Here is a 223350-nt window from a genome sequence, read left to right on the forward strand (position 1 = left end):
AATCGTCGGCGCCACGTCGTGCCCGGAATGCAGCCGGCCTTCGCGCTCCAGCCGGCGCGTGAGCTGCGTGTTGGGCAAGGCATAGAGCAGGCCGACCATGGCGACGGGGATTGCCGCCTCCTCGATGAAGTCGATCATCGCCTCCGCCATCGAGACCTTCTCGTTGTCGAAGCCGACGATGAAGCCCGCGGTGACGAGCATGCCGGCGGCGTAGATCTTGTGGATGCTCTCGGCGATGTTGCGCCGCGTGTTCTGCTTCTTGCGCATCGCGACCAGCGTCGCCGGGTCCGGACTTTCGATGCCGACGAAGATGCCGAAGAAATTGGCCGCACCCATCAGCTCCAACAGCTCCGGGTCGTCGGCGAGATTGACCGAGGCTTCCGTGGAGAATTCGAAGGGATAGCCGTGCGTGCGCTGCCATTCGGCGAGCTTCGGCAGGAACTGCCGCAGCGACTTCTTGTTGCCGATGAAGTTGTCGTCGACGAAGTCGAGATGACCGCGATAGCCCATCTTGTAGAGCGTCTCGAGCTCGACGAACATCTGCTCGATCGTCTTGGTCCGCGGCACCCGCCCGTAGAGCTCGATGATGTCGCAGAATTCGCAGGTGAACGGACAGCCGCGCGAATATTGCACACCGAGATAGAGATAGTCCTCGAACTTGAGCAGGTCGAAACGCGGCACCGGCGTCTTGGTGACGTCGGCCTGGAACTTCGGTGCGGTGAAGAGGCCGGATCGCGCGCCGCTCTCCCAGGCCGCGATGAATTCGTTCATGACGCTCTCGGCCTCGCCGAGCACCCGGAAGTCGGCCCGCTCGTAGATGTGGGGGCTCGAGGTGGGATCAGGACCGCCGACCACGACCGGCTTGCCGGCGGCGCGGCAGAGCTCGATCAGACGCAACGTGTCGGCCTGCTGGGGCAACATTCCGCCGGTGAAGACGACGTCGGCCCAGGCGAGATCCTCCTCCCCGAACGGCGCGGTGTTGCAATCGATCAGCCGGACGGTCCAGCTCTCGGGCAGCATCGCGGCGACGGTGATCAGGCCCAGGGGGGCGGCCGGGCGCTTGACGCCCAGCACTTTGCAGGATTCGCCGAAGGTCCAGAAGGACTCTGCCGAGAACAGCGGGTAGAGCATCAGTACGTTGCAGGGACTCGGCACGTTCATGGAACTCCTTTTGCGTCGGCGCAGTGTACCAAAGCGCCCGCGTCTTGCACCCCGGCAATAGGGACAAACTGTCGCCGCTGGGCAAGCGGCGCGGGGACCTGGAACCGGCATTCACAGCCGGACGTCGCCTCAAGCCGCGGATTGGCGCCCTCGGAACAAGGCCTCAACCCGAATCGATTGCGAAGGGATGAGCCAAAACGGCGTCCCGGTCCATACCCCAGAGCGGGGGCCATGCGCCCTGGCCGCGCTCGGTTTGTTGATTTAAACCTCGGACTGTTGATTTGAACCGTTCCAGTTTGCCGCACACATTGCGCCTCTGAGTTCAATCGGTGGATTGGGCCAATCAGGGGACTTGCGATGGCAAACCTAACAATCAACGGAAAACCCTTCACGCTCGACGTCGAGCCGGATACGCCGCTGCTTTGGGCGATCCGCGAGAATGCGGGTCTGACCGGCACCAAATACGGTTGCGGCATTGCACAATGCGGTGCCTGCACGGTTCACCTCGACGGCGTTGCGATGCGCTCCTGCGGCATCTCGGTCAGCGAGGCCGAGGGCAAGCAGATCACCACCATCGAGGGGCTCGCCTCGGGCAATACGCTGCACAAGGTGCAGGAGGCCTGGATCGCCCAGGACGTGCCGCAATGCGGCTATTGCCAGAGCGGCATGATCATGGCGGTGGCCGCGCTCTTGAACGAGAAGCCGAAGCCGACCGATGCCGACATCGACGAGGCCATCACGAATATCTGCCGCTGCGGCACCTTCCAGCAGGTGCGCGAGGCGATCCACACGATCGCGAGCGCGTAAGGAAATCCCCACATGAACAAGCATATATCGCCGCGGCTCAACCGCCGCGCCTTCGTCATCGGCACCGCTGCGGTGGGTGCCGGCCTTGCCATCGGCCTCGACCTGCCCTTCGGCGGCCCCGCCGTGGTCCGTGCCGCCGACGGCTCGCCGGAGATTGGCGCCTGGGTCGTGGTCAGGCCCGACGACACCGTGGTGATCCGCATCGCCCGCTCGGAGATGGGTCAGGGCTCGCTGACCGGCCTCGCCCAGCTCGTTGCCGAGGAGCTCGAATGCGACTGGACCAAGGTCACGACCGAATATCCAACCCCCGGCCAGAGCGTCGCCCGCAAGCGCGTCTGGGGTGATTTCTCAACCGGCGGCAGCCGCGGCATCCGCTCCTCGCAGGACTATGTCCGCAAGGGCGGCGCCACCGCGCGCGTGATGTTGATCCAGGCCGCAGCCGACGCATGGAAAGTGCCGGCGTCCGAATGCAGGGCCGCGAACAGCGTCATCACCCATACGCCCTCGGGCCGGACCACGACCTACGGCAAGGTCGCCGAGGCCGCGGCGAAACTGACGCCGCCGGCGGACGTCAAGCTGAAGGATCCGAAGGACTGGAAGCTGATCGGCAAGGGCGTCAATCGGCTCGACACCGCCGACAAGACCACCGGCGCGATGATCTACGGCGTCGACGTCAAGCTGCCGGGCATGCTGAACGCTGCGATCAAGGACTGCCCGGTGTTCGGCGGCAAGCTGCAGAGCTTTGACGAAGCCAAGATCGCCAACATGAAAGGCGTCAAGAAGGTGGTCAAGGTGGGCGATACCGCGGTCGCGGTCGTTGCTGACACCTGGTGGCACGCCAAGACCGCGCTGGAGGCGCTGCCGATCGTCTGGGACGAAGGCGACAACGCCAAGGTCTCCAGCGAGTCGATTGCGAAGTGGCTGGCCGAGGGCCTCGACAATGCGCAGCCGGCCTATGTCGGCAACAAGAACGGCGACGCGAAGGCCGCGATTGCCGGCGCCGCCAAGAAGGTCGAGGCCGTCTACTCCTATCCCTTCCAGAACCACGCCACGATGGAGCCGATGAACGCCACCGCGCTCTACACGGCGGACAGATGCGAGGTCTGGTGCGGCACGCAGAACGGCGAGGCGGCGTTTGCAGCGGTGCTGGAAGCGTCCGGCCTGCCGGCCGAGAAGTGCGACGTGCACAAAGTGATGCCAGGCGGCGGCTTCGGCCGGCGCGGCCAGACCGACTATGTCCGCCAGGCCGTCATGATCGCCAAGCAGATGCCGGGCACGCCGATCAAGCTGCTGTGGTCGCGCGAAGAGGACATGGCGCACGGCAGGTATCACCCGATCACCCAGTGCAAGATGACCGGCGCGTTCGATGCCAACAACAACTTGATCGCGCTGCACTACCGCCTGTCCGGGCAATCGATCCTGTTCTCGCTCCGCCCCGAAGCGTTGCAGAACGGCATGGATCCCGCGGCATTCCAGGGCGTCGCCCAATCCGGCGAAGCCGCATTCGGCTATTCGGTACCGAACCTTCTGGTCGAGCATGCGATGCGCAACCCGCACGTCCCGCCCGGCTTCTGGCGCGGCGTCAACGTCAACCACAACGCAATCTACATGGAATGCTTCATGGACGAGCTCGCCCATGCCGCAGGCCAGGACCCCCTAGAATTCCGTCGCAAGCTGATGGGCAACCACCCCAAGCACCTCGCGGTGCTCAATGCGGTGGCCGAGAAGATTGGCTGGACCACGCCGGCGCCGCAAGGCGTCTATCGCGGCATCGCGCAGGTCATGGGCTATGGCAGCTATGTCGCCGGCGCCGCCGAGATCTCGGTGACCGACGCCAACAAGATCAAGGTGCATCGCATCGTCGCCTCCACCGATCCCGGCTACGTCGTCAATCCGGCGCAAGTGGAACGGCAGGTCGCCGGCTCCTTCGTCTATGGCCTCTCCGCGCTGTTCTACGGCGGCTGCACGGTGAAGGGCGGCAAGATCGAGCAGACCAACTTCGACACCTACAACTCGATGCGCATCAACGAGATGCCGAAGGTGGAGACCGTGATGGTGCCGAGCGGCGGGTTCTGGGGCGGCGTCGGCGAGCCGACCATCGGCATCGCGGCGCCGGCGGTGCTGAACGCGTATTTCGCCGCGACCGGCAAGCGCATCCGCCATGTGCCGCTGCGCGACCAGAACATCACCTTCGCGTAAAGCATGATCCGGAGAAGTGTGGAGCGGGTTTCCGAAAAGATCATGCTCAAACGACAAATCGCGGCGGCCGTATCGGCCGCCGCAGCATTTTCCTGACAGGTCTCATGAATGCGCCGGTAACGCGGCGGAATGCCGTCCTCGGCATCGCCGTCGCAGCCACATCGCTCGCCGCCCCTTCGATCCTGCGCGCACAATCGGCGGGCCGCGTCGTCGTGGTCGGCGGCGGCTTTGGCGGCGCCGCTTGCGCCCGCGCGCTCAAGCGCGCCGATGCTAAATTGCAGGTCACCCTGATTGAGCCGAACAAGACTTACATCTCCTGTCCCTTCAGCAACGAGGTGATCGCGGGCCTGCGCGAGATCGAGGCGCAGCAGTTCGGCTATGACAAGCTTGCCGCCGGGGGCATCAGCATCGTCATCCAGGCTGCGACGGGCATCGACACGCAAACGCGTCGTGTGACGACGGGGGATGGCATCACGTTCGGCTATGACCGCCTCGTGCTCTCGCCCGGCATCGACTTCCATCTTGAAGCCCTGCCCGGCTACGACGGTGCCGCGCCGGAGACGATGCCGCACGGCTGGAAGGCCGGCGCGCAAACGCTTTTGCTGCGCCGGCAATTGGAAGCGATGGCGGACGGCGGCACGATCGCCATTGCAATCCCGGCCAATCCTTCCCGGTGCCCGCCAGCGCCCTACGAGCGCGCGAGCCTGATCGCGCATTACCTGAAGTCGAGAAAGCCGCGGTCGAAAGTTCTGATCCTCGATGCCAAGGACGCGTTCTCTCAGCAGCGGCTGTTCGAGAAAGCGTGGAAGGAGCTCTATGGCGACATGATCGAGCGCGTCGCACTGTCGCAAGGCGGCCGCGTCACCTCGGTCGATCCGACGATGCGAACCATCGTCACGGAGTTCGGCAACTACACCCCTGATGTCGCCAACGTCATCCCGCCGCAGCGCGCGGGGCGCATCGCCGCCATCGCGGGCGCTGCGGACGCGACGGGCTGGTGCCCGATCGATCCCGTCACGTTCGAGTCGAAACTCGTTTCGAACGTCCACGTCATCGGCGATGCCTGCCTTGGCGGGGGCATTCCCAAATCAGCATCCGCTGCGAGCGCGCAAGGCAAGGCCTGTGCTGGAGCGATCGTGAATCTCTTTGCAGGCCGCCCGCCGAAGACGCCACGCCTGACAGGCGTCTGTTACAACGTCGTCGCGCCCGGTTACGGCTTTTCGTTGGCCGGCAACTACGAGCCCAGGGGCGACATCTTCGCCGAGGTCGAGGGCGGCACCACGAGCCCGGTCGACGCGCCGCGCGAATTGCGCGCCCGCGAGGCGGACGAGGCCGAGCGCTGGTTTGAAACCATCACGGCGGATACCTTTGGCTAGAGCACCGATCCATATCGCAGCGCTGATCTCTGCCAGCCTCGCCTGCAGCGCGAGCGCGGACGAGCTTGTGCCCTACACAATCGTCGGCGACGGCATTCCCGCCTCGCTCACCGGCTCGCCCAGCGATGCCACGCGTGGGCGCGCGCTGGTGCTCGCTCGCACGACGACCTGTATCCTCTGCCATTCCGGCCCATTTCCGGAAACGCGGTTCCAGGGCGACCTCGCGCCTGATCTTGCCGGTGCCGGGAACCGGTGGTCCGCGAGCCAGTTGCGGCTTCGACTGGTCGATGCCTCGCGCTTCAATCCGGACACCATCATGCCGTCCTATTATCGCAACGACGGCCTCGTCCGCGTCGGACGCAACTTCGCCGGCAAGCCGATCCTGTCGGCTGCGGAGATCGAGGACATCGTGGCTTTTCTTGCAACGCTTCGGGACTAGGTTTCATGCCAACCACGCGACGACAATTCTTGAACCTTGCCGGAGGCGTGACAGTCGCCGGCACGGTCCCGATCGTGACGCTGCGGCCGCTTCAAGCGACGCCGGCGATGCTCAACGCTGCGATCCGTAACCTCGTCGGCGAAGCCCAGCTTCGCAGCGGCAGGATCAGGCTCGACATTCCGCCGCTGGTCGAGAACGGCAACACGGTGCCGATGACGGTCAGCGTTGCAAGCCCGATGACGGCAGACGACCACGTCAAGAGCATCCACGTCTTCAACGAGAAGAACCCGCAGCCGAACATCGGCAATTTCTATCTTGGTCCTTCCTCCGGCCGCGCCCAGGTCTCGACCCGGATCCGGCTCGCCGACACCCAGAAGGTGGTCGCGATCGCGCGCCTGTCCGACGACACGTTCTGGCAAGTTGCCGCCGATGTCGTCGTGACGCTGGCGGCCTGCACCGAGGAGATGAACTGATGGCGGCCCTCATCAACGTTCCCTCGAAAGCCAAACGCGGCGAGATCATCGAGATCCGCACGCTGACCTCGCACATCATGGAAACAGGATTCCGCCATACCGCGGACGGCAAGCTCGTGCCGCGCGACATCATCACGAGCTTCACCTGCCGCTACAACGGCGCCGAGATCTTTCGTGCCGACCTGTTTCCGGCGATCGCGGCGAACCCATATTTGTCGTTCTTCACGGTGGCCAAGGAGAGCGGCAAGTTCGAGTTCGAGTGGATTGGCGACAACGGCTATTCGTCCACCGCATCGGCATCGATCACGGTCGGATGATCGCTTGGCGCGCGATAGCGGCGGCGATATTGCTCGTCACGGGCCCCGCCCTGCTCGCCGCAGAGATCCCGCCCGATGCGCGCCGCTCCGGCTATGCGTTCATGGGCCCGGACACTCGGGCGATGCAGGACGACGACACCGCCAATCCCGGCATGCTGTTCGTGCTCGATGGCGAGCAGCTGTGGAAGAAGAAGACCGGCAGCGCCGACAGGGCATGCGCCGATTGTCATGACGACGCGCGCACCAGCATGAAGGGCGTCGCGGCGCGCTACCCCGCTTTCGACAAGGCGCTGGGCCGCCCCGTCACGCTCGACCAGCGCATCAATCTCTGCCGCGCCAATCATCAGCAGGCAACGCCGCTGCCCGACGAGAGCCGCGACCTGCTCGCCTTGTCCGCCTTCGTCGCCCACCAGTCACGCGGCATTCCGATCACGGCCGGCGACGATCCGCAGCTCAAGCCGTTTGTCGACCAGGGCCGCGATCTCTTCATGCAGCGCGAAGGCCAGCTCAACCTTGCCTGCACCAACTGCCATGACGACAATTTCGACAAACGCCTCGCGGGCGCCCCGATCACGCAAGGACAGCCGACCGGCTATCCACTGTATCGACTGGAATGGCAGACGCTTGGCTCGCTGGAGCGGCGGCTGCGCAGCTGCATGACCGGGGTCCGCGCCCAGGCCTATGATTACGGCTCGCCCGAGCTGGTCGCGCTCGAACTGTACCTGATGTCGCGGGCACGTGGCCTGCCGATGGAAACACCGGCGGTGCGCCCCTGAAACAGCAACGGCCGGGCCATCCGCCCGGCCATTCCGCAAGGATGAAGCCGCGCTACTCCGCCGGTGCGGCCGACATCTCCGGATGCGCGGCATAGTGCTCGCTGGCGCCGAGCTTGCTGGCGGCGAACAGGCCTGCCGCCATCACGGCGTAGGCCAGCGCGACCGCGGGGGTCACGCCGAAGCCGCCGCCGATACCGACGGCCTCGCCATGCATGAAGCCGAAATAGGTCAGGATCGCCCCGACCAGCGCAAAGGCGGAGGCCTTCTCGAAATCGCGCTCGATGATGAAGACACCAATGGCGCCCAGGATAAGGCCGCCGAGGATGGAGCCGCCGCCCATCACCTCGAGGCCGTGATAGAACACGCCTTGCTGCGGCAGCGCGGCAATCGCAGCCGTTTTGACTGCGTCGGCCTTGTCCGCCGCCATCCCGCCGACGGTTGCTGCCGCAGTCATGGTCGAGGCCAGCATCGTATCGATCTGCAGCTTGGCCCAGGCGGCAAGGTGCGGGGTCAGCGCCAGCACGATCGCGGGTGCATGCTTGACCGGCGTGGTCTGGAACGCCTGCGCGCCGATCAGCATGCCGATATAGAGCAGGATCGGCGAGATTGCGACGACGGGCACCAGCGCCAGCAGTACCGAGATGATGCCGAACCAGGACAGCACCACCACCATGACGCCGGTCGCAGCCGAATAGCCGATCCGGCCACCCATCGCCTTCCAGCCGGGATGGCCGATATAGACCGCGTTGATGAAGGGATTGCCCATCAGGCAGCCGATCAGGCTGACGACGCCGTCGGCGGTGAGCACGCGCGTGGTCGGATAGTCGTCGCCGGCCGCTTCCGCGCTCTCGACATTGTCCATGGCCTCGACCAGGTCGTAGATGCCGAACGGAATGGCGGTGACCAGGATGATGCCGAGGAACTCGAAGCCGGAGAAGACATAGCCAAACGCCGGGATCGGCACCGAGAAGCCGAAATTGGCAAAGGCCGCGCCGACACCCGCGATGCTCAGGCCGCCGAGGCCGAGCCCGAACAGGTTCGAGCCCCATGCGATGATCATGCCGGCCGCGATCGCGACAAGGCCCGCGGGAATGCCGCGCCAGTATTTCACGCCGCCGAACCAGCTCACCAGGATGATGGCGAAGCAGACGAGACCGATCTGCGGCGTCATGTACATCTCTAACGCCGGCCGCATCGAGATGAAGGTCACGGAGACGCCCGCGAGCGTGCCGAGCAGCGCCGCGCGCGGCGTGATCTTGCGGATAAACGGCGCAATGAAGCCGCCGATCATCAGAATGAAGCTCTGGAAGAACACCCAAACGAGGCCCGCCGACCAGCCCTTGAGCGGATCGCCGGTCTTGAGCGTGATCGGTAGCATGATCACGAAGGTCACGATGAACATGTGCGGCACGCTGACGCCCGACGGCAGCGCGCAGACGTCGTTGCGGCCGGTCTTCTGGGCCAGGCGATAGGCGAGATAGGCGTAATAGAAGGTGGAGAGACACATCATCAGCCCGAGCGCGGGCAGGATGCGGCCGAACACGAGGCTGTCGGGCATCTTCAGCACGAAGCGCAACAGGCCCGTGAGCACCAACATGTTGACGAGGATGTTGGTGCCGAAGCCGAACAACGCGTTCCAGTCGCCCGAAGTCCATAGCGCCGGCTTGAACTCGGACTTGTTCAGATCAGAACTGCCGGCCGCCCCCTTCAATGTGCTCATGATAATACCCCTATGTGGTCGAAACCGTCATTGCCTCCAGAACTGCGGCTGAATCCGCGACCCAGCCGAAGATGCCGCCCTGGGCCTTGATCATCTTCAGGCCCATCTCGTGAAACTCGGGGAAGTAGGACGCGCAGCCGTCGGCGATGACGACGCAGCGATAGCCGCGGTCGTTGGCCTCGCGCACCGTGGTATTGACGCACACTTCGGTGGTGACGCCGCACACGAGCAAATTCTCGATGCCGTATTTCTCCAGGACCTCGCCGAGCTCGGTCGCGTAGAACGCCCCCTTGCCGGGCTTGTCGATCACGATTTCGCTGTCGAGCGGATAGAGCTCGGGAATGATGTCGTGGCCGGCCTCGCCGCGAATGAGGATGCGCCCCATCGGACCGGGATCGCCGATGCGAAGGCTCGGCGCGCCGCGCTCGACCTTGGCCGGCGGCGCGTCGGAGAGATCGGGCAGATGCCCCTCGCGCGTGTGAATGACCAGCATGCCGGTGTCGCGCGCCGCCGTCAGCACCGCGCCGATCGGCTTCACCGCGCGCGCGAGCTGGCTGACGTCATTGCCCAGCGTCTCGCCGAAGCCGCCGGGCTCCATGAAGTCGCGCTGCATGTCGATGATGAGGAGTGCGGTGGCGGGCCAGTCGAGCGTGATCGGCTCAGGCTCGGCGCTGACGACGCCCCTTGTCGGCTTGGCTGAGTTCAACATGACGGCCCCGCGAGAACTCTCCTGAGCGGGAGTTCTGCAAGCGCCGTGCCATTGTGTACAATTGCGGTTGAGCGCGGATAGCGAGGGAATTTGTCGTCTGGTCAGAAGGTTACGCCGGCGATCGGCGTCTGCTCATTCCCTGTGCGACGGCTTCGCGCCGTGCATCTGCTTAAAGGATGAGCGGCCTCCGCTCGTCATTCCGGGGCGACGCGAAAGTCGAGCCCGGAATCCATCGGGCGGCAGTGCGCGAGGTGAGATGGATTCTCTGATGCGCAATTGCGCATGATAGCTCGGCGCTACGCGCGCCCCGGAATTACGAGCAGAGGCTACCGCCCTGCCCCATACAGCCGCCGATACTCCTCCTCATACGGCGCATAGGACTCCTTCAGCGTCGCCATGTTCAGCAGCATGGCTGCCATCATCGTGCCCGCCTTGTCGAACACGCGCGTCTTGACCCAGGCGCTTTCAGTGCGGCGGCTGCCGGACAGCGCGACCACTTCGCGCTCGACCTCGTATTCCTCGCCCTCGAAGAGCGGCCCCTTCAGCAGGCGGATCTCCTGGTCGGCGAACAGGCCGACGGCCGGGCCCTTGGCCGGCAGCGGATCGTCCTTGGAGCGGTACTGGAACAGCACGCTCAGCATCTCCATGGGGATGATGGGCTTGCCCCACGGATTATCCGCGCCCGAATAGTACGGCGAGCTCTCGGTGATGACGGCGAGCTTCTGCCTCAGCGAGAACGGATAGAGGTCGCCCATGTTCTGGTCGAACGCCATGCGCACCGGCTGCCGCTTGCCGGTCACACCGACTTGCACGTCGCGAAGGATCACCGGGTCGGCGAGCGGCTTAAGCTCACGCAGACGCAGATCAAGGGCTGTTGGGCTGTCGACGATGGAAGCCGTGCCGCGCAGCACTTCGGTGCCGTCCCGCTTGACCATTTGAATTTGACACTCCGGTTGCTCATCCGAAGAAGCCATCAGGATCGCCTGCACCTCTTCCCCCTCGTAGCAGACGTTGCGATAGTGGGCAGAAAGGCAACCTCTTTCAAACCAGACCTGCCCCCATCGCCGCTCGCAAAGCGGGGCAAACTGGCTGAAATGCGTCGGACCCTCGATGGTGCCGCCCTTGAAGCCGAGCTTCTGCGCAGTGGCGTCGTCGTGGATCGAGGCGTGCGCGTCGTAAGTCTGCGCCTGCAGCATCTGGCGTGGCCGACGCCACGGCCCGACCAAGGCGCCTCCGGTCTGAGTGATCTCGGTCTCGAACGCCGTCATGTTTTCCTCCGCGTGCAAGCCATGACTAGCAGGAGCGCCACGGATGCGGCCAGCGATATTGACTTCGCTGGCCCATCCTTTTGACTGTCACAATTCGCATCGCGCAGCCGCGATTCCTCCCGCAGCGCAAACCTCCCGCCGAACGAAAGACGAGGACTTCCGAATGACGCTGTTGCAGGTCGAGCTGGACGACAAATACCGGCTCGAATCGAAGCGGATCTTCCTGTCCGGCACGCAGGCCCTGGTCCGCCTGCCCATGTTGCAGCGCGAACGCGACCGGCTTCAGGGCCTCAACACCGGCGGCTTCATCTCGGGCTATCGCGGTTCCCCGCTCGGCATGTACGACCACGCGTTGTGGCGCGCAAAGTCGCACCTTCAGCAGCACGACATCGCTTTCGTCCCTGGTTTGAACGAGGACCTCGCCGCAACTGCGGTCTGGGGCAGCCAGCAGGTCGGCCTGTTTCCCGGCGCCAAGGTCGATGGCGTGTTCGGCATCTGGTATGGCAAGGGTCCCGGTGTCGATCGCTCGGTCGATGCGCTCAAGCATGCCAATGCCGCCGGCACCTCGCTTCATGGCGGCGTGCTGGCGCTCGCCGGGGACGACCACGGCTGCCAATCCTCGACGCTGGCGCATCAGAGCGAGCAGGTGTTCGCGGCGGCGCTGATCCCCGTGATCAACCCTGCCACGCTGCAAGACTATCTCGACCTCGGCCTCTACGGCTTTGCGCTGTCACGCTTCTCCGGCTGCTGGGTCGGCTTCAAGGCGATCAGCGAGACGGTGGAGAGCTCGGCCTCGATCTATAGCGACCCCGAACGCATCAAGATCGTGGTGCCCGACGATTTCGAGATGCCGCCCGGCGGCCTCAACATCCGCTGGCCCGATCCGCCGCTGGAGGCGGAGAAGCGCCTGTTCGGACCGAAGATGGCAGCGGTGCAGGCCTTCGCCCGCGCCAATCAGCTCGACCGCATCGTGCTCGATTCCAAGCCCGCGCGGCTCGGCATCGTCGCCACCGGCAAGGCCTATCTCGATCTGCGCCAGGCGCTCGCCGATCTGGGGATCACCGACAAGGACGCGCAGGACCTCGGCTTTCGCATCTACAAGGTCGCGATAACCTGGCCGCTGGAGGAGAGCGGCGCCAAACGTTTCGCCGAGGGCCTTCAGGACGTGCTGGTGGTCGAGGAGAAGCGCGGCTTCATCGAAGACCAGTTGATGCGCATCCTCTACAACGTCGATGCCTCAAAGCGTCCGACCGTCACGGGCAAGCGCGACGAGCGCGGCGCACCGCTGTTGCCGAGCGAGGGCGAGCTGACGCCGACCATCGTCGCTGGCGCGCTGGTGGCGCGCTTGCGCAAGCTCGGCCATCACAGCCCGGTGCTGGAGCAGCGCCTCGCGCGGCTCGAGGCCTTCGACAATCCCGTCACGACCAGCACGCCGATCAAGCTCGCGCGCACGCCGTTCTTCTGCTCGGGCTGCCCGCACAACACCTCCACTCGGGTGCCCGAGGGCAGCCGCGCCATGGCCGGCATCGGCTGCCACGGCATGGCGCTGAGCATGCCGACCCGCCGCACGGATCTGATCTCGCATATGGGCGCCGAGGGCGTGAACTGGATCGGCCAGTCGCCCTTCACCACCGAGAATCACATCTTCCAGAATCTCGGCGACGGCACCTACACGCATTCCGGCCTGCTCGCCCTTCGTGCGGCTTCGGCCGCCGGCATCAACATCACCTACAAGATCCTCTACAACGACGCCGTGGCGATGACCGGCGGCCAGCCCGCCGAAGGCGCCTTCAACGTCGCGCAGATCGCCCATCAAGTCTGGGCCGAAGGCGTCAAGCGGCTTGCGATCGTCTCCGACGATCCCACGAAGTATCCGCAAGGCGGATACTTCCCGCAAGGCGCGACCATCCACCACCGCCGCGAGCTCGATGCCGTGCAGCGCGAGCTGCGCGATATCAAGGGCCTAACGGTCGTCATCTACGACCAGACCTGCGCCGCCGAGAAGCGCCGCCGCCGCAAGCGCGGGCTCTATCCCGATCCCGCCAAGCGCGCCTTCATCAACGAACTGGTCTGCGAAGGTTGCGGCGACTGCTCGCAGGCCTCGAACTGCGTCTCGGTGCAGCCGCTGGAGACCGAATTCGGCCGCAAGCGCCAGATCGACCAGTCGAACTGCAACAAGGACTTTTCCTGCGTCGAGGGCTTTTGCCCGAGCTTCGTCACCGTCCATGGCGGCTCGCTGAAGCGGATGAAGACCTCGGCTGTGGATTCCGGCCAGCTGTTCGCCGATCTGCCGCTGCCGCCGGCGCGTGAGCTGGACGGGCCCTACAACATCCTCGTCACCGGCATCGGCGGCACCGGCGTCATCACCATCGGTGCCCTGCTCGGCATGGCTGCCCATGTCGACGGCCGCGGCTGCTCGGCGCTCGACTTCACCGGCCTGTCGCAGAAGAACGGCGCAGTGATGAGCCATGTCCGCATCGCACGGAGGCCGGAAGACATCTCCGCGGTCCGCATCACCACGGGCGGCGCCGACGTCATCCTCGGCTGCGACATGATCGTCTCAGCCGGCCCGACGGCGCTGAGCCGCGCCGAGCGCGGCGTGACCAAGGCCTACATCAACGCCGATCTGCAGCCGACCGCGAGCTTCGTGCAAAACCCCGATCTCGATTTCGAGATGGGCGCGATGCAGACCGTGCTCCGCGACGCCATCGGCGATAACAACCTCGACATCATCGACGCCACAGGCATTGCCGCGGCGCTGATGGGCGATTCCATCGCGACCAACCCCTTCATGCTGGGCTTTGCGTTCCAGAAGGGCGCGATCCCGCTGTCGCTGGAGGCCCTGCTCCGCGCCATCGAGATCAACGGCGCTGCGATCGAGATGAACAAGCTCGCCTTCACCTGGGGCCGGCTCGCAGCCCACGACATGTCGCGCGTGCACAGCGTGCTCCAGTTCAAGGCAAGAGCGTCCGCGCCTGCGAAATCGCTCGACGACATCATCGCGACGCGCGCGGAATTCCTGAACTCCTATCAGGACAAGGCCTATGCCGACCGCTACCTCGCAGCCGTCGCGAAGGTGCGCAAGGCGGAGAGCGCGGCTTCGGCGGGGTCAACCGAGCTCACCGAAGCGGTCGCAAAGAACCTGTTCAAGCTGATGTCCTACAAGGACGAATACGAGGTCGCCCGGCTCTACACCGACGGCAGTTTTGCAAAAAAGGTGTCCGAAAAATTCGATGGTGACTTCACGCTGAAGTACCATCTGGCGCCGCCGATCTTCACAAAGCGCGACAAGACGACCGGACATCTGCAGAAGCAGGAGTTCGGCAGCTGGATGATCCACGCCTTCCGCGTGCTCGCCAGGCTCAAGTTCCTGCGCGGCAGCGTGTTCGATCCGTTCGGCCGCACCGAGGAGCGCCGGACTGAGCGGAAATTGATCGCGGATTATCTGGCGATGATCGATCAGCGGATCACAGGGTTAAAGGCGGAGCAGATCCCGCTGCTGGCGCGGCTTGCGCGCGTGCCGGAGACCATCCGCGGCTTCGGCCATGTCAAGGAAGCCAACATCAAGCTGGCGGCGGCCGAGACGGCGCGGCTGGAAGCGGAGCTCGAGAACAGCCGCTTCGCCGCGGCGGCGGAGTAGAGGCTAGGCGCCAACCTCTCTCCGCGTCAACCACACACACGCTGTCATCGCCCGGTTCAGCGCGCCGGCTTGCGCTCGATCGGGTCGATGTCGATCGCCCGCAGGCGGCCGAGGCGCAGCACGTCCATGGCGAGCCGCCGCCCGATCCGGTCGCGGTCGAGCACGCGGATCAGATCGTCGACGCCGTTGATTTCGACGCCGTCGAGCCTGATGACGACGTCGCCGGGCAACAGGCCTGCCTTCGCCGCCGGTCCATCCGGCTCGATCTGCATCAGAAGCGCGCCCATCTTGTTCTCGACCCCGGCCAGCACCGCGTGCCGCCGCGGGACCGGCGCGGTCTGCCCGGCGACACCGATATAGGCGCGGCGGACATAGCCGTGGCGGATGATCTCCGACAGCACGAATTGCGCGGTGTTGCTGGCCACCGCAAAACAGATTCCTTGCGCGCCGTTGATTATAGCGGTGTTGATGCCGATCACCTCGGCATGCGACGACACTAGCGGCCCGCCGGAATTGCCGGGATTGAGCGCGGCGTCGGTCTGGATCACGTCCTCGATGGTGCGCCCGCTCACCGAGCGGATCGAGCGCCCGAGCGCCGAGACCACGCCGGCGGTCACGGTCGATTCGAAGCCGAGCGGATTGCCGATCGCGATCACGAGCTGGCCGCGACGCAACGTCTTGGAATTGCCGAGCGCGGCATAGGGCAAGTGGCGAGCGCCGTTGGCCCGCAGCAGCGCAAGGTCCGTATCGGGATCGACGCCGAGCACCTGGGCGTCGCCGACATGGCCTTCGACGTCGCGCAGCCGGATCTCCTTCGACGTGCCGACCACATGGCTGTTGGTGAGCACGAGCCCATCCGGCGAGATCACGATGCCGGAGCCGAGCCCGCCGCGCTCGCGACCGTTCGGCACCTTGGGGCCGGTCTCGACGCGCACGACCGCAGGGCCGACGCGATCGGTGACGTCGATCACAGCATTGGAATAGGCGTCCAGCAACGCCCGGTCATCGACCGGGGCGGCCGCATTCGCTCGCGATGACGGTGCGTCATCGGCGATATCTGAGGTGAAGTCCAACATGGCAAGAGTCCTTGAGGCTCACACAGATGGTGGCCTGCTCCCGCCGACGCAAGTGGCCCGCCTGGAGCGCAGGGCCGGACTGCCCAGATGGCTAGGGCGCCCGCCGCAGCGCGCCGCCTCTCGCCTTGACCGGATCGAGCAGCGACCAGTCCCCGTCCGGAAGCACATGGCCCTTGGGGAAAGGCGCACGCAGCTCGAGCCCCAGCGAGCTCAGTACGCGGTCATCGCGGTAATAGCATTGCAGCACGACACGGACGAGGGTTGCGGCGGCAACGCCGCCGTTCTTCCGAAACTCGTGCACCACCGCGTCGCGTCTGGCGGCATCGAGTTCGGCGAGCGGGCCCCCGGCGAGCCGCGCCAGGTGATCCAGCGCCGCCGCCACCAATTTGGTATCGCGACCTAGCGTTGCCAGCATGTCGGCCTGGATCGCGGGATCGTCGGCACCCGGCACCTTGTACTCGTCGCTGGCCGGAATGATCATCGCGGCGATGGCGCGGAGATCGTCGCGTTGCCTGCGTGTCAGTTGGTTGTCTGCGGACATCACAGCCTCAATCGAACAAATTGGCCAGGCGCTGCTTCATCTGGTCGGCGATGTAGAGCGCGAGGGCCTGGATGGTGGAGGTCGGGTTCACCCCGCCCGACGTGACGAAGATGCTGCCGTCGACGATGAAGAGGTTCTTCACGTCGTGCGCGCGGCCCCATTCGTTGACGACGGAACGCTCGGGGTCGGTGCCCATGCGCGCGGTGCCGAGCAGGTGCCAGCCGCCCCAGGGGATCGGCGAGTTGACGCAGATGTCGCTCGCGCCGGCCGTCTCGAGAAACTCGCGGCCGCGCGCCAGCGCGTGCTCCATCATCTTCCGGCTGTTCTCGCTGATGGTGTAGTCGACCTTCGGCGCGGGAATGCCGTGGCTGTCCTTCAGCACCGGATCGAGCGTGACGCGATTGTGCTCCTCAGGCAGGTCCTCGCAAATCGCGGAGAAACCTAAGCGATGGCCGTTGAGCTTGCGGAAGATACGGTGGTGATCCTCGCCCCACGGCAAGATGCCCTTCTGCTCGCTCACGACCGCTTCGAACACCGGCCCGGCCCCGCGCACGAACTGAACGCCATAGCCGCGCACGAAACCGCGCGACAGGTCGGTGTCGTACCATTGCTTGCTCCACAGGCAGGTCGGCGGCGCGCGGTTCGAGTCGGTCGGCTCCTTCACATAGCCGTAGATCTGCGCATAGGGATGGAACATCAGGTTCTTGCCGATGAGGCCCGACGAATTGGCGAGCCCGTTGGGGAAGCGGCCCGATGCCGAGTTGAGCAGCAGCCGCGGCGTGCCGACGCCGTTGCAGGCGATGACAACGACATGCGCGGGCTGAAACTGCTCGATGCCGTCCTTGTCGTAATAGACCACGCCCGAGGCCATGCCGTTCTCGTCGGTGGTGATCTCGCGCACCCGGCAATGGGTGCGCAGCTCGACGCCGGCGCGGATCGCATGCGGCCAATAGGTGATGTCGGTGGAGGATTTTGCGCCTTGCGCGCAGGCCGGCGTGCAATGGCCGAGATTAATGCAGCGCGCCCGGCCCTCGTAGTCCATCGTCGCGACCGTGGTGTCCGACGGCCACCAGTGCCAGCCGAGCTTGTTCATGGCCTTGCCGATGATGGCGCCGGACAGGCCCATCGGCTGCTGCGGCATCGGCGGATGCGTCAGCGGCGACAGCGGATCGCCTGACAGGCCTGACGTGCCCATCATGCGGTCGTTCTCTTCGAAGAACGGAGTCAATGCCTCGTAGTCGATCGGCCAGTCGTCGGCGACGCCGTCGAGCGTCTTCACCTTGAAATCGGAGGGATGCAGCCGCGGCCAGTGCGCGGTGTACATCACGGTCGAGCCGCCGACCGCGTTGTAGTTCACGACCTTGATCGGAGAGTTGTCGTCGTTGATCGGGTAGTCCTCGGGCCGGCCGCGAACGTTCGGGCTCGACGACCATTCGCCGTAGAACTTGGCCTCCCAGTCGCGGCCCGTGCTGGGATATTCCGCCGGGTTCATCCAGCCGCCCTGCTCCAGGCAGAGGATGTGCATCTTGGTCTCGGCCAGCGACCACGCCACCGCCGCGCCCGAAGCGCCGGCGCCGATGATCAGGACATCCACGGGGTCTTTCATCGCAACCTTGTCCTCCCCCCTCGCCGCTTACCGGGCGATTCGGCCTTTCGCGCCTCGCAAGGCCGGCAAACGATACGGGCAGAGCGACGGCGGAGTAAAGCCGCGGGGCCGGAATGTCGCACTTCGCGAGGCGCAGACCATTGGTCTCGCCACATCCGGATGCTAGGAACGGGGCGCACGAGCCATCGATAGCGAGACCGTATGTCCTTCCAGAAAATCTTTGCCGCCGCCCGCGCTTTTGCGCTCGTTTCGTTTCTCGCCTGGTCCGGATTTCTGGCCTCGTCCGGACCAGTTTCCGCGCTGACCGGCGCCGCGACGGCCCGTGACGGCAACTCGGTCCAGCTCGGCGACCTCACCTACCGGCTCGACGGCGTCGACGCGCCGGAGCTCGACCAGGTCTGCATCGACAATAAAGCCGATGCCTGGACCTGCGGCATCGAGGCCCGCGACCAGCTCGCGAAGCTCATCAACAAACGAACGGTGCGCTGCGACGATGTCGGGCCCGAGAAGAGCTTTGGCAAGCGGCACCGCGCCATCTGCACGGCCGAAGGCGACAAGGCCAGCTTGAACGAGCAGCTGATCAAGCTCGGCTTTGCCCTCGCACGCGAGCCGATCAAGGCCAACGTCAAGCCCGCAGCCAACGAGGCCAAGGCGTCGGCGGCCGGGATCTGGAAGGGCTGTTTTGTTGCGCCGCAAGATTTCCGCAGCGGCAAGAAGGACGGCGCGCTGCTGGGCACCGCCTGCCGCCCGGACCGCGACAAGGAAATCCGCGCCGTGCTGTTTCCGGAGGAGCTGACCATGCCCCCCAATTGCAGCATCAAGGGCAAGCTCGCGGTGCGCGCCCGCGTCACCGGCAATATCGGCATCTACCATCTGCGGGGATGCCCGAGCTACCCCGCGACGACGAATCCGGACCGCTGGTTCTGCTCGGAGGACGACGCCCAGGCGGCCGGCTTCCGCAAGGCCTACAATTGCCGCCGACCAAGGTGAGCAAGTTCCCTCACGCACCCGTGAGTGGTAGTCCTGGACCGTATTGATCCGGAATTGAACTTCGGCGCCGGTTGCTGCATTTGTAAGCCTACGCAAGCGCCTTGCGCGAGCGTTCCTTGGCAGCACTCCGGCTTCGGCCGATTGTCTTTGCTTGGGCGTTTCCTCCCTAGACTTGGGCCGCTTGTCACAAGCAAGCGGCTCTTTCTTTTTGTGCGTCGCTCCAAACCGAGGCCGTCATGCCCGGGCTTGTCCCGGGCATTCACGCGCTTCGTGCGTGAAGCAAGGCGTGGATGGCCGGGTCAAGCCTGGTCAAGCCCGGCCATGACGATGCGGCGAGATCAACGCATCAAGCTCACGACTTACTCTCTGCGATACGCGCTACTGTCGCATCATGATCTGGTCCATCGGCGGCATGTTGGCGTTGAGATTCGCCATGATCCAGACCGTGCCGCCGACCACCAGCAACACCACCAGCAGCCCGAAGGCGAGCGCCAGCACGTTGTTGGTGTTGTCGGGGCCAGTGGTGATATGCAGGAAGAACACCAGATGCACGCCCATCTGTGCGATCGCGAGCACGATCAGCGCGACGGGAATCGAGGGCTGCCAGACCAGGTCCGTGCCGGCGATGAAGAACGACGTCGCCGTGAGCAGCAGCGCGAGCACGAGCCCGACGACGTAACCGAGGATCCTTGCGCCGACGCTATGCTCCTCTTCCTCGCCCGGCGCGAGGTCGTGTTTGACCATTCCATGCGTCTGCTCACTCATGGCGCACTCCCGAGCAGGTAAACGACTGAGAACACGGCGACCCAGATGATGTCGAGCGCATGCCAGAACAGCGCAAAGCACGTGATCCGGCGCAAGATGTCCGCGCGAAAGCCCTTTGCGAACACCTGGGCCATCATGGTGAGAAGCCACAGCACGCCGGCGGAGACATGCAGGCCGTGGCATCCGACCAGCGAGAAGAACGCGGTCAGGAACGCACTGCGTGACGGGCCATAGCCACGCGCGATGAGGTCGGCGAATTCGCGAAACTCGAGAACGAGGAATATCAGCCCGAGCACGCAGGTCACGGTCATGCTAAGATAAAACCAGAACCGGTTGCGCACGTCGGCGGCGATGCTGGCCATGCCGCAGGTGAAGCTCGACAGCAGCAGGCAAACCGTCTCGATCGCCACGTTCCTCTGCTCGAATATCTCCGCGCCCTTGGGGCCGCCGGCGGTCTGGCCTGACAGCACCGCATAGGCCGCGAAGAAGCAGGAGAACATCACGATGTCGGAGAGCAGGAAGATCCAGAAGCCGTAGGCGGTCACGATCCGCTTCGGCGCAGGGCCGGGATGCTCGATGACGAGGCCGATATGATGGGGATCGGCGTGCGCGTGGCCTGCGGTCGCGGTCATCGCCATCAGACTGCTCCCGCCATGCTGACGAGGTTGCGCCGTTCCTCGATGTTGCTGCGGTCGATGCGGGCGACCTCCTCGGCCGGGATGACGTATTCGTCATGGTCGCGCCAGGCGAACACGACGAAGGTCGCCCAAGCGCCCAAGCCGCCCAGGATCACCATCCACCAGATGTGCCAGATCAGCGCGAATCCCATGATGGTGGCGAAGAAGGCGCAGACGAATCCGGTCGGGGAATTCCGGGGCATCTCGATATCCTGATAATCCGGCGTCTCATGCGCGAGCGATTGCTGCTTCGCGCGCGCCTTCATATCCCAATAGGCGTCCTCGCCGCGCACATCGGGATTGAAGGCGAAGTTGAACACCGGCGGCGGCGACGAGGTTGCCCATTCCAGCGAGCGCCCGTCCCAGGGATCGCCGGTGCGGTCGCGCAACGCCTCGCGATTGCGGATGCTGACGACGAGCTGCACGATCTGACAGATCACCCCGATCGTCAGCACCGCCACGCCGACCGCCGCAACGATCATCCAGGGCCGCCAGGCCGCGACGTCGTAGTGCTGCATGCGCCGGGTCATGCCGAGCATGCCGGCAATGTAGAGCGGCATGAAGGTTATGAAGAAACCGATGAAGGTGAACCAGAACGCGGCCTTGCCCCAGCGTTCGTCGAGACGGAACCCGAACGCCTTCGGGAACCAGTACTCGAAGCCGGCAAAAACACCGAACAGCACGCCGCCGATGATCACGTTGTGGAAGTGCGCCACCAGGAACATGCTGTTGTGGAGGATGAAGTCGGCCGGCGGCACCGCGAGCAGCACGCCGGTCAGTCCGCCGATGAGGAACGTCACCATGAAGCCGACCGACCACAACATTGGTGTCGCAAAACGGATGCGGCCGCCATACATCGTGAACAGCCAATTGTAGATCTTCACGCCGGTCGGTATCGCAATGATCATGCTGGCGATGCCGAAGATGGCATTGACGTTGGGACCTGCGCCCATCGTGAAGAAGTGGTGCAGCCAGACCATGAAGGAGACGACACAGATCGCCATGGTCGCGAGCACCATGGAGCGGTAGCCGAATAGCGCCTTGCCGGAGAATGTCGAGACCACCTCGGAGAAGATGCCGAAGGCGGGCAGCACCAGGATGTAGACCTCGGGATGGCCCCAGGCCCAGATCAGGTTCATGAACATCATGACGTTGCCGCCGGCCTCGTTGGTGAAGAAGTGGAAACCGAGATAGCGGTCGAGCAGCAGCATCGCCAGCGTCGCGGTAAGGATCGGGAACGCCGCGACGATGAGGAGGTTCGAGGCCAGCGTGGTCCAGCAGAACATCGGCATGCGCAGGTAATTCATGCCCTTGGTGCGCAGCTTCAGCACGGTGGTGACGAGGTTGATGCCGGCCACCAGCGTGCCGACGCCGGAAATCTGCAGCGACCAGGCGTAATAGTCGACGCCGACGCCGGGCGAATAGGACAGTTCCGACAGCGGCGGAAAGGCGAGCCAGCCGGTGCGCGCGAATTCGCCGACCACGAGCGAGATATTGACCAAGAGCGCGCCGGTCGCCGTCAGCCAGAAGCCGACCGAATTGAGCGTCGGGAAGGCGACGTCGCGCACGCCGAGCTGGAGCGGTACGATGAGGTTCATCAGCCCGATCACGAACGGCATCGCCACGAAGAAGATCATGATGGTGCCGTGCGCGGAGAAGATCTGGTTGTAGTGCTCCGGCGGCAGATAGCCCTGCGACTGATACGCCACAGCCTGCTGGATCCGCATCATGATGGCGTCGCTGCCGCCGCGCAGCAGCATGACCGAGGCGAGCAGGATGTACATGACACCGATGCGCTTGTGGTCGACGCTGGTGATCCATTCGTGCCAGAGATAGGGCAGATGTCCCTTCACCACGACCCAGCCCAGCACGCCGAGGATCGCGACAAGCACCATCGCGCCGGCGACGAGCGGAATCGGCTGGTCCAGCGGGATGGCCGACCAATCGAGCTTACCGAGCATCATGGCCTCCACTGTGCGACCGGCCTGCTTCGGACGCGAGGGCCGGCCCGGGCCCCGGCGGAATGTGCTGGGTCGCGATCAAATCGAACAGGCGTGGATCGTCGAGGCGGTAGACCGGCCTGCCCTTCTCGATGCCCTGCTGCATCAGCTTCTTGTAGCTGTCCTCGTTCAGCACCGCGTCCGTCTTCGCCGTATTCGCCACCCAGTCCGGGAAGGCGAGCGGCGAGATCACGTTGACGTCGAACATCATGTCCGGGAAACCGTCGCCGGAGAAATGCGCCGACAGGCCCTGCAGCTTGCCTTCGTTGTCGGCGCGCAGGTTTAGCTTCGTCACCATGCCGTTCATGGTGTAGATCATGCTGCCGAGCTGCGGGATGAAGAACGTGTTCATCACGCTCGACGACGTCAGCTGGAATTTCAGCTCGGCGCCGGCCGGCACCGTCAGGGTGTTGACGGTGGCGATGCGCTGGTCCGGATAGATGAAGAGCCATTTCCAGTCGAGCGAGACGGCCTGGATCCGCACCGGGCTGCCGGTGCCCGGCACGGGCGCGGCGGGATCGAGCTGGTGCGAGCCGATCCAGGCGACGCCGCCGAGCAGAATCACGGTGAGCGCCGGAATCGACCACACCACCATCTCGACGCGGCCGGAATAGACGAAGTCCGGCTGGTAGCGCGCCCTCGGGTTCGAGGCGCGAAACCAGAACGCGAAAGCCAGAATCGCGAAAATGGTCGGCACCACGATCACGAGCATGATGAAGACCGAATCGACCAAAATAGTTCTATTGGCCGCAGCCACGGGCCCTTGCGGATCGAGCAGATTCATCGGCAAGCCACTGGTGGTTGGGAAGCCCCGGGACTGAGCCTAACGCGGGAAAGGCTCCGCGACAAACGCTGCGAGGCCGGAACGGTTCCTGGACCGCAACGGCTAGCCATGCGCGATGGACCGGCCGCCACATGCAATTGCGTGGGATGTCAATAACATGAACGCGGAAAGCGCGCTCTTCTCTCCCGGGAGCGCGATTGCTAGTCTGCACGAAAATAATGACAAGGACGGGAGTGAACCGAGATGCGCTTGAAGGACAAGGTCGCGATCGTCGTCGGGGCCGGGCAAAGCCCCGGCGAAGGCATGGGCAACGGCCGCGCGACCGCGCTCACCTTCGCGCGCGAGGGCGCCAAGGTCTTGTGTGTCGACCACCATCTGGAATCGGCGCAGGAGACGGTCACGATGATCACCGCGAAAGGCGGCACAGCAGCGGCCTTCAAGGCGGACGTGACCAAGGCTGCGGACATCAAGGCGATGGTTGCGGACGCGCAATCGCGCTGGGAACGTATCGACGTGCTGCACAACAATGTCGGCGTCAGCCTCGCCGGTGGCGATGCCGAGCTGCTGCAAATAACCGAGGAGGCATTCGATCGCGTCGTCGCCATCAATCTGAAGAGCTGCATCCTCGCCGCGAAAGAAGTGATCCCGATCATGCGCGCGCAGAGAAGCGGCGCCATCATCAACATCTCGTCGATGGCCGCGATCACCACCTATCCTTACGTCGCCTACAAAGCGACGAAGTCGGCGATGATCGCCTTCACCGAACAGCTCGCCTACCAGAACGCCGAATACGGCATCCGCGCCAACGTCATCCTGCCCGGCCTGATGAACACGCCGATGGCCGTCGACACCCGCGCCCGCGAATGGCACAAGACCCGCGCCGAGGTCGAAGCCGAACGCGACAGCAAGGTGCCGCTGCGCAGAAAGATGGGTACGGGCTGGGACGTCGCCAACGCCGCGCTGTTCCTGGCGAGCGATGAGGCGAATTTCATCACCGGTGTGACGCTGCCGGTGGATGGTGGTGCGAGCGTGAGACGGGGATGAAGCGAGCGCGGTGCTCTTACCCTCCCCTGGAGGGGGCCCTCCAGGGGAGGGTGAAGTCAGCGCGCGCTTGTCACCCGCCAGATCGTGCCGTTGCCATCTTCCGAGATCAGCAGCGATCCATCCTTCGCCGCGGCGACGCCCACGGGGCGCCCCCACACTTCCGTATCGTTCACGACGAACCCCGTAACGAAATCCTCGTATTCGCCGGTCGGCTTGCCGTCCTTCATGCGGATGCGGATCACCTTGTAGCCGGTGCGTTTCGACCTGTTCCAGGAGCCGTGCTGGGCGGCGAAGGCGTCGCCCTGGTATTCGGGCGGAAACTGCGCGCCCTGGTAGAAGGTCATGCCGAGTGAGGCCGAGTGCGGCTGAATCAGCACATCGGGCACCGTCACCTTGTCCTTGATATCCGGCCGCGCGCCGGCATGGCGCGGGTCTTCATTGCCACCGATATAGAACCACGGCCAGCCGTAGAACGCGCCTTCCTTCACGCTCGTGACGTAATCGGGCACGAGGTCGTCGCCGAGACCGTCGCGCTCATTGGTCGAGCACCAGGGCAGACCAGTCTGCGGCTGGACCGCGAGGCCGACGCAGTTGCGGATACCGGTGGCATGGATCTTTCGCTCCTTGCCGTCAGGGTTGAAGGCCAGCACCGCGCCGCGCTCGAGCTCGCTGGCCCATGTGGCGCCGAGCGGCTGCGTCTTCGCCCACGCCTCCATCCCGCCGGGCGGCGTGCCCATGCCTTCGGCGACGTTGCTGAGCGAACCCACCGACACCAGCATACGCTTGTTGTCGGGCGTGAAGACGAGATCGCGGGTGGAATGGCCCCCATCCGGCAGGCTTGCGACAACCGTCTCCGCCTTGCCGCGCGCCTTGAGATCGCCGGCCTGGTAGGGAAAGCGAACGACGCTGTCGGTGTTGGCGACATAGACCCATTGCGGATTGTCGCCGTTCGGAAAGAAGGCGATGCCGAACGGCTGCCGCAGGCCGCTGGCGAACACCTCGTTGGTGGCGACCTTGCCGCCTTCGCCCGCGCGCAGCACCCGGACGCTGCCGGCGCGCATTTCCGCGACGAACACATCGCCATTCGGCGCCACGCGGATGATGCGCGGCGCGCGCAGGCCTTCGGCGAACAGCTCGATCTTGAAGCCGGCCGGCACCTGGAGCTGGGCTTCCGGCGGACGCGGCACCACGCGCGACGAGCTCGCAACCGATCGCGTGGCGCCGGGCCTGACCAGATCCTGCGGCCGGATCAACCTGACCGTGCCGGGCTTGTCGGCGCGCCAATCCCCATAGGCGTCCTTGCCCTGCAACATGGGCTCGGCGTGTGCGCCGGCCGCCGCAGCAGCAGCCAGCAGCGCTGCGAGCATCGCCACGAACGTTATCCTGTCGCTCAATTCGTCGTCCTCCGCCTTGGGCGTGTCGTGCGTCAACGCCGATCACCCGCAAAAGGTCTCTCGGCGAGTTTGGCGCCCGCCGAATCCCACGTCAGTTCATGCCCGCACGATGTGCATCAGCCGCAGTCCATCATACTGGAAAATGCGCTTGAACGGTGCGACACATTGTGAGGGCGACGATCGCCGGTTACGGTCATGGAGGCTGCGGCATCCAGGTCGCGCCGGATGAGGAGATCATGTGGGGATCCGTCATATCAGAATGGGCGAGCCTGCTGCTGCGCTGGCTGCACGTGGTGGCCGCAATCGCCTGGATCGGCAGTTCCTTCTATTTCATCGCCCTCGATCTCAGCCTGAAGCCGAAGGCCGACCTGCCGGGCGGCGTGCAGGGCGAGGCCTGGCAGGTCCATGGCGGCGGCTTCTACAGGATCATGAAGTATCTGGTCGCGCCCAGCCAGATGCCGGACGAGCTGACCTGGTTCAAATGGGAGGCCTACACCACCTGGCTGTCCGGCTTCGCGCTGATGGTGGTGGTGTATTATCTCGAGGCCGATCTGTTCCTGGTCGACAAGTCGATCCTCGACCTCACATCATTCCAGGCCGGACTGTTCAGCTTCTGCAGCCTGGCGCTGGCGTGGCTGCTCTATGAGGCCGCCTGCCGCACCGGGCTCGCCCAGCGCGAACTGCCCTTCGCCGTCGGCGGCTATCTGTTCCTGGTCGCACTCACTTACGCCTTCACCCATGTGCTGAGCGGACGCGGCGCCTTCAACCAGATCGGCGCGATCATCGGCACCATCATGGTGGCCAACGTCTTCACGCTGATCATTCCGAACCAGAAGAAGATCGTGGCCAGCCTGATCGCCGGACAGGCGCCTGACCCCAAGCTCGGCAAGGCCAGCAAGGAACGCTCGGTCCACAACAATTACCTGACGCTTCCCGTCGTCGTGCTGATGATCAGCAACCACTACCCCCTGCTCTACGCCACGCGCTTCAACTGGATTATCGTCGCGATCGTCCTGGCGCTCGGGCCGGTGATCCGCCACTTCTTCAACGAGCGTCATGCCGGGCGCCAATCGCCCTGGTGGGTGTGGGGCGTGGCCGCGGCCGGCGTGATTGCGATCCTCCTCCTCTCCGCCGCCGGACCGCGCGAGGTGAAGACGGGCGCATTGTCGGCGCCGGTCACGGCCGCCAATGTCGAGGAGATCGTGATGTCCCGCTGCAGCATGTGCCACGCGGCCGAGCCGGTCTGGGCCGGCATCGTCACCGCGCCGAAGGGCATTGTGCTCGACACGCCCGAGCACATCCATCGCAACATCCGCCTGATCGGACGGGTCGCGGCCTGGTCGAATTCGATGCCGCCGGGCAACATCACGGAAATGACCGGCGAGGAGCGCGCCGTCCTCGCGGCCTATATCGAACATGCGCGCTGAGGTCGCGTCGCACGAGAGGCATCGCGCGGAATGAAATTCCGCTTCTCTCGCCGAATTGAAAATGACTTGACGGCCCATCCGGCGTAGACATGGCCGGCAGCCGCCGGCGCGGCGCAAAATCAGCTTGCAATCGGGGAATAACAACAGTGGCCCTCAAGAACGTCATCGGTATCGACCACGCCGTCGTCATGGTGAAGGACCTCGACAAGGCCGCCGAGAACTATAGGCAACTCGGCTTCACGGTCTCGCCGCGCGGCACCCACAGCGCGCATATGGGCACCGGCAATTACACCATCATGTTCGACCCCGATTACATGGAGCTGCTCGGCGTGCTCGTGGCGACCGAGCACAATGCGCCCGCCCGCGCCTTCGTCGAACGCCACGGCGAGGGCATTGAGCGCATCGCCTTCACCGCAGTCGATAGCGCTGCCGGCGCCGAGGAGATCCGTGCACGGGGCCTGGAGCCGATCGGCCCGACCGATTTCGAACGCCCCGTCACGCTGCCAGATGGCACGATCTCGGCGGCGAAATTCCGCACCTTCATGTGGCCGACGGCGGAAGCGCCGGGCGGCGTGCGCATCTTCGCCTGTCAGCACAAGACCCGCGAGACCGTGTGGATCCCCGAGCTTATGACCCACGCCAACGCGGCCAAGCGGATCAAGCAGACGCTGATCGCAACGCCGGAGCCCGCCAAGGAGGCCGCGCATCTCGCCCGCCTGATCGACCGCGAAGCGAAGACCGACCCGGACGGCGCGGTCACCGTGCCCTCCGGCGGCGATCGCGCCGACTTCGTCTACCTGACGCTGGACCAACTCGCCAAGCGCTATCCCGGCGTGTCGCTGAATGGCCTCTCAGAGCGCGGTGGCGCTGCGCTGGTGCTGGTCAGCGGCGATCTCGCCGCGACCGAGAAGGCGCTGGGGTCGGCCGCCGTGCGGAGCGGAGCTGCGATCTGCGTGCCGCCGGCCAAGGCCAACGGCACCCTGCTCGCCTTCATTGCCGGCTGATTTGAACCAATTCTTTAACGGGCGTTTACCCGGCGGCTGTAGACTTCCCGGCCATCAAGCCACCGGGGCCAAACGCATGTTCAAAGAGGGATCGCCGATCGCCTATGACGCGCCGGCCGAGCTGAAGAAATGGCCGTCGCTGAAGGGCGAGCGGCAGAAGGATCGCGGGCCGCCCTATCTCGTTTACAACGGCACGCTCGCCGAATGCGTCCGCGAGCTCATGGGCAAGCCGATCAAGGGCATCTCGCTCTACGACATCATGACGACGCCCCAGGCCGCCTTCGATCAAAACGTGCTGTCGCCCGGCGATGCCGCGGAGATCGCGATGCGCAAGGATTTTCCCAAGGACTAGTTCGCCGCGCGCTTCGCAGCGGGCGTACCCTGCCGCTTCGATGAGGATTCCGTCGGCGCATCGAGGAAGGCGACGGGCATGCCGCGCTTCACGTTCTCGCCGAGCACACGCGCGTCCCAATTGGTGAGCCGAACGCAGCCGTGCGACGCCGACTTGCTGACCTTGTCGGGTTCTGCCGTTCCGTGGATGCCGTAGCCCTGCGCCGACAGGCCGATCCAGTATGCGCCCACCGGATTGTTCGGACCCGGCTTGATATCGAACGGTCTCTTGGACTTGACGCTCTTGAACTTGTACTCGGGATTGTAGCGGTAGGTCGGCAGCTCGTGGCTGGCGGTGACCTTCAGCGTTCCCGTTGGCGTCGGGCGATCCGGACTGCCGACTGACGCCGGATAGAACGCCAGCAGAGCGCCGCTTGCATCGAACGCTTTCAAGGTCCCGTTGGTCTTATCGACTTCGAGCCGGGCAATGCGCGGCAGCTCGCGCCGCGCCGGAACGTTTGTGACGACGATCGTCTCTCCGGCCTTGTCGAAGGTCTTGCCCGGATTGAGCGCCTTGAGCAGATCCGCGCTCATGTGGAATTTCTCGGCAATTCCTTCGAGCGGGCTGGTGTAGCTCAGCGCGTCCAGCGACTTCATGTCATCGAGCTTGGCCGGCAGCTTCGTTAAGAACGGTCCCTTCACGTCGGCGTCGGTGATCTTGTAGTCGACGAGGATCGGGCCCTCGCTCGCTGCGGTCAGCTTGTCCCAGAGCTCCGGCGCCACAACCTTGTCGGATGCGATGCCGTTCTGCTCCGCGAACGCCTTGAGCGCCTTCTGCGCGTTCTCGCCGAACTTTCCGTCAATCTCGCCGGGCGAGAATTGCGCGCGATCGAGCAGCACCTGAAGCTTCACCACCGCTGCATTCAGCTTGTCGGTGGCGGGCGGCTTCGCAGGACGCGCAGCCTCGTTCACCGCGGTCGGATCGAGATGGCCTGCAAGCGCCGGAGCAACGAGCCACAGCGAAATCACCGCGCCAAGCATCCATCGCATCGTCATCGCGCATCCCACTCGCATACGGCCCGCAAAACCGCGGAAAGGTTTCTGTTCGGGAACACCGTAGTAACACCGAAGGAACCCGGGAGATCGCAGCTTTGCCGCAATCGGACGGTTAAGAACTTCCTATCGCCGGCGCATCGCTGGCTGTTCATCCACACAGTTCGAGGTTGTCCCAGCAAATGCGATTTGTCGTCGCGGCTTGCGCCGCGTTCATGCTTCTGATGTGCGACTTCAATCCGTCGGCGTCCCGCCAAGCATCACGTTTCGACACCAGTGTTCTCAAGAACAATCATGCCTCGCCACTTGTTCCGGTGGTCGAGCTGTTCGTCGCCAGCGTGCAGGCGATCGAGCTTGCCAACGCGCGCGCGGCTTACGAGCAGGTGATCGAGCCGCCGCGCACGGTCGAGCCACCGCGCCCGGTGGAGCCGGCGGTGCAGGCGGAGCCCTCGCCGACCGAACGATTCTGTCACGCGCTGCGCCAGGCCGCCGAATCCAGCGGCATTCCGGTGCCGTTCTTCGCGCGCCTGATCTGGCAGGAGAGCCGCTTCAAGTCCAACGAGGTCAGCCATGCTGGCGCGCAGGGCGTCGCGCAGTTCATGCCGGGGACGGCCGCCGAGGTCGGGCTCGACGATCCCTTCGATCCGATGAAGGCGCTGCCGGCGTCGGCAAAATTCCTGCGCAAGCTGCGCGACGATTTCGGCAATCTCGGCCTTGCTGCCGCTGCCTACAATGCCGGTCCCGGCCGCATCCAGAAATGGCTTGCCAGGCAGAGCGGGCTGCCGCGCGAGACGCGCGACTATGTCCGGATCATCACCGGCACCAAGGCCGAAGACTGGACCGAACGGTCGGAGGCACTCGCGATCCGCATCGATCTGCCGCGCGAAGCGCCATGCGAAGGCATCGGCAGTCTTTCCAAGACCAAGGACGTCGCCTGGGTTCCGGTGAACCTGACGGCTTCGGTTGCGAACATCATTCGCAAGGGCGAGCAACTCGCGGCGCGCGTGACGACGAAGGGCGCCCGCAAGCGGCTCGCCACACTGTTGCGGAAGAATGTCACGGCTCCCGGCAAGGCCCGCAGCATGATCGCGGCACGCGCGGCCGGAAAGAGCGCGAAGGCGCGCGCCGTTCGTCTCGCATCGCGCGAGCGGACGTCAGGCTAACGATCGGAGCCGCGCCCTTGCGCGGCTCCGATCGCCGTCGATCTAGTCGATCTCCTCGATCACCCGCCGCTCGCGCGGCTCGATGACATAGGTCCGGGTGTCGCGGTGGATGTAGCGATATTCACGCAAACCCGGCGCATCGCGGTAGACCGTGGTCGGGAATTCCTCGACCTCGACGCTCTCGGGAAGACGGTCACCGACGCGGATCTCACTGCGCGCTGTGCTGCCGGTGGTCCGCACTTCCTTGCGCCCCTCGGTACGGGTTTTCGCATGCTTGCGGATCACCTCGCGATCGCGATCCGAGAACTTGCTGGCGCTGCGCTCGCGCGTCGTCGTCGTCGTCGCCGTGGACTGGCCTGAGTACGGCAGCACCGTCACGATCTTGTAGGTCGCCGGATCGACCACGACGATCTGATCTTTCACCAGCGCAAAGCTGTAGCCGCGATATTGCGGCACGATCTCGACGACGTCGGGCGGCAGCGTCGAGAGGTGCACGTCGCGCGGCACCACCGTGCCGACGTTCAGCGCGAAATTGACGTTGGTCAGCGGCCGCACGTTGAGGTGCGAGATCGACGCGCTGATCTTGGTCTCCTGCTGCTTGTTGAGGTTGACGTCGGCCTGGGCGGCCGCCTGGTTGCTCGTCGGCGCAGACGGTGCCTGCTGGGCCTGGTTGGTTCCAGATGCGGCCGGTGCCTGCTGGGCTTGATTGCTGGCCGGCGGCGGATTGGACCGGTCCTGTGCCTGGTTGGTGTTCGCAGCTTGCGGGTTGGCGCTCTGCTGCGTTGCAGGCTGGTTGCCGGTTGCATTGGAATTTGTCGCACCGCTCTGCGACTGCGCAGTCGAGCCCGTATTGGCGGTGCCGGAGCCGGACGACGGTGGGTTGGCCTGCGTGGTCTGGGCCGGCGTTCCCGACGACGGGGATTGCTGCGGTTGCGATGTGGTCTGCTGCTTGTCGGTCGCGCTCGACGGCGAGGTCGTGGATGGCGCGGTGGAGTTCGACTGGGACTGCGGCGTCTGCTGAGACGGCGGATTCGTGCTGGGCGATTGCGCATACGCGGCGCTCGCCAGCACCACCCCCAATGCGGTGGTTGCCAACAGGCGGATCATGGTTCACTCCCTTTCATCAAATGAAACTGGGCTACTAACCTGCGTTAGAACGGGGGGTTCCAGTTTTTCCCGAGAAAGCCGAGCCCGCACCGGAACCCGCAATGCCATCGAAGAGCGCCGGGATCATCGCCTACCGCAAGCGTGGGAACATCGAGGTGCTCCTGGTCCATCCCGGAGGGCCGTTCTGGCGCAACAAGAATCTCGGCGCATGGTCGATCCCGAAGGGCGAATACACGGACGGAGACGACGCAGAGATCGCGGCGCGACGTGAGTTCGCCGAGGAGCTGGGACAGGAGCTTTCCATGCCGCTGACCCCGCTCGGCCAGGTCAGGCAGCGCGGGGGCAAGCTCGTCACCGCCTTCGCGGCCGAGCTCGATCTCGACGTGCGCAACATTCGCAGCAACACGTTCGAGATGGAATGGCCGCCGCGCAGCGGCAAGCGGCAGGCCTTTCCGGAAGTCGACCGCGCCGAATGGTTCACGCTCGACGCGGCGCAGGAGAAGATCAATGCAGGACAGCGTCCGCTGCTCGACCGGCTTAAGCTGCTGATCGGCAGATAGCGCGTCGCGCCCTATTCCGCCTTGATGTTCGCGGCCGCAACCACCTCTGCGAGCTCCTTGGTCTCCTTGGCGATCTTCGCGGCGTAGTCGGCCGGGCTGAGCACGCTGACGACGCCTTGCGCGCCGAGCTTCTCCTCGGCCGAGGGATCCTTGGTGGCGGCGACGATCTCCCGGTGCAGGGTTTCCAGGATCGGCGCGGGCGTTGCCTTCGGCATGAAGAAGCCGACCCAGAACGAGATGTCGAATCCGGGATAGCCGGCTTCCGCCACGGTCGGCACGTCGGGCAGCGCCGGCAGCCGCTCGGCCGAGGACACCGCCAGCGCGCGCAGCTTGCCGGCCTTGACCAGCGGCACGGCGGAGAGCGGATCGAACACCGCCAGCACCTCCTGCGCGAGAATGCCGACCTCGGCGGCCGAGCCGCCGCGATAGGGCACGTGGATCAGCTTGATGCCGGCCTTCTGGCTGAGCAGCTCCATGGCGAGATGGGCGAGATTGCCGTTGCCGCCGGAGCCGTAGGCGAGCGCGCCGGGCGCGGCCTTGGCCGCAGCGACGAGATCGGCCACCGACTTGACGTTCGCCGTCTTGGGATTCTCGGGATTGACGACGAGGACGAGCGGCGCCGAGACCACCGTGGTGAGCGACGCAAAATCGACTTGCGGATCGTAGCGGATGTCCTTGAACAGCGTCTTGTTCAGCGTGATCGTCGACGAGTTGCAGGCGAGCATGGTGTAGCCGTCCGCATCCGCGCGCGCGACGCCCTCCGCGGCGATCATGCCGTTGGCGCCGGCGCGGTTCTCGACCACGAAGGGCTGGCCGAGCTTGTTGCTGAGCCGATCGCCGATGATGCGCGCGACGACGTCGACCGGGCCGCCCGCACTGAAGCCGACCATGATCTTGACCGGCCGCGACGGATATTTCTGCGCGAGAGCCTCTGTCGTCAGCGCCAAGGCGCATAGACCTGCGATGACTGCCAGCAGGCGGGCGGTTCGTTGCATTCGTTCTCTCCCAGACCTCTTGGCGCCGCTTGTGCATGCTTGTTGGTGCGACGCCGTAGAAGTCATGAATAGCGGCCGTGCCGGATTTCGCAATCGCGTTTGAGCGCCGGCATTCCGCCGCACGGCACGTGCGTGCCGCATCCAAAACAAAAGTGCGAAAACAACCCCATGCACAGTAGACCGCCCCTGTCAGAACAAGGACTTGCGGGGACGGACGAAAATTTTCGGATTTACGAAATAAATTCTGTCACGTCGGGCAAAACAGTGGCATACTGCCATCATCGCAACAGTCGCGAGCGTCACGGCCTGCCGGCCCGGACCCGTGCCGACGCGGTTGCGCCTAAACCCTTCATCGACATTCCGAAATCCGCATTCGCGCGCAGCGGCGAACGGCCGTTCGTGCTTGCGCGCTCAAAGGACACATGCCCATGACGACAGCTCTCGAACGCCACATCCCCTCGCCGCTCGCGGCATCCGATCGCAGCGTCCCCGCCGCGACCCCGCGCGTAAAACTCTACAAGCGGCGCATTGCGATCAGCCATCCCGACCCACAGGCCGGCGAGCGGCTGCTGGCCGAGGCGCTCGGCGCCGCCGACCGCGACGCGATGCACGGCATGCTGAGGCAATTGGTCAAGGCCAGCGTGGTCGGGCAGAAGCCGGATGAGGCCAATCTCGCCTTCATGATCTCGACCATCAGGAGCATCGCGCCGAAGGATTCCATCGAGGCCTTGCTGGTCTCCCAGATGGTGTCGGTGCACATGGCGGCGATGCGCTGTGCCTGCCGTCTCGCCTGCACCGACGATCTGACGCAGCAGGAGGGCATCGCCCGCGCCTTGACCCGGCTCTCCCGCACCTTCGCCGCCCAGGTCGAAGCGCTGAACCGCCACCGCAACAGCGACGAGCGCGCGATCACGGTGCAAAACCTGTCGGTACAGGACGGCGGACGGGCGATCGTGGGCAACGTCACGCAGCATGCCAGCATGATCATTGCGGAGGCTGGCGCAATGGAGACGACTTCGAATGCAGAAACGGGCGCAGGCCGCGAGGTCCATACGAGTGGCGCCTGCGTATGACCGGCGATCACATCCGTCATACCGATGCGATGCAGTCGAGCCCGCGCTGCGGGGCGCAGACGCGCCGCGGTCTCGCGTGCCGCGCGCCAGCCGTGCACGGCAAGCGCCGCTGCCGCATGCATGGCGGCGCGCCAAGATCGGGCGCTCCGAAGGGCAACCGGAATGCATATCAACATGGAATGTGCACACCGGACGCCCGCGCCGAGCGACACCGGATGAAGGCCTTGCTGGAGGACGCTTGGAAGCTGCTGATCGAGTTGAAATAGATTGCGGCCCAGGAGCGACGCGGATGACGCCATTCCGGCGCGAGACATGACCTCAAGAAAACGAAGCTCTGATGGAGCCTTAAGCCAGAAAGCTCGGTGCCGCCGCCATACAACTAGGGCCGTGTATTTGCCGGAGCCACAGGGACAATCTGCAGCCCAGCTGCGTTCAGCGCTTCAGTGATTTGCTTGGCCAGCAACTTGGCTTCCTCAGTGCCGATTTGAGCGTCGGGAAGCCGCTCGAAGAACGCACAAAGCGTCGTCGCTATGATGGTATTGACCTGGTGCGCATCAACCATTTGCTGCACGCGACATTAAGAATGACTTCACCGGCGCGGCGGTCGCCTGCCGGGCCGTGGCGGGTCATCGCAAGCCGAAGAACGAAAGAATGACGGCGATCACAACGATTAGCCCTATGAGGTAGATCAGACTGTTCATCGCAATTCTCCTTTCCCACGTGATGGGTTGGATTCATTCGAGGGTCGTCGCCGCGTCCCTGGCACTACCCTGCTGAACGGCCAGTTTTTCGAACTCCACTTCCTTCTCGATGGCCGCCAGAGAGTTGCCGATCTTGTCGACGATCCTGACCAGATCGGCATTGGAGATGCGAAGCCGCCTGCGGACCGACTTGACCTGCTCAGCGTTCGCAAGATCGAGCGTAGTGCGAATGGGCCGTGGCGGTCTCGAGGACAGCATGATCAGGTCTCCCTAACCTAGGTAAGAGAGACGATGTCTCCTTTGTTCCTACGTCCGCCAACGGAAGCTCCCAAGAGCGAAGATGATGCAACCGTCGCGCGCACCGCGGAGACGCCCACAACACTTTATCCCCGCGGGGCAACGCCATGACTCCCTACCAGGCTGAGTGCCGTCTCGAAGGTGGTGCGTTGCAATGCGGCTAACCTCTCGGCAATGGCATTGCTCGAGAGGTCGAGTACCAGTCCGAGGTCACATTCCGGCATGAGGGGGGCGCGCTGCCGCCATTGGCAGCCACCCCCTCAATCCTGTAACCCCACCCCAAAACCTTCTCGGGACGGGACGCTCATGACCAACGCCGACGACGACGCGGGCACCGCCACCCGCGCGCTGATCTTCGCGCTGGTCGCGCTTGCCTGCGGCCACATGCTGTCGACCTTGCTGCGTACCATTCCGGCGGTGAGCCTCGATTTGATGGCGGCGGATTTCCACATCGAGCCGCAGGCGCTGGCGAGCCTCACATCGGTCTATCACTTCGCCTTTGCAGCCTCGCAGATCCCGGTCGGGGCGGCGATGGACCGGTTCGGCGTGCGGCCGGTGGCGCTCGCCCTGCTGGCGGGAACCGTGTTCGGCGCGATGGCGTCCGGCTTTGCGACGGGACCCGAGAGCTTCGCCGTCGGGCAGCTGCTGCTCGGCGTCGCCACCTCGGGCATGCTGATGTGCCCGATGACGCTCGCAGCCAAGCAATTGTCGGCGGCGCGGTTCGGATTGTGGTCGGGTGCCATCCTCTCGATCGGCAATATCGGCATGCTGCTGTCGGCGAGCCCGCTCGCCTTCGTGATCGACACCTACGGCTGGCGCGCCGGGTTCTGGATCTCCGCGATCGGCGGCGTCCTCGTCGCGCTCGCGGTGTTCGTGCTGGTGCCGCACCAGCCGGCCGAGCACAAGGACGAATCCTCGCCGCTGTCGCAGATGATCGATGTGGTCAGGCTCGGCCTGTCGCGGCCGCTGCGCGGTGTGATCGCGCTGGCGATGGTGTCGCTGGCGAGCACGCTGGTGCTGCGCGGCCTCTGGGGCGGACCCTGGCTGATGGAGATCAAGGGACTGACGCGGATCGAGGCCGGCAACCAGCTCGGCGCGTTCACGCTGGCGATGATCGCAGGCCCGCTGCTGGTCGGCATGATCGACCGCAGGCTCGGCCGCCGCCGCGAGCTGGTCGCCGGTACGCATGCGATCGCGGCGCTGCTGCTCGCGCTGATGGCGCTGGGAGCGCCGCACTTCGCCGTTGCATGGCTGTTCGGCGTGACGGTCATGCCGCCGTCCTACGATCTGGCATTGTTCGTGCTCATCGGGCTCTTCACCTCCGCGCAGCCGCTGCTGTTCGGCATGTCCAGGCAACTGGTCGACGCGCAGGTCGCCGGCAAGGCGCTGGCGGCCGTCAATCTCGCCTTCTTCCTCGGCACCGCGCTGATGCAATCCGTCACCGGCGCGGTGGCCGCGCTCGCGGGGCTGCCGGCGGTGCTGCTGTTCATGGCGGCGGCACTGGCGGTCGGCGTGCTGATTTTCTTGATCTACACGCAGCGCGTCTGAGCCCCTTGCGAAATGCGGAAGCGCAGGAGATGCTGCGCCGCCATCCGCATCAGGGGAATTCGAGTCCATGCCCGTCGACACCAAAGCCGCCACCGATCGTCTCATGCGCTTTCTCACTGTCGAGGGCGTCACCGGACAGGAGGCGGCGATCGGGCGGGAGCTCACGGCTGCGCTGAAGGAGAGCGGCGTTCCGGCCAAGGCGATCCGGCTCGACGACGCCAACACGCGCATTCCGGTGCCGACCGAGACCGGCAACCTCATCGTCGACCTGCCCGGCCGCGGCGCGCTGCACAACCAGCCGCGGATCATGTTCATGACCCACATGGACACGGTGCCGCTGTGCGCCGGTGCGAAGCCAAAGCTGTCCGGGCGCAAGATCGTCAACGACGCCAAGACCGCGCTCGGCGGCGACAATCGCTGCGGCTGCGGCGTGCTGGTGACGCTGGCGGCCGAGCTCGAAAAGCAGAAGCTCGATCATCCGCCGATCACGCTTCTGTTCTGCGTGCGCGAGGAGAGCGGGCTCTATGGCGCGCGCCACGTCAAGCTGGACGAGCTCGGCAAGCCGGTGATGGCGTTCAACTATGACGGCGGCTCGGCCTCCAATGTCGTGATTGGGGCGGTCGGCGCCGACCGCTGGACCGTCGAAATCTTCGGCCGCGCCTCGCATGCCGGCGTCGCACCGGAGCGCGGCATCTCCTCGACCATGATCATGGCGCTCGCGCTTGCGGACGTGAAGGCCGGCGGCTGGTTCGGCAAGGTGGTGAAGGGCAAGAAGCAAGGCAGCAGCAATGTCGGTCCGGTCACCGGGGGCGAAGGCCGCCCCGCGGGCGATGCCACCAACGTCGTCACCGACTACGTGCATGTGCGCGGCGAGAGCCGCAGCCATGACGGAAAATTCTTCAAGGAGATCACCAAGGCCTACAAGGCCGCGTTCGAGAAGGCCGCCAAGAAGGTCACCAACGCGCAAGGCAAGTCCGGCAAGGTCAAGTTCAAGGCCGAGACCGACTATTATCCGTTCCGCATGAAGGAGAACCTGCCGGTGGTCAAACGCGCGATCGAGGCGGTGTCTGCCGTCGGCGGAACGGCGAACGTGCGCGCCGCCAATGGCGGCCTGGACGCCAACTGGATGGTCCGCCACGGCGTTCCGACCGTGACCTTCGGTGCCGGCCAGAACGAGGCGCACACGGTCGACGAATGGATCAATCTCGACGAATACGACCGCGCCTGCGCGCTGGCGGTGCAGCTGGCGACGATGCGGTGAGATGGCAAACGGCACGTCATCGCGCTTCAACACGGCTCTGATCTAACGGGTCGATCGCGGCTTCCGTGAAGTCCGCGCCTGTCCCGTGCTGCCATCGATGGCGAGCACCGTCACGCGGTTCCTCGGCCGCAATCAAACCGAGTCAGGAGCAAACCTCCGCCATCAACTCCAAGTAGATTCAGATCCAAGCGTGACCGCAGTGCGTCTCGCCGAGACCTCCGCTGTTTTCAGAGTCACGTGACTGAGATGAAATGGGAGTGATGCGCCATGCGCACGATGCCGAACGACACCCTGATTCTCACCTTTCCGGACTTCAGCCAAACCGCGACCATCGTCGGAGATCCCAACTTCCCGATCGATGGCTGGGGCGGGAACGACACGGTGACGGCAACCATCCTCAACGCGGACGTGTTCGTTACGCTGATCGGCGAAGACACGGTCATGCAGGGCAATTCCCACGGCGGCAACGACACGCTCACGGCGAATGTGGACTATCCCTTTAGCGGCGCCACCATTATGGGCGACGCCGAGACCATGTTGGGCAATGCTGCAGGCGGCAGCGACACGCTCTCCGCCGACGCCGGCGGCAATTTCCGCTCCAACATCTCCATTTACGGAGATGCCGGAGGCGACATGTCGGGCAACACGCAAGGGGGCAATGACACGCTGACAGGCGTGACCGGCGGGCGCGCCTTCGAGAACGTGTTCAGCGGTGATGCCGGGGGATCCATGAGCGACAACGCGCATGGCGGCAACGACACGCTGAACGTGTTCGAATATGCATACGAAAGCACGGCGACCCTCAGCGGGGATGCCGTCGGTGCCATGACGGGCAATACAATCGGTGGCAACGACGACCTCACGCTCGGCATCAGCAGCGGCATGGCGATTGGAGGTGGAACGCTGGCTGGCGATTCGCTCACGTCATTGACCGACAATGCCCAGGGTGGCAACGACACCCTGACCTTCGTGACGAATGGCGGCGAGCCGCCGCCGGCCGTCTACGGCTCCCAGCTGATTGGCGACGCAATGAACATGTCCGGCAGTGCGCGTGGCGGCAATGACATCCTCAACGGCGGAGAGTTCACCGATCATCTCTACGGCGATGCGCGGACTTATGCGCCATCTACCCCTGGCTCCATCACCGGCGGCACGGACACGCTGAACGGCGGCGCGGGTAATGATCAGCTGTGGGGCGGGCCGAACAACGATGTTTTCGTCTTCACGGCCGGCTCCGGCAACGACGTCATCAACGACTTCAATCAAGGCAACATGGCGGTCGGCAGCACCGCGGGGGAACTCGACGTGATCAACCTGCACGACTATGGTTTTGCCGACTGGGCGACCCTGTCCGGCCTCATCAGCGATGACAGCTCGGGCAATGCGGTGATTCACCTCACTGCCAATGACACCATCACCCTGAGCGGAGTGCATGCGGCCTCGCTGGAGGCGACTGACTTCATAGTCTAGCGTAAGGTGGGTTAGCCCCGCGGATTGCGCGAAGCGCAAACCGCGGGGCGTAACCCACCATCTTCGTATCCGCGGAGACAGACGTGGTGGGTTACGCCAGCGGACTGCGCTTCGCGCATCCGCTAGCTAACCCACCCTACGAAGAAGAAGAACCAAAGACAGGGAGGCACCATGCCGCGCATTGCAAACATCGAGACCGGGCTCTACCGGATCCCCCTCCCCATCACGCTGTCGGACTCCACGCATGGCGACATGACGGCGTTCGAGCTGATCACCTGCCGCATCCGCGATGCCGATGGCACCGAGGGCGTCGGCTACACCTATACGGTCGGGCGCAACGGCGGGGCTGTGGCCGACATTCTCGAGCGCGAGATCCCGCCGCTGGTCGAAGGACGCGAGGCCGACGATACCGAGGCGATCTGGCATCATGTCTGGTGGGGGCTGCATTATGGCGGGCGCGGCGGGCCGGCGGTGCTGGCGCTCTCGGCACTCGACATCGCGCTGTGGGATCTGAAGGCGCGGCGCGCCAAGCTGCCGCTGTACCGCCTGCTCGGCGGCTTCGATGCGCATGTGCCGTGCTACGCCGGCGGCATCGACCTCGATCTCTCCGTCGATGCGCTGCTGAGGCAGACCGACGGCAATCTCGCCAAGGGATTTCGCGCCATCAAGATGAAGGTCGGCCGGCCCGACCTCAAGGCCGATGTCGCGCGCATCTCCGCGATGCGGCAGCATCTCGGCGACGGCTTTCCGTTGATGGCGGATGCCAACATGAAATGGACGGTCGAGGAGGCGATCCGGGCCGCGCGCGCTTTCGTTCCTTTCGACCTCACCTGGCTGGAGGAGCCGATCATCCCCGACGACGTCGCCGGCCATCTGCGTATCATGCAGGCGGGCGGCGTGCCGATCGCGGCGGGCGAGAATCTGCGCTCGCTGTGGGAGTTCAAGAACTACATCGCCAATGGAGCGGTGTCCTACCCGGAGCCCGACGTCACCAATTGCGGCGGCGTCAGCGCGTTCATGAAGATCGCGCGGCTCGCGGAAGCGTTCAACCTGCCCGTCACCAGCCATGGCGCGCATGACATCACCGTGCACCTGCTCGCGGCCTGCCCGAACCGATCCTATCTGGAAGCGCACGGCTTCGGGCTCGACAAGTATATCGAGCATCCGCTGGTGCTGAAGGACGGGCTGGCGCTGGCGCCCGATCGGCCGGGTCATGGGATCGGGTTTGACTGGAAGGGGCTGGCGAAGCTGTCATAACACCCATGCTCGTCATTCCGGGGCGCGACGAAGTCGCGAACCCGGAATGACGGGGAAAGAGCGGCGTGCTTTGCACGCGAGCCATTTGCTGGCGCTTGATGCAGCGGTCCAATAATCGGCTATGCTGACGGCAACCGACACCTTGCGAAAGACCCCTGCCTTGTCCCCCGAACTGCACCAGAAACTGACTGTGTGGCGCCGGCATCTGCATGCCCACCCGGAGCTGTCGCTCCAGGAGAAAGAGACCTCTGCCTTCGTGCAGGACAAGCTCACTGAGCTCGGCATTCCCTTCGAGGCTGGCATCGGCGGCCACGGCATCGTCGCGACCTTGAGGCGCGGCCACGCGCAGAGGCGGGTCGGCCTGCGCGCCGACATGGATGCGCTGCCGATCACCGAGGATACCGGACTGCCGTACGCTTCGACGACGTCCGGCGTGATGCATGCGTGCGGCCATGACGGCCATACCGCCTCGCTGCTGGGCGCTGCAGCGCTGCTCGCCACTGATACCGATTGGAGCGGCACGGTCGATTTCATCTTCCAGCCGGCCGAGGAAGGCTTTGGCGGCTCGCGGGCGATGGTCGCGGCCGGGCTGTTCGATCGCTTTCCGATGGAGCGGATATTCGGCTTCCACAACTGGCCGGGCCTTGCCGCCGGCACCATCGCCGTGCACGACGGCGTCGTCATGGCCTCCGGCGGGCGCATCACCATCACGATCGAGGGTCACGCCGGGCACGCCGGCATGCCGCACCTGACGCGCGATCCCGTGGTGGCGGCCGGGCACCTCATCGTTGCACTGCAATCGGTCACCTCGCGCGGCGTCGACCCGCTCGACACCGCCGTGCTGTCGCTGTGCACGATCGAAGGCGGCACCGCGCCGAACCAGATCGCCGGACGCGTCACCATCCGCGGCACGCTGCGCTACCACCGCGAGGCGGTCAAGGACGTCATCCTCGACGGCATCGAGCGCAGCTGCGCCGGAATCGCGACCAGCTTCGGCGTCAAGGTCACGCCCGAGATCGTCTGGGGCGTCGGCGTCGTGATCAACACGCCTGATGAGGCCGACCTCGCGCGCATCGCCGCAGAGAAGGTGCAGGCGCCGGTGCGGCGCGATCTCGCGCCCAGCATGGCCGGCGAGGATTTTGCCCATTATCTGCAGCAGCGGCCCGGCGCCTTCGTCTGGATCGGCAATGGCGAGTTGCGCGAGGGCGCCGAGCTGCACGGTCCGCGCTACGATTTCAACGACGCGATCCTGCCGGTGGCCTCGCGCTGGATGGCCGAGGTCGCCAAGGCGGCGCTGGCGTCAAATTAACTTAGGAGATTTCGCGCGGCAGCTTCCAGTCCGGCCGCGGCGCGAATGTCTCGTCCACGCGCTCGACGTGATAGCCGGCGGGCAGAAGGTGGCCGCCCTCCTCGTCGGCAACGGGCACGTCGGTGACGAGGCCTTCGATCAAGGCGGCTTCCCACACTTCCTTCTCGGTCGGAAAGGGATTGCCGATCTGCTTGTCGCCTTCGAACAGCGCGTACATCGGTTCCGGTCCTCAGCGTTGATGCTCACGAGAAACGTATCGGCCGCACGGACGTTCCCTCCGGCAAATGGCAACGGATGGTACGTGAAACATGGCGCGCGTTCTGATCGGAACTTCGGGCTGGCACTACGCCTCCTGGCGCGGCCCGTTCTTCCCCAAGGGCGTGACGCTGAAGCAGCAGCTCAGCTACTATGCCGGGGAGTTCGACACCACGGAGCTGAACGGGGTGTTCTACCGTACGCCGACGCCGGAGGCGGTGACGGGATGGCGGGAGCAGACCGGCCGCGATTTCGTGTTCGCCTGGAAAGCCTCGAAATTCATCACGCACTGGAAGCGCCTGTCGGAGCGCTCCGTCAACAGCCTCGAGCTGCTGGAGGACCGCATCTCCAGGCTCGGCGGCAAGGCCGGTCCGATCCTGTTCCAGCTGCCGCCGCAATTCGAGGCGAATGCGGACCGGCTCGCCTCGTTCTTCAAGCTGCTGTCGCGAAAGCGGCGCTACAGTTTCGAATTCCGTCATCCGAGCTGGTATCAGCCGCGCATCCTGCGCATGCTGGCGGAAGAGAACATCTCTCTGTGCCTGTCCGATCATCACGACGCGCCGGCGCCGTGGAAGCGCACGGCGGATTTCGTCTATGTGCGCGGACACGGGCCAAGCGGGCGCTATCACGGGCACTATACCAAACCCACGCTGGCGCAATGGGCCAAGCGCATCAAGTCGTGGAAGCGGCAGGGCTGCGACGTCTACGTCTATTTCGACAACGACCAGAAGAGTGCGGCACCGGCCGATGCGAAGGCGCTGAAGCAGCTGCTGTGAGTTAGATGATGCCGCCTTGCCGGAGCGCCGCGATCTCGTCTGCATTGTAGCCGAGATCGGCGAGGACGCGGTCGGTGTGCTCGCCGAGCGTCGGCGGACGGTGCGCGATCTCGCCCGGCGTTTCCGACAGCAGCACCGCGGCGCGGGCAACCGGGGCCTGCTTCGGCAGGCCGGGATAGTCGACGTCCTGCATGAAGCCGGCGGCGCGGATGTGCGGATGATCCAACGCCTGTTGCGGCGAGAGCACGGGACCGGTCGGAATCATCGCCTGGCCCAGCGTGTCGACGGCCTCCTGCGTGGTGCGCTCGGCGCACCAGCGCGCCATCCGCTCGCTGACGATGCGGCCGTTATTGCCGCGGCTGATGTCGTCGGCAAAGCGCGGATCATTCAGCCACACATCCTCCTCGCCCATCAGCCGCGCCCAGCGCTTGAACAGCGGATGGCCGGTGACCTGGCACAGCACCCAGCCGTCTTTGGTGCGGTAGATGTCGGCAGGTGCCGCGGTCTGACCGAGATTGCCCGTCGGCACGCGGTTGACGTCGATGACGGCCTGCTCGATCAGCGTGGCATTGGTGAAGGACAGAGCGGTTGCGAGCAGCGCGCCCTCGACGATCTGCCCCCGCCCGGACTTGCCGCGCTCGATCAGCGCGGCGAGCGTGCCGAACGCGCAGTGCAGCGCAGTGCCGAAATCGACCCAGTTCACCGCGGCGCGGTACGGCGGATCCCCGGTGCCGGTCATGTACACCGAGCCCGACATCACCTGGCCGACGCCGTCGAAGCCGACGCGGTCGGACCACGGGCCCGGCCCGCCGAACGCGGTCGCCGTGGTCAGGATGATGTCCGGCTTGATTGCCTTCAGCGAGTCGTAGTCGAGCTTCATCGCGCGCAGGGTCTGCGGCGGCAGGTTGGCGACCACGACGTCCGCGGTCGCGATCAGGCGGCGCATCACCTCCTGCCCTTCCGCCTTCATCGGATCGAGCGTGATGCCCTTCTTGTTGCGGTTGATCTGGAGGAACAGCGCGCCCTCGCCGCCTTCACCCACCGGCGCGACGAACCGATCCTCGCTGCCGTCGCGCTTCTCGACGCGGATGACCTCGGCCCCGAACTCGGCCAGCAATGTCGCGCAATAGGGGCCGGCGATATAGCGCCCGAAATCGAGCACGCGCACGCCCTCCAAGACTCCTCCCATCGCACCCTTCCCTGTTGTTTTTTGCAGATTACAGGGACTGGCCGCCAGGGCAAGTTGGGAAGCGACACGAGCGGCCCTCGGCTATGCGGCGACGGCCTCGTAGATATCTTCCTCCTGAGCCGTGTGCATGCGCACCAGCGTTTCGATCGCCTCGATCACGCGCTGAGCGTCTCGAATGAGGTAGCGGTCGATCTTCTCCGACGGCAGGTCCGCCCCGATCCGGGCGAGCAGCCGGGCGAGATGGAGTATCTCGCGATGCGCACGGCTCATTGCAGAAAGCCCGTGGCGGTCGCGCAGCACCTCCGTGAGCTTCGGGTAGACGCTGTCTTCATCTTCGCGTTCGTGCATCACGACGCTGCCCTGAACCAGTCGATCCGCCTCACCGATCAACGCAGCGGCAGATTCGGGCCCCGCATCGTCTAGCGCGTCGACGATCTGGCGCAAGCGGCCGAGATCCCTGAGCAGGGCCTGATGATCGTGATGCAACGTCAGCCCCTGCTCTGCGGTGAGGCGCGGACCACGCCTGACGAGGGCCGGATTGAGCGCTCGCAGCGCGTTCAGAATGACGGCGACGTCGATCACTTCCTGAACGATCGCGGCGGGTACGGGATCGAGCCAGCCGAGGCTGGCAGCGGCCATGGCCGCCAGCGACAACCCCATCCCGACGAAGATGCTTTGCAGGGCAATGCGCCGCGCGCGCTGCGCGATGACGATCGCTTCGCCGACCCGATCCAGCCGATCGGTGAGAATCACCACGTCTGCCGCCTCGGAGGAGGCGCTTGCACCGCGCGCGCCGAGCGCGACCCCGGTGTCAGCGGCGGCCAGCGCCGGGGCGTCGTTGATGCCGTCGCCGACCATGACGGTCGAATGCAGCCGCTGTTCGCTACGCACCGCTTCGACCTTGTCCGAGGGAACGCGATCGGCCAGCACGGCATCCAGATCGAGCGCCGCTCCGATGGCCTGCGCCGCTGCGGCGCGATCACCCGTGACCATCACCATCCGCGCGATGCCGGCATCGCGCAGCAGCCGGATTGCGCGTGGCGTATCGGCTCGCAATTCGTCCGCCAGCAGCAACGCGCCGACGAGACGGCCGTCCACGGCGACAAAGACGATCAGCGCCGAGCGCCACGAGGCACGTCGAATTGCCCGCAGCTCCCAGGGCGAGAGCTCGGCCCGCGAGAGAAGCATCTCTCGCGAGCCCGCCATGACGCAACGTCCATCGATCTGGCCGCTGAGGCCGGCACCCATGGTCTCCTTGACGTGTTCCGGCGGCTTCAGCTCGAGCCTACGGGCAAGGGCCGCCGCGACGATGGCCTTCGCCAGCACGTGGTGCGACGCTTGCTCGAGCGACGCCCCGAGCGTGAGGACCTCGTCCGGATCCTCGCTCGGCGCAACTTCCACGGACAGCAACCGCGCCCCGCCCACCGTCAGGGTACCGGTCTTATCGAACAACACGGTGTGAGCGCGGGCCAACGCCTCCAGCGCCTTTCCGCCCTTGATCAGTATCCCGCGGCGGGCCGCTTGCGCCACGCCGGCGATGAAGGCGACGGGCGCGGCCAGAATCAAGGGGCACGGCGTCGCCGCCACCAGCACGGCAAGGCTGCGGGTGACGTCGCCGGAAATGTGCCATGCCAAGAAGGAGACGAGGAGCGTCACCGGCAGAAAGATCAGCGCATAGCGGTCGGCCAACCGCACGAAGGGAGCTTTCGCCGTTTGCGCCGCCGTCACCATGCGCACGATGCCCGCATAGGTGCTCTCGCTGGCCGCTGCGGTCACGGTCAATTGGAAGGTCTCACCCGCATTCAGCGAACCGGAAAGAACGGCGCTTCCGCGTGTCTTCTCCACCGGAATCGGTTCGCCGGTAACCGCGGACTCGTCGATCGTGGCGAAGGCGGACGCAACGACGCCGTCGACTGGTACGATCTCGCCGGCCTTGACCAGGAGCTCCTCGCCGACCGCGACGTCCTCGATCGGAACATCCTCGATCCGCTCGCCGGATTTGCGATGGACCTGCCGCGGCGCCCGATCAACTAGGGATCGCAGATCATGCTCCGCCCGTGCGACTGCGATCTCCTCCAGCACGTTGCCGCCGGAATACATCAATGCGACCACGGCTCCTGCGAGCGGCTGTCCGAGCGCCAACGCCGCACTCATCGACAGCAGCGCAATCGCGTCCACTCCGACTCGGCCGCTCACCAGATCCTGGACGATCGAGACCGCCAATCCTGCAATCACCGGCGCCGTGCCGAGCGCCCACGCGACATCGGCCAGATCAGGCCGGCCCGCAGCCCGCGCGAGAGTACCCGCAATCAATCCCGCAATTGCGATCGCAACCAGAGCCCATCGCATGACCCGATCAAACGACATGGCTTGCAAACGACATGGCTTGGCGCGCCCGCCTTGATGTTCCGCTCGCTAGTGCTGCGGGGCGGAGCCCTTGCTCCTGTGCATGAACGCCATCATCTCCTCGAAAGTGAGCTTGCCGTCCTTGTCGCGATCCATTGCCTTGAAAATGCGTTCATGGGCGACCTGAAACTCGGGCAGCGAGACGTTCCCGTCTCCATCAGCATCCATCAGCGCGTAAACGATGCGGAAGACGACCGGTGGCTCCATGGCGGCACCGCCCATCGCGCCATGCCCTTTCATTCCTTGTCCCATCATTCCTTGTCCCATCATCCCGCGCCCCATCATTCCCATCATGTCTCCACCGCGCATCGGGCTCTGCCGCTCGGCGGATGGGTTGGCAGGAGAACTCGACTGCGGGGATGCCGGCGTCTGCTCCTGTCCGGGATGATGACCTTGATGGTCCGCTGGCGATTGAGCCAGAGCTGGCTGGCCCAGGATGGCGAACAGCAACGCTGCAGCAACGGTTCGACCTGGCATAACGCTTCCTCCGGCCTTGATGTCGGTCGGACGAGGTTGTCGAACTTCATCGAGTTTGCCTTGACGCAAGTCAAGAAGGCGGCTTGTGCGCCAGGGTTTTTCACCCCGGCTTCCACAACGACACCGTCTCGATCGGCTCGCGCGGTTTGCTAGGCCAAGCGGCTGATGGCACGGCTGAAGATCAATGCGCCTCCGCGAATTCCTTCTCGTGCATCCAGGCGGTGTGGCGCGGCGGGCGCTTGGTGCGCGACCATTCCTCGACCATCTCGTGTGCGACCGACTTCATGCGGTCGATCTGCTCGGGCGTGGCGGTCCAGGCCGCGATCTCCAGACGATGGCCGCTGGGATCGCGGAAATAGATCGACTTGAAGATGGTGTGGTCGGTGACGCCGACGACGTCGAGGCCGGCGGCTTCCGCCGCGCCTTGGCGTCTTCGAGCTCGGCGATGTCCTTGACCTGGAAGGCGATGTGCTGGGTCCAATCGCGCGTGTTGGATCGCGGCCCATCGGCGGGGAGTTCGGCAGCTCGAAGAAGGCACTGGCGCAGGAGGCGGAGCCGCTCAGTGTGCTGACGGCCGAGGAGACGAAGGTGCTCGACCGGGCGATGCACAAGCTCTCGGCGGCGCTGAGCTAGCGCACTGCGACCAAACGTCGGATCCGTGAAGGACTTGTCGAGACTTGAAGTCGTCCTCGCCACTCCTAAGTTCTGGCACTGCCGGGCCATGTGTCCGGCGAAACGAAACTCATGCAGAGGATCGAAAGGCCCGCGCGTTGTGCGGGCGTGCACTTGAGGGAAGTCACATGAGAAAGCTTGCTCTTGCAATCGCCGCGGCAGCAACGCTCCTCATCGGAACGGTTGCGCCGGCCTCGGCCCATTGGCGGGGCCATCATCATCACTGGGGAGGTCCGGGCATCGGTCCGGCTGTCGCGCTCGGCCTGTTCACCGGAGCACTCGCCGCCGCGGCTGCACCTCCGGTCTACTATGCGCCGGTCTATGGTCCGCCGCGATATTATTACGGCCCCCGATATTATCGGACCGTCCGGTATTATCCGGCGGCATACCCTTACTGGTATCCCTGGTGAACTGATGCAAAGGCCCGGCCTGCAACCGGGCCTTATCGCTGCCCGGCATCTCGATCGCCTGAGTACGGCGCTGCCGAGCCCCGGTTTGGGATGACTGGAACCGATGGCAGCAGAAGAAGTTCTGTCGCTGAGATGCAGGTCCGGACGCGTACCGGGCCCGAGCGCGCGCGCCAAGATGCGCCTCGACGCTAGCCCGGCCCGCGTAACACGATCGGATCTGGTCTTCGCATGAACAAGAACGCCCGTTTCAATCTCGGATATGCCATCGCCGCAATTTTCGCGGTCTTCCTGATCCAGTATCTGATTTCGGCGGCGAACCAGATCGCCGTGATCCCCTACAGCGAATACCAGCAATTGCTGCGGCAGGGGAAAGTCGAGGCGGTCGGCATCTCCGACCGCACCCTGCAGGGCACGCTGAAGGAGCCGCTGCCCGGCGGGCAGAAGCAATTCGTCACCACGCGTGTCGACCAGGACGTCGCCCAGGAGTTGGAGAAGCACAGCGTCCGCTTCACCGGGCAGATCGAGAGCACGTTTCTGCGCGACCTGTTGTCCTGGGTCATGCCGGTTCTGCTGTTCTTCGGCGTCTGGTGGTACATCGGCCGCCGCATGGCCGAGGGCGGCGGGATCGGCGGCGGGCTGATGGCGATCGGCAAGAGCAAGGCCAAGGTCTACGTCGAATCCAACACCGGCGTCACCTTTGCCGACGTCGCCGGCGTGGACGAGGCCAAAGACGAACTGCGCGAGGTTGTCGATTTCCTGAAGAACCCGACCGACTATGGCCGGCTTGGCGGCCGCATGCCGAAAGGCGTGCTGCTGGTGGGGCCGCCGGGCACCGGCAAGACCCTGCTCGCCAAGGCCGTGGCCGGCGAGGCCAGGGTGCCGTTCTTCTCGATCTCCGGCTCGGAATTCGTCGAGATGTTCGTCGGCGTCGGCGCTGCGCGGGTGCGGGACCTGTTCCAGCAGGCGCACGAAAAGGCGCCGGCCATCATCTTCATCGACGAGCTCGATGCGCTGGGCCGCGCCCGCGGCATCGGCCCGTTCGCCGGCGGCCATGACGAGAAGGAGCAGACGCTCAACCAGCTGCTCGTCGAGCTCGACGGCTTCGATTCGCGCTCCGGGCTCGTCATCCTCGCCGCCACCAACCGGCCGGAAATCCTCGATCCCGCCCTGCTCCGCGCCGGCCGCTTCGACCGGCAGGTGCTGGTCGACCGGCCCGACAAGAAGGGCCGCATCGAGATCCTCAATGTGCATATGAAGAAGGTGCGCCTGGCCGAGAATGTCGATGCAGACGCCGTTGCCGCGCTGACGCCGGGCTTCACGGGCGCGGATCTCGCCAATCTCGTCAACGAAGCCGCGCTGCTGGCGACGCGGCGCGCGGGCGAGGCGGTGACCATGAGCGATTTCAACAATGCGGTCGAGCGCATGGTCGCAGGCCTGGAAAAGCGCAACCGCCTGCTCAACGCCAGGGAACGCGAGATCGTCGCCTATCACGAGATGGGGCACGCCCTCGTCGCGCTCTCACTGCCGGGGACCGATCCCGTGCACAAGGTCTCGATCATCCCGCGCGGCGTCGGTGCGCTCGGGTACACCATCCAGCGGCCGATCGAGGACCGCTTCCTGATGACCAAGGAGGAACTGGAGAACAAGATGGCGGTGCTGCTCGGCGGCCGCGCCGCGGAGCTGATCGTATTCGGGCACTTGTCGACCGGTGCGGCGGACGATCTGCGCCGCGTCACCGACATCGCCCGCAGCATGGTGACGCGTTACGGCATGTCCGAGCGCCTGGGCAGCGTCGCCTATGAGCGCGATCCCGGCAACTTCCTTGCCGGCGCCGACCGCCCCTATCCGACCCGCGAGCGCGACTATGCCGAGGAGACCGCGGCCACCGTCGACCACGAGGTGAAAGCCATCGTCGACCAGGTCTTCCAGCGCACCCAGGCCATCCTGACCACCCGGCGGCCGATCCTGGACCGGGCCGCAAAGAAGCTGCTCGAGAAGGAGACGCTGGAGCAGGGCGAGATCGATGCGCTGATCCGGGAGATGCCCAAGGAAGGGCTGCGGGCGATCTAGGGCTCCCTCACGCAGCGCGCTTGCGCCTGATCTCGGCGGGAAGTTCGATCATCCGCCTGTCCGGTGGCGGACCGTTCGAGATGAGCGGCGCGGGCGCGCCCTCGCGCTTCGGCGTCTCGATGGCGATCCCGGGATCTGTGCTTCTGGCGTGCCATTCGATCAGGAGATGGCCGGCCACCAACATCAAGCCGGCGCAGAACAGCGCAAGAGCTGCGCTCACGAGATCACGATAGTCATCCATCCCACGAACCAAGCATGCGTGCAGCCTCATCGGCGCCTGCGTGGACCAGATTGGAATGAAGGCTCCGCGTTTCAAGAGCCTGTCTGCAGCGGCGAAGGCATACGGAAAAGGCGATCGCCGATTTCAGTCACGTCACGCTGGAACATTCGGGCCAATTCCAAATTCTAGTGGCGCCCACCGGCCTGAGGCGCCTGGGTGCCATGATCGGGCTCAGCGGATCAGGCTCGCGGTGGTTCAACCATCTTGCTCTATTGAGGATTTGGCCATGAAACCTGACTGCGCTCGGACCGCGCCGCTTTCGGCGCTTCACCTGGATCGTCGGATGGACCGGCAAGGCGCCCCGGATCGGGGCGAACGGTGCTCGTGAGGGAGGGCGCGATGTTGGTTGCCTCACTTCCTTCCCTTCACGGGGAAAGCGGGCTATCCCGCTATCTCAAGGAGATCCATCGGTTTCCGCTGCTCGAGGCATCGGATGAAGCCGACTATGCGAGGCGATTGCGCGATTGCGGCGATCGTGACGCCGCCTATCGACTGGTGACGAGCCATTTGCGGCTCGCGGCGAAGATCGCGCTGCAATATCGCCGCTATGGCCTCGCCATCGCCGACCTCATCTCGGAGGCCAATGTCGGGCTGATGCTGGCCGTCAAGCGGTTCGATCCCGAGAAAGGCTTCCGGCTTGCGACCTATGCCTCCTGGTGGATCAAGGCCTCGGTTCAGGAATACATCCTGCGATCATGGTCGCTCGTCAAGCTGGGCACCACTGCTGCGCAGAAGAAGCTGTTCTTCAACCTGCGCAAGCTGAAGAGCAGGCTTGGCGTCGCGGAGGACGGCGATCTCCGGACGGATCAGCTGACATCTATCGCGAGGCATCTCGACGTGAGGGAAGCCGAGGTCGCCGAGATGAACGGCCGGCTGCGCGGCGACATCTCACTCAACGCGCCGATCAGCGTCGAGACGGAAGGCGACCAATGGCAGGACCGGCTGGTGGATCCCTCTCCCGATCCGGAGAGTCTGCTGCTGGACGCGGCCGACCGTGAACGCACCAAGGCTGCCCTCGCCGATGCACTCGCTGCGCTGACACCGCGGGAGCGCAGCATCGTCGAGGCGCGATATCTCGACGAGCCGCAGCAGACGCTGGATGCGCTCGCCGGCAAGTTCGCCATCTCGCGCGAGCGCGTCCGACAGATCGAGGCGCGCGCGCTGCAGCGGATCAAGGTGAAGATGTTCGCACGTCTCGATGACGCGCGCCTTGCGACGTCGCATTAGGCGAGCGAAGAAGGATGCTGATCGGCCAAGGCCGATCAGCATCCCCTGCAGATATCGGGGACGAGACGTTCGGGCGAAAATTCCCGGCTCCTGCGCTCGGTCTGGCCGGACTTCCCCGGATTGCTCCGAGACGCTCCCACGGAACTGGTCGCAAGCTGCCGGGCGGGCTCGGCCGAGCTCCGCATCTCGGCACGAGGCGTGTCGGCCTCCTTGGCCTGGAGCCCATTGGCCATGCCCAACACAGCGACGGCGAGGACAATGCCTCTCATCTGATGATCCTCCTTTCGCCTGAGCGATGAGTGGCTGAACGAATGAGGAGCGGCCTCGCCGGCCGCTCCCCCGTTTCAGCTCGTGGCGGGCTCCGGCTTGTCTCGATCAGGCGGCGTGAGGTCGAGCCGGATCCCGGATGGCCCGAGGACCGGCAGCAATGTGTCCACCTTCATGGTCGGGCTGCCCCGATCCCAGCTCGACCACGGCATCGTGTCCAGGTACGGGATCGGCGGCAAGGCGAGCCGCTCAAAACTGTCCGCCGTCTTGGCGGCAGGGCCGGGGCTTTCGGCGCCAAAGGCCGCAAAAGGCACCAGCGAGAGGCCAGCCCCAACGGCCAAGGCGGCGAGCCGCCGCAACGTTTTCCGAGTGGTTTCCCCGCGAGCGGAGAAAGCACGATCCTTGATCATTTCATCCTCCTTTCGTTCGAGAACACAGTCACAGATCCATGGCAAACGAGCCCGGCCGTTCGGCCGGGCTCGCCCGTCCTTAGAAGTCCATCGCGGGAGCGCTCGGCGCTTCCGTCTTCTTCGGCTTCTCGGCCACCAGCGCTTCGGTCGTGATGAGCAGCGAGGCCACCGAGGCCGCGTCCTGCAAGGCGGTGCGCACCACCTTGGCAGGATCGATCACGCCGGCCTGGACCAGGTCCTGGTACTCGCCGGTCGCGGCATTGAAGCCCCAGGTGTAGGTCTGGTTCTCGAGCAGCTTGCCGACGACGACGGAGCCGTCCTCACCCGCATTCTGCACGATCTGCCGCGCCGGGACCTGGATGGCGCGGCGCACGATCTCCACGCCCGCCTTCTGGTCGGGATTGGCGGTCTTGACGCCGTCGAGCGCCTTGAGCGCGCGCAGCAGTGCCACGCCGCCGCCCGGCAGGATGCCTTCCTCGACCGCGGCCCGGGTCGCATGCAGAGCGTCGTCGACGCGATCCTTGCGCTCCTTGACCTCGACCTCGGTCGCGCCGCCAACCCGGATCACCGCGACGCCGCCGGCGAGCTTGGCGAGGCGCTCCTGCAGTTTCTCGCGGTCGTAGTCCGAGGTGGTTTCCTCGATCTGCGCCCTGATCTGCTGGCTGCGCGCCTCGATGTCCTTCTTGGCGCCGGCGCCGTCGACGATCGTCGTGTTCTCCTTCTCGATCACCACTTTCTTGGCACGGCCCAGCATCTTCACGGTGACGTTCTCGAGCTTGATGCCGAGATCTTCGGAGATCACGGTGCCGCCGGTGAGGATCGCGATATCCTCCAGCATCGCCTTGCGGCGGTCGCCGAAGCCCGGCGCCTTGACGGCTGCCACCTTCAGGCCGCCGCGCAGGCGGTTGACGACCAGCGTCGCCAGCGCCTCACCCTCGACCTCCTCCGCGATGATCAGGAGCGGCTTGCCGGATTGCACGACCTGCTCCAGCAGCGGCAGCACGGTCTGCAGGCCCGACAGCTTCTTCTCGTGGATCAGCACATAGGGATCTTCGAGCTCGGCCTTCATCTTCTCGGCGTTGGTGACGAAATAGGGCGAGATGTAGCCGCGGTCGAACTGCATGCCCTCGACCACTTCGAGCTCGGTGTGCAGGCTCTTCGCTTCCTCGACCGTGATCACGCCCTCATTGCCGACCTTCTGCATCGCATCCGCCAGGAAGCGGCCGATCTCGGTGTCGCCGTTGGCCGAGATGGTGCCGACCTGGGCGATCTCGTCGTTAGAGGTGATCTTCTTGGCGTGCGACTTGAGGTCGGCCACGATCGCGTCCACGGCAAGGTCGACGCCGCGCTTGAGGTCCATCGGATTCATGCCGGCCGCGACGGCCTTGGCGCCCTCCTTGACGATGGCCTGCGCCAGCACGGTCGCCGTGGTGGTGCCGTCTCCGGCGAGATCACTGGTCTTCGAGGCGACCTCGCGCACCATCTGGGCGCCCATATTCTCGAACTTGTCCTCGAGCTCGATTTCCTTGGCGACGGTGACGCCGTCCTTGGTGATGCGAGGCGCGCCGAACGATTTCTCGAGGACGACGTTGCGTCCCTTTGGACCGAGCGTGACCTTCACCGCATTCGCCAGTGTGTCGACGCCCTGCAGCATGCGCTCGCGGGCCTCGGTCGCGAACTTCACGTCCTTGGTAGCCATGTTGTTAAACTCCTTTCCGTTCGATGACTGTCAGCGTTACGCCGCCTTCTTCAGCGTGCCGGCCTGCTCGGCCACGCCGAGAAGATCGCTTTCCTTCATGATCAACAGCTCCTCGCCGTCGATCTTAACCTCCGTGCCCGACCACTTGCCGAACAGCACCCGGTCGCCGACCTTGACGTCGAGCGGCACAAGCTGGCCCTGCTCGTTTCGCCCGCCCGGCCCCACGGCGATGACCTCGCCCTGCTGCGGCTTCTCCTTGGCGGTGTCGGGAATGATGATGCCGCCGGCGGTCTTCTCCTCGGCATCGATGCGGCGCACGAGCACACGGTCGTGCAACGGGCGGAAATGCATGCACATCCTCCTTGGGTAGGTTCAGCGATGTCCAAAATCCGGGTCCGGAACCGGCCCCCGGGCGGCAAACGACCTAGGAATGGGTCGAATTCCGTTCAAGGGTCACAGCAGGAAAAAACTGTCGCAGGGCGCCTCCGTGGAAGCAGCGGCGGCTGGCGAGACGGCAATCGGCATGTCGTCCGCGCCGGCAGGAGGTGACCGGCGGAAAATTTCGACGGCCGGAAACTATGCTTTAAGATGCACCCGTTCGTCCCCAGCGAGAAGTGCACACCCATGCCGCAACAATTCGACCGGTCCGCAGAAGATCTCGGCAACGCAATCCATTTCGAGCACGTCAACATCCAGGTCCCGGACCAGCGCCTCGCCACGCTGTTCTACGTCGCCGGGCTCGGGCTCACCCGCGATCCCTATCTGATGGTGTCCGACACCAACATGTGGATCAACGCCGGGCGGAGCCAGTTTCATCTGCCGAGCGGCCGGCCGCAGGTGCTGCGCGGACACATTGGCCTGGTCATCGAAGGCCGCGAGGCGCTGCTGGCGCGGCTCGGGGCGGTCGCAAAGAAGCTCGAGGGCACGGCGTTCGCGTTCAGGGAGCACAACGACCATGTCGAGGCGGTTTGCCCCTGGGGCAACCGCGTGCGCTGCTACGAGCCCGACGCCGCGCGGTTCGGCCGGATCGCGCTCGGCATTCCCTATGTCGAGTTCGACGTGCCCATGGGATCGGCGGCCGGCATCTGCGCCTTCTACCCTGAAGTCATGGGCATGCCCGCGAGCTTGCGGAACGGCGATGGCACTGTGGCCGCCGTGAAGACGGGCCGCAAACAGCATCTGCTGTTTCGCGAGACCGACCGGCCGCAAGCCGATTATGACGGCCACCATGTGCAGATGTACATCACCGACTTCTCCGGCCCCTACCGCAAGCTGCTTGCGCGCAAGCTGATCTCGCGCGAGGACAATCAATACCAGTACCGGTTTTGCGACATCGTCGACCTCGATAGCGGAAAGCCGCTGTTCACGGTCGAGCACGAGGTGCGCTCAGTGACCCATCCGATGTTCATGCGTCCGATGGTCAATCGCAATCCGGCGCTCAACAACCGCAATTACGCCTTCGGCCACGACGAGTCGTCCTGGGCGATGGGGCCGGATCAGTACGAGGGATAATTCTACGGCAGATTATCCCGCAAAAAGATGTCGATGCGGATGCGCTCCTGGTCGGGGCTGATCGGCTCGCCCGAACAATGGGCGAGCAGCACTCGCGCCGCAGACCGCGCCTCATGGCCGGCATCCTGGTTGATGACGGCGTCGAGCGTGCCGCGCACCAGGAACCGCCTGGTGTGCTCGGTCAGCTCATGGGTGATCCAGACCACCTCGCGCGCGCGGCCCGAGGCCTCGAGCGCATCGGCGATGCCGCGGTTTCCGGCGCCGCAACAATAGATGCCGCGGAGGTCGGCATGGCGGGCGAGCAGCGCGGCCGTGAGGTCCCGGGTGCGGTCGCTGTCATCGCGCCCCTCGATGACGGGCAGTGCGGACAGGCTCGCATACTCGCTCGACAGGATCTGGTGGAAGCCGAACTGCCGTTCGGTGTGGTCGCGCAGCGACAACGATCCCGCAATCACGGCGACGGTGCCCTCGCGCCCGGCAAGGAAGCGTCCCATCAACGTGGCGGCGGTGCGGCCCGCGGCCGGATTGTCGATCCCGACATAATGTACCCGGGACGAGCTCGGCGCGTCTGACACCAGGGTGACCACGGCAACCCCGCGCGCGACGAGCTCGTCGATCGCAGCGCGCACCCGGGGATGATCGAGCGCGATGACGGCGACGCCCTGATAGGCCGGCGAGAGGTTCTCCAGCGCTCGGGCAAGGACATCGGGGTCGAACACGTCGACATGGTGGATGTCGATGAAGCCGCGATGGCCGGCGAGCCAGTCCGCGGTGCGCGCGACCTGCTCGCTGAGGTTGGTCATGAAGCTGTTGCTGCCGGTCGGCAGCACGAAAGCGAAGCGGAAGGTCTGCCCGCGGGCGAGCCGCGCCGCGGCAAGATCGGCGCGATAGCCGAGCTTTGCCACCGCGGCCTCGACGCGCGCGACGGTCTTGGCGCGGACACCCTCGCGCCGGTTGACGACGCGATCGACGGTGGCGAGCGAAACGCCCGCCGCGCGCGCGACGTCCTCGAGCGTGGCCCGAATCACCGGCTGGGTCGCGCCTTCAGTCATTCGCGCGCGGCCCACAGCATGCCGCGGGTCATCAACGTCCGGATCTCCGGCACGTCGAGCTCGTAGGCGCGGTGGCCCAGCGAGGAATAGAATACCCTCCCCGCGCCATAGCGCTTCTTCCACACCACCGGCATCACCACGCCCTCGATCCAGGGCGCGTGCTCACCGGTGAAGGTCGTCGTTGCCAGGACCTCGATGGCGGGATCGACATGCATGTAATATTGCTCGGACCGATGCTCGAAGCTCTTCAGACCCGTCATGATCGGATCATCCGGCTTCGTCAAGTCGACCTTGTAGTCGATGATGTTGCCGGGATGGGCGACCCATTGCCCGCCGCACAGGAACTGGTAATCGACCGATTCGCGGAAGGCATCGCACATGCCGCCATGATGGCCGGCAAGCCCGACGCCGCTGCGCACCGCATCGCAGAGGTTGAGCGCTTCCGCCTTCTCGATCTTCGACATCGTGTAGATAGGTATGATCAGCGACAGATCGTGGATCGCGGGATCGGCGAAGGCTGCCGTCGTGGTTTCGATCCGCACCTCGAAGCCTTCGGCCTTCAGCCAGCCGCGGATCATCGACGCGCAGAGATCGGGATCGTGTCCCGGCCAGCCACCCCATACAATCATTGCCTTGCGCATGGTCATACCCTCAGTCGATCTGTCCGGTTTCACGTCCCGCCGGCAGCATCGCCGGCCGCTCGACGCGGCTCTCGATGTCGACGCGGCGGCCCTCGTCGGCGGAGGTCTGGAACGCCTCCATCACCTCCAGCACGTGGAGGGCGAGCGCGCCGCTGGCGCGATGCGGTCGGTCGTTCAGGATCGCGGACGCCATGTCGGCGACGCCGATCGAGCGGAACTCGCCCTCGACGTGGCCGTGCGTCAGCGGCATCGCCTCCCATTCGCCGCCGGTCCTCGCCACCTGAACCTCGCCGCCGAAGCGATTTGGATCCGGCACCAGCATGCTGCCCTTGTCGCCGTAGATCTCGATCGGCGCATGCCGATGTTTCGGCACGTCGAAGCTCATCGTGATCGACACGACGGCGCCGCTCTCGAACTCCAGCGTCCCCGCGACATGGGTCGCGACCTCGACCGGAATCAGCGCGCCGTTCATCGGCTGGCTGGTGACGAGGCGCTCGGTTTTGGGGCGCGCGGTCGAGCCCATCACGCTGGCGACCGGACCAAGCAATTGCACGAGGTCGGTGATGTAATACGGCCCCATGTCGAGCATCGGCCCGCCGCCGCGCAGGTAATAGAAGCCGGGCGCCGGGTGCCAGCGCTCGTGGCCGGGGCAGCCGAAGAAAACGCTGCCCGCGACGGGCGTGCCGATCGCGCCGTCGTCGATCAGCTTGCGCGCGGTCTGATGGCCGCCGCCAAGAAACGTGTCGGGCGCGCAGCCGACGCGCAGGTTCTTCTGCGCGGCAAGCTCCATGACCTTGCGCGCTTCAGCGACATTGATGCCGAGCGGCTTCTCCGAGTGAACGTGCTTGCCGGCGTTCAGCACCGCCAGGCTGACATCGGTGTGGGCGAGCGGCACCGTGAGATTGACGATGATTTCGACATCGTCTCGCTTCAACAATTGGTCGACCCGCATTCCCGGCAAGCCGAAGGCCGCGCCCTGGCGCTCCGCAATCTCGCTGCGCATGTCGGCGAGCGCCCTGACCTCCATGAACGGAAAGCGCTGGGCCGCCTTGAGGTAGGCGGTGCTGATCACCCCGCAGCCGATGATTCCGATGCCGACTTTTCTCATGTTATCTCCTCAGAATACGGCTCATCCCTTGACCGCGCCCGCGGTGAGGCCGGCCACGATGTGCTTCTGCGCCAGCAGGAACAGAATGATCGTGGGCAGGATGGTGAGTGTGATGAAGGCCAGGATCAGGTGCCATTCGGACGAGTATTCGCCCTGGTAGACCATGATGCCGAGCGGCCAGGGATACAGCGCGTCGGTGTTCAGCATCACCAGTGGCAGCAGGTAGGCGTTCCAGCTGTTGACGAAGGTGATGGTGCCGACCGTCGCCAGGATCGGACGCGACAAGGGCAGCGTCACATAGCGGAAGAACTTGATGTAGCTGCAGCCGTCGACCAGCGCGGCCTCGAGCAGCTCATAGGGAATGTCCTTGAAGAAGCGGCGTAGCAGCAGCACGCTCATGGCGAGGCTGAACGCCACCTGCGGCAGCGCGACGCCGAAATAGGTATCGAGCAGGCCGAGATCCCGCACCTTGATGAACAGAGGCAGCACGGCGGTCGCGGCGGGAAACAGCAGGCCCAGCGTCAGATAGCTGAGCAGCATCGATGAGCCGAAGAACCTGACATGGGCGAAGGTGAACGCGGCCATCGAAGCCGTGATCAGGGTCAGCGCCACCGCCAGCGTCGAGATGACAAGCGAATTGCGCAGGAGCTGCCAGTAGCGCGCCGAGAACAGGATGTCGGCGTAGTTCTGCCATTCCCATTGTGCGGGCAGGCCGAACGGATTGACACGGAGCTCGCCAAGCGACTTGAAGCCGCCGAGCAGGGTCGCGAGCAACGGCACCAGGACGAAGATCGCGACCAGGCCGAGGAACAGCGCCTTGAACAGCGCTGCGGGATCGAATGCGCGTCTAGCCCCGACACTATTCATCGCGCATGAACCATCGCTTGTAGGTGAAGGCAAAGGTCACGCAGATCGCGAACAGGATGACGCCGATGGCGCTGCCATAGCCGACGCGCATGCGCGAGATGCCATTGTTGTAGAGAAAGCTCACCAACGTGTTGGAGGAATCGGCCGGTCCGCCGCGCGTCAGCGGCATGACGAGATCGAACAGCTGCAGCGATCCGATGATGGCGAAGAACACCGACAGGCGGATCGTCGGATAGAGCAAGGGGATCACGACGTGGCGCAGCGTCTGCGTCCGCGTCGCGCCGTCGATACGGGCGGCCTCGACCAGGTTTTTGTCGAGGCTCTGGAGCGCGGCGATGAACAGCATCATGTGGAAGCCGAAATATTTCCAGACCACCACGATCAGCACCGCCAGCATCGCCGTGTCGGTCGAGGCCAACAGATGCGGAGGCTCGGCGCCGAACGTGCGCCAGATCGAAGCGACGAGGCCGTAATCGCCGTCATAGACGAAGCTGAAGATCAGCCCGGTCGCGATCTCGGCCAGGATATAGGGCATGAAGAACAGCATGCGTAGCGCCACGGCGCCACGAAACTTTTCGGCCAGCATTAAGGCCAGGGTCAGCGCGAGCGGGAGCTGAATCGCGAGCGAGACGGCGATGATCAGCCCGTTGTTGCGCAGCGCGAGCCAGAAGGCCCGCGTCTCCAGCACGAAGCGGTAATTGTCGAGGCCGATCCAGTTGGTCGGCCTGCCGAACCCATTCCAGTTGAAGCCCGAGTACCAGGCGGCCTCGCCGATCGGCAGCACCACGAACAGCGTGAACAGCAGCAGCGCGGGCGGCAGGAACAAGATCAGGACGGTGAAGCGGCCATCCCCGCCTGGGCCACGAACCGAGCCACGAATCCCGACCTGGGGGGCCGCCTCACCGGCAACGCCGATCGGCGAGGTGATCGCGATCCGTCGCGCCACAATCAGTTACCCTGCTTGTACGCCGCTTCGATGGCTTTCGCTGCGTTCTGCGGGCTCATGCTGCCACCGGCGATCTCAGCCGTGACGTCGTTGACGACGCGGCCGACCGACGGACCGAGGCTCTGGTCATAGAAGTTCTGGTGATAGTTGGACTTCGCCAGATTGGCCGCGATCTGCTTCATGAAGGCGCTGTTGAGGCCGGCCTCACCGCCCTTGACGACGGGAACGATGAAGTTGCCGGCGGCAAGCCGGGCCTGCACGTCCTTGGAGATGAAAAATTTCAGGAAGTCGGTGGCTTCCTTGGGCGCGCCCTTGGTGATCAACCAACCGGTGATGCCGCCGAGCGTGTCTGACGGCTCACCCTTGCCGCCGGGTACCACCGGAAAATCGAACCAGCCGAGCTTGTCGTCGCTGAGACCGACCTTGTCGGCGGCGAGTGCGCGCTGAGTGTGATAGAAGGACGAGATGGCCAGGATCATCGCGGCCTTGCCGTCACCGAAATAGCCGACGGCCTGCGGATTCTTGAAGCCGAGGAAGCCGTTCTGGAAGGGCTGGAGATCGACCAGCTGCTTGAACAGCTCGCCGGATTTCTGGAAGGTCTCGCCGGCGAAGCCGCCATTCTCACCCTTCAGCGCTGCATCGAAGGCCGGCTTGCCACCGATGCGCACTGCGAGATGCGTCCAGTAGAAATGCAGCGGCCATTTGTCGGCACCGCCAACCACGATCGGCGTCACGCCCGCGGCCCTCAGCGTTTTCACCGCGCCGAGCAGATCGTCCCATGTCTTGATCTTGCTCGCATCGACATTGCCCTTGGCCATCAAGTCCTTGTTGTAGAGGAAGCCGACCTGCGACAGCGCGGTCGGCAGGCCATAGACCTTGCCATTGCTGGTGAAAGCGGCGAGCGCTGCCGGTGCGATCGTGTCGCTGTAGCCGCCGCTCTTCACGGAAGCGGTGATGTCTTCCAGCACGCCGGCCTCGATCTGGGTCTTCAGCACTCCGCCGGCCCAGCTATAGATGATGTGCGGCCGGTCCTTCGATTGCAGGATGGTCGGCAGCTTGGCCTTGTAGGCCTCGTTCTCGAGGAACTGCATCTCGACCTTCACACCGGGGTGCGACGCCTCATAGCTGCGTGCGACCTCCTCCCAGATCTTCACCTGGGCCGGGTTGACCTCGATGTGCAGCCATTTGACCGTGGTGTCGGCTGACGCGGAACTGGCCCAAAGCAGGCATGCGGCAGCGGCGAGTCCCAGTTTCCCGAGCAATCTCATCACATCCTCCCGACGACTTTTATTCTTTGAACGCAATCCTGCCCTCAATTTTTGAGGTACGCAACACAAATTCTGATCTATGCACCTCATCAACGGAATGGCTAAGGTTCGGAAAAGAGTCGGCTGCGGCGCGCCGCGCCGGCCGTAACAAACCGAGGTGCCCAATGGCTGCCATCTATTCCGACCTCGCCGGCAAGGTCGTGCTCGTCACCGGCGGCGCAGCCGGCATCGGCGCTGCGATCGTGCGGCGCTTCGCGGAGCAGAAATCCAAGGTCGTGTTCTTCGACATCAAGATCGACGAGGGACAGCGTTTGGCACGGGAACTGTCCGAGCAGGGACTGGCTGCGCATTTCCAACACGTCGATCTCACCGACATCCCCGCGCTGCGTGCCGGCGTCGTCGCGGCACGCAAAGCACATGGTCCGATCAACATCCTGATCAACAACGCCGCGCATGACGAGCGGCACAACACCGAGGAGATGACGCCGGACTACTGGGACGACCGCATCGCGGTGAATCTGAAGCACCAGTTCTTCGCATCGCAAGCCGTGTTGCCGGACATGAAGGCGGCCAATGCCGGCGCCATCATCAATTTCGGCTCGGTGTCGTGGATTGCAGGACAAGGCGGCATGGCCGCCTACACCGCGAGCAAGTCAGGCGTGATCGGGCTGACGCGCTCGCTGGCGCGCGACTACGGCCCCTACAACATCCGAGTCAATGCGATCGCGCCAGGCTGGATCATGACCGAGCGGCAGCTCGAGAAATGGATGACGCCGGCCGGCGAGATCGAGCTGCAGCAGCGACAATGCCTGAAGCGCCGGCTCATGCCGGACGAGGTTGCAAAGTTCACCGTCTTCCTCGCCTCCGACGAGGCGTCCGCCTGCACCGCCCAGCACTATATCGTCGATGGTGGCTGGGTCTGAGATGCCTTGAGGATCCAGTCGGAAAATCTGATCCGGGCGCGGCAGCGCGAAACTCACGAAGTCAAGGACGCGATGGCTCAGGCTGGTTGTGACCGGCTGGCGCCGTGGTCGCGCGTGGCCGACCGATGCCCTCGCTCAAGGTCTTGCCGCTGGCGACATTGACGAAGTGCAGCGAGGCGCAAGCGGGACACCGGACGGGGACGTGCGTGTCCGCGGCGTCGGAGGCTGTGCCGGGAAGCCAGTGCTGCACGTTCATTCCCGTGCGGGGGCATTTGAAGATGACGTTGCGCTCCATGCTGGAGATATGCGCCCGGCGCGGCGACCTGGAAATTGCGGGCCAATACTTACGCAGATGTCCTGAACGGATTGACGCGAGCAGCGGTGAAGACATCGCGCAGCGCTTGTAAGCAGGTTGCCGATCGAGAAGCGTTCGGTCGAATACCGCCGCCTCCTTTGAGCTGGATCAAGACATGTTTGCGACGCCGACGATAGTCTTGTGTTGGCATCGGGAACGCTTTTTCGAGGTCCCCTTTGCCGGAGCGAGCGACGTTTGGATTTCGAGGCCTTCCCGGCGCCGCTTTCACGGAGAGTGCAGAAGACCGCGAACATGGAGTCGGCCGGAGAGCGGCTCCGCCGGAGAGTTCGATGGAACGAAGATCGGCAGCGCGGGTTTGCTGGACGAGTTCAGACCCTGGATGGAAGAGCCACGCGAACAATCGGCCTCGGCGCTCCCATCGAGCCCGAGGCCGATTTTCGTCGAAGCCAATGCATGGTCTGGACAAGGGAGGATGCCGATCAGGAGAACCGACATGCTTGCCGACATTGACACCGACGATCTCACCGAGGTCGTGCGCTACGCCCTGGAGACGACCCGCGCGACGACGGCCTGCCCGTTCCATCGGGACGTGATCGTCCGCATCGGCGATGACGCCGCCGAGAGTCACGCCTTCGAGCGCGCCAAGCGAATCGTCAGATGCGACGGCGCCGAATGGGACAAGGAGGCTCTCAGGGCCGAGCTCGGCCGTCAGCTCGGCGCAGCCGCCGACGGCCGCTGCCCGAAGTGCGATCCGACCGCCTCGTGCACCTAGCGCGCGGCGAAGCCGATGCAGACGACCCGCTCCGGCGACTTAACTTGTGTGAAGGCGGCAGATGGAACTGGCACCTAGCCTGAACGACACGCGTCGTGCATCAGAGGTCAGAGGTCCCGTGAAAGTGACAAAGCCGATCGCCTCGATCCTGCGCGGGAGATCCAAGACGGATCCTCCGTCGCCGGACGGGGACGACGAATGTCAGCTGCCGCCATCGGCCGAGAGGCGTCAGGTCGTCGATGAGTACGCCGAAAACTTGCGGAAGATCATCCGAAGACTGCTTGGAAGGCTGAACTGATCGCGCTTGGCGGATCCTTGAGCGCCTTGCGGCAAGGGAGCAATTTGTCCGGCCCTTTGGCGTGCGATCGTGCTGCCGGTTCGCTTTTCCGGGCGAGCGCTACGGCCAAACCCGGTCGCCGGAAGGGACAAGGGTGATACGAGCTTGCCCATTGTCTCAATGACAGGGACGCCGCATTCCTCAGTGCACCCCAACGCCGAGCAGGCGCTCGACCATCTTGGGGGCGTCGCGCAAGTGCGCGCATTCCCCACTCCAGACCGCTTTGCCGCGTTCAACCACCATGACATGATCGGCAAAGCGCAGCGCTCGTTCGATCTGCTGCTCGACCAAAACGATGGTCATCTCACCAGAACTCGCCAGCGCGGTGATGATTTCCATGATCTGATCGCAGATCACCGGCGCGAGCCCCTCGAGCGGCTCATCCAAGAGGAGAACTGAAGGCCTTCCCAGCAGCGTCCTGGCGAGCGAGAGCATCTGCTGCTCGCCGCCCGATAGTTGCGTCCCGAAATGGCGTCGACGTTCAGCCAACCTCGGAAACATCACGTAGACCTCTTCAAGTGCCTCTCGACCTCGACCCTTGAGACCCGCGACCAGGTTTTCTTCCACCGTCAGCGACCGAAATATGTCGCGTGTCTGCGGTACGTAACCGAGACCTCGTTGAGCGCGTGTCGATGCCTTGGTATCCGTGAGATCAGCCTCGCCCAGGAATACTTTTCCCCCATGATGGGTCGTCAGACCCATCAGCGATGCGAGCAAGGTCGTCTTGCCGACTCCGTTTCGACCAAGGACGCTGAGACGACCTCCGGGCAAGACCTCGAACGACATGTGATCGATGATACGGGTGGGGCCATACCCGGCACTGAGACCTTTGACTTCAAGACGCGTGGCGGGCATCTGCGTAGCTACCTAGATAAGCTCGACGGACTTCCTGATGGTGCGTGACTTCTGCCGGATCGCCCTGGAAGATCAGCTTTCCGTTGGCGAGAACGAGCACACGGCGGGCAAATTTGAACACCAGGTCCATGTCATGCTCGATCATCAAGACCGCGATATCAGATGGCAATCTGTCGATCGCCTCGATGATCTTGGAGGACTCCTCCGACGGAACCCCTGCCGCGGGCTCGTCCAGGAGCAGGACCTTCGGCTCGAGAGCAAGCCCGATTGCCAAGTCAAGAAGGCGCTGCTGACCGTACGCCAGTTGCGAGACCTGCCTGTCGGCCAGATGGGCGATACCGAGCGTTCCAAGGGCCCGCTCCCACTCCCGACGAACGTCCGGCCGATCCATCGGGGAGGAAAACATGCTTCTCGTGAGCCCCTTTCGTTGCATCACGGCGAGCGCGACGTTTTGTGCGACCGTCAGGCTCTTGAAGAGCCTCGTAATCTGAAATGTCCGGATCAAGCCGGCGTCGACGCGATCGGAAATCGGTAGCGCGGTCACATCAACCCCGGCGAGGTGGACGGCGCCCTGTGAAGGGGTCAAGTCGCCGGAGATGACGTTGACGAGCGTGGTTTTGCCGGCGCCGTTCGGGCCAATCAACGCGACCCTTTCTCCCTTCCCGATACTGAAGGAAATATCATCGTTGACCCGCATCCCGCCGAAGGACATCGAAACGTTTCGCAGTTCGAGCAGCGGCCGGCTCACGGGCGCCTCCTCATCACCGAGGCGGTGCGACCAGCAAGCAAGCCTCCCAGGGACACCAGGCCTTTCGGGGCGAACAAAACGACCGCGATCAGCAGCGCACCGACCATGGTCATCCAATGGAATGGATTCGCAGCCGAGACGTAGTGCTCGAACACTTGGAAGACGATGGATCCGATCAGCGCGCCCCAGAGACTGCCTGCGCCACCCAGGACCAGCATGACGAGAGCTTCAGCCGACCGCTCAAATCCGATGCTATCCAGTCCCACGACGCCCGTATTGATGGCATTGAGAGCACCACCAATTCCGCCAACAACCCCCGACACGCCATACATCAGCACGAGCCGGGGATACACGCGGGCACCGATCATCCGAGCTCGCAGGCTGTCATCCTTGATTGCCTGACAAAGCAGGCCGAACGGAGAGTGCACGATTCGAAGCAGCACCACGAACACGACCATGAGCACCGCAACGGAGAACACGTAGCCGGTGCGACCATACATGTCGAACGCATAGACCCCGAAGACTCGTCCAGGCGAAATGCCGGACAATCCGTCGCTTCCGCCCGTCAGGCTGGACAGTTTGTTGGCTAGCGCCGCGACGAGCTGTCCGACGGCAATGGATAGCACGAGCTGGGGAAGACCCTTGAACCTCGTGACAAGGACGCCTGAGACCAGCCCCATCACGGCACCGGCCACCGCCCCCACGAGCAACAACAGCAGGGGGTCGGAATGTCCGGCAAGGCAGGCGTTACCCACGACGTAGGCGCTCACACCGTAGATCGCAGCATGTCCAAGGGTGGCGACACCGCAATACCCCGTGACCAGATCGAGCGACAGCACCAGAAGCGTGATGCTGATCAGTCGCGTCAGAAACGCGAGGTCATCCGGAAAAAGCGTGTAACCGAGCACTCCGAGCGCCAGCGTGATTGCGACAGCGCGCAGCTCAAGCGGCACGGAAAAGCGCGGCGGGCTCACGCCATCGACCATGGCTCGATCGGTCACGTCAGTGCCTCCTGCCCAAAAGGCCGTTCGGGAACAGAAACACGACCAGGATGACCGCAAGATAGAAGAAGAACTCACCATATTCGGGTGCAAGGTACTTGCCGGTCGTGTCCGCGAGGCCAAGCAATATCGATGCCGCCACGGCGCCTGGGATCGATCCTGCCCCGCCGACCGAGACGACGACAAGGAACGTCACCATATATCTGAGCGCGTAAAAAGGTTCGACGGGCAGCAGTTCGGCGCCCACCACGCCCCCGAACGCCGCCAGGCCGACCGCAAGCGCAAAGGTCGCGGAAAAAAGGATCTGCGTTTTGATTCCGAGCGACTCGGCCATGTCACCGTTGTCGACCGCGGCACGCAGCCGGATCCCAAACTCGGTGCGGTCGATCAGTAGCCAGAGCAAGCCCGCGGTGCACACTCCGCAAATCGTCACGAAAATCCGATGAGCCGGGATCATTCGGAAGCCGAGATCGACGGGACCGCTCAGCAGCGGAGGCAGCGGAATGGATTTGGTTGTCGGGCCAAGAATGTAGTTGGCAACGCCAATGATGACGAACGCGATGCCGATCGTGAGCAATATCTGGGTCAGCTCATCGGACTTGCGATAAATCCGGCGGTAGAGAAGAAACTCGAGCGGAAAGGCGATCGCGATCGTGCCGAGGACCGCCAGGACAATCGCGAGTGGATATCCAACTCCCGCGTTCTTGAGCGCAAAAGACGCGAGATATCCCCCGATCATCGCAAATGCGCCATGAGCGAGGTTCACTACCCTCATCAGGCCCATCATGATGGACAGGCCGATGGAGATGATGAAAAGCACCATGCCGTACGAGAGGGCATCTAGCCCGATGCTGAGACCCGTCCACGCCATTAGTTGAATGCTTCCGCGGCTTTTCGGATCTGGAGCCGCTCGGCAGCCAGCCCGAACAGGTGGATGTGCGCGTCCGTCAAGCCGGGTATCATCCGGTCGCTGGCATCGCGATAGATGCGACCGTTGACGAAGCGAATAGACTGCGACCGACCACTCATTCCGGGCCCTTATCCAACACGATGAAGAGATTGCTCGCGAGATTTACATCGCGAGCGATCCGCCCTAGTTCTTCGCCAGGCCCCAGTCCGGCTGCGCATCGAACGTTTGCAGTTCCTTGTTGAGGAGCTTGCCGTCCTGCTTCACGACTTCGCGCAGATAAACGTTCTGACGAATATGCCGGGTATCCGGGTCGATCGACACGGGGCCGCGCGGACTGACCCATTTCATGCCCTTCACGGCCGCAAGGGCTTTGTCCGGATCCTTTTGACCGTTCGTGGCCTCAACCATCTTGTAGATGAGCCGAGCACCGTCATAGGCCGCGACCGACGCCATGGTGATGTCGTCAGCCTTGGCGCCGGCCTTGATCAGATCGGCCAGGAAGGTTTTGTTCTCTGAAGAGTCATGCGAGACCGCGTAGTGGTAAGTCGACAGGATGCCTACGCCGCTGTCACCGATAGTCGGAAGATCGGGCTCGGTCACGACATCACCCGTGGACAACAACTTCACGCCAGACGCTTTCAGCCCGTTGTCGATATAGGCCTTGACGAACCCCAGGGTTGGCGGACCGGCCGGCAAGAACGTGAAGATCATGTCTGCGCCGGAATCCTTGATCCTTTGCATGATCGGGCCGAAATCGGTCGTATTGAGCGGCATCCTGATCGATTGGACGATGGTGCCTCCATCTGCCTCGAACGTCTTTTTGAAGGCTGATTCGGCATCGATGCCGGGGCCGTAATCGCTGACGGCGATCGCCACCTTCTTGGCCGCTCTGGCCTTCGCCACCTTCGCCGCGGGGACCGTGTTCTGCCACATCGTAAAGGACGTCCGCACGATGTAGGGGCTCTTCTCCACGATCGCGGACGTCGCGGCGTTCATGACGATCATAGGCACCTTCGCTTCCTCGAGAAGTGGAGCGACGGCCAGGGCGTCCGGAGTGAAGTACAGTCCCGCGATGTACTGAACCTTCTCCTTGACGATCAACTCCTGAGCCAATGATTTCGACTTGGCGGGGTTCGGTGATTCTTCGTCGCGATAGACGAACTCGATCTGATGATCGCCGACTTTCGATCCATGCTTGGCCACCCAGGCGTCAATGCCGTACTTGAAGTTCTGGCCGAACAAGGCATACGGACCGGACATGGTGCCGATGATCCCCACCTTGATGGTGTCGCACTGCGCCGGCGACATCCAGGCAGTGGCAATCGCGACGGCCCCAACAAGTCCAAACCTCAAACTCATGTCTCTCTATCTCCCGCTTCGGTGATGCTGTTTCAGAACATTTCGAAATATTCTCGCTGCTCCCACTCGGTGACCGTCGATTGGAAGCGCTCGATTTCCGCGTTCTTGATGAAAACGTAGTAGTCGACGAATTTCTCTCCCAGAGCCTCGCGGAAGAAGGGGTCATCGCGCAACGCGAACACCGCCTCGCGCAAGGAGGTCGGCAGGAGGTTCGCCTTGGTCTCGTAGGGAGTGTCCGCCGACGGACCGGGATCGAGCTGGCGATCAATGCCGTTGAGGCCGGCCAGAATCTGCGACGCCATGTACAGATAGGGGTTTGCGGCCGGCTCGCCGATCCTGTTTTCGAGCCGGGTGGCTTTATCGTCGGGACCGCCCAGCACGCGGATCATGACGCCCCTGTTGTCGCGTCCCCAGATCGCCCGATCCGGAGCCAGCGAATAGGAACGGTAGCGCTTGTAGCCATTGATCGTCGGCGTCGAGAAGACCGCGGATGCCCTGGCATGCTCCAGCAGCCCGGCCATGTAGTGCTTGCCGAGGTTCGACAGGCCGGCCGGTTCGCTGGTCATGAACGCGTTGACGCCGTCTGTTCGGGAGACCAGCGATTGGTGAAGGTGCCACCCCGATGACATCACGTTCGGTATCCGCGGCCGGCACATGAAGGTCGCGTGATAGCCGTGGCGGTTGCAGATCTGCTTCACTGCCGTACGAAACAGCACCATGGTGTCCGCCGGCTCAATGCCGACGGTGGGCTGGAACACGAACTCGCACTGGCTCGGCCCGTACTCCAACTCGATCGACCGAAGCGGCAAGCCCAGCGCCACGATGTTTTGCCTGATCAGTTCGAGCGCAGGCTCCATCTGGTCGTAACGTTGCTCCGTCAGGTACTGATAGCCCTGCGAAAGCAGGCTGACCTCCGGAGGCTCACCCGGTTGGCCGGGACTGCCGGCGTCCCAAGGCGCCAGTCGGGGATTCTCGACTCTGAAGATGTGGCATTCGACCTCGAGGCCCGCTTTGAAATCATAGCCCCGGTCTTTGAGCTGCCCCAGCACGGATTGATACAGGCCCCTGGAGGCGAAGGGCACGGGTCGTCCATCGGAGAAGTAGAGGTCGCAAAGCACCCACCCGGTTTTTGATGCCCAGGGGAGAACCTTGAAGGTGGTGGGATCAGCGACCATCAAGATGTCGCCTCCCCCCTGCATCTCGTGCATCCCGAACCCGCCGCCGGCGGTGAAGACGGGAAACACCGTGCGGTGAGAGGTATCTTTCGCGAGCAATGTCGTCGTTATCGAGCAGCCGCTCTCGATCGACGAGAGCGCCTCGGAAGCGACCAGCGCCTTGCCGCGCAAGATGCCGTGCTGGTCCGGAAAGGAGAGCCGGATCGTATGCAACTCCTGCTCCTCCGCCATCCGCCGCATGCGGATGGCAGCCTCCTTCTGTTCGGCCGACCAGAGACCGTGCTTTTCGACGAAACTCAACGACATCTCCTTTGCTGAGCTGGGCCGGGCCTGGGCTATTCGGCGGCGGTCAGGTGGGGCACCTTCTTGGCGAGCTCGGCGGGCACCGGCGCGGCCCAGGGAGCGCCCCGACGACGCTTGACGTCCACTTCCATCCAGTAGGTTTCCCAGCCCTTCGTCGGACCGATGCCGTCCATTGTGGCCGGCCCCTGGATGCTGCGCGCGCTGGCAGCGTCGAGGAACAACAGCGGCTTGCCCCCGGAGGCCACCTTCTCGATCTCCTGGCGAAGCAGCCGGCGGTACTGAATGATCGCCTTGTCGGATTGGCCGAGATGCTCACGCGTCCGGTCCTGAATAGCGCCCATCGACTCGACGGCCCACTGGTCGTGGACGTTGATGTCCGCGCCCATGCCGGTGTAAGTCTCGGTCGCCTGCTCGTGCGGGTCGAAGCCGTAGTCGTTCGACTTGTTCTTCCGCGAGCGGTATTCCGGCAGCTCGTAAAGCTCGAGGCGCTGCGCGCGCATTTTTGCCTTGTCGACGGGCGCGGCGTAGCTGGTGAAAATCGCATACCAATAGCAATTCACGTCGTCGACGGGCACGTGCCACTGGGTAATCGTCATCTCCGTGCTCATCGGAATGACGAACGCATGCGGGAATAGCTGGTTGGTGACGCGAACGTGGGTGCGCTGCTCGTCGATTTCTCGCAAGGCGATGAGCCGCAGGCCGTATTCGGTGTGCTCGACGTTGATGATCGGCCGGTCGTACTCGCGCAGGACCTTCGTCATGGGCATTTCCGAGTCGGCCGACGCACCGCGAAACTGCTTGCCATAGGCCGCCGATGTATCCTCATCCTCGAAGAACCGGTGAAGGAACGAGGCGTGAGCCGGGTCGATGCCGACTTCCAGCGCCTGCAGCCAATTGCATTCGATCAGGCCCTTGAAGGCGAAGGTGTATTCGTCCGGCGCCGCGAAGCAGTCGATCTCCGGAAACGCGGGCGGCTCGCCTTCACCCAAATACGCCCACAGGATTCCACCCTTCTCCACGACGGGGTAGGACCGCTGCTTGATGTTTTTGCAGAGCGAGGAGTTTACAGGCTCGGCGGGCGTTTCGAGACACTGTCCCGTGACGTCGAACAGCCACCCGTGGAAGGCGCAGCGCAGGCCACCGTTCTCGAGCCGGCCGAAGGCAAGGTCGGCGCCCCGATGCGGGCAGTCGCGATCGAGCAGGCCATAGCGCCCCGTTTCGTCCTTGAACAGAACGAAGTTCTCACCGAGAAGCTTGACGGCCTTGATGGGGCGCCCCTCCGCGAGTTCGTCGACGAGCGCAGCAGGCTGCCAATACATCCGCATCAGCTTTCCCGCAGGCGCCTTCGGTCCGATGCGGGTAATGAGGTCGTTCTGCTCTTGGCTCATCATGACTTGGATCTCCTCTCTCGGCTTCGAGATGCGTCCTCATGCTATCGGGACGCAGACTAACGCTGAAACACGATCTTGCCGCCGACGATCGTCAGGTCGGCTTTGATGTCTTTGATCTGCTCCTCGGGGACCGTCATGAGGTCCGCCGACAACACGGTCAGGTCCGCGAGTTTTCCGGCCTCGATCGTCCCCTTCTCGTTCTCTTCGAACATATAATGCGATGCCGCGCTGGTGTAGAGGCGCAGCGCCTGCTCGCGGCTGATGGCTTCGTTCGCACCATAAACGCCTCCGGCGCGATCCTTGCGGGTCACCATGACATACATGTTGATGAAGGGATTGATCGTGTTCACCGGGAAGTCGGTGCCGGCGCCGAGGCTGTTCAGCCCCACCTTCTCGATGAGAGTTTTCGTAGGCACGGCCCGATTGGCGACCGCCGCACCCAGGAAACGTTCGACGGTGGCCGCCTTGTCCCACATGAAAACGTTCTGGAGGTCGACTCTCACACCGAGGCGCTTTGCGCGCTCCATTTGCTCGGGCACTATCAAGCTTCCATGGATCAGGACGAAACGCCGATCCTTGATCGATTTCTCCTTGTCGGCCGCTTCGAATGCATCAAGGACGTGGTCGATGCCCTTGTCGCCGACGGCATGGACACCCACGCGCCAATTGTGGCGATTGCAAATGGACACCAGCTCCTTGAGGCGTTGCGGCGATTGCTGGGCAATGCCGTGGTAGTCATCATGCGAGTCTGGATAGGCCTCGCGCATGAGCGCCGTCTTGAGCGTCATGCCGCCATCGTAAAGGATCTTGATTCCGGCGAACTTCAGCCAGTCATCGCCAAAGCCCGAGGAGGCGCCGTTGCCTCGCATGATGGCCTCCCAGGCCGCGTTCTCAGCGGGGGGCTCCGGGCGCCACATGAGACCGACCCGTAGCGTTGCTTCACCGGCCTGCGCCACGCGCTGCAGGGCCGCGATGTCCCTGGGCGAGGTGGCCCCTTCCACGGCGCTGGTGATCCCGAACGAGTTCAGCATGCCTTCCGCGAGCTTGAATTGGCGAAACTCGTCGTCCGCCGTCCACTCCGGAACGGCCTTTTCCACGTTGTCGATCGCCGTCTCGACCAGAACGCCGGTCAGGTCACCGGCACTGTCGCGCTCAAACGATCCGCCGCTTGGGTTTGGCGTGGCCTTGGTTACGCCGGCCTTCTCGAGCGCCATCGAATTGGCCATCGAGAAGTGGCCAACGGTCCGGAGATAGACCGGATTGTTCGGCGCGACGCCGTCGATTTCCTGGCGTGTCAGGTAACGCTTTTCCGCGAGCTGTGACGGGGGATGCCAGGCGCTTCCGATGATCCACTCGCCGGGCTTTTTCTTCGCCACGAACTGCTTGATGCTTGCGAGGGCATCCGCAACAGTCTTGGCGCCGCTCATGTTGACGACGTAGTCGGACAAACCGGCAGCCTTGAAATGCGCGTGCGTGTCGATCAGCCCGGGAACGACAGTCTTGCCCTGCAAGTCGATCGTGCGGGTGCGATTTCCGGCCAACGCCTTGATCGTCGCCGCATCTCCTACGGCCAAGATTCTTCCGTCGCGAACGGCAAGCGCTTCCGCAACCTTTGACTGACCGTCCATGGTGAGAATCTTGCCGTTGATCAAGGCAAGCGAGGGAGCATTGGCCTCCTGCTGCTGGGCAAACGCCGCGCCTGATGTCAGCACCACTCCCACGATCGCTGTCGTCAGCTTCATCGCACCTTGCCCCATTGTTTGTTCGCTAGACGAACATTAGTTCGTTATTGTTCAGAATGACTCCAATGTGACGCGCAAGCAAGCAAAATATTTCCGCAGAACCTGCCTAACGGAACCGCAGCGGCGGCAAACAAGTCGGGATTGAGGGCCCGCCAGAACTGCTGTAACCATCTAACGAACGTATGTTCTTAGATCGAACAACTTGGTAACGGAGGTCGGATGCCGCGAGTGAGATTTGTCCAGCAGGACGGCAGCGGAAGATCCATCGAGGTCGGACGCGACGTGAGCGTGATGCTCGCGGCCGTCCGCAACGGTATTCACGGCATCGACGGCGAATGCGGCGGCTGCCTCGATTGCGCGACCTGTCACGTTTACGTCGATGAAGAACAAGCAAGCTCTGTCCCTCAGCCGAGCGAAGAAGAGCTCGAGTTGCTGTCCGCCGTCTCGGGAGAGCGAAAGCCGAACAGTCGGCTGAGTTGCCAGCTGAAGGTGCCCGCCCCCCTCGACGAGTTGGTGGTCCATGTGCCGGCGAGGCAATCATGACAGGGCTGGTCATCATCGGCGCATCATATGCCGGGGTTCAAGCCGCTCTCACGGCTCGTGAGGCCGGCTATTCTCAGCCCATCACCATCGTGTGCGACGAAGAGTGGCTGCCCTATCAGAGGCCGCCGCTATCCAAGGACTTCCTTCTCGGGCACATCAGCGAGCAAAATCTGATCTTGCGCGACGAGACTTTCTTCGAAGGCAAGCAGATCAATCTCGTTCTTGGGCAGCGCGCCACGCTGCTCGATTTGCGCGCGCGACAGATCACTCTGGCCGGCGACAAGGCTCTGGGGTTTGAAAAGCTCCTCATCGCCACGGGCTCGCGCGCGCGGCGCATCGCGGTTGAGGGCGCGGACTTCGATGGAATTTTCTATCTGCGTTCGGTGACCGATGCGATCGACCTGAAGGCAGGTCTGGCCAATGCTGCGGAGATCGTCATCGTCGGGGGCGGCTTCATAGGGCTGGAAGTTGCGGCCTCCGCGGCAAAGCTGGGCAAGAAGGTCACCGTCATGGAAGCGAGCAGCCGCCTGCTTGAACGTGCCGTCTCGCCGGTCTTGTCGACCTTTCTTCTTGATACGCATTTGCGGGCTGGCGTCGACGTGATGCTCGACGAAACGGTTGCTTCCTTCAAAGGAAACGATCGAAAAGTTTCCGCTGTCGTGCTGGGCAACGGTGCCGTTGTCCACGCCGACCTGGTGCTGGTGGGGATTGGTGGTGTCGCCAATGACGAGATCGCGCGCTCGGCGGGGCTTAGATGCACGAATGGAATTGTTGTTGACGCGCACGGACAATGCGAAACATCGGACATTTTCGCGGCCGGTGACTGCGCCAACCACTTCAACCGCTTTTGCGAAAGCTGGGTGAGATTGGAATCGGTGCAAAACGCCCAGGATCAAGCGAAGGCCGCTGGATTGGCGATCGCCGGCGCTCGAGCGCCCTATGAGAATGTGCCGAGGTTCTGGTCCGACCAATACGACGTCAAGCTGCAGATCGTCGGGCTGGCCGGACGATATGATCGGCAGGCGGTCCGCGGTTCGGTCGACGACGGAAGGTTCTCGGTCTTCTACTATCGCCAGGGCCGATTGGTTGCGGTGGACAGCGTCAACCGGCCAGGCGAGCAAATGGCAGCCCGACGCCTGATTGCCGCGGGGATCTCCCCCGCACCGGAGCAAGCCGCAGACCCTTCCTTTGACCTCAAATCCCTGGTGACAGCCGGAGACAAGGCTGGCGCCTAGCGCGCGGATTTGTGATGGTTCTCGCTTTCGAGAGGCCACTGAGAGGGACCGCCCAATAGAATGCCGAGGCTGAAGCGTACGGAAGAAGAGGAAAAGGCGAGGGAGGGAAGCGAGTTCATCGAGACCCTGGATCGGGGTCTTCGCGTGATACAGTCGTTCGGCATCGATCGCCGTCCAATGACCCTCAGCGACCTCTCCAAGAGCGCGAATCTTCCGCGGGCGACGGTGCGCCGGATTCTGATGACCCTCGTAAAATCCGGATTCGTCGCGGGCAACGAGCGGTTGTTTTCGCTAACGCCCAGAGTGCTGCTTTTGGCTTCGGCCTATTTGACGTCGAACCAAATCAGCACCGTGATGCAGCCGTTCATGGACGAGGTCGCCGGCAAGGCCAAGGAGGTCTGCTCCCTTGCGATCCTGGATGGCGAAGAGGTCGTTTTCATCGCCCGCTCGAGTCCGGCGCGGGTATTTTCGACCGGACTGGACATAGGATATCGGCTGCCGGCTTTCTGCACGTCGGTGGGACGCGTTCTGCTGGGCAGATTGGCAAACGACGAACTGACGAGAACGGTCGACGGCATGAAGCTGGCGGCTCAGACCCAGTCGACGCTGGTCGACAAATCGGCAGTGATTGCGACGATCATCGCCGACCGCACCAAAGGGTATAGCCTTGTCGATCAGGAAGCCGAAGAGGGCTTTCGGTCGATATCGGTGCCAATTCGCCGCTACGATGGCGCCGTCATCGCAGCCGCAAATATCGGCGCTCATGTCGATCGCATCACGACCGGTGAGATGATCGATCGCTTCCTGCCTCTCCTCAAGGAGATGTCCCTCGCCGCGCAGCCCCTGCTCGTCTGAGAAGCTGCCGCCTCGTGGCGAGCACCCGTCATTTTAGCCGTTTCTTGTAGGCGACCGGGTCCATGTCACGGACATCCACGCTTATGCTGACCACATCCGGGCATCGCTCTGTCATCGTCCGTCGAAGGCTCGTACTCAGCTCGACCTTCTGGTCGGGCGATCGACCTTCGAGCAAATGGACAGACAGATGCACGAAGCTGTCACGCTTCCCGGCAACCAGGAAATCGTTGTAGACGCACGCCCGCACCTTGACGTCCTCCGCCTTCATGATGCCCGTTCGCCAAGCGGCTTCAAAGAGCGCTTCCATCAAGCCTGTTACGTCGTCGCGAGCGAGCGCCCCTTCCGAATATTCGATCACCAAGTGCGGCATGACGTTGTTCTCGTTTTTAGGTCGCGTTCATGAGATGGCCTCACCGTCGTAGACCGTTCGCCCCTCAACGTCGCCATCTTTGTCGCGGCGGTCATGGTTCGCATGGGGGCGGAATGTGTGCCGAGAAACACCCTGTGCAGCGCAGAGCTGTGCAGCAGCTCCCCAGCCAGGCCGGTTTCGTGAGTGATTTCAGGCGGAGCGGGCAATCTGGCTGGGGCGGGAGGGATCGAACCCAACTAAAAACAGTTGCAGCCCAAGACCTTACTCAAATCACCTCGGCGTTTTGATTCTTTTGACTCCCCGATTCTTGTCACGTCAAGGAAGTGGGCTCGCGCTATCCCATGCTGATTGAACCTATTCCCAAAGTCGCGCATCGCATTTCTAAAGCGGCGCCGAAGTGACCGTTACGATGTCAATTATTGAGGCTGGAGGTCGAGCAACCACATGACGTCTTGAGTTCGCTTCATCCAAGCGGACGTGTGCCCGCAGCGATAGCCGACGATTTCGGCAATCTGGTCGTACTCGTCTTTTAAGTTTCGCGAGAAGATCGGCTCGTGGTGCGCGATTCTATTCCTCAAATCTCTGATTTTGTCGGCAGCATTGCGAATCTTCTCTCGAGCCGCTGCGATTGTCATTCCTTGAGGAAGGTTCGGATACTCTCTGCGTAGATACTGATTCCAGAGTCGACCGTCGTGCCTTCCTGTGTACATCGAGACCCAAAAAGCGAACTTGAGTTCTGCAATGACCTTTCCAGTGGTTTGCTGAGGGCGGGGCTGCCAATCTCGGGTCGCTACGAGTTCGCGCCGAGGGCTGAACCGCTGCATGGAGTGAGTGGTCGGCAAACTGGTTTCAAACGCTGTGGACCACGGCCAATCGGGAGTGAGGTAAGCTGATTCCGCGGCATTCGCGACCGCGTTCCTTAGGCAAATCTCAAAGACGTGCAGCGGATACAGAAATGCGGCCGAGACCTGTGCATTCCAGTGATAGAGCTGTAACGCCTTGAGAACATTATTGTTTCTGGCGCCGAGGAAAGTTTGAAAGCGCGGGGTTGATAAGACAACCGGGATCGCCATCTGCTCTTCGGCGCTAAAATTTTCTGCCATTTAATGCGCTGAAAACGCTGGAGTTTCGGGGTAAATTCGCGTCGAGCATGCAATTTTGATGAGGTTCCCGTCAACCAAATGTTGACTCGGACGTTATAGGCACTACGTTCACGACCATGCGCTTTGGGCCATGCGGGGTGCTTGCACCCTCCCCCCAGAGACAGTCGAAAAGGAAAGGGCGACCCTAGCGGGTCGCCTTTTTCTTTTGGCCCTCCGCTACGCGGACCCAAAATACAGGGTGGAAGGACGGTAACCTTCTGTTGACATTTTGCTAGAAAAATCGGATTTTGTTGTCCAGCGTGAATCACAACGGAGCTGGACTATGTCCGACAACCCGGCGGAGCAGTTTACCACCGAAGAGGTGCCCCAATCACTTTGGCCATTGATACCCACTGCAATTCGGCGCGCCTATATCGCAGCTGACGCCACTATTGACGCGGCACCTTACCTCGGAACTCCGGGCGGGAAGTATCAACGCGGCGACTTGATCATGCTGGCGGCATCGTATGAGTTCCAGAAGTTAGTGAAGGCTGGCAGCCTGCCCGAGTTCGACGGGACATGGGAGTATTTCGCAAGACCGACCGGCAAACATTTTGTTATGCTGACCTCGCGCGCCCGGATCACGATCAACCAAGTCGAAGACCCACGCAAAAAGCCTCGCGTCGCGGTGTTCCGAAATAACTACGCGGAATTGAATGAAGTTGGTTTGTTTGATGATTGGGACGAAAATCTAATCCGCGCTAGAGAGGAAGCAGCCAAGGATGGCGAGCGGCGATTGCTTCACATTCTACATGGCTATCAAGACCTCAATTTCGCGCACCTTGCCTATCCCCACCCGGAGCGCAATCGGCATATCTATAGGTCTCCGAACTTGATGCGGATGCCCCATGAGATGCCCCTGACCGATTTGCCGCCGCCGGAGGGCCCCTCCGAATCGCCCGACCCAGAAACGATAGAAAACATCCAGCGACACATAAGGGACGATGAGTAAGCTAGTTGCCTTTCCAGACAGAACCACTGGATTTGTGCCTCAGCGCTTGGTTGAAGCTCGGCTGGTGCGGCAGATGTCACGCGCCGAATTGGCTCGCGACCTAGGTCTGACCGGGCAGGCTATCGGTTATTACGAAACAGGCGACCGGCGACCCGACATGTCGGTTCTCTTGCGAATGGCCGAAATTTTGGAGCAGCCTGTATCCTTTTTCCTGCGATCCAGCCCGTCTTTTGACGGGATCAGAGGAACACGCTTTTTTCGAAGCATCGGGACGCGCTCGAATAAGGTCAACTATGCTCTAGACATCAAGACAAAATGGCTATGGGAGCTAGTCGGATTTATTGGCCAGAATATCAAGCTGCCTGCTGTCAATCTGCCCGATGTCCCGCCTGCTAAGGCAGAGTCTGGGTATACGCAGGCTGAGATTGATGAAATCGCATTGTCAGTGAGGAAGCATTGGGGACTAGGCGAAGGACCCATTGCTAACGTGATAGCCCTGTTCGAAACACACGGCATTGTCGTAACGCGCTTCGAATTGGGTTCAGATGAAATTGATGCTTTTTCATGCTGGATACGGCAACGACCATATGTCTTGCTTGGCTCCGAAAAGAAATCTGCCTCCCGTTCTAGGTTCGACGCTGCGCACGAACTAGGGCATCTGCTTCTCCATCGGCACATTGCACAAGAAGACCTAGAAAATAAGGACGTTCGTGAACACATCGAGAGCGAAGCCAATATGTTCGCTGGCTCTCTTTTACTCCCGCGTAATGCGATGTTGCGCGAGTTTTATTCTGCTCGTTTGAAGCACTTGGAAGGTATGAAGGCTCGCTGGCGAGTGTCCATGCAAGCGATAGCTCACCGCGCCAAGCAAATTGGGATCATCGACGAGTACCAATACATCCTTTTCCGGAAGCAGATCAGCTTTAACCGCTACAATAAGAACGAACCCCTAGATAACGAGATTCCGATGGAGCAGCCGCAGTGGCTTCTCAAATGCTGGAAGCTTCTGACCGACCAAAAAAAGGTGCGAGAGGCTGGGGTGGAGGACGAGCTGGGATTCTCTCTTGATTTGGTGGTTCGATTGTTCGGCTCTGAACTTAAAAACGCGGGCCCGGCGGAGCAAACGTCGCCCGGCGTATTCAAGCTGAAATAAACCCGCTGTTGGGGCAAGAATGAGAACGCCGTCTCATTCTCGTCGAAACACTTCGCGATGTGTTCTGCGATCAGCCGTTCGCCGTGCTGAATGGAGCAGCTGGGAGGTCTTAATTGGAAAGAGCGTTTTTGCTTGGTCTTCGACAATAAATTCTCGTGTATCCATTTTCCACCCATTGCCCGGCGCTTCCGTTGCAGAAATTATCTTAACGGAACGCTGTGCGTCACCGCGAGCGCCGAGAGTCATCGGTGCCCTTGGTCAGCAAGTCAATGACCGAAACCCTAAGAGCCTTGGCGAATACTTCAAGCGTACTCAATGTTACGTTTCGCTCGCCGCGTTCTACAGAGCCCACATAGGTGCGATGAAGGCCGCATTCATCGGCCAATGCTTCTTGTGACAGTCCCTTCGCACGGCGCAGGCGAACCACGTTCTGCGCCAAGATTCGCGTTAGCGCCGCACTTGGCTTGCGAAGCTGCTCGGAAGGCATGCCGTCATCCACAAGAAGAAGAATGAGCATGCTTGTGGGATGATGCCTTTGAATCTACAGACTATGAGTAGCTAAATGACGAGTGATTCATGCCATGACGCACGCACGAAAATTGCGAAGCTCACCGCCCGTGCCAACGTCCGGATTGTCGTTTCTCACTCGCAAAGAAGCCGCTCGCGAGTTGCGGATTTCTCTCGCTAAACTGGATCGCATAATCGGCCGGGGCCAGTTGAAGGCAAAGAAGCATGGCCATTCCACGTTTGTGATGGCCACAGAGGTGCAGCGATACATCGAGAATCTGCCCGATATTGAACCGCGCGCTGAGGCGAATAGCGCTAGTTGATGTCTCGCGAGGGTCGCCACTTGCTGACCATTCGAAATGGATCACATGATCGCACGCGATGAACTGCGACAGATGATGCACGGCTGTCACGCAGTGGTCGCGATGCGTCACATCGACCAAAAGCAGAATTTGAAACCGCGCACAGAACGCCGCGCACATCGATGTGTTTGTGAGGTTCGATTGGCGTAGCAAGCAATCGAACCATCGCTCAGGGCTGCAAGTCGTGCTACGATTACGTCGGGCCGAGGCGGCCGAATATTGCTTTTAAATAATTGATTTCATTGAGATTTTTCTGGCTGGGGCGGGAGGGATCGAACCTCCGAATGGCGGAATCAAAATCCGCTGCCTTACCGCTTGGCTACGCCCCAACAGACGACGAACGGAACGGGCAGAACCGGCACCCGCAGATTCCCGTTGGTCGCAGCCGGTCTATAGGGAGCGGCGCGGCATTTCAACCGCCTGGAGGGGCAAAAAAGGCCCGGCGGCCGACACTCTATGCTGGGCCCAACGGCCCTGCCCGTTCCGGCCAGGCCATCCGGCATCCCGGCAGTTGAGACCGCTCCCGTTTCATGGGAATACGGCGCCAATATCTGTTCTCGGGGAGTGAGCCATGACCTACCGCGCGCCGATTTCTGACATGCTGCTGTCGCTCAACCATGGCGCGGGCCTCAAGGCCGCCCTGGAGGCCGGCCATTACGGCGATTTCGACGCCGACATTGCCGCGGCCGTGCTGGAGGAAGCCGGCAAGTTCGCATCCGACGTGCTGGCGCCGCTCAATAAGGTCGGCGACGAGCACGGCATCAAGCTCGAGGATGGCAAGGTCACGACCGCGCCGGGCTGGCCTGACGCCTACAAGCGCTGGACCGAGGGCGGCTGGAACGCCGTGTCCGGCCCGGAAGATTTCGGCGGCCAAGGCCTGCCGCTCGCGATCAATGCCGCCTGCACCGAGATCTGGAGCGCGGCCAACGTCGCCTTCGGCCTCTGCCCGTTGCTGACGGCGTCGGCGATCGAGGCGCTGGACGCGCATGGCAGCGACGAGCTGAAGACAATCTATCTCGAAAAGCTCGTCTCCGGCGAATGGACCGGCACGATGCAGCTGACCGAGCCGCAGGCCGGCTCCGACGTCGGCGCGCTGCGCACCCGCGCCGAAAAGCAGGCGGACGGCACCTATCGCATCAAGGGGACGAAGATCTTCATCACGTATGGCGAGCACGACATGACCGACAACATCGTGCATTTCGTGCTGGCGCGCCTGCCCGATGCGCCCGCCGGCACCAAGGGGATTTCTCTCTTTCTTGTTCCCAAGTTCATGGTCAACGCGGACGGCTCGCTGGGGCCGCGCAACGACATCTATGCGAGCGGCGTCGAGCACAAGCTCGGCATGCATGCTTCGCCGACCTGCACCATGACCATGGGCGATCATGGCGGCGCGATCGGCTATCTGATCGGCGAAGAGAACCAGGGCATGCGCTGCATGTTCACGATGATGAACCAGGCCCGCCTCGGCGTCGGCCTGGAGGGCGTCGGCGTTGCCGACCGGGCCTACCAGCAGGCCCTGTCGTATGCGCAGGAGCGCCGCCAAGGCCGCGCGGTAGGCAAGAAAGGCGACGGCTCGGATGCGATCTTCGTGCATCCCGACGTCAAGCGCATGCTGATGCGGATGCGGGCGCAGACCGCGGCCGCGCGCACCATCTGCTATGCGACGGCGGTCGCGATCGACGTCTCGACCCGCGCCAAGGATCCGAAGGTGCGCGCTGAAGCCGCCGCACGCGCGGCGCTGCTGACGCCGATGGCCAAGGCCTACTCCACCGATATCGGCAACGAGGTCGCCTATCTCGGTGTGCAGGTGCATGGCGGCATGGGCTTCATCGAGGAGACCGGCGCGGCCCAGCACTACCGCGATGCCCGCATCACCGCGATCTACGAGGGCACCAACGGCATCCAGGCGATCGATCTCGTCACGCGCAAGTTAGCTGCCAATGGCGGCGCATCGGTGTGGGCGCTGCTCGACGAGCTCTCGGCAACGGTCAAGCAGGTGGAGGCCTCCAACGATCCCGCCTTCGGCACCACCGGCACCAAGCTGCGCGAGGCGTTGGAGGCGCTCACGCGCACCAGCAAATGGCTGCTGGAGCGCGTTGCCTCGGCGCCCAACGACGCGCTTGCGGGGGCGACGCCCTATCTGCAGCAATTCGGCGCGACGCTCGGCGGCTGCCTGCTCGCCTCCGAGGCGCTCGCCGCCAAGGCCGAAGGCCTTGGCGACGCGCCACGCTACGTCGCACTGGCGCGCTTCTTCGCCGAGAACATCGCGGTGCAGGCCGGCGCGCTCGAGCGCACCGTGACGGAGAGCGCGGAGTCGGTCGCAGCGGCGGATGCGGCGTTGCTGGGTAGCTAGTCGTCTGTCGGGCCGTCGCCCTTCGAGGGCCGCTGAAGAGGCGGCCGCCTCAGGGTGACGGTGATAGAGTGTGCGAATCTTGCAGCCTTCTCCTCGGCCGCCACAACACGATTCCGGCGGCCACGAGATTGAGCACCACGCACAGTGCGAATGCGGTCGTGTAGTTGCCGGTCAAGCTGCGCACCAGACCGACGAGACCGGGGCCGAAAGCGCTGACGATGCCGCTGATCGAGGTGCCCAGGCCCACCGCGGTCGCGAAGGCCGAAGCACCGATCTCGCGCTGGATGATCAAGGGCGGGAACGTGATGATGTTGCCCATCGAGAAGCCGTAGACGGCGCAGCAGGCCAGCAGCACGGTCGGGCTCGTGCTTTGCAGAGCCACGAACAGCGCAGCCGCCTGGCTCGTCATCGAAACCGCACAGGCGAGCCGGGCATCGAGCCGGTCGACGAACAGGCCGAGCGAGAGGCGCCCGACGATCGCCATCGCCGCCATGATCGTGACGGCAAGCCCTGCGGCGGAGCGGCCGATCAGCGGCTCGAGAAACGTCACCTGGTGGACGATGAAACCCATCTGCGCCAGCAGCGCGAGCGCGATCGGCAGCACCATGGTCCAGAACGCCGCGTTGGCGAGCACCGCCTTGCGCGAGCGAACCGGCGCTGAGGAGCCGGAGGAACGTCCGCCGGCTGCAGGCACCATCCCTGCGGGCCAGCCGATGAAGGTCACGACCGCCGGCAGCACCAGCACCATCATCGCGAGCGTCGCCGTCAGCATCGCAGGCCGGAAACCGATGCTGCCGGTCAGCGACAGCAGCAGCGGGACGAGGATGATGCCGCCGCAAGTCGCGCCGTTGAAGGCAAGGCTGAGCGCAAGGCCGCGCCGCTGCTCGAACCAGGAATTCAGCACGGTCGCGATCACCACCGTGCCCATGCCGGTCCAGCCGACCGACATCAGCGCATAGGCGAGATAGAGCTGCCAGGGCGTCTGCACCAGCGCCAGCAGCACGGTCGAAGCGCCGAGCGCCGACAGGCCGCACAGGATCAGCGCGCGCAGCCCGATGCGCTCGAGCAGGTCATCGGTGAAGATGACGAGCACGGAGGTCAGGAGAAACGAGAAGGTGCTGGCCGCGGAGATCAGCGTGCCCGGCCAGCCGTGAGCGCGCTGCAACTCGGCGAGATAGACGCCTTGGCCGTAGAGGCCGAAGCCGAACATGAAGAAGGCCATCAGGAAGCACGCCAGCACGACCCGCCAGCCGCGATAATACGGTGAGGATTCGTCGATCCGGAGGGCGGCAATCATGAATCTGACGGTCTGTCTGAAGGGAACGGGGCTGGATCGTGCCTCACAACCAGCGGTTTTTCAAATGAAACATTGTAGCTAATTGTTGCGGCACGTAACGGGCCTGGCATTCATCGAGCGGCATGGCTCGTGCGATGATGGGATTGTCGGGGGAACGACGCTGCGCGTGCCTCAAAAATGACGACAACAACCTTCGTGAAATCTTCGCGCCGAACGAATAGTCTAACTCCATGCGACATCTTCTCCGCCTGGCTTGCTTCGTCCTCGCTCTCACCGGCACCCTCCCCGCTGCGGCCCAGAGCGCAGCCCCCGTCGAGCTGCGCATTCTCGCGATCAATGATTTTCACGGCCATCTGCGGCCGCCGCCGGGCGGCATCCGCTTCAACGACCCCGAGGACAAGTCCAAGAAGGTGACGGTGGCGGCCGGCGGCGCCGAGTACATGGCGACGCTGCTGAAGCAGCTGCGCGAAGGACACAAGAACGCCATCTTCGTCGCCGCGGGCGACCTGATCGGCGCGAGCCCGTTTTTGTCGGCGATGTTTCACGACGAGCCCTCGATCGAGGCGCTCTCGATGATGGGCCTTGCGATCAGCTCGGTCGGCAATCACGAATTCGACGAGGGCAACACCGAGCTTCTGCGCATGCAGAACGGCGGCTGTCATCCCGTCGACGGCTGCCAGGGACCGCATCCCTTCAAGGGCGCCAAATTCCGTTATCTCGCGGCCTCCACCGTCGAGACCGCGACCGGCAAGAGCGTGCTGCCGCCCTACGAGATCAGGGAGTTCGACGGCATCCCCGTCGGCTTCATCGGCCTGACCTTGAAGGAGACCGCCGGCATCGTCTCGCCAGCGGGCATCGCCGGGCTCGAATTCCGCGACGAGGCCGAGACGGTGAACGCGCTGGTGCCGCAGCTGAAGGCGCGCGGCGTCGAAGCGATCGTGGTGCTGATCCACCAGGGCGGCGAGCCCGCCGGCGATTACAATGAATGCCCTGCCATCACGGGACCGATCGTCGACATCGTCAGGAAGTTCGATCCTGCCGTCGACGTCGTCGTCAGCGGCCACACCCACCGCGCCTACATCTGCGATATCAACGGGCGGCTCGTCACCAGCGGCGACAAATACGGTACACTCGTCACCGCGATCGACCTCAAGCTCGATCCTGTGACTCGCGATATCGTCGGCGCCAAGGCCGAGAACGTCATCGTCGCCAACGCTTCGCTGGCCAGGGATCCCGAGCAGACCGCGTTGATCGACGCCTACGACAAGCTCTCCGCGCCGATCGCCAACCGGCCCGCCGGCTCGGTGACGCAGACATTGTCGCGCGTGCCGAACGAGGCCGGCGAAAGCGCGCTCGGCGATATCATCGCCGACGCGCAATTGCTCGCAACGCGCGATGCGAAGGATGGCAGCGCTGTCATCGCGCTCACCAATCCCGGCGGCATCCGCACCGACATCGTTCCAAAGGAGAACGGCGCGATCACGTTCGGCGACGTCTTCGCCAGCCAGCCGTTCCGCAATCGTCTTGTCACCATGACGCTGACGGGCAGCCAGCTCAAGGACTTGCTCGAGCAGCAATGGCTGGACCCGAAGCGGCCGCGGATTCTCCAGGTGTCGAACGGCTTCAGCTATACTTGGGATGCTTCAAAGCCATTCGGCGAGCGCGTCAGCCTCGAGAAGATGACGCTGGGCGGCAGGCCGATCGAGCCAGGAAGCGGCTACCGCGTCACGCTCAACGATTACCTCGCCGTCGGCGGAGACGGGTTTACCGTCGCCAAACAGGGCACCGCGCCACAATACGGCGGTTACGATGCGGACGCGCTGTTCGCGTTCTTCCGGGCGCACGGGCCGGTCGGTCCGCTGCCGCCCAGGCGCATCCTGCGGGTGAATTGATCCGGATCAAGCGGGCAGCCCTTTGCCATTCCCGGCCAAGCGCTTAGATTGGATTTTGCATTGCGTTTTGGCGCCGGATGCGCCAACGACGGCAAAAGCCCGTTTTCCGTGAGGCCGACCTGATGAGCACGCTTCTCCTTTCCCACAAGGCCTGCCTCGACCATGTCACGCCGCCGGGACACCCTGAAAGGCCGGATCGCCTGCGCGCGGTGGAAGAAGCTTTGTCGCATGAGCGCTTCCAGTTCCTGGCGCGCGAGGAGGCGCCGGAGGGCGATCTCGATCTCGTCACGCTCTGCCACAACGAGCATTACGTCACCGAGCTGCGCCACATCGCGCCCACCAGCGGTCAGGTCTATATCGACGGCGACACCTCGATGTCCCCGGGCACGTGGGAGGCGGTCATGCGCGGCGTCGGCGGCGCGGTTGCGGCGACCGAAGCGGTGATGGCCGGCGAGCATCGCAACGCCTTCGTCGCGGTCCGCCCGCCCGGACATCACGCCGAGATCGGCAAGCCGATGGGCTTCTGCTTCTTCGACAACGTCGCGATCGCCGCGCGCCACGCCCAGCGCAAATACGGCATCAAGCGCGCGGCCATCGTCGACTTCGACGTGCATCACGGCAACGGCACGCAGGACATCTTCTGGTCGGACCCGACCGTGATGTACTGCTCGACGCACCAGATGCCGCTGTTTCCGGGCACCGGCGCCAGAAGCGAGCGCGGCGATCACGACACCATCGTCAATGCGCCGCTCGCCTCCGAGGACGGCGGCCCGGAATTCCGCATCGCGTTCGAGAATCTGATCCTGCCGCAGCTCGAGAAATTCAGCCCCGAGCTCTTGATCATCTCGGCCGGCTTCGACGCGCATTATCGCGATCCGCTGGCTTCGCTGAACCTGCGCGCGGAGGACTATGCCTGGGTGACCCGCAAGCTGATGGATCTCGCCGACAAGACCGCCGGCGGCCGCGTTGTTTCGGTGCTCGAGGGCGGCTATGACCTGCAGGGACTGAAAGAATCTGTTACGGCGCATGTCGGCACCCTGATGGGCGCTTGACGCACCCGCCACATTACGCCCGCAAAACTCTGCTTTCTCAAAGGTGAAGCGAATCGGGCAATCGGAAACGGATATGGCCGAAAACACTCAAGTCGACGTCTCCAGGCTCACCTTCGAGCGCGCGATCGAGGAACTCGAAACGATCGTGAAGCGGCTCGAGGACGGCAAGGTGCCGCTCGAGGAATCCGTGACGATCTACGAGCGCGGCGAGGCCCTGAAGCGGCGCTGCGAGGAATTGTTGCGCCAGGCCGAGGCGCGCGTCGACAAGATCACCACCGATGCCAGCGGCCAGGCCACCGGCACTGCGCCGCTCGACGTCCAGTAACCAGTAATAAGAGTGCTCTCCCGCTCAGTCTTCTGCCCCCGCTGGGCCGCGCAAGACCGCGACGCAGGTCCGCGTAGAATGTGTTCGCGGTAAGCGTGGCCGCTGCGTCCTTATCGCAGTCCGCAGCTCCCGGCCGGCATGCGGTTCCCTGGCGGTCGATACGTCCCTGTCTTCGAATCGGGTCGTTGAGAGCGAGAAAAGCCCATACTCAGGCCAAAAAGCCTCCCAAGAACCAGCAAGGCCGGAACCCCTTACCCCGCACCGAGGTTAACCACTTCTGGTCCGCGAGTTGCACCTGCATACCCCTAATCGGCCCAGCGGGTTGGCTTTGGCCTAAGCTTTGGTGTAAAGCTGCGCGGAGTGTGGCTTTTTGTAAGCCTTGCGTGGGCACCGATTACCGACGACAAGTGCTTCAAACTGCTAATGAAATTGGCTTGGGACGGACGAAGCCGATCTAAGTGACAGGGATCACAGAGACTGAACCGGAGCACACTTAAGCTTACCTAAGCTTGAAGGCGGGGCCTTGCCCCGTGCAGGTGGCTCCGACGGTTATAGGACTCGCGCTGCGCCGATATTGTGCAAACCCATCGCGCACCGGAATGACCTTCCGGTGCTGACAAATTGGAAATCGCCGTGAACGCATACAGTAAGACGCCGCTTCTCGACACCATCCGGACGCCGGAAGATCTGCGCAAGCTCAAGGTCGAGCAGGTTCGCCAGGTTGCCGACGAGCTGCGGCAGGAGACCATCGATGCCGTCTCGGTGACCGGCGGTCACTTCGGCGCGGGCCTCGGCGTGGTCGAGCTCACCACCGCGATCCATTACGTCTTCGATACGCCGCGCGACCGGCTGATCTGGGACGTCGGCCACCAGGCCTATCCGCACAAGATCCTCACCGGCCGGCGCGACCGCATCCGCACGCTGCGCACCGGCGGCGGCCTGTCCGGCTTCACCAAGCGCAGCGAGAGCGACTACGATCCGTTCGGCGCGGCGCATTCCTCGACCTCGATCTCCGCCGGCCTCGGCATGGCCGTGGCGCGCGACCTCTCCGGCGGCAAGAACAACGTTATCGCCGTGATCGGTGACGGCGCGATGTCGGCCGGCATGGCCTATGAGGCCATGAACAATGCGGGGGCGATGAACTCGCGCCTGATCGTCATTCTCAACGACAACGACATGTCGATCGCACCGCCGGTCGGCGCCATGAGCGCCTATCTGTCGCGCCTCTACTCCGGCAAGACCTATCGCACGCTGCGCGATGCGGCCAAGCAGATCAACAAGCGCCTGCCCAAGATCCTCGCCAACCGCGCCAATCGCGTCGAGGAATATTCCCGCGGCTTCATGATGGACGGCGGCACGCTGTTCGAGGAGCTCGGCTTCTACTATGTCGGCCCGATCGACGGCCACAACCTCGACCATCTCCTGCCCGTGCTGAAGAACGTCCGCGACATGGAGACTGGTCCGATCCTGGTCCACGTCGTGACGCAGAAGGGCAAAGGCTACGGCCCCGCGGAAGCCTCCGCCGACAAGTACCACGCCGTCGTCAAGTTCGACGTCGCGACTGGCACGCAGGCCAAGGCCAAGCCGAACGCGCCGGCTTATCAGAACGTGTTCGGCCAGAGCCTCGTCAAGGAAGCCCAGAAGGACGACAAGATCGTCGCCATCACCGCGGCGATGCCCTCGGGCACCGGCGTCGACATCTTCAACAAGGCCTTCCCCGACCGCACCTTCGACGTCGGCATTGCCGAGCAGCACGCGGTGACCTTTGCCGCGGGTCTTGCGACCGAAGGCTACAAGCCGTTCTGCGCGATCTACTCGACCTTCCTGCAGCGCGGCTACGACCAGATCGTCCATGACGTCGCGATCCAGAGCCTGCCCGTCCGCTTCGCCATCGACCGCGCCGGCCTCGTCGGCGCCGACGGCGCGACCCATGCCGGCTCGTTCGACAACGCCTATCTCGGCTGCCTGCCCAACATGGTGATCATGGCAGCTAGCGACGAAGCCGAGCTGGTGCACATGGTGGCGACCCAGGTTGCGATCGACGACCGTCCGAGCTCGCTGCGCTATCCGCGCGGCGAAGGCCGCGGCATCGAGATGCCCGAGGTCGGCATTCCGCTCGAGATCGGCAAGGGCCGTGTGATCCGCCAGGGCAGCAAGATCGCGCTGCTCTCCTTCGGCACCCGTCTCGCCGAATGCGAGAAGGCCGCCGACGAGCTCGCCGCCCACGGCCTGTCGACCACGATCGCCGATGCGCGCTTCATGAAGCCTCTGGATACCGAGCTGGTGCTCAAGCTCGCGCGCGACCACGAGATCCTGATCACGATCGAGGAAGGCTCGATCGGCGGCTTCGGCTCGCATGTCGCGCAATACCTGACCGATCAGGGCGTGCTCGACACCGGCATGGTCAAGTTCCGCTCGATGGTGCTGCCCGACGTGTTCCAGGATCACGACACCCCGGCCGCCATGTACGCCCGCGCCGGCCTCGACGCCAAGGGCATCGTGGCCAAGGTGTTCGAGGCGCTCGGCAAGGATGTGAAGACCGAGACGGTCAAGCTGGCTTGATTGTCGCGGCAGACGCTGAACCCGACCTCTCCCGTAGGGAGAGGTCGGATTGCTCCTGGCGATGCGAAGCATCGTCCAGTGCAATCCGGGTGAGGGGCTCAGATCCCACGTGAGAGCGTAACCCTCACCCGCGCCTTCGGCGCGACCTCTCCCCTTGGGAGAGGTTTTCCACCGCCGACGTCGCGGCAACTCCGATGCCTTCTCAATCGGTCGTGCGATGAAAATCTATCTGGCAGGCCCCGACGTGTTCCTGCCGGATGCCGTCGAGATCGGCCGGCGCAAGGTCGAAATCTGCGCCGCGCACGGGCTTACCGGCCTTTATCCCCTCGACAACGCGACCGACCTCACCGCGCCCAATGCCTCGCGGCAAATCTTTTGCGGCAACGAGGCGATGATGGACGATGCCGACGCGATCATCGCCAACCTCACCCCGTTCCGGGGCGCCGGCGCCGATCCCGGCACCGTCTACGAACTCGGCTACATGGCCGGCCGCCGCAAATTCTGCCTGGCTTATTCCAACGATGGCGCCGCCTATGCCGACCGCCTCAGTCGCTTCATGGAGGTCACCTCCGAGAACGGGCGGCTGGTCGATGCACAGGGGCTGGCGGTCGAAGATTTCGGCCTCGTCGACAACCTCATGATGATCCATGCGCTGGAGCTGCACGGCTGCCCGCTGGTGACGCCGGCCACCATGCCGACCGACGTCTGGCACGATCTCACCGCGTTCGAGACTTGCGTCCGGATGGCGGCCGCGCGATTGATCGCTACATAAGCTTTTTAGTCGTCCGTCGGAGATCCGATGCCCCCTGCCCGCAAGCGCGCGGATGTATTGCTGGTCGAGCGCGGCCTGTTCGAGAGCCGGGCGCGGGCCCGCGCGGCGATCGAGGCCGGCCTCGTCACGGCCGACGACAAGCAGGTCGCAAAGCCGTCGGAGACGATCGCCGAGGATGCGGTGATCCAGGCCGAGCCCGCCCACCCTTACGTCTCCCGGGGCGGCGTCAAGCTCGCCGGGGCGCTGGAGCGGTACCCGATCGAGATCGAGGACCATGTCTGTCTCGACGTCGGCGCCTCCACGGGCGGCTTCACCGAGGTGCTGCTGGCGAACGGCGCGAGCCTGGTGTTCGCCATGGATGTCGGCACAAGCCAGCTGCATCCCTCGCTGCGCGATCATCCCAAGATCGTGTCGATGGAGGAGACCGACATCCGCAGCTATGAGGGCAAGCGCCTGCCGGCGCGGCCCGATGTCGTCGTCATCGACGTCAGCTTCATCTCGCTGAAAACGGTGCTGCCGGTGGCGCTGTCGCTCGCGGCCGCACCGATGAGCCTGCTGGCGCTGATCAAGCCGCAATTCGAGGCTGATAGGAAGCACAACAAGAAGGGCATCATCCGCGATGCCGCCGTGCACCGGGAGATCTGCGACGACATCGCAGCCTTCGCGGCTTCGCTCGGCTGCACCGAGATCGACATATTCCCCTCGCCGATCACGGGCGGCGACGGCAACATCGAATTCTTCCTGGGCGCGCGCCGTGGTTGAGCGCATCAAGATCGATCATGTCGGCCATCGCGGCGACGGCGTCTGCCTCGATGCCGGCGAAGCAATCTATGTGCCCTATACGCTCGGCGGCGAGACCGTCGAGGTCGATCACGTCGCAGGCCATCATCCCGACCGGCGCAAGCTGCTGGCGGTGGAGGTCGCAAGCCCGGAACGCGTCGAACCATTCTGTCCGCATTTCGGCGTGTGTGGCGGCTGCGCGATCCAGCATTGGGCGAACGAGCCGTATCGGGCCTGGAAGCGCAACATCGTGATCGAAACGCTGGCGCAGGCCGGCATCGATTGCGAGGTGGCGCCGCTGGTCGACGCCCACGGCGCCGGGCGCCGGCGCATCACGCTGCACGGCCGGTTCGGCACGCACGACATCCTCAAGGTCGGCTTTTCGGCTGCGAGCTCGCACGACGTCATCCCGATCCATCGTTGTCCGATCCTCGATCCCGCGCTCGAGGGCGCACTCGACGCCGCCTGGGCACTCGCCGAGCCGCTGACGTCCAAGATGCCAGTGACCAAGCCATTGGACATACAGGTCACCGCGACCGCAGGCGGGCTCGATGTCGACGTGCGCGGCTCCGGCCCGCTGCCGACGGCGCTGGTCACGGCGCTGTCACGCGTCGCCGAGCAGCACCGCCTGGCGCGGCTGACCCGGCATGGCGAGCTGGTGCTGCAGCGCCTGCCACCGACGGTGAGGATGGGTCGCGCCGAGGTGACGCTGCCGCCGGGCTCGTTCCTGCAGGCGACGGTGGCAGGCGAGGAGACGCTTGCGGCACTCGTCGCCGAGCGCATCGGCAAGGCCAAGGAGGTGCTCGACCTCTTCTGCGGCGTCGGCCCGTTTGCGCTGAGGCTCGCGGAGAAGGCCCGCGTCACCGCCTATGACAGTGACGCCGGCGCCATCGCGGCGCTGGCGAAAGCTGCGCGCACACCTAGCCTGAAGCCGATCAAATGCGAACCGCGCGATCTGTTCCGCCGTCCCCTGGTGCCGCAGGAGCTGCGGGGCTTCGACGCCGTGGTGTTCGACCCGCCGCGCCAGGGCGCGCAGGCGCAGTCGCTGAAGCTTGCGGCGAGCAAGGTGCCGGTCGTGATCGCCGTGTCCTGCAACGCCGCGACCTTTGCCCGCGACGCGCGGCTCCTGATCGACGGCGGCTATCGGCTGGAGGCCGTGGTGCCGATCGACCAGTTCCGCCACACGCCGCATGTCGAGCTGGTGGCGCGGTTCAGCCGCTGACGCGGGCGGCTACGCCGAGGCCTCGAACTGCGGCTGCCATCGCAACAGGTAGGACTGCAGCGAACGCACTGCGATCGCCAGCAGGATGCCGACGAACATCATGACGAAGATGGCCACCATCATCTCGCTGGCATTGGCCCGTGCCTCGGCTTCGATGATGAGCTTGCCGAGCCCGCGTTCGGCGCCGATGAACTCGCCGACGATGACGCCGATCAGGGCAAAGGACACGGCCGGCAGGAGCGAGGCAAACACCCAGGCGAGCGCGGACGGGATCACGACCGTGCGCAGCACCGTGAATTCGCTGGCGCCGAGCAGGCGGGCGGCAGCGATCTGGTCACGGTCGACCGCACGCGTTCCCTCGAAGGTGTTGAAGAACACCACGAAGAACACGACGAGCCAGGCGGTTGCGATCTTGGAGAGGTCACCGAGGCCGAAAATCAGGATGACGAGCGGGACCAGCGCAATGCGCGGTATGGAGTTGAACGCCACGATGTAGGGGCTGAACACGCGAGAGAGGAAATCGGAACGGCCGAGCACCAGGCCTACCGCGATCCCGCTCGCCGAGCCGAACAGAAAGCCCCACCAGGTGTTCTTCAACGTGACGAGTGTGGCAAGCCATAGATTGTTGTCGCTGCCCTTGATGCAGGCGGTAAAGCCGGTCGCGTCTGTGAAGCAGCCAAGCCGCAGGAAACTCTGCCAGATCAGCGACGGCTTGGCGACGAAATAGGGATCGAGGATTTTCGGCACGTAGGCCTTCGGCAGCAGCGTCTTGCTCCATTCGAAGCCCCATTGCCAGACGACGAGAACCACTGCGAGAATGGCCAATTGCCAGAACAGGATGACGGTGCGGCTGTTGGACATGATCAGTCGGCCCTGGTGCGGCGGAATTCTTCGCCGAGGGAATGCCAGATGTGGGAATAGAGCCGGGCGAACTCGGCCGTCTCGCGCGCGGCCACGGGATCGCGCGGCCGCGGAATGGCGACGTCGAAGTCTTCCTTGAGACGCCCGGGGCGCGCCGAGAGCAGAATGATGCGGCTCGCCAGCGTCAAGGCTTCGCCGAGATCGTGAGTCACGAACAGAACGGTCTGCCGCTCGCGTTCCCAGATCTCCAGCAGCGTCTTATGCATCTCGAGCTTGGTGTGGGTGTCGAGCGCGCCGAACGGCTCGTCCATCAGCAGGATCTCGGGCTCCAGGATCAGCGTGCGCATCAAGGCGACACGCTGGCGCATGCCGCCGGACAGCATGCGCGGGAAGCTCTGCGCAAAGCCTGCAAGGCCGGCCTTCTCGACGGCGGTGGCGACGCGGCCGGCACGCTCGCTCTTTGGCATTCCCGCGATCTCCAGCCCATAGCCGATGTTCTGCTCCACGGTCCGCCACGGAAACAGGGTATCGCGCTGGAAGACGTAGCCGACCCTGGGGTTGACCTCGCCGGTCTCGACCGAGTCCCCGTCGATCAGGATGCGTCCGCCGGAGCGCGGCAACAGCCCCGCGACCATGTTCAGAATGGTGCTTTTGCCGCAGCCGGATGGACCGAGCAGCGCGACGAACTCGCCCTGCTTGACCTCGAAGGAAACGTCATCCACCGCTACGAACTCGCGGCCGGACGCGTTGAAGCGCTTGGCAAGACCCTGGACGGCGATGCGCGTGCGCGCAGCCGCTGCTTGATCCTCGTCGCGCGCGAGCGCGAGGCCCTGGCTTGGCGCGACGATCATTTGTATTTCGCCCTGGTCGCCTGAAGGAAGCTCATGTCGACCGCATCCTCGTACCTGGTTTCGGGAATGTCGGTTCCTTTGCGGTACCAGGGCTTGGCGCCGCGTTCGAACGACGCCTTGTCGATGACGCCGTCATAGGCCCAGGTCGACTTGTCGAAGCCGAGCTCGGCGCTGACCGCATCGGGATCTATCCCTGAAAAATACTTCGGCGTGACCAGCGCCCGCACCTCCGCGAGCGGCGTCGCCTTCACAAAAGCCATCGCCCGGTAGATCGCGTTGACGTAGGCCTGCACCATCGCCTTGTCCTGCTGGACCGTGTCCTGGAGCGTGTAGATCACCAGCACGGGCAACGTCCCGCCGAAATCCTTCTCGAACACGCCAGGCTTCGACGTGTCGTAGATCGTCCGGCCAAAACCCTTCTTCTCGACCTCGACGATCCAGCTCGGCGGCGCCACGATGGCGTCGAACTGCTTGGTCTGCAGCGATGGGAACATCGTGTTGGGCCCGCCGCCCGCAACCCAGTTCACCTTGTTGCCGAGCCCACGCGCTTCGAACACATAGGTGCCGTACACCCAGGTGCCTGACCCGATGGCGGTCGCGGCAACGATCGGCTTGGCGCCGTCGGGGCGCTTGTAATCTGCGAGCTTCTCGACCGAATTGATGCCGCTCTCGTAGAGGTCCTGCCGGACCACGATGTTGGCGTAGGAGCATACCATCTCGGTCGCGAGCAGCATCTTGCAGGGCTTGCCGCGCGCACCGAGCTGGAGCGGATGGCTGGCATCGCCATGCGCGAACAGCGCCTGCCCCGCCGCCAATGTCTGTCGGCCGAACGTACCGGCATTGCCGGTAACGAGCTTGGAATCGAGCCCTTCGTCCTTGAAGTACCCCTTCAGCTCTGCGATCATGCCGATGGCGTAAACCGGCGACACCGGCCCGAAAGCGAGCGAGACGCGCTTGGCCTCCGCACGCAATGGCCGCGGCAGCAGTGACGCGCCGGCCCATGCAGACCCCGCGAACAGCGCCTGGCGTCTAGAAATGCTCATGTGATCCTCCTCCCTTGGTTATTGTTCAATCGCGCGGTCCGTCAGGACGGCGGGACCTTGATTGTCCCTGCTTGTCGCAGCTGTTCGATCTCATCCGGCGACATCCCGATCTCGCTCAGGATCTCGCCGCTGTGCTCGCCAATACCGGGTGGATCGTAGCGGTTGGACAGCCGCTTTCCGTCCATGGCAATTGGCAACAGCGGTGTCTTGACCTCGTTACCGTCAGGCAAACGGATGTCGGTCAGGCCGCCGGATTGGTTGAGATGCGGATCATCGAAGAGATCGCCGGGCTTGTTCACCGGTGCGTAGGGCAGATCGAGCTGCTCGAGCCGCGCGGCGAGATCGGCCTTGTCCCATTGCTTGAAGATGTTCGCGATTTCCGGGATCAACCAGCCGCGATGATCGACCCGGTCATTGCTGGTCGCAAAGCGGGAATCGGAGAGCCAAGCTTCGCGTTCGAAGGCGCGGCAGAACGCTTCCCATTGCTCTTCACCGACGATGGTGACGAACAGTTTCGAGCCATCCCTGGTGTCGAAGAGGTCGTAAACGGGCCACGGGCTGTCCTTGATCGAATAGGGGATCGAAGGCTGGCCACTGACCACCTCGCACATCATCGCCTGGGCCATCAGGAACACGTTGTTCTCATATAGCGCACTCTGGATGTAGCGGCCCCGGCCGGTACGCTGCCGCTCGGCGAGCGCGGCCTGGATCGCGATCACGCCGAACATGCCACCCATGACGTCATTGACCGAGGCGCCGGCGCGCATCGGCCTATCGGGCAAACCGGTCATGTAGGCGAGGCCGCCCATCATCTGCACAACTTCGTCGAGCGCCAGGCGGTTCTCGTAAGGACCGGGCAGATAGCCCTTGAGCGAGCAATAGATCAGGCGAGGTGCGAAAGCCGCGACGCTCTCGTAGTCGAGACCGATCCGCTTCAACAGGCCCGGCCGGAAGTTCTCGATCAGCACGTCGCTGTGCTCGATCAGTCTGCGTGCGATGTCCTGGCCCTGTGCTGTCGAGGTGTCCAGAGCGATGCTGCGCTTGTTGCGGCTGTAGGTCGCAAAGAAGCCGGCGGCAGGTCCCTTGAAGGCTCGGGTACGGTCGCCCTTGGGCGGCTCGACCTTGATCACGTCGGCACCGAGATCGGCCAGGATCAAGCCGCAGCTCGGCCCCATCACCATCTGGCTGAACTCGATGACCCGAAGGCCCGCCAACGGACGAAGCTCAGATCCCGTCTCACGCACAGCCATGGTCATGCCGCGCTCCGCAGGAGCTTGGGAATTCCGGCCTCGTGCAGATGCCCGGTCAGATGGTCTGCGGGGATGTGGCGGGCGAGAATCTCGCGGGTCTGCATCAGGCGGTCGAGGTCGATGCCGGTGGAGAGCCCCATGCGCTCCAGCATGAACACCAGATCCTCGGTGACGATGTTGCCGCGTGCGCCCGGAGCGAAGGGACATCCGCCGAGGCCGGATACGGCGGCATCGAAACGGCGGATGCCCGCTTCGAGGCCGGCGACGGCATTGGCCAGGCCGGCGCCGAGCGTATCGTGCAGATGCAGCCGCAGCGTCATTTGCGACCCGAGCTCGCGCTGCACGGCCGCGACCATCTGCCGGATCGATTTCGGCGTCGCATAACCGACGGTATCGGCAAGCCCGATCTCGTCGGCACGCGCTTCGGCAAAAGCGCGCGCAACCCGGCACACCGCCGCTTCGCTCACCTCCCCTTCTAGCGAGCAGCCGAAGGAGGTGGAGATCGCCCCCATCAATCGCGGCCGCTGCCCCAACGGCCGGGCGTCGATCGCAGCGCGGACTGCGCGAAACCCCTCGACCTGCTCGTCGACCGAGCGGCGCACGTTCGCGCGGTTGTGCGTCTCGCTGGCCGAGATGACGAAATAGACGGCGTCGACGCCGGCGCCGATGGCGCGCTCGGCGCCCTTCGGGTTCGGCACCAGCGCGCCGATGAGAGTCGATTTGTGCATGAGCGCATGCGCCATCACCGCATCAACGTCGGCGAATTGCGGCACGACCTTCGGCGGGACGAACGACCCGGCATCGATCTCGCGTATGCCCGCGGCGGCGATCATGTCGATCAACGCACATTTGGCCTCGGACGGAACGAAGATGTCCAGGTTCTGGAGACCATCGCGGGGCGCGACCTCGCAAATGTGGACATCGGGCTCGCGGGCCATGTGGGCCTCCCTTGAGACGATTGTATATTGTTGCATGAAAGAACAATCCATGAGACAGTCTGTCAAGCCCTAAAACTTGCGTGCACTGCAATGAGCGCCACCGACAGTTCCCGACCGCGCAGCGACAAGAACGGTTCCGAGCGGGCCGAGCAGCTCGCCGGCCTCATCATGGCGCTCGCCCGCCGCGAAGGCATGAAGGCCGGAGACCGCTTGGTCGAACAAAGGCTTGCGGATGCGCTGGACCTTTCACGCGCGCCGATCCGGCTCGGCCTGAAGGCCCTGGAAGCGGCGGGGCTGGCACGCGGCGAGCCGCATCGTGGCTTCGTGCTGGCGAAGAATCCGACCAGCGGCGCCGCCCAACCGGCGCTCGCGGCCGTCAGGCGCGGCGAGCAGGTTTATACGGCCATCGCAGGGGACGTGCTCGCGAGCCGACTCCCAGCCGACGTCACGGAGGCGGAGCTCTTGCGCCGCTATGATCTGAGCCGCGCGGAGTTGCAGCGGCTGCTGGACCGTATCGCCGCCGAGGGCTGGATCGCACGCCTGCCCGGCTATGGCTGGCGTTTCGCGGAGACGGTCTCGAGCCCCGAAGCGCAGGCGCAGGCCAAGGCGTTTCGCGCAGTGATCGAGCCGGCGGCGATCGCACAGCCCGGCTTTGCGCTGCCCCAGGAGGTGATCACACGCCTGCGCGAGCGCCAACAGCGGATCTTCGACGGCGAAATCGAGAGGATGACGATTGGCGAGATCTTTCACTCCGGCTGCGAATTCCACGAGGAGATCATCCGCGGAGCAGGCAATCCATTCTTCCTCGAAGCACTCAAGCGCGTGAACTCGATCAGGCGCCTGTTCGCCTATCGCAGCTTCGCCGATCGTGACGGCATGAGGCGGCACGTGCGCGAGCATCTGCGCCTGCTCGACGTTCTGGAAGCGCGGCGCTACAGCGAAGCCGCCGACCTGATGGCCCGGCACCTGCAGCGTCCGCTGGTCGCCGGCGTATCGTGATCCTGCCGACCTTGATTCCGGTCAATCTTCTCGGCGCCGCCTGGCGCTAAGAATGCCTCATCATGGGGTGTGGAGCGGAAGTCCGTGGTTGATCGGCGACAATTCATCACGACCGCGCTCGGGCTTTCTGCGGCAGCGATCGGCAGCCCTTCCGCCGCGCTGGCGGCGATGACCTATGATGAGGCCATCAACGCGTCACGGGCTCCGCTGCGAGCAGCGCCCAGGGATCGCGAGCTCGTCCGGTTCGCGACGCTTGCGGCCAACAGCCACAACACCCAGCCGTGGATCTTCGCCGTCCGCGGCAATGTCATCACGATTGCGCCTGACGTCGCGCGGCGCTGTCCGGCCGTCGATCCCGACGATCATCATCTCTTCGTCAGTCTCGGCTGCGCCGCCGAAAACCTCATCCTCGCCGCGGCCACGCTGGGCTGGCGCGCCGATCCGGGCGTCGACGGCGATCGCATCGTGATCACGCTCGACGAGGCCGCTCCTGCGGCATCGGCCCTGGCCGATGCAATTCCCGTCAGGCAGTGCACCCGCGCGGCCTTCGCCGGCAAGCAAGCCGCGCCCGAGATCCTGCGCCAGCTCGAGAACGCCTGCCGGCAACCCGGCGTCGCTGCGATCCTGATCACCGAGCGTGCCGGAATGGCTGAGGTCGCCGACTATGTGCTCGAAGGCAATTCGGCGCAGATGCGCGACAAGGCCTTCATGCGCGAGCTCGTCGACTGGATCCGCTTCAACGAGGCAGAGGCGGTCGCGACCATGGACGGGTTGTTCGCGCCCGCATCGGGAAATCCTGCACTGCCGTCCTGGATGGCCCGGCCGCTTCTGAAGCTGTTCTTCACCGAAAGCGGAGAAAACAAGAAATACCGCGAGCAGCTCGACAGCTCGGCCGGTGTCGTCGTGCTTGCTGCCGATCGCAGCGACACCTCGCACTGGATCGCGGTCGGCCGCGCCTGCCAGCGCTTCGGCTTGCAGGCGACCGCACTGGGACTGAAATATTCCTTCGTCAACCAGCCGGTCGAGGTCGCAGCACTGAGGCAGCAATTCGCGACCCGGCTCGGCCTCGGCGAACGACGCCCCGACATCGTGATGCGCTTCGGCACCGGCCCAAGCCTGCCGAAATCGCTGCGGCGTCCACCGGAGCTGGTGATGCGATCGTAAAGCGCTGGCGCATGATCTTTCCGGAAAGCCGCTTCGCACTTTGCGCTAACGCGGCCCTTCGGGTTCGGATCAAGCTTTAGCGTCGCAGGCCGCTCAGCGCCGGCGATTCGCCGGGCAGCATGTTCGATCTGATATCGCTGTCCATGCGGCCCGAATCCTGCTGGGTGTAGCCGACGCCGAACGACAGGCTGAGATTTGAGGTCGGCTTGAATTCGACACCCGCAAACCCGCCATAGCCGGGCGCGGCGGTGGAGGTGAGCGGCGCCAGCGAGCTGCCGATGCCGTTGCCGTATTTCAGCGTGTCGAAGCCGGCGAAAAAGGTGACGGGCATGCCGCCGCCGGTCTTCATCTGATAGCCGAATTGCGTGCTGTCATAAGAAAGCGCGCTGAAATTGCCGAGCGAGCCCGCCTGGTTGAAGCCGCTCAATCCGAGATTGCCGCGTTCGCGACCGATGAAGAAGCCGTTCGCAGAGCTCGTACGCCAATCGGCCTCTCCGGCGTTGAAGCCCGCAAAGTTGCCATAGCTGTCGGAGCTCAGGCCGGCAGCGCCGCCAAGGCCGAAAGGCCCGCCGGGAATCCAATATCGCAGCGGCGCCACTTGCGCGTGAACCGGCGCTCCGTCGAGGCAGAACACGGCGAGAGCTGCAAGAGCGCATGAGCGTGCAAGGTCGAACATTCTGGCTACCGTCTAAAAGCCCTTAAAACTATACTCCTCGACCATCATCAATGCCAGCGGAGTGACCGCGCCGGCCCTCGCGGCCGCAGTTCTTTCGGGGAACCGCACCTGATGCCGGACGATCCGCTGCTCACCCGCCTGACATCCGTTCTTGCCGATGTACCTGGCGTTCAAGCTGTCGTGCTCGGCGGCTCTCGCGCGCGGGGCCGCGCGCATGCGGCCTCGGACTACGATATCGGACTCTATTTCAAGTCAGCGCTGGACACCGGACGGTTGCTTGCCGCCGCGAAGACGATCGCGGACGATCCCGCCGCCACGACGGTGACGCCCGTCGGTGAATGGGGCCCGTGGGTCGTCGGCGGCGCCTGGCTTTCGGTGGGAGGCCGCAAGGTCGACCTGCTCTACCGCGACGCTGACGCGGTCGAGGCCGTCATGGAATCCTGCGGCGCCGGAGCGGTCACCATGGACTACCAGCCCGGCCATCCCCACGGCTTCTGCTCAGCGATCTGGATGGGCGAGATCGCATATTGTCAGCCGCTGCACGATCCGAACGGAATGATCGCCCGGCACAAATCGATCGCACTTCCCTATCCGGAGCCTCTACGCAGCGCCCTGATCCGGCGCTTCCAATGGGAAGTCCTGTTCAGCATCGAAAATGCCGAGCTCGCGGCCGCACGCAACGAAAGGACCCATGTCGCGGGCTGCCTCTACAGATCGCTCGCCTGCGTCGCGCAGGTGCTGTTCGCACTGAACGAGCGCTATCTGATCAACGAGAAGGGGGCGCTGCAGGAGGCAGCCAGCTTGCCGCTGACGATTCCGCACCTGGTGGAGCAGTCCGACCGGATCTGGCAACTCGTCGCCGACGGCGGCTTCGCACAGGCCTGCGCAGTGCTGCGGCAGGTCGACCGAGAATTGAAGGCGCTGGCTCACTCCGGCGGAACAGCGCTGTAAAGGGTTATGCGGTCTTGTCGACCGAAGACGACGAATCCGCCGGCGGATATTTCGTCACCGGCACCATGAAGGATTTGGTGCCGACCTGGTAGATGATCTTGCCGTTCTGCCCGTCGTCGCTTGCGATCTGCGTCTGTCCGAACATGATGACGTTCTTGTAGACGAAGCCGGTGCCCTTGCGGGTGACGCCGTCGGTGGTGACGCTGACCTCGGCCTCCTTGCCATTGACGGACAGCACCTTGAAGCTCGCGCTCTTGCCGTTCTCGCTGGAATAGCCGCCCCAGCTTCCCATCAGGCGGCTGTCGGACGCGGGCGGGTCCTGCTTTTGCAGATTTGCAGTCTGCTTGCCGACGCCCCCGAACGAGAACAGCATCACCATGTTCTTGCCGTCCTTGGTGCCGACCGTGACGCCGCCGAAGGTGATGAGCGTGCCCTGAACCTCGCCAAAGCCGCGCTCGGTGCGTCCGTTGTGGGTGTACTCGACTTGCGCCCGGGCCCCGCGGATGTTGACGACCTTGAAACCGACGGGCTGGTTGTTGCCCACCCAATTGCCCTTCCAGTCACCGAGCAGAGCGCTCTGGCGATACAGCCGCTCGTTGGCGGGCGAAATCTGGCTGGTGCTCGATGTGACGATGGCCATTGGATTGCTCGGACGGGCCTCACAAACCCGCTTTCGCTGGCTTGGGCAGGTCAGGATGCCGGCGGGAACGAACAGTAACGATGCGATTAGGGCCACGCACCCGTTAACGAGCCGTTAAGCGCGTGCCTCGGCCGGGCGGGCAAAAGATCTCAGCCGGAACTGGCGTGATGCCACCGGAAAAAACCGCCCCCTCACCGCCCCCAGCGATCGGACCAGATCTTCTCGCCGATGAGGCAATTGACGCGCGGCTCCTTGTCGGCAACCGGCATCACGGGCCGCTCCGGGGTGCGGCCGGCGATTTCCATCAGCAGCTTGGTGCGGATCGCTTCCTTGAACTTGTCGCGCTCCTTGATCGTGATGACGAAGGACCCCGGCCCTCCGATGACGCAGTCCTCGTAATAAAGATCGAGATTGTCGATATCCATGGTCGAATAGGACGGCTCCTTGACCATGATCGGCAGGCCGTTGATGACGATGCCTTTCTCCAGCGCGGCGTCACGCGCCATCGTGACCGGGCCGCCATTGTTGTTCGGACCGTCGCCGGAAATGTCGATGACGCGGCGCAGGCCGCGATAGGGATCCTCGTCGAACAGCGGCATCGCGAAGTTGATCGCGCCTGATATCGAGGTGCGCGAAGCGCGCCGGATCGGCGTCTTCATGATCTCGGCGGCAACCGCGTCCGCCGTCTCCGGACCATCGATCAGCCGCCAGGGAATGATGATCTTCTGGTCGCTGGAGGCGGCCCACTCGAAATAGGTCACTGCGATGCGGCCGTTCGGGCCGAGCTTCAGCGCCTGCAGGAACTCCTTCGACTGGATCGCCTGTGCATAGCCCTCGCGCTGAATCGCGAGCTCGTCCATGTCCATCGAGTAGGACACGTCGACCGCGAGGATCAGCTCGACATCGACGCTCTGCGCGTCCTTGTCGGCCGCAAGCCGCTGCGGTTGAGTTCTGGGCGATTCGAATTTGGGTCCTGGTGCCGCGATGCCCGCGACGTCCCCTCCGGCGAACATGCCGGCCACCAGCACAGCCCCGATCGAGAACAGCAAACGCATCGCAGTCTCCCGTCGTATGACGCGATGGTGACATGCAATCGGCTTGCCGCAAAGGCCGAAGATCGCTTGTGCTTCACATTCGAGTTAGGAATTCACACGTTACGCAAGTCTGCCGCCATGTTGCCGCGCTTGCGTCGGGAACAGGGGCGATCTCAAGAGCCGTCGTTCCGGGACTCGCGAAGCGAGGGCCCGGAATCCAGCTGCCCACGGAGGCACGCGACCCCGCCCACTTGTCCGGCACGATTTCCATGCTAGGTTGGTCGCACAGATGGGGATGGAGTCCCCCGATAACCGCCCGGCGGTCGATGACCTCATGGGCTGATGACTCCTGCTCGAGGAGAGGCAATCTTGGGCCTCTGCCTTTGGCGGGAGCATGGACGTACCCGCCGATGGCGGGTTTTTTGTTGCCTGCTGGCGGCCGGCAGGCGAATGCGAGGGGACGACGAAGACGTGACGATGACGACACCGAATGCCGTACGTACCACGCTGCCCCGAGGGATCTGGGTGCTCGGCTTTGTGTCGATGTTCATGGACATCTCCTCCGAGATGATCCACGCGCTGCTGCCGGTCTATCTCGTCACCGTGCTCGGCGCCTCCACCCTCACCGTCGGCTTCATCGAGGGCGTTGCCGAGGCGACCGCCTCGATCACCAAGATCTTCTCCGGTGCGCTGTCGGACTGGCTCGGCCGCCGCAAGCTGCTCGCCGCGCTCGGCTATGGGCTGGCCGCCTTCACCAAGCCGCTGTTCCCGCTCGCGCCCAGCGTCGGATGGCTGGTAGCGGCGCGCTTCATCGATCGAGTCGGCAAGGGCATTCGCGGCGCGCCGCGCGATGCGCTGATCGCCGATATCGCCCCGGTCGGCCTGCGCGGCGCGAGCTTTGGCCTGCGGCAATCGCTCGACACGATCGGCGCCTTCGTCGGGCCGCTCGTCGCCATCGGCCTGATGTGGTGGACGGCCGACAATTTTACCCTCGTGTTCTGGGTGGCGGTGCTGCCGGCCTTCCTGTCCTTCGGGCTGATCGCGTTCGCGGTGAAGGAGCCGGAGCCCGATCCGAGCCGGAAACGTGCGGAAAATCCGCTTAATCTCGCCGCAATGCGCCAGCTCGGAGCGGTCTATTGGCGCGTCGTCGCCGTGGGCGTCGTGTTCACGCTCGCGCGCTTCAGCGAGGCCTTCCTAATCTTGCGCGCACAGAACATCGGGCTCGACGTGATGTGGGTGCCGGCTGTACTGGTGCTGATGAACGTCGCCTATGCACTGTCGGCCTATCCGGCCGGCGTGCTGTCGGACCGGATCAACCGGACCGGCCTGCTCGCGCTCGGCCTGGTCTTCCTCGCCGCGGCCGACCTCGCGCTGGCGCTGCTCCCGAGCCTTGCGGGCCTCGCGCTCGGAGTCGTGCTGTGGGGACTCCATATGGGACTGACGCAGGGCCTGCTCTCGGCCATGGTCGCCGATGCCGCCCCGCCAAGCCTGCGCGGCACCGCCTTCGGCTATTTCAACCTGTTCACCGGGCTTGCCTTGCTGGCTGCGAGCGTGATCGCGGGTGCGCTGTGGGACGCTTATGGACCGGCGGGAACGTTTCTTGCCGGGCTTGGATTCGCGCTGGTTTCGCTGGTGGGGCTGCTCGCCGTCGGCAAGGGTCTGGCCACCGAGGGCAAGTGAAGCAAATGGCGAAGTGGGGAACGAGACATTGAACATTCAATACATCCTCGCCGTGGCCGGCGGCGGAGCGCTCGGCGCGGTCATACGCTATCTCGTTGCGATCGGGTCGGGCCGCGCGTTCGGTACGGATTTTCCGTGGGGCACGCTGATCGTCAACGTCACCGGATCGTTCCTGATCGGCATTTTCACCGCGCTGTTCGCGACCAAATGGAACCTGCCGCAGGCCGCGCGGATCTTTCTGACGGTCGGAATTTGTGGCGGGTACACGACGTTCTCGACGTTCTCGCTGGATGCCTGGTATCTGATCGAGCGCGGCCAGACATGTGCATCTGCCGCCTACATGATTGCGTCGGTCGTGCTGTCGGTGGGCGCTCTGATCGCCGCATTACAGCTCGTTCGCGCACTTCCGTAACTCGCGCAGGCGCAAGTCGTGCATTCCTGCCCAGCCGCGACGGCATAGTGGCGAGCGGCCGCATATCTTGGAGCGCTCCCCGCTCCTGCGGTATGATGGCTGGTGGCTCATCCGCGCAACGGCGTTTCGGGACACGATGAACGACACCGTCACCAAACCGAAAACCAGGACCAGGACCAAGGTCGAGCGGCCGAAGCTGCACAAGGTCATCCTGATCAACGACGACTACACGCCGCGTGAATTCGTCACCATGGTGCTGAAGGCCGAATTCCGCATGACCGAGGATCAAGCCTACAAGGTGATGATCACCGCGCACAAGCTGGGCGCCTGCGTGGTGGCCGTATTCACCAAGGACGTCGCCGAAACCAAGGCAACGCGCGCCACCGACGCCGGCCGCGCCAAGGGCTATCCGCTATTGTTCACGACAGAGCCGGAGGAATAAGGCGCCGCCTGCCTGCTTCGGGGCAATTTTAGCAATCCGCGCTACCTCAGGTTTAACCTCCTGTGTCACCACAATGCGATGACAGTCGCACTGCGCAAACAGCTCGAACTCAAGCCGGCTCGCGAAGAGACCTCGTTCGGTCCTTTCAAGCTCCTGCATGCCCTGCCCTGGCTGATCCTGGCGGCTGCGATGCGGGTGATCGCGTTCGGCGGCGGGGCCGTGGCGCTGCCCGCAATCATCATTGCCGACATTTCGGTGCTGCTGGCCTTCTTTGCGACGGCGCGCCAATCGATCGAGGCAGCGGGTGGTCAATCCTCGCTGGGTACGCTGACACTGGGGGAGCAGTTCAAGCTCTCCTTCTCGATCCTGTGGCGGATCATGCTCGTAATGATCGTGGCGGCGCTGAGCGCAGCAGCGGCCGGCTACAAGGCTTCGTACCATCTCTTGGCGGGCCTCGACGGCATGGCGTTCGACCAGTTCACCCATCCCGGGCGATTCTGGAGCGCATGGATCGCGGCCATCGTCCTGCTCATGATCGTCCGTGCCGAGCGCGATGACGGCAAGGTCGCCCTGTTTGCCGCGATCGGCGAATTCGCACGCCGCGTGCTGTGGCTCGGCGCCGCCGTCATCGCCCTCGGCATCGTCAACATCGCCCTCGCCTATGGACAGGAAGCGGTGCGGACCGCGATCTGGAACTTCTGGCAAACCTCGTCGGCGACGCAGTTCACCAAGAATCTGATCTATTTCGTCTTCATCTTCAGCTTCGCCATGCTGCGGCTGTGGATCACCTTGAGGGTGCTGACGCTCGGTCTGAAGCAGTCGTATGTTCGCGGCGGCTGAGGCCGTCGTCGGCACCGCTAGGCCATCACAACCCGCGTCTCCTCCGCCAGCCCATAGACGCGCTGCGCCTTGGAAAATCCCGCGATCGGAAACTCGCCGAGCTGGTGCCAATCATGGCGGCAGACATTGGCAAAACCTTCCGAGGCGACGACGGTCCGCCCCAGGCGCCCCGTGATCTTCTCCAGCCTTGCCGCGAGATTGACCGCCGGGCCGATGCAGGTGAAGTCGAGGCGGTTGCCGCCGCCGATATTGCCGTAAAGGATGTTGCCGACATGCAGCGCGACGCCGAAGCGGAAGCGCTCGACGCCGTCGCCGACCGGAAAGGCGAGCGCCTCGACGCTGGCGCGGGATTCGCGCGCCGCCTCCAGCACCCGCGCGCAGACGTGAGCGGCATCGCCGACATATTCGTCGATCGGAAACACCGCGAGCAGGCCGTCGCCCATGAACTTCAGCACCTCGCCGCCATGGCCGCGGATCGCGGCCACCTGGCAGTCGAAATATTGGTTGAGGATCTCGACCACCGTCTCGGGCGGCAGCCGGTCCGACAGCGCGGTGAAGCCGCGCAGGTCCGACAGCCAGATCGCGGCCTGCATGGTGTCGTGGTGGCCGCGGCGGATCTGGCCGCCGAGAACGCGCGCGCCGGCGCGGTTGCCGACATAGGTGTCGAGCAGCATCTCGGCGGTGCGCCGCTGGCTGATGATCTCGCTGATGCGTGCGAGCGGCACTATGAGAGCCCGGATGGTTGCGATGTCGTCGTCGCTGAAGCCGCCGGGCTGCTGCGTGATCCAACTCGTCGCGTGGATGGAGCCATCGAGAAAAGGCACCGGCACCGCGATATAATCGGTCGCGCCTTCGGCGTGCATATCCTCGAGGAACGGAAATCGCTTGCTGTCGGGATCGCCCGCGCGCCCCCGGACCTCGATCCCCTGCTCAAACACGACGCGAAGCGGGCTGCGGGCGAATTGGGGCGTCTCCAGAACCTCGAAATCGACGGCACCGATTTCAACTTCCTCGCCCTGCCGCCAGATGAAGTTGCGGCCGAAGACTTCGGGATGCAGCGTGCGGATGAAGATGCCGAACCGCCACAGCGGCAGGCCGGCCGCGACCAGACGTTCGCAGAAATCGGCAATCCCTACGGCCGGCTCTTGAGCCGCCCAAGTGCCGTCGATCAGCCAGTTGGTGATGCGCTGAAGCTCGGAGCTGTTCATGGCCGCATTTGCGGACGAAGTTGCAGGGCCGTCAAGCTGCGCGGTGGACTAGTACCGCGAGTTCAACGCCCGACCTGTCCGCGATCGCGCAGGAAGTGATCGGCCAGCACGCAGGCCATCATGGCCTCGCCGACGGGGACGGCACGGATGCCGACGCAGGGATCGTGGCGGCCCTTGGTGAAGATCTCGGTCTCGGTGCCTTGCCGATCGACGGTGAGACGCGGCTGCAGGATCGACGAGGTCGGCTTCACCGCGAAGCGCACCACCACGGGCTGCCCGGTGGAGATGCCGCCCAGCACGCCGCCGGCGTGGTTGGACAGGAAGCGCGTGCCGTCATTGCCGGAGCGCATCTCGTCGGCGTTCTGTTCGCCCGTCAGTTCCGCCGCGCCAAAACCGGCGCCGATCTCGACGCCCTTCACCGCGTTGATGGTCATCATCGCGCCCGCCAGATCGGAATCGAGCTTGGCGTAGATCGGCGCACCAAGACCGGCCGGCACGCCTTCGGCGACGACCTCGATCACGGCGCCGATCGAGGAGCCGCTCTTGCGGATGCCGTCGAGATAGGTCTCGAAGAACGCGGCCTTGTCCTTGTCCGGGCAGAAGAACGGATTGTTGGCGACCTCGTCCCAATCCCACTTGTCGCGGTCGATCTTGTGCGGGCCGATCTGCACCAGGGCGCCCCGCACCTTGACGTCGGGGAGCACTTTCCGCGCGATGGCGCCGGCGGCAACGCGCATCGCGGTCTCGCGCGCCGAGGAGCGCCCGCCGCCGCGATAGTCGCGCAGGCCATACTTCGCCTCATAGGTGAAGTCGGCGTGACCGGGACGAAACTTGTCTTTGATCTCGGAATAATCCTTCGAGCGCTGGTCGGTGTTCTCGATCAGAAGGCCGATCGGCGTGCCCGTCGTCACCTGAACGCCGGTCTCGGGATGGGCCATCACGCCGGAGAGGATCTTCACCTGGTCCGGCTCCTGGCGCTGGGTGGTGAAGCGCGACTGGCCGGGACGGCGCCGGTCGAGATCCCGCTGGATGTCGGCCTCGGTGAGCGGGATCATCGGCGGGCAGCCGTCAACCACACAGCCGATCGCCACCCCATGGCTCTCGCCGAAGGTGGTGACGCGGAACATGTGGCCGAAGGTGTTGAAGGACATCCCGAACTGCCGCGTAACGTTGACTTGCAACGCTTATGATGAATGTCACCGTGACCTAACGCGATCTGAAGGGGCGGTCAAATGCCTGCCACAGCGTCATGGCCGGGCTCGTCCCGGCCATCCACGTTCTTGCGCACCAAAACCGAAAAAGTGCGTGGATGCCCGGGAGCCCGGGCATGACGGTGGGGGGCGGGGCCGCCCCTCAACTAAACTTCTCCAGCCGGCCGTCGCGGAACACGTAGACGGCGCCCTGCTCGATATAGAGCTCGGCGGCGCTGGCGGGGGTCTCGAGGCCCAGGGACACCATCAGAGCCCGGCAGGTCCCGCCATGGGCCACCGCGACGGTGTCGGTCAGGAGCTGGTCGTACCAGGCGCGCACGCGAGCCTGCACGTCGGCGTAGGTCTCCCCGCCGGCAGGCCCCACGGTCCATTTGTCGGCGAGGCGCCTTGCATAGATGTCCGGATCCTTCGCCTCGCTCTCGGCCAGCGTCAGCCCCTCCCAGGTGCCGTAGCCGATCTCGCGCAGACGATCGTCGAGCGCGTAATCGGCAGGTGGCAATTCGAGCTTGCCGCGCGCGAGCTCCATGGTCTGGCGCGCACGGCCGAGCGGGCTCGACACGTAAGCCAGCGCGGCCTTGTCGCGCCCGTCGCGCTTGAACAGTTCGGCGAGAATGCCGCCGGCCTGCACGGCCTGGCTGCGGCCGCGCGCGTTCAGCGGAATGTCCCTGGTGCCCTGAAGCCTGCCGAGCGCATTCCACTCGGTCTCGCCGTGGCGAAGATAGTAGATCGTAGGCTTGGGCATTTCAGTTAGAGGCTAGTCCTTCCCGCCAAGCGAGATATCAGGCGCATCCGGCCGCTTCATGCCGAGCACGTGATAGCCGGAATCGACGTGGTGCACCTCGCCGGTGACGCCCCGCGAGAGGTCGGAGAGGAAATACAGCGCGCTGCCGCCGACGTCTTCGGTGGAGACGTTGCGCCGCATCGGCGCGTTGGTCTCGTTCCACTTGAGGATATAGCGGAAGTCGCCGATGCCGGACGCCGCCAGCGTCTTGATGGGACCTGCCGAGATCGCGTTGACGCGAATGTTCTTCTCGCCGAGATCGGCGGCGAGATAGCGCACGCTGGCTTCCAGCGCCGCCTTGGCCACGCCCATGACGTTGTAGTGCGGCATCCACTTCTCGGCGCCGTAATAGGAGAGCGTGATCAGCGAGCCGCCATCCGTCATCAGCTTCTCGGCGCGCTGCGCCACCGCCGTGAACGAATAGCAGGAGATCAGCATCGACTTCGAAAAATTCTCCTGCGTGGTGTCGACGTAGCGGCCGTCGAGCTGCTCGCCATAGGCGATCGCATGCACCAGGAAGTCGATCTTGCCCCATTTCTCCTTCAGCACAGCGAAGACGGCATCGATGGTCGCGGCATCGGTGACGTCGCAATGGCCGAGCACGAGGCCGCCGATCTCGGCGGCGAGCGGCTCGACGCGCTTCTTCAGCGCATCACCCTGATAGGTGAAGGCGAGCTCGGCGCCAGCGGCGTGGCACGCCTTGGCGATGCCCCAGGCGATCGAGCGATTGTTGGCGACGCCGAGGATGACCCCGCGCTTTCCTTGCATCAGACCCGAATTCTGCGCCATTTTTGCACGTCCCGTCGAACTCTCGTTGAGGTCTGGAGGTACACCAGCCCTCCCCCGCGGTACAGCCCTAATCCGCAGCATTAACGCTGTTTCGAGTGCCGGAATAGCCGTTCCGCTTGGGTGTTATGATCGCTATAGGCACGCGCCGAACGCCAGGGATGTCAGGACCGCAATGAGTGCGTTTCGCCAAAGTGTGGAAGCCATGATCCCGGCGTTGCGCCGCTACGCCCGCGCGCTCACACGCGATGCGGATGCGGCCGACGATCTGGTCCAGGATACGTTGGTACGCGCGCTGCGTTCGGAGCGGCTGTTTCTCGGAGGCGACGTCAGGAGCTGGCTCTATACGATCCTGACCAACCTCAACAAGAACCGGCGGCGCTCGCTGGCAAGGCGGCCGCAATTCATGCCGCTGACGGACAACAACCCCGATGCCAGCGGGACCGAGGCCGAAGGACGCGACATCGAGAAGGCACTGGCTACTCTCGTCGAGGAGCAACGTTCGGTGCTGCTGCTGGTGATGCTGGAAGGCATGAGCTACCGCGAGGTTGCCGACATCCAGGGCGTGCCGATCGGCACCGTGATGTCGCGCCTGGCGCGCGCAAGAGCCCACGTCAAAGCCTCGCTGGAGGGCGAGCGTACGGCGCTCAGGCGGGTGAAATGATGGCCGGGTCGATGCATCGAACGATCTCCGCCCGCAGCCGGATAGTGAGCTGCGCGAAGCTAACTCGCAGAAGACATTTTGGGCCGCAGAGCCAGAGACGACCGATATGAACGACCGCAAGATTCCAGTGACCGAGGACGAACTGCACGCCTATGTCGACGGCGAGTTGCCGGCCGAGCGACGCGCCGACGTCGAGGCCTTTCTTGCCGCCCACCCCGAGGACGCCGAGCGGGTGCAGTCCTGGCGGACCATGGCCGAGATGCTGCACGCGCGTTACGATTCGATTGCCCATGAACGGGTGCCCGCACGGCTCGAGCTCGAGAGGCTGGAGCGCCGCCCGCGGCAATGGTTTTATGGCGCCGCCGCGGCCGTGCTGGTCGCCTTCGTCGCCGGCGGCACCGCCGGCTGGGTGGCGCATGGCGCCGCCAACGCGCCCTCGACCTTCCGGAGCTTTACGGCGGACGCGCTCGACGCCCACCGCCTCTATGTCGTCGAGGTCCGCCACCCCGTTGAGGTCGGCGGCAACGAGCGCGATCACTTGCAGGCCTGGCTGACCCGGCGCTGCGGCTGGACCGTGTTCGCGCCGAACCTGGAGGCGAGCGGACTGAAGCTGGTCGGCGGCCGGCTGCTACCGGGACCGAACGGTCCGGCGTCGTTCCTGATGTACGAGGGCGCCTCGGGCGAGCGGTACACGATCTACAGCGCCAAGACCGAGAATGGTGCAACGCAAATGCGCTACGCCAAGACGGACAAGGACGGCGCGTTGTTCTGGTCCGAGCGCGGCGTCGGCTACGTCGTCAGCGGCAGCAGCGATCGCGAGCGGCTGACCAAGGTGGCGCAGGCCGTCTACGACCAAGCAGAGAAGAACGGCACCTAGACAACCGCGCAAGGCCAGTGCCCAGATTCCGTCATCGAAAATTTGGAATCAGGACATCGACACGTCTCATTATCGCACCGGGTGCTCACGCGATTATGAGTGGCGTTCGATCCGCCGATCGACGCGGGCGGCCTCGATTGGGGTTTTTGGTACCGCGCTGGTCCCCCTCTCGAGGCCGCACCTTTTTATCGGCTGCCCCGCCGGACAGCCGACACGTCGAAACCATGAAGCGCTACCACGCCTCAGGCGTATGATGGGCATCATCTCCAGGACGATGCCGTGGTCCTTTAGGAGAACCCCTTCAGTTCGCTCTCGCCCTAACCGACACCGCTACGTGGATTGTAGGGGTGTTGGTCCCGCCACTTCTCCATCAATGCTTCAAGCTCGGCGTCGTTCCCGTCCGGTAGCATAATCCTGATGATGACGAAGAGATCCCCGGTTCCGCCGGCTTTCGGCAGGCCCTTGCCCTTGAGGCGGAAGGTCCGGCCGCTGGACGTGTTCTTGGGGACCGAGAGCTCCACGGCATTGCCGAGGGTCGGCACGCGGACCTTGCCGCCGAGCACCGCCTCGTAGAGCGTGACCGGCAGGTCGATCCTGAGGTCTGCGCCCTCGACCTTGAAGAACGGGTGCGGTGCAATGTTGATGGTGATCAGGAGATCGCCGGGCGGATGGCCCTGCGCACTTTCTCCCTGCCCCCGCAGCCTGATCTGCTGGCCCTCGGTGACCCCGGCCGGAATCTTGACGTTGAGCTCCTTGCCAGTCGGCAGCCGGACACGCTTCTCGCCGCCCTTGACCGCCTCTTCCAGCGAGACGCTCATGGCGACGTTGACGTCGAGATCGAGCCCGATGCCGCCAGTGTCGAACTCGAACTGGGCGCCGCCGCCGGCTCCGGGCCGTGCGCCGCGCATCCCGCCGCCGAACATGCTGTTGAGGATGTCCTCGAACGCACCGCCGCCCGAGCCGCCCGCACCGCCGCTTCGGAACGTATAGCTTTCGAACCCGCCAGGGCCCGCGCGGCCGCGAGGACCGCCGCCGCCCGGAAAACCCTGGAAGCGCGGCTTGCCCTCGGCGTCGATCTCGCCCCGGTCAAACTGCTTGCGCTTGTCCTCGTCGCCGAGGATCTCGTTGGCCGAGTTGATCTCGGCGAAGCGTTCGGCAGCCTTCGGATCACCCTTGTTGCTGTCAGGATGGTGCTTCTTGGCCAGCTTGCGATAGGCGCTTTTGATCGCGGCAGCGCTGGCGCTCCGCGGCACCCCCAAGACCTCATAGGGGTCGCGCATTCGTCACGTCTCCTTCAAGAAATCGAATTGTTCAAAGGGCTCCCCGCCCCACCTGCGGGTGATGTGGGAAGAGAGTGGCATTTTTGCAACTAGGAACGCGAGCTGAAGCTCTATCTTTGGAGCATGGTCTGATCGGAAAACCGGTTCCCACGTTTCCGGATCATGCTCAGCTCCGCCACGGCTTTAGCGTATGAATCTCCCAACGGCCACGACCGCTTTGGCAGCCGGCGCCCTGGAGCCAGCTTTCGGTATTGCCGTTGACGTAGCTCGCCAGGAAGTCGCGGCATTTGCGCCCGTCCTCGGCGGCATAGGACTGGGCGATGGGCGTCACCGAGCCGCGCGCCCCTGTCTCCGGATTCTCCCAATGCTGGCTGGAATCCTTGTCGCCCTTGCTGAGTACGTCAGAGGCGGCGTTGCGGGTGAAGGCGAGATCGGTCTCGGTCGGGGGAGCGTCCTTCGCCGGCCGCGCGATCGAGCCGGTGAGGTCGCTGTCCTCGGCCTTGGCATAGGCGCTGCCGTCGTTGCGGGAAAAGCTGCAGCCGCCGGCACCAAGCCCGATCAGAATCATCGTCATGACGAAGCCGGACGGCCGGATCGCCGATAGGCCAACGCGTCCCCATGCCCTATATAGGGCGGTAGCGGACAACAACGCGTTTTGGGCCGCGGGACGCAACTCGGACTCCGGACATGACCGACACGACCTCGATGAAACACCAGACACCCTTAACATCCGGTGATTTCACCGCTGCCGACGAGCCATTTGCGTTGTTCGAGGCCTGGCTGAACGAAGCGGTCAAGAGCGAGCCGAACGATCCGAACGCCATGGCGCTCGCAACGGTCGATCCCGACGGGCTGCCTGATGTGCGCATGGTGCTGATGAAGGGCTTCGATACCGAGGGTTTCGTCTTCTACAGCCACATCGCCAGCCAGAAGGGCCGCGAACTCGCCGCAAATCCTAAGGCAGCGTTACTTTTTCACTGGAAGTCGCTGCGCCGTCAGGTCCGCATCCGCGGCAACGTGACGCCGGTGACCGACGCGGAGGCCGACGCCTATTTCGCGACGCGACCGAAGCAGGCCCAGATCGGCGCCTGGGCGAGCAAGCAATCGCAAGAGCTGGAGAGCCGCTTCGCGTTCGAGCAGGCCATCGCCAAGGTCGCGGCCAAATACGTCATCGGCGAAGTGCCGCGGCCGCCGGGCTGGAGCGGCTGGCGCATCACGCCGGTGCGGATCGAGTTCTGGCACGACCGCCCGTTCCGCCTGCACGACCGCATTGAATTTCGCCGTGACGCGGCCGGCCAACCGTGGTCCAAGACGCGAATGTATCCGTAAGCTTTGGGCCGACCTGAAAGATGTCCATGCCGCATTCGTCCAATGCGCCGCGCCGTACGCTGCTCCTGACCGGAGCCAGCCGCGGCATCGGCCACGCCACCGTGATCCGTTTCTCCTCGGCGGGCTGGCGCGTCATCACCTGCTCGCGGCATCCTTTCCCGGAGGACTGCCCCTGGGACGCAGGGCCGGAGGACCACATCCAGGTCGACCTCGGCGATCCCAAGGACACCGCGCGCGCGATCTCGGAGATCCGCAACCGGCTCGAGGGCGGCACGCTGCATGCGCTGGTCAACAACGCCGCGATCTCGCCGAAGGGCGCCGGCGGCTCGCGGTTGGGCTCGGTCGACACCGACCTCGATACCTGGACCCACGTCTTCCATGTCAACTTTTTCGCGCCGATCATGATGGCGCGGGGGCTGATCGAGGAATTGAAGGCCGCCAAGGGGTCGGTCGTGAACGTCACCTCGATCGCGGGCTCGCGCGTGCACCCGTTCGCAGGCGCGGCCTACGCCACCTCGAAGGCCGCGCTCGCAGCGCTGACGCGCGAGATGGCCTCCGACTTCGGCCGCATCGGCGTGCGTGTCAACGCGATCGCCCCGGGCGAGATCGACACCTCGATCCTGTCGCCGGGCACCGAGAAGATCGTCGAGCAGCAGATCCCGATGCACCGCCTGGGCACGCCCGACGAAGTGGCAAAGATCATCTACGTGCTGTGCACGGACACCAGCTCCTACGTCAACGGCGCCGAGATCCACATCAACGGCGGCCAGCACGTGTAGGCGGGCACTGTCATTGCGAGCGAAGGCGAAGCAATCCAGACTGCCTCCGCAAAGACAGTCTGGATTGCTTCGTCGCGGAGCCTGTCATCCGGCCCGCCGGAGGCGGGACCGGGTGGCTCCTCGCAATGACGGAAGTGGAAATGGCCGCTCAGGGAAGCAAGGCGATCCAGACAACGCCGCCGCAAGGCCTGGATCGCCCTTACCTTCCGTTCCTCAATCGAGTCGAATCCGACGTGACCGCTCGCGCGGCCGCGGAGCGGCCGTGCTGAATGCAGTCGAGCAGTCGTCGTCGTTCTCACCATCGAGCAGCGGAGCACCACAGTGCCGGCACATGCGTGCCGACATCGACGGCGCCTTACCGCTCGCCAGGACCTGACGGTAGTTCGCCAGATCGATGACGTTGCGGGGCGACGTTATGTGTTTCTCAACCATGGCTGTTCCTCGCGGCTACGCCCTGCTTATCGCAGACAAGTTTCGCGCAAACGTTCAGCCCACCGCTCAAATTTTACCGGAGGAATTGCGGCGTGATTCGCACATCACCGCGTCGCCGCAATGCCGATCTATTCTGCGACACGATTGATCGTGTCTGTGCGAGTGACGTAAGGTCTCGGTAGGTATCTTTGCTCGCGCACGATTCCTACAGCCACTTCTTCCACTTGAAGATCCAATACGGGACGATGGCGGCGATCAGCATCATCACCAGCGCCATCGGATAACCGTGCACCCATTCGAGTTCCGGCATCACCTTGAAGTTCATGCCGTAGATCGAGGCGATCAGGGTCGGCGGCATCAGGACAACGGCCATGACCGAAAACAGCTTGATGATGTTGTTCTGCTCGAGATTGACGACGCCGAGCATGGCGTCGAGCACGAAGGTGATCTTGCTGGAGAGATAGGAGGCGTGATCGGTCAGCGAGGCGACGTCGCGCTGCATGGTCTTGAGCTGCTCGCGCATGTCCTTCGACCACTTCACGCCCTCGACCACGGCGGACAGGAACGTCACGACGCGGCCGATCGACACCAGGCTCTCGCGAACCTTCGAGGTCAAGTCGCCCTTGCGGCCGATCGAGATCAGAATCTGGGAATATCGCTTGGCGTGGCCGTGGCGCTCGCTCTCCGGCTCGAAGATCTCGTGGGAGACCTGGTCGATCTCGGCGCCGCAGCGCTCCAGAATGTCGGCGCAGCGGTCGATCACGGCGTCCAGGAGCTCCATCAGCACCATCTCGCCGGTGATCGAGGGCGTGCAGGAGCGGGCGAGCTTGGCCTCGACCAGCGCAAAGGGCTTGGGCAGGTCATAGCGGACCGTCACCAGGCGGTGGTCGCCGAGGATGAAGGTCACCGCCGTGGTCCGGGGCATGTCGGTATCGGAGTGGCACATCAGCGTCGCGGTCATGTACCGCGCGCCGTTCTCCATATAGAGGCGACTGGAGATCTCGATCTCCTGCATGTCTTCCCGGGTCGGGATGGCGATGCCCGCCAGCCGCTCGACCGCCTTGTCCTCGGCAGCCGAGGGGTTGACGAGGTCGATCCAGACTGCGTTCTCCGGCAGCGCTGTGAGATCCTCGACAACCGCTTTCTTGAGGGAGGTCTCGGAGAGAACGAACACCGAAAACATCAAAAGCTCCAGAGATCCTGCGACAGAACGACAGCCCTTAGCGCGATTCTGACAGGTTCACGATGACAACAACATTAACGGAGCGTTTGCATCTGCGGCGGCCCTAGGGCCCAACTGTGGCGCCGGAGGAACAGTCTGGCGCGCCCCACCAAAAAAACCCGCACGACACCCGCAAATTTGCGGCAGAAAAGCCACAGCTGCGGTCTTACAGCCCTGGAAAACGGCTTCAACCCTGGAATTGTGGCAGATTTCAACGATAATGGGCTTCACGGAGTCGAGGAACTTGGGCGCTACGCTCAGGTCCCTTCCGCACGGTATTGTTTTGATTGGAACCAAACCATGTCGTCGCTGAAAATTATGTTTGGGATTTTGGCCGCTGGTCTGATGCTGTCGGGCTGCATGCAGGCCACCACGCGTTACGAGGCGACGGACACCAAGGCGTTCAAGCCTAAGGACAAGGAACTCCTTGCCAAGGTGAAGTACGAGAATACCGCGGTCGCAGAACCGTTCCGCCGTGCCATTGTCGAATTCCACCGCAAGGAAGCGCCGGGCTCGATCGTGGTCGATTCCGACAACCATTACCTCTATTACGTGCTGGAGGGCGGCAAAGCGATCCGCTATGGCATCACTGTCGGCGAAGAGGCCATGGCCTGGTCGGGCATCGCCAAGGTGGCCAGCAAGACCGAGTGGCCGGCCTGGCACCCCACCCCCGGCGAAATCTCGCGCCTCGGCGTGCCGACCTATGTCGCACCCGGACCGGACAATCCGATGGGCTCCCGCGCGCTGTACCTCCATTCTGGGGGCAAGGACACGCTGTTCCGCATCCACGGCACCAACCAGCCGGAATATATCGGCGCCTCGATCTCGTCAGGCTGCATCCGCCTGACCAACGAGGACGCGATCGATCTCTATGATCGCGTCAAGCTCGGCACCCTCGTCGTGGTGCTCGAGCCCAAGCACGGCGATTCGCCCTACAAGCCGCGCCTCGCGCTCCAGGGTGGTTCCAGCTCACCCTACTAAGCAGGCCTTGCCCGAGGCTTTTCAAAGGCGCCGGCTTCACCGGCGCTTTTTTGTTGCCGGCTGGTGTGATCTGGCTTTGTTGCCATGCGCCGCCGGCTTGTCCGCAGGCGCAGGAGGCGTCTCCGCCCCACCGTTGTCGGCGCCCTCCTTTGCCTCGGGCTTGGCCGCGACCTCGCGCGGCGGTGCCTCGTCGGGACGCTCCGCCGGCAGCAGCGGTGCGACCTGAGGCAGCGGATCCCACACGTTCCACTGGCAAATCCGGTAATCGTTGCGCCGTTGCATGAGATCGAGATGGATGTGGTCCTCGTGGTACCAGTCCGAGCCCGGGCCGAGCACGGTGGAAAAGCGAGTGCAGACCGAGTGCAGCACCCGCTCGCGCACCTCGCGCGAGGTGGTGCGGTCGGTCAGGCCGATCGACTGCCCATTGGCGAGCTTGACGGCGCGGATGTCGATGGCATTGGCCTTGCCGTGCTCGGACAGCATCGCGCCGGCCACGCGGTTGCGGCCGCGGCACTCGAAGCTGTCGAAATTGTCGAGCTCGCTGACGGCGGAGCCGAGGCTGGTCGCCAGCGGCGCCATGTCCTTGCGCACCCAATCGGCGAGTGCGGACGCCATGGTGCAGCGGAGGATCGCCGCCGGCTTGACCGTCACCTTGCGCTTGTCGGGCAGCACGATGGCCTCCAGCCGCACCAGATCCTCGCCGCCGCAGGCACCGGGACCGCGGATATCCGGAATGGACGGCGCGATCGCGATCTCCTCGGTCAGCGCCAGCCGGCAGGCCGAGGCCTGCTTCTCGGGCGGCGGCGCGGACTCGGCGGGCTTGTCCGCGCCTGGCTTGTCGGGGGACGGCTTGCCGTCTGCCTGCGCCGCCCCCTCATCCGACGCTTTGGGGGCCTCCTCGGGACGCGGCTTCGGCAGCGGAATCCTGGCGGCGCGAACGGTTGCGCGGGGCTTCGGTGCTCCAAGGTTGAAGATATCGAGCGGCGCATGATATTTCCGCGCCTCTGCCCTTTCGGCGATCAGCAATAGCCCCGCCGCAGCGGTAACCATTGCCGCCCCGGCGGACATATAGCCGCGACAAGACCATTTGCGACGAAAGTCCGGCAGGCTAAAACTCATGGCAATTCTTTGGCCCAACGCTGAGAGCGATAACGCGCCCAGCGACTTCTCGGAGGAACGTCGGAATGCTTGGTTTGATGCAAGATTGGCCCCTGCTCTGCCACCGGATCATCGAACACGCCGCCAAGATTCATGGCAAGCAGGAGGTGGTCACACGCTCGGTCGAGGGACCGATCCATCGCACCAACTACGCCGAGATCCACAAGCGCGCGCTCAAGGTCTCGCAGATCCTGGAGCGCGACGGCATCAAGCTCGGCGATCGCGTCGCAACGATCGCCTGGAACACCTGGCGCCATCTGGAGGTCTGGTACGGCATCATGGGGATCGGCGCCATCTGCCATACCGTCAATCCGCGCCTTTTCCCCGAACAGATCGCCTGGATCATCAATCATGCGCAGGATCGCGTCGTGATGACCGATCTCACCTTCATTCCGATCCTGGAGAAGATCGCGGACAAGCTGCCCAGCGTAGAGCGCTACATCGTGCTCACCGACAAGGCTCACATGCCGGAGACCACGCTGAAGAACGCGGTCGCCTACGAGGACTGGATTGCGCAGGCCGACGGCAAATTCAAATGGAAGGACTTTGACGAGAACACGGCGGCGGCGATGTGCTACACCTCCGGCACGACCGGCGATCCCAAGGGTGTGCTGTATTCGCATCGCTCCAACGTGCTGCACGCGCTGATGGCCAACAACGTCGACGCGCTCGGCACCAGTGCGTCCGAGACAATGCTGCCGGTGGTTCCGCTGTTCCATGCCAACAGCTGGGGCATCGCCTTCTCCGCGCCCTCGCAGGGCACCAAGCTGGTGATGCCGGGCGCCAAGCTCGACGGCGCCTCGGTCTACGAACTGCTCTCGACCGAGAAGGTGACGCACACCGCCGGCGTGCCGACGGTGTGGTTGATGCTGCTCCAGCACATGACCGCCAACAATCTCAAGCTGCCGGATCTGAAGATGGTGATCTGCGGCGGCTCGGCGATGCCGCGCTCGATGATCAAGGCCTTCCTCGACATGGGCTCGAACGTCCGCCACGCCTGGGGCATGACCGAGATGAGCCCGATCGGAACCGTCGCGGCGCTGAAGCCGCCGTTCCAGAATGCGACCGGCGATGCCAGGCTCGACGTGCTGCAGATGCAGGGTTATGCGCCGTTCGCCGTGCAGATGAAGATCACCGACGATGCCGGCAAGGAGCTGCCCTGGGACGGCAAGACCTTCGGCCGCCTCAAGGTCTCCGGGCCCGCCGTCGCCAAGGCCTATTACCGCGTCGATAGCAACATCCTCGACGAGGACGGCTTCTTCGACACCGGCGACGTCTCGACCATCGACGAGGACGGCTATATGCGGATCACCGACCGCTCCAAGGACGTGATCAAGTCCGGCGGCGAGTGGATCTCCTCGATCGACCTCGAAAACCTCGCGGTCGGCCACCCCGCCGTGGCGGAAGCCGCCGTGATCGGCGTGTTCCACCCCAAATGGGACGAGCGGCCGCTGCTGATCGTGCAGCTCAAGCAGGGCCAGCAGGCCACGCGCGAGGACATCCTCAAATTCATGGAGGGCAAGATCGCCAAATGGTGGATGCCCGACGACGTCGCTTTCGTCGACGGCATTCCGCACACCGCCACCGGCAAGATCCTGAAGACGGCGCTGCGCGACCAGTTTAAGGATTACCGGTTCCCGAACGCGGCGGCGTGACGGGCTGGGTGCGCCCCTCCTTGGAGGGGCGTCTGACTTGTTGAAGCCTCCACGACGTCATGACCGGGCTTGTCCCGGCCAATTACGCCTTGCCCCGCGGTGCGGAGAACGTGGATGCCCGGGACAAGCCCGGGCATGACGGCTTGGGCGTAGTCGGAACTCTTGAATTTGCCCCTCGGCCGTGGTCTCAACGGCGCATCGTCGCGCCAGATCGGCCGGCATCGCCAACCCCGGCAGAGCTCACCCGATGGCCCGCAGGTTTTCCGCTCCCTACCAGTCGGAGCCCGTGTCCAGCCTCGCGAGCTGGGCGCGCAATCTGGCCGTTTTCGCGGTTCTGGCGGTGGTGGTGTCGATCATCGTCGTCCGTTTCGATTTCCTGGAGCCCAAGCCGGCGCTGGCGACGTTCATCGGCGGGCTCGCGATCGCCGGCCTCTCGATCCTGTTCGGGCTCGCCGGCTTTGCCGCGATCTGGCAGAACGGCTCGCGCGGCATGGCGCGCATCCTGCTCGCCTTCCTGATCGACGGGGCGATCCTCGCCTATCCCGCCTATTTGGCCTTTCAATATCGCAAGCTGCCGTCGATCTACGACATCACCACCAATCCGATCGATCCGCCGCGCTTCGATGCGCTGGCGCGCCTGCGCACCGGCGAGGGCACCAACACCGCGGTCTATGCCGGCCTCTATTCGGCGGAGCAGCAGCGCCATTTCTATCCCGAGATCGAGCCCGTCGAGCTCGAGATCTCGGCCGACCGCGCCTATGCGATCGCGCTTCAGCTCGTCCACAAGCGCAAATGGATCGTGATCGACGAGCGCGCACCGCAGCCGCCGCGCCGCATCGGCCGCATCGAGGCGGTGGCGCGCACGCCGATCATGGGTTTCCGCGAGGACGTTTCGATCAGGGTCGTGCCGGATGGCGATGATTCCCGCGTCGATATCCGCTCTGCGTCGCGCAATTTCGACAGCGACCTCGGCAGCAACGCCGCGCGTGTCAAGACATTCATAGACGACCTCAACACCGCCGCCGACGCCGATGCACTCAAGCCGGTGAAGAAGACGCCAGTGACGCCGCCCAAGGCGCCGGCGAAGACGGTGAAGAAGTGACTTGGCGAATGGGGAGTAGCGAATAGCGAATGGAGCCGCCCATTCGCTATTCCCCATTCGCTATTCGCCCCTAGGCCATCCGATAGGTCCCGCCGATCACGGGATCGCCATCCGTCGCCACCACGCCGCGGGCGACCAGATCTTCCAAATGCGCCAGCACGGAATAGCCGGCAGCTGTCGTCAGGCGCGGATCGATACCGATATAGATTGCGCGGACCATGGTCGGGATGTCGGTCTCGCCCTTGGCGAGGCGGTGCAGGATCGAGGCCTCGCGTGCCTTGCGGTGGCGGATCAGGAAGCGCACGAAGCGCTGGCCCTCGGGAATCTCGGGGCCGTGGCCCGAGAAATAGAGATCCTCCTCGCGGGTGGCGAGCCGGTCGAGCGAGTCCATGTAGTCAATCATAGAGCCGTCGGGCGGCGCCACGATCGAGGTCGACCAGCCCATCACGTGATCGCCGACGAAGTTGAACTTCCGCTCCGGCCAGGCGAATGCCAGATGGTTGGCGGTGTGGCCGGGCGTCGCGACGGCCTCGAGCCGCCAGCCGTCACCTTCCACGACGTCGCCGTGCGCGAGATTGACGTCCGGGGCAAAATCGCGGTCGGCGCCGGATTCCGGATTGTGCTTCTCGCTCTCGAATCGCGGCCGCGAGGCGCGATGCGGGCCTTCGGCATAGACCGGCGCAGCCGTCGCCTGCTTGATCCGCGCGGTGTTCGGCGAATGGTCGCGATGGGTGTGGGTGACGAAGATGTGCGTCACGGTCTCGCCGCGCACGGCATCGAGCAGCGCCGCCGCATGCGCCGCATCGTCTGGACCGGGATCGATGATCGCGACATTGCCCTTGCCGACGATGTAGCTGACCGTGCCCGTGAAGGTGAACGGGCTCGGATTGTTGCAGAGCACGCGCCGCACGCCGGGGCGGACCTCCTCGACGATGCCGGGCTTCAGCGGAAAGTTGCGGTTGAACGGGACGTCGTCGTTGTCGGACATGGGACTTCCTGTAGCCACACTCTCTGCCGTCATACCCCGCGAAGGCGGGGTATCCAGTACGCCGCAGCGCCAGTGACAAAAGCGAAGTCTCTGGGATACTGGATCGCCCGCCTGCGCGGGCGATGACACTGGAGCAAGATAGCCGCGGCGGAAAACACAGTGACTAGAAAAACGCCTGAATGCCCGTGATCGCGCGGCCCAAGATCAGGGCGTGGACGTCGTGGGTGCCCTCGTAGGTGTTGACCGTCTCGAGGTTATGGACGTGGCGCATCACGTGATACTCGATCGAGATGCCGTTGCCGCCGTGCATGTCGCGGGCGGTGCGGGCGATGTCGAGGGCCTTGCCGCAATTGTTGCGCTTCATGATCGAGATCATCTCGGGCGCGAACTTGCCCTCGTCCATCAGGCGGCCGACGCGAAGCGAGCCCTGCAGGCCGAGGGCGATCTCGGTCTCCATGTCGGCGAGCTTCTTCTGCACCAGCTGGGTCGCGGCGAGCGGCTTGCCGAACTGCTTGCGATCGAGCGTGTATTGACGGGCGCGGTGCATGCAGTCCTCGGCGGCGCCAAGCGCACCCCAGGAGATGCCGTAGCGGGCGCGGTTGAGGCAGCCGAACGGGCCCTTGAGGCCGGAGACGTTGGGCAGCAGGGCGTCCTCCGGGACCACGACGCCGTCCATCACGACCTCGCCGGTGATGGAGGCGCGCAGCGAGAGCTTGCCGCCGATCTTCGGCGCGGACAGGCCCTTCATGCCCTTCTCCAGCACGAAGCCGCGGATCTGGTTGTCGTGCGCGGCCGACTTGGCCCAGACCACGAAGACGTCGGCGATCGGCGCGTTCGAGATCCACATCTTGCTGCCGGTGAGGCGATAGCCGTCCGACACCTTCTCGGCACGCGTCTTCATCCCGGCCGGATCGGAGCCGGCGTCGGGCTCGGTCAGGCCGAAGCAGCCGACCCACTCGCCACTGGCGAGCTTGGGCAGGTACTTCTTGCGCTGGTTCTCGTCGCCATAGGCGTAGATCGGGTACATCACCAGCGAGGACTGCACCGAGTTCATCGAGCGATAGCCGGAATCGACCCGCTCGATCTCGCGTGCGACGAGGCCATAGGCGACGTAGCTCGCATTGGCGCAGCCATATTCTTCCGGCAGCGTGATGCCGATCAGGCCGAGCTCGCCCATCTCGTTGAAGATCTCGCGATCGGTCTTCTCTTCCAGATAGGCCTTGGAGACGCGCGGCAGCAGCTTGTCCTGCGCATAGGCGCGGGCGGTGTCGCGCACCATGCGCTCGTCTTCGGTGAGCTGCTCGTCGAGCAGGAACGGATCGTCCCACTGGAAAGAAGCCGCAGCCGGCTTGTCCTTGGCCTGAGGGCGCACGCTCATGAAACGTCCTTTCGCGTCTGGTTCCGTCGATAATTGCCCGACAAAGTAAAGCGCCGCGGCAACAAGTTCAATTGCATCCTGGCTTCGGTCGTTGCGGGGTGGCGCTTTCAGCGCGACCGGGAAAGACAATGCGTGTCAGCTTTCGAGCTGCTCGTTGGCGACGATCTCGATGCCGAAGCCCGATAGGCCCTTGTAGTCGTGCACCGACGAGGTGAGATGCCGGATCGAAGTCACGCCGAGGTCGCGCAGGATCTGCGCGCCGACGCCGACCTCGCGCCACTGGCGGTTGCGGTCGGCCTCCGTCGACGTCTCGTCCGGCAGCGGCGAAACGGGTACGCCGGCCGCGCCGTCGCGCAGGTAGACCAGCACGCCGCGGCCGGTCTTCTTGAAATGCTCGAGCACGGCGGCCATGCGCTTGTGGCCGGTGAAGGTGTCCTTGACGATGTTCGGCTTGTGAAAGCGCGTCAGCACGTTCTTGCCGTCCCCGACCCCGTTGTAGACGAAGGCGACGTGAGCAATGGAATCGAACGGCGAGCGGTAGGCGTAGCCCTGCAACGGACCGATCGGGCTGTCCGTGACGAAGGTCGAGACCCGCTCGATCAGCTTCTCGCGCGCCTGGCGGTAGGCGATCATGTCCGCGATGGTGACGTGCTTGAGCTTGTGCCTGACCGCGAATTGCGCGACCTGCTCGCCCTTCATCACGCTGCCGTCGTCGTTCATGAGCTCGCTGATGACGCCGACCGGCGGCAGGCCGGAAAGCTTGCAGAGGTCGACCGCGGCCTCGGTGTGGCCGGAGCGAAGCAGCACGCCGCCGTCCTTGGCGATCAGCGGGAAGATGTGGCCGGGCCGGGCGAAGTCGTTGGCGCCGACATTGGGATTGGCGAGCGCGCGGCAGCACGAGGCGCGCTCCTCGGCGGAGATGCCGGTGCCGCCGTCGGGCTTGTAGTCGATCGAGACCGTGAACGCGGTGGTGTGCGCGGAATCGTTGTGGGCGACCATCGGATCGAGCCGCAGCCGGCGCGCGTCCTCGGTCGTCACGGGCGCGCAGACGATGCCGGAGGTATGGCGGATGATGAAGGCCATCTTCTCGGCGGTGCACAGCGAGGCGGCGACGATCAGATCGCCCTCGCCCTCGCGGTCCTCGTCGTCGGTGACGACCACGAGCTCACCCCGGGCAAAGGCCTGCAAGACTTCCTGAACGCTATCGGGCATTTCCCAATCTCTATCGGTTATGGCCGGGAGGCTTAGCCGGACTTGGGTCGGGGCGCTAGTCTCCCCAGCGCAACCACATATGCCCGAGGGCGGGCCTGCCGATGGGTTTCAGGCTTGCACCGGGCATACCAGCGATATAGGCGCAGATTGCCCGCAAGGAAGGCGGCCCTACGCTGTCAGGGCAGCACCTCGCGGCGCTCGCCGAGGCGCTGATCGAGCTCGGCGCGCTTGTCCGCGAGCAGGCCGGCCTGGGCGGCTTCGATCACGGTAAACAGCTCATGTGCATCGCTGAGCCGGGTCACGGTGACGTAGCTGGCGCCGGCCTCGTAGAGCGCGCTGACGTCGGCCAACAGGTCGGCCGTGGCGACGATCAGGGCGGTCGGATTGAGCGCGCGGACGTGACGGACCAGCTTCTCGTTGGTGGCGCCCTTCAGCAGCGAATCCGGCACGCTGAGGATGATCATCTCGGACTTGCCGACGCCGGCATGGAGCAGCGTGTCGGCGCTGCTGATGTCGCCATAGATCACGTGCAGACCACGTGAAAGCAGGGTCTGGTACACATTGGGGTTGAAATCGACCACAGTGATCTGCTCGAGCAGCACCGGTGCCTGCCGTTCGATCTCGGCCAGCAGCGCGCTCGCCGCACGGAAAAAGCCGAGGATAACGATGCGGCGGGCCTCGCCATGGCCGCCCCCGTGGCCCTCCTCGGCATGGCCGTTGCCATGGTCGAGATCGCGCAGGCCGATCCGCTTCAAGGGGCCGATCGCCCAGCGGGTGATCTCGTCGCTGCGGGTCATCACGAAGGTCGAGAGCACCGCCAGCACCACGAAGGCGAACGAAGCCGCATTCGCCGTCTCGGCTGCGATGTGGCGGTCCGCGACGCCGGTCTGGATCACGACCAGCGAGAACTCGGAGATTTGCGCGAGGTTGAGCGCCGGCAACAGGCTGGCGCGCAGGCCCTGCTTCATCAGATAGAGCGGGGTGAAGGTGGTGACGAGGCGGCTCACCACCGTGAACGCCGCGATCATCAAGGCGAGGCTGATCACCGAGAGGCCGGGCACGGGAATGGTCATGCCGAGCGCGACGAAGAACAGCGTGATGAAGAAGTCGCGCAGCGTGGTGACCTTGGCGGTGACATCGAGCGCATAGGGGAAGGTCGAGAGCGAGACGCCGGCGATCAGCGCACCCATCTCGCGCGACAGCGACAGTTGATAGGCGGTCTCGGCGACGAGAAAGCACCAGGCGAGCGCACCGAGCAGGATCAGCTCGGGCCGCCGCGCGATCTGGTGGAACACGCGCGGCAGCACGTAGCGGCTGACCAGAAGCGCGGCCGTGACCAGCACCGCGACGCGGCCGATCGAGAGCAGGATGACGCTGACCTGCAGATTGGCGAGACTCGGCTGCACCGCCAGGAACAGGATGGCGAAAATGTCCTGGAGCACCAGCACGCCGAGCGTGATGCGGCCCGGCAGCGTGTCGAGCTCGCGCTTCTCGTAGAGCACCTTGACGATGATGACCGTGCTCGACAGCGCGCAGGCGACGCAGAGATAGACCGCATCGAAATGCCCACCGCCGAGCGACAGGCCGATGCCGACGAAGAACAGAAGCCCGAGCAGACAGCCGCCCAGCAGCTGGCTGCCCGCCGCGAACAGGATCACCCGCCCGGCCCGAACGATCTTCTTCAGGTCGATCTCGAGCCCGATCATGAACAGCATGAAGATCAGGCCAAGCTCGGAGATGACGCTGATCGATTCCTGCGAATGGACCCAGCCGGCGCCGAATGGACCTATGCAGAAGCCGGCGATAAGGTAGGCCAGGATCAGTGGTTGCCGGGAGAAATGGGCGAGAAGCCCCAGCATCCAGGCGAACAGAATAGAGAGTGTGATATCGCGAATGAGCTCATGCATGCCAAATTGGTCCGTTTTGCCGCACCCTAGAGGTGGGTTGCGGTGCGGCAAGCGAGCAATTCGTCACATGCGGAATGGGCTCATCGCAGCCATGCTGCTGGGTCCCCTCGCCTTTGCCGTGCCCGCCGCCGCGCAATCCAAGGTCAGTATCGAACAAAACTTTGCCGATTCGCTCACCACGCCGCCGAAGGAGGACCTCGCCGTCTCCGGCGGTTTCTACGTGCCCGCCTATTCCAGCGTCGCGATGAGCCAGGGCAAGCTGCGTGTCGACTTCTCGGTGACGCTGAGCGTACACAACGCCTCCGAGACCCAGCCGCTGGTCATCAAACGCATCGCCTATTTCGACACCGCAGGCAAGCAGGTCGAGAGCTATCTGAAGACGCCGGTGGCGTTGAGGCCGCTCGCCACCGTCTCGATCTTCATTCCGACCGACGACGTGCGCGGCGGGACCGGCGCCAATTTTCTGGTCGACTGGGCCGCCACGGGCGAGATCGCAGAACCCGTGGTCGAAGCCTTAATGGTTGGCGGCATCGCCAACGCGCATTACGCTTTCATCAGTCAGGGCCGTCCGACCAGGACGGCCGGCAAGAAGTAAGGCGGCCGGTGCAAAGCCGACGCTCAACAAGAACAAAACGAGGAACGCTCCCATGACGTCCAGCTTCGATTTCGCGCCCCTGTTTCCAGCAGGGCTGCCGGCCCCGTCTGCGCGCTGGACGGGCCTTGCCAAATACAGCTTCGTCGGCGGCAACAACGATTCCGAACAGGTGCCGCTCGACGAGCTGATCGAAGCGGCCGACACGGTGCTGCGGCGCGAGGGCCGCTCGCTCGCCACCTACGGTCTGGCGCATGGTCCGCAGGGCTACCTGCCGTTGCGCGAATTCCTGGTGACGAAACTCAAGCGTGACGCCGGCATCAGCTGCACGGTCGACGACCTCCTGATCGTCTCCGGCTCGCTGCAGGCGCTCGACCTCGTCAACGCCACCCTACTGACGCGCGGCGACACCGTGATTTTCGAGCAGGAGAGCTATCAGGGCTCCCTGACACGGCTGGCGCGGCTCGGCGTCAACGTCGTCGGCATTCCCCTCGACCAGGACGGCATGCGCATGGATCTGCTGGCCTCCGCGCTGGCCGACCTGAAGCGCCGCGGCATCCGGCCGAAATACATCTACACCATCCCGACGGTGCAGAATCCGACCGGCAGTATCATGCCCGAGAGCCGCCGCACCGAGCTGGTGCGGCTCGCGACCGAATATGGCGTGCCGATCTTCGAGGACGATTGCTATGCCGACCTCATCTGGTCGGGGCAGCGGCCGCCCGCGATCTACGCGATGAGCGAGAGCGGCGGCGTGATCCATATCGGCTCGTTCTCCAAGTCGATCGCGCCGGCGCTGCGCGTCGGCTTCGTCGTGGCGCCCTGGGAGGTGATGTCGCGGATGCTGGCGCTGAAGACGGATGCTGGCTCCGGTGCGCTGGAGCAGATGGTGCTCGCCACCTATTGCAAGCCGCATTTTTCAACTCACGTGCCGGCCCTGACCAAGGCGCTGCGCACCAAGCTCGACACGCTCATGGAAGCGCTCAACGAGCAGTTCGGGACCGCCGCTGAGTTCGAGGAGCCCAAGGGCGGCATCTTCCTTTGGGTGAAGCTGCCCGACCAGGTCGATACGCTGAAGCTGTATCAGGCCGCGCTCGCCGCCGGCGTCTCGATCAATCCGGGGCCGGAATGGTCGACCAGCAAGGGCCATTCCGCCTCGCGGCTGCGGCTGTGCTTTGCCAGCCCCACGCACCAGCAGATCCGCGATGGCGTCGCCGTGCTAGCCGAAGTCTGCCGCAAGGAGTTTGGCGTGCCCGCCCGCAGCGCCAACGTAGAGAAGCGAGCCTGAGGCCCAGTCCGGACGTCTCCTCACGCCGCCTGTGGCTGACTGCCGTGAATAGCGGAAGCCAGCCGCAGCAACAGGACGATGGAGACGTTGCCTTTGCCGGCCTCGATCTGGGCGATGTAGCGCTCGGAAATCCCCGAGCGCCGGGCCAGCTCCCGGCGCGACAGATCGCAGCGCATGCGTGAGGACCGCAACCGATCGCCCAGCTCGCTCAGAAACGCGGCCTCGGAATAAGGCGGTACGGCACAGCTCCCCGGCAGTACTTCGCCCGCAAAATCCATGACTTGATTCAGCATTGCTCTATCCACGTTCGCCTTCGGGAAACGCCATCTTACCTTCGAACCGCCCCGCCTCATTGACGCGGATCAAATTCGCGGGCGATCGGCAGCCGCCGTGGCAGGGCCGCGCGCGGGATGCTAAACTTTGGAATTGTTCGAGGCGGGGTTTTTCAGGACATGATGCGTTGTTCGGGCCGCTGGATCGCGGCTGCGGTGCTGTGGGTCGCGTTCACCCCCACGGCTGGTGCCGAGACGCTGGCCGTGACCGTGGAGCAATGGGGCCTGCTCGGCTCCTGGGCGGTCGATTGCTCGGGTAGGCCCGACCGCGACCAGGGCGCGCGCTTGACTTACGAAATCCGGAAAGACGGCCGGGTGATGTACCGGCGCGATTTCGGCGACGTCAGGGACGAGAACGAGGTGGTGTCCGCCACGGTCAATGCCGAGGGCCTGCTCAATGTCATGGTGTACTTCCCCTCGCTGCATCAGGCCCGCGAGTTCGGGTTGCTGTTGCAGAAGGACGGCAGCCTGCGCGCGATCTACAATCGCAGCGAGCGCGGCGAGTACACAATCAGCAACGGCAAATACGTCGCCAGCGGTGCGCCGACGCCCGCGCAGCAGCGCTGCGACTAGCACGCCTTCGTCTGAACATCCGTTCAGAATTCTCTCCCCGCTCCTCCGGAACGTTCGCGCAAATCTGCGGTTTAGATGTGCATTCGTTTGGAGGAGGACATCATGACGAAGCTTGGTTATGTGGTTGCGGCTCTCGGTGCGCTTGTGATCGCGGCGCCCACGCTCGCAAGTGCGGAGACGGTGGTGATCAAGCGCAGCGGCGGCTATCATCATCATCACCACGGCCCGTACGGCGCCCGCGCCGAATTCCGCGGACATCGTCATCACGGCTGGCATCGCCACGATCGCGGCGACAAGGTCGTCGTGATCAAGCGCAGCCATCGCCATCACCACTGGGACTAAGGCGCAACGCGACAAGGAAATGGCCCCTCACGGGGCCATTTCTATTGCCCGATCACTGCAGCTAATCCCACGCCGGCGCGAAGCCTGGATTGACGCAGCGTCTGTCCTTCGCCAGCGCGGCGATCTTCTCGCGGTCGGCATCGTCGAGCGTGATCTTCAGCGCGTCGAGATTGGCCTGCTGGCTCTCGCGCCGCGAGGTCTTCGGGATCGCGGCGAGGCCGTCCTGGTCGAGCAGCCATTTCAAAGCGACCTGCGCGGCGGTGGCATCGTGCCGGGCGCCGATGTCGGCGAGCACCGGATCGCTCGCGAAACGCCCTTGCGCCAGCGGACAATAGGCAACCAGCGGGATCGACCTCGGCTGGAGATAGGCAAGCACCTTCGATTGATCGAGCATGGCGTGATATTCGACCTGGTTGCAGGCGATTGGCGCCTTGATCTCCTCGACCGCGACCTTGAGCAGCGCGGTGGTGAAATTGGCAACGCCGATGGCGCGCGTGCGCCCCTCCTCCTTGAGCGTCATCAGCGTTTCGAACACCGCCCCCCAGTTCGCGGCCTTCGACGGCCAATGCACGAGATAGAGATCGACATGGTCGAGCCGGAGCTTCTTGAGGCTGGCGTCGAAAGCGCGGCGGATCGCATCGGAGCTGAGGTTCTCGTGCCAGACTTTCGTGGTGACGTGCAACTCGCCACGCGACGCGCCGGACGCGGCGATGGCCGCGCCGATCGCCTCCTCGTTGGCGTACATCTCGGCGGTATCGATGTGGCGATAGCCGATCGAAAGCGCGCTCTCGACCGCGGCACGGCAGGCATCGCCCTGCATGCGGAAGGTGCCGAGGCCGAGCTTGGGCATGCTGATGCCCTGTGTTTTCAGATGATCCATGCAACAGGCTCCTGAGCAATTCGGCCCACCGGATCGCGCGGCGATGCCGCGTGAGCAGACTTTTCGGTGATGGAAAAGAAGTGGCGGGACCCCTCACCCTAGCGCGGGAGGAGCACAGCGGCCAATCAAGATCGGGTTAGCAATGCCTCTCCATCGTCATGGCCGGGCTTGTCCCGGCCATCCACGCATTGCCACGCGGCACGAAGAACGTGGATGCCCGGGACAAGCCCGGGCATGACGACTGGCGCGCCGCAACCTCACCAATGCTGCGCCACGACCGCGGGTTGCACCTGCGGCTGCGGCACGATGTCGACCGACCAGAGGTCGCGATTGTCGACGTCCTTCAGGGTCACCGTCATCACGCCGCTGTGGCCATCGATGTCGACCCGCCCGAAGAACTGCAAGCCGAAGCAGGGCGCGAGATTCTCGCCTTGCGCAGCGCTGCAGCCATGCTGGTACATCGCGACCGGGCCGAAGGTGTCGTCGAGTTCGCCCGGTCCCCAGCTGCCGGCATGCAGCGGGCCGGAGACGAACTCCCAGAATGGCTCGAAATCCTTAAATTGCGCCTTGTTCGGATCGTAGTAGTGCGCGGCGGTGTAATGCATGTCGGCGGTGAGCCAGACGATGTTGCGGATACCGGCGCGCGTGATGAATGCGAGCAGATCAGCGATCTCGTGCTCGCGCCTGGCGGGCGGCCCATCGCCGAGCGCAACGGCATCCAGGCTGATCAGGCCAATCGGCAAGTCGGCCGCGATCACCTTCCAGGTCGCGCGCGAAGCGGCGAGCTCGCGCTTGAGCCAGGCGAGCTGCTCGGCGCCCAGGATCCAGCCGCGGTGATCATCGCCCTTGTTCCAGCTCTCGTCGCGGTAGCTGCGCATGTCGATCATGAAGACGTCGAGCAGCGGGCCATAGGCGATCTTGCGATAGACGCGGCCGTGCCGCGCGCCGATGTCGCGGATTGGCATGAAGTCGAAGAAGGCCCGGCGGGCTCGCGCGACCAGGCGCGGGGTGCCGTCGTCCTCGTGTCCGGACTCGTCATAGGTCCCGATCGGCGACCAGTCGTTGGTCACCTCGTGATCGTCCCATTGCGCGAACATCGGCACCTGCGCATGGAAGGCGCGAAAGTGTTCGTCGAGATGGTTGTATTTGTAGTTGCCGCGGAACTGAGCCAGGGTGTGCGCCACCTCCGACTTCTCTTCGGTGACGAGGTTGCGCCAGGTCTCGCCGTTCGGCAGCTTCTGTTCGGAAGGGATCGTGCAGTCCGCGTAGATGTGATCGCCACAGTGGATGAAGAAATCAGGATTGTTATCGAGCATGGTGCGATAGCTGCGATAGCCGCCGCGGGAGACGTCGATGCCCCAGCCCTGACCCGCGGTGTCACCGGACCACAGAAACGAGATCGACTGGCGCGCTGCCGGCGCGGTGCGGAAATGGCCGACGCGGCTTTCGCCGACGAGTCCGGTGGCGATGTCGTCGAAGCGGACGCGGTAGAAGATGTCCTGCCCGGGCGGCAGATCCGCCAGCAGGAGTTTTGCAGTGAGATCGGCAGCGGGCAGCGCATCGCCGGAGGCCGAGACGATGATGGTCTTGAAGCTCTCGACCGTGGAGCATTCCACCTGCATCCGCGCGGGCTGATCGGCGCGCGCCCAGATCACCGCGGAGCCGCCGGAGACATCGCCGGACTGGATGACGCCTGCGATCTGCGGCCGATCGGCGGCGCGGCTCAAGTGAGGCTTCGCGAGCGCGGCGATGGCGAGACTGGAAGCGGAGCGGACCAGAAACTGCCGCCGGGTCCATACGCGCGAGGCGCGGAGCGTTGCCATTCAGGAGACCTTCGTCGAATCGCGACGGAAGGTGCCTGCGCTCCTTGACTCCCAGCTTACGGTTTCTTGACTCCGCGCCTACGGTTTTGCGACGCGGGGATGACGCCTGTGATCAGCGCTTCCAGTTGCAGATGCCGCCGGAGCGGCATGGCCAGGTCTGGATGCGGGTGTCCAGCGCCTGCGCATCGAGCGGATTGGCGCGGCGGTGCGCGAGCTTGGCGCGGGCCGCGCCCCGCGGCTGGCCGCTCGCCGCATGCGTGCCCTTCGGCTCGGCCACACGAACGCGTTCGGCAGCAACCTTCTTCGGCACATCGACCGGCTCAGCACGCGCCTGCGCTTCGTTCGCGCCACGCGCTTCGAGCGCGACCGGCGCGAAGTGCGTCTCCGGCCCGAGACGTTTCGGCGACAGCACCGCCTTGGAGAGATCGAGACCGAGATATTCGCCGGGCTTGTAGTCGTCGGCGCGCGCAACACCGGCCCCTGCGACCAGGAGGGCGAAGGCAATTGCGAAGGGAACGCTTTTCAGGACCACGGACGCCTCCTGAAATCGATTTATGAAAGGGGCAATTTACTCCTATCTAGGAGGCGCCGCGCGTAATTCCAGCGGTCAAATGCCGCCGTGGTTAAGAAGTTTGACGGTGTCAGGCGACCTTTCGCGCAGCGTCCGTCCCGTCCAGGAACCCCATCAGGCGGCTGCGGATGATGGCTTCCGCCTCGCCCATGATGCGATCGATCAGCTCCTTGCAGGACGGGATGTCGTGGATCAGGCCCGCGACCATGCCGCAGCTCCAGGCACCAGCGTCCATCTGGCCGTCCAGCATGATCTTGGGATAGACGCCCGCGACCTGGTCGTGGATGTCGTCGATCGTGAGCTTGGCGCCCTTCTCGCGCTCGATCTCGAGCAGGCGGTCGACATTGGCGTTCTTCAGGACGCGCTCGGTATTGCGCAACGCCCGCATGATCAGGCGGGTGTCGAGCTCGGTGGCTGCGACCAGCGCGTTCTTGACGTTCTGGTGCACCGGCGCTTCCTTGGTGGCGATGAAGCGCGTGCCCATGTTCATACCGGCCGCGCCCAGCGAGAGCGCCGCGACCAGGCTGCGACCATCGGCCATGCCGCCAGAGGCGACGAACGGGATCTTCAGCTCTTCCGCCGCACGCGGCAGCAGGATCATGTTGGGAATGTCGTCCTCGCCGGGATGGCCGCCGCACTCGAAGCCGTCGACGCTGACGGCGTCGCAGCCGATGCGCTCGGCCTTCAGCGAGTGGCGCACCGATGTGCATTTGTGGATGACCTTGATGCCGGCGGCCTTCAGCGCCGGCATGTAGGCTTCCGGGCTGCGGCCCGCGGTCTCCACCGCCTTGATGCCACCCTCGACGATGGCCGCGATGTATTCCGGATAAGGCGGCGCCGAGAAGGTCGGCAGGAAGGTGAGGTTGACGCCGAACGGCTTGTCCGTCATGTCGCGGCAGCGCGCGATCTCCTTGGCGAGCAGCTCGGGCGTCTTCTGCGTGAGACCGGTGATGATGCCGAGCCCGCCGGCATTGGAGACGGCAGCGGCCAGCTCGGCGAAGCCGACGAAATGCATGCCGCCCTGGATGATCGGGTGCTCGATGCCGAACAGTTCGGTGATCGCGGTCTTCACTGAAGGTCCTCCCGGTATTGCTTGATGTTGAGCTCAGTCTAGCCGGACTTTCTCGCCGCGGTCACCATTTCTCTCCGAAGGGGCGGATCTCGATCTCGAAGGTCCAGGCGCTCTTCGGCTGCTGGTAAAGCTGCCAATAGGCGTTCGCGACCGATGACGGCGGCATCAGGAGATCGGGATTATCGAGCGCATTCGGCCCGAGCGCCTCGAGCCGCCGCTGGCGCACCCATTCGGTGTCGACGCCGGAATCGATGACGAGATGGGCGACGTGGATGTTCTTCGGCCCGAGCTCGCGCGCCATCGCCTGCGCGACCGCGCGCAGGCCGAACTTGGCGCTGGCGAAGGCGGCATACCCGCTGCCGCCGCGCAGGCTTGCAGTCGCACCCGTGAAAAAGATGTTGCCGCCGCCGCGCGGCAGCATCAGCCGCGCCGCCTCACGGCCCGCGAGGAAGCCGGAATAGCAGGCCATCTCCCACACTTTCCGAAACACGCGCTCGGTGGTGTCGAGGATCGGGAAATTGACGTTGGCGCCGACGTTGAAGATGCAGACTTCGAGCGGTGCATGCTTGTCGGCGTCATTGAGGAAGGCGATGACCTCGTCTTCCTTCCGCGCGTCGAGTGAGCGGGCGTGGATCTCGCCGCCGGCAGCTTCGATCTCTTGCACCAGCGGCGCCAGCTTATCGCCATTGCGGCGGCCGGCGAAAATCGAGAACCCTTCGGCGGCAAACTTCTTGGCGATCTCGGCGCCGATGAAATCGCCGGCCCCGATGACGGCCGCAGTGGCGTTTCGCTTGGACAAGACCGCCTCCTCCCATGGGCCGCACTGCGAGCGCGCGGCGTTTGTGTGCCGGAGGCTATAGTTCAAAAATAGAACTGTCAAACTGAGCGGCTGAATGTTAGCTTCTAGTGAAAATCCCTCTGATCGATCAACTTAGTTCCTTTTTCAGACTGACGACTCGCAGGAAACCGCATCATGAAATGGGACACGCTGGAGGAAGAGCCCTGCTCGCTTGCGCGCACCGTCGCCGCGATTGGCGACCGCTGGACGCTGCTGATCCTGCGCGAGTGCTTCTTGCGGGTCCGGCGGTTCGAGGCGTTTCAGTCCTCGCTGCAGATCACACGCCATCTGCTCTCGGAGCGTCTGAAGAAGCTGGTCCGCTTCGGCATCCTGCGCCGCGTCCCCTATTCCGAGGCGCCGAAGCGCTACGAATACATCCTCACCCAGAAGGGGCTCGACCTCTACCCGATCATCATGGCGATGGTGCATTGGGGCGACGCCCATATGGGCGACGAGCGCGGCCGCCCGCTGCTGCACGAGCACAAGAGCTGCGGCAAGCTGTTCGATCCCGTAATGGTGTGCTCGGAATGCGGCGAGGTGCTGCATGCCAAGCAGGTGCATGTGCATGCGGGCCCGGGGCGGAGAGAAGCGGCGGAGTGAGTGAGGCGCCGCGCCTCTCGGAGTGAGTGAGGCGCCGCGCCTCTCAAAGCTCAAGCGAAGGGAACACCGTAATAGGAGTTGATGCCGCGCACGGCGGCGTCGTCGCTCCAGTTCCAGTCGGTCTTCTCACCGTATTTCGGCGCGCCTTCCAGATCCTTGGCGGTGATCGCAGTCACGTAACCGCCGAGCTCGGTGTCGTACTTCAGCGACTGCCAGGGCAACGGATAGTGATCATTGCCGAGGCCGAGAAAGCCGCCGAAACCAAGCACCGCATATGAGACCTTGCCGCTGATCTTGTCGATCATGACCCGTTCGATTGAACCGATCTTGTTGCGATCGGCACCGTAGACCGCGGTTCCCTCGACCTTGTCGCTTCCGATCAGCCGGCCCATCTCGTTACGGTCCAGTTCGCTCTGATTGAGCATCATTGTTCTCCACTCAGCCATGTGTGAATCAACCGAAAGGGGTGCGTGATCGTTCCGGCGCGTGTTCCGGAAATGCTTGGGAACATCGCCACAAAGAACCGGTTCTCTGAGGCTATCGAGGCCGCAACTGAGAAAGCCGCCCGCAATGTCCCAGACCGTCTCCGACTTCATCATTCAGCGCCTGCACCAATGGGGCGTGCGCCACATCTTTGGCTATCCCGGCGACGGCATCAACGGCGTGTTCGGTGCGATGAACCGGGCGGGCGGCAAGATCGGCTTCGTGCAGGCGCGGCACGAGGAAATGGCGGCATTCATGGCCACCGCCTACGCAAAATTCTCAGGTCAGCTCGGCGTCTGCATTGCGACCTCCGGTCCCGGCGCCTCGCATCTCGTCACCGGGCTGTACGATGCGCTGCTCGATCACCAGCCGGTGCTGGCGATCGTCGGCCAGCAGTCGCGCAACGCCCTCGGCGGTCAATATCAGCAGGAACTCGACCTCCTCTCGATGTTCAAGGACGTCGCCGGCGCCTATGTCATGCAGGCCTCCTCGCCTGCGCAGGTGCGGCACCTGATTGATCGGTCGGTGCGGATCGCACTGGCGCGGCGGACTCCCACCGTCATCATCTTGCCCAACGACTTGCAGGAGGAGGCTTACGAGGACCCGCCCCGCGCCCACGGCACGCTGCACTCGGGCGTTGGATACAGCGCGCCTAAAGTCATCCCTCGTGATGCCGATCTCGACCGCGCCGCGGAGATCCTCAATGCCGGCAAAAAGGTCGCAATGCTCGTCGGCGCCGGAGCGCTCGGCGCCACCGACGACATCATCGCGGTCGCCGACCGGCTGTCGGCCGGCTGCGCCAAGGCGCTGCTCGGCAAGGCGGCGCTGCCCGACGACCTGCCATGGGTCACCGGCTCGATCGGCCTGCTCGGCACCGAGCCCAGCTACAACATGATGATGGAATGCGACACGCTGCTGATGGTGGGCTCGGCCTTTCCCTACGCCGAATTCCTGCCGAAGGAAGGCAGCGCGCGTGGCGTCCAGATCGACATCGACGCCGGCATGATGTCGATCCGCTTTCCCATGGAAGTCGGCCTCGTCGGAGATGCCGCCGAGACGCTGCGGGCATTGTTGCCGCGGCTGAAACCCAAGAGCGACGGTGCCTGGCGCCAGGGCATCCAGGACGACGTTGCGACCTGGTGGAAGACATTGGATGACCGCGCGCATCAGCCCGCCGCGCCAGTCAATCCGCAGCTCGTCGCCTGGGAATTGTCACCGCGCCTGCCCGACCGCGCGATCATCACCAGCGATTCCGGCTCATGTGCCAACTGGTTCGCCCGCGACCTGAAGATGCGGCGTGGCATGACGGCCTCGCTTTCCGGCGGGCTCGCCTCGATGGGTGCTGCTGTGCCTTACGCGCTCGCGGCCAAATACGCCCATCCGGACCGCCCCGTGATTGCACTCGTCGGGGACGGCGCCATGCAGATGAACAACATGGCCGAGCTGATCACCGCTACGAAGTATTGGCGCGACTGGAAGGACCCGCGTTTCATCGTCTGCGTCTTCAACAACGAGGACCTCAATCAGGTGACCTGGGAGCAACGCATCATCAACGGTGATCCCAAGTTCGAGGCGTCACAGCGCATTCCCGATGTCTCCTATTCGCGCTTCGCCGAACTGATCGGCCTGCGCGGCATCTTCGTCGACAGCCCACAGCTGCTCGGCTCGGCCTGGGAGCAGGCGCTAACAAGCGAGATGCCCGTCGTGCTGGAAGTGAAAACCGATCCCGAGGTGCCGCCGCTGCCGCCGCACATCACCTTGCAGCAGGCGAAGAACTTCTCGCTCGCCCTGATGAAGGGCGACCCGAACGAGAGCGGGATGATCAAGGGAGCAGCGCGGCAGGTGCTGGAATCGATACTGCCAGGAAAGCAATGAGGCGAGCCATGAGTGATTTCCGCGACATCCGGCACGGCGTCAACGATCCGGTCGACGGTCTCGACGTCAAGCGCCGGATCAGTGACAACCCCACCTCCCACGAGCAGGCGCAGCACCACGCGGACGTACGGGCCGACGCGACCGCCACGGCGGCCGAACCGTTCCTGCCCGAACGGCTTCGACGCAAGCCGACAGATCCCATCAATCCGCGCACCGGACGGAATCGCGCGGATTAGCCGTTAGGAACCTCGGCCCCGGCGGCGTGTTGGTCGCCGCACGTCGCCGGCAAGCGGCCACGCGACCTTTTCGGAAGGATTTGACCATGAAACGCACAATCATCGCTCTTGCCTGCATGATTCTCGCAGGCCCTGCCCTCGCCCAGTCGCTGGGCGAAAAGACCGGCGTGAATTCGGCGCTCGGCGTTGCGCCTGCGACCGCGGACTTCGTGACGCAGGTCGCGATCAGCGACATGTTTGAGATCGAATCGAGCAAGCTCGCCCAGCAGAAGGGCAACGCGGAAGAGAAAGCCTTCGCGCAGCAGATGATCACCGATCACACCAAGACGAGCAACGAGCTCAAGGGACTGGTCGGCAATGGCAAGGTGCAGGCCAAGCTGCCGACGGCGCTCGACAGCTCGCATCAGAGCAAGATCGACAAACTCAAGAATGCGAGCGGCAAGGATTTCAGCTCGGACTACAATTCCTATCAGGTCAGCGCGCATGAAGATGCCGTGTCGCTGTTCGAGCGCTACGCCAAGGGCGGCGACAATACCCAGCTCAAGGATTGGGCCGGCAAGACGCTCCCGGCGTTGAAGCACCACCTCGAGATGGCCAAGAACCTCGGCCGGGCGCCGAGCGTCGGCCAATCCAACAAGTAACGCATTGCTGAGGGATGCCGGCCCTGCCGGCGTCCCTTCTCGCGCGCGATGAGAACGTCATCGCGCTGCCCCTGGGCGGTGCCTGCCGGTTGAGCCAGGAACCTTCTTTGTTTCCAGGCTTTACAAAACTGTCATGGAGGAACAGTCGCCGACGGACCGATGGCCCTTGTAACAGTCAAACCCACCCGGATCGATACGGCGATCGCCAACGAGATCGCGCACAATACCAACTGGGGGCTCGAGCATGCTGCCCAGGCCATGACGTGGGGCGCCGACGAGCATGTCCTGGTTGCGCTCGCGGCAGCAGGATGGCTCTACACCCGCCTCCGGCACCCGCAGCAGCGCCCCGTTGCCGATCACGTCCTGATCGTGTCGCTGGCGACGGCCGTGTTACCGCATGTCTTGAAATCCGTGTTCGATCAGACGAGGCCCGACCGGCTGACGGTGAGCGGCCATGGGCGCGGTGTTCCCTTTTCGGGGCGCGCGCATGATGCATTTCCCTCAGGTCACGCCGTGCATATGGGCGCCCTTGCCTCGGCCGCGGGCCTGTTGCCCCCGGCCCCGCGTAACCTGGCGCGCTCCTTTGCGGTAGCGCTGTCCGTGACGCGTGTCGCGCTGCTCGCGCACTGGGTCAGCGACGTCGTGGCAGGTTTCATGCTGGGCATCGTTGTCGAGCGCCTGTTCCGGCCGTTCACGATGGCGAAGTCACGGCAGCGGCAGCGCAAGGGCTCGGGGGACAGCCATGACTGAATATCTCGTGCGCTTCGTCGCCGGCGGCCTGATCGTATCCGTCTTCGCGATCCTCGGTGACATGCTGCGGCCGAAGAGCTTTGCCGGGCTGCTCGGCGCCGCACCGTCGGTGGCGCTTGCCACCCTCGCCATCGCAGTGGTCCAGCACGGCCCGCAATATGCTGCGGCCCAGAGCTGGACGATGATCTATGGCGCCGTCGCGCTCGCCTGCTACAGCGTCGTCGTCTGCCACCTCCTGATGAGGTTCCGTTTCGGCGCGCTTCCAGCCACGATCCTCGCCTTTGCCGCATGGCTCGTTGTCGCCTTCGGGCTGCTCGCCGGCCTGGGAGGTGCCGCCTGATGCTGGTGAAGCTATCGACATCGGCGCTGAAACAGACGCGGTGGTACGAGTACGCCATTCGCTTCGTGCTCGGCGGCGGTGCGACGGTGCTCGCGGGCGTTATCGGCTCGAAGTTCGGCCCGTCCGTCGGCGGGCTCTTTCTTGCTCTTCCGGCCATCTTCTGCGCCAGCGCGACGCTGATCGAAAGCCACGAGCGTCACGCCAAGGAGAAGGCCGGCCTGAGCGGGCGGCGTCGCGGACAGAAGGCCGCGGCGCTCGATGCTGCCGGCGCCGCGCTCGGTAGCATCGCCCTCGCCGCGTTCGCCGCTATCTTCCATTTGATCGTCGGGGCAAGCGTCGCGCTCGCTTTTTTCGCCGCGATGACGGTCTGGGCCATTGTGTCCGTGTCGGCCTGGTGGCTCAGGCGCAAGCTTCGCAGTGTCTCCCACAAATCGCGCCGATCAGGCCATTCGCCGTCGGCAACGGGCTCTCGCTTCGCAAAGCCTTAAAGCGCGATGAGATTTGGATGAAACGTCATCGCGCTTCTTGTTTACGCATGATCTTTGCGGAAAACCGCTTCACACTTTTCCGGATCATGCCCTAGCTCGCTTTCGCTCCCGTCGAAGGCTGCGATTGCGGCGGCTGGAGGCCCGGGCTGTTGGCCCAGCGCTCGACCTCGTCGATGATCTTCTGCTGGCTTGGCCGCACCGGCTCGGGCGCTGCACGTTCTTCGGAAAGCTTGCGAGGTAACCTGACTTCGTCGGTCATGGTCTCTCTCCCTTCGGGAACAATGCCTTACGGCGGCATGCGTTTCAATAAATTATTGATTTTATTGGATTTTCTACTCATCTGCAGACTTCGTCGGCTTTCGCGGAACTCTCATCAAGTTGGTTCGTTGAGTAAGCTACTCAACCTACTCAAGTTGCGTGATCGCCATGAACGACCTTCGCGCCGAGCGCCTTCAGGTCATGCTCTCGCCGGAAGAGTTGGCCGCCATTGACGATTTCCGGTTCAAGCACCGCATGCCGACGCGGGCGGCAGCAGTCCGCGAACTCCTGAAGTTCGGACTGGCCGCTGTGGGCGTCGATGCCGCTGCCGGCGTGAAGTCAAGCAGCTTCGGCGTATTCGGCCGCGGGCCTGAAGGACATACTCAGGGGGATCCGGAGAGCGGCGCCGAATGACGCACGGAAAGCCCCTCCAAAAGCAAACGACCCCGGCACGGTGGGTGCCAGGGCCGTCCTTGGAGATTGCTTCCGGCGCACCGGGGGCATGACTGCCGGAAGCAATCCGTCGACTCTTCCCGCGGAAATTCGTTCCTGGTGAGAGCTAGCCCGTGGCGTCGCTCGAGCCGTCCGGCATGGCGCCGGAACCCGGCGTCTTGATGTTGTCGTTCAGCTTGGGATCGCGCGTCGCTTCACGCGAGGGCGAGCCTTTCGGATCCGCCTTGTGCACGGATTGCGCACGTTCCTTGTCGCGGGGCTGCTCCTCCCCACGCTTGTCCTTGACGATGCCTTGGTCGGAATGGGCCATGATGCGCTCTCGCTTCTGCTGATGTGTCGGAGCGCTTACGCATTGCGGCGTCGAATGTTCCGCTGCCGCAATCAGCTGCGCACGGCATGGACGGCAGATGCGCTCTCAAGATGCACCTGTCGCACCGTCGTCACCGTCGCGAACGCGACGGAGACGCCAAAGGCGAGAATGAGGGAGAGAAGAGCCAGACGTGGAGCCATCGCCAAACCTCCTTCTGCAATTGGAAATCTCCGCGATCGACGTTCCCGGATGATTCCAAATCAGTTGTGCGCCTTCCGTGAGCGGTCTCACATGCAGATTTTTGAAGACGAGCTCACCCGTTCCGCTTTGGAGCTGCATGGACGGGAACGGGCGAAATTTCGCCGTCGAGCCAATCCTGCTCGTTGGCGAGTGCCGTCCAGGCGTCGGCCATGCGCGAATAGCGCTTATGGGCGGGCTGTCCGTCAGCGCGCTCGGCAAGCTGAAGACAATTGTCGGCGTTGTCTCTGAAGACGTCAGACTGTTTCATATAGAGGACGTGGGGACGGAACTCTTGCGCCGCAACCCGCTTACCGGATCGTAATGGTCGGGGAACTTTCGCATGCGGTTCGTCATTGAAGATCGATGCGAGTTGTCGCCGCAATCATTCTGGCATTGATCAGCGCCTCGGCGCTTGCCGACAGCCTTGGCGAACGAAAGCCCGGCGCACGGGCGCCCTCCGCGATCGAGGTGATCAGCGGTGCCTACAATTTCAGCCGGTTTCAACAGGGGCTGCTCGAGAACACCGACCTCAAGGGCAACGCCGAGGTCAAGAACCTCGCCGCCCTGCGCGCCGAGGAATCGGCTAAGCGCGACAAGAGGCTGAAAGAGGTCCAGGAGGCCATCGGCGCGGAACTGCAGCTCGGCAGGGCAACATCCTCGAGCGCGAGCCTCGTCGAGCCCGAAATGTCGGATGGTCCGGCCTATGTCAGAAGCTTCTATGCCGCGCAGATTCCCGAGTATGAATCGATCATCGGCCTGCTCGAACGCTATCTAACGGCGCCCGACAATGCGGCGCTCGCAGCGTTCGCGCGCGAACAACTGCCGCTGCTGCGCGCGCAGGTCAGGGACGCCGAGCGCACCATGGCGGACAAATAACCTCTACTTGTCGCTCGGACGTTGCTGGCTCTGCGGCCGCACGGTGCGGTCGCTCTCCGGCATCTTGTCGCGACCCGCATCGCCGTTGTCGTCCTTGCCGCCGGACGAGGACGTGCCGCTTCCGCTTGGATTCGAGCGGGTGGCCGCTCCGGTGGTCGGCGTGTCCGCCTGCGGGTTGGCGGAGCTTGCGGCGGGGTCGCCCGTCACGGAGCCGCGGCCGCTTGGCGCACCGCCCTGCGCCAGAGCCGACCCCGCGGCAAGCGCCGTGATGGCGATGGCGGCAATTGCTGCTTTCATATCCGTTCTCCTGTCTGCGCTGGCTAACCGTCAGGCTCGGCGCTCCGTTCCGAAGGAGGACTGCGCACGACGGACGCGTGGACGACCCGCCCCTGCGGCCTTTTTTCCTTTCGAGAGGTATGGAACCAAACCGGCCGGTCCGTCGTTAGCTCGGTTGGGCTGAGCAAAGCGGGTTCCCTTTCCTTGCGCCGTACCTTGGCGCTTGATTTCGAATTTGGCTGACGCTCTTATTTCGTCGAACGCGTCTTGCCTCAGATTCGGCCGACGCCTGCGGGGGAAACAGTATGAGCGACCTCGATTCCGGAACTGCATCACGCTCCGGTCGTCGCGTCCCAAAGCCAAAAATCAACGGTACGTCCGAGCCGGATTCCCGAGCGGAGCTGCTGCTCGCCCTCCAGGCGATGCGCAGCGGTGACTTTTCGGTGCGCATGAGCGGCGACTATCTCGGTATCGACGGCAAGATCGCCGACACTTTTAACGAAATTATCGCCGCCAACCAGCGCATGGCACAGCAGCTCGAGCTGGTCGGCCAGGTGGTGGGACGCGAAGGAAAGACCCGCCAGCGGGTGAAATTCGGCCTTGCGTCGGGCTCATGGGCCGACATGGAAGGTTCGGTCAACACGCTGATCGACGACTTGTTGTGGCCGACCCGCGAGGTGACGCGCGCGGTTGCCGCTGTCGCCCAAGGCGACCTGCTGCAGACCGTCAAGCTCGACGTCGACGGCCGTCCGCTCCGCGGCGAGTTCTTACAGTCGGCGACGATCGTCAACACCATGATCAAGCAGCTCGGCGTGTTCACCTCGGAGGTGACGCGCGTGGCGCGCGAGGTCGGCACCGAAGGCAAGCTCGGCGGCCAGGCCCAGGTGCCGGAGGTGACCGGCGTCTGGAAGGACCTCACCGAGAGCGTCAACTCGATGGCGAACAACCTGACCAACCAGGTTCGCAACATCGCCGAGGTGACGATCGCGGTCGCCAACGGCGACCTCTCCAAGAAGATCACGGTCGACGTCCGCGGCGAGATCCTCCAGCTCAAGGAAGCCATCAATACGATGGTGGACCAGCTGCGCTCCTTCGCCTCCGAAGTGACGCGCGTGGCGCGCGAGGTCGGCACCGACGGCAAGCTGGGCGGCCAGGCCATCGTGCCCGGCGTCGCCGGCACCTGGAAGGACCTGACCGACTCCGTCAACGCGATGTGCGGCAACCTGACCGCACAGGTCCGCAACATCGCCAACGTCACCACGGCCGTGGCGCGCGGCGACCTCTCGCGCAAGATCACCGTGGACGTGCGCGGCGAGATCCTGGAGCTGAAGGACACCATCAACACCATGGTGGACCAGCTCAACTCGTTCGCCTCGGAAGTCACGCGCGTCGCGCGCGAGGTGGGCACCGAGGGCAAGCTCGGCGGTCAGGCCCAGGTGCCCGGCGTGGCCGGCACCTGGAAGGACCTCACCGACAACGTCAACTTCATGGCCTCCAACCTGACCGCGCAGGTCCGCAACATCGCCGACGTCGCGACCGCCATCGCGAGCGGCGACTTGTCGAAGAAGATCACGGTGAACGTCTCGGGCGAGATCCTTCAGCTGAAGGAAACGCTCAACACCATGGTCGACCAGCTCAACGCCTTCGCCGGCGAAGTGACGCGCGTCGCCCGCGAGGTCGGCACCGAGGGCCGGCTCGGCGGCCAGGCCAACGTGCTCGGCGTCGCCGGCACCTGGAAGGACCTCACCGAGAGCGTCAACTCGATGGCCTCGAACCTGACCGCGCAGGTCCGCAACATCGCCGAGGTGACCACCGCGGTCGCCGGCGGCGATCTCTCGAAGAAGATCACCGTGGACGTGCGCGGCGAGATCCTCGAGTTGAAGGACACCATCAACACGATGGTGGACCAGCTCAACGCCTTCGCCGGTGAAGTCACGCGCGTGGCGCGCGAGGTCGGCACCGAAGGCAAGCTCGGCGGTCAGGCGGTGGTGCGCGGCGTCGGCGGCACGTGGAAGGACCTCACCGACAGCGTCAACTCGATGGCCTCGAACCTCACCGGCCAGGTCCGCAACATCGCCGAGGTCGCAACCGCGGTGGCGAAGGGCGACTTGTCCAAGAAGATCACGGTGAACGTCTCGGGCGAAATCCTTCAGCTGAAGGAAACGCTCAACACCATGGTCGACCAGCTCAACGCCTTCGCCGGCGAAGTCACGCGCGTGGCGCGCGAGGTCGGCACCGACGGCAAGCTCGGCGGCCAGGCCGACGTGCCCGGAGTCGCCGGCACGTGGAAGGACCTGACCGACTCCGTGAACTCGATGGCGGGTAACCTCACCGCGCAGGTCCGCAACATCGCGGAAGTTGCCACCGCCATCGCCGGCGGCGACCTGTCGCGCAAGATCACCGTGGACGTGCGCGGCGAGATCCTTCAGCTCAAGGACACGCTGAACACCATGGTCGACCAGCTCAACCGCTTCGCGGGCGAGGTGACGCGCGTGGCGCGCGAGGTCGGCACCGAAGGCCGCCTCGGCGGTCAGGCCAACGTGCCCGGCGTCGCCGGCACCTGGAAGGATCTCACCGACAGCGTCAACTCGATGGCGGGTAACCTCACCGCCCAGGTCCGCAACATCGCCGAGGTGACGACCGCGGTGGCGCGCGGCGACCTCTCGCGCAAGATCACCGTCGACGTGAAGGGCGAAATCCTCGAGCTGAAGAACACCATCAACACCATGGTGGACCAGCTCAACGGCTTTGCCGGCGAAGTCACGCGCGTGGCGCGCGAGGTCGGCACCGAAGGCAAGCTCGGCGGCCAGGCCGAGGTGCCCGGCGTCGCCGGCACCTGGAAGGACCTCACCGACAACGTCAACTTCATGGCCTCCAACCTGACGGCGCAGGTCCGCAACATCGCCGAGGTCGCAACCGCCATCGCCGGCGGCGACCTGTCGAAGAAGATCACGGTGGACGTACGCGGCGAGATCCTTCTCCTGAAGGACACGCTGAACACCATGGTCGAGCAGCTCCGCTCCTTCGCCGCCGAAGTCACGCGCGTGGCGCGCGAGGTCGGCACCGAGGGCCGGCTCGGCGGTCAGGCCGTGGTGCCCGGCGTCGGCGGCACCTGGAAGGATCTCACGGACAACGTCAACCTCTTGGCTGCGAACCTCACCACCCAGGTCCGCAACATCGCCGAAGTCACCACGGCGGTCGCGCGCGGCGACCTCTCGCGCAAGATCACTGTCGACGTGAAGGGCGAAATCCTGGAGCTGAAGAACACCATCAACACCATGGTGGACCAGCTCAACGCCTTCGCCGGCGAAGTGACGCGCGTCGCGCGCGAGGTCGGCACGGAAGGAAAGCTGGGCGGCCAGGCTCAGGTGCCCGGCGTCGCCGGCACGTGGAAGGATCTCACCGACACCGTCAACTTCATGGCGGCGAACCTGACCGAGCAGGTCCGCGGCATCGTCAAGGTGGTGACCGCCGTCGCCAATGGCGATCTGAAGCAGAACCTCACGGTGAAATCGAAGGGCGAGGTCGCAGCGCTCGCCGACACCATCAACAACATGACCGAGACGCTCGCGACCTTCGCCGATCAGGTGACGTCGGTGGCGCGCGAGGTCGGCGTCGAAGGCCGGCTCGGCGGCCAGGCCAACGTGCCCGGCGCTGCCGGCACCTGGAAGGATCTCACCGGCAACGTCAACCTGCTCGCGGCCAACCTGACCTCGCAGGTGCGCGCGATCGCGGAAGTCGCAACTGCGGTGACCAAGGGCGACCTGACGCGGTCAATCCAGGTCGACGCCCGCGGCGAAGTGGCGGAGCTGAAGGACAACATCAACACGATGATCACCAACCTCCGTCTCACGACGGACGTGAATACCGAGCAGGACTGGCTCAAGACCAACCTCGCCAAGTTCACCAACATGCTCCAGGGACAGCGCGATCTCACCACGGTCGGCCGATTGCTGCTCACCGAATTGTCGCCGCTGGTGAACGCCCATACGGGCGTGATCTACCAGGTCGAGAACGAGAACGATCCCCAGCTCCTGCTGCTCGCCTCCTACGCCAGCGACGGCGTCTACCCCTATCAGCCGGTGCTGCAGTTCGGCGAAGGCCTGATCGGCCAATGCGCCTTCGACAAGCGGCCGCGCGTCGTCTCCGACATTCCCTCGGACGTGGTGCCGATCAACTCGGCGCTGTTCCGCGTCGCCCCGAAGAACCTCGTCGTGCTGCCGGTGCTGTTCGAGGGCCAGGTCAAGGCCGTGATCGAGCTCGCCTCGCTGGTCTCCTTCACGACCTCGCAGATGACGTTCCTGGAGCAGCTCACCGACTCCATCGGCATCGTGCTCAATTCGATCGAGGCCACGATGCAGACCGAAGGCCTGCTCAAGCAGTCGCAGCAGCTCGCCGGCGAGCTGCAGACCCAGCAGCGCGAATTGCAGCAGACCAACGACCAGCTCGAGCAGAAGGCGCAGCAGCTCGCCGAGCGCAACGTCGAGGTCGAACGCAAGAACCAGGAGATCGAGCAGGCCCGCCGCGCGCTCGAGGAGAAGGCGACCGAGCTCGCGCTGACGTCGAAGTACAAGTCCGAATTCCTCGCCAATATGAGCCACGAGCTGCGTACGCCGCTGAACTCGATCCTGATCCTCGGACAGCAGCTCAGCGACAACCCTGATGGCAACCTCTCGGCCAAGCAGGTCGAGTTCGCCCGCACCATCCATGGTGCCGGCACCGACCTGCTCAACCTCATCAGCGACATTCTCGATCTCTCCAAGATCGAGTCCGGCACCGTGACGGTCGACGCCGAGGAGATCCTGACCGCGAACCTGCTCGAGACCGTCGGCCGGCCGTTCCGGCACGAGGCGGACAACCGCAACCTGTCGTTCAAGATCGATGTCGATCCGAACCTGCCGCGCAGCATCGTGACCGACTCCAAGCGGCTGCAACAGGTTCTGAAGAATCTGCTCTCCAACGCCTTCAAGTTCACCGCCGACGGCGAAGTGCGCCTGAAGGTCGCCGGCGCAATCGGCGGCTGGGGGACGGATCATCCGGTGCTGAACTCGGCGCCGGCCGTGATCGCCTTCGAAGTGTCCGACACCGGCATCGGCATTCCCCTGGAGAAACAGAAGCTGATCTTCGAGGCGTTCCAGCAGGCCGATGCCGGCACCAGCCGCAAATATGGCGGCACCGGCCTCGGCCTTGCGATCAGCCGCGAGCTTGCCAGCCTGCTCGGCGGCGAGATCCACCTGCGCAGCGCGCCGGGCAAGGGCTCGACCTTCACGCTCTATCTGCCCTTGAAATATTCCGGCCCGACCCTTGCGCCGCGGGCGCCGGCGTCACAGCAATACGGCCAGCCGCCAGCGCTGCAGCCTGCCGCGCCTGACCAGCAGCGCGTTATCGAGCAGCTGCCCGACGACCGCCTCAACCTTGAGCCCGGCGACACCATTCTCCTGATCGTCGAGGACGACCCGCATTATGCCCGCGTGCTGGTCGATCTGGCCCGCGACAAGGGCTTCAAGGTCCTGGTCGCCGCGCGCGGCGCCGAGGCCCTCGAGCTCGCCAAGCAATACCAGCCGACGGCCGTCTCCCTCGACGTGTTCCTGCCCGACATGCTGGGCTGGACCGTGTTGAGCCAGCTCAAGCACAATCCGCTCACCCGCCACATCCCGGTCCAGATCATCACGCTCGACGAGGATCGCCAGCATGCGCTGGCGCGCGGCGCCTTCTCCTTCGTCAACAAGCCGACGACGACCGAGGGCGTCTCGGCCGCGCTGACGCAGATCAAGGAATATGCGCGGCCGCGGCGCAAGCGGCTCTTGATCGTCGAGGACAACGAGGCCGAGCGGCTCTCGATCCGCGAGCTGCTGCACCACGACGACATCGAGATCCTGGCCACGGATACCGGGGCCGGCGCGCTCACGACGTTGCGCGAGCAGCCCTGCGATTGCGTGGTGCTCGACCTCAGGCTGCCCGACATGAGCGGCTTCGAGGTGCTCGATCAGATCCGCAACGACGAGGCGCTGTCGAACATCCCCGTCGTGGTGTTCACCGGCCGCGAGCTTTCCGCCGAGGAGGATGCCGAGCTTCACACCATGGCACGCAGCATCGTGGTCAAGGGCGTGGAATCGCCCGAGCGCCTGCTCGACGAGACCGCGTTGTTCCTGCACCGCGTGATCACGGAGCTGCCGATCGAGAAGCAGCGCATGCTGGAGAAGCTGAACAGTTCCGACGAGGACCTGATCGGCAAGACCGCCCTGCTCGTCGACGACGATGCCCGCAATATCTTCGCGCTCTCGAGCGTGCTGGAACGACGCGGCATGAAGGTGCTGACGGCCACGACCGGCAGCGAGGCGGTGACACTGGTCGAATCCAATCCGGAGATCGCGATCGTGCTGATGGACATCATGATGCCGCAGATGGATGGCTATCAGACCATCGGCGTGATCCGCGAGAACCCGGCCTTCTCCCGCCTGCCGATCATCGCGTTGACCGCCAAGGCGATGAAGGGCGACCGCGAGAAGTGCCTCGAAGCCGGCGCGTCCGATTACCTCGCCAAGCCGGTCAACACCGACCAATTGCTGCTTGCGATCCGCATGTGGCTGCATCGCTGAGTTGGACACGCGTATGGACCAGGAAAAGGTCAACATCCTGCTCGTCGACGATCAGCCGGCCAAGCTGCTCGCCTATGAGGTGATCCTGAAGGATCTCGGAGAGAACCTCGTGATCGCCTCCTCGGGCCGCGAAGCGCTGGAGGTGCTGCTCAAGACCGAGATCGCCGTGATTCTGGTCGACGTCTGCATGCCCGAGCTCGACGGCTTCGAGCTCGCCGCGATGATCCGAGAGCATCCGCGCTTTCAGAAGACCGCCATGATCTTCATCTCGGCCATCCAGGTCAGCGACATCGACCGGCTGCGCGGCTACGAGATGGGCGCGGTCGATTACGTGCCGGTGCCGGTCGTGCCGGAGGTGCTGCGCGCCAAGATCAAGGTGTTTGCCGAGCTCTACCGCAAGACGCGCGAGCTCGAACGGCTGAACCACGAGCTCGAGGATCGCGTCCGCGCCCGCACCGCGGAACTGGAGGCTTCCACCGCGAAGCTGCGCGAGAGCGAGCAGCGGCGCAGCATGGCGATCGCGGCAGGCAAGATGGGGTCCTGGGACTGGGACTGGATCAGCGGCGATTGGATGTGGGACGAGGGGCAATACAATATCTTCGGCGTCAGCCCCGACAATTTCGAGATCAATCCGGCCAACGTTCAGGCCCTGCTGCATCCCGACGACGTCGACCAGTTGCGCAAGGCGATCGCCGAGTTCAACAAGGGCACGCGCGCCTACGAGACGGAGTTCCGCATCATCCGGCCCGACGGCGAGGTGCGCTGGTGCGTCGGCACGGCGGCCGCAACCACGGACGAGAGCGGGCGCGTGGTGCGCGTCAGCGGCGTGACCGTCGACATCACCGAGCGCAAGCGCGCCGAGGAGCGGCAGAACCTGCTGGCGCGGGAAGTCGATCATCGCGCGAAGAACGCGCTGGCGCTGGCGCAGTCGATCGTGCGCCTCACCCGGGCCGACGAGGTCAAGGCCTATGTCAACGCCGTCGAGGGGCGCATCAATGCGCTGGCGCGCGTGCACACTATCCTGTCGCTGTCGAGCTGGCAGGGCGCCGAGCTCTCCAGACTGATCGACGAGGAGCTTGCGCCCTATTCGCTGGGCGACCAGATCAAATTGGCAGGGCCCGAAGTTCAGTTGCTGCCGGCGACGGCCCAGACGCTGGCGCTCGCACTGCACGAGCTCTTCACCAATTCGGCAAAATACGGCGCGCTATCCACGCGAGCGGGGCGGCTCGCGATCGATTGGCAGGTCGACGAGGAGCTGCTCACGCTGAGCTGGGAGGAATCCGGCGGTCCCCTGGTCAAGACCCCGAAATCGCGCGGCTTCGGCACGCGAAGCCTGCTTGCGAGCATCGAGTCTCAGCTTGGCGGACAGGCGCAGTTCGATTGGCGCGCCGAGGGCCTGCTGTGCCGTCTTGAGGTGCCGTTGACACGCAAGACCGCGGCGGCTGCACCAAGCAAGTTCGACACCGCCGGCGCTGCCGAATTGCAACGCGCATCCGGTTAACCTGACGCTGCGCTGCTCATGCGCTGCGCCGTGCGTGGTTCGCGCGCGACGCGCCCTTCGAGCCAGGCTTCCGTTCGGGCGAGATCGCGCAGCGCCCTCGCGTAGCGGCGGGCCGCGCTTCGCTCCGCGCCAAGCGGAAGCTTGCGCGCCTTGCGCAGGATGTCCGCGGCCGCGTTGCGATAGGCCAGCGAGCGGTAAAGAAAGACGACCTTACCCATATCGATGTTCCCGTTTTGCTGGCGCCCATCTTGGCAAGCCCGGCATGAACGCCGGATGAAACGGGCGGTAACAATTCCTTCAGCGGAACGGAACCCGGCGATCACATGCGCGTTGGCGTGGCAGTTCGGGATGCCGTCCCATGCGCACCAAGAAGTCGTCGGAGCTGATCTCTGCCAGCGGCCTTATCAAGCTGATGACGCATGCAATGATGGGCGCAGCGCTCGGCCTCATTTTCAGCCTCACGCTCGTCCTGTCCAATCCAGCCGTCGCCAACCTGCTGAACAATGGCGGAAGCCAGGCCGCGATGGTCTTCGCCCTCACCTTGGTGACGACCTTCGCGATCGGCGCGACGCTCACCGGCGCCGTGTTCATCCTGGCCGAGGACAAGCAAACTTGAAGCGTGGGTGACGCACGGAAGATACTTCGCCGGGAACTCCCTGCCGCGACGCGCGGTATGCTGCCTGCGTCAATTTAACTCAGGGAGTTTCCCCGCATGAAGACGACCAAGCTCGCTCTCACCGTAATATTGGCAACCGGCCTTGCCGCCGCGCCGTTTGCCGCCCAGGCCAAATCGCACAAGGCTAAGCATGGATCCTCAATGTCGTCGGCACAGACCACCGGCGCAAACACCAAGTCCTCCAAGGGCGCTGATCCGTCCGGCCAAGGCTGCGCCGGTCCCGGCTCTGATCAGGGCGGCACCATGACCAACAAGGGCGGCATGACCAACACCAAATAGGCGCGTCCTGGAATCGTAGAGGGCCCCGCCATTGCGGGTCCCTCTTAATCTTATCTTGGTTCGGCACTCGGCCTTCAGTATCCGGCGCCAAGGATCTCAGCGGCGCTCGGCTGCGCGCGCGGAATTGCCGCCTGTCTTCACGGCACGAAGCCGCACCCGGTCGCGGACGTCTGGCAGTACGTCGCTGCCGCCGGCCGCCTTCCATTCGGCGATCAAGAGATTGATCTTCCGGCGCAGGTCCATCTGCGCCAGGGCCCTTTCCGTGCAGTCGTAATCGCGCTCGACGAGGTCGCGCACTGACGCCTCGACGTCGGCCATCTCGAGCCTCAAGGCTCTGATTTTACGCCGAATTTCATTAATTCTGTTGTCCATGCCTTGTTAGAACAAAATAAGAACATATAGTCAAGTCACGATTTCAGGACGGAGACGCCAGATGCAGGTTCAAGGTAAATACGACGCCAGATTTTTCCTGGGCGAGCAGATGACGCGGGCGCAGGGCCTCAAGCTGAAGCGGCTCAGCGAAGAGGCCTACCAGCCCGGCCAATATGCGAGGGATCTGTCCTTCAGCGAGGCCGCCCGGCGCATCCAGGTGCTGGAAGCGGAGATCGAGCTGGCAAACTCCTTCTAGAGTATCGCATCGCGCTTTAGTCCCTGCGCCGTTCCACGCTCCCGGAACCATGGCTGTGCAGAATGGTTCTCCCCGCCGAGGGAGAATATGCATGGCACGCAAGGCAAAAAAGCGCCGCTACTCACGCAGCTCGGGCAGCGATGTCGCCACCGAGATGCGGCGTTACAAGAAGGGCACCGCGAAGAGCGGCCGTGGCGGGCGCGGCGGCCGCGTCAAGAACCGCAAGCAGGCCATCGCGATCGGACTGTCGAAGGCACGCAAGAAGGGCAAGAAAGTCCCGAAGAAGGCTTCGAAGCGCAAGAGCGCCAAGAAGACGTCCAAGAAAACATCCAAGAAAACGTCCAGGACGTCGTCCAAGAAATCGTCGAACAAGAAAACATCGAAGCGCAAATCCAAGCGGTCGCGCTGACCCGCCTCAGATCATGCTCCCCGGCATGAAGCAGCGGATCGAAATCCCGAACGCAGTCTTGACCGGCCACACCATCGTGCGGCCGGCCCGGTTGGGCTCGGTGATGACGGCCTCATCCGGCACATCGATCCACTGTCCGTCGATGCGGACACGGTAGCGCCCGTTGTGCGACTCCCAGTCGAGATCGGCGAGGGCGAAACCGTCCGCATCCGAGCAGCACGGACCGAGATGGCTGCGCAAACTGTCGAACCATGGCTTCAGAGGAGAATTCGCGTAGCGGCCGTCGTCGCGCCCGAGCGCGTTTCCACCGGAGAGCACCAATGGCGCCACGAGCAGCGCACTCCTGAGCGAGAGCTTCAATCGATCCATGTCGGCACCGATCACTTGTGAACCACCGGCGAGTTCCACAAAGCGCCGGGAGGCTCGAAGTTCCACGCTTGCAACCCCTCTCAGCGGCGACGTTGGCGCAGAGCACCGAGGCGCCTTGCGAGTGTGATCAGCGAACACGGCTTTTTCGGACGCACCAGGTCATCATGCCTGCCTTTAACGAGAATGTTACCGGCTTGGTGCGGACGTGACGTGTGTGCAAAAGGCGGCCCGAAGGCCGCCTTCCTGGATTGGTAAGGGTCGAGTTGACGTTATGCGAGTGGCACCGCAACGAAGCGGGTGGCCTCCGCGCTTCTGACCTGAAGCAGCACGCTGCGCTTGCCCGACGATTTGGCCTGCGCCAGCTCGGAGCGCACCTCGCCGACATTGCTGACAGCCTTGCCGCCGACATTGAGGATGACGTCGCCGGTCCGGATGCCGCGTTGCGCGGCCGGGCCTTGCGGATCAACCTCGGTGACGACCACGCCGTTCTGGCCTGCGCCTTGGACGTCACCGGCGGGCGCCAGGCTGAGGCCGAGGCGCGGCGTGCCGGCACCCGGCTGTCCGCTGCCCTCTTCGGCATTGCCACTGCCATTGCCCTTGGCCTGCCGCTCGTTCGGCAACTCGCCGAGCGCCAGCGTCACCGCCTTGCTGCCGCCCTTGCGGAAGACATCGAGCTTCACGGACGTGCCCGGCGCCAAGCCGGCGATGGTGCGGGCGAGGTCGCGGGAATCCTTGATCGTGGTGCCGTTGACGGCGGTGATGACATCGCCCGCCTGGATGCCGGCCTTCGCCGCCGGGCTGCCATCCTGCGGATTGTCGACGATCGCGCCGCGCGCCTCCTTGAGGCCAAGGCTGTCGGCGATATCCGGCGTCACCGGCTGCACCTGCACGCCGAGCCAGCCCCGGGTGACAGCGCCCTTCTCCTTCAATTGCGCGACGACGAGCTTGGCGGTCGAAGCCGGGATATCGAAGCCGATGCCGACCGAGCCGCCCGAGGGCGAGAAGATCGCAGTGTTCACACCGATCACGTTGCCGTTCATGTCGAAGGCTGGGCCGCCGGAATTACCCTTGTTGATCGGCGCGTCGATCTGGATGAAGTCGTCGTAGGGACCATTGCCGATGTCGCGGCCGCTGGCCGAGACGATGCCGGCGGTCACGGTGCCGCCCAGGCCGAAGGGATTGCCGACCGCGACCACCCAGTCGCCGATGCGCGGCTTCTGGTCGGAGAACTTGACGAACGGAAAGTCCTTCCTGCCATCGACCTTGATCAGCGCGAGATCGGTCTTCGGATCGGTGCCGACCACTTTCGCGGTGTAGGTCGTGCCGTCGTCCATCGTCACCTGCACCGACTCGGCGCGATCGACGACGTGATTGTTGGTCACGGCGTAGCCGTCGGCGGAGATGAAGAAGCCGGAGCCTTCGCCCGTGATCATCTGGTGGCGCTGGCGCGGCATGCCGTTCGCGCCGCCCGGGAAGCGGAAACCGAACTGTCGCGAGAACTGGTCGAACGGCGTGTCCTCGTCCGAATCCATCCGGTTCTGCTGCAGCATCGCGCTCTTGTCGTTGTCCTGATCGATTTTGACCCGCACCGAGATCACAGCGGGTTTGACCCTGCTGACGAGATCGCCGAAGCCGGGCGGCGTCGCGGCGGCTTCGGCCGCCTGCGCCGGCGTGATCAAGGCGTTGACGCCGTACGGCGAAGCGCCTGGCGCGATGGCCAGGGCGGCCACGCCCAGCGCGGCCACGGTGCCGAGCAGCGCGAGCCGGCGCGGCCGCAAGATCTTGCGAGACGTGGGGATGTCGGAATTGACGCGATCGTTCATGTCGAAATATCCATGTTGAGCAGATGTCGCCTTGCCCGCAACATGGTCGCTGCCACCTTACGGCGTCCCGTCCGTCCGATTAAATCTCGGCAAAGAACGGATGAGCGGGCGCAGCAGGCAATCCGGACGTTTGATACAGCTCAACGCGCCGCCTTCGCGCAGTGAAAAACTGAGGCCATCGGATGATGCTCAGCGGAGGCGCGCCATGTACAAAGACATTCTCGTCCACATTCCCACCGAACGTCCCATGCGTCCCGCGATCGACGGCTCGGTCTCGCTCGCGGCGAACCTCAACGCGCATCTCGACGCGGTCGCGGTCGGCTATGTCGCCACCAGTACGGCTTATGTCATGGAAGGCGGCGCGGCGGTAGCGGCCGTGTTCGAGCTGGAACGCGAACGCGCCGTGGAGCGGGCCGAGGCTGCGCTCGCGGTATTCAAGAGCGAGGCGGCGAACGCCGGCATCTCCTATACCTGCCACGCACTCGGTGCGATCCCGGCGGATGCCGCCGGCTCGCTCGGCGAGATGGCACGGCTGCACGATCTCAGCGTCGTGCTCCAGCCCGATCCGGCGCAGGGCTCGTTCGACAACGACGTGCCGAGCGAGATCCTGTTCCGGGCGGGCGGCCCGGTGCTGTTCCTGCCCTACACCTTCCGCGGAGCCTTCAAGGCGAAGAGGATCGGCATCTGCTGGGACGGCAGCCGCGTTGCCGCCCGGGCCATGCGCGACGCAGCCCCGTTCCTGGCGCGCGCCGAAGAGATCGTGATCATCACCGTCAACGAGACCGACGACGTCTGCGGCGAAGCTTCAGCGAGCGGCTTGGCCAGACATCTCGGCCGGCGCGGATTGTCCACCCGCACCGTCGGCCTGACCGCCACACGCACCGACATTCAGCCGATCATTCTGTCGCTGGCGGCCGACGAGAGTCTCGATCTCCTGGTGATGGGCGGCTACGGCCATTCGCGGTTGCAGGAACGCTTTCTCGGGGGCGTCACCCGCGCCATGCTGGAAGCCATGACGGTCCCGACGCTGATGTCGCATTGACGCGCCGGCCTGGCGCCGTCACGCCGCGACGGGAGCTTCCCATGTCGTGGGCGCGGCGGCGTCCTTGTCGCGATGCACATTGCACGCGTCGAAGTGCGCCTTGAGCTCGATTTCGGCAAGATGTTCGAAATGTTCGGCCTGGCCGAGGAGTTCCCAGTTCTGGAGCGGCCGGTAGGCCGCCTGCTGACGGCAGAGGGACGCCAGCGCCCGGTAGCGACGTACGTTCTCCATGAGACCCTCCCTCGCGTTCACCGGCTTATTGCCCTGATTTGCGTCAGGCCGATGGCGTTTATGCAAAACATTTGCTGCGCGCTCAACGCGCCTGAACCAAGTTAATTTTCGAGAAGTGCCGGTAAGGATTTTAGTTCCAAACGTCCGCTCGGAACTCTGTGCCCAATGCTAGGCGTAGAGGCGGCGCTCCACGGCGAGGCCCACCAGGTCGAGGTAGCGCTCGATCAAGTCGGGACGGCCGACGAGATAGCCTTGCATCTCCTCGCAGGCCTCGCGGGCCAAGAAGGCACGTTGGGCTTCCGTCTCCACCCCCTCGGCAATGACCGGGATCTTCAGCGCGTGCGCCAGGCTCAGGACGGCGCGGACAATCTCGGCCGATTGCGGCGTCGCCTCCAGGTTGGAGATGAAACTGCGGTCGATCTTGATCTTGTCGAACGGGAACGACTGCAGATACGACAGCGAGGAATAGCCGGTGCCGAAATCATCCATGGCGATGCGGATGCCGAGCGCCTTCAGCCGCCGCAGCAGGTTGAGCGCGCGGGTGAAATCGCCGATCAGCACGCCCTCGGTGATCTCGACCTCGAGCCGCGTCGGCGTCAGCCCCGTCTCCAACAGGATCTGGTGGATCGAGCGCTCGAGATCGCCCGCCTGAAACTGGACCGGCGACAGATTGACCGCGACCTGCAACGGCCGCGGCCAGGATGCCGCCTCACGGCACGCCTCGCGCAGCACCCATTCACCGATCTCGACGATCAGCCCGTTCTCCTCGGCGAGCGGAATGAACTGGTCCGGCGGCACGAAGCCCCGCGTCGGGTGATTCCATCGCAGCAGCGCCTCGAAGCCGATGACCTCGCCATCCACCCGCGCCTGCGGCTGGAAATAGACGAGGAGCTGGTTCTGCTCCAGCGCCTGCCGCAGGTCGTGCTGCAACAGCCTGCGATCGCGCAGCTCCTGGTCCATCTCGGATTCGAAGCAGCGGACCCGGCTCCTGCCCTCGCGCTTGGCGCGGTAGAGAGCTGAGTCGGCATTGGCGAGCAGCGTCGCCGCGTTCACGCCATCGTCGGGATAGAACGCGATGCCGACGCTGAGGCCCACGTGGGAGAGATAGTCGTCGACCTCGAGCTCCTTGCCGATCGTCTCGACCAGGCGTTCGGCCAGCGCCAGAACGTCCTCACGGCAGGCGTTGTCGGGCATCAGGATCATGAACTCGTCGCCGCCGATGCGGGCGACGAAGGCGCCTTCGGCTTCCGCGGCAAGCCGGTCGGCGGCCGCCCGCATCAGCATGTCGCCGACGGGGTGACCGAACACGTCGTTGACCTCCTTGAAGCGGTCGAGATCGAGGCTCAGCACGGCGAAACTGGTCGACGCCTCCTGCGCCCGTTCCAGCCGTTCGTCGAGCGCGGCGTTGAAGGCGCTGCGGTTCGGCAGGTCCGTGAGCGCATCATGATGCGCAAGATGGCTGATCCGCTGCCGGGTGGTGACACGCTCCGTGACATCCTCGATCACGCCGACCAGATATTGCGGATCCCCGTTGCCATCCGTGATCAGCATCTTGCGTGAATTGACGACCCGGTCGCGGCCCTTGACGCCGACTTCGAGCAGATGCTCCTCCAGAACCATCGGCATGCCGCTGGCCGCGACGCGTCTATCCTGCTCGTTGACCACGCGGGCCACGTCAGCCGGGAAGATCTGCTCGGGCGTTCGGCCCAGCATCTGTTCGCGCGGCATGCCGTAATAGTCTTCTCCGGCGCGGTTGAGCAGGATGTAGCGCGAACTCTCCGCACATTTCGCGAAGACGGCGATCGGAATGTTTTCGATGATTGTGTCGAGGAACTCGCGGGTCCGCAGCAGATCCTGCTCGACCTCGTCGCGCGTTTGCGCGCGTACTTCGATCATCCGCTGACGCTCGCGATCACCGGCCTCGTAAGCCGCGCTGACGAACTTGCCAGCTTGACGAGATCGACCTGTCCGGTGGCATCGGTGGCGCAGCGGAGCTGCTCGGCGAACAGGCGATGCATGCTCATGCCATCACTTTGCGCCGCGTGCGGGCTTCATGCCGCAGTTTCCGTCGTTATGCATCCGTGCTCTCATAGCGTCCCTAAACCACAGATTGAGACGCTTGGCATTGCGCGGTCGTTAATCGATTGTCCTTCTCCGGTGCGTTGGTTACCCCGGCCTGAATGAGCCGATCGATTTGGAAGGCATGCTCCGTAGAGATCCGGAGAAAGTGGCGCGCCTTGACACACCGGAGCCACGGCGGTGGGCTGATCCGTAATCTACCGGATGAGCGCACTTTCTTCGGCCCGCTTCGCGGGCGCGGAACTATCTTGCAGCTTCGGAACCCGGCCGGTCTCCGCGGCGATGCGAATAGCCGCGATATTGGCGGCATATTCGCCAGCGCTCTCGCCGCGAAACACGGCGGAGCCCGCGACCAGCGTGTCGGCACCCGCTGCAGCCACGGCCGCGGCATTGTCGCACGTGACACCGCCGTCGACCTCGAGCCGGATCGGCCGCCCGCCGATCATGGTCCTGATCCGCCTGATCTTGTCGATCTGCGATGCGATGAAGGATTGGCCGCCAAAGCCCGGATTGACCGTCATCACCAGCACGAGATCGATACGATCGAGCACATACTCGATCACCGCTTCCGGGGTCGACGGACAAAGGCTGACGCCAGCCTTGCTGCCGAGCGAGCGGATCGCCTGGAGCGAGCGCTCGAGATGCGCCCCCGCTTCGGCGTGCACCGTGATGATGTCCGCTCCGGCCTTTGCGAACGCCTCGAGATAGGGATCTGTCGGCGCGATCATCAAATGCACGTCGAACGGCTTCTTCGAATAGGGACGGACCGCCTTGATGACGTCGGCACCGAAACTGATGTTCGGCACGAAGTGTCCGTCCATGACGTCGCAATGGATCCAGTCGGCCCCAGCGGCGTCGATCGCGGCGACCTCCTCGCCGAGACGCGCGAAATCCGCGGCGAGGATCGATGGAGCGATCATGATCTCCTTCGTCATGGCACTGCACTCCGCGCATCCGCACCGCCGCTGAAGACTCGGCTCGCCAAGACGTCCATGGCATCGATGGTTTCGAGGTCGGCGACATCGAGCATGCGATCGAGATCGGACACCAGCCGATCGGCCTGCCGCAGGCGGATGCGGTCGACGGCGTTGCGGATCGAGCGCGCATTGGAGAAGAACGGCTGGATCCGGCGCAGCGCGATGTATTTCTCGAACGCCTCGCGCGCCGCGGCCGAGAAGCGATAGCCGCGCTCCTTCAGCATCAGCTCGGCGATGACGAGTAGCTCGGCCTCCGCATAGTCAGGGAATTCGATGTGGTGCGCGATGCGCGAGCGGAAGCCGGGATTGGAGGCGAAGAATTTCGTCATCCGCTCGCCATAGCCGGCGAGGATCACGACGAGGTCCTCGCGCTGGTTCTCCATCACCTGGAGCAGGATTTCGATCGATTCCTGGCCGTAGTCGCGCTCGTTGTCGGGACGATGCAGGTAATAGGCCTCGTCGATGAACAGCACGCCGCCCATCGCTTTTTTCAGGATCTCCTTGGTCTTCGGCGCGGTGTGGCCGATATACTGGCCGACGAGATCGTCGCGCGTCACCGAGATCACCTGCCCGCGCCGCACGAAGCCGAGCCCGTGCAGGATCCTGGCCATGCGCAGCGCGACGGTGGTCTTGCCTGTTCCAGGATTGCCGGTGAACGACATGTGCAGCGTCGGCGGCGCGGAGGCGAGGCCGGCACGCTGCCGGATGCGCTCGATCAGCAGCAGCGAGGCGATCTGGCGCACGCGGTTCTTGACCGGCTTGAGCCCGATCAGCTCCTGATCGAGCTGTAGCAGCGTCTCGGTGATTCCGGCGGCTTCAGCCTCCTTGCGGAGATCGAAATGGGTCTCGCTGTGTTCGGTCGTGGTTGCGTGGGGGACATCGAGCATGGCTACCCTCGAAGAAAAGAGCTTCGCCGCGAGCGAGGCGGCGAAGCAGTGGTCCGCCAGGATGCGGAGCAGGGAGAGCTCCGCGCGGAAGCGGATGACTCAAGCTGGCGCGTGCGCGGCCGGCTTTCGAACCGTGGTGTAGCGGACCGCACGGCCGCCGACCTCCTGCCGCACCAGCTCGAACTCCGTTTCTTGCTTCGGCCGGTTGACGAGGAAGGAGATCCGCACCGATTCCCAGCCGTGGCTGGCATCGAAGCCGCTGATGCGGATGTAGCTGTTACCATAGACCCTGCGGCACTCGGCGAGCTCCATCATCACGCCGGCAGCGTCCTGGAGATCGAACATCGGCAGGCCCCACATCTCCCAATAGGTGTTTCGGGGATGCGGATCGTCGGTGAACTCGATGTTCACCGCCCAGCCATTGGCGAGGCAATACTGCACCTGGCTGGTGATCTGCTCGTCGGTCAGATCCGGCAGGTACGAGAAGCAGCCTTGGGTGATCTTCATCTCAAATCTCCTCAGACGGTTTCCAGCGCGGTCGGCACGAAGTCCGGCGTGTCGGTGGATTGATAGTTGAAAGTGACGTCCTTCCAGACCTCGAGCGCGGCCTTCAGCGGCGTGCAGGTCTGGGCCGCCTTGGCCAGGATTTCCGGGCCCTCGTGGACATAGTCGCGGCCCTCGTTGCGGGCGAGGATCATCGCTTCCAGCGCCACGCGGTTGGCGGTCGCGCCGGCCGCAATGCCCATGGGATGGCCGATGGTGCCGCCGCCGAACTGCAGCACGACGTCCTCGCCTAACAGGTCGAGCAGCTGGTGCATCTGTCCGGCATGGATGCCGCCGGAGGCCACCGGCATCATCTTGTTCAGGCTCGCCCAGGACTGGTCGAAGAACAGGCCATGCTCGAGCTTGGTCGGGTTGAAGTCTTCGCGGCAGACATCGTAGTAGCCGCGTGTGGTGTTGGGATCGCCTTCGAGCTTGCCGACCACCGTGCCGGCGTGGATGTGGTCGACGCCGGCAAGCCGCATCCATTTGGCGATGACGCGGAACGACACGCCATGGCTCTTCTGCCGCGTATAGGTGGAGTGGCCGGCGCGATGCAGATGCAGGATCATGTCGTTGCGCCGCGCCCACTTGGCCATGGACTGGATCGCAGTGTAGCCGATCACGAGGTCGATCATCACGATCACCGAGCCGAGCTCCTTGGCGAACTCCGCACGCTCGTACATGTCCTCCATGGTGGCCGCGGTGACGTTGAGGTAGGTCCCTTTCACCTCGCCGGAGGCGGCCTGCGCGCGGTTCACCGCCTCCATGCAATAGAGGAAGCGATCACGCCAATGCATGAAGGGCTGCGAGTTGATGTTCTCGTCGTCCTTGGTGAAGTCGAGCCCGCCCTTCAGCGCCTCATAGACCACACGGCCGTAATTGCGGCCGGACAGACCGAGCTTCGGCTTCACCGTCGCGCCGAGCAGCGGCCGGCCGAACTTGTCGAGCCGCTCGCGCTCCACCACGATGCCGGTCGCCGGTCCCTGGAACGTCTTCACATAGGCGACGGGAAAGCGCATGTCCTCGAGTCGCAGCGCCTTCAGCGGCTTGAAGCCGAACACGTTGCCGATGATCGAGGCCGAGAGGTTGGCGATCGAGCCCGGCTCGAACAGGTCGAGATCATAGGCGATGTAGGCGAAATACGAGCCGGGTGAGCCCGGAACGGGATCGACGCGATAGCACTTGGCGCGATACTTCTCGGCCGCCGTCAGGCGATCGGTCCACACCACCGTCCAGGTAGCGGTCGAGGATTCGCCGGCAACCGCAGCAGAGGCCTCGATCGGGTCGACGCCCTCCTGCGGCGTCACGCGGAACAGCGCGATGACGTCGGTATCCTTCGGCGTGTAGTCGGGCTCCCAATAGCCCATGCGCTTGTATTCCATCACGCCGGAGCGATAGCGCTCTTTGCCGCGGACCGTGCCTGCATGTGCGTTCATGTCTCTCTCCTGCTCTTTTTCTCTGCTCTTTCTGGTTGTTAGGCCGCCACGGGCTCGCGGGCGTCGATGCGCGGATCGAGCTCGCCTGCGCGATAGCGCCGCGCCATCTCGCTCATCGGAATGACCTTGATCTTGCTAGCGTGGCCCGCAGTACCGAACTGCTCGAACCGCTCGCGGCACAATTCGCGCATTGCGTCCATCGCCGGCTTCAGGAACTTGCGCGGATCGAACTCGGAGCGCGCTTCCGCCGCCACCTTCCGGAACACCGCGGTCATCGCCAGCCGGCAATCGGTGTCGATATTGACTTTGCGCACGCCGCTCCGGATGCCGCGAACGATCTCCTCGACCGGCACGCCCCAGGTCTGCGGCATCTCGCCGCCGAACTGGTTGAACATGTCCTGCAACGGCTGCGGCACCGAGGACGAGCCATGCATGACCAGATGCGTGTTCGGCAGCCGGCCATGGATCTCCTCGACCACCCGCATCGCCAGGATATCGCCATCCGGCTTGCGGCTGAACTTGTAGGCACCGTGCGAGGTGCCCATCGCGATCGCGAGCGCATCGACCTTGGTGGCGCGGACGAAGTCGACGGCCTGATCCGGATCGGTCAAGAGCTGGTCGTGACCGACCTTGCCCTCGACGCCGTGACCATCCTCCTGTTCGCCGCCGCCGTGCTCGAGCGAGCCGAGCACGCCGAGCTCGCCTTCGACGGAAGCGCCGACCCAATGGGCGAGATCGACGACGCGGCGCGTGATCGCGACATTGTAGTCATAGTCGGCCGCGGTCTTGGCATCGGCCTTGAGCGAGCCGTCCATCATCACCGAGGTGAAGCCATGGGCGATGGCGGAAGCGCAGGTCGCCTCGTCATTGCCGTGGTCCTGGTGCATGCAGAGCGGAATGTCGGGATAGGTGCGCTCCAGCGCGTCGATCATGTGCGAAAGCATGACATCGCCGGCATAGCTGCGCGCGCCGCGCGAGGCCTGGATGATGACGGGCGCATCGACCGCGGCCGCCGCCTGCATGATCGCGATGCCCTGCTCCATGTTGTTGATGTTGAACGCCGGCACGGCGTAGCCGTGGCTGGCAGCGTGATCGAGCAATTGGCGGAGGGTAATACGGGCCAAGATTCGTCCTCCTTATTGGCTCTTGCGGGCCATCGCCCGGCGAGCCGCTTCCGCAATGCTTTGCGGTGTGATGCCGAATTCGCGGTACAGCACCGGCGCTGGCGCCGAGGCGCCGAAACCGCGCATGCCGACGAATTCACCGTCGGCGCCGATCCAGCGATGCCAGTCGCCGGCGACAGCGGCCTCGACACCGACACGCGGCGCGGTGCCGAGCACCGAGGCGCGGTAATCCTCCGGCTGCTCCTCGAACAGTGCGAAACACGGCGCCGAGACCACGGCGGCGCGAACGTGCTCGGTCGCGAGCAGGCGGGCCGCTTCCAGCGCGATCGAGACTTCCGAGCCGGTTGCAATGAGCGTCACGTCGCGGCCGCCATCCGGCGAGACGACGAGATAGGCACCATTCGCGACGCGGTTTCTGCCGCGCCCGTCGCTGCGGAATGTCGGCAAGGCCTGCCGCGACAGGCATAGCACTGAGGGGCGATGCTCCGCCGCGAGCGCGCAATCCCAGGCCTCCAGCGTCTCGACGGCATCGGCGGGGCGGAACACCAGCAGGCTCGGAATCACGCGCAGCGCGGCGAGATGCTCGACCGGCTGATGCGTCGGGCCGTCCTCGCCGAGGCCTATGGAGTCGTGCGTCATCACGTGGATGACGCGCAGCCGCATCAAGGCCGCAAGTCGGATCGCCGGCCGGCTGTAGTCGGAGAACGCCAGAAACGTGCCGCCATAGGGAATGAAGCCGCCATGCAGCGCCAGGCCGTTCATCGCTGCGGCCATGCCGTGCTCGCGGATGCCATAGTGGATGTAGTCGCCGGTGAACGCACCGCTCTTGACCGGCGCCTGCGCCTTGGCATGCGTCAGGTTCGAATGGGTGAGGTCCGCGGAGCCGCCGACCAAGCCGGGAATTGTTCCTGCGATTCCCTCGAGCACCTGTTGCGAGGCCTGCCGCGTCGCCAGCTTCGGCCGCTCGGATGCAAAGTGCTCACGCAATTTCGCCGCGGCCAGCGCATAGGCGGCGGGCAGAGCCACGGCTTTGCCCTCGACGAACAGGTCGCGCTGCTCCGGCGTCGCACCTTCGTAACGATCGAGCCAAGCGAGGCGGTCGACCTGCCCGCGCTGCCCGATCATCCGCCAAGCCTTGAGCACCGGGATCGGCACCACGAAAGGCTGATAGTCCCAACCCAGCGTCCGCCGCGCCGCTGCCGTCTGCTCGGTGCCGAGCGGCGCGCCATGCACTTTCTCGGTGCCCTGTCTACCAGGCGCGCCATAGCCGATGATTGTGCGACAGGCGATCAGCGACGGCTTCGCGGTCTCCCGCTCCTCCGCTATTGCCTGCGCCACCGCTTCGGGATCATGTCCGTCGACGCGGCGCACCGACCAGCCGGAGGCAGCGAAGCGCGCGAGCTGGTCGTCCGATGTCGCCAGCGAGGTCGGACCGTCGATGGAGATGCCGTTGTCGTCGAACAGCACGATCAGCCTGCCGAGCCCGAGATGACCGGCCAGCGAGATCGCCTCCTGGCTGAGGCCTTCCATCAGGCAGCCATCGCCCGCGATGACATAGGTGAAGTGATCGACGAGCCCATCGCCATGCCGCGCATTCGCCATCCGCTCGGCGAGCGCCATGCCGACCGCGGTCGCAATGCCCTGGCCCAGCGGTCCCGTCGTGGTCTCGACACCAGCCGTGTGGCCATATTCGGGGTGGCCCGGCGTCTTCGAGCCCCACTGGCGAAAGGCCTTGATGTCGTCGAGGCTGATATCGCCGCCGGTGAGATGCAGCAGCGCATAGAGCAGCATCGAGCCGTGCCCCGCCGACAGCACGAAGCGGTCGCGGTCCGGCCAGTTCGGATGCGCCGAGTCGAACTTCAGGAAGCGCGAGAACAGCACAGTTGCGACGTCGGCCATGCCCATGGGCAGCCCGGGATGGCCTGACTGCGCTGCCTCGATGGCGTCGACCGCGAGGAAGCGGACGGCATTGGCGAGATCGTTGTGCGTGACCGCATTGAGGTCGGCTTCGGCATGGACGGAGATGTTCATCGGAGTTTCTCCCGGTTCACTTCAGGCTGCGCTTGCGCTCGATCAGCTGCATGATCAGTGGCGTCAGGATCAGCTGCATGGCCAGGTCCAGCTTCGCGCCCGGGCACACGATCGAATTGGCCCGCGACATCCAGCTCTGCGGCAGCATCGAGAGCAGATAGGGGAAGTCGATACCGCGCGGATTCTTGAAGCGGATCACCACCATCGATTCGTCCGGCGTCGGGATCCAGCGCGCGATGAACGGATTGGAGGTGTCCACGGTCGGGACGCGCTGGAAGTTGATGTCGGTCTCGGTGAATTGCGGGCAGATGTAGTGGATGTAGTCGGGCATCCGCCGCAGGATGGTGTCGGTGACCGCCTCGGTCGAATAGCCGCGTGCGCTGCGGTCGCGGTGCAGCTTCTGGATCCATTCGAGGTTGATGACGGGCACGACACCGATCTTGAGGTCGGCATAGCGCGCGACGTTCACCTTATCGGTGACTACGGCGCCGTGCAGGCCCTCGTAGAACAGAAGGTCCGAATCCTCCGGCAGCTGCTTCCAGTCGGTGAAGGTGCCTGGTGCCGCGCCATGCAGCGCCGATTCCTCGGCGTCGTGGACGTAGTGCCGCGTCACCGCGGTGCCGGTCTCGCCGTAGTCGCGGAAGGCGCGTTCCAGCTCCTCGAACAAATTGGTCTCGGGGCTGAAATGGCTGAAGTGCTTGTTGCCGCGCTCGGCCTCCTTCGCCATCTGCGCACGCATCTCGGCACGATCGTAGCGGTGGAAGGCGTCGCCCTCGATGTAGACGGCGTTGACCTTCTCGCGGAAAAAGATCTGCTCGAAGGTCTTCTTGACGGAGGTGGTGCCGGCGCCGGAGGAGCCGGTGATGGAGATGATTGGATGCTTCCTGGACATCGGACGCCTCGCTCAGAGCCGGAAGAATCCGCGCCGCGCGAACAGCGGCGCCGAGACGCTGGCAACCAGCAGCGGATCGCAATGCAGCTCCTCAACGCGCCGCACCTCGTTGCTCGAGCCCATGATCAGCGGCACGCGCTGGTGCAGGCTCTGCGCCGATAGATCGAGGATGCGCTCGCGCCCGGTCGAGGCCGAGCCGCCGGCCTGCTCGATGATCATCGCCATCGGGTGCGCCTCGTAGGTCAGGCGCAGACGGCCGTCGCCGTAGCCGGGCCGCGCATCGGAAGGGTAGAGAAACACGCCGCCACGGGTGAGGATGCGATAGGCCTCCGCGACCAGCGACCCGATCCAGCGCATGTTGAAATCGTGGTTGGCGGGCCCGTCGACGCCGGCGAGGCATTCGTCGATGAAGGCGCGCACCGGCGGATCCCAATGCCGGCGGTTCGAGGCGTTGATCGCGAACTCCTCGCAGGCTTCGGCGATCTGCACGCCGCTGCGCGCGAAGCGGAAGCAGCCCGCCTTGCGATCGAGCGTGAAGATGTCGACGCCGTCGCCGAGCGTCAGCACCAGCGAGGTCTGCGGGCCGTAGGTGACGAAGCCCGCCGCGAGCTGCGCCGAGCCGCGCTGCTGAAAGGCCAGTGAGAGATCATCGGGGGCCGGCAAGATCGAGAAGATCGTGCCGACGGTCATGTTGATGTCGATGTTGGAGGAGCCGTCGAGCGGATCGATCGCGATGCAGATTCGGCCCTGACGATCGACGATCTGGGCCTCGCGCATCTCCTCCGACGCCAGCGCCGCGATCGGCAGCCGGCCGAGGCAGCGGCGCAGGATCGCGTCCGCCTGGACGTCGAGGTCGCGTTGGAGATCGCCGTCGCTGTTGCGTCCGGTGGTCAGGCCCGAGGCGTCGGCGAGATCGCCGCTGGCGATGAGATCGGCAATCTCGACCGCCGCGGCCGCGATGGCATCGACCGCGGCTGCCACGGCCAGCGCATGCGGCGCGGTCTCGGAATACCGTTGAAGGTGGTCGTCCAGCCTGAGTTGCCCGGTCATCTGCGTCCATCCCCTTTGTCGGTGCCGCATCCATTTCCTCCCGGTGAGAGGCAGGTAGCGGTCAGTGCCGACATCAGGAGATTGACAGGGGCGGCTTAATAAGGAAAATTTCTAATTATAATGAGCCTCAAAGAATTTTCTTATAATGGCGCCGGCCATGCAGCGGCCCAGCTCCGGCATCTGACGATCCGGCAGCTGCGCTCGCTTGCGGCGCTCTCGGCCAAAGGCAGCGTGACGGCGGCGTCGAGCCATCTCGGGCTGACCCAGCCGGCCGTGACCCAGCAGCTGCGGCAGCTGCAGGACCTGGCCGGCCTGCCCCTGGTGCAGCGAACCGGCGACGGCATGCTGCTGACGGAAGCCGGTAGGGAGGTGCTGGCGCTGGCCGAACGGGTCGAAGCCGCGATCACCGATTGCCAGGGCGCGCTCGACCTGCTCGCGGGGCGGACCGGCGGCACCGTGCATCTCGGCGCGGTCTCGACCGCCAAATATTTCGTGCCGCACGCGATCGCGGCGTTCTCCAAGCGCTACCCCAAGATCGAGATCAAGCTCACCATCGGCAATCGCGAGGAGATCCGCGAGGCGATGCACGGCTACGACCTCGACTTCGCGGTAATGGGTCGGCCACCGGCCGACGTCACCGTCGACGTCCGCCAACTCGGGCGCAACCCGCACATCATCGTCGCGCGCAAGGGCCATTGGCTTGAGAAGGATTCCGGCCTCAGCCTGACCGATCTCGTGCACGAGACCTTCCTCACCCGCGAGCCCGGCTCGGGCACGCGGACGCTGATGGAGGGCATGTTCCAGAAATCGGATCTCGAGCCGATCATCGGCATGGAGATGAGCAGCAACGAGACCATCAAGCAGGCGGTCATCGCCGGGCTCGGCATCGCCTTCATCTCGGCTCACACCGTGGCGCATGAGCTCGCCGAGGGCCGGCTCGTCGTGCTCGACGTCGCGGGCCTGCCGATCGTGCGGCAATGGTACGTGATCCGCCGCAGCGACAAGGTGCTGCTGCCGCCCGCGCAGGCGATGTTCGATTTCCTCGGCTCGGAAGGCTCGAATTATCTGCCTGATTTGCCCGAGCTAGGCGGACGATAGCCGGCCTTCGCTCAGCTCATCAGCTTCATGGCGAGCGTCGCCGCCAGCACCACGATGATCTGGAGCAGGCGCTCCGTCGTGAAGATGCGGTTGAAGGTGGTCATCGCGTGCCCCGGCCGACGTGAAGAAGAATCTCTCGGCCGTTGCTAGCACAGAAGGATGCGGAGACAACTCCGTAGTTGCCCGTGGCGGTCGCGCCTTCGGCGAGCCGGTTCAGGGCGCGCCGATGGCCGGGATCAGGCCGCGAGCGGGGCGGTGTGGTCCGTGCGCGAGGCGAAATAGGCTTCCAGCTCCGACAGCGCCCGCGCCTCCCACTCGCTCGCCTGCTCCAGCAGCGACCAGCTCTGGCCCGGGCGGAACGCTGCGGTCTGGCGATAGAGCGATGCGATGCCGCGGTAGCGGCGCACGTTCTCCAGGATGGCGTGACCGTTCATGTCCGAAAACTCCCTCGTCATTCCCGCGGGAGAAACTGCGGCCAAATCTTTTTCGAAAAGTTAGCGGCGCGCGGCAAGTTCGCGGATGGTTGCCGGACTGTTGCTCGGGCGCAACGCGCGCGGCGCGATCTATTGCGGATTCGTTGCCGCGCTCTCGCCCGAAGGCTTCAGCCCGCCGCTTCTGACGATTGTCATCGTCGCGCGGCAGAGATCGGCAAGGCCGATCAGGAGGACGGCAAGAAGACAGAACAGGTTGATGGAATCGGCATGCGCGCTGGTCAGCGCATTGAGCTCGAAGAACGGCGGGATGAACGCCCACCACACCAGCGGCACGGTGAGCAGCGCGGCGAATGCCGCCGCCGGTGCACCCGCCATAAGCGCAAGCACGAACAGGCCGGGCAGGAACGCTGCGAAATAGAACTTTGCGCCGAGCAGGACGCAGATGCCCTGAACCACGGCCGACACCGCGACGACGGCGAGCCCGAGCAGAAACGCCCCCCACGACCATGGCCGTACCCGCCGTGCGCCAAATAGCCCCGCACGTTTCATCAGCATCCCCCTGCCGCCCGTTAACCAGGTGCGTTGCGACGAAAGTACTACAACCGCAACCAATCCGCGAGATGGAAATTGCGTCATCGCGAGGTCGGTCGCACCGTTCCGGCGACGGCCGCTACTCGGTCTGCGCGTAGAGCAACCCCGCGACGGGCAAAGCAAGGCCAATGGCCGATGCGAGCGTCCAGCCGCCCTGTGCGAACGCCCAGGCTCCGACCGCAGAGCCGACCGCGCCGGCGGCGAAGAACGTCGCCATGTAGAGACCATTGAGGCGACTGCGGTGCTCGTGCCCGAGCGCGAAGATGGCGCGGAAGCCCAGCACCACATTGCCCTGGACGCCGATATCGATCGCAATCGCGGCCACCACCAGACAGGCGAGGTTCAGCATCGAGCCGGACGCGCCGATGGAGGTCACCAGGAAGCCGGCGGCCGTGAGCAGCATCGCGACCAGCGTCGCGATCCGGCTATGGCCGCGGTCCGCGAGGCGCCCGGCGATCGGTGCTGCGAACACGCCGGCGACGCCGGCCAGCGCGAACAGCGCGATGCCGCGCTGGGAGAAGCCGAACTCGCCGGCGAGCTGGAGCGGCGCCACCGTCCAGAACAGGGTGAAGGCGCCGAACAGGCTCGCCTGATAAAGTGCGCGGCGCCGCAGCAGCGGCGTGGCCCGCACCAGATCCGGCATCGACAGCAGCAATTGGCCGTAATGCATCCGCGTGACCGGCTTGCGCTTCGGCAGCGTCATCCAGAGCACGGCTGCGAGCACGATCATCAGCGCGGCGGAGGCGAAGAACACTGCGTGCCACGACAGCAAGGCGGTGACGAAGCTCGACACCGGACGCGCCAGCATGATGCCGAGCATCAGGCCGGTCGAGACGTTGCCGACGACGCGGCCGCGGATGGCTTCAGGCGCCAGATGCGCCGCATAGGGGATGATGATCTGCACCGCGACCGAGCCGAGGCCGATGAACAGTGCGGCGAGCAGGAACGGCAGCGCATGGGTTGCGAACGCCGCGGCGAGCAGCGCCGCGGCGCCGAGCATGATCACCGAGCAGATCAGCGCGCGGTTCTCGACGAGATCGCCGAGCGGCACGATCAGCAGCAGCCCGGTGCCGTAGCCGATCTGCGTCATCGTCACGATCAGCCCGCTAGCTGCATGCGACAGGCCGAGCGCGGCGCTGATCGGGGCGATCAGCGGCTGCGCATAATAGATGTTGGCGGCGACCATGCCACAGGCCGCGGCAAGCACGAAGGTCAGGCGCTGCGACACCGCATCTGGCCCCGGCGCGGTCTCGATCGTGGCATTCATCGTCATTCGCATGGTCTCCAGGTAAGGCGCTGGGAATGGCCATCAGGTAAGGTATAAGGAATGGTCATTCCCTATTCTGACAAAAAATTCAGGCGAGCAGCTTCATTGCGGCGCCGACGAGACGCTCTTCGTCGAGCGGCAGACGCGCCTTGCCGACGACGCGCATTCCCTGCGTGATGCAGAGCATCAGCCGCGCGGTGTCGTCGGCTACGACATGGCGGGGGATCGAGCCATCGGCCTGTCCGGCGCGGATGAGGCCGGCGATGAAGCTCTCGTTGCTCGCGAGCTGCGCACTGACGCGGGCGCCAACGACCGGATCGAGCGCGGACAGCTCGACCGCGCTGCCGACCACGAGGCAGCCGCGCCGCCCCTCGATTCCCCGGGAGTGCTCGACATAGGACAGCAGCACGTTGCGGATTTGCTCGCGGCCGTTTGCACCACGCGCCGCCGCGCTGCGGGTCTGCTGCTGGCGCAGGGCCGTGTAGCGCTCGAAGGCGGCGAGAAACACCGCATGCTTGTCGCGAAACGCCTTGTAGATGCTTCCCGTCGCGAGCCGCATCGCCGCAGTGAGGTCCCCGATCGAGGTGGCATGATAGCCGCGCTCGCGAAACACACGCACGGCGCGGTCGAGCGCGGTGTCCATGTCGAATTCCCGGGGACGGCCGGGCAGACGGGCGGCAGGCCGGGAGCGGCGGGCAGTCTTTTGCATTGCGGGATAATAGGGAACGAACGTTTCCGAATAAACACACGTGGTCGTGAAGCGAAGGAGAGAGCGTCACCCCCTCCGCGGCACCGGCGTCCCATCCGCCATGATCGTCACGCCCTTCCGCTCGACGATCATGCCGTAGGCGCGCGGCTGGCGGTGCACGTCGAAATTGAAGGTGGTGCGCTTGTAGGAATTGCAGAGATCGAGATCGCAGCGCGCCAGCGCGATCTCGTCGCCCTTTGTCGTGCAGGCCGCAATGATCTCGCCCGAGGGCGCGACGATGCAGCTGCCGCCGATTTGGTGGACGCCCTCCTCCACACCGGCCTTGGCGACGCCGACAACGAAAGTGCCGTTCTGATAGGCGCCGGCCTGCATCACCAGATGATTGTGGAACAGCGAGAGATCGTCATGCTCCGGCGCGGGCGGATTGTGCACGGGCGTGTTGTAGCCGATCAGCACCATCTCGACGCCCTGCAGGCCCATCACGCGATAGGTCTCGCTCCAGCGGCGGTCGTTGCAGATCGCCATGCCCATCACGCCGCCGAAGGCATCGACCACGCCGAAGCCGCTGCCGGGCTCGAAATAGCGCTTCTCCAGATGCTGGAATTCGCGCCACGGTTCGTGCTCGGCATGGCCGGGCAGATGCACCTTGCGATATTTCAGGACGATCGCGCCGCTCTTGTCGACCAGGATGGACGTGTTGTAGCGCCTGACGATCCCGGCCTCGAGCGTCAGCTCGGCATAGCCGAGGCAGAAGCCGATGCCGAGCTCACGGGCGAGATCGAACAGCGCCTGCGTCTCGGGACCCGGCATCTCGCGCTCGAAGAAGCTGTCGATCTCGGCCTGGTCCTCGAAGTACCAGCGCGGAAAGAACGTGGTCAGCGCCAGCTCGGGATAGACGATCAGGTCGCAGCCGCAGGCCCGCGCCTCGCGCATCAACGCCATCAGCCGCGCCACCACCGCGGTCCTGGTCTCGCTCCTCGCGATCGGTCCGAGCTGGCCGGCTGCAATGGTCACAATTCTCGTCACGCGTCATTCCTCATCTTTTTCGAGTGCGCCCGGCCCGAGCCTATCACCGCGCGCACAGGCCGCCTCGGCGCCCCGTACTGAGGGCACAATCAAATTCCGTGCCTGCGGGTATCATCGTGCGGCGCTGGGTGAGCACCACACAGGAACTTCGTTGCCGATCTGCAACGGTTCCCCGCCGTCTGAAGCCGGACAAAACAAACTCCCATTCCGGCCATGAACCGCTCTCACAAGGCCGTGAGACTATCAGGGGAACGACGATGCGTGCACAACGCGTTTGGAAAGTGAATGGGGCCGCCAGCATCGGGCAGCTTCAATCGAGACTGGACGACCTGAACAAGCGTCTCGGTCAGCTCGAAAACCAGCATCCGGACAGCTGGAAGCTCGAGGAGCTGAGATCGAGCGCGCTCAGCCTGTCGCGGGAGATCGACGACATCCGCTGCGCCGAAGCGACGGCGGCCTTGAGCGAGCTGCTGCGGAAATAGTCGGCCTGCCGATTCGCGCCGGCGCAGGGAACCAAGCGCGGCGGCGGCCATTTCCATGCAAAGCATGGAGCAAGACTATGAGCAGGCACCTGACGCGCGCCGATCTCGCGCGCGACGTGGCCGGCCCACGCTGGTTCTGTGCACAGCGGCGGCCTTCACCATCGCGCGCCACTTCTCATTGTGAAGAATTTGACGCTGTGAGGGATTTCGCATGACGTCCGATCCCGAGGAGCAGGTCAGGCTGCAAGGCTACGGCGAGATGACGCTGCGCACCGCGGTCGAGACCTTGATGCTGCTCGCACCGCGTGAGCGGTCCGAGGCCGCGATCTTTCGCGTCCGCGACGGCGTGCGCCTCGCGCAAAGCGAGGTCGCCGAGCTCGCATCGCACTGGGGCATAGCGCCCGCGCCCAACGTGCGATCGCCGAAACTGGTGCCGGAGCAGCACTGGCAAGACGTTGTCCGCGGCATGGTGCGCGACGCCCCGTTGCCGTCGCTGCTGGTGGCCTTTCTGGTCGGCGTGCTGGTGGCTCGCAGATGATGCTACGGCTCGCGGCGACGCGCGCACGTGAATGGAATCAGCGCGTTCCGTGAAACCCGAGGAAACCCTTGGCTCGCGAAATCGCGACCGTTCCGCACGGAACGTCTCGATGGAGGAGGGATTGGTCCCCCGTTAAGCCTCGAACATGGAGACAACCATGACACGTACGAAACTCGTGAGCGTCGCCGCAACTCTGGCTGCGATTTTGCCGCTCGCAACTGTAAGCCCCAGCCTCGCTGCGGGACGCGGTCCCGGCCCGTGCACCCCACCGGCTGGAGAAGCAGTCGGCGCCGCCGGGCCCGCCATGAGCGGCGGCCAGTTGATGGCCGGCATCGGCCAATGCCAGCGCATCGGCGATTGGCACCCTACCAACACCTACGGTTACCTGAGCCCGGGTTACGGCTATGACGGGCCTCGCTGGGGCACATCAGCCTACGCACCCTACGAGGACTAGAGCCCTTCACATCGCAAACTCAGCGGCGCGGTCGATCACGGCCGCGCCGTTTGCGTTGGAGGGTGGCAAACATGAGGCGGCGCGGCCATCGAGACCTTGATTTGCAGCGGCCCGAAGCATGACGAATAGTCTCAGCAATCGCCTGCCAGAGCAGGATCAATCACTTCTGTTCGCTTGCCCGCATCTGCTCGGCAAAAGGACGCAGGGCTTCGGACATGTCGTCGAGGCGTTTCTGCCACTCCGCGCCAGGCATGAAGGCGATCACCGGCTCATCCCCGGGCGAACCCGTCAGGTACTCTGGACTACGCAGGCCCTCGGCGATCCCGGCTTCCAGCTTCTTGACGATGTCGTCCGGAACGCCCTTGGGGACCGCAAAGCCGCGTTCCGCCGTCGTCATGACCGGAAAGCCCACCTCTTCTGCCGTCGGAACGTCCGGCAGCGCTGCAAAGCGCTTCTTCGACAGGATCGCGATGACGCGAAGTGGCCCCTTGTTGGTGCCATGCAACTCGGGAATTTCGCTGACAGTGACCATGCCGACGTCCAGATGCCCGCCCAGGAGATCGGTCCGCTGTGCGGCCGTTCCTCTGTAGGAGATTTCGTTGGGCTCGACCTTCGCGGCTGCCGCGAGCATGCGAATGGCCAGATGACCGTTGGTGCCGGCGCCATTGTGTCCGAAGCTCACCGAGCCCGGCTTGCTGCGAAGCGCGGCAACGACATCCGGCAGATTGCTGAATTTGCTATCGGCAGGCACCACCATGACATTCGGATCTTCGACGACGCGAGCGACCAGCCGGATTTCATCCGTGGTGTATTGGGTTTTGCGGGTCATCGGCAGGAAGTTGTAGCCTGGCACGTTGACGATACCGATCGAATAGCCCTCGGGCGCCGCGCGCGCAATCGACGCAAACGCGATCTCTCCGCCGGCGCCGGGCTTGTTCAGGACGACGAACTTCGCCTTGCCGCCCAGCACACGCTCGACAAAGGGAAGGAGCTTGCGCGCCATGACATCGGTGCCGCCGCCGGGCGCAAAGCCGACGACGACTTCGATCGGCTTGTCGTCGGGCCACGCGGCCCATGCCGACCCGCAGGCCGCGAAGCCAAAAGCCGTAGCGAGCGCGATGATTCTATTGTTCATGATTTCCAGCCCTGTTTTTGTTATTGGCCGATCGCGCCTCAGGCGCGCGATCAGCTTGGGACTCATCTAGCCGTCGGGATGACTGGAGGGCAACCGGCGAGGCACCACGGCCCGGCGCTGATGGTAGCGTTTGTTGGTGGGTGTGCTGATGGCGCGGCGGTAGCCCCCTGACCTAGCTCCGCAAGTCGGAACCGCCGGCGCTCGCTTCTGGCAAGCCATGCTACCGCGACAGGCCACCCTGCCCCGCCAAATCGGCCGTGGACCCAATCCCGAAATCGTTGCAAAAAGGCGTCCTGAGGCGCCGGCAGCCGGTCTGCCAAGACTCTGGAAAACGTCGACTTTTGGAAGAATGGTCGGAGTGGCAGGATTCGAACCTGCGACCCCTGCGTCCCGAACGCAGTGCTCTACCGGGCTGAGCCACACTCCGACAAGAAGGCGGCTTATAGCGTCGGGTTTGACGCACTGCAAGCGGCCGAGATGAGGAATTTTATCCCTGTGAAAACGGGTGTCGAAACGCTGATATGGCCGGCCGGCGAAGCCGGCGCGGAAGCCGCCGCCCGGCGGCTTGCGGCCGGCGGGCTGGTCGCGTTTCCGACCGAGACGGTCTACGGGCTCGGGGCGGATGCCGCCAATGCCGCCGCGATCGCCCATCTCTACGCCGCCAAGGGCCGGCCGGCGTTCAATCCGCTGATCGCGCATGTCGCGGACCTCAAGGCCGCGCGGCGGATCGGGCGGTTCGATGCGCGCGCGCTGGCGCTCGCGGAGGCGTTCTGGCCGGGGCCGCTGACGCTGGTGGTGCCGAAGACCGAGGACTGCCCGGTGGCGGATCTCGCCACGGCCGGCCTCGACACAGTGGCAATCCGCATTCCCGCCCACCCCGTCGCACAGGCGATCCTGCGCGCCTTCGGCGGCGCCGTGGTCGCGCCGTCCGCCAATATCTCCGGCCACGTCTCGCCGACGCTGGCCGCCCATGTCGAGAGCGACCTTGGCGGGCGGATCGACCTGATCATCGACGGCGGGCCTGTTACGGTCGGCGTGGAATCCACGATCATCGGCTGCTTCGACGCGCCGATGCTGCTTCGTCCCGGCGGGCTGTCGCGCGAGCGGATCGAGGCTGTGCTGGGCGCGCCGCTGGCGCGGCCGCCGGTGGAGGCTGGCAGCGACGACAGCCAGCCACTGGCCCCGGGCATGCTGGCCTCGCATTATGCGCCGCGCGCCCTTGTGCGGCTCAACGCACGTGAGGTCGCGCCGGGCGATGCGCTGCTGGCGTTCGGCCCGGAGCGCCTGCCCGGTCTTGACGCCGCCTCGGCCGTCATGAATTTGTCGTCCACCGCCGATCTCGATGAAGCCGCCGCCAATCTGTTCGGCTATCTTCGCAGCCTCGATGCGAAAGCGCCGCGGGCGATTGCGGTGATGCCGATTCCCGAAGATGGTCTGGGCGAGGCGATCAACGACCGGCTGCGGCGCGCCGCGGTGGCGCGTTGAAGCAAGAGACGAGGACATGAACATCAACAAGCCTGCCACCCCGCCGCTTGCGCCCGAATTGATCGAGCAATTCCGCAAGATCGTCGGCGACCGCCACGCCATCACCGACCCGACCGATGTCGAGCCTTACGTCACCGAGGAGCGCAATCTGTTCCACGGCCGCTCGCCGCTGGTGCTGCGCCCGGGCTCGACGGCGGAGGTTTCCGCGATCTGCAAGCTCGCCTCCGCGCACAACATCGCGCTGGTGCCGCAGGGCGGCAACACCGGGCTCGTCGGCGGCCAGACGCCGCACAATGGCGAGGTGGTGGTGTCGCTGCGCCGGCTCGACAAGATCCGCGAGGTCGACACCGCCTCCAACACCATGACAGTGGAAGCTGGTGTGGTGCTGCAGATCGCGCAAGCCAAGGCCTCCGAGGTCGACCGGCTGTTTCCGCTGTCGCTCGGCGCGGAAGGCAGCTGCACCATCGGCGGCAATCTCTCGACCAATGCCGGCGGCACCGCGGCGCTCGCCTATGGCGTCGCGCGCGAAATGGCGCTGGGCCTGGAAGTAGTGCTCGCCGACGGGCGCGTGCTCAATTCGCTGTCGAAGCTGAAGAAGGACAACACCGGCTACAATCTGCACAACCTCTTCATCGGCGCCGAAGGCACGCTCGGCATCATCACCGCGGCGACGCTGAAACTGTTTCCGAAGCCGCGGGCGATCGAGACCGCCTTCGTCGGGCTGAAATCGCCGGCGGCGGCGCTGAAGCTGCTCACCATCGCGCAAGGCGAAGCCGCCAATGCGCTGACGAGCTTCGAGCTGCTGTCGGAGCTGGCGGTGGATTTCTCCGTCCGCCACGGCATCGACGTGCGCGATCCCCTCGTAGAGAAGCATCCCTGGTACGTGCTGATGGAATTGTCATCGCCGAGCGAGGATGCCCGCACGCCGCTGGAGACGATCCTCGGCCGTGCCATGGAGGAGGAGATCGTCGACGACGCCGTGATCGCGGCGAGCCTCGCCCAGCGCGGCGCGTTCTGGAAGCTGCGCGACGAGATGTCGGCGGCGCAGAAGCCGGAAGGCGGCTCGATCAAGCACGACATCTCCGTCCCGGTTGCGGCCGTGCCCGAATTCATCGCGGAAGCCGATGCGGCCGTTGTGAAGCTGATTCCCGGAGCCCGGCCGGTGCCGTTCGGCCATCTCGGCGACGGCAACCTGCATTACAACGTCAGCCAGCCGATCGGCGCCGACACCGCCGATTTTCTCGCGCGCTGGCATGATGTGAACGCGGTGGTGTTCGAGATCGTGCTGCGCATGGGCGGCTCGATCTCGGCCGAGCACGGCATCGGCGTGCTCAAGCGCGACGAGCTCCCCGAGGTGAAGGACAAAACCGCGATCGAGCTGATGCGCTCCATCAAGACGATGCTCGATCCGCTCGGCATCATGAATCCGGGGAAGGTGCTGTGAGCGCTTCCCTTGCGATCGATGCGATCACCGATGCCGACGTCGAGGGCGTGGTCGCGCTGTGGCAGCGCTGCGGCCTGACGCGCCCCTGGAACGACCCGCATGCCGACATCGCACTGGCGCGGCGGCGCGACAATTCCACCGTGCTGGTCGGCCGCGACAATGGCGCGATCGTCGCCACCGTGATGGCAGGCCATGACGGCCATCGCGGCTGGGTCTATTACGTCGCGGTCGACCCTGATTGCCAGAAGCGCGGCTACGGCCGCGTGATCATGGCAGCCGCCGAGAACTGGCTGCGGCGTGCGGGTATTGCAAAGCTGCAGCTCCTGGTCCGGCGCGAGAACGCGCAGGCCAACGCGTTCTATGGCTCGCTGGGTTTCGAGCTCTCGACATCAGTGATGTTCCAGAAGTGGCTCGACGGCCGCGCGACCACGCCAAGCAACTGAGATCCAGCCATGACCATTTCCGACCGCGTCCGCATCAAGGACGTCAGCGTGCTCTCGGACGGTTGGACCACGCTGAAGACCACGACCTTCGAATATCGGCGCGCCAATGGCGAGTGGCAGACCCAGCATCGCGAGACCTATGAGCGCGACAACGCCGCCGCCGTGCTGCCGTATAATCTCGCGCGGCGCACGGTTATCCTGGTGAAGCAGTTCCGCCTGCCGGCCTTCATCCGCGGTTACGACGACCTGTTGATCGAGGCCGCCGCCGGCGTGCTTGACAACGCCGAGCCCGAGGAGCGCATCCGCGCCGAGGCGGAGGAAGAGACCGGCTATCGCCTGCACCACGTCCACAAGGTGTTCGAGGCCTTCATGAGCCCCGGCGCCATCACCGAGAAGCTGCATTTCTTCGTCGCCGAGTACGAGCCCGAGATGCGAGTCAGCGACGGCGGCGGCCTCGCGCACGAGGGCGAGGACATCGAGGTGCTGGAGTTGTCCATCGACGAGGCCCTGGCGATGATCGCCGACGGCCGCATCATCGACGCCAAGGCGATCATGCTGCTGCAGTATGTGGCGCTGCATGTGTTCAGGTAGGTGTACTCTTCACCCTCCCCTGGAGGGGTCCGGGACGAGCGTAGCTCGCCCGTGGTCGATCGCGCGCAGCGCGAGCGGGGTGGGGTGATCTCTCCACTCGGGCACTGTTGGATGTGGAGAGACCGTCACCCCACCCCGTCTCACATTTCGCTACGCTCCATGTGAGCCGACCCACGGGCGAGCTGCGCTCGTCCCGGACCCCTCCAGGGGAGGGTAAGTGGCACCTGTTGCGCGGCTTTGGCGCCCAATGCAATTCTGTCCTGCATCCTCCCTCCCCCGGTTGAGCAACCGCAAAACTATCTCTACTCTGGCCCCAACCAGAACCAGGAGACGCGCCATGTCCGCTCCGCGCGACGACGAATTCGGCTTTGCGCCCGACTACGATTCCCCCGTCCCCTACATGCAGCGCACCCGCGATTATTACGCGGCGATCGGCTACACCACGCCGTACCGCTGGGCGCATTACACCGAGGCGCCGTTCCAGCCGCTGAAGAAACCGCTGGCTCAGTCGCGCGTCACCATCATCACCACCGCTGCGCCCTACGATCCGGCCAAGGGCGACCAGGGGCCGGGTGCGGCGTATAATGGCAGCGCGAAGTTTTATCAGGTCTATGACGGCGACACGTCGAAAGAGCACGATCTCCGCATCTCGCACATCGGCTACGACCGTAAGCACACCTCAGCCACCGACAGCGGCACTTGGTTTCCGCTGCCGCAGCTATTGAAGGCATCCGCCGCCGGCCGCATCGGCGAAGTCGCGCCGCGCTTCTTCGGCGCGCCGACCAACCGCAGCCATCGCGTCACGCTCGACACCGACGCGCCGGAGATCCTGGCACGCTGCCTCGCGGACAAGGTCGACGTCGCGGTGCTGGTGCCGAATTGCCCGGTCTGCCACCAGACCACCGCGCTGGTGGCGCGGCACCTGGAGCGCAACGGCATTGCCACCGTCATCATGGGCTGCGCGAAGGATATCGTCGAGCACGCGGCCGTGCCCCGCTTCCTGTTCTCCGACTTCCCGCTCGGCAATTCCGCCGGCAAGCCGCACGATGTCGCCTCGCAGGCACAGACGCTGGAGCTCGCGCTCACGCTGCTGGAGACTGCGAGCGGGCCGCAGACGACCATGCAGTCGCCGCTGCGCTGGAGCGAGGACGCCTCCTGGAAGCTCGACTACAACAACGTTGCGCAGCTCTCGCCCGAAGAGCTGGCTCGCCGCCGCGCCGAGTTCGACCAGCAGAAGGAGATCGCGCGCGGCAACCGCGCCGCCTGACGTCCTCCAACAACAACAAGCCGAGGGAGAGCGACGTGACGCGACCGTTCGAGGGCGTGAAGATCCTGGATTTCACGCAAGTGCTGGCCGGCCCCTATGCGAGCTATCAGCTCGCACTGCTGGGCGCGGACGTCATCAAGGTCGAGCGGCGCGAGGGCGAGGACATGCGCCGCACGCCGCTCAGCCGCGAATGGGCCGAGCGCGGTCTGGCGCCGGCATTCCAGGCGATCAACGGCAACAAGCGCAGCCTGACGCTCGATCTGCAGAAGCCGGAGGCGATCGCGATCGTGAAGAAGCTCGCAGGCCGCGTCGACGTGGTCATGGAGAATTTCCGCCCCGGCGTGATGGACAAGCTCGGCATCGGCTATGAGGCGCTGTCGGCCGTCAACCCGAAGCTGATCTATTGTTCGGTGTCGGGTTTCGGCCAGACCGGGCCGGATCGCCTGCGGCCCGGCTATGACGGCAAGATGCAGGCGCTGTCGGGCATCATGGCGATCACCGGCCACCCCGAGACGGGGCCGACGCGCGCGGGCTTCGCCGTGTGCGATGTGCTCTCGGGCGCCACCGCTGCCTTCGGCGTCTCGAGCGCGCTGTATCAGCGCGACCGCACCGGCCAGGGGCAGCTGATCGACGTCTCCATGCTGGAGGCGACGCTGGCGTTTCTCTCGGGCCAGATCGCCGACTGGTCGGTCGCCGGACATCGACAGCAGCTATCGGGCAATCAGGCGGTGAGCCGCCGGACCACGGCGAATTTGTTCAAGTGCGGCGACGGCCATATCCTGCTCGCCGTCAACAACGAGAAGCAGTACCGCGCGCTGATGGCTGCGCTCGGGCGCGAGGATACGCTGTCAGATCCGCGCTTTGCCGACTGGTTCTCGCGCAACGAGAACGAGGGCGCGCTGCGCGCCATCATCGAGCAGGCGCTAGCGAAACGGCCGGCACGCGAATGGGAGACGATCTTGGAGGACGCCGGCGCGCCCTGCGCCAGGATCTGGAAGGTCGAGGAGGTCATCGACCATCCGCAAATCAAGGCGCGCGGTGCGATCCAGGAGCTAGACACGCAATACGGCCGCCTGCGCTTTGCCGGCAGCGGCTTCAAGCTCGCTCATGGCGGCGGCCGGCTGGATCGCATGGCGCCGGAGCTGGGCGCGGATACGGATGCGGTGCTGGGCGAGCTGGGGTTCGATGCGGCGGAGATCGCGGGGCTGCGCGCACGGGAGATTGTGTGACGGCAGCGCCTCACACTCAGTCGTCCCGGGGCGCGCGTAGCGCGAACCCGGGACCCATAACCACAGGATCGCGTTTGACGAAGACTCGTGGTGAACAGTTTGCGCCATAACCTCATCCTGTGGCTATGGGTCCCGGATCGGCGCGCGCTTTGGGCGCGCTTGTCCGGGACGACAGCGGAGTGAGTGGCGGCACCGCACCTAGAACAACGACCCCTGCCCGTCATCTGATGACGCTGCCGCAGTCTTCCGCACCGCCTTCTTCGGCTTCGCCGCCTCGGTCTCAGCCTCGATCTCCTCCGCACTGATCGGCAGCACGAGCTGCTCGTCGTCATTGGCGACGCGGTTGACGCGGGTGGAGACCGGGTGCCAGGCGAATTCGCCGACGCGCGGGGGCCTCATCAGCGGCAGGATCGCGTCGATCTCGTCGCCCTTGCTGTCGAGCCAGCGCTCGAAGTCGCGCGGGCTGATGGTGACGGGCACGCGGTCATGCAGCGCGGCGAGATCCTCGCCCGCCGCGGCGGTGACGATCGCGACCGTGTCGAGTTCCTCGCCGTTTGGCCCGACCCAGGTCTCGAACACAGCGGCAAAGCCGAGCGGCTCACCGTCGGCACGGTGGATGAAAAAAGGCTGCTTGCGGCCGGTTTGCGTCTTCCACTCGTAATAACCATCGGCCGGAATCAGACCGCGCCGGCGGCGAATCGCGTTCTTGAACGCAGGCTTCTCCAGCACCGTCTCGGAACGGGCGTTGATCAGGAGCGTGAACCCGCGGGGGTCCTTGACCCAGCCGGGCAGAAGACCCCAGCGCATCAGGCGGAAATGGCGCGCGCCGTTCTCGAGCAGCACCACCGGAATCGGTTGCGTCGGGGCGACATTGTACCGGGGCGGGAAATTCGGCTGCTCGACATAGCCGAACAGTTGCCGCAAAGCCGCGGGGGCCGAAGTTATGACGAAGCGTCCACACATCCTTGGAGGCCTATATAGGGTCCGTTCAGGTCCTTTTAACCCCGAACGTTAACACTGCGGCAGATGAGCTCAACGGCCTCCCAACCCGCGCGGACGCATGTACAGACGGGCCCTGAGGCGACCGCCTGGGCCGAACGGCTGCGCGTGGCCAACATCAATCCGCGGACCGGGCTTGCCACCGACTATCTCAACCATTTCAATGAAGCCGTGATGCTGCTCGAAATGGTGCCGGATATGCCGGAATGCGCCGAGGACTTCCTGACCTGGACGCCGTTGTCCTATGCCGAGCATTTCACGGCGTCGAATTTCAAGGCGCGAGATTTGGCGATCGAAGCCTATGAGAAAGCCGATCCCAACGTGCGTGCTCAGTTCGACCACTTGACGGATACCATGACCTCGATCCTGACCGCGGTCGGCTCGGCCATGCGCGAGGTCGAGAAGGACACGACGCGCGTCCGCCTCGCCGAGCAGGCCACGCTTTGGGTCAAGCCCCTGATCGCAGCCTGCGGCGGCATCATCAATGGCGGGGCGGAAGCCGACGTCGACACCATCATGGCTAACTCATCCGGATAGGTGACGCGATTGGCCGCAATCGTCCATCCTGCCCATCCCCAGCTTGCGGTCAGCGCGGCGATCTTCCGCGACGGCAAGGTGCTGCTGGTCCGCCGCGCCCGCTCGCCGGCCAAGGGCTTCTATTCGCTGCCCGGCGGCCGGGTCGAGTTCGGCGAATCGCTGCATCAGGCCCTGAGCCGCGAGGTCGACGAGGAAACCGGCCTTCGCATCGAGATCATTGGCCTCGCCGGCTGGCGCGAGGTGCTGCCGGCCGCGGCCGGCGCCGGCCATTACCTGATCATGTCCTTTGCCGCGCGTTGGACGGCCCAGGAGCCGGCGCTGAACGACGAGCTCGACGATTACCGCTGGATCGCCCCTGGCGCCCTGGCAAGCCTCGGCGACCTCAAGCTGACCGGGGGGCTGGAGGAAGTCATCCTGTCCGCTCACCGGCTGCTTGGAGCCTGACGGCCCGCCTTGCGCCAGCCGTCCCGAGGGGGCATACAGCCGCCGATGTCGTCGCGATTTCTGGCCATTTTTGTCCTGATTCTCGCCTGCGCCTCCGTGCCTGCGAGGGCCCAGGACGTGGCGGCGCCGTTTGACGGCGAACTGCAGCGGCTGGCCGAGATCCTCGGCGGCCTGCACTATCTGCGCGGCATCTGCGGGGCCAACGAGGGTAACAAATGGCGCAACGAGATGCAGGCGCTGATCGATGCCGAGACCCCCTCCGGCGAGCGCCGCACCCGCATGATCGCCGGCTTCAACCGCGGCTATAACGGTTTTCAGCAGACCTATCGCAGCTGCACGCCGGCCGCGATGGTGGCGATCCGCCGCTACATCGAGGAAGGCTCGAAGATCTCGCGCGATCTCACGGCGCGCTACGCGAACTAGCCACCCCGTCATTCCGGGGCTGGCGCGCGAGAGCCCGGAATCCATTCATCCACCGTCTCTGATGCCCGATGGATTCCGGGCCCGCGCGAGGCGCGCCCCGGAATGACGGCGCGGTCGACGCATGTGCGTGCCTGGAACCCCGTCATCGACTTTGTTCACAGCCGTTAACCGTTCTTAAAGATGTGGCCTAGCGGTCGTTAACGCCCGTGCTACACCTCTCGCACAGCGCATCGCCGTGGATCGCGCCCCAGCCTGACCGAGTTTCATGAGCCAGCCGATTTCCTACGCCCCCGCCCGCGCGCCGCTGCCCGATCACGAGCAGAAACAGGCTGCGCTGAGCTATCTCAACGAGGCCTGGGCCGAGGCGCGTCATGACGGCGTCGACGGCGACTGCCTGGCGCAGGCGAGCCTGTTCGCGGCCCTCGCCGAGCTCGTCGGCACCTATGGCGAGGACGCAGTTGCAAAGTTCGTCGAGGGCTTTCCCGGCCGCATTCGCAACGGCGAATTCTCGGTCGGCATCTGCAGGCAGTAAGCCGTCCTGAAAATGACCCCGCCACGCGGGCGGGGCCAGTTGACGGATGAATGACTTGGCGAAAGGCGTCGCGAAGTCTGCCGCTCTTATCGCACGGAAGCCGTTGCCGGCGGACAAGCATTAGTCTCGCGATGACCGGGAGATGTTCCCGACAGACCCGGGAACGCGCGCCTCAGTCCGTCTCGATCGGCAGCGCCGGATCCCTCGCCCATTCGCCCATCGAAGCGTCGTAGAGCGTCAGCTTGTCGTAGCCGAGCTGCGTCAGCAGCAGGAGGTCGATCGTCGCCGAGATGCCGCCGCCGCAATAAAGAATCACGTTCTTTTCGCGCGTGACGCCCTGGGCGGCGAACTTCGCTTGCGCATCCGCAAGATTCGTCAGCGTCTTGTCGGCATTCACGAGCGTGGCTGCAGGAACGTTGACGCTGCCGGGAACGCGGCCCGGCCGGCCATAGCGGCTCGGCTCGAGGCCGCGGTGAAACTGCGGCCCGAGCGCGTTGACGATGACGGTTGCGGGATCGCCGATCTTCGCCAGCACGGCTTCCTTATCGACGAAGCAGCCTGGGCGCGGCGCCGCCTTGAAGGTCGTCGCTGGATAGCCCTTGGGTGCGCCCGTCTCGATCGGCCGTCCCTCCTGCTTCCATTTGTCGAATCCGCCGTCGAGCACGTGGGCATCGACGCCGAGCACGCGCAGCATCCACCAGAACCGTGTTGCCCACATCATCGTGCTGATGCTGTAGAGCACGACGGTCTTGCCCGCATCGAGGCCGTGACGGCCGAAGGCGGCCTCCAGCTGGGCGACATCGGGCATCATGAAGAAGTGTTGCGACGAGGCGTCAGAAAACTCGCCTTGCAGGTCGAGGAAATCGGCGCCGGGGATATGGCCGGCGGCGAACGTCTTGTCACCGGGCACCGCGCGATACGGCACGTCGCTGCCCGGCGGGACTGGTTCGTTGTACGTCGTGCAGTCGTAGAGGCGAAGTTTGGGATCGCCGAGCATGGCAGCGAGTTGCTCGGTGGTGATGAGGGCGGTTGGCTGTGACATCCGACTACACTCCCGTTCGAGAGGAAGTGTAGACCGCTCCTCTCGTCATTGCGAGCGCAGCGAAGCAATCCAGAGTCTTTCCGCGGCGACAGACTGGATTGCTTCGCTGCGCTCGCAATGACGTGTGGGGAAGCAGTGTGCATCCCCACACGTCACCCTACTGCTTCAGCGTCTCCAGGAACCGCACCGGCTCGCCCTGCGCGGCCGTCACCAGCTCGCCCTGCCACATCACGCGACGGCCGCGAATGAAGGTGCCGACCGGCCAGCCGGTGACGCGAACGCCGTCATAGGGCGTCCAGCCGGCCTTGGACGCCACCCATTTGTTGGTAATGGTCTCGCTGCGCTTGAGATCGACGATGGTGAAGTCGGCATCGTAGCCGGCGGCGATGCGGCCCTTGCAGGCCATGTTGTAGAGGCGCGCAGGGCCGGCGCTGGTGAGGTCGACGAAACGTGCCAGCGAGAGCCGGCCCGCATTGACGTGATCGAGCATCACAGGCACCAGCGTCTGCACGCCGGTCATGCCAGAAGGCGAAGCGGGATAGGTCTTCTGCTTCTCCTCCAGCGTATGCGGGGCGTGGTCGGAGCCGAGCACGTCGATGATGCCCTGTTCGATGCCGCGCCAAATGCCGGCACGATGATCGGCGCCGCGCACCGGCGGGTTCATCTGCGCCAGCGTGCCGAGCCGCTCGTAGCATTCCGGCGCGACCAGGGTGAGATGGTGCGGCGTCGCCTCGCAGGAGGCGACATCCTTGTGGTCGCGCAGGAACTCGATCTCCTCCTTGGTCGAGATGTGCAGCACGTGAATACGCTTGCCGGTCTCGTGCGCGAGCTTGACGAGGCGCTGCGTCGCCATCAGCGCCGCGGTCTCGTCGCGCCAGACCGGATGCGAGCGCGCATCGGCCTCGATGCGCAGCGATTTGCGCTCGTTGAGGCGGTATTCGTCCTCGGCGTGGAAGGCGGCGCGGCGGCGGATCACCTGGAAAATGCGGCGCAGGCTCTCGTCGTCCTCCACCAAGAGCGCGCCGGTGGACGAGCCGATGAACACCTTGACGCCGGCGCAGCCGGGTGCGCGCTCCAGCACAGGCAGGTCCTGCACGTTCTCGCGGGTGCCGCCGATGAAGAAGGCGAAATCGCAATGCATGCGGTGATGGGCGCGCTTCACCTTGTCGGTGAATTCGGCCTCCGTCACGGTCAGCGGCGAGGTGTTCGGCATCTCGAACACGGCGGTGACGCCGCCCATCACGGCGCTGCGCGAGCCGGTCTCGAGGTCTTCCTTATGCGTCAGCCCGGGCTCGCGGAAATGCACCTGCGTGTCCATCACGCCGGGCAGGATGTGTAGGCCCTTGCAGTCGATCACCTCGGCGGCTGAGTCTTGCGATAGCGGACCGAGCTCGGCGACGCGGCCGCCCGTGATGCCGATATCCCGCACGCCCTCGCCGTCCTGGTTGACGACGGTGCCACCCTTCAGGATCACATCGAAACGCTGGGTCATGGGGCCTCTCTCATCCTCAAGGCGCAGGGCTCGAGGTCTTGTCGTTTATGCGTTGCGGGCTTACGTTCCGGAGCAACATGTCGCAAGAGATTTTCGCATGAAATCGGCGTTTCTTCCGGACCGGGGCGTCATCAAGGTCGCGGGTGAGGATGCGCGCAACTTCCTCAATGGCCTCGTCACCACCGACCTGGACAGGCTGAAACCTGGTCTGGGGCGATTCGGCGCATTGCTGACGCCGCAGGGCAAGATCATCGTGGATTTCCTGATCACGGAAGCGTCCGCGGGCCACGGCGGCGGGTTCCTGATCGACTGCCCGAAAGCGCTGGCGGACACCCTCGCCACCAAGCTGAAATTCTACAAGCTGCGCGCCAAGGTCACCGTGGACAAGGTCGACCTCGGCGTGCTCGCCGCCTGGGACGGCGAGCCGGCGGCGCAGCCCGACCTTGCCTTTGCCGATCCGCGGGCTGAGGGGCTCGGCACCCGCATCCTGGTCCCGGAAGATCTCAAGCAGAAGCTGTCCGATCTTATCGGCGCCGAGCTGGTCGATGCGGCGGCCTACGAGACGCACCGCATCGCGCTCGGCGTGCCGCGCGGCGGGCTCGATTTCATGTACAGCGATGCGTTCCCGCATGAGACCAACATGGATCGCCTCGCCGGCGTCGATTTCGACAAGGGCTGCTATGTCGGCCAGGAGGTCGTCTCGCGCATGCAGCATCGCGGCACCGCGCGCACGCGCAGCGTGAAGGTGCTGCTCGAGGACGCCTCGCCCGAGCCTGGCACAACCATTCTCGCCGGCGACAAGCCGGTCGGCACCATCGGCTCGACGGCCGGCGGCAAGGGCATCGCGCTGGTGCGCATCGATCGTGTCGCCGATGCACTCGATGCAGGCCAGCCGCTCACCGCTGGGGGGCTGGCTTTGACGCTGGCTGAACCAGACGTCGTTCGCATTCCAGCCAAGCAGCCCATCGCATGAGCCGCGCTGCCCGCTTGCATCCCGACGGTCTGACCCGCTGCCCTTGGCCGGGCGAAGATCCGCTTTACGTCGCCTATCACGACACCGAATGGGGCGTGCCGGAATACGATGACCGCGCGCTGTACGAGAAGCTGATCCTCGACGGCTTCCAGGCCGGCCTGTCCTGGATCACGATCCTGCGCAAGCGCGACAATTTCCGCAAAGCCTTCGACGATTTCCAGCCTGAGAAGATCGCGCGTTACAACGCCAAGAAGGTTCACGCGCTGATGAACGATGCGGGCATCGTGCGCAACAAGGCCAAGATCGAAGGCACGATCCTGAGCGCGAAGTCGTATCTAGATATCATGGAGAAGGGCCCGGGCTTCTCGAAGCTGCTGTGGGACTTCATGGACGGACGGCCCAAGGTCAACCAGTTCAAGACCACGGGAAGCGTGCCGGCCTCGACGCCGCTCTCGGTGCAGATCTCCAAGGAGCTGTCCTCGCGCGGCTTCAAATTCGTCGGCCCGACCATCGTCTATGCCTTCATGCAGGCGACCGGCATGGTCAACGACCACCTGGTCGACTGCCACTGTCATGCGACCTGCAGCAAGACCCAGCGCAAGCTGCGCCTCAAGGCCAAATGACGGCGAAGAAGGCAGCGCGCAACGAAGAGGTCCGCGCCTGGCAGCGCATGCTGTCGGGCCGGCGGCTCGACCTGCTCGATCCTTCCCCGCTCGACATCGAAATCGGCGACATCGCGCACGGGCTGGCGCGGGTGGCGCGCTGGAACGGACAGACCCTCGGCGCGCACATCTTTTCGGTCGCGCAGCATACGCTGCTGGTAGAGACCGTGCTGCGGCATGAGATACCCCGCGTCGACCAGCGCGTGCGGCTCGCGGCCCTGCTGCATGATGCGCCGGAATATGTGATCGGCGACATGATCTCGCCGTTCAAGGCCGTGCTCGACGGTCATTACAAGGCCGTCGAGAAGCGGCTGCTCGGTGCCATCCATATCCGCTTCGGTTTGCCGCCGGTATTGCCAGATGACATCACGCAGGCCATCAAGGCCGCCGATCGCGGCGCGGCCTATCTCGAGGCGACCGAGCTCGCCGGCTTCAGCGCAAGCGAAGCGCGGCGCCTGTTCGGCAAGGATCCGGGTCTCTCCGACAGCGTCCGACGCGACTATCTGACGCCCTGGACCGCGGCGCGGGCCGAGAAGCAGTTTCTGGAGCGGTTTGGCGCCGTGTTTGCGTAGCATTATTCCTTCGTAGGGTGGGCAAAGCGAAGCGTGCCCACCGAACCAAGCGACATGCGCGCAATTGCGAAATGGTGGGCACGGCGCGATGCGCCTTTGCCCACCCTACGAGCGCTCGCTATAATCGGGCGCAAAAAGGTTCGCCATGATCCACGTCTGTTCCCTCGCCGCGCTTCCCGAAACCGTCCGCCTCACCAAGGCCAGCCACGTGCTGACCGTGATGGCCAATGTCGAGCAGGTCGCGCGTCCCGTGTCGGTGCTCCCGGCCAACCATCTCAAAGTGTCGATGGACGACATCACCGAGGAGATGGACGGCTTCGTCGCGCCGTCGGAGACGCATATCGAGCAGGTGCTCAACTTCGTGCGCGGCTGGGACCGCAGCGCCCCGCTGGTGGTGCATTGCTATGCCGGGATCAGCCGCTCCACCGCCAGCGCGTTCGCGGCCGTTTGCGCGCTTAATCCGAATCGCGACGAGATCGAGATCGCCAGGAAGATTCGCGCGGCCTCGCCGATCGCCTCGCCCAATCGGCGCATCGTCGGCCTCGCCGATCGTGCACTCGGACGCAACGGCCGCATGCTGCGCGCGCTCGACGAAATGGGCCCCGGCGCGATGATGGTGGAAGGCCGCCCCTTCGCGATCGAGCTCGAATGACAGCTGGTTGTCACGATGGAGGTGCGCCCCCTCTCCCGCCTGCGGGAGAGGGTTGGGGAGAGGGTATCTCGGCGACGAAGACTCCCCCAGAGGATAGAGCCCCCTCCCGCCTCGCATCTGTCGATGCGACGCGACCTCTCCCGCAAGCGGGAGAGGTGCACCGAGTCCGCGGATGGGCCGTCTTAACCAAGCGGCATTCTGTTCAATTCAACGACACGGCAGCCGCATGAGCGAGACGCTGCTGACGCCAATCGAAATCGGCCTCACCGCGGCCATCGTCGCGATCGAGAACCACGAGCCGCTGATCCTGACCGCACCCGGTGCTGACCGGCTTGCCGGGCTGCCGTTCGGTCCGTTCGACGCGGTGAGCCATCGCACGTTCGAGATCGGCCTGCGCGCCTGGGTCGAGCAACAGGCGGGGCTGCGGCTCGGCTATGTCGAGCAGCTCTACACGTTCGGCGACCGTGGCCGTCATGCCGAGGCCGGCGACACCGGAGCCCACATCGTGTCGATCGGCTATCTCGCGCTGACGCGCCCCGCGGGCGGCGAGCTCGCCGCAAACGCGGCGAGCTTCGCGCCCTGGTACCGATTCTTCCCGTGGGAAGACTGGCGCGAGCAGCCGCCGACGATCATCGCGCGCGACATCATCCCCGCGCTGACCGAATGGGCCGAGGAGGAGACGGCGGAGACGATTCGCGCACTGCCGCGGAAGGATCGCGTGCGGTTCTATTTCGGTCTCGACGGCGCACCCTGGGACGAGGAGCGCGTGCTCGACCGCTACGAGCTGCTCTACGAGGCCGGGCTGATCGAGGAGGCCCGCCGCGACGGCCGTCCTGCGGCATTGGCGCGCAAGACGCTTCCCCCGCTCGGGACCTCGATGCGGTTCGACCATCGACGGATTCTCGCCACGGCAATCGCGCGGCTGCGCGCAAAGCTGAAGTATCGTCCTGTAGTCTTTGAACTTTTGCCGACCGAATTCACACTCACTGAACTGCAGCACACGGTGGAAGCGATCTCCGGCCGGCACCTGCACAAGCAGAATTTCCGCCGCCTGGTCGAGATGGAAGCCCTGGTCGAACCGACCGGGGTGATGTCGACACAGACGGGCGGACGGCCGGCAGCGCTCTACCGCTTCCGCCGCGAGGTGCTCCAGGAGCGGCCCGCGCCGGGCTTGCGCGTTCGCTCCCGGCGCTAGAGCATGATCCGGAAAAGTGCGTTGCGGTTTTCCGGTAAGATCATGCTCAAGAAATTAAGATCCTGATATCAGTGGTATCGGCCCCTGCCCGCCGATTGCCTGGAGGCTTCATGTTCGACGGCCCGTTTGACGTCTTTGCGCTGATCATTGCGATCATCGCCTTCCTGATCGCGATCAAGGCGTCCAGCCAGGCGACCGAGTTGCGCCGCCGGATCAGTTCGCTCGAAGAGATGCTTTACGCGCAGCGGACGGTGCAGCCGCCCCCGCTGATGCCGGCGCAGGCCGAAGCCCCCGCCACGACTGCAGCCGCCGAGCCGCCGCCGCTGGCGCCGGAAACCGAAACGACGCCGCCTCCGCTCGTCACGGAAGAGATTTCGCCGCCCCCGCTCGAGCCGAGCACGGGCGCCACCGCGCCCCCTCCGGTGCCGGAGGCCGCACCCGGCTTCGAGGAGCGGCTCGGCACCCGCTGGGTGGTGTGGATCGGCGGGCTTGCGCTCGCGCTCGGCGGCTTCTTCATGGTGCGCTATTCGATCGAGGCCGGTCTGCTCGGCCCCGGCGTGCGCGTGTTCCTCGGCGGCCTGTTCGCCGCTGCGCTGCTGGGCGCCGGCGAATGGACGCGGCGCAAGGAGAGCATCTCGAGCATCGCGGCGCTGCCTATCGCCAACATTCCCGCGATCCTCACCGCGGCCGGCACGGCGGTGGCGTTCGCGACCATCTACGCGGCGTACGCGCTCTACGACTTCCTCGTGCCTGCGACAGCCTTCGTGCTGCTCGGCATCGTTGCGATGGGCACGCTGGCCGCAGCGCTCCTGCACGGCCCCGCGCTCGCCGGGCTCGGCGTCGTCGGCGCCTTCGTGACGCCGATCCTCGTCTCCTCCGGCAAGCCGGATTATTGGGCTCTCTACATCTATCTTGCGGTCGTGACGGCCGCGAGTTTCGGGCTTGCCCGCAGCAGGCTATGGCGCTGGCTTGCGGTCACGACCATTGCCTTCGCGGTGCTCTGGATCTTCCCGGGTCTCGATACCGAACAGGTGCAGGTCGCGCCGCACGCCTTCCATGCCATCGCCGGGTTCGTGCTCGCCGCACTGCTCGTCGTCTGCGGCTTCATGTTCGGGCCCAGCATCGAGGACGGCGAGATCGAGCCGGTCTCATCGGGCGCGCTTGGCGCCTATTTGTTCGGCGCGATGCTGGTCGTGCTGTCGAGCGCGCATGCGGATCTCGCGCTGATCGCCTTCACGCTCCTCGTCGGCGGCACGCTGTTCGTCGCCTGGCGCGCACCGGCGGCGACCGGCGCGCTGGGCGCGGCCGCGGCGGCCGTGTTCATCGTGTTCGCCGAATGGGCGGTGCGCGCCAACCCCGATATGCTGGTGCTGCCGGGCGGCCCGATGCCCGGCGTCGGCCCGGTCGCGATTGATAGCGCGGTGACGCTGCATCTGGTGACGGCCGCGATCTTCGCCGCCGGTTTCGGCGTCACGGGCTTTTTCGCGCAAGGCCGCTCGAACTCGGTGATCATTCCCGTGGTGTGGTCGGCGGCGGGCGTCGCGACGCCGATCGCCATCCTGGTTGCGCTCTATGCGCGCATTGCCCATCTCGACCGCTCGATCCCGTTTGCGATCCTCGCCGTGCTGCTCGCTGCGGCCTTTGGCGCTGCGACCGAAGCGCTGATGCGCCGCGAAGAACGGCCCGGCGTTGCAACCTCGGTCGCGCTGTTCGCGACCGGTACGCTCGGCGCGCTGGCGCTGGCGCTGACCTTCGCCCTGGAGAAGGGCTGGCTCACCATTGCGCTCGCGCTGATGTCACTCGGCACCGCCTGGATCTCGTTGCAGCGGCCGATTCCGGTGCTGCGCCGGCTGGCTGCCGTCTTCGCTGCGATCGTCACCGCGCGCATCGTCTATGATCCGAGCATCGTCGGCGATGCCGTCGGCACCACGCCGATCTTCAACTGGCTGTTGTGGGGCTATGGCCTGCCGGCCGCCTCGTTCTGGGGCGCGAGCATCTTCCTGCGCCGCCGCGCCGACGATCCGCCGCTGCGCGTGGTTGAGACGGCGGCGATCCTGTTCACCGCGCTGCTCGCCTTCATGGAGATCCGGCACTTTGCGACCGGCGGCCGCATGACCTCGCCGCCCTCGCTGCTCGAGTTCGCGCTGCAAGTCTGTGTCACGCTTGCCATGGCAATCGGCCTGGAGCGCCTGCGGCTGCGCAGCCGCAGCATCGTGCACAATGTCGGCGCGGTCGTGCTGACGGCGATCGCCGGCTTTATCAGCGTGTTCGGCCTCCTGATCCTGGAGAACCCGATGCTGCTCTCCAGCGTCAATGTCGGCAGCCTCGTGTTCAATCTGCTGCTGCTCGGCTATGCGTTGCCGGCCGTGCTGATGCTGCTGCTCTCCTACGCAGTGGCGGGACACCGCAGTGTCGCATATGCAAACACGATTGCGGGTGGCGCCCTGGTGTTCGCGCTCACCTATGTGACGCTGGAGATCCGCCGCTTCTATCACGGCCCGGTCCTGCTCTACGGTGGCACCACGAGCGCCGAGCAATATACCTATTCGATCGGCTGGCTCGCTTTTGGCGTGGCGCTGCTCGGCGTCGGCATCCTGGTCAATTCGGAGCGTGCGCGGCTGGCGTCCGCCGCCGTCATCGCGCTGACGATCTTCAAGGCCTTCGCCGTCGACGTGTGGACGCTGACCGGCGTCTATCGGGCGCTCTCGTTCATGTGCCTCGGCGTCGTGCTGGTCGCGATCGGCTGGCTCTACCAGCGCATCCTGTTCCGGCGGCAGATCGCACCGCCGCCGGCTGCGCCGCAGACGGGCAGCTAGACTGGATCGTCGGGCGGGCACTCCACCTCTCCCCAGCGGGGAGAGGTCAACAACGATCGAGCGGGTGCCTCTACGCCGCGCGGACCGATTCCAGGAACTGCGCGACCTCGACCTTCAGGCGGGTGCTGTCGGTCGCCAGCGACTTCGCCGCCGACAGCACTTCACTCGAGGCCGAGCCGGTCTCGATCGCACCGCGCTGCACGTTGGTGATGTTGGACGACACTTCCTGCGTGCCGAGCGAGGCCTGCTGAACGTTGCGCGAAATCTCCTGCGTGGCCGCGCCCTGCTCCTCGACGGCGGCGGCGATCGCGGCCGACACCTCGGACAGCCGCTCGATGGTGCCGCCGATCTCCTGGATGGCGTTGACTGATTCTTGCGTCGCCGCCTGGATGCCCGAGACCTGCGCCCCGATTTCGCCGGTCGCTTTCGCGGTCTGCTCGGCCAGGGCCTTGACCTCGGAGGCGACGACAGCAAAGCCGCGGCCGGCTTCGCCAGCGCGCGCCGCCTCGATGGTCGCGTTCAGCGCCAGCAGGTTGGTCTGGCCCGCGATGGTGTTGATGAGCTCGACGACGTCGCCGATGCGGGCCGCCGCCTGCGACAGCGCGTTGACGCGCTCGTTGGTCCGCGCCGCCTGCTCGACCGCTTCCGCCGCCATCCGCGCCGAATCCTGCACGCGGCGGCTGATTTCGGTGATGGAGGACGACAGCTCCTCGGAAGCAGAGGCCACCGCCTGGACGTTGGTGGAAGCTTCTTCCGACGCAGCCGCAACGACCGTTGCGAGCTCCTGGCCGCGCTGCGCTGTGCCGCTCAGCGTTGCCGCGGACGCCTCGAGCTCGGTCGAAGCTGACGATACGGTCTCGACGACCTCGCCGATCATGACCTCGAAATTGCGGGTGATGGCATCGACGCGGCGGCCGCGTTCGATCTTGGCCTCGGCGTCGCGCGCCGCCGCAGCGTCGGCCGCCTTCTTGGCGATCAGCGCCTCCTTGAAGATCTGGAGCGCATCCGCCATCGAGCCGATCTCGGTCTTCTCGCCGCGATGCGGCACTTCCACCGCAAGGTCGCCCTCGCCGAGCGACTGCATCGGGCGGATGATCGAAGCGATGCCACGCGAGACGTCGCGCACGAGATAGTAGGCGGCGCCGATCGCGATCACGACGGAGGCCACGATGATCCCGACCAGCACACGGAAGATCGTAGCGTAGCTGTCGGCGGCCTGCTTCGTCTCCAGCTCGGCGCCCTGATTGTTCATTTCGATGCCCTTCTGGAGCAGCGGATCGGCGGCCTGAGCCATTTTCGCGACCTTGGTCTGCAACATCTCGTTGGCATCGGTCGGGAAGCGGCCGACGCTCTTACGCGACAGCGCCATTACATCCTGCACGCCGTTCAGGTACTCGGCCCAGGCCTTGGTCCATTGCTCGTAGAGCGAGCGCTCCTCTGCGCGCGTGATCAGCGGCTCGTAGATCTTGCGGGTCTTCTCGATCCGTTCGCGCAAGCCTGCCAGGCGCTTCTCGGCAGCCTCCTTGCCTTCGGCAGTATCCTGCATCAGGTGCAGACGCAGCGCGACGCGGAGCTCGTTGATGTCAGCACGCATCGAGCCGAGCGCACGCACGCTCGGCAACCAGCCCTGCGCGATCTCGACCGTATGGGCGTTGATGTTCTGCATCGTGCCGATCGCCATCACGCCCACACCGGCGAGCGAGAGCACGAGGACCGACAGCACGGTCAGCAGCTTGAAGACGATCGACAACTTCGACATCACGACAATCCCGATGATTACCCGGCAACGCGCACATCATCTGCGCCGCAGACGTCACGACGGACGACCCGGGCGAAGGTCAGTTCAACAATGCTGGCTGGTTCTTTTCCCGAAGGATTGCGCCAATAATCGCAAACAGGCGTTAACAGGAGGCTACGCAAAAATACGGCTCGTGCGCAGCGATCGTGGTTTCTCTGCAACTCTCTGTTGCAGCCGCACCGGCATCTCCCGTTACGATGCAGACGCTCGCGAAAAGGCACGTGTCAGGCCGCGCGCACGGTATCGAGGAATTTTCCGACTTCGAGCTTCAGCCGGTTGCTGTCGCCGGACAGCGATTGCGCGGCTCCCAACACCTGCGAGGATGCCGAACCGGTCTCGCTCGCGCCGCGCTGCACGTCGGTGATGTTGGACGACACCTGATGGGTGCCCGTCGCCGCCTGCTGCACGTTGCGCGAGATCTCCTGCGTTGCGGCCCCCTGCTCTTCCACCGCGGCTGCGATGGTCGAGGAGATCTCCGACAGCTTCTCGATGGTGTGGCTGATGTCCTTGATCGCGCCGACCGAATGCTCGGTGGCGGTCTGGATGCTGGCGATCTGCTGGCCGATCTCGCCGGTCGCCTTCGCCGTCTGCTCGGCAAGCGCCTTGACCTCCGAAGCGACGACGGCAAAGCCGCGGCCTGCCTCGCCGGCGCGCGCGGCCTCGATGGTTGCATTGAGCGCCAGGAGGTTGGTCTGGCCGGCGATGGTGTTGATCAGCTCGACCACGTCGCCGATCCGCGCCGCAGCAGCGGAGAGCTCCCCGACGCGATCGGTCGTGGTGCGAGCCTGGTTCACCGCATCGCCGGCGACGCGGGCGGATTCCTGCACCTGCCGGCTGATCTCGGTGATCGACGACGACAGCTCTTCGGTCGCCGACGCGACCGACTGCACGTTGGTGGACGCTTCCTCGGAAGCGGCAGCAACCATGGTCGTGAGCTCCTGGCCGCGCGCCGCGGTCGCGGTCAGCGTCGAGGCGGAAGCTTCCAGCTCGGTCGCGGCAGAGGACACAGTATCGACGATCTCACCGATCGCGGCTTCGAAGCTGTCAGCCAGCTTGTGCATCTCGGCCTTGCGCTGCGCGGACGCAATCTGGTCCTGCCTGATCTTGGCTTCGGCGTCCTCGCGCGCCTTCTGCTCCGACACGACCTTGAACTTTTCAACGGCCGCCGCGACGCCGCCGACTTCGTCCTTGCGGCCGAGACCGGGCAGAACCACGGAGAAATCGCCGCCGGCGAGCTTGTCCATGGCGACCGTGAGCGCACTGATCGGCCGCGCGATCGTCAGGAACGACATCAGCCACGAGCCGACGAGGACGAGCATGGCGAGTGCGCCGACCAGGATCGCAAGCTGCTCGCTCGATCTCATTTGTGCCGCGGCCGCGGCATTCTTCTCCTCGGATTTGTGCCTTGCGTAGTCGGCGATCTGGCCGATCAGCACGTCGAGTTCGCCGGCAATCGGCAGGGTCACCTCGCGTGCGATGCGAACGACGTCTTCATTGAGCTTCGCAGCGCGGGCCGCTCCGTCTGCACCGCTGGCGGCCAGGGCTTCGCCGCGCACGCCGGCGATCTGCTGCGCGGCCTTTTCGTAATTCGCAGCCAGCGATCTCAGTTTCTCCATCCGAGCGCGGTTCTCCGCCTCGTGAGAAAGCTTCAGCATTTCATCGACCAGCGCATTCGTCGATTTTTGCCGGTCGCCCAGATTCTGGACGGCCTTCTGAATGTCAGCCGGGCTATTGGCAAGACGAAGGTCTCGTACCGCGAGCTGCATGCCGCGAACCGCAGCCTCGGCCTTGACTGCGTCGCGCGCGATCTGCTGCTGCCCAAGCGCGCTCTGGCTGCTCTCGCGAATTCCCGCATTGCCGAGCATCTGGCTTGCAATCATGGCCCCAACCAGGAGCACACCGAGCGCCGACGCAATCGCCAGCTTGGTCCCGATCCTCAGATTCTGAACTAGGCTCAACATGGGCATGCTTCCCCCGAAGGAACGCGCAGCCGAGTCATTGTCGGCTTCCCCTGACTGCGCCATTGCCCAAAAAATGAGCTTCTCACATTCCGATTTGGTTAACGAAATCCCTCGCAGAAATACTGACTTTGCACGCTAAATGATTGAGCCCGAAAGGAAATGATCCCGTCATAGTTGTAAATTGCAGCTTCAAGTCGGAGCTAGGACGCTTTACATCCAATGGTCTCGCCGACGAGGCTGATTCGAAAGACCGGCTGCTTGTCCTCGTCGAGCAGCTCCATGCACCATTCGGCGTTCGGCTTCAGGCCGCGCGCGATGCCGCTGAGCAGATTGGCGCACACCTCGGTCATCTCGGTCCAGGCGGCTGCGCGATCCTCGAACTCGTACGGCAGGTCGGCGGCGCCGGAATAGCGGCCGGTGCTGATGCGGAAGAAATAGAGCGACATGGTTGAACCCTTGCGTGGGACCGCCCCCCGGCCGCGCGCAAACTAGGGCCCGAACAGCTACCAAGGCATGAAAGCCGCCGTCCGTATGACTACGGCGCGGGCGGCTTGGTGTTCGATGATGTCTTCGACGATCAATGGCGCGGGTTGTCCCGCGCAGGCGAGCTCACTGCGTGGAGCGGCGCAGCTCCAGCGGTCCCTCGTTCTTCGCCGGCTCGGACTTCACCGGCTCGAGCCGGCTGCCCTCGACACGCGGCGTCTCGACGCGCGCGGCAACCTCGGTGTTCGATGCGGCGACCGTGCCGGTGTGCTCCGGCTTGTGCAGCGAGCGCGGCCGCGCTGCAGCGCGCGCCATCAGCATCTGATTGCCGCCCTGGTGACGGAAGTCGCAATAGGCGAAGCCCATGCCCGACACCGAGCCGCGGAAGCTGCGATCGTCGGTTTTTTCGAGATTGAAGCAGGGCTCGAACGGAATGCCCTTGATCGAGGCGCAGACGTTCTGGCCGCGAATCTGGAGCGTATTGCCGGGAAGTCGGAGGTGCTTGACCGGGCCCGAGCCCGAGAATTGCACCGCACCGGCGGCGCCGAGATCGTCGAGGATGCGGCCTGCACCGCGGGTGCCGTCGAAACAGGTGAAGGCGAACACCTTGCCGGCCACGAAGCGGCGCGCCTCGTCGGCGTTCATGCTTCCAGCGATGGCCGGCGCAAACGTCGCTGCCGCCGTGACAGCCCCCAACACAATACGCGCAAGCATGCTCAACTCCGAACCAACCCCCGCAGCGGGCGATGCCTTTATCTCTTTACCCGCTGCTTACCATACGAACCATGGCGAGATTGAAGCAGCTTGGTTGGTAAAGTCTGAACGCCGTCAGACAATTTTTACCACGACGCGGCCGCGAACTTGGCCGGCGAGGATTTTCGCGCCCCAGCCCTGAACCTCGTCGAGCGAAATTTCCTCAGTAATTTCAGAGAGTTTTGTTCTGTTCAGGTCGGAGGCCAAGCGCTGCCAGGCGGCCTTCCGGGGCTCGATTGGGCACATCACCGAATCGATGCCGAGAAGGCACACTCCGCGCAAAATAAACGGCGCCACCGAGGACGGCAGGTCCATGCCGGCGGCCAGGCCGCAGGCCGCGATCGCGCCGCCATATTTCGTCATCGAGAGCAGGTTGGCGAGTGTGGTCGAGCCGACGCTGTCGACGCCGCCGGCCCAGCGCTCCTTGGCGAGGGGCTTTGCCGGCGCCGACAATTCGTTGCGGTCGATGATCTCGGCTGCCCCCAGCTGCTTCAGGTAGTCGGCCTCGGAGGCCCGCCCGGTCGAAGCGATGACGTGGTAGCCGAGCTTCGAGAGCACGGCGATCGCGACCGAGCCGACGCCGCCGGCAGCGCCCGTCACCACGACCGGGCCGCTCTTCGGCGAGATGCCATGCTTCTCCAACGCCAGCACCGAGAGCATCGCCGTGAAGCCGGCGGTGCCGATCGCCATGGCATCGCGCGCCGATAGCCCTTGCGGAAGAGCGACCAGCCAGTCGCCCTTCACCCGCGCCTTCTCCGCATAGGCGCCGAGATGGGTCTCGCCCATGCCCCAGCCGGTGCAGACGACCTTGTCGCCCGCCTTCCACTGCGGATGCGAGGAGGCTTCAACCGTGCCGGCGAAATCGATACCGGCGATCATCGGGAAGCGGCGCACCACCGGCGCCTTGCCGGTGAGCGCAAGGCCGTCCTTGTAGTTCAGCGTCGACCATTCGACGCGGACGGTGACGTCGCCCTCCATCAGCTCGGTTTCGTCGAACTGCGCGAGCTGCGCGGTGGTGCCCTTGTCCGCCTTGTCGATCCTGACAGCCTTGAATGTGGCCACGACTGAACTCCCTGACTTTGTTTGTCGGGGATGTTTAGCTGATCAGGCCGGCTGCGCAACCACCCGCTGGACCGGTTTCTCGACGATTGGAAGATTGATCAGCGCCGAGAGCACGCCGAACAGGATCGAGAGCCACCAGATCGGCGTGTAGGACCCGAACTTTTCGAAGACGATGCCCCCGAGCCAGACGCCGAGGAAGCCACCTACCTGATGGCTGACGAAGGCAAAGCCGTAGAGCGTCGCGAGCCAGCGCGTTCCGAACATAAGCGCCACCAGCGCCGAGGTCGGCGGCACCGTCGACAGCCAGGTCAGGCCGGAGATTGCACCGAACGCGATCGCCGAGAACGGCGTGATCGGGAACGAGATGAAAGCGAGGATCGCCAGCGCGCGCGTGAAGTAGATGGCCGAGAGGATGTAGCGCTTGGGAAGGTAGTTCTGGAGATACCCCACGCTCAGCGATCCGATGATGTTGAACAGGCCGATCGCCGCGATCACCCAGCCGCCGGTTTGTGCGGTGATGCCGCGATCGACCAGGAACGCCGGCAGATGCACGGTGATGAAGGCGAGCTGGAAGCCGCAGGTGAAGAAGCCGAGCACCAGGAGCACGTAGGAGCGATGACCGAAAGCTTCGGCAAGCGCCTTGGTGATGGTCTGGTCATCCGCGGGCGTTGCGCTGTTCACGGTTGTCACCGGCGGCGTCGAGAGCGCCAGCGAGAGCGGGATGATCAGCAGCATCAGGAAGCCGAACACGGAGAGCGCCTGCTGCCAGCCGAAATTGTCGATCAAGGCGACACCGATCGGTGCGAACAGGAACTGTCCGAACGAACCCGCGGCCGTGCCGGCGCCGAGCGCGATGCCGCGCTTCTCCGCGGGCAAGAGCTTGGTGAAGGCCGACAGCACCAGGTTGAACGAGCAGCCAGCCAGACCAAAGCCGATCATCACCCCGGCGCCGATGTTGAGCGACAGCGGCGTCGAGGAATAGCGCATCAAGAGCAGCCCGCCGGCATAGAGCAGCGCGCCGACGCACATCACCCGGAACAAGCCGAAGCGATCCGCGACCGCACCGGCGAACGGCTGGCCCAGTCCCCACAACAGATTCTGCACGGCGATGGCGAGGCCGAACACGTCACGGCCCCAGCTGAATTCGTGACTCATCGGCTGCACGAAGAAGCCGAGCGCCGAGCGCGGACCGAAACCGAGCATGCCGATGGCACAACCGCAGAGGATGATGACGGCCGGGGTACGCCAGTTGGAGGAACGCGAGGCCGGAGCGAGCTCGCCGATCTGTGTCGACATGGTTGTCCTCGTCTGTCCTTGGCGGAGCCGCAAATCAGCAGCCGCGGGACAGCCCGTTTAATGCATATGCATGAAAATCCCAAGGCAAAAACGATTGCATTCCACGAAGAGCTGACGCGGGAGCATTGCGTTTCAATCTGGCCTCGCCTGGCAGGCGCGCAGTGACGGGAATGTGTGCGGGCAGGCCCTAGCGATACTCGCCCGTGCGTGCTATGTTTGATTTACTCAAATTGAGCATATATGGCTTCTGTCCGGCCTCCTCGGCCGGTCTTCTCGGGCACCATATATTCTCAAAATGAGTATAATCGCCACACCTAATGGCAGCATTTGGGAGGCTTCAATGCCGATCACTGGAATTTTCGGTCCCGACGACTTTGCCAACCGGCCGCAAGGCCAACCCACCGCCTCCCCGCGCGCCGCGCCGGTCGCCCCGGGACCGACATGGCCGATGCCGTCCCTGGAATGGACGCCGGCGGTCGAACGCGCAACCGCGCCGCTCTATGACCGCGTCAAGCACGTGATCCCGTCGATCGAATGGCCGCTGATGGCGCCGACGATTCACGCGATCAACGAGCTGAAGCACGCGCGGGGCGCGGTCATTCTCGCCCACAACTACCAGGCTCCGGAGATCTTCCACTGCGTCGCCGATATCGGCGGCGACTCGCTCCAGCTCGCGGTCCAAGCCACCAAGGTGAAGGCCGACATCATCGTCCAATGCGGCGTGCACTTCATGGCGGAGACCTCCAAGCTGCTCAATCCGGACAAGACCGTCTTGATCCCGGATTCGCGCGCGGGCTGCTCGCTCGCCGCCAGCATCACCGGTGCGGACGTGCGGCTGCTGCGGGAGAAATTCCCCGGCGTGCCCGTTGTCGCCTACGTCAACACCTCGGCGGAGGTGAAGGCCGAGGTCGACATCTGCTGCACGTCCTCAAACGCGGTGCAGGTGGTCGAGAGCCTGAACGCCCCGACCGTGATCTTCCTGCCCGACCGATACCTCGCCACTTACGTGGCGTCGAAGACCGACGTGAAGATCATCGCCTGGAAAGGCGCCTGCGAGGTGCATGAGCGCTTCACCGGCGAGGAGCTGCGGAGCTTTCGCGAAGCCGATCCGTCCGTGCAGATCATCGCGCATCCGGAATGCCCGCCGGACGTGCTGGCGGAAGCCGACTTCACCGGTTCGACCGCGCACATGATCAACTGGGTACGCGCGAAGCGGCCGCCGCGGCTGGTCATGATCACGGAATGCTCGATGGCCGACAATGTCCGGGCCGAGCTGCCCGACGTGGAGATGCTTCGCCCCTGCAATCTCTGCCCGCACATGAAGCGCATCGCGCTCGCCAACATCCTGGAAAGCCTGCTGACGCTTCGCGAGGAGGTGACGATCGACCCCGCGCTCTCGGAACGCGCGCGGCGCTCGGTCCAGCGCATGATCAATCTGAGCAATTGAGGGCGAGCAACATGCAACACGACATCCACGACCTCGCCAGCACCGACAACGTCGTCATCGTCGGCGGCGGCCTTGCCGGACTGTTCTGCGCGCTGAAGGTGGCGCCGCGGCCGGTGACCTTGATCTCGGCGGCACCGCTCGGGCACGGCGCATCCTCGGCATGGGCGCAAGGCGGCATCGCTGCGGCCGTGGCCGAAGGCGATACGCCGGAGGCACACGCTGCCGACACCGTCGCGGTCGGCGGCGGCCTCGTCGATGCAGCCGTCGCGCTCGGGATCGCGCGCGAGGCGGCGCCGCGCATCCACGATCTTCTCGCCTATGGCGTTCTGTTCGATCGCGATCTCGACGGCAGGCTTGCGGTCGGTCGCGAGGCTGCGCATTCCGCGCGTCGCATCGTGCATGTGCGCGGCGACGGCGCCGGCGCCGCGATCATCGCGGCCTTGAGCGAGGCCGTGCGCCGCACGCCCTCGATCCGCCTGCTGGAAGGCTTCGTCGCCGAAGCCTTGCTGACCGAGGACGGCGCGGTCACCGGGCTTCAATTGCGCCAGGCCGACAATCCCGCGTCACCGCCGCTCGCGCTCGCCGCACGCGCGGTCGTGCTTGCGACCGGTGGGCTCGGCCATCTCTACGCCGTCACCACCAACCCGTCGGAAGCGAGCGGCTCGGGCCTTGCGATCGCCGCCCGCGCCGGCGCCGTGATTGCCGATCCTGAATTCGTGCAGTTCCACCCCACCGCCATCACGGTCGGCCGCGACCCGGCACCGCTCGCCACCGAAGCGCTGCGCGGCGAAGGGGCAACGCTGATCAATGGCAACGGCGAGCGCTTCATGAGCGCCCGCCACCCGCTCGCGGAGCTCGCGCCCCGCGATATCGTGGCCCGCGGCGTGTTCGCCGAGATCGCGGCCGGACGCGGCGCCTTCCTCGATGCGCGTCAAGCGCTGGGCGCGCGTTTCGCGACGAGGTTTCCGACCGTGCATGCGAGCTGCATCGCCGCCGGCATTGATCCCGCGGCCCAGCCGATTCCGATCGCGACGGCCGCGCATTACCACATGGGCGGCATCGCGGTGGACGCGCGCGGTCGCAGCTCGATCGACGGTCTCTGGGCCGCCGGAGAAGTCTCCTCCACGGGCGCGCATGGCGCCAACCGGCTTGCCTCGAATTCCCTGCTCGAAGCCGTCGTCTATGCCGCCCGCATTGCCGACGACATCGCCGGCCGCACCGTGCCCCCGCCGGCACGCCTTCCCGACTCTTTGGTGACACCACGCGCCGGGACGCCGGACGCCGCAGAAGTGAAGCGGCTGCGCGCAATGATGAGCGCGCATGTCGGCGTGATCCGCGACGGTGATGGGCTTGCACAAGCCGTGCGGCATTTCGTCAGGCTCGAGCGCGAGGCCGGACACGGCGTCCTCGGCAACATGGCGATTTCGGCCCTGCTCGTCGCCGCTGCGGCCTGGACACGGCGCGAAAGCCGCGGCGCGCATTGCCGTTCCGATCATCCGGCCGAAAACCCAGCGCTGGCGCAGAGAACGATGACCACGCTCGCCGCGGCGCGCGAGGTCGCGGAGAGCCTCGACGAGCGCCCGCGGCCACGCCTTGCGCAATCCCTGATCGCCTGAAGGAGGCCCCATGATCACCCCGACCTCACTGCTCTATCCCGATTCCTTCCTCTCGCCGCTCGCGATCGAGGCGGCCGTTGAGCGTGCGCTCGACGAGGATCTCGGCCGCGCCGGCGACATCACCTCGCTCGCGACAATCCCGGAGGCGACGCGCGCGCAAGCCATCCTCGTCGCGCGCCAGTCCGGCGTGATCGCCGGATTGCCGCTGGCGCTCGCGACCTTGCAGAAGCTTTCGCCCGAGATCGAGGTGCGCGCACATGTCCGCGATGCCGCGCGGGTTGCGCGCGGTCAGCACGTGCTGACGATCTCGGGTCCCGCGCGCGCCATCCTCACGGCGGAGCGCACCGCCTTGAACTTCGTCGGTCGGCTGTCGGGCATCGCCACGCTCACCGCGGACTACGTCGCCCGCGCCGAAGGCACCAGGATGCGCATCTGCTGCACGCGCAAGACCACGCCGGGGCTGCGTGCGCTGGAAAAATACGCGGTGCGCTGCGGCGGCGGCTTCAACCATCGCTTCGGGCTCGACGATGCCATCCTGATCAAGGACAACCACGTTGCGGTGGCCGGCGGCATTCGCCCGGTGCTGGAGCGCGCCCGCGCCCATGCCGGCGATCTCGTCAAGATCGAGATCGAGGTCGACACGCTGGCGCAGCTGCGCGAGGTGCTCGAGAGCGGGATGGCCGATGCGGTGCTGCTCGATAATATGGACCTTGCGACGCTGCGCGAGGCGGTGAGGCTCAACGCGGGCCGCCTCGCGCTGGAGGCGTCCGGCGGCGTCACGCTGGACTCGATCGCCGCCATCGCGGCCACCGGCGTCGACTATGCGTCGGCCGGCGCCCTGACGCATTCTGCGCCAAATTTCGACTGTGCGTTGGATATGGAGGCGTGATGAATTCTTCTCCTTCTCCCCGCTTGGTAGAGGCATCGCATATGACTTGTGTGGCGGCCTGCGCGCACGCCTCGCCCTTCGAGACGGCGCTTACGCGCCTCCTCAGGGTGAGGCTCATCAGCATCAGTGCTCGTTGAAAAACTGCTGCCGCGCACTCCGCCCTCATCCTGAGGAGCCCGCCCAAAGCGGGCGTCTCGAAGGATGGCTGCGGGGAAAACTCTTAAATGCGATAGCCCTGCCGCAAGTGGGGAGAGGTAAGAAAACTACCGCCGCTCGCCCATCTCCGCGGAGCTCTTGGCTTCCTGCGCAAGCTCGGCCGACAGCGCCGCGGTCTGCGCCGGCGTGCCCCAGCTCGGCAGCTCGCTGCCGTCGCCCCAGTTGCGCGGCCGATAGAAGGTGTGCACGCCGGTCTTGTACAGCTTCTTCATCTCGGCGACCCAGGACGGACGCACCCAATAGGCGTGATAGTGCGTGGACTTGCCGACCTCGGGCAGCCAGATCTGGCCGTCGAGCATCGCCTTGGATATCTTCTTGGCGCGCTCCCACATCTCGGGCTCGCGGATCACGTCCGGATTGTTGTCGCAGGCGAAGGTGAACTGGCAGGCCAGATGCCGGTGCTTGTTCTGATAGACCGCGCCGCACACGGTGTCGGGATATTTGCCGGAGAACACGCGGTTCATCACCACCTGTGCCACCGCGATCTGGCCGCGCACGGCTTCGCCGCGTGCTTCGAAATAGACCGCCTCGGCAAGGCACTTTTCCGACTTCGCGCGCGACTTGTCGTCGAGCGCGAGCCGTTCCGCCGGCGACTTGGCGCGTTGGTTCTCGGCGTTGACCTCGCCCTTCGGCGCGACGCTCTCGCCGCTCTCGATGTCCCTGGCAATCTCCGCCGTCGGCGGCGTCAGCGAGGCCGTCACCTTCATGTCGGGGTCGGGCATCACGATCAGCGGCTCGGCGCCGGGCTGCCAGCTCTCGATGGTCTCGAGATTGCCGCCCAGCGAGGAGCTGCCGAAGAACAGGCTCGATGTCTTGACGCTGAAAGGATCGCGCGCGGGAGCAGCCGGCGCCGTGGCGCGCTTCAGCGCTTCCAGCGGCTGCACCGCGAACGCGCGCGCAGCCTCGCTCGCCCGCGGCGGATTGGAATATTGCGGCAGCGGCGGCGCGCGCATCGCCTCCTGCAGCTCGGGATCGAGCGGGGCCGCGGATTCCGGCGACATCGCCGGCGGCAATGCGGCGGTCTTGGCGCCGAACACCGAGCTGTTCGAGGTCGCGGGATCTTCCTTGGCCGGTGCTGCAGCCGGCGCGGCCGTCTCAGGCGACTGCGTCGGCGCGACGATTGCGAGGCGATCGCCCTTCAGGGCGCGATCGACCTTGGGAAAGTCGGATGCGTGGTAGCGCGGCGGTGCCTGAAGCGCCGGATTGCGGCGGATTGCGCCGGTGACGTCGCCGCCGTCGAGGCTCGCGAGCCGAACCATCGCGCTCTGCGGAACCGAGGTGCCGATGGGGCGGGAAAAACTGTAGGTGGCGAGCTGGATCGAGGACGCAGCGGAGAACACCTGCTTCTGCCACCGCTCGGCGACGCCGGGTTGGCGCGCCAGCAACGAGGCAATGTCCTGATAGCCGGTCTCTCTCGGCATCAATGCGAAGATGCAGAGACCGATGCCGAAGGACGCGAACCGCGCGCCCTTCGGATGGTTACGCAACACAGACATCGATACGCTCACGCTACGCTTACGCTGGTTCGATCGAACTCAGTACATCCGTGCAATTCGATCTTTATTGTGAGTATCTAATTCAGGTTGCTGGGGCGTTAATCGGCGTTGCGCAGGCGGCACACTCAAGCGAATGCAGGTGTTTTCACGGGGCGACGTCGCGCATTGGTAAATGCGGCCTCACGTGAAGCGGTAAACATCGGGTCAACGCGAATGGTGAAGGAACTCTTGCGCCCGCGTATCGTCACGGGACGCTTGCTGAGGGAACGCCTGTGCGATGGCGACGGACGGAGGCGCCAGTGCGCCTCTCACTCGGCGATCAGCTTCAGCCACTCGTCTTCGGTCAGCACCTTGACGCCGTGCTTGTTGGCGTCCGCGAGCTTGGAGCCGGCACCGGGGCCCGCGACGACGAGGTCGGTCTTTTTCGAGACCGAGCCCGACACCTTGGCCCCGAGCCGCTCGGCCGTCGCCTTGGCTTCATCCCGCGTCATCTTTTCCAGCGACCCCGTGAACACCACGGTCTTGCCGGCGACGGCCGAATTGCTCTTCGGCTTTTCGGCGTCGACGATCTCGACTTCCTTGGTCAGCCGCTCGACGATGCCGCGGTTGTGGCTCTCGCCGAAATAATCGGCGATGCTCTTGATCACGGTGTCGCCGATCTGGTCGAGCGCGTCCATGTCCGCGATCGCCTCCTCGTCGCCCTTGGCAACTTTCAGGCAGGCATCGTGGAAGGCGTCCCACGAGCCGTAGCCGCGCGCCAGCGCCAGCGCCGTGGTCTCACCGACATGGCGCATGCCGAGCGCGAAGATGAAGCGCTCCAGCGCGATTCTGCGCCGGCTCTCGATGGCGCCGAACAGGTTGCGCACGGAGGTCGCGCCGTAGCCTTCGATCTCCTCGAGCTTGAGTTTCGAATTGCGCTTCTCCAGCGTGAAGATGTCGGCGGGCTCCTTCACCCAGCCCTCGTCGAAGAAGTACTGGAGCTGCTTCTCGCCAAGGCCGTCGATGTCGAAGGCCCGCCGCGACACGAACAGCTTCAGATGCTCGATCTTCTGGTAGGGACAGGCGAACTCGCCGGTGCAGCGGGCGCGCGAGCCCTCCTCGCCCGTCGCCGTCTCCTCGCGCACGACGTCGGTGTGCAGCGGACACGGGCACGTCTTCGGGAAGTGGAATTCCCTGGCGCTCTTCGGCCGCTTGTCGAGGACGACGTCGACCACCTGCGGGATGACGTCGCCGGCGCGCTGGATCACCACCGTGTCACCGATCCTGATGTCGCGCCCCTCGCGCAGCACCTCGCCCTTGTTGCCGATGCCCTTGATGTAATCCTCGTTGTGCAGCGTGACGTTCTGCACGATGACGCCCCCGACGCCCACCGGCTCGAGCTTGCCGACCGGCGTGAACGAGCCGGTGCGGCCGACCTGGATCTCGATGTCCCGCAGCACCGTCATGGCGCGCTCGGCCGGGAATTTGTGCGCGATCCCCCAGCGCGGCGTGCGCGACACGAAGCCGAGCCGCTCCTGCCAGTCGATGCGGTCGATCTTGTAGACGACGCCGTCGATGTCGTAGTCGAGCCGCGCGCGCTGCTCCTCGATCGCATGATGAAAGGCGAGCAGTTCCTCGACCGAGTGACAGAGCTTGGTGAGCGGATTGGTCTTGAAACCGCAGCGCTCGAACCAGCCGATCATGCCGCTCTGCGTGTCTTCCGGCATCGCGCTCATCTGCCCCCAGGCATAGGCGAAGAACCCGAGCGGACGGGAGGCGGTGATGGTCGGGTCCTTCTGGCGGAGCGAGCCGGCGGCCGAATTGCGCGGATTGGCGAAGATGGTGTCGCCTGCCGCCTTCTGCCGCTCGTTGAGCGCCAGGAACGCCTTCTTGGTCATGTAGACTTCGCCGCGCACCTCGCAGATGTCGGGGATGTTGCGGCCCTTCAGCTTCTGCGGCACGTCTTCGAGCGTGCGGATGTTGGCGGTGACGTCCTCGCCGACAGCGCCGTCGCCGCGCGTCGCGGCGGTGACGAGCTCGCCGCCCTCATAGCGCAGCGACATCGAGAGGCCGTCGATCTTCGGCTCGGCGGAGAAGTCGATCTTGTCGTCGTCGAGCTTCAGGAAGCGCACGATGCGGCCGACGAAGTCGCGCACGTCCTCCTCCGCAAAGGCGTTGTCGAGCGACAGCATGGGCACGGCATGCGGGACTTTCTTGAAGCGCCCTGACGGCGCGGCGCCGACCTTCTGTGAGGGCGAGTCCGCGGTGACGAACTCGGGAAAACGCGCCTCGATCGCGTTGAGGCGCTGGCGCAGCGCGTCGTATTCGGCGTCTGTGACGGTGGGCGCGTCCTCCTGATAGTAGCGCTCGTTGTGCCCCTCGATCTCGAGAGCGAGCCGCTTATGCTCGACCTTGGCCTGCGCCTTGGTGAGCTCGGCGACGTCGCGGTGCGGTGTTGCTTTGGATTTTGCTGCTCTGGCCATGGCGCTTGGATACGACGGAGCGGGCGGGAGGGTAAAGGCTTGTGGAAATCTCGTGCCCCGGGCGCAGCGCAGCGCTCCTTCAGCGGTGCGCTGCAGAGCCGGGGCCCATGTCGCGGCTGGCATTCTGGGTCCCGGCTCGCGCTACGCGCGTCCGGGACACGAACCTCAAGCCGTCGCTGCCTTCAGCAGCCTCTCCGCCGCCGCTCTCGCCTCGGCCGTGATCTCGGCGCCGGCGAGCATGCGGGCGATCTCCTCGCGGCGGTGGTCGGCGGCGAGCGCATTGACGCGGGTGGCGACGCGCTTGCCCTTGTCGAGGGCATCCTTGGAGATGAGCAGGTGCTGGTCGGCGCGGGCGGCGACCTGCGGGGCGTGGGTCACGGCCATGACCTGGACCTTGCCGGCAAGCCGCGCCAGGCGCCCGCCGATGGCGTCCGCAACCGCACCGCCGACGCCGGTATCGATCTCGTCGAAGACGAGCGTCGGCGCCGAGCCGCGGTCGGACAGCACGACCTTGAGCGCGAGCAGGAAGCGCGACAGCTCGCCGCCGGAGGCGACCTTCATCAAGGGCCCTGGCTTGGTGCCCGGATTGGTCTGCACCCAGAACTCGACGCGATCGAAACCTTGCGGCCCGGGCGCCGCCTCGTCGGTCTCGACCTCTGTCATGAACCTCGCGCGTTCGAGCTTGAGCGGGGCAAGCTCGGCAGTGACCGCCTTGTTGAGCTTCTCGGCCGACTTCTGCCGCGCCAGCGACAGCTTCTTGGCGGCCGCCGCATAGCTTCTGTCCGCCTCGATCGCGGCCTGCTCCAGCTTCTTCAAGCGCGAGGCGCCAGCATCGATCAGCACGACGTCGGCGGCATATTTGGCGGCCAACGCGGCGAGGCCGTCAACCGGGGTCGAATATTTGCGAGACGCCGCACGCAAAGCAAAAAGCCGTTCCTCGATGCGCTCGAGCTCGGCCGGATCGAAATCAGTTGCGGCCAGCGCCGCCTGGAGGTGCTGATCGGCCTCCTCCAGCGCGTTGATCGCCGCGTCGATCGCCTTGACCGCCGGCTCGACCAGCGCCGGCGAGTTGACGCCGCGGCGCTCCAGCCGGCGCACCGCCGCCGAGAGCGCGGCAACCGGCGAATGATTGCCCCCGACCGCCTCCTGCGCCTCGCGCAGGTCGGAGGCGATCTTCTCGCCCTGCATCATGGTGGTGCGGCGGGAGGCTAGCGCAGTCTCCTCGCCGTCCTTGGGCGCGAGCTGCTTCAGCTCGTCGGAGGCGTGACGCAGATAATCGGCCTCGCGCGCCGCGCGCTCCATGGCGGCGCGATGCTCCTCCAGCGCGGTGTTGGCGGTGCGGCGCGCGTCCCAGAGCGCCTCGACGGCCGCGACGTCCTTTTCGAGGCCGGCAAAGGCGTCGAGCAGGCGGCGGTGGGTGGCAGCATCGACCAGCGCGCGCTCGTCGTGCTGGCCGTGGATCTCGACCAGGGCGGTGCCGACCGCCTTCAGCGTCTGCACGCTGATCGATTGGTCGTTGATGAAGGCGCGGGTGCGCCCGTCGGCGAACTGCACGCGGCGGAGAATCATCTCTCCGGTGTCGTCCAGACCGTTCTCGGCCAGGATCTTCGCCGCTGGGTGATTCTTCGGGACATCGAACACGGCCGTGACCTGCCCCTGCTCCGCGCCGTGACGCACGAGGCCGGCGTCGCCGCGGCCGCCGAGCGCCAGCGCAAAGGCATCGAGCAGGATGGATTTGCCCGCACCGGTCTCGCCGGTCAAAACCGCGAGGCCGGAGGCGAATTCGATATCGAGCCGTTCGATCAGGACGATGTCACGGATCGACAGACGCGCCAGCATGGAACCAAATTTCCTAGCCGAGACCCATTTTCTTGAAGGTCCGGCTGATCCATGACCCCTGATTCTCGCTCGGCTCGAGACCGCCGGATTTTACAAGATTATAGGCGTCCTTGTACCAGCGGCTGTCAGGAAAATTGTGCCCAAGCACCGCCGCCGCGGTCTGCGCTTCGCCAACGATGCCGATCGCCATATAGGCCTCGGTGAGCCGGAACAGCGCCTCTTCGACATGGCGGGTGGTCTGGTACTGCGTCACGACGGTCTTGTAACGATTGATGGCGGCCGTGTAGTCGCGCTTCTGGGCGTAGTAGCGGCCGACATTCATTTCCTTGCCGGCGAGCTGGTCGCGCGCGCCCTCGATCTTGGCCTTGGCCGAGGTCGCATATTCCGAGTTCGGATATTTGCGCACCACCTCTTCCAGCGCAGCGATCGCCTTTTCGGTGCGGGTCTGGTCGCGGCTGATATCCGGGATCTGGTCGTAATGGGAGGCGGCGATCAGGTATTGCGCATAGGCCGCATCCGGGCTGCCGGGATGCAGCGTGACGTAGCGGGTGGCGGCACCGATGCAACCGTCATAATCGCCGCCCTGATAGGACGCATAGGCCGACATCAGCAGCGACTTGCGGGCCCAGTCGGAATAAGGATGCTGGCGGTCGACCTCTTCGAACTTCTTGTTCGCCGCCTTCATGTCCTTCTTCTCGTTCATGAGGTACAGGCCCTCATTGTAGATCTTGTCGGCGGGCTCCTCGACGAAGGTGTCGTCCTTGGCGGTGAACTTGTCCCAGAGCGCGCCCGTGCCGCATCCGGCGAGCGGGAGCGCAAGAACGATGAAGGTGACGGCCTGAATCAGCCCGCGGGCTCGCGACGAGACCGAGAAAAATCCGCGCGTCATACGCTGTGCCGACATGAGTTTAAGCCCTGACGCCCTGTGATGCGGTGTCCGCCAGCCCACGAACCCCTCATGGGCGCGAAATGTAACCGTGGTGCCTGCCACGCGACCACGCCGATGTATCCGAAAACGATTGTTAACGAACCGGATAGGGAGGCATTTCGCCCGGATTAAGGCGAACCTGCCGCAATGCTAGCCGATCATGGTTACCAGGAGTTTCCCGGGGGCCGTCAACACATTCCGAAGGCGGCAGGCCGCGTCAGGACACATCCGGTCCGAAGGCCGCAGCGACCCGGCCGCCGACGATGCCACGACCGACCTCGCCCACGGCACGCGTGGTGCGGCGGGCAGCCTCGCCCTCGACCACCCGCCAGGCGGTCCGGTCGGCGAGCAGCGCCGTCAGGACGGCGTGGTTGAGCTTGTGGCCGCCACGCACCGAGCGGTAGGCGCCAAGCAGCGGCAGGCCGGCCAGCGAGAGGTCGCCGATCACGTCCAGCACCTTGTGACGGGCGCATTCATCGGCGTAGCGCAAGCCCTCGGTATTGAGCAGCCGCTCGTCGTCGAACACGACGGTGTTGTCGAAGGAGGCGCCGAGGGCATAGCCGGCGCTCCAGAGCCGCGCGACGTCGCACATCAGGCCGAAGGTCCGGGCCCGGCCGACTTCACGACGGAAACCTTCCGGATTGAGGTCGAAGGCGTAAGCCTGCTGGCCGATGACGGGATTGGTGAAATCGATCTCGACCTCGACGCGGAACCCGTTGGTGTGGGGCCTGATCTCGCCGAAGGAGTCGCCGATCTTGACCGAGATCGGCTTCAGAACCTGGATGAAGCGGCGCTGCGCCGGCTGGGTGACGATGCCGGCCTGGTCGATTGCCGCGATGAAGGCGGCGGCGCTGCCGTCCATGATCGGGACTTCGGGACCGTCGATCTCGATTGTGGCGTTGTCGACACCTATTCCCCGCAGTGCAGCAAGCACATGCTCGGCAGTGGACACCAGCGGACCGTTGCGGTCGCCGAGGACCGTGGCAAAGTCAGTCGCAATCACCTGCTCGGCGGTGGCCTGAACTTCGCGGTCACTTCCCTCAAGTCCGGTCCGGACAAAAATAAAACCCGCGTCGACAGGCGCAGGCCCAAGCGTGAGAGTGACTGGAAGACCGGAATGAACGCCCACGCCTGCCACAGAGGCTTGCGCACGAAGCGTTGTTTGCCGGCTAAATTTCATCAGGAACCCGCCCCACTAAGACCCATTGCGACTTATACGAGACCCGCTTGGCCGGCCAGAGCCGACGCTACCGAATCTCCGTATCCCCAAGTCACGGCAAACCATAGTTGCAGCCTCAAACAGCGCCAACTCACGCTTTTTTACCGATTGTTACCCCAAACCTGCCGTATTCGCGCCAAGGCTTAACCAAATTGCGCCGGGTTTCGGGACCGCTATCGGCAGTTCTACTGAACCACCGAAGCCGTAATTAATGATTTAAAATCAGTTGTTTGGCCGCTCAATCCGGACATGCCCGGGACAAAAGGAAAGGTCCCGGCGAGCTCCTCGCCGGGACCTTTTTTCGTCTGCCTTATTGTAACAATCCTCAGGTCGCCTGCCGCCGCAGGAAGGCCGGGATATCAAGATGGTCGTCACCCTGTGGCGCCGGCGCAACAGGCGCGGGGCGGCCATGGACGTCCAGACCCTGCGGCGCGGGACGGCGGGCATACTCCGATACCGGCTCGTTGGACGCGATCTGCTGCGCCACGGTCTTCTGCGGCCTGCGCTCGGGCAGCGGCGGCATGGCGGGACCGGCAGTGCGGGCCGCGACCGGTGGCTCGCTTTCCTCGTCGCGACGGCCGAGGCCGACATTGGCGAGGCGCTGCAGCAGCGACAGGCGGGTCTTCTGCGGGGTCTCCTCCTCAGCCTCGCCGCGGGCCTGCCGAATCTCGGCCTGCGCCGGCATCGGCAGCTCCTCGATTCGCGGCATGCGCGGCGCGCGGGCCGGACGCTCAGCCTGCGGCGGGATGAAGGTGTCCGGCGTCATCGGCTCCTGCACCGCGACCGGGGCCATGTCGGCCTCCGGGAACAGGGTCGGCTTCTGCGCGATCGGGCGCACGGTGACGTCGCCATAGGTCTGCGGCGCCGGCGGCTGCGGCACCTCGGAAACGGCAGCGGCGATCGCGGCGAGCGCAGCACGCTCGACGTTCGGACGGGGCGCGGCGGCAATCGGAGCCGGCGCGGCGGCCGGGGTCTGGGCTTCCAGCTTCTGAGCGCGCTCGGCCAGACGCTGGTTGTCGGCACGCAGCCGGGCGGTCAGGTCGGCGAGACGGCTCTCGGCGGCGGCGGCCGGGGCGGCAGCCTGCTGCATCTGCGGTGCCGGGTTGGCGACGGGCGCGGAGGTGGCCTGGCTGTTGCGGGCGATCGCGGCCTGCTCGATACCGGTGGCGACCACCGAGACGCGGATCAGACCGTCGAGCGCTTCGTCGAAGGTGGCGCCGACGATGATGTTGGCGTCCTGGTCGACTTCCTCGCGGATGCGGGTCGCGGCCTCGTCGACCTCGAACAAAGTGAGGTCCTTGCCGCCGGTGATGGAGATGAGGAGGCCCTTGGCGCCCTTCATCGACGAGTCGTCGATCAGCGGGTTGGCGATCGCGGCTTCCGCGGCGGTCAGCGCGCGCTTGTCGCCGGAGGCTTCGCCGGTGCCCATCATCGCCTTGCCCATCTCGCGCATGACGGCGCGGACGTCGGCGAAGTCGAGGTTGATCAGGCCTTCCTTGACCATCAGGTCGGTGATGCAGGCGACGCCCGAATAGAGCACCTGGTCGGCCATCGCGAAGGCGTCGGCGAAGGTGGTCTTCTCGTTGGCGACCCGGAACAGGTTCTGGTTCGGGATGATCAGGAGCGTATCCACGACCTTGTGCAGCTCGGAGATGCCGGCTTCGGCCGTGCGCATGCGGCGCTGACCCTCGAAGTGGAACGGCTTGGTCACCACGCCGACGGTGAGGATGCCCATGTCGCGCGCGGTCTTGGCGATGACGGGAGCTGCACCCGTGCCGGTGCCGCCGCCCATGCCGGCGGTGACGAACACCATGTTGGCGCCCGAGAGATGGTCGCGCAGCTCGTCGATCACCTCTTCCGCGGCCGCGGCGCCGACGTTCGGCTGCGAGCCGGCGCCGAGGCCTTGCGTGACGGCCGTGCCCATCTGCACGATGCGCTGCGCCTTCGACATCGTCAGCGCCTGCGCGTCGGTGTTGGCGACCACGAAGTCGACGCCCTGCAGGCCCGCCGTGATCATGTTGTTGACGGCGTTGCCGCCGGCGCCGCCGACGCCGAACACGGTGATCCGGGGCTTCAGTTCGTGAATATCAGGAACATTGATGCTGATGGTCATGGTTGCCTCTCGATCACGCGCGCGTGGGTTCGCCCCGGCCGGTGGCCGCGGGAGTTGGTGAAAATCGAAGATTGCGGAAAGCGGTCATCAGAAGCCCTCGCGTAGCCATCGTCCGACCTTTCCGAAATATCCGCCGGTCCCTGTCTTGATCTGCTGCCGCGTATGCCGCGGTTCGACATGTTCGAGGTGAACATATTGCGGGTAGACCAGAAGTCCGGCCGGCACCGCGAACGCGGCGTTCTTCGCCTCGTTGGGAAGCCGGCCGAAACCGAGCGGACGACCGACCCGCACGGGCCGGCCGAGAATCCGGGTGCCGAGATCGACGAGGCCGGTCAGCTGCGAGGCCCCGCCCGAGAGCACGACGCGGCCGTTCGGCTCTGCGGCGAAGGGCGAATCCTTCAGCTTGTCCCGAACCATTTCGAAGACTTCCTCGGCACGGTGCTTGACGATGTTCGCGATGGTGGCGCGGGAGACGATCTGCGGAAGATCCTGCTCGTCACCGGCTGTCGGCACAGACATCAGCTCACGCGAGTCCGATCCGCCGGTGATGACGGTGCCGTATAAGGTCTTGATTCGCTCGGCATCGGCAATGGTCGCCGAGAGTCCGCGCGCAAGATCCATCGTGATGTGTTGCCCGCCGACCGCAAAACCCGCCGCGTGCACGAAGCGGCCGCCCGAATAAACGGCAATCGTGGTGGTGCCGGCGCCCATCTCGACGACAGCGGCGCCGAGATCGGCCTCGTCGTCGGTCAGCACCGAGAGTCCGGCCACATAGGGGCTCGCTGCCATGGCTTCGACATTGATGTGGCAGCGCTCCACCGCCAGCATCAGGTTCCGCGCCACGGTGGCGTCGCAGGTGACGACGTTCATGTCGACGCCGAATTGGTGCGCGACCATGCCGCGGGGATCGCGGATGCCTTTGACACCGTCGAGCGTGTAGCCGACCGGCAGGGCGTGCAGCACGGTGCGGCCTTCGCCGGTGGCGTGGCGCATGCCGGTGGAGGTGACGCGGCTGACATCGGCCGGCGTCACGGCGCCGCCACGAATGTCGGCGGCAGCCTCGACCAGCTGGCCGGCGAGCCGGCCGCCGGAGACCGACAACAGCACGGACTCGACCCGCACCTTGGCCATCTTCTCCGCAAGCCCGACGGCCTGGCGCACCGCCTGCTCGCATTCGCCGAGATCGATCACCGCGCCGGCCTTCATGCCGCGCGCCTGGATCTGGCTGTAGCCGATCAATTCCACCGCATGGGTGCGGCCGCGCAGCGCATCGCTCGGCGGCGACGGCTTCAGCCGCGCGATCATGCAGGCGATCTTGCTGGTGCCGATGTCGAGGCAGGCGACGATGCCGCCGCGCTTGTGCGGCATCGGGCGCGTCTTCGGCGTCTGGGTGCGATCGAGACCGGTCATGCGGAATCCCCGGCCTTCTTCTTCTTCTTGTCCTTGAACAGCTCCTCGCGCGCCTTGGCGGCGTCCTCGGAGAGCTGCACCACCAGCCGGTCCGGCAGGCGCATGTCGACGGCGACGATATCGCGCGAGAACAGCCTGTCCTCCTTGTCGAGCTTCGACAGCATCGCAAGCGCGTTGCCGACGTCCTGCTCGGGCAGGCGAATGTCGAGACCGTCCTTGAGCCGCAGGTTCCAGCGCCGCTCGCCGACGTAGATCGCGGCCTTGGTCACCGAATGGACCTGCGGGTAGCGCGCCAGCAGCGCCAGGAAATCGCGGGCCTGGGTCTCGGCGCCCTTGCCGACCACGAGCGGCAGCGACAGGAAGCGGCGCGAGACATAGGGCTCGAGCACGGCGCCGTCGTCGGCGATGACGGAGAGCCGGCCGGCCTCCTGCCACAGCGCGAACGCCTTGCGCTCGGTGAGCTCGATCATGAGCTGGCCCGGATAGAGCTTCAGCACGGTCGCATCCGCGATCCAGGGATTGGCCTTGAGCTTGTCGCGCACCGCCTCGGCATCGAGGAACAGCAGCGAGGAGCGGCCGCTGACGCCGCCGATCGCGAGGATCTCGTCCTGGGTCAGCTGTTTGCGGCCGTTGATCACGACGGAGGTGATGCGGAAGCCGGCGGAATTGGCCAGCGCATTGCGGGCGTCGCTGACGGCGGTGACGAAATCCTGGAGATGGCCGCCCTTGACGATGCCGAAGCCGCAGCTGCCGATCAACAGCAGCACGGTCATGCTGAGGCCGACCCGGCGCGGCAGATAGCGCTCGACCAGCGCGACCAGGCGCGGCGGCGGCTCGCGCTCGACGGCGGCCTTGGCCTGGGCTTTGGCTTTGGCCTTATCCCTGGCGGCAGCGCGCGCCTCTTCGCGCTTGACCTGCACCCACTCGCGCAGAAGCACGACCGCTCCGATAGCGGCCGCCTTCAGGTCAGCTTGGGGCCTCAGCGATCTCAAAAGCGATCGGGTGAGGCGTCCTGCACCATCCATTGCACGAGCTCGTCAACAGTTTGCCCGCGACATCGCGCGGATCCTGGCGAACATGACGTCTCGGACCTGCCGGGCCGGGTGCTGGTCTTCAGCAGAAGAAAACCTCTCCCCTTCAAAGCGTTCGCTGGAGGTGACATCACCCGCGACAGCTCACGCGCCGGCAGCCAAAGCGCCATATGCGCCGCCAGCGTTAACCTTCGGACGTCCTGGTAAACAAAAGGTAAAATTCGTTAACGACCTGCGCATTTTGCCTCGCGCTGTGAGGCATTTGCGCCGCGATGTCCGGCATTTTACCGGTTTTGGCCACCAAACCGGCCCGTTTCGCCGGTCCGGCCGTTAACCAGTCCTGACTATTTCCGCACGCGCTGGCAGGCGAGCTCGACCAAGCCGCGCAGGAAGTCGACGAACTCGATGCCTTCGGCTTTCAGCGCCTTGGGGTAGAGCGAGGACTTGGTCAGCCCGGGCAACGTGTTGGTTTCGAGATAGACCAGGCCCTTGTCCGAGACGATGAAGTCAGAGCGGGAATAGCCGGTGCAGGACATTGCGCGGTGGGCCAGCATCGCCTGCTCCTTAAGCGCGGCGGTGATCTCGGGTGCGAAGCGGCCGGGGCAGATCTCCTGGGTCGATTTCAGAAGATATTTCGCCGCGTAGTCGAAATTGCCCTCGCCCGGAATGATCTCGATCGGCGGCAGCGAGATGATCGAGCCGTCGGGGCGCTCCAGCACGCCGCAGGTCGCCTCCACCCCGGCGATGTAGGGCTCGATGACATACTCTTCATGCTTCGCTGCGTTGCGGACAGCGACGAGGTCCTGCTTGGCATTGACGAAGATCAGGCCGTAGCTCGACCCGTCGCGCGCGGGCTTTGCGATCAGCCTTCCATACTCGGCGAAAGCCTCGTCGATATCATCGAGCGCAAGATTTTCCGGCGGCGTCACGCCGCCGAGCGCGGCGAAGCGCTTGGCTGCGATCTTGTCGAAGGCCAGATGCGACGACGCCGAGCCCGAGCCGGTGAAGGGCACGCCGCGCGCCTCGCACATCACCTGCAATTCGCCGTTCTCGGCACGCCCGCCGTGCAGGCCGAGCACCAGCACGCGATCCTCAGCCTTGGCCCGGTCGAGCGCCTGCGCGAGCGGGACCCCGCGCGTGCCCGGCTTGAATTCGTCCTCGAACGGGCGGGCATGCTCGAGCAGCTGCTTCGACTGCACGACGTGCACCTTGTCCTCGACGTCCCACCACCAGAGGTCAGCCTCGGGCAGCGCCTGATGCAGCGCCTGGGCTGTGGCAACCGAGACGAGACGCTCGCGGTTGGAGCCGCCGAAGAGGATGGTGATGCGCATGTTTCTGTCACCCATGTGTATCGTCATTCCGGGATGCGCCGAAAGGCGCAGGCCCGGAATCCATAACCACGATCGTGATTATGGATACTCGGGTGCGCAATTGCGCACCATAGCTCGCGACTTCGTCGCGCTCCGGAACGACGGTGATCATGAAACCCCGATCCGCTTGATTTCCCAGTGTAGCTCGATTCCGGAATTCGCCTTCACGCGTGCACGTACCGTCTCGCCCAGCGTCTCGATGTCGTGCGCGGTGGCATCGCCCGTGTTGATCAGGAAGTTGCAATGCATCTCCGAGACCTGCGCGCCACCGACGCGCAGGCCGCGGCAGCCGGCGGCGTCGATCAGCTTCCAGGCGGAATGGCCGGGCGGATTCTTGAAGGTCGAGCCGCCGGTCTTCTCGCGGATCGGCTGCGCGGTCTCGCGATGGCTCTGCACCTCCGCCATCCGCGCGCGGATCGCCTCCACGTCCCTGATCTCGCCGCGAAAGCGCGCGGAGGTGAAGATGATGGAGGGATCGACGCCGCTGGAGCGGTAGACAAACTTCATCTCGGCGTTGGAGAAGACGTGCTTGGTGCCGTCGCGCCCGATGCCCCTCGCCTCGATCAGCACGTCCTTGGTCTCGTCGCCATTGGCGCCGGCATTCATGCGCAACGCACCACCGATCGTGCCGGGAATGCCGAAATAGAATTCGAGCCCACTGATATTGGCGGAGGCCGCAACTTCGGCCACGCGCTTGTCGAGCGCGGCCGTGCCGGCGGTGACGATGTCGCCGCTCGCAGTCGCCTCGCCGAAGGCGCGCGGCGCGAGACGAATGACGACGCCGGCAATGCCGCCGTCGCGCACGATCAGGTTGGAGCCGACCCCGATGACGTAGACGGGAATGGCGGAGGCGAGATGCGCCAGGAAGTAAGCGAGATCGTCCTCGTCCGCCGGCGTGAACAGCACCTGCGCCGGGCCGCCGACGCGAAACCAGGTGAGCTCGGCCAGCGACTGGTTCGCCAGCAGCCGCCCACGAAGCTCGGGCATCGCGGCTTTGAGTGAAGGGGTGATGTCGGGAAATCCCACCGCGCTACCCCAGCGCCTTCAACTGGTCCGGCAGCGCATACGCCCATTGCGTGATGTTGCCGGCGCCGAGACATACAACGAGATCGCCGCTCTTGGCGATGCCATGGACGATTTTGGCTAGTTCGCCGGCATTGGGCAGCGGGATCACCTCGCGATGGCCGTGGGCGCGCAGGCCGGCGACGAAATGATCGCGGTCGATGCCTTCGATCGGCGCTTCGCCGGCGGCATAGACGTCGGCGACGACGACCGCATCGGCATCGTTGAAGCAGGTGCAGAACTCCTCGAACAGCGATTGCAGGCGGGTGTAGCGATGCGGCTGCACCACCGCGATCACCTTGCCGGTATAGGAATCGCGCGCGGCCTTCAGCACGGCTGCGATCTCCACGGGGTGATGGCCGTAATCATCGATCACGGTGACGCCGTTCCACTCGCCGGTCTTGGTGAAGCGCCGCTTGACGCCGCCGAAGCCCGCCAGCGCCTTGCGGATCGCCCCGTCAGACACGCCGAGCTGGTGCGCGACCGCGATCGCCGCCGTCGCGTTGGAAGCATTGTGCCGGCCCGGCATCGGCAGCGCGAGATCGGCGATCTCATGCGTGGTGCCGGTCTTGCGGTCGCGGATCACGACCTTGAACTTCGAGCCGCCACCGCCGGCGGTGAGATCGACCAGCCGCGCATCGGCCTGCGGATTCTCGCCATAGGTGATGATGCGGCGGTCCTCGATCTTGCCGACGAGGCTCTGCACCACGGGATGATCGATGCACATCACGGCAAAGCCGTAGAACGGCAGGTTCTCGACGAAGTGACGAAACGCGTCCTGCACCGCCTCGAAGGTCTTGAAGTGATCGAGATGCTCGGGGTCGACATTGGTGACGATCGCGACATCGGTCGGCAGCTTCAGGAACGTGCCGTCGCTCTCGTCGGCCTCCACCACCATCCAGTCGCCGGCGCCAAGCCGCGCGTTGGAGCCGTAGGCGTTGATGATGCCGCCGTTGATGACGGTCGGGTCGAGGCCGCCGGCGTCGAGCAGCGTTGCGACCATCGTCGTCGTGGTGGTCTTGCCGTGGGTGCCGGCGATGGCGACGCAGCTCTTCAACCTCATCAGCTCGGCCAGCATCTCTGCGCGACGCACCACGGGAATGCGCCTCTCGCGCGCCGCCATCAGCTCCGGATTGTCGCGCTTGATCGCGGAAGACACGACCACGACCTCGGCGCCGTCGATATTCTCGGCCTTGTGGCCGACCGAGACTTTCGCGCCCTTCTTGCGCAGCCGGTCGAGATTGTAATTGTCGGAGGCGTCCGAGCCCTGGACGGCATAGCCGAGATTGACCAGCACCTCGGCAATCCCGCTCATGCCGATCCCGCCGATCCCGACGAAGTGGATGGGTCCGATCTCGCGCGGCAGTCTCATTTGGTTTCCTTGGGGTCATCGTCCGCGAAGGCGGACGATCCAGTACTCCGCGACGCCAGAGATTCAAATCAACTGCGTCGGATATTGGATGCCCCGCTTTCGCGGGGCATGACAAGTGACTTTTTTGGCCATTCGGGCCGGAACAGGCGTCAGATTCCCGCGACCTTGACCACGAGATCCGCCAGCCGCTCGGCCGCATCGAGCCGCCCCGCCCCCTTCGCCGCCGCCGCCATGGCGGCAAGCCGTGCCGGCTCGGCAGCGAAGCCAGAAATTTCGGACGCCAGCCGGTCGGAGCTGAACTCGGTCTGCGGGATGCGGATGGCACCGTCGACCTTGGCCAGCACGCCGGCATTGGCGAACTGGTCCTGGTCGATCGAGCCCGGCAACGGCACCAGGATGGAGGGCCGGCCGATCGCGGCGAGCTCGGCCACGGTCCCCGCACCGGAGCGCGATACCACGAGATGATTGGAGGCGAGCCGCGCCGGCAGATCCGTGA

The 223350-nt window shown here is 64.8% G+C and carries 221 protein-coding genes, 2 tRNA genes, 1 pseudogene and 1 riboswitch (2 of these 225 running past the window's edge); of the genes and pseudogenes, 100 read left to right on the forward strand and 124 right to left on the reverse strand.

What is annotated here, in order from left to right; genetic code table 11:
• Nucleotides 1-1161, reverse strand: the 5' portion of a protein-coding gene (locus tag I6F17_RS01045) for a B12-binding domain-containing radical SAM protein (protein ID WP_128263563.1). It extends 444 nt beyond the left edge of the window; 1161 of the gene's 1605 nt are visible here — the first part of the coding sequence; the start codon lies at nucleotides 1159-1161; the stop codon falls past the left edge of the window.
• Nucleotides 1162-1518: 357 nt separating this feature from the next.
• Between I6F17_RS01045 and I6F17_RS01050 the strand changes: the two genes are divergently transcribed.
• The 7 genes from I6F17_RS01050 (at nucleotide 1519) to soxA (ending at nucleotide 7548) form a co-directional block, all read left to right on the forward strand.
• Nucleotides 1519-1968 carry a (2Fe-2S)-binding protein gene (locus tag I6F17_RS01050; RefSeq protein ID WP_036004329.1) on the forward strand — a complete coding sequence of 150 codons (450 nt, stop codon included), beginning with the start codon at nucleotides 1519-1521 and terminating at the stop codon, nucleotides 1966-1968.
• A gap of 12 nt (nucleotides 1969-1980) precedes the next feature.
• Nucleotides 1981-4167: a molybdopterin cofactor-binding domain-containing protein gene (locus tag I6F17_RS01055; RefSeq protein ID WP_225123730.1), complete on the forward strand. Its 2187-nt coding sequence runs from the start codon at nucleotides 1981-1983 to the stop codon at nucleotides 4165-4167.
• 104 nt (nucleotides 4168-4271) lie between these two features.
• Nucleotides 4272-5543, forward strand: a complete 1272-nt coding sequence (locus tag I6F17_RS01060) for an NAD(P)/FAD-dependent oxidoreductase (protein ID WP_225123731.1) — start codon at nucleotides 4272-4274, stop codon at nucleotides 5541-5543.
• Nucleotides 5536-5982 (forward strand): sulfur oxidation c-type cytochrome SoxX, encoded by a 447-nt coding sequence (soxX, locus tag I6F17_RS01065; RefSeq protein ID WP_036004323.1) that lies wholly within the window; start codon nucleotides 5536-5538, stop codon nucleotides 5980-5982. The genes I6F17_RS01060 and soxX overlap by 8 nt, the downstream gene beginning before the upstream one ends.
• Before the next feature lie 5 nt (nucleotides 5983-5987).
• Nucleotides 5988-6455 carry a SoxY-related AACIE arm protein gene (locus I6F17_RS01070; RefSeq protein WP_036037871.1) on the forward strand — a complete coding sequence of 156 codons (468 nt, stop codon included), beginning with the start codon at nucleotides 5988-5990 and terminating at the stop codon, nucleotides 6453-6455.
• Complete coding sequence (soxZ, locus tag I6F17_RS01075) at nucleotides 6455-6772, forward strand: thiosulfate oxidation carrier complex protein SoxZ (protein WP_225123732.1); 318 nt, start codon at nucleotides 6455-6457, stop codon at nucleotides 6770-6772. The genes I6F17_RS01070 and soxZ overlap by 1 nt, the downstream gene beginning before the upstream one ends.
• Nucleotides 6769-7548 (forward strand): sulfur oxidation c-type cytochrome SoxA, encoded by a 780-nt coding sequence (soxA, locus tag I6F17_RS01080; RefSeq protein WP_225123733.1) that lies wholly within the window; start codon nucleotides 6769-6771, stop codon nucleotides 7546-7548. The genes soxZ and soxA overlap by 4 nt, the downstream gene beginning before the upstream one ends.
• A gap of 52 nt (nucleotides 7549-7600) precedes the next feature.
• On the opposite strand, the gene I6F17_RS01085 is transcribed toward soxA, so the two are convergent.
• The 3 genes from I6F17_RS01085 to I6F17_RS01095 all read right to left on the reverse strand — a co-directional run bounded on the left by I6F17_RS01085 (nucleotide 7601) and on the right by I6F17_RS01095 (nucleotide 11245).
• Entirely contained in the window at nucleotides 7601-9268 is a 1668-nt protein-coding gene (locus I6F17_RS01085) for a regulator (protein ID WP_225123734.1), read from the reverse strand.
• Between the two features lie 10 nt (nucleotides 9269-9278).
• Nucleotides 9279-9977, reverse strand: coding sequence for an isochorismatase family cysteine hydrolase (locus tag I6F17_RS01090; RefSeq protein WP_109144580.1), 699 nt, complete (start codon nucleotides 9975-9977; stop codon nucleotides 9279-9281).
• A 326-nt stretch (nucleotides 9978-10303) separates the two neighbouring features.
• Entirely contained in the window at nucleotides 10304-11245 is a 942-nt protein-coding gene (locus tag I6F17_RS01095; protein WP_225123735.1) for a hypothetical protein, read from the reverse strand.
• A gap of 163 nt (nucleotides 11246-11408) precedes the next feature.
• Here I6F17_RS01095 and I6F17_RS01100 point away from each other — a divergent pair, with 163 nt between their 5' ends.
• Nucleotides 11409-14885 (forward strand): indolepyruvate ferredoxin oxidoreductase family protein, encoded by a 3477-nt coding sequence (locus I6F17_RS01100; protein ID WP_225123736.1) that lies wholly within the window; start codon nucleotides 11409-11411, stop codon nucleotides 14883-14885.
• 56 nt (nucleotides 14886-14941) lie between these two features.
• Here I6F17_RS01100 and I6F17_RS01105 read toward each other — a convergent pair whose 3' ends face one another.
• From I6F17_RS01105 to I6F17_RS01115, 3 genes are all read right to left on the reverse strand, one after another.
• Nucleotides 14942-15961 carry a trypsin-like peptidase domain-containing protein gene (locus tag I6F17_RS01105; RefSeq protein WP_225123737.1) on the reverse strand — a complete coding sequence of 340 codons (1020 nt, stop codon included), beginning with the start codon at nucleotides 15959-15961 and terminating at the stop codon, nucleotides 14942-14944.
• A 91-nt stretch (nucleotides 15962-16052) separates the two neighbouring features.
• Complete coding sequence (locus tag I6F17_RS01110; RefSeq protein ID WP_225123738.1) at nucleotides 16053-16502, reverse strand: gluconate 2-dehydrogenase subunit 3 family protein; 450 nt, start codon at nucleotides 16500-16502, stop codon at nucleotides 16053-16055.
• A gap of 7 nt (nucleotides 16503-16509) precedes the next feature.
• Nucleotides 16510-18108 carry a GMC family oxidoreductase gene (locus I6F17_RS01115; RefSeq protein WP_225123739.1) on the reverse strand — a complete coding sequence of 533 codons (1599 nt, stop codon included), beginning with the start codon at nucleotides 18106-18108 and terminating at the stop codon, nucleotides 16510-16512.
• A gap of 201 nt (nucleotides 18109-18309) precedes the next feature.
• On the opposite strand from I6F17_RS01115, the gene I6F17_RS01120 reads away from it, so the two are divergent.
• Nucleotides 18310-19098 carry a thermonuclease family protein gene (locus I6F17_RS01120; protein ID WP_225123740.1) on the forward strand — a complete coding sequence of 263 codons (789 nt, stop codon included), beginning with the start codon at nucleotides 18310-18312 and terminating at the stop codon, nucleotides 19096-19098.
• A 378-nt stretch (nucleotides 19099-19476) separates the two neighbouring features.
• On the opposite strand, the gene cyoD is transcribed toward I6F17_RS01120, so the two are convergent.
• The 4 genes from cyoD to I6F17_RS01140 are packed head-to-tail and all read right to left on the reverse strand — an operon-like array spanning nucleotide 19477 to nucleotide 23324.
• Nucleotides 19477-19863 carry a cytochrome o ubiquinol oxidase subunit IV gene (gene cyoD / locus I6F17_RS01125; protein WP_225123741.1) on the reverse strand — a complete coding sequence of 129 codons (387 nt, stop codon included), beginning with the start codon at nucleotides 19861-19863 and terminating at the stop codon, nucleotides 19477-19479.
• Complete coding sequence (locus I6F17_RS01130; protein ID WP_128263580.1) at nucleotides 19860-20501, reverse strand: cytochrome (ubi)quinol oxidase subunit III; 642 nt, start codon at nucleotides 20499-20501, stop codon at nucleotides 19860-19862. Before I6F17_RS01130 ends, cyoD begins: the two co-directional genes overlap by 4 nt.
• A complete protein-coding gene (gene cyoB, locus I6F17_RS01135; protein ID WP_225123847.1) occupies nucleotides 20501-22501 on the reverse strand; it encodes a cytochrome o ubiquinol oxidase subunit I in 2001 nt (666 codons plus the stop codon). The genes I6F17_RS01130 and cyoB overlap by 1 nt, the downstream gene beginning before the upstream one ends.
• Complete coding sequence (locus tag I6F17_RS01140; RefSeq protein WP_225123742.1) at nucleotides 22491-23324, reverse strand: cytochrome ubiquinol oxidase subunit II; 834 nt, start codon at nucleotides 23322-23324, stop codon at nucleotides 22491-22493. Before I6F17_RS01140 ends, cyoB begins: the two co-directional genes overlap by 11 nt.
• A 243-nt stretch (nucleotides 23325-23567) precedes the next feature.
• Between I6F17_RS01140 and I6F17_RS01145 the strand changes: the two genes are divergently transcribed.
• Nucleotides 23568-24368 (forward strand): SDR family NAD(P)-dependent oxidoreductase, encoded by an 801-nt coding sequence (locus I6F17_RS01145; protein ID WP_036037896.1) that lies wholly within the window; start codon nucleotides 23568-23570, stop codon nucleotides 24366-24368.
• Between the two features lie 56 nt (nucleotides 24369-24424).
• Here the strand turns inward: I6F17_RS01145 and I6F17_RS01150 are convergent, their stop codons facing one another.
• Entirely contained in the window at nucleotides 24425-25762 is a 1338-nt protein-coding gene (locus tag I6F17_RS01150) for a sorbosone dehydrogenase family protein (protein WP_225123743.1), read from the reverse strand.
• A gap of 236 nt (nucleotides 25763-25998) precedes the next feature.
• On the opposite strand from I6F17_RS01150, the gene I6F17_RS01155 reads away from it, so the two are divergent.
• The 3 genes from I6F17_RS01155 to I6F17_RS01165 all read left to right on the forward strand — a co-directional run bounded on the left by I6F17_RS01155 (nucleotide 25999) and on the right by I6F17_RS01165 (nucleotide 28545).
• Complete coding sequence (locus I6F17_RS01155; RefSeq protein ID WP_225123848.1) at nucleotides 25999-27189, forward strand: urate hydroxylase PuuD; 1191 nt, start codon at nucleotides 25999-26001, stop codon at nucleotides 27187-27189.
• A 146-nt stretch (nucleotides 27190-27335) separates the two neighbouring features.
• Nucleotides 27336-28193, forward strand: a complete 858-nt coding sequence (locus I6F17_RS01160; RefSeq protein ID WP_225123744.1) for a VOC family protein — start codon at nucleotides 27336-27338, stop codon at nucleotides 28191-28193.
• Between the two features lie 76 nt (nucleotides 28194-28269).
• Nucleotides 28270-28545 (forward strand): hypothetical protein, encoded by a 276-nt coding sequence (locus tag I6F17_RS01165; protein WP_036004252.1) that lies wholly within the window; start codon nucleotides 28270-28272, stop codon nucleotides 28543-28545.
• On the opposite strand, the gene I6F17_RS01170 is transcribed toward I6F17_RS01165, so the two are convergent.
• A complete protein-coding gene (locus tag I6F17_RS01170) occupies nucleotides 28542-29579 on the reverse strand; it encodes a L,D-transpeptidase family protein (protein WP_225123745.1) in 1038 nt (345 codons plus the stop codon). The two genes, I6F17_RS01165 and I6F17_RS01170, sit on opposite strands and share 4 nt — an antisense overlap.
• A 179-nt stretch (nucleotides 29580-29758) precedes the next feature.
• Between I6F17_RS01170 and I6F17_RS01175 the strand changes: the two genes are divergently transcribed.
• The gene (locus I6F17_RS01175) at nucleotides 29759-30739 is read left to right on the forward strand and encodes a lytic transglycosylase domain-containing protein (RefSeq protein WP_036037901.1); all 981 of its coding nucleotides are present in this window, start codon (nucleotides 29759-29761) and stop codon (nucleotides 30737-30739) included.
• A gap of 42 nt (nucleotides 30740-30781) precedes the next feature.
• Here I6F17_RS01175 and I6F17_RS01180 read toward each other — a convergent pair whose 3' ends face one another.
• Nucleotides 30782-31846, reverse strand: a complete 1065-nt coding sequence (locus I6F17_RS01180) for a DUF1236 domain-containing protein (protein ID WP_036037903.1) — start codon at nucleotides 31844-31846, stop codon at nucleotides 30782-30784.
• A 101-nt stretch (nucleotides 31847-31947) separates the two neighbouring features.
• On the opposite strand from I6F17_RS01180, the gene I6F17_RS01185 reads away from it, so the two are divergent.
• Nucleotides 31948-32406 carry an NUDIX domain-containing protein gene (locus I6F17_RS01185; RefSeq protein ID WP_225123746.1) on the forward strand — a complete coding sequence of 153 codons (459 nt, stop codon included), beginning with the start codon at nucleotides 31948-31950 and terminating at the stop codon, nucleotides 32404-32406.
• Between the two features lie 11 nt (nucleotides 32407-32417).
• Here the strand turns inward: I6F17_RS01185 and I6F17_RS01190 are convergent, their stop codons facing one another.
• Nucleotides 32418-33401, reverse strand: a complete 984-nt coding sequence (locus I6F17_RS01190; RefSeq protein ID WP_036037907.1) for a tripartite tricarboxylate transporter substrate-binding protein — start codon at nucleotides 33399-33401, stop codon at nucleotides 32418-32420.
• Nucleotides 33402-33829: 428 nt separating this feature from the next.
• Here I6F17_RS01190 and I6F17_RS01195 point away from each other — a divergent pair, with 428 nt between their 5' ends.
• Together I6F17_RS01195 and I6F17_RS01200 are read left to right on the forward strand one after the other, a co-directional pair.
• On the forward strand, nucleotides 33830-34474 hold the full coding sequence (locus tag I6F17_RS01195; protein ID WP_057026996.1) for a hypothetical protein: 645 nt from the start codon (nucleotides 33830-33832) through the stop codon (nucleotides 34472-34474).
• Nucleotides 34471-34740 (forward strand): HGGxSTG domain-containing protein, encoded by a 270-nt coding sequence (locus I6F17_RS01200; RefSeq protein ID WP_036026046.1) that lies wholly within the window; start codon nucleotides 34471-34473, stop codon nucleotides 34738-34740. Before I6F17_RS01195 ends, I6F17_RS01200 begins: the two co-directional genes overlap by 4 nt.
• 113 nt (nucleotides 34741-34853) lie before the next feature.
• Here the strand turns inward: I6F17_RS01200 and I6F17_RS01205 are convergent, their stop codons facing one another.
• Both I6F17_RS01205 and I6F17_RS01210 read right to left on the reverse strand, forming a co-directional pair.
• Nucleotides 34854-35036, reverse strand: coding sequence for a hypothetical protein (locus I6F17_RS01205; RefSeq protein WP_036037914.1), 183 nt, complete (start codon nucleotides 35034-35036; stop codon nucleotides 34854-34856).
• A 172-nt stretch (nucleotides 35037-35208) separates the two neighbouring features.
• On the reverse strand, nucleotides 35209-35433 hold the full coding sequence (locus tag I6F17_RS01210) for a DUF3606 domain-containing protein (RefSeq protein WP_036037917.1): 225 nt from the start codon (nucleotides 35431-35433) through the stop codon (nucleotides 35209-35211).
• A gap of 345 nt (nucleotides 35434-35778) precedes the next feature.
• Between I6F17_RS01210 and I6F17_RS01215 the strand changes: the two genes are divergently transcribed.
• From I6F17_RS01215 to I6F17_RS01235, 5 genes are all read left to right on the forward strand, one after another.
• A complete protein-coding gene (locus I6F17_RS01215; protein ID WP_036037919.1) occupies nucleotides 35779-37020 on the forward strand; it encodes an MFS transporter in 1242 nt (413 codons plus the stop codon).
• Between the two features lie 67 nt (nucleotides 37021-37087).
• Nucleotides 37088-38281 carry a M20/M25/M40 family metallo-hydrolase gene (locus tag I6F17_RS01220; protein WP_225123747.1) on the forward strand — a complete coding sequence of 398 codons (1194 nt, stop codon included), beginning with the start codon at nucleotides 37088-37090 and terminating at the stop codon, nucleotides 38279-38281.
• Nucleotides 38282-38548: 267 nt separating this feature from the next.
• Nucleotides 38549-39751, forward strand: a complete 1203-nt coding sequence (locus tag I6F17_RS01225; RefSeq protein WP_225123748.1) for a hypothetical protein — start codon at nucleotides 38549-38551, stop codon at nucleotides 39749-39751.
• A gap of 171 nt (nucleotides 39752-39922) precedes the next feature.
• Nucleotides 39923-41008, forward strand: a complete 1086-nt coding sequence (locus I6F17_RS01230; RefSeq protein WP_225123749.1) for a mandelate racemase/muconate lactonizing enzyme family protein — start codon at nucleotides 39923-39925, stop codon at nucleotides 41006-41008.
• A gap of 160 nt (nucleotides 41009-41168) precedes the next feature.
• Nucleotides 41169-42317, forward strand: a complete 1149-nt coding sequence (locus I6F17_RS01235) for an amidohydrolase (RefSeq protein WP_225123750.1) — start codon at nucleotides 41169-41171, stop codon at nucleotides 42315-42317.
• Nucleotide 42318: 1 nt separating this feature from the next.
• Here I6F17_RS01235 and I6F17_RS01240 read toward each other — a convergent pair whose 3' ends face one another.
• Nucleotides 42319-42534 carry a hypothetical protein gene (locus I6F17_RS01240; RefSeq protein WP_036004204.1) on the reverse strand — a complete coding sequence of 72 codons (216 nt, stop codon included), beginning with the start codon at nucleotides 42532-42534 and terminating at the stop codon, nucleotides 42319-42321.
• A 91-nt stretch (nucleotides 42535-42625) separates the two neighbouring features.
• Between I6F17_RS01240 and I6F17_RS01245 the strand changes: the two genes are divergently transcribed.
• Complete coding sequence (locus tag I6F17_RS01245) at nucleotides 42626-43348, forward strand: DUF72 domain-containing protein (RefSeq protein WP_225123751.1); 723 nt, start codon at nucleotides 42626-42628, stop codon at nucleotides 43346-43348.
• A gap of 1 nt (nucleotide 43349) precedes the next feature.
• Here the strand turns inward: I6F17_RS01245 and I6F17_RS01250 are convergent, their stop codons facing one another.
• The 4 genes and pseudogenes from I6F17_RS01250 to I6F17_RS01265 all read right to left on the reverse strand — a co-directional run.
• Nucleotides 43350-44537, reverse strand: coding sequence for a CoA transferase (locus I6F17_RS01250; RefSeq protein WP_225123752.1), 1188 nt, complete (start codon nucleotides 44535-44537; stop codon nucleotides 43350-43352).
• An 81-nt stretch (nucleotides 44538-44618) separates the two neighbouring features.
• On the reverse strand, nucleotides 44619-46904 hold the full coding sequence (locus tag I6F17_RS01255; RefSeq protein WP_225123753.1) for a heavy metal translocating P-type ATPase: 2286 nt from the start codon (nucleotides 46902-46904) through the stop codon (nucleotides 44619-44621).
• 48 nt (nucleotides 46905-46952) lie between these two features.
• Entirely contained in the window at nucleotides 46953-47420 is a 468-nt protein-coding gene (locus tag I6F17_RS01260) for an EF-hand domain-containing protein (protein WP_225123754.1), read from the reverse strand.
• Nucleotides 47421-47601: 181 nt separating this feature from the next.
• Nucleotides 47602-47956, reverse strand: a pseudogene (locus I6F17_RS01265) (VOC family protein); the annotation flags it as partial.
• 264 nt (nucleotides 47957-48220) lie between these two features.
• On the opposite strand from I6F17_RS01265, the gene I6F17_RS01270 reads away from it, so the two are divergent.
• Nucleotides 48221-48502, forward strand: a complete 282-nt coding sequence (locus I6F17_RS01270) for a hypothetical protein (protein ID WP_225123755.1) — start codon at nucleotides 48221-48223, stop codon at nucleotides 48500-48502.
• Between the two features lie 228 nt (nucleotides 48503-48730).
• The gene (gene ftsH, locus I6F17_RS01275) at nucleotides 48731-50572 is read left to right on the forward strand and encodes an ATP-dependent zinc metalloprotease FtsH (RefSeq protein WP_225123756.1); all 1842 of its coding nucleotides are present in this window, start codon (nucleotides 48731-48733) and stop codon (nucleotides 50570-50572) included.
• A 7-nt stretch (nucleotides 50573-50579) separates the two neighbouring features.
• On the opposite strand, the gene I6F17_RS01280 is transcribed toward ftsH, so the two are convergent.
• On the reverse strand, nucleotides 50580-50813 hold the full coding sequence (locus I6F17_RS01280; RefSeq protein WP_225123757.1) for a hypothetical protein: 234 nt from the start codon (nucleotides 50811-50813) through the stop codon (nucleotides 50580-50582).
• 378 nt (nucleotides 50814-51191) lie between these two features.
• Between I6F17_RS01280 and rpoH the strand changes: the two genes are divergently transcribed.
• Nucleotides 51192-52079, forward strand: a complete 888-nt coding sequence (gene rpoH, locus I6F17_RS01285; protein ID WP_225123758.1) for an RNA polymerase sigma factor RpoH — start codon at nucleotides 51192-51194, stop codon at nucleotides 52077-52079.
• Nucleotides 52080-52423: 344 nt separating this feature from the next.
• Here rpoH and I6F17_RS01290 read toward each other — a convergent pair whose 3' ends face one another.
• From I6F17_RS01290 to groES, 3 genes are all read right to left on the reverse strand, one after another.
• Entirely contained in the window at nucleotides 52424-52756 is a 333-nt protein-coding gene (locus I6F17_RS01290; protein WP_036002054.1) for a hypothetical protein, read from the reverse strand.
• A 79-nt stretch (nucleotides 52757-52835) separates the two neighbouring features.
• Nucleotides 52836-54455 carry a chaperonin GroEL gene (gene groL / locus I6F17_RS01295; protein WP_225123759.1) on the reverse strand — a complete coding sequence of 540 codons (1620 nt, stop codon included), beginning with the start codon at nucleotides 54453-54455 and terminating at the stop codon, nucleotides 52836-52838.
• 36 nt (nucleotides 54456-54491) lie between these two features.
• On the reverse strand, nucleotides 54492-54806 hold the full coding sequence (groES, locus tag I6F17_RS01300) for a co-chaperone GroES (protein WP_036020204.1): 315 nt from the start codon (nucleotides 54804-54806) through the stop codon (nucleotides 54492-54494).
• Between the two features lie 273 nt (nucleotides 54807-55079).
• Between groES and I6F17_RS01305 the strand changes: the two genes are divergently transcribed.
• Nucleotides 55080-55967, forward strand: coding sequence for a hypothetical protein (locus tag I6F17_RS01305; RefSeq protein ID WP_225123760.1), 888 nt, complete (start codon nucleotides 55080-55082; stop codon nucleotides 55965-55967).
• Between the two features lie 2 nt (nucleotides 55968-55969).
• Here the strand turns inward: I6F17_RS01305 and I6F17_RS01310 are convergent, their stop codons facing one another.
• From I6F17_RS01310 to I6F17_RS01335, 6 genes are read right to left on the reverse strand one after another with little or no spacing between them, the layout of a single operon-like run.
• A complete protein-coding gene (locus I6F17_RS01310; RefSeq protein ID WP_225123761.1) occupies nucleotides 55970-57019 on the reverse strand; it encodes a LacI family DNA-binding transcriptional regulator in 1050 nt (349 codons plus the stop codon).
• Complete coding sequence (locus I6F17_RS01315) at nucleotides 57016-57660, reverse strand: ThuA domain-containing protein (protein WP_036004213.1); 645 nt, start codon at nucleotides 57658-57660, stop codon at nucleotides 57016-57018. Before I6F17_RS01315 ends, I6F17_RS01310 begins: the two co-directional genes overlap by 4 nt.
• A gap of 10 nt (nucleotides 57661-57670) precedes the next feature.
• Entirely contained in the window at nucleotides 57671-58768 is a 1098-nt protein-coding gene (locus tag I6F17_RS01320; protein WP_225123762.1) for a Gfo/Idh/MocA family oxidoreductase, read from the reverse strand.
• 21 nt (nucleotides 58769-58789) lie between these two features.
• On the reverse strand, nucleotides 58790-59635 hold the full coding sequence (locus tag I6F17_RS01325; protein ID WP_128263611.1) for a carbohydrate ABC transporter permease: 846 nt from the start codon (nucleotides 59633-59635) through the stop codon (nucleotides 58790-58792).
• Nucleotides 59628-60581 carry a sugar ABC transporter permease gene (locus I6F17_RS01330; protein WP_225123763.1) on the reverse strand — a complete coding sequence of 318 codons (954 nt, stop codon included), beginning with the start codon at nucleotides 60579-60581 and terminating at the stop codon, nucleotides 59628-59630. Before I6F17_RS01330 ends, I6F17_RS01325 begins: the two co-directional genes overlap by 8 nt.
• 2 nt (nucleotides 60582-60583) lie before the next feature.
• Entirely contained in the window at nucleotides 60584-61849 is a 1266-nt protein-coding gene (locus tag I6F17_RS01335) for an extracellular solute-binding protein (RefSeq protein WP_225123764.1), read from the reverse strand.
• 164 nt (nucleotides 61850-62013) lie between these two features.
• Here I6F17_RS01335 and I6F17_RS01340 point away from each other — a divergent pair, with 164 nt between their 5' ends.
• Both I6F17_RS01340 and I6F17_RS01345 read left to right on the forward strand, forming a co-directional pair.
• Nucleotides 62014-62772, forward strand: coding sequence for an SDR family NAD(P)-dependent oxidoreductase (locus tag I6F17_RS01340; RefSeq protein ID WP_225123765.1), 759 nt, complete (start codon nucleotides 62014-62016; stop codon nucleotides 62770-62772).
• Between the two features lie 809 nt (nucleotides 62773-63581).
• A complete protein-coding gene (locus I6F17_RS01345; protein ID WP_036038021.1) occupies nucleotides 63582-63860 on the forward strand; it encodes a hypothetical protein in 279 nt (92 codons plus the stop codon).
• Between the two features lie 478 nt (nucleotides 63861-64338).
• Here I6F17_RS01345 and I6F17_RS01350 read toward each other — a convergent pair whose 3' ends face one another.
• The 9 genes from I6F17_RS01350 to I6F17_RS01390 form a co-directional block, all read right to left on the reverse strand.
• Nucleotides 64339-65052 carry an ABC transporter ATP-binding protein gene (locus tag I6F17_RS01350; protein ID WP_036037979.1) on the reverse strand — a complete coding sequence of 238 codons (714 nt, stop codon included), beginning with the start codon at nucleotides 65050-65052 and terminating at the stop codon, nucleotides 64339-64341.
• The gene (locus I6F17_RS01355) at nucleotides 65033-65764 is read right to left on the reverse strand and encodes an ABC transporter ATP-binding protein (RefSeq protein ID WP_225112739.1); all 732 of its coding nucleotides are present in this window, start codon (nucleotides 65762-65764) and stop codon (nucleotides 65033-65035) included. Before I6F17_RS01355 ends, I6F17_RS01350 begins: the two co-directional genes overlap by 20 nt.
• Nucleotides 65765-65796: 32 nt before the next feature.
• Nucleotides 65797-66786, reverse strand: coding sequence for a branched-chain amino acid ABC transporter permease (locus I6F17_RS01360; protein ID WP_036026083.1), 990 nt, complete (start codon nucleotides 66784-66786; stop codon nucleotides 65797-65799).
• A 16-nt stretch (nucleotides 66787-66802) separates the two neighbouring features.
• Nucleotides 66803-67672: a branched-chain amino acid ABC transporter permease gene (locus I6F17_RS01365; protein ID WP_036004151.1), complete on the reverse strand. Its 870-nt coding sequence runs from the start codon at nucleotides 67670-67672 to the stop codon at nucleotides 66803-66805.
• Entirely contained in the window at nucleotides 67672-67830 is a 159-nt protein-coding gene (locus I6F17_RS01370) for a hypothetical protein (RefSeq protein WP_157783994.1), read from the reverse strand. The genes I6F17_RS01365 and I6F17_RS01370 overlap by 1 nt, the downstream gene beginning before the upstream one ends.
• A 64-nt stretch (nucleotides 67831-67894) precedes the next feature.
• Nucleotides 67895-69019 (reverse strand): ABC transporter substrate-binding protein, encoded by a 1125-nt coding sequence (locus I6F17_RS01375; RefSeq protein WP_225123849.1) that lies wholly within the window; start codon nucleotides 69017-69019, stop codon nucleotides 67895-67897.
• Between the two features lie 83 nt (nucleotides 69020-69102).
• Entirely contained in the window at nucleotides 69103-70545 is a 1443-nt protein-coding gene (locus tag I6F17_RS01380; RefSeq protein WP_225123766.1) for a glutamine synthetase family protein, read from the reverse strand.
• Nucleotides 70546-70580: 35 nt separating this feature from the next.
• On the reverse strand, nucleotides 70581-71939 hold the full coding sequence (locus I6F17_RS01385; RefSeq protein ID WP_128263618.1) for an aromatic ring-hydroxylating dioxygenase subunit alpha: 1359 nt from the start codon (nucleotides 71937-71939) through the stop codon (nucleotides 70581-70583).
• Nucleotides 71940-71995: 56 nt separating this feature from the next.
• Nucleotides 71996-73591 (reverse strand): amidohydrolase, encoded by a 1596-nt coding sequence (locus I6F17_RS01390; RefSeq protein ID WP_225123767.1) that lies wholly within the window; start codon nucleotides 73589-73591, stop codon nucleotides 71996-71998.
• Between the two features lie 309 nt (nucleotides 73592-73900).
• On the opposite strand from I6F17_RS01390, the gene I6F17_RS01395 reads away from it, so the two are divergent.
• Genes I6F17_RS01395 through I6F17_RS01405 form a run of 3 tightly spaced genes read left to right on the forward strand, consistent with a single transcriptional unit; the run spans nucleotide 73901 to nucleotide 76314 of the window.
• On the forward strand, nucleotides 73901-74224 hold the full coding sequence (locus I6F17_RS01395; RefSeq protein WP_225123768.1) for a 2Fe-2S iron-sulfur cluster-binding protein: 324 nt from the start codon (nucleotides 73901-73903) through the stop codon (nucleotides 74222-74224).
• A complete protein-coding gene (locus tag I6F17_RS01400) occupies nucleotides 74221-75459 on the forward strand; it encodes an FAD-dependent oxidoreductase (RefSeq protein WP_225123769.1) in 1239 nt (412 codons plus the stop codon). Before I6F17_RS01395 ends, I6F17_RS01400 begins: the two co-directional genes overlap by 4 nt.
• Nucleotides 75460-75519: 60 nt before the next feature.
• Nucleotides 75520-76314: an IclR family transcriptional regulator C-terminal domain-containing protein gene (locus I6F17_RS01405; RefSeq protein WP_225123770.1), complete on the forward strand. Its 795-nt coding sequence runs from the start codon at nucleotides 75520-75522 to the stop codon at nucleotides 76312-76314.
• Nucleotides 76315-76342: 28 nt separating this feature from the next.
• On the opposite strand, the gene I6F17_RS01410 is transcribed toward I6F17_RS01405, so the two are convergent.
• Nucleotides 76343-76684 carry a 5-carboxymethyl-2-hydroxymuconate Delta-isomerase gene (locus I6F17_RS01410; protein ID WP_225123771.1) on the reverse strand — a complete coding sequence of 114 codons (342 nt, stop codon included), beginning with the start codon at nucleotides 76682-76684 and terminating at the stop codon, nucleotides 76343-76345.
• Between the two features lie 416 nt (nucleotides 76685-77100).
• Entirely contained in the window at nucleotides 77101-77787 is a 687-nt protein-coding gene (locus tag I6F17_RS01415) for a hypothetical protein (protein WP_225123772.1), read from the reverse strand.
• Between the two features lie 322 nt (nucleotides 77788-78109).
• Between I6F17_RS01415 and I6F17_RS01420 the strand changes: the two genes are divergently transcribed.
• A complete protein-coding gene (locus I6F17_RS01420; RefSeq protein ID WP_225123773.1) occupies nucleotides 78110-78778 on the forward strand; it encodes a hypothetical protein in 669 nt (222 codons plus the stop codon).
• The gene (locus tag I6F17_RS01425) at nucleotides 78771-79931 is read left to right on the forward strand and encodes an XRE family transcriptional regulator (protein WP_225123774.1); all 1161 of its coding nucleotides are present in this window, start codon (nucleotides 78771-78773) and stop codon (nucleotides 79929-79931) included. The genes I6F17_RS01420 and I6F17_RS01425 overlap by 8 nt, the downstream gene beginning before the upstream one ends.
• Nucleotides 79932-80154: 223 nt before the next feature.
• Here I6F17_RS01425 and I6F17_RS01430 read toward each other — a convergent pair whose 3' ends face one another.
• The 3 genes from I6F17_RS01430 to I6F17_RS01440 all read right to left on the reverse strand — a co-directional run bounded on the left by I6F17_RS01430 (nucleotide 80155) and on the right by I6F17_RS01440 (nucleotide 81129).
• Nucleotides 80155-80418, reverse strand: coding sequence for a helix-turn-helix transcriptional regulator (locus tag I6F17_RS01430; protein ID WP_225123850.1), 264 nt, complete (start codon nucleotides 80416-80418; stop codon nucleotides 80155-80157).
• Between the two features lie 121 nt (nucleotides 80419-80539).
• Nucleotides 80540-80920, reverse strand: coding sequence for a hypothetical protein (locus I6F17_RS01435; protein WP_225123775.1), 381 nt, complete (start codon nucleotides 80918-80920; stop codon nucleotides 80540-80542).
• A gap of 134 nt (nucleotides 80921-81054) precedes the next feature.
• Nucleotides 81055-81129: transfer RNA gene (locus I6F17_RS01440), tRNA-Gln, on the reverse strand.
• Between the two features lie 242 nt (nucleotides 81130-81371).
• On the opposite strand from I6F17_RS01440, the gene I6F17_RS01445 reads away from it, so the two are divergent.
• Nucleotides 81372-83153 carry an acyl-CoA dehydrogenase gene (locus tag I6F17_RS01445; protein ID WP_036038003.1) on the forward strand — a complete coding sequence of 594 codons (1782 nt, stop codon included), beginning with the start codon at nucleotides 81372-81374 and terminating at the stop codon, nucleotides 83151-83153.
• Nucleotides 83154-83202: 49 nt separating this feature from the next.
• Here I6F17_RS01445 and I6F17_RS01450 read toward each other — a convergent pair whose 3' ends face one another.
• Both I6F17_RS01450 and I6F17_RS01455 read right to left on the reverse strand, forming a co-directional pair.
• Complete coding sequence (locus I6F17_RS01450; protein WP_225123776.1) at nucleotides 83203-84450, reverse strand: MFS transporter; 1248 nt, start codon at nucleotides 84448-84450, stop codon at nucleotides 83203-83205.
• 43 nt (nucleotides 84451-84493) lie between these two features.
• Nucleotides 84494-84682 carry a hypothetical protein gene (locus I6F17_RS01455; protein WP_225123777.1) on the reverse strand — a complete coding sequence of 63 codons (189 nt, stop codon included), beginning with the start codon at nucleotides 84680-84682 and terminating at the stop codon, nucleotides 84494-84496.
• Between I6F17_RS01455 and I6F17_RS01460 the strand changes: the two genes are divergently transcribed.
• The 7 genes from I6F17_RS01460 to I6F17_RS01490 all read left to right on the forward strand — a co-directional run bounded on the left by I6F17_RS01460 (nucleotide 84681) and on the right by I6F17_RS01490 (nucleotide 93055).
• Entirely contained in the window at nucleotides 84681-86342 is a 1662-nt protein-coding gene (locus I6F17_RS01460; RefSeq protein ID WP_225123778.1) for a bifunctional metallophosphatase/5'-nucleotidase, read from the forward strand. The two genes, I6F17_RS01455 and I6F17_RS01460, sit on opposite strands and share 2 nt — an antisense overlap.
• A 122-nt stretch (nucleotides 86343-86464) precedes the next feature.
• Nucleotides 86465-87394, forward strand: a complete 930-nt coding sequence (locus tag I6F17_RS01465) for a histone deacetylase family protein (protein ID WP_036038027.1) — start codon at nucleotides 86465-86467, stop codon at nucleotides 87392-87394.
• 73 nt (nucleotides 87395-87467) lie between these two features.
• Complete coding sequence (locus tag I6F17_RS01470) at nucleotides 87468-87719, forward strand: exodeoxyribonuclease VII small subunit (protein ID WP_008132970.1); 252 nt, start codon at nucleotides 87468-87470, stop codon at nucleotides 87717-87719.
• 633 nt (nucleotides 87720-88352) lie between these two features.
• Nucleotides 88353-90281: a 1-deoxy-D-xylulose-5-phosphate synthase gene (dxs, locus tag I6F17_RS01475; protein WP_036038029.1), complete on the forward strand. Its 1929-nt coding sequence runs from the start codon at nucleotides 88353-88355 to the stop codon at nucleotides 90279-90281.
• Between the two features lie 217 nt (nucleotides 90282-90498).
• Entirely contained in the window at nucleotides 90499-91053 is a 555-nt protein-coding gene (locus tag I6F17_RS01480; protein ID WP_225123779.1) for a nucleoside 2-deoxyribosyltransferase, read from the forward strand.
• Between the two features lie 27 nt (nucleotides 91054-91080).
• The gene (locus I6F17_RS01485) at nucleotides 91081-91815 is read left to right on the forward strand and encodes a TlyA family RNA methyltransferase (RefSeq protein ID WP_036038012.1); all 735 of its coding nucleotides are present in this window, start codon (nucleotides 91081-91083) and stop codon (nucleotides 91813-91815) included.
• Nucleotides 91808-93055 (forward strand): methyltransferase, encoded by a 1248-nt coding sequence (locus tag I6F17_RS01490; RefSeq protein ID WP_225123780.1) that lies wholly within the window; start codon nucleotides 91808-91810, stop codon nucleotides 93053-93055. The genes I6F17_RS01485 and I6F17_RS01490 overlap by 8 nt, the downstream gene beginning before the upstream one ends.
• 9 nt (nucleotides 93056-93064) lie before the next feature.
• Here I6F17_RS01490 and I6F17_RS01495 read toward each other — a convergent pair whose 3' ends face one another.
• From I6F17_RS01495 to I6F17_RS01515, 5 genes are read right to left on the reverse strand one after another with little or no spacing between them, the layout of a single operon-like run.
• Complete coding sequence (locus I6F17_RS01495; RefSeq protein ID WP_225123781.1) at nucleotides 93065-93916, reverse strand: ABC transporter permease; 852 nt, start codon at nucleotides 93914-93916, stop codon at nucleotides 93065-93067.
• Nucleotides 93917-93918: 2 nt separating this feature from the next.
• The gene (locus I6F17_RS01500) at nucleotides 93919-94767 is read right to left on the reverse strand and encodes an ABC transporter ATP-binding protein (RefSeq protein WP_225123782.1); all 849 of its coding nucleotides are present in this window, start codon (nucleotides 94765-94767) and stop codon (nucleotides 93919-93921) included.
• Entirely contained in the window at nucleotides 94764-95810 is a 1047-nt protein-coding gene (locus I6F17_RS01505) for an ABC transporter substrate-binding protein (protein WP_225123783.1), read from the reverse strand. Before I6F17_RS01505 ends, I6F17_RS01500 begins: the two co-directional genes overlap by 4 nt.
• A 41-nt stretch (nucleotides 95811-95851) precedes the next feature.
• On the reverse strand, nucleotides 95852-97066 hold the full coding sequence (locus tag I6F17_RS01510) for a CaiB/BaiF CoA-transferase family protein (RefSeq protein WP_225123784.1): 1215 nt from the start codon (nucleotides 97064-97066) through the stop codon (nucleotides 95852-95854).
• Nucleotides 97063-97998, reverse strand: a complete 936-nt coding sequence (locus I6F17_RS01515; RefSeq protein WP_225123785.1) for a hydroxymethylglutaryl-CoA lyase — start codon at nucleotides 97996-97998, stop codon at nucleotides 97063-97065. The genes I6F17_RS01510 and I6F17_RS01515 overlap by 4 nt, the downstream gene beginning before the upstream one ends.
• Nucleotides 97999-98088: 90 nt before the next feature.
• Here I6F17_RS01515 and I6F17_RS01520 point away from each other — a divergent pair, with 90 nt between their 5' ends.
• Nucleotides 98089-98997, forward strand: coding sequence for a GntR family transcriptional regulator (locus tag I6F17_RS01520; RefSeq protein ID WP_225123786.1), 909 nt, complete (start codon nucleotides 98089-98091; stop codon nucleotides 98995-98997).
• An 84-nt stretch (nucleotides 98998-99081) separates the two neighbouring features.
• Nucleotides 99082-100161: a Tat pathway signal protein gene (locus I6F17_RS01525; protein ID WP_225123787.1), complete on the forward strand. Its 1080-nt coding sequence runs from the start codon at nucleotides 99082-99084 to the stop codon at nucleotides 100159-100161.
• A gap of 76 nt (nucleotides 100162-100237) precedes the next feature.
• Here the strand turns inward: I6F17_RS01525 and I6F17_RS01530 are convergent, their stop codons facing one another.
• Nucleotides 100238-100837 (reverse strand): hypothetical protein, encoded by a 600-nt coding sequence (locus tag I6F17_RS01530; RefSeq protein WP_225123788.1) that lies wholly within the window; start codon nucleotides 100835-100837, stop codon nucleotides 100238-100240.
• Between the two features lie 111 nt (nucleotides 100838-100948).
• Between I6F17_RS01530 and I6F17_RS01535 the strand changes: the two genes are divergently transcribed.
• Nucleotides 100949-101788 (forward strand): nucleotidyltransferase domain-containing protein, encoded by an 840-nt coding sequence (locus I6F17_RS01535; protein ID WP_036038043.1) that lies wholly within the window; start codon nucleotides 100949-100951, stop codon nucleotides 101786-101788.
• A 4-nt stretch (nucleotides 101789-101792) separates the two neighbouring features.
• Here I6F17_RS01535 and I6F17_RS01540 read toward each other — a convergent pair whose 3' ends face one another.
• A complete protein-coding gene (locus I6F17_RS01540; RefSeq protein ID WP_036004087.1) occupies nucleotides 101793-102428 on the reverse strand; it encodes a hypothetical protein in 636 nt (211 codons plus the stop codon).
• A gap of 191 nt (nucleotides 102429-102619) precedes the next feature.
• Entirely contained in the window at nucleotides 102620-103483 is an 864-nt protein-coding gene (locus I6F17_RS01545) for a DUF1194 domain-containing protein (RefSeq protein WP_036004084.1), read from the reverse strand.
• 261 nt (nucleotides 103484-103744) lie between these two features.
• Nucleotides 103745-103821: riboswitch (Fluoride riboswitch) on the forward strand.
• 118 nt (nucleotides 103822-103939) lie between these two features.
• On the opposite strand from I6F17_RS01545, the gene I6F17_RS01550 reads away from it, so the two are divergent.
• The 4 genes from I6F17_RS01550 to I6F17_RS01565 all read left to right on the forward strand — a co-directional run bounded on the left by I6F17_RS01550 (nucleotide 103940) and on the right by I6F17_RS01565 (nucleotide 106836).
• Nucleotides 103940-105142: an MFS transporter gene (locus tag I6F17_RS01550; protein ID WP_225123789.1), complete on the forward strand. Its 1203-nt coding sequence runs from the start codon at nucleotides 103940-103942 to the stop codon at nucleotides 105140-105142.
• Between the two features lie 28 nt (nucleotides 105143-105170).
• Nucleotides 105171-105554, forward strand: a complete 384-nt coding sequence (gene crcB, locus I6F17_RS01555; RefSeq protein ID WP_225123790.1) for a fluoride efflux transporter CrcB — start codon at nucleotides 105171-105173, stop codon at nucleotides 105552-105554.
• A gap of 136 nt (nucleotides 105555-105690) precedes the next feature.
• Nucleotides 105691-105996, forward strand: coding sequence for an ATP-dependent Clp protease adapter ClpS (gene clpS, locus I6F17_RS01560; RefSeq protein ID WP_036004073.1), 306 nt, complete (start codon nucleotides 105691-105693; stop codon nucleotides 105994-105996).
• A gap of 78 nt (nucleotides 105997-106074) precedes the next feature.
• Nucleotides 106075-106836 (forward strand): hypothetical protein, encoded by a 762-nt coding sequence (locus I6F17_RS01565; protein WP_225123791.1) that lies wholly within the window; start codon nucleotides 106075-106077, stop codon nucleotides 106834-106836.
• A gap of 17 nt (nucleotides 106837-106853) precedes the next feature.
• Here the strand turns inward: I6F17_RS01565 and I6F17_RS01570 are convergent, their stop codons facing one another.
• From I6F17_RS01570 to fabI, 4 genes are all read right to left on the reverse strand, one after another.
• Nucleotides 106854-108044, reverse strand: a complete 1191-nt coding sequence (locus tag I6F17_RS01570; protein ID WP_225123792.1) for an adenylate/guanylate cyclase domain-containing protein — start codon at nucleotides 108042-108044, stop codon at nucleotides 106854-106856.
• Between the two features lie 62 nt (nucleotides 108045-108106).
• A complete protein-coding gene (gene aroC, locus I6F17_RS01575) occupies nucleotides 108107-109195 on the reverse strand; it encodes a chorismate synthase (protein WP_057026858.1) in 1089 nt (362 codons plus the stop codon).
• A 202-nt stretch (nucleotides 109196-109397) separates the two neighbouring features.
• Complete coding sequence (locus I6F17_RS01580; protein WP_036038066.1) at nucleotides 109398-109997, reverse strand: histidine phosphatase family protein; 600 nt, start codon at nucleotides 109995-109997, stop codon at nucleotides 109398-109400.
• A gap of 12 nt (nucleotides 109998-110009) precedes the next feature.
• The gene (gene fabI, locus I6F17_RS01585) at nucleotides 110010-110825 is read right to left on the reverse strand and encodes an enoyl-ACP reductase FabI (RefSeq protein WP_018648668.1); all 816 of its coding nucleotides are present in this window, start codon (nucleotides 110823-110825) and stop codon (nucleotides 110010-110012) included.
• A 172-nt stretch (nucleotides 110826-110997) separates the two neighbouring features.
• On the opposite strand from fabI, the gene I6F17_RS01590 reads away from it, so the two are divergent.
• A complete protein-coding gene (locus I6F17_RS01590) occupies nucleotides 110998-111486 on the forward strand; it encodes an RNA polymerase sigma factor (RefSeq protein ID WP_036004059.1) in 489 nt (162 codons plus the stop codon).
• 106 nt (nucleotides 111487-111592) lie between these two features.
• Nucleotides 111593-112363: an anti-sigma factor gene (locus I6F17_RS01595; RefSeq protein WP_036004055.1), complete on the forward strand. Its 771-nt coding sequence runs from the start codon at nucleotides 111593-111595 to the stop codon at nucleotides 112361-112363.
• A 317-nt stretch (nucleotides 112364-112680) separates the two neighbouring features.
• On the opposite strand, the gene I6F17_RS01600 is transcribed toward I6F17_RS01595, so the two are convergent.
• Complete coding sequence (locus I6F17_RS01600; protein ID WP_225123793.1) at nucleotides 112681-113643, reverse strand: J domain-containing protein; 963 nt, start codon at nucleotides 113641-113643, stop codon at nucleotides 112681-112683.
• A gap of 166 nt (nucleotides 113644-113809) precedes the next feature.
• On the reverse strand, nucleotides 113810-114217 hold the full coding sequence (locus tag I6F17_RS01605) for an RT0821/Lpp0805 family surface protein (RefSeq protein WP_036004044.1): 408 nt from the start codon (nucleotides 114215-114217) through the stop codon (nucleotides 113810-113812).
• 113 nt (nucleotides 114218-114330) lie between these two features.
• Between I6F17_RS01605 and pdxH the strand changes: the two genes are divergently transcribed.
• Nucleotides 114331-114972 (forward strand): pyridoxamine 5'-phosphate oxidase, encoded by a 642-nt coding sequence (gene pdxH, locus I6F17_RS01610; RefSeq protein WP_036004041.1) that lies wholly within the window; start codon nucleotides 114331-114333, stop codon nucleotides 114970-114972.
• A 26-nt stretch (nucleotides 114973-114998) separates the two neighbouring features.
• A complete protein-coding gene (locus I6F17_RS01615) occupies nucleotides 114999-115751 on the forward strand; it encodes an SDR family oxidoreductase (protein ID WP_036004050.1) in 753 nt (250 codons plus the stop codon).
• Nucleotides 115752-115964: 213 nt separating this feature from the next.
• Here I6F17_RS01615 and I6F17_RS01620 read toward each other — a convergent pair whose 3' ends face one another.
• Complete coding sequence (locus I6F17_RS01620; protein WP_035696491.1) at nucleotides 115965-116183, reverse strand: hypothetical protein; 219 nt, start codon at nucleotides 116181-116183, stop codon at nucleotides 115965-115967.
• Between the two features lie 205 nt (nucleotides 116184-116388).
• Complete coding sequence (locus I6F17_RS01625) at nucleotides 116389-117366, reverse strand: magnesium transporter CorA family protein (RefSeq protein ID WP_036004038.1); 978 nt, start codon at nucleotides 117364-117366, stop codon at nucleotides 116389-116391.
• Nucleotides 117367-117705: 339 nt separating this feature from the next.
• Here I6F17_RS01625 and I6F17_RS01630 point away from each other — a divergent pair, with 339 nt between their 5' ends.
• Nucleotides 117706-118386 carry a L,D-transpeptidase gene (locus I6F17_RS01630; protein WP_036031037.1) on the forward strand — a complete coding sequence of 227 codons (681 nt, stop codon included), beginning with the start codon at nucleotides 117706-117708 and terminating at the stop codon, nucleotides 118384-118386.
• 36 nt (nucleotides 118387-118422) lie between these two features.
• Here I6F17_RS01630 and I6F17_RS01635 read toward each other — a convergent pair whose 3' ends face one another.
• Entirely contained in the window at nucleotides 118423-119505 is a 1083-nt protein-coding gene (locus I6F17_RS01635) for an extensin family protein (RefSeq protein WP_225123794.1), read from the reverse strand.
• Nucleotides 119506-119570: 65 nt separating this feature from the next.
• Here I6F17_RS01635 and I6F17_RS01640 point away from each other — a divergent pair, with 65 nt between their 5' ends.
• Together I6F17_RS01640 and I6F17_RS01645 are read left to right on the forward strand one after the other, a co-directional pair.
• Nucleotides 119571-121199: a fatty-acid--CoA ligase gene (locus I6F17_RS01640; RefSeq protein ID WP_225123795.1), complete on the forward strand. Its 1629-nt coding sequence runs from the start codon at nucleotides 119571-119573 to the stop codon at nucleotides 121197-121199.
• A gap of 247 nt (nucleotides 121200-121446) precedes the next feature.
• Complete coding sequence (locus I6F17_RS01645; RefSeq protein WP_036004020.1) at nucleotides 121447-122301, forward strand: DUF1499 domain-containing protein; 855 nt, start codon at nucleotides 121447-121449, stop codon at nucleotides 122299-122301.
• A 70-nt stretch (nucleotides 122302-122371) separates the two neighbouring features.
• Here the strand turns inward: I6F17_RS01645 and I6F17_RS01650 are convergent, their stop codons facing one another.
• From I6F17_RS01650 to I6F17_RS01665, 4 genes are all read right to left on the reverse strand, one after another.
• Complete coding sequence (locus tag I6F17_RS01650) at nucleotides 122372-123289, reverse strand: MBL fold metallo-hydrolase (RefSeq protein ID WP_036004017.1); 918 nt, start codon at nucleotides 123287-123289, stop codon at nucleotides 122372-122374.
• A 163-nt stretch (nucleotides 123290-123452) separates the two neighbouring features.
• Nucleotides 123453-124667 carry an acyl-CoA dehydrogenase gene (locus I6F17_RS01655; protein ID WP_036004014.1) on the reverse strand — a complete coding sequence of 405 codons (1215 nt, stop codon included), beginning with the start codon at nucleotides 124665-124667 and terminating at the stop codon, nucleotides 123453-123455.
• 135 nt (nucleotides 124668-124802) lie between these two features.
• On the reverse strand, nucleotides 124803-125879 hold the full coding sequence (gene ribB / locus I6F17_RS01660; protein ID WP_036004011.1) for a 3,4-dihydroxy-2-butanone-4-phosphate synthase: 1077 nt from the start codon (nucleotides 125877-125879) through the stop codon (nucleotides 124803-124805).
• Between the two features lie 176 nt (nucleotides 125880-126055).
• Entirely contained in the window at nucleotides 126056-127786 is a 1731-nt protein-coding gene (locus I6F17_RS01665) for a cation:proton antiporter (RefSeq protein ID WP_225123796.1), read from the reverse strand.
• Nucleotides 127787-127853: 67 nt separating this feature from the next.
• Between I6F17_RS01665 and I6F17_RS01670 the strand changes: the two genes are divergently transcribed.
• Together I6F17_RS01670 and I6F17_RS01675 are read left to right on the forward strand one after the other, a co-directional pair.
• Nucleotides 127854-128381, forward strand: coding sequence for a DUF3124 domain-containing protein (locus tag I6F17_RS01670; protein ID WP_036038084.1), 528 nt, complete (start codon nucleotides 127854-127856; stop codon nucleotides 128379-128381).
• A 52-nt stretch (nucleotides 128382-128433) separates the two neighbouring features.
• Complete coding sequence (locus tag I6F17_RS01675) at nucleotides 128434-129666, forward strand: PLP-dependent aminotransferase family protein (protein ID WP_036031027.1); 1233 nt, start codon at nucleotides 128434-128436, stop codon at nucleotides 129664-129666.
• A 20-nt stretch (nucleotides 129667-129686) separates the two neighbouring features.
• Here the strand turns inward: I6F17_RS01675 and I6F17_RS01680 are convergent, their stop codons facing one another.
• The gene (locus I6F17_RS01680) at nucleotides 129687-129959 is read right to left on the reverse strand and encodes a helix-turn-helix domain-containing protein (protein ID WP_036031024.1); all 273 of its coding nucleotides are present in this window, start codon (nucleotides 129957-129959) and stop codon (nucleotides 129687-129689) included.
• A gap of 159 nt (nucleotides 129960-130118) precedes the next feature.
• On the opposite strand from I6F17_RS01680, the gene I6F17_RS01685 reads away from it, so the two are divergent.
• Together I6F17_RS01685 and I6F17_RS01690 are read left to right on the forward strand one after the other, a co-directional pair.
• Nucleotides 130119-130571 carry a hypothetical protein gene (locus I6F17_RS01685; protein ID WP_225123797.1) on the forward strand — a complete coding sequence of 151 codons (453 nt, stop codon included), beginning with the start codon at nucleotides 130119-130121 and terminating at the stop codon, nucleotides 130569-130571.
• 102 nt (nucleotides 130572-130673) lie between these two features.
• Nucleotides 130674-130913, forward strand: coding sequence for a hypothetical protein (locus I6F17_RS01690; RefSeq protein WP_225123798.1), 240 nt, complete (start codon nucleotides 130674-130676; stop codon nucleotides 130911-130913).
• Nucleotides 130914-130974: 61 nt separating this feature from the next.
• Here the strand turns inward: I6F17_RS01690 and I6F17_RS01695 are convergent, their stop codons facing one another.
• The 5 genes from I6F17_RS01695 to I6F17_RS01715 form a co-directional block, all read right to left on the reverse strand.
• On the reverse strand, nucleotides 130975-131793 hold the full coding sequence (locus I6F17_RS01695; RefSeq protein WP_225123799.1) for an aldo/keto reductase: 819 nt from the start codon (nucleotides 131791-131793) through the stop codon (nucleotides 130975-130977).
• Nucleotides 131794-132050: 257 nt separating this feature from the next.
• The gene (locus I6F17_RS01700) at nucleotides 132051-133616 is read right to left on the reverse strand and encodes an alkaline phosphatase D family protein (RefSeq protein WP_225123800.1); all 1566 of its coding nucleotides are present in this window, start codon (nucleotides 133614-133616) and stop codon (nucleotides 132051-132053) included.
• Between the two features lie 112 nt (nucleotides 133617-133728).
• The gene (locus tag I6F17_RS01705; RefSeq protein ID WP_036038096.1) at nucleotides 133729-134148 is read right to left on the reverse strand and encodes a hypothetical protein; all 420 of its coding nucleotides are present in this window, start codon (nucleotides 134146-134148) and stop codon (nucleotides 133729-133731) included.
• A gap of 109 nt (nucleotides 134149-134257) precedes the next feature.
• Nucleotides 134258-135259, reverse strand: a complete 1002-nt coding sequence (locus I6F17_RS01710) for a nitronate monooxygenase family protein (protein WP_128263650.1) — start codon at nucleotides 135257-135259, stop codon at nucleotides 134258-134260.
• A gap of 61 nt (nucleotides 135260-135320) precedes the next feature.
• The gene (locus tag I6F17_RS01715) at nucleotides 135321-136058 is read right to left on the reverse strand and encodes an SDR family oxidoreductase (RefSeq protein WP_225123801.1); all 738 of its coding nucleotides are present in this window, start codon (nucleotides 136056-136058) and stop codon (nucleotides 135321-135323) included.
• Nucleotides 136059-136232: 174 nt separating this feature from the next.
• Between I6F17_RS01715 and I6F17_RS01720 the strand changes: the two genes are divergently transcribed.
• On the forward strand, nucleotides 136233-136697 hold the full coding sequence (locus tag I6F17_RS01720; RefSeq protein WP_036031008.1) for a helix-turn-helix domain-containing protein: 465 nt from the start codon (nucleotides 136233-136235) through the stop codon (nucleotides 136695-136697).
• A 50-nt stretch (nucleotides 136698-136747) separates the two neighbouring features.
• Here I6F17_RS01720 and I6F17_RS01725 read toward each other — a convergent pair whose 3' ends face one another.
• Nucleotides 136748-137122 carry a PRC-barrel domain-containing protein gene (locus I6F17_RS01725; protein WP_036003959.1) on the reverse strand — a complete coding sequence of 125 codons (375 nt, stop codon included), beginning with the start codon at nucleotides 137120-137122 and terminating at the stop codon, nucleotides 136748-136750.
• Nucleotides 137123-137267: 145 nt separating this feature from the next.
• On the opposite strand from I6F17_RS01725, the gene I6F17_RS01730 reads away from it, so the two are divergent.
• From I6F17_RS01730 to I6F17_RS01755, 6 genes are all read left to right on the forward strand, one after another.
• On the forward strand, nucleotides 137268-139055 hold the full coding sequence (locus I6F17_RS01730; protein ID WP_225123802.1) for a thiamine pyrophosphate-requiring protein: 1788 nt from the start codon (nucleotides 137268-137270) through the stop codon (nucleotides 139053-139055).
• An 8-nt stretch (nucleotides 139056-139063) separates the two neighbouring features.
• A complete protein-coding gene (locus tag I6F17_RS01735) occupies nucleotides 139064-139291 on the forward strand; it encodes a hypothetical protein (protein ID WP_036003954.1) in 228 nt (75 codons plus the stop codon).
• An 86-nt stretch (nucleotides 139292-139377) separates the two neighbouring features.
• Nucleotides 139378-139932 carry a DUF4142 domain-containing protein gene (locus I6F17_RS01740; RefSeq protein WP_036038107.1) on the forward strand — a complete coding sequence of 185 codons (555 nt, stop codon included), beginning with the start codon at nucleotides 139378-139380 and terminating at the stop codon, nucleotides 139930-139932.
• A 159-nt stretch (nucleotides 139933-140091) separates the two neighbouring features.
• The gene (locus I6F17_RS01745; RefSeq protein WP_225123803.1) at nucleotides 140092-140682 is read left to right on the forward strand and encodes a phosphatase PAP2 family protein; all 591 of its coding nucleotides are present in this window, start codon (nucleotides 140092-140094) and stop codon (nucleotides 140680-140682) included.
• On the forward strand, nucleotides 140675-141022 hold the full coding sequence (locus tag I6F17_RS01750; protein ID WP_036030998.1) for a DUF3147 family protein: 348 nt from the start codon (nucleotides 140675-140677) through the stop codon (nucleotides 141020-141022). The genes I6F17_RS01745 and I6F17_RS01750 overlap by 8 nt, the downstream gene beginning before the upstream one ends.
• A complete protein-coding gene (locus tag I6F17_RS01755; RefSeq protein WP_036038112.1) occupies nucleotides 141022-141510 on the forward strand; it encodes a DUF3147 family protein in 489 nt (162 codons plus the stop codon). Before I6F17_RS01750 ends, I6F17_RS01755 begins: the two co-directional genes overlap by 1 nt.
• Before the next feature lie 91 nt (nucleotides 141511-141601).
• Here I6F17_RS01755 and I6F17_RS01760 read toward each other — a convergent pair whose 3' ends face one another.
• The gene (locus I6F17_RS01760; protein WP_193375057.1) at nucleotides 141602-141769 is read right to left on the reverse strand and encodes a hypothetical protein; all 168 of its coding nucleotides are present in this window, start codon (nucleotides 141767-141769) and stop codon (nucleotides 141602-141604) included.
• Nucleotides 141770-141936: 167 nt separating this feature from the next.
• Here I6F17_RS01760 and I6F17_RS01765 point away from each other — a divergent pair, with 167 nt between their 5' ends.
• Complete coding sequence (locus tag I6F17_RS01765; RefSeq protein WP_036003940.1) at nucleotides 141937-142182, forward strand: hypothetical protein; 246 nt, start codon at nucleotides 141937-141939, stop codon at nucleotides 142180-142182.
• A 145-nt stretch (nucleotides 142183-142327) separates the two neighbouring features.
• Here the strand turns inward: I6F17_RS01765 and I6F17_RS01770 are convergent, their stop codons facing one another.
• From I6F17_RS01770 to I6F17_RS01775, 3 genes are all read right to left on the reverse strand, one after another.
• Nucleotides 142328-142531 (reverse strand): hypothetical protein, encoded by a 204-nt coding sequence (locus I6F17_RS01770; RefSeq protein WP_036038118.1) that lies wholly within the window; start codon nucleotides 142529-142531, stop codon nucleotides 142328-142330.
• Between the two features lie 71 nt (nucleotides 142532-142602).
• Nucleotides 142603-142731, reverse strand: coding sequence for a hypothetical protein (locus tag I6F17_RS37680; RefSeq protein WP_271542554.1), 129 nt, complete (start codon nucleotides 142729-142731; stop codon nucleotides 142603-142605).
• Between the two features lie 113 nt (nucleotides 142732-142844).
• A complete protein-coding gene (locus tag I6F17_RS01775) occupies nucleotides 142845-143039 on the reverse strand; it encodes a hypothetical protein (protein WP_074447527.1) in 195 nt (64 codons plus the stop codon).
• 95 nt (nucleotides 143040-143134) lie between these two features.
• Between I6F17_RS01775 and I6F17_RS01780 the strand changes: the two genes are divergently transcribed.
• On the forward strand, nucleotides 143135-143647 hold the full coding sequence (locus tag I6F17_RS01780; protein ID WP_036038123.1) for a DUF4142 domain-containing protein: 513 nt from the start codon (nucleotides 143135-143137) through the stop codon (nucleotides 143645-143647).
• Between the two features lie 3 nt (nucleotides 143648-143650).
• Here I6F17_RS01780 and I6F17_RS01785 read toward each other — a convergent pair whose 3' ends face one another.
• The gene (locus I6F17_RS01785; protein WP_036038125.1) at nucleotides 143651-143944 is read right to left on the reverse strand and encodes a hypothetical protein; all 294 of its coding nucleotides are present in this window, start codon (nucleotides 143942-143944) and stop codon (nucleotides 143651-143653) included.
• A 284-nt stretch (nucleotides 143945-144228) separates the two neighbouring features.
• Between I6F17_RS01785 and I6F17_RS01790 the strand changes: the two genes are divergently transcribed.
• A complete protein-coding gene (locus I6F17_RS01790; RefSeq protein ID WP_225123804.1) occupies nucleotides 144229-150522 on the forward strand; it encodes a HAMP domain-containing protein in 6294 nt (2097 codons plus the stop codon).
• Between the two features lie 13 nt (nucleotides 150523-150535).
• Nucleotides 150536-152023 (forward strand): HWE histidine kinase domain-containing protein, encoded by a 1488-nt coding sequence (locus tag I6F17_RS01795; protein ID WP_036003924.1) that lies wholly within the window; start codon nucleotides 150536-150538, stop codon nucleotides 152021-152023.
• Here I6F17_RS01795 and I6F17_RS01800 read toward each other — a convergent pair.
• The gene (locus tag I6F17_RS01800) at nucleotides 152020-152241 is read right to left on the reverse strand and encodes a hypothetical protein (protein ID WP_036029983.1); all 222 of its coding nucleotides are present in this window, start codon (nucleotides 152239-152241) and stop codon (nucleotides 152020-152022) included. The genes I6F17_RS01795 and I6F17_RS01800 overlap by 4 nt on opposite strands.
• A 140-nt stretch (nucleotides 152242-152381) precedes the next feature.
• Here I6F17_RS01800 and I6F17_RS01805 point away from each other — a divergent pair, with 140 nt between their 5' ends.
• The gene (locus I6F17_RS01805) at nucleotides 152382-152639 is read left to right on the forward strand and encodes a hypothetical protein (RefSeq protein ID WP_036029986.1); all 258 of its coding nucleotides are present in this window, start codon (nucleotides 152382-152384) and stop codon (nucleotides 152637-152639) included.
• A gap of 96 nt (nucleotides 152640-152735) precedes the next feature.
• Nucleotides 152736-152978, forward strand: a complete 243-nt coding sequence (locus tag I6F17_RS01810) for a hypothetical protein (RefSeq protein ID WP_225123805.1) — start codon at nucleotides 152736-152738, stop codon at nucleotides 152976-152978.
• 96 nt (nucleotides 152979-153074) lie between these two features.
• On the opposite strand, the gene I6F17_RS01815 is transcribed toward I6F17_RS01810, so the two are convergent.
• Nucleotides 153075-153296 carry a hypothetical protein gene (locus tag I6F17_RS01815; RefSeq protein ID WP_225123806.1) on the reverse strand — a complete coding sequence of 74 codons (222 nt, stop codon included), beginning with the start codon at nucleotides 153294-153296 and terminating at the stop codon, nucleotides 153075-153077.
• 115 nt (nucleotides 153297-153411) lie between these two features.
• On the opposite strand from I6F17_RS01815, the gene I6F17_RS01820 reads away from it, so the two are divergent.
• Together I6F17_RS01820 and I6F17_RS01825 are read left to right on the forward strand one after the other, a co-directional pair.
• A complete protein-coding gene (locus tag I6F17_RS01820; RefSeq protein WP_057026883.1) occupies nucleotides 153412-153606 on the forward strand; it encodes a DUF3072 domain-containing protein in 195 nt (64 codons plus the stop codon).
• 91 nt (nucleotides 153607-153697) lie between these two features.
• Nucleotides 153698-154015 carry a DUF6496 domain-containing protein gene (locus tag I6F17_RS01825; protein ID WP_225123807.1) on the forward strand — a complete coding sequence of 106 codons (318 nt, stop codon included), beginning with the start codon at nucleotides 153698-153700 and terminating at the stop codon, nucleotides 154013-154015.
• A gap of 6 nt (nucleotides 154016-154021) precedes the next feature.
• Here I6F17_RS01825 and I6F17_RS01830 read toward each other — a convergent pair whose 3' ends face one another.
• Complete coding sequence (locus I6F17_RS01830; RefSeq protein WP_036003965.1) at nucleotides 154022-154384, reverse strand: hypothetical protein; 363 nt, start codon at nucleotides 154382-154384, stop codon at nucleotides 154022-154024.
• Between the two features lie 269 nt (nucleotides 154385-154653).
• Nucleotides 154654-156207: a Do family serine endopeptidase gene (locus I6F17_RS01835; RefSeq protein WP_225123808.1), complete on the reverse strand. Its 1554-nt coding sequence runs from the start codon at nucleotides 156205-156207 to the stop codon at nucleotides 154654-154656.
• A gap of 205 nt (nucleotides 156208-156412) precedes the next feature.
• On the opposite strand from I6F17_RS01835, the gene I6F17_RS01840 reads away from it, so the two are divergent.
• Complete coding sequence (locus tag I6F17_RS01840; RefSeq protein ID WP_225123809.1) at nucleotides 156413-157249, forward strand: universal stress protein; 837 nt, start codon at nucleotides 156413-156415, stop codon at nucleotides 157247-157249.
• Nucleotides 157250-157267: 18 nt separating this feature from the next.
• On the opposite strand, the gene I6F17_RS01845 is transcribed toward I6F17_RS01840, so the two are convergent.
• The 11 genes from I6F17_RS01845 to I6F17_RS01890 all read right to left on the reverse strand — a co-directional run bounded on the left by I6F17_RS01845 (nucleotide 157268) and on the right by I6F17_RS01890 (nucleotide 168499).
• Nucleotides 157268-157480, reverse strand: a complete 213-nt coding sequence (locus tag I6F17_RS01845) for a hypothetical protein (protein ID WP_036003891.1) — start codon at nucleotides 157478-157480, stop codon at nucleotides 157268-157270.
• A gap of 168 nt (nucleotides 157481-157648) precedes the next feature.
• Nucleotides 157649-159376 carry an EAL domain-containing protein gene (locus tag I6F17_RS01850; protein ID WP_225123810.1) on the reverse strand — a complete coding sequence of 576 codons (1728 nt, stop codon included), beginning with the start codon at nucleotides 159374-159376 and terminating at the stop codon, nucleotides 157649-157651.
• Entirely contained in the window at nucleotides 159373-159504 is a 132-nt protein-coding gene (locus I6F17_RS37685; protein ID WP_276573229.1) for a hypothetical protein, read from the reverse strand. The genes I6F17_RS01850 and I6F17_RS37685 overlap by 4 nt, the downstream gene beginning before the upstream one ends.
• A 252-nt stretch (nucleotides 159505-159756) precedes the next feature.
• Nucleotides 159757-160494 (reverse strand): ribulose-phosphate 3-epimerase, encoded by a 738-nt coding sequence (gene rpe, locus I6F17_RS01855; protein ID WP_225123811.1) that lies wholly within the window; start codon nucleotides 160492-160494, stop codon nucleotides 159757-159759.
• Complete coding sequence (gene cbbX / locus I6F17_RS01860; protein ID WP_036038198.1) at nucleotides 160491-161423, reverse strand: CbbX protein; 933 nt, start codon at nucleotides 161421-161423, stop codon at nucleotides 160491-160493. Before cbbX ends, rpe begins: the two co-directional genes overlap by 4 nt.
• Nucleotides 161424-161522: 99 nt before the next feature.
• On the reverse strand, nucleotides 161523-161930 hold the full coding sequence (locus I6F17_RS01865; protein WP_036030009.1) for a ribulose bisphosphate carboxylase small subunit: 408 nt from the start codon (nucleotides 161928-161930) through the stop codon (nucleotides 161523-161525).
• An 11-nt stretch (nucleotides 161931-161941) separates the two neighbouring features.
• Nucleotides 161942-163402, reverse strand: a complete 1461-nt coding sequence (locus tag I6F17_RS01870) for a form I ribulose bisphosphate carboxylase large subunit (protein WP_036003865.1) — start codon at nucleotides 163400-163402, stop codon at nucleotides 161942-161944.
• Nucleotides 163403-163440: 38 nt separating this feature from the next.
• On the reverse strand, nucleotides 163441-164526 hold the full coding sequence (fba, locus tag I6F17_RS01875) for a class II fructose-bisphosphate aldolase (protein ID WP_225123812.1): 1086 nt from the start codon (nucleotides 164524-164526) through the stop codon (nucleotides 163441-163443).
• A gap of 12 nt (nucleotides 164527-164538) precedes the next feature.
• Nucleotides 164539-166557 (reverse strand): transketolase, encoded by a 2019-nt coding sequence (tkt, locus tag I6F17_RS01880; RefSeq protein ID WP_225123813.1) that lies wholly within the window; start codon nucleotides 166555-166557, stop codon nucleotides 164539-164541.
• Between the two features lie 16 nt (nucleotides 166558-166573).
• Entirely contained in the window at nucleotides 166574-167449 is an 876-nt protein-coding gene (locus I6F17_RS01885; RefSeq protein WP_036003856.1) for a phosphoribulokinase, read from the reverse strand.
• 12 nt (nucleotides 167450-167461) lie between these two features.
• Entirely contained in the window at nucleotides 167462-168499 is a 1038-nt protein-coding gene (locus tag I6F17_RS01890) for a class 1 fructose-bisphosphatase (protein WP_225123814.1), read from the reverse strand.
• 120 nt (nucleotides 168500-168619) lie between these two features.
• On the opposite strand from I6F17_RS01890, the gene I6F17_RS01895 reads away from it, so the two are divergent.
• Nucleotides 168620-169597 (forward strand): LysR family transcriptional regulator, encoded by a 978-nt coding sequence (locus tag I6F17_RS01895; protein ID WP_036038207.1) that lies wholly within the window; start codon nucleotides 168620-168622, stop codon nucleotides 169595-169597.
• A 236-nt stretch (nucleotides 169598-169833) separates the two neighbouring features.
• On the opposite strand, the gene I6F17_RS01900 is transcribed toward I6F17_RS01895, so the two are convergent.
• The 5 genes from I6F17_RS01900 to I6F17_RS01920 all read right to left on the reverse strand — a co-directional run bounded on the left by I6F17_RS01900 (nucleotide 169834) and on the right by I6F17_RS01920 (nucleotide 173624).
• Complete coding sequence (locus I6F17_RS01900; protein ID WP_036003876.1) at nucleotides 169834-170031, reverse strand: hypothetical protein; 198 nt, start codon at nucleotides 170029-170031, stop codon at nucleotides 169834-169836.
• A gap of 129 nt (nucleotides 170032-170160) precedes the next feature.
• On the reverse strand, nucleotides 170161-170580 hold the full coding sequence (locus I6F17_RS01905; protein ID WP_036003874.1) for a hypothetical protein: 420 nt from the start codon (nucleotides 170578-170580) through the stop codon (nucleotides 170161-170163).
• A 121-nt stretch (nucleotides 170581-170701) separates the two neighbouring features.
• On the reverse strand, nucleotides 170702-171895 hold the full coding sequence (locus I6F17_RS01910; protein WP_225123815.1) for an MFS transporter: 1194 nt from the start codon (nucleotides 171893-171895) through the stop codon (nucleotides 170702-170704).
• Between the two features lie 82 nt (nucleotides 171896-171977).
• Nucleotides 171978-172598 (reverse strand): TetR/AcrR family transcriptional regulator, encoded by a 621-nt coding sequence (locus I6F17_RS01915; protein WP_346656978.1) that lies wholly within the window; start codon nucleotides 172596-172598, stop codon nucleotides 171978-171980.
• A 66-nt stretch (nucleotides 172599-172664) separates the two neighbouring features.
• Nucleotides 172665-173624, reverse strand: coding sequence for an N-carbamoyl-D-amino-acid hydrolase (locus I6F17_RS01920; protein WP_225123817.1), 960 nt, complete (start codon nucleotides 173622-173624; stop codon nucleotides 172665-172667).
• Nucleotides 173625-173881: 257 nt separating this feature from the next.
• Here I6F17_RS01920 and I6F17_RS01925 point away from each other — a divergent pair, with 257 nt between their 5' ends.
• From I6F17_RS01925 to I6F17_RS01935, 3 genes are all read left to right on the forward strand, one after another.
• The gene (locus I6F17_RS01925; protein ID WP_025034576.1) at nucleotides 173882-174106 is read left to right on the forward strand and encodes a hypothetical protein; all 225 of its coding nucleotides are present in this window, start codon (nucleotides 173882-173884) and stop codon (nucleotides 174104-174106) included.
• 211 nt (nucleotides 174107-174317) lie between these two features.
• Nucleotides 174318-174644, forward strand: coding sequence for a hypothetical protein (locus I6F17_RS01930; protein WP_225123818.1), 327 nt, complete (start codon nucleotides 174318-174320; stop codon nucleotides 174642-174644).
• A 157-nt stretch (nucleotides 174645-174801) separates the two neighbouring features.
• On the forward strand, nucleotides 174802-175098 hold the full coding sequence (locus tag I6F17_RS01935; RefSeq protein WP_225123819.1) for a hypothetical protein: 297 nt from the start codon (nucleotides 174802-174804) through the stop codon (nucleotides 175096-175098).
• Nucleotides 175099-175258: 160 nt separating this feature from the next.
• Here I6F17_RS01935 and I6F17_RS01940 read toward each other — a convergent pair whose 3' ends face one another.
• Nucleotides 175259-176101, reverse strand: a complete 843-nt coding sequence (locus I6F17_RS01940; RefSeq protein WP_225190400.1) for a tripartite tricarboxylate transporter substrate binding protein — start codon at nucleotides 176099-176101, stop codon at nucleotides 175259-175261.
• Between I6F17_RS01940 and I6F17_RS01945 the strand changes: the two genes are divergently transcribed.
• A complete protein-coding gene (locus I6F17_RS01945; RefSeq protein ID WP_225154025.1) occupies nucleotides 176100-176303 on the forward strand; it encodes a hypothetical protein in 204 nt (67 codons plus the stop codon). The genes I6F17_RS01940 and I6F17_RS01945 overlap by 2 nt on opposite strands.
• A 280-nt stretch (nucleotides 176304-176583) precedes the next feature.
• Here the strand turns inward: I6F17_RS01945 and I6F17_RS01950 are convergent.
• Nucleotides 176584-176660, reverse strand: a tRNA-Pro gene (locus I6F17_RS01950).
• Nucleotides 176661-176728: 68 nt separating this feature from the next.
• On the opposite strand from I6F17_RS01950, the gene I6F17_RS01955 reads away from it, so the two are divergent.
• From I6F17_RS01955 to I6F17_RS01980, 6 genes are all read left to right on the forward strand, one after another.
• Nucleotides 176729-177718: an L-threonylcarbamoyladenylate synthase gene (locus I6F17_RS01955; protein ID WP_225123821.1), complete on the forward strand. Its 990-nt coding sequence runs from the start codon at nucleotides 176729-176731 to the stop codon at nucleotides 177716-177718.
• A gap of 16 nt (nucleotides 177719-177734) precedes the next feature.
• On the forward strand, nucleotides 177735-179162 hold the full coding sequence (locus I6F17_RS01960; protein WP_225123822.1) for an FAD-binding oxidoreductase: 1428 nt from the start codon (nucleotides 177735-177737) through the stop codon (nucleotides 179160-179162).
• Nucleotides 179159-179605 carry a GNAT family acetyltransferase gene (locus tag I6F17_RS01965; protein WP_225123823.1) on the forward strand — a complete coding sequence of 149 codons (447 nt, stop codon included), beginning with the start codon at nucleotides 179159-179161 and terminating at the stop codon, nucleotides 179603-179605. The genes I6F17_RS01960 and I6F17_RS01965 overlap by 4 nt, the downstream gene beginning before the upstream one ends.
• Before the next feature lie 9 nt (nucleotides 179606-179614).
• A complete protein-coding gene (locus I6F17_RS01970; RefSeq protein WP_225123824.1) occupies nucleotides 179615-180196 on the forward strand; it encodes a GDP-mannose pyrophosphatase in 582 nt (193 codons plus the stop codon).
• Between the two features lie 337 nt (nucleotides 180197-180533).
• Nucleotides 180534-181463 carry a glycine reductase gene (locus I6F17_RS01975; RefSeq protein ID WP_225123825.1) on the forward strand — a complete coding sequence of 310 codons (930 nt, stop codon included), beginning with the start codon at nucleotides 180534-180536 and terminating at the stop codon, nucleotides 181461-181463.
• Nucleotides 181464-181498: 35 nt separating this feature from the next.
• Nucleotides 181499-182692: a CoA transferase gene (locus tag I6F17_RS01980; RefSeq protein ID WP_225123826.1), complete on the forward strand. Its 1194-nt coding sequence runs from the start codon at nucleotides 181499-181501 to the stop codon at nucleotides 182690-182692.
• Nucleotides 182693-182890: 198 nt separating this feature from the next.
• Here I6F17_RS01980 and I6F17_RS01985 read toward each other — a convergent pair whose 3' ends face one another.
• Nucleotides 182891-183655 carry an SOS response-associated peptidase gene (locus I6F17_RS01985; protein ID WP_225123827.1) on the reverse strand — a complete coding sequence of 255 codons (765 nt, stop codon included), beginning with the start codon at nucleotides 183653-183655 and terminating at the stop codon, nucleotides 182891-182893.
• A gap of 63 nt (nucleotides 183656-183718) precedes the next feature.
• On the opposite strand from I6F17_RS01985, the gene I6F17_RS01990 reads away from it, so the two are divergent.
• The 4 genes from I6F17_RS01990 to I6F17_RS02005 all read left to right on the forward strand — a co-directional run bounded on the left by I6F17_RS01990 (nucleotide 183719) and on the right by I6F17_RS02005 (nucleotide 185627).
• Nucleotides 183719-184228 (forward strand): hypothetical protein, encoded by a 510-nt coding sequence (locus tag I6F17_RS01990; RefSeq protein ID WP_036003651.1) that lies wholly within the window; start codon nucleotides 183719-183721, stop codon nucleotides 184226-184228.
• Between the two features lie 9 nt (nucleotides 184229-184237).
• A complete protein-coding gene (locus I6F17_RS01995; protein WP_225123828.1) occupies nucleotides 184238-184672 on the forward strand; it encodes an NUDIX domain-containing protein in 435 nt (144 codons plus the stop codon).
• 45 nt (nucleotides 184673-184717) lie between these two features.
• Nucleotides 184718-185095, forward strand: a complete 378-nt coding sequence (locus I6F17_RS02000; RefSeq protein WP_036003646.1) for a TIGR02301 family protein — start codon at nucleotides 184718-184720, stop codon at nucleotides 185093-185095.
• A gap of 265 nt (nucleotides 185096-185360) precedes the next feature.
• Nucleotides 185361-185627: a hypothetical protein gene (locus tag I6F17_RS02005; protein ID WP_036003643.1), complete on the forward strand. Its 267-nt coding sequence runs from the start codon at nucleotides 185361-185363 to the stop codon at nucleotides 185625-185627.
• A gap of 172 nt (nucleotides 185628-185799) precedes the next feature.
• Here I6F17_RS02005 and I6F17_RS02010 read toward each other — a convergent pair whose 3' ends face one another.
• Both I6F17_RS02010 and I6F17_RS02015 read right to left on the reverse strand, forming a co-directional pair.
• Entirely contained in the window at nucleotides 185800-186669 is an 870-nt protein-coding gene (locus tag I6F17_RS02010; protein ID WP_225123829.1) for a sulfurtransferase, read from the reverse strand.
• 157 nt (nucleotides 186670-186826) lie between these two features.
• On the reverse strand, nucleotides 186827-188161 hold the full coding sequence (locus I6F17_RS02015; protein WP_225123830.1) for a dihydroorotase: 1335 nt from the start codon (nucleotides 188159-188161) through the stop codon (nucleotides 186827-186829).
• 97 nt (nucleotides 188162-188258) lie between these two features.
• Between I6F17_RS02015 and I6F17_RS02020 the strand changes: the two genes are divergently transcribed.
• From I6F17_RS02020 to I6F17_RS02045, 6 genes are all read left to right on the forward strand, one after another.
• The gene (locus tag I6F17_RS02020) at nucleotides 188259-189134 is read left to right on the forward strand and encodes a folate-binding protein (protein WP_225123831.1); all 876 of its coding nucleotides are present in this window, start codon (nucleotides 188259-188261) and stop codon (nucleotides 189132-189134) included.
• Nucleotides 189131-189757, forward strand: a complete 627-nt coding sequence (locus tag I6F17_RS02025) for a DNA-3-methyladenine glycosylase I (protein WP_225123832.1) — start codon at nucleotides 189131-189133, stop codon at nucleotides 189755-189757. The genes I6F17_RS02020 and I6F17_RS02025 overlap by 4 nt, the downstream gene beginning before the upstream one ends.
• On the forward strand, nucleotides 189754-190368 hold the full coding sequence (locus I6F17_RS02030) for an HD family hydrolase (protein WP_036028303.1): 615 nt from the start codon (nucleotides 189754-189756) through the stop codon (nucleotides 190366-190368). The genes I6F17_RS02025 and I6F17_RS02030 overlap by 4 nt, the downstream gene beginning before the upstream one ends.
• A 145-nt stretch (nucleotides 190369-190513) precedes the next feature.
• The gene (locus tag I6F17_RS02035; RefSeq protein WP_036028306.1) at nucleotides 190514-191020 is read left to right on the forward strand and encodes a protein-tyrosine phosphatase family protein; all 507 of its coding nucleotides are present in this window, start codon (nucleotides 190514-190516) and stop codon (nucleotides 191018-191020) included.
• A gap of 226 nt (nucleotides 191021-191246) precedes the next feature.
• Nucleotides 191247-192215, forward strand: coding sequence for an NAD regulator (locus tag I6F17_RS02040; RefSeq protein WP_109144659.1), 969 nt, complete (start codon nucleotides 191247-191249; stop codon nucleotides 192213-192215).
• 110 nt (nucleotides 192216-192325) lie between these two features.
• Nucleotides 192326-195031 carry a DUF2339 domain-containing protein gene (locus tag I6F17_RS02045; RefSeq protein ID WP_225123833.1) on the forward strand — a complete coding sequence of 902 codons (2706 nt, stop codon included), beginning with the start codon at nucleotides 192326-192328 and terminating at the stop codon, nucleotides 195029-195031.
• Nucleotides 195032-195101: 70 nt separating this feature from the next.
• Here I6F17_RS02045 and I6F17_RS02050 read toward each other — a convergent pair whose 3' ends face one another.
• From I6F17_RS02050 to I6F17_RS02075, 6 genes are all read right to left on the reverse strand, one after another.
• Nucleotides 195102-196790 (reverse strand): methyl-accepting chemotaxis protein, encoded by a 1689-nt coding sequence (locus I6F17_RS02050; RefSeq protein WP_036038279.1) that lies wholly within the window; start codon nucleotides 196788-196790, stop codon nucleotides 195102-195104.
• Between the two features lie 263 nt (nucleotides 196791-197053).
• Entirely contained in the window at nucleotides 197054-198790 is a 1737-nt protein-coding gene (locus I6F17_RS02055; protein WP_225123834.1) for a methyl-accepting chemotaxis protein, read from the reverse strand.
• 200 nt (nucleotides 198791-198990) lie between these two features.
• Nucleotides 198991-199236, reverse strand: a complete 246-nt coding sequence (locus I6F17_RS02060; protein ID WP_036038283.1) for a hypothetical protein — start codon at nucleotides 199234-199236, stop codon at nucleotides 198991-198993.
• Nucleotides 199237-199399: 163 nt separating this feature from the next.
• Nucleotides 199400-199987, reverse strand: a complete 588-nt coding sequence (locus I6F17_RS02065; protein ID WP_036003601.1) for a hypothetical protein — start codon at nucleotides 199985-199987, stop codon at nucleotides 199400-199402.
• Between the two features lie 114 nt (nucleotides 199988-200101).
• The gene (locus tag I6F17_RS02070; RefSeq protein WP_225123835.1) at nucleotides 200102-201088 is read right to left on the reverse strand and encodes an MDR family oxidoreductase; all 987 of its coding nucleotides are present in this window, start codon (nucleotides 201086-201088) and stop codon (nucleotides 200102-200104) included.
• A 42-nt stretch (nucleotides 201089-201130) separates the two neighbouring features.
• Nucleotides 201131-202384 (reverse strand): MFS transporter, encoded by a 1254-nt coding sequence (locus tag I6F17_RS02075; RefSeq protein ID WP_225123836.1) that lies wholly within the window; start codon nucleotides 202382-202384, stop codon nucleotides 201131-201133.
• Nucleotides 202385-202724: 340 nt separating this feature from the next.
• Here I6F17_RS02075 and nadA point away from each other — a divergent pair, with 340 nt between their 5' ends.
• Genes nadA through nadC form a run of 3 tightly spaced genes read left to right on the forward strand, consistent with a single transcriptional unit; the run spans nucleotide 202725 to nucleotide 206336 of the window.
• Complete coding sequence (nadA, locus tag I6F17_RS02080) at nucleotides 202725-203831, forward strand: quinolinate synthase NadA (RefSeq protein WP_225123837.1); 1107 nt, start codon at nucleotides 202725-202727, stop codon at nucleotides 203829-203831.
• Nucleotides 203832-203842: 11 nt separating this feature from the next.
• Nucleotides 203843-205447 (forward strand): L-aspartate oxidase, encoded by a 1605-nt coding sequence (locus I6F17_RS02085; RefSeq protein ID WP_225123838.1) that lies wholly within the window; start codon nucleotides 203843-203845, stop codon nucleotides 205445-205447.
• Nucleotides 205448-205457: 10 nt separating this feature from the next.
• Complete coding sequence (gene nadC / locus I6F17_RS02090; protein ID WP_225123839.1) at nucleotides 205458-206336, forward strand: carboxylating nicotinate-nucleotide diphosphorylase; 879 nt, start codon at nucleotides 205458-205460, stop codon at nucleotides 206334-206336.
• 263 nt (nucleotides 206337-206599) lie between these two features.
• On the opposite strand, the gene I6F17_RS02095 is transcribed toward nadC, so the two are convergent.
• The 12 genes from I6F17_RS02095 to murG form a co-directional block, all read right to left on the reverse strand.
• Complete coding sequence (locus I6F17_RS02095; protein ID WP_225123840.1) at nucleotides 206600-208048, reverse strand: cell wall hydrolase; 1449 nt, start codon at nucleotides 208046-208048, stop codon at nucleotides 206600-206602.
• A gap of 308 nt (nucleotides 208049-208356) precedes the next feature.
• Complete coding sequence (gene ligA / locus I6F17_RS02100; protein ID WP_225123841.1) at nucleotides 208357-210510, reverse strand: NAD-dependent DNA ligase LigA; 2154 nt, start codon at nucleotides 210508-210510, stop codon at nucleotides 208357-208359.
• Between the two features lie 165 nt (nucleotides 210511-210675).
• Nucleotides 210676-212349, reverse strand: a complete 1674-nt coding sequence (gene recN, locus I6F17_RS02105; RefSeq protein ID WP_225130500.1) for a DNA repair protein RecN — start codon at nucleotides 212347-212349, stop codon at nucleotides 210676-210678.
• 13 nt (nucleotides 212350-212362) lie between these two features.
• A complete protein-coding gene (locus I6F17_RS02110) occupies nucleotides 212363-213253 on the reverse strand; it encodes an outer membrane protein assembly factor BamD (protein ID WP_036003576.1) in 891 nt (296 codons plus the stop codon).
• Between the two features lie 241 nt (nucleotides 213254-213494).
• Nucleotides 213495-214457 (reverse strand): UDP-3-O-acyl-N-acetylglucosamine deacetylase, encoded by a 963-nt coding sequence (lpxC, locus tag I6F17_RS02115; protein WP_225130501.1) that lies wholly within the window; start codon nucleotides 214455-214457, stop codon nucleotides 213495-213497.
• Nucleotides 214458-214821: 364 nt separating this feature from the next.
• A complete protein-coding gene (gene ftsZ, locus I6F17_RS02120; protein WP_128263705.1) occupies nucleotides 214822-216609 on the reverse strand; it encodes a cell division protein FtsZ in 1788 nt (595 codons plus the stop codon).
• Nucleotides 216610-216696: 87 nt separating this feature from the next.
• Entirely contained in the window at nucleotides 216697-218019 is a 1323-nt protein-coding gene (gene ftsA / locus I6F17_RS02125; RefSeq protein ID WP_036003557.1) for a cell division protein FtsA, read from the reverse strand.
• Nucleotides 218016-219044, reverse strand: a complete 1029-nt coding sequence (locus I6F17_RS02130) for a cell division protein FtsQ/DivIB (protein WP_225130502.1) — start codon at nucleotides 219042-219044, stop codon at nucleotides 218016-218018. Before I6F17_RS02130 ends, ftsA begins: the two co-directional genes overlap by 4 nt.
• Before the next feature lie 350 nt (nucleotides 219045-219394).
• A complete protein-coding gene (locus I6F17_RS02135; protein ID WP_225130547.1) occupies nucleotides 219395-220381 on the reverse strand; it encodes a D-alanine--D-alanine ligase in 987 nt (328 codons plus the stop codon).
• Nucleotides 220382-220528: 147 nt separating this feature from the next.
• A complete protein-coding gene (gene murB / locus I6F17_RS02140) occupies nucleotides 220529-221446 on the reverse strand; it encodes a UDP-N-acetylmuramate dehydrogenase (RefSeq protein WP_225130503.1) in 918 nt (305 codons plus the stop codon).
• Between the two features lie 4 nt (nucleotides 221447-221450).
• The gene (murC, locus tag I6F17_RS02145; protein WP_225130504.1) at nucleotides 221451-222854 is read right to left on the reverse strand and encodes a UDP-N-acetylmuramate--L-alanine ligase; all 1404 of its coding nucleotides are present in this window, start codon (nucleotides 222852-222854) and stop codon (nucleotides 221451-221453) included.
• A 149-nt stretch (nucleotides 222855-223003) separates the two neighbouring features.
• Nucleotides 223004-223350, reverse strand: the final stretch of a protein-coding gene (gene murG / locus I6F17_RS02150) for an undecaprenyldiphospho-muramoylpentapeptide beta-N-acetylglucosaminyltransferase (protein ID WP_225130549.1). Its footprint extends 757 nt past the window's final position; the window shows 347 of its 1104 coding nt (coding positions 758-1104); the start codon falls outside the window, past its right edge — the gene reads right to left on this strand; its stop codon occupies nucleotides 223004-223006.

It is taken from the genome of Bradyrhizobium sp. NBAIM18 (assembly GCF_020193825.1).
Classification (GTDB): domain Bacteria; phylum Pseudomonadota; class Alphaproteobacteria; order Rhizobiales; family Xanthobacteraceae; genus Bradyrhizobium; species Bradyrhizobium yuanmingense.

Coding starts and splice junctions, on each gene's coding strand:
- I6F17_RS01865 (WP_036030009.1), bottom strand. CDS start 161,930: ATGAAGATCACCCAAGGCTGCTTCTCGTACCTGCCGGATCTGACCGAC.
- I6F17_RS02135 (WP_225130547.1), bottom strand. CDS start 220,381: ATGCGCATCACCATCCTCTTCGGCGGCTCCAACCGCGAGCGTCTCGTC.
- I6F17_RS01345 (WP_036038021.1), top strand. CDS start 63,582: ATGCTTGCCGACATTGACACCGACGATCTCACCGAGGTCGTGCGCTAC.
- I6F17_RS37680 (WP_271542554.1), bottom strand. CDS start 142,731: ATGGCTCCACGTCTGGCTCTTCTCTCCCTCATTCTCGCCTTTGGCGTC.
- I6F17_RS02085 (WP_225123838.1), top strand. CDS start 203,843: ATGCAACACGACATCCACGACCTCGCCAGCACCGACAACGTCGTCATC.
- I6F17_RS01185 (WP_225123746.1), top strand. CDS start 31,948: ATGCCATCGAAGAGCGCCGGGATCATCGCCTACCGCAAGCGTGGGAAC.
- I6F17_RS01370 (WP_157783994.1), bottom strand. CDS start 67,830: ATGAGTGGTCGGTCGCAGTCTATTCGCTTCGTCAACGGTCGCATCTAT.
- I6F17_RS01685 (WP_225123797.1), top strand. CDS start 130,119: ATGATGCGTTGTTCGGGCCGCTGGATCGCGGCTGCGGTGCTGTGGGTC.
- I6F17_RS01465 (WP_036038027.1), top strand. CDS start 86,465: ATGAGCACGCTTCTCCTTTCCCACAAGGCCTGCCTCGACCATGTCACG.
- I6F17_RS01960 (WP_225123822.1), top strand. CDS start 177,735: ATGAACATCAACAAGCCTGCCACCCCGCCGCTTGCGCCCGAATTGATC.
- I6F17_RS01410 (WP_225123771.1), bottom strand. CDS start 76,684: ATGCCGCACTTGGTGATCGAATATTCGGAAGGGGCGCTCGCTCGCGAC.
- I6F17_RS01395 (WP_225123768.1), top strand. CDS start 73,901: ATGCCGCGAGTGAGATTTGTCCAGCAGGACGGCAGCGGAAGATCCATC.
- ftsZ (WP_128263705.1), bottom strand. CDS start 216,609: ATGACCATCAGCATCAATGTTCCTGATATTCACGAACTGAAGCCCCGG.
- I6F17_RS01335 (WP_225123764.1), bottom strand. CDS start 61,849: ATGAGATTGCTCGGGAAACTGGGACTCGCCGCTGCCGCATGCCTGCTT.
- I6F17_RS01205 (WP_036037914.1), bottom strand. CDS start 35,036: ATGGTTGATGCGCACCAGGTCAATACCATCATAGCGACGACGCTTTGT.
- I6F17_RS01590 (WP_036004059.1), top strand. CDS start 110,998: ATGAGTGCGTTTCGCCAAAGTGTGGAAGCCATGATCCCGGCGTTGCGC.
- I6F17_RS01745 (WP_225123803.1), top strand. CDS start 140,092: ATGGCCCTTGTAACAGTCAAACCCACCCGGATCGATACGGCGATCGCC.
- I6F17_RS01425 (WP_225123774.1), top strand. CDS start 78,771: ATGAGTAAGCTAGTTGCCTTTCCAGACAGAACCACTGGATTTGTGCCT.
- I6F17_RS01270 (WP_225123755.1), top strand. CDS start 48,221: ATGAGAAAGCTTGCTCTTGCAATCGCCGCGGCAGCAACGCTCCTCATC.
- I6F17_RS01250 (WP_225123752.1), bottom strand. CDS start 44,537: ATGGGAGGAGTCTTGGAGGGCGTGCGCGTGCTCGATTTCGGGCGCTAT.
- ligA (WP_225123841.1), bottom strand. CDS start 210,510: ATGGCCAGAGCAGCAAAATCCAAAGCAACACCGCACCGCGACGTCGCC.
- I6F17_RS01770 (WP_036038118.1), bottom strand. CDS start 142,531: ATGGCCCATTCCGACCAAGGCATCGTCAAGGACAAGCGTGGGGAGGAG.
- I6F17_RS01650 (WP_036004017.1), bottom strand. CDS start 123,289: ATGTCCGACAACGACGACGTCCCGTTCAACCGCAACTTTCCGCTGAAG.
- recN (WP_225130500.1), bottom strand. CDS start 212,349: ATGCTGGCGCGTCTGTCGATCCGTGACATCGTCCTGATCGAACGGCTC.
- cyoB (WP_225123847.1), bottom strand. CDS start 22,501: ATGCTCGGTAAGCTCGATTGGTCGGCCATCCCGCTGGACCAGCCGATT.
- I6F17_RS01415 (WP_225123772.1), bottom strand. CDS start 77,787: ATGGCAGAAAATTTTAGCGCCGAAGAGCAGATGGCGATCCCGGTTGTC.
- I6F17_RS01190 (WP_036037907.1), bottom strand. CDS start 33,401: ATGCAACGAACCGCCCGCCTGCTGGCAGTCATCGCAGGTCTATGCGCC.
- I6F17_RS01325 (WP_128263611.1), bottom strand. CDS start 59,635: ATGAATAGTGTCGGGGCTAGACGCGCATTCGATCCCGCAGCGCTGTTC.
- I6F17_RS01450 (WP_225123776.1), bottom strand. CDS start 84,450: ATGATTGCCGCCCTCCGGATCGACGAATCCTCACCGTATTATCGCGGC.
- I6F17_RS01155 (WP_225123848.1), top strand. CDS start 25,999: ATGTGGGGATCCGTCATATCAGAATGGGCGAGCCTGCTGCTGCGCTGG.
- I6F17_RS01245 (WP_225123751.1), top strand. CDS start 42,626: ATGGCGCGCGTTCTGATCGGAACTTCGGGCTGGCACTACGCCTCCTGG.
- I6F17_RS01365 (WP_036004151.1), bottom strand. CDS start 67,672: ATGGCGTGGACGGGTCTCAGCATCGGGCTAGATGCCCTCTCGTACGGC.
- lpxC (WP_225130501.1), bottom strand. CDS start 214,457: ATGAAATTTAGCCGGCAAACAACGCTTCGTGCGCAAGCCTCTGTGGCA.
- I6F17_RS01905 (WP_036003874.1), bottom strand. CDS start 170,580: ATGAAACGTGCGGGGCTATTTGGCGCACGGCGGGTACGGCCATGGTCG.
- I6F17_RS01695 (WP_225123799.1), bottom strand. CDS start 131,793: ATGGATCATCTGAAAACACAGGGCATCAGCATGCCCAAGCTCGGCCTC.
- I6F17_RS01535 (WP_036038043.1), top strand. CDS start 100,949: ATGCCGGACGATCCGCTGCTCACCCGCCTGACATCCGTTCTTGCCGAT.
- groES (WP_036020204.1), bottom strand. CDS start 54,806: ATGCATTTCCGCCCGTTGCACGACCGTGTGCTCGTGCGCCGCATCGAT.
- tkt (WP_225123813.1), bottom strand. CDS start 166,557: ATGAACATCTCCGTCCATGCCGAAGCCGACCTCAATGCGGTCACGCAC.
- I6F17_RS01100 (WP_225123736.1), top strand. CDS start 11,409: ATGACGCTGTTGCAGGTCGAGCTGGACGACAAATACCGGCTCGAATCG.
- I6F17_RS02045 (WP_225123833.1), top strand. CDS start 192,326: ATGTTCGACGGCCCGTTTGACGTCTTTGCGCTGATCATTGCGATCATC.
- I6F17_RS01495 (WP_225123781.1), bottom strand. CDS start 93,916: ATGTCCAACAGCCGCACCGTCATCCTGTTCTGGCAATTGGCCATTCTC.
- I6F17_RS01530 (WP_225123788.1), bottom strand. CDS start 100,837: ATGTTCGACCTTGCACGCTCATGCGCTCTTGCAGCTCTCGCCGTGTTC.
- I6F17_RS01105 (WP_225123737.1), bottom strand. CDS start 15,961: ATGTTGGACTTCACCTCAGATATCGCCGATGACGCACCGTCATCGCGA.
- ftsH (WP_225123756.1), top strand. CDS start 48,731: ATGAACAAGAACGCCCGTTTCAATCTCGGATATGCCATCGCCGCAATT.
- I6F17_RS02065 (WP_036003601.1), bottom strand. CDS start 199,987: ATGCTTGCGCGTATTGTGTTGGGGGCTGTCACGGCGGCAGCGACGTTT.
- pdxH (WP_036004041.1), top strand. CDS start 114,331: ATGACCGACACGACCTCGATGAAACACCAGACACCCTTAACATCCGGT.
- I6F17_RS01760 (WP_193375057.1), bottom strand. CDS start 141,769: ATGACCGACGAAGTCAGGTTACCTCGCAAGCTTTCCGAAGAACGTGCA.
- I6F17_RS02040 (WP_109144659.1), top strand. CDS start 191,247: ATGAGCGAGACGCTGCTGACGCCAATCGAAATCGGCCTCACCGCGGCC.
- I6F17_RS01315 (WP_036004213.1), bottom strand. CDS start 57,660: ATGCGCAAGGCAATGATTGTATGGGGTGGCTGGCCGGGACACGATCCC.
- I6F17_RS01620 (WP_035696491.1), bottom strand. CDS start 116,183: ATGGTTGAGAAACACATAACGTCGCCCCGCAACGTCATCGATCTGGCG.
- I6F17_RS02060 (WP_036038283.1), bottom strand. CDS start 199,236: ATGTCGCTCTATTTCTTCCGCATCAGCACCGGCCGCTATTCCGGCGCC.
- I6F17_RS01605 (WP_036004044.1), bottom strand. CDS start 114,217: ATGACGATGATTCTGATCGGGCTTGGTGCCGGCGGCTGCAGCTTTTCC.
- I6F17_RS01830 (WP_036003965.1), bottom strand. CDS start 154,384: ATGGATCGATTGAAGCTCTCGCTCAGGAGTGCGCTGCTCGTGGCGCCA.
- I6F17_RS01510 (WP_225123784.1), bottom strand. CDS start 97,066: ATGACCATGGCTGTGCGTGAGACGGGATCTGAGCTTCGTCCGTTGGCG.
- I6F17_RS01165 (WP_036004252.1), top strand. CDS start 28,270: ATGTTCAAAGAGGGATCGCCGATCGCCTATGACGCGCCGGCCGAGCTG.
- I6F17_RS01485 (WP_036038012.1), top strand. CDS start 91,081: ATGCCCCCTGCCCGCAAGCGCGCGGATGTATTGCTGGTCGAGCGCGGC.
- I6F17_RS37685 (WP_276573229.1), bottom strand. CDS start 159,504: ATGAGCATGCATCGCCTGTTCGCCGAGCAGCTCCGCTGCGCCACCGAT.
- I6F17_RS01115 (WP_225123739.1), bottom strand. CDS start 18,108: ATGAAAGACCCCGTGGATGTCCTGATCATCGGCGCCGGCGCTTCGGGC.
- I6F17_RS01935 (WP_225123819.1), top strand. CDS start 174,802: ATGACACGTACGAAACTCGTGAGCGTCGCCGCAACTCTGGCTGCGATT.
- I6F17_RS01850 (WP_225123810.1), bottom strand. CDS start 159,376: ATGATCGAAGTACGCGCGCAAACGCGCGACGAGGTCGAGCAGGATCTG.
- I6F17_RS01765 (WP_036003940.1), top strand. CDS start 141,937: ATGAACGACCTTCGCGCCGAGCGCCTTCAGGTCATGCTCTCGCCGGAA.
- I6F17_RS01635 (WP_225123794.1), bottom strand. CDS start 119,505: ATGAGTTTTAGCCTGCCGGACTTTCGTCGCAAATGGTCTTGTCGCGGC.
- I6F17_RS01095 (WP_225123735.1), bottom strand. CDS start 11,245: ATGACGGCGTTCGAGACCGAGATCACTCAGACCGGAGGCGCCTTGGTC.
- I6F17_RS01085 (WP_225123734.1), bottom strand. CDS start 9,268: ATGAGCACATTGAAGGGGGCGGCCGGCAGTTCTGATCTGAACAAGTCC.
- I6F17_RS01355 (WP_225112739.1), bottom strand. CDS start 65,764: ATGTCCTTCGGCGGGATGCGGGTCAACGATGATATTTCCTTCAGTATC.
- I6F17_RS01930 (WP_225123818.1), top strand. CDS start 174,318: ATGACGTCCGATCCCGAGGAGCAGGTCAGGCTGCAAGGCTACGGCGAG.
- I6F17_RS01545 (WP_036004084.1), bottom strand. CDS start 103,483: ATGCGTTTGCTGTTCTCGATCGGGGCTGTGCTGGTGGCCGGCATGTTC.
- I6F17_RS01655 (WP_036004014.1), bottom strand. CDS start 124,667: ATGAGCGTGCGCCCTCAGGCCAAGGACAAGCCGGCTGCGGCTTCTTTC.
- I6F17_RS01400 (WP_225123769.1), top strand. CDS start 74,221: ATGACAGGGCTGGTCATCATCGGCGCATCATATGCCGGGGTTCAAGCC.
- I6F17_RS01195 (WP_057026996.1), top strand. CDS start 33,830: ATGACGACAGCTCTCGAACGCCACATCCCCTCGCCGCTCGCGGCATCC.
- I6F17_RS01820 (WP_057026883.1), top strand. CDS start 153,412: ATGCAGGTTCAAGGTAAATACGACGCCAGATTTTTCCTGGGCGAGCAG.
- I6F17_RS02000 (WP_036003646.1), top strand. CDS start 184,718: ATGTCGTCGCGATTTCTGGCCATTTTTGTCCTGATTCTCGCCTGCGCC.
- I6F17_RS01420 (WP_225123773.1), top strand. CDS start 78,110: ATGTCCGACAACCCGGCGGAGCAGTTTACCACCGAAGAGGTGCCCCAA.
- I6F17_RS01840 (WP_225123809.1), top strand. CDS start 156,413: ATGTACAAAGACATTCTCGTCCACATTCCCACCGAACGTCCCATGCGT.
- I6F17_RS01780 (WP_036038123.1), top strand. CDS start 143,135: ATGCGAGTTGTCGCCGCAATCATTCTGGCATTGATCAGCGCCTCGGCG.
- I6F17_RS01815 (WP_225123806.1), bottom strand. CDS start 153,296: ATGGCCGACGTCGAGGCGTCAGTGCGCGACCTCGTCGAGCGCGATTAC.
- I6F17_RS02035 (WP_036028306.1), top strand. CDS start 190,514: ATGATCCACGTCTGTTCCCTCGCCGCGCTTCCCGAAACCGTCCGCCTC.
- I6F17_RS01230 (WP_225123749.1), top strand. CDS start 39,923: ATGCCGCGCATTGCAAACATCGAGACCGGGCTCTACCGGATCCCCCTC.
- I6F17_RS01720 (WP_036031008.1), top strand. CDS start 136,233: ATGAAATGGGACACGCTGGAGGAAGAGCCCTGCTCGCTTGCGCGCACC.
- I6F17_RS01990 (WP_036003651.1), top strand. CDS start 183,719: ATGAGCTCAACGGCCTCCCAACCCGCGCGGACGCATGTACAGACGGGC.
- I6F17_RS01630 (WP_036031037.1), top strand. CDS start 117,706: ATGTCGTCGCTGAAAATTATGTTTGGGATTTTGGCCGCTGGTCTGATG.
- I6F17_RS01385 (WP_128263618.1), bottom strand. CDS start 71,939: ATGATGAGCCAAGAGCAGAACGACCTCATTACCCGCATCGGACCGAAG.
- I6F17_RS01225 (WP_225123748.1), top strand. CDS start 38,549: ATGCGCACGATGCCGAACGACACCCTGATTCTCACCTTTCCGGACTTC.
- I6F17_RS01810 (WP_225123805.1), top strand. CDS start 152,736: ATGAAGACGACCAAGCTCGCTCTCACCGTAATATTGGCAACCGGCCTT.
- I6F17_RS01050 (WP_036004329.1), top strand. CDS start 1,519: ATGGCAAACCTAACAATCAACGGAAAACCCTTCACGCTCGACGTCGAG.
- I6F17_RS02110 (WP_036003576.1), bottom strand. CDS start 213,253: ATGTCGGCACAGCGTATGACGCGCGGATTTTTCTCGGTCTCGTCGCGA.
- I6F17_RS01090 (WP_109144580.1), bottom strand. CDS start 9,977: ATGTTGAACTCAGCCAAGCCGACAAGGGGCGTCGTCAGCGCCGAGCCT.
- I6F17_RS01310 (WP_225123761.1), bottom strand. CDS start 57,019: ATGACTGAAGGCGCGACCCAGCCGGTGATTCGGGCCACGCTCGAGGAC.
- I6F17_RS01735 (WP_036003954.1), top strand. CDS start 139,064: ATGAGTGATTTCCGCGACATCCGGCACGGCGTCAACGATCCGGTCGAC.
- ribB (WP_036004011.1), bottom strand. CDS start 125,879: ATGCCCGATAGCGTTCAGGAAGTCTTGCAGGCCTTTGCCCGGGGTGAG.
- I6F17_RS01540 (WP_036004087.1), bottom strand. CDS start 102,428: ATGGCCATCGTCACATCGAGCACCAGCCAGATTTCGCCCGCCAACGAG.
- I6F17_RS01550 (WP_225123789.1), top strand. CDS start 103,940: ATGACGACACCGAATGCCGTACGTACCACGCTGCCCCGAGGGATCTGG.
- I6F17_RS01740 (WP_036038107.1), top strand. CDS start 139,378: ATGAAACGCACAATCATCGCTCTTGCCTGCATGATTCTCGCAGGCCCT.
- I6F17_RS01915 (WP_346656978.1), bottom strand. CDS start 172,598: ATGCAAAAGACTGCCCGCCGCTCCCGGCCTGCCGCCCGTCTGCCCGGC.
- I6F17_RS01180 (WP_036037903.1), bottom strand. CDS start 31,846: ATGATCCGCCTGTTGGCAACCACCGCATTGGGGGTGGTGCTGGCGAGC.
- I6F17_RS01340 (WP_225123765.1), top strand. CDS start 62,014: ATGGCTGCCATCTATTCCGACCTCGCCGGCAAGGTCGTGCTCGTCACC.
- I6F17_RS01405 (WP_225123770.1), top strand. CDS start 75,520: ATGCCGAGGCTGAAGCGTACGGAAGAAGAGGAAAAGGCGAGGGAGGGA.
- I6F17_RS01570 (WP_225123792.1), bottom strand. CDS start 108,044: ATGAACAGCTCCGAGCTTCAGCGCATCACCAACTGGCTGATCGACGGC.
- I6F17_RS01750 (WP_036030998.1), top strand. CDS start 140,675: ATGACTGAATATCTCGTGCGCTTCGTCGCCGGCGGCCTGATCGTATCC.
- I6F17_RS02025 (WP_225123832.1), top strand. CDS start 189,131: ATGAGCCGCGCTGCCCGCTTGCATCCCGACGGTCTGACCCGCTGCCCT.
- I6F17_RS01280 (WP_225123757.1), bottom strand. CDS start 50,813: ATGGATGACTATCGTGATCTCGTGAGCGCAGCTCTTGCGCTGTTCTGC.
- I6F17_RS01785 (WP_036038125.1), bottom strand. CDS start 143,944: ATGAAAGCAGCAATTGCCGCCATCGCCATCACGGCGCTTGCCGCGGGG.
- rpe (WP_225123811.1), bottom strand. CDS start 160,494: ATGACGAAGGAGATCATGATCGCTCCATCGATCCTCGCCGCGGATTTC.
- I6F17_RS01170 (WP_225123745.1), bottom strand. CDS start 29,579: ATGACGATGCGATGGATGCTTGGCGCGGTGATTTCGCTGTGGCTCGTT.
- I6F17_RS02130 (WP_225130502.1), bottom strand. CDS start 219,044: ATGGATGGTGCAGGACGCCTCACCCGATCGCTTTTGAGATCGCTGAGG.
- nadC (WP_225123839.1), top strand. CDS start 205,458: ATGATCACCCCGACCTCACTGCTCTATCCCGATTCCTTCCTCTCGCCG.
- I6F17_RS01200 (WP_036026046.1), top strand. CDS start 34,471: ATGACCGGCGATCACATCCGTCATACCGATGCGATGCAGTCGAGCCCG.
- I6F17_RS01665 (WP_225123796.1), bottom strand. CDS start 127,786: ATGCATGAGCTCATTCGCGATATCACACTCTCTATTCTGTTCGCCTGG.
- I6F17_RS02020 (WP_225123831.1), top strand. CDS start 188,259: ATGAAATCGGCGTTTCTTCCGGACCGGGGCGTCATCAAGGTCGCGGGT.
- I6F17_RS01145 (WP_036037896.1), top strand. CDS start 23,568: ATGCGCTTGAAGGACAAGGTCGCGATCGTCGTCGGGGCCGGGCAAAGC.
- I6F17_RS01210 (WP_036037917.1), bottom strand. CDS start 35,433: ATGCTGTCCTCGAGACCGCCACGGCCCATTCGCACTACGCTCGATCTT.
- I6F17_RS01700 (WP_225123800.1), bottom strand. CDS start 133,616: ATGGCAACGCTCCGCGCCTCGCGCGTATGGACCCGGCGGCAGTTTCTG.
- I6F17_RS01600 (WP_225123793.1), bottom strand. CDS start 113,643: ATGCGCGACCCCTATGAGGTCTTGGGGGTGCCGCGGAGCGCCAGCGCT.
- I6F17_RS02010 (WP_225123829.1), bottom strand. CDS start 186,669: ATGTCACAGCCAACCGCCCTCATCACCACCGAGCAACTCGCTGCCATG.
- I6F17_RS01435 (WP_225123775.1), bottom strand. CDS start 80,920: ATGTGCGCGGCGTTCTGTGCGCGGTTTCAAATTCTGCTTTTGGTCGAT.
- I6F17_RS02075 (WP_225123836.1), bottom strand. CDS start 202,384: ATGTCGACACAGATCGGCGAGCTCGCTCCGGCCTCGCGTTCCTCCAAC.
- groL (WP_225123759.1), bottom strand. CDS start 54,455: ATGGCTACCAAGGACGTGAAGTTCGCGACCGAGGCCCGCGAGCGCATG.
- I6F17_RS02005 (WP_036003643.1), top strand. CDS start 185,361: ATGAGCCAGCCGATTTCCTACGCCCCCGCCCGCGCGCCGCTGCCCGAT.
- I6F17_RS01055 (WP_225123730.1), top strand. CDS start 1,981: ATGAACAAGCATATATCGCCGCGGCTCAACCGCCGCGCCTTCGTCATC.
- I6F17_RS01520 (WP_225123786.1), top strand. CDS start 98,089: ATGAGCGCCACCGACAGTTCCCGACCGCGCAGCGACAAGAACGGTTCC.
- clpS (WP_036004073.1), top strand. CDS start 105,691: ATGAACGACACCGTCACCAAACCGAAAACCAGGACCAGGACCAAGGTC.
- nadA (WP_225123837.1), top strand. CDS start 202,725: ATGCCGATCACTGGAATTTTCGGTCCCGACGACTTTGCCAACCGGCCG.
- I6F17_RS01835 (WP_225123808.1), bottom strand. CDS start 156,207: ATGAACGATCGCGTCAATTCCGACATCCCCACGTCTCGCAAGATCTTG.
- I6F17_RS01290 (WP_036002054.1), bottom strand. CDS start 52,756: ATGATCAAGGATCGTGCTTTCTCCGCTCGCGGGGAAACCACTCGGAAA.
- I6F17_RS01120 (WP_225123740.1), top strand. CDS start 18,310: ATGTCCTTCCAGAAAATCTTTGCCGCCGCCCGCGCTTTTGCGCTCGTT.
- I6F17_RS01515 (WP_225123785.1), bottom strand. CDS start 97,998: ATGGCCCGCGAGCCCGATGTCCACATTTGCGAGGTCGCGCCCCGCGAT.
- I6F17_RS02055 (WP_225123834.1), bottom strand. CDS start 198,790: ATGTTGAGCCTAGTTCAGAATCTGAGGATCGGGACCAAGCTGGCGATT.
- I6F17_RS01885 (WP_036003856.1), bottom strand. CDS start 167,449: ATGTCCAGGAAGCATCCAATCATCTCCATCACCGGCTCCTCCGGCGCC.
- I6F17_RS01975 (WP_225123825.1), top strand. CDS start 180,534: ATGTCCGCTCCGCGCGACGACGAATTCGGCTTTGCGCCCGACTACGAT.
- rpoH (WP_225123758.1), top strand. CDS start 51,192: ATGTTGGTTGCCTCACTTCCTTCCCTTCACGGGGAAAGCGGGCTATCC.
- I6F17_RS01870 (WP_036003865.1), bottom strand. CDS start 163,402: ATGAACGCACATGCAGGCACGGTCCGCGGCAAAGAGCGCTATCGCTCC.
- I6F17_RS01940 (WP_225190400.1), bottom strand. CDS start 176,101: ATGGCGCGCAAGCTCCTTCCCTTTGTCGAGCGTGTGCTGGGCGGCAAG.
- I6F17_RS01625 (WP_036004038.1), bottom strand. CDS start 117,366: ATGTTTTCGGTGTTCGTTCTCTCCGAGACCTCCCTCAAGAAAGCGGTT.
- I6F17_RS01910 (WP_225123815.1), bottom strand. CDS start 171,895: ATGACGATGAATGCCACGATCGAGACCGCGCCGGGGCCAGATGCGGTG.
- I6F17_RS01645 (WP_036004020.1), top strand. CDS start 121,447: ATGGCCCGCAGGTTTTCCGCTCCCTACCAGTCGGAGCCCGTGTCCAGC.
- murC (WP_225130504.1), bottom strand. CDS start 222,854: ATGAGACTGCCGCGCGAGATCGGACCCATCCACTTCGTCGGGATCGGC.
- I6F17_RS01505 (WP_225123783.1), bottom strand. CDS start 95,810: ATGAGCATTTCTAGACGCCAGGCGCTGTTCGCGGGGTCTGCATGGGCC.
- I6F17_RS01375 (WP_225123849.1), bottom strand. CDS start 69,019: ATGTCGCCGGCGCAGTGCGACACCATCAAGGTGGGGATCATCGGCACC.
- I6F17_RS01060 (WP_225123731.1), top strand. CDS start 4,272: ATGAATGCGCCGGTAACGCGGCGGAATGCCGTCCTCGGCATCGCCGTC.
- I6F17_RS01445 (WP_036038003.1), top strand. CDS start 81,372: ATGACCTACCGCGCGCCGATTTCTGACATGCTGCTGTCGCTCAACCAT.
- I6F17_RS01455 (WP_225123777.1), bottom strand. CDS start 84,682: ATGGAGTTAGACTATTCGTTCGGCGCGAAGATTTCACGAAGGTTGTTG.
- I6F17_RS02030 (WP_036028303.1), top strand. CDS start 189,754: ATGACGGCGAAGAAGGCAGCGCGCAACGAAGAGGTCCGCGCCTGGCAG.
- I6F17_RS01790 (WP_225123804.1), top strand. CDS start 144,229: ATGAGCGACCTCGATTCCGGAACTGCATCACGCTCCGGTCGTCGCGTC.
- I6F17_RS01110 (WP_225123738.1), bottom strand. CDS start 16,502: ATGTCCGCAGACAACCAACTGACACGCAGGCAACGCGACGATCTCCGC.
- I6F17_RS01805 (WP_036029986.1), top strand. CDS start 152,382: ATGCGCACCAAGAAGTCGTCGGAGCTGATCTCTGCCAGCGGCCTTATC.
- I6F17_RS01360 (WP_036026083.1), bottom strand. CDS start 66,786: ATGGTCGATGGCGTGAGCCCGCCGCGCTTTTCCGTGCCGCTTGAGCTG.
- I6F17_RS01970 (WP_225123824.1), top strand. CDS start 179,615: ATGACCATTTCCGACCGCGTCCGCATCAAGGACGTCAGCGTGCTCTCG.
- ftsA (WP_036003557.1), bottom strand. CDS start 218,019: ATGACCGGTCTCGATCGCACCCAGACGCCGAAGACGCGCCCGATGCCG.
- I6F17_RS01460 (WP_225123778.1), top strand. CDS start 84,681: ATGCGACATCTTCTCCGCCTGGCTTGCTTCGTCCTCGCTCTCACCGGC.
- I6F17_RS01240 (WP_036004204.1), bottom strand. CDS start 42,534: ATGTACGCGCTGTTCGAAGGCGACAAGCAGATCGGCAATCCCTTTCCG.
- I6F17_RS01260 (WP_225123754.1), bottom strand. CDS start 47,420: ATGCCAGGTCGAACCGTTGCTGCAGCGTTGCTGTTCGCCATCCTGGGC.
- I6F17_RS01215 (WP_036037919.1), top strand. CDS start 35,779: ATGACCAACGCCGACGACGACGCGGGCACCGCCACCCGCGCGCTGATC.
- I6F17_RS02095 (WP_225123840.1), bottom strand. CDS start 208,048: ATGTCTGTGTTGCGTAACCATCCGAAGGGCGCGCGGTTCGCGTCCTTC.
- I6F17_RS01255 (WP_225123753.1), bottom strand. CDS start 46,904: ATGTCGTTTGATCGGGTCATGCGATGGGCTCTGGTTGCGATCGCAATT.
- I6F17_RS02050 (WP_036038279.1), bottom strand. CDS start 196,790: ATGTCGAAGTTGTCGATCGTCTTCAAGCTGCTGACCGTGCTGTCGGTC.
- I6F17_RS01070 (WP_036037871.1), top strand. CDS start 5,988: ATGCCAACCACGCGACGACAATTCTTGAACCTTGCCGGAGGCGTGACA.
- cyoD (WP_225123741.1), bottom strand. CDS start 19,863: ATGAGTGAGCAGACGCATGGAATGGTCAAACACGACCTCGCGCCGGGC.
- I6F17_RS01775 (WP_074447527.1), bottom strand. CDS start 143,039: ATGAAACAGTCTGACGTCTTCAGAGACAACGCCGACAATTGTCTTCAG.
- I6F17_RS02015 (WP_225123830.1), bottom strand. CDS start 188,161: ATGACCCAGCGTTTCGATGTGATCCTGAAGGGTGGCACCGTCGTCAAC.
- fabI (WP_018648668.1), bottom strand. CDS start 110,825: ATGGCGCAGAATTCGGGTCTGATGCAAGGAAAGCGCGGGGTCATCCTC.
- I6F17_RS01795 (WP_036003924.1), top strand. CDS start 150,536: ATGGACCAGGAAAAGGTCAACATCCTGCTCGTCGACGATCAGCCGGCC.
- I6F17_RS01680 (WP_036031024.1), bottom strand. CDS start 129,959: ATGCTGAATCAAGTCATGGATTTTGCGGGCGAAGTACTGCCGGGGAGC.
- I6F17_RS01175 (WP_036037901.1), top strand. CDS start 29,759: ATGCGATTTGTCGTCGCGGCTTGCGCCGCGTTCATGCTTCTGATGTGC.
- I6F17_RS01565 (WP_225123791.1), top strand. CDS start 106,075: ATGACAGTCGCACTGCGCAAACAGCTCGAACTCAAGCCGGCTCGCGAA.
- I6F17_RS01615 (WP_036004050.1), top strand. CDS start 114,999: ATGCCGCATTCGTCCAATGCGCCGCGCCGTACGCTGCTCCTGACCGGA.
- I6F17_RS01305 (WP_225123760.1), top strand. CDS start 55,080: ATGCCGCAACAATTCGACCGGTCCGCAGAAGATCTCGGCAACGCAATC.
- I6F17_RS01670 (WP_036038084.1), top strand. CDS start 127,854: ATGCGGAATGGGCTCATCGCAGCCATGCTGCTGGGTCCCCTCGCCTTT.
- I6F17_RS01730 (WP_225123802.1), top strand. CDS start 137,268: ATGTCCCAGACCGTCTCCGACTTCATCATTCAGCGCCTGCACCAATGG.
- I6F17_RS01320 (WP_225123762.1), bottom strand. CDS start 58,768: ATGAGAAAAGTCGGCATCGGAATCATCGGCTGCGGGGTGATCAGCACC.
- I6F17_RS01895 (WP_036038207.1), top strand. CDS start 168,620: ATGAGCCTCAAAGAATTTTCTTATAATGGCGCCGGCCATGCAGCGGCC.
- I6F17_RS01430 (WP_225123850.1), bottom strand. CDS start 80,418: ATGCCTTCCGAGCAGCTTCGCAAGCCAAGTGCGGCGCTAACGCGAATC.
- I6F17_RS01500 (WP_225123782.1), bottom strand. CDS start 94,767: ATGATCGTCGCGCCAAGCCAGGGCCTCGCGCTCGCGCGCGACGAGGAT.
- cbbX (WP_036038198.1), bottom strand. CDS start 161,423: ATGCTCGATGTCCCCCACGCAACCACGACCGAACACAGCGAGACCCAT.
- I6F17_RS01470 (WP_008132970.1), top strand. CDS start 87,468: ATGGCCGAAAACACTCAAGTCGACGTCTCCAGGCTCACCTTCGAGCGC.
- soxA (WP_225123733.1), top strand. CDS start 6,769: ATGATCGCTTGGCGCGCGATAGCGGCGGCGATATTGCTCGTCACGGGC.
- I6F17_RS01900 (WP_036003876.1), bottom strand. CDS start 170,031: ATGAACGGTCACGCCATCCTGGAGAACGTGCGCCGCTACCGCGGCATC.
- I6F17_RS01755 (WP_036038112.1), top strand. CDS start 141,022: ATGCTGGTGAAGCTATCGACATCGGCGCTGAAACAGACGCGGTGGTAC.
- I6F17_RS01595 (WP_036004055.1), top strand. CDS start 111,593: ATGAACGACCGCAAGATTCCAGTGACCGAGGACGAACTGCACGCCTAT.
- I6F17_RS01350 (WP_036037979.1), bottom strand. CDS start 65,052: ATGCCCGCCACGCGTCTTGAAGTCAAAGGTCTCAGTGCCGGGTATGGC.
- I6F17_RS01800 (WP_036029983.1), bottom strand. CDS start 152,241: ATGGGTAAGGTCGTCTTTCTTTACCGCTCGCTGGCCTATCGCAACGCG.
- I6F17_RS01130 (WP_128263580.1), bottom strand. CDS start 20,501: ATGGCGATGACCGCGACCGCAGGCCACGCGCACGCCGATCCCCATCAT.
- I6F17_RS01925 (WP_025034576.1), top strand. CDS start 173,882: ATGCGTGCACAACGCGTTTGGAAAGTGAATGGGGCCGCCAGCATCGGG.
- I6F17_RS01220 (WP_225123747.1), top strand. CDS start 37,088: ATGCCCGTCGACACCAAAGCCGCCACCGATCGTCTCATGCGCTTTCTC.
- I6F17_RS01480 (WP_225123779.1), top strand. CDS start 90,499: ATGAAAATCTATCTGGCAGGCCCCGACGTGTTCCTGCCGGATGCCGTC.
- aroC (WP_057026858.1), bottom strand. CDS start 109,195: ATGTCCTTCAACACCTTCGGCCACATGTTCCGCGTCACCACCTTCGGC.
- I6F17_RS01825 (WP_225123807.1), top strand. CDS start 153,698: ATGGCACGCAAGGCAAAAAAGCGCCGCTACTCACGCAGCTCGGGCAGC.
- I6F17_RS01945 (WP_225154025.1), top strand. CDS start 176,100: ATGACATCGGTGCCGCCGCCGGGCGCAAAGCCGACGACGACTTCGATC.
- I6F17_RS01675 (WP_036031027.1), top strand. CDS start 128,434: ATGACGTCCAGCTTCGATTTCGCGCCCCTGTTTCCAGCAGGGCTGCCG.
- I6F17_RS01985 (WP_225123827.1), bottom strand. CDS start 183,655: ATGTGTGGACGCTTCGTCATAACTTCGGCCCCCGCGGCTTTGCGGCAA.
- soxZ (WP_225123732.1), top strand. CDS start 6,455: ATGGCGGCCCTCATCAACGTTCCCTCGAAAGCCAAACGCGGCGAGATC.
- I6F17_RS01845 (WP_036003891.1), bottom strand. CDS start 157,480: ATGGAGAACGTACGTCGCTACCGGGCGCTGGCGTCCCTCTGCCGTCAG.
- I6F17_RS01640 (WP_225123795.1), top strand. CDS start 119,571: ATGCTTGGTTTGATGCAAGATTGGCCCCTGCTCTGCCACCGGATCATC.
- I6F17_RS01725 (WP_036003959.1), bottom strand. CDS start 137,122: ATGCTCAATCAGAGCGAACTGGACCGTAACGAGATGGGCCGGCTGATC.
- I6F17_RS01890 (WP_225123814.1), bottom strand. CDS start 168,499: ATGACCGGGCAACTCAGGCTGGACGACCACCTTCAACGGTATTCCGAG.
- I6F17_RS01140 (WP_225123742.1), bottom strand. CDS start 23,324: ATGAATCTGCTCGATCCGCAAGGGCCCGTGGCTGCGGCCAATAGAACT.
- I6F17_RS01690 (WP_225123798.1), top strand. CDS start 130,674: ATGACGAAGCTTGGTTATGTGGTTGCGGCTCTCGGTGCGCTTGTGATC.
- I6F17_RS01580 (WP_036038066.1), bottom strand. CDS start 109,997: ATGCCCAAGCCTACGATCTACTATCTTCGCCACGGCGAGACCGAGTGG.